We start from the raw sequence: 188,467 nt of genomic DNA, 5'->3' as shown, positions 1-188,467 counted from the left end.
CAGGGGGGGGACACCCAACTACTTTGTGGTTTCAGGCAGCGTGAACATGAGGGGGGGGAGGAGGATAGGCGGCCTGACTCTGAGGAGGGGGGGCGACGTGGTCAGCATAAGGACAGGCAGTGGGGGGGGCGCATGGGGGGGGCCCGCCCAAGAGAGGCCCAGGCCACTGATAGAGAGAGACCTCCAGTGGGGGGGGTACATAGATGCAGAGACAGCAGAGAAGTGGGGGGGGCTCGCATTGACCATTCGACCTTGAGCTCTTCACCGGTTCGCTCACCTCGATCTCTGACGAGATGTTCCAGACAACAATGAGGTCTGCCAGGAGCACAGTCATATACGATGTCCTGGACTACTCCAACGCCATAACGGACAGTGGGGGGGAAACGTGGTTGCCCTATCATGCGGCATACCGCTGTTCACCGGCGTGTTCGACCTCATGGTGAGGGCAGTAGTTAAGCGGATCCGCATGGAGGAGGGCGATGTTGTGATGACGAACGACCCATACCTCACGGGCACCCACCTGAACGACATGGGCTTCGTCATGCCAGTGTTCGATGACGGCCTGGTAGCGTTCTGCGTCTGCAAGGGGGGGCACCTGAACGATATTGGCGGCAACTCAGTGGGCAGCTGGAGCCTGATAACAGGGAGGTCTACCAGGAGGGCATCCAGGTACCACCTGTGAAGGTGGTGAGGGGGGGAGGCGAGGTGGACAGCGATATAATAGGCATGGTGGTTGAGAACAGCAGGGTGCCGGATGTGGTTGAGGGTGACATAATGGCCATGATAGCGTCCCTCAGGAAGGGTGCCTCCAGGCTTTCGGGTCTCCTGAGATCGAAGGGCTTCGAGTTCGGGCCCATGTCCTCGGAGGTAATGAGGAGGTCGGAGGAAATGGCCAGGCAGAGGATCGCCACATTCCCGCAGGGCACTTACACATCCAGGGAGGTGCTGGACAACGGCATGGAGTTCGGCTGCACGGTTAGGATAAGGCCTGGAGGGGGGGAGCCGAGGGTGGAGGTGGAGTTCACCGGCGTCCCGCCGCAGGTGATGGAATCGATAAACACGACCCTCCCGGGCGCTGTCTCCGCAGCCAGGTCGGTCTACGTGGCGGTGGTCGACCCCCACGCGGACTACAACCAGGGGGGGCTGGTGAGGCCCCTGGACATAAGGGTGCCGCGCTCGACCATACTGAGCGCGGAGAAGCCAGCTCCCGTCGGCGTCTACTGGGAGACAACAACCTATGCTGCGGACGCTGTCTGGAAGGCCCTGGCCCCCGGTATTCCCTGACAGGCTCTCCATGGGCCACTTCCTCAGCGTTGCTGCAGATATAGTGGCCGGCAGGGACGTCAACGGGAAGGGTTTCGTCCTGGTGGAGCCTAACCCGGGTGGCTGGGGGGGGTGCCACAGAGAGCGGTGATGGCGAGAGCGCCTGGTCTCACTGGCTGACGGTGAGACGTACTGCTCTTCGGTGGAGGTGATCGAGAGGAACTACCCGATAAGGGTGGAGGAGTTCTCGCTTAACGTTAAGGACGGGTCAGGGAGGGGGGGAAAGTACAGGGGGGTGGCTTCGGCATAAGGAAGGTGTACAGGGTGCTCGTTCCGGCATTCTTCACCGCTGCCATGAACAGGTCCCTGCACCCGCCGTGGGGGGGAACCCGGGGGGGGAGGGGGGGACGCCGAACTACGTCGTTATAGGGGGGGGAAAGAAGTTGGCGAATGTGTCGGCTATCCCCTCGGAAAAGGCGAGACGGTGGAGATAGTCACCGGTGGCGGGGGGGGAGGCTACGGGAACGAGGAAGAGAGGCCGGAAGAGTTGAAGGAGAGGGACGCGCTTTACGGTTACAGGTGATTGTTATGGACCACTCAGCACGCTTGAGGCGGCTCAAGGACAGGCTAGACGGCTCATGCGCGGTTATCACTGACCCAATGGACATATACTACTTCACCGGCCGTTACATGGAGGGCATGGAGCGCCTGGTGGCCCTCGTCGTCTCTGAAGAACCACTGCTCGTCGTCCCATCCCTCCACGACGGTGAGACACGCGACCTGGGCATGGAGAGGATCGTATGGCACGACGGCCAGGACCCGTTCAGGATGGTGGCGGAGAGGGTCAGGGGCAGGCCAGTCCTGGTACAGGGGGGGAAGATACCTTACTCGCATGTGGTGAGGCTCGGCCTGAGGCCTGAGGGCCTGGTGGACGACATTGTGAGTGAAATGCGCTCCGTGAAGGACAGTGAGGAGCTTGAGGCCATGTCCATGGCTGTATCCATAGCGGAGAGGTCGTTCAGAGACCTCCTAGACCACATCCAGGAGGGCATGACGGAGGCGGACCTGGCCAGGTACCTGGAGGACAGGTTCAGGGCGAACGGTGCGGACGGGCCGTCGTTCAGCACCATAGTGTGTTTCGGTGAGAACGCAGCAAACCCCCCCCACCACAGGCCGGGGGGGAACAGGCGGCTGAAGAGGGGGGGGAGTGCATAGTCGTGGACTTCGGCTGCAGGTACAGGGGGGGCTACGCTTCAGACACGACCAGGACGCTCTACACAGGAAAGCCCGATGACATGTTCTACTCCTCGTACCTTGCGGTCATGGAGGCGCAGTCGGTAGGCGTGTCGTCGGTGTCACCGGAGAGGACAGGGAGCCAGGTGGACAGCCTTACCAGGAACGCCATTGAGAGATACGGCCTTGGTAGGTACTTCATACACAGGACAGGCCACGGGATAGGCCTGGAGGTGCACGAGGCCCCCGTACCTGGACAGCAACAACACGCAGTACCTGAGGCCGGGCAACGTTGTGACCGTTGAGCCGGGCGTTTACGTGCAGGACAGGTTCGGCATAAGGATAGAGGACATGGTCCTCGTCACCGAGAGAGGGCAGAGGGACCTGAACCGCCTCACCCACGACCTGGTCCTGGTGTGAGGGGGGGTTCACTGCTGGGGGGGTGCTGCCGCTGCGTCCGACACGGCACCCCTCCTCTCCCTGCCGTGGAAGAACAGGTAATAGAGGATAGGGTCAAGGAGCGACACGGTTCCTGCTGTCAGGAAGAGGGCAAGGTACATGCCAGATGCGAGGAGGACACTCCCGGCTGTGGTGGCAAAGCCGTAGGGCAGGCGCCTGGAAAGGCCGGTGAGGCTGCTGCCCCTGGACCTCTCCTCCGCCGCGAAGACAGTCATGGAGAAGTTCTGCCTTATGGGGAGAGCCATCTGGTAGAACCCGGTGCGGAGTATGTATATGGCCGCCGCTCCCATGGCGGGGAGAAAGGGTATGAAGACGAGGAGCACGCTGCCCAGTATCCTGAAGAGCACAACGCTGTTGATCATACCTATGCGCCTCTCGAAGTAGGGAGAGAAGTTCACAAGCACTGCGGCAGCGATGTAGGATATATCGAATATCACCGATATCTCGGGTGTTGAGAGGCTCTCCATCTTGAACCAGAGCGAGATGAGGGGTATCACCATGCCAAGGCCAACGCTGCCGAAGGCACCGCTGAGAGAGATGAAGAGTATGTTCCTGCCCGACTTCCTCGGTATGATATCCTGCCTTGTCGCCTTCTCCACCCTATCCCTCCTCTCTGTGAGGAAGAGGGAGAACAGAATGGAAACAGCGTTCAGTACCATCGCGACCAGGAAGAGGAGGTGGTAATAGTCGGGCACAACTGAGGAGACCACAGAGGAGAAGGCGGCACCTGCGACTGCAGCTATGGTGGCCAGGCTCGTCAGCCTTGAGTAGACGTTTGTCCTGTTCCTCTCCACACTCTCCGCAACCATTGCTGTCATGAGAGGTGCCACCGGCCCCCCCACCGGCCCCCCCACCTCCCATGGCACTGAAGGTCATGCCAAATATGGAAGAGAGGAAGACTATGGCGTGGTCAGTGGTGGTGAGGAGTATCAGGAAGAGGAAGAACGAGAGCGAGGACATCGCAATGTAGGTCTTCTTCCTGGAGATGAGGTCACCCAGGAAGCCAGAGAGGAGCACCAGCACGGAACTGGCCACGGTTGCCACCAGTGCGTAGAGGCCTATCTGCACCACACTGAACCCTATGTGCTTCAGGTAGAGTGGCAGGATGAAGCCACGAAGCCAAAGTAGAAGCTGCGCAGCACCCTGCCCAGGGCAATTATGGAGACGTTCCGGTTGAAGCCCTCAAAGAAGCTTGTGGCCATCGACCCTATGTTATTTTATATCAGTATTTATCCTCATCTGGTTTGTAAAAACCAGGGCCCTAGTTTTTCTCAGCCACACCCTTCAGGGCCTCCATGAGCGTGTCCGGGTACCTGACCGTCGTCTGGAAGTCCCTCACTGTGATGGAGAGCGCCACTTCTCGCATGCTTTCCACGAACCGCCCGGCCTCCATCACTCGCATGGTGTTCTCCGCCCAGGCGAGGAACAGGATCGTGTCATCGGAGAGGTACCTGAAGCCCATCATGCGGTCGCCGAGCTTTGATGCCACGCGGGTAATGACCTGGCTGGCCCTGCCAGGCATGACGGTGGCCTGCAAAATGAAGAGTGTGCCGTGGTCCACTGCCCTTGAGTCTATGGCCACCTCAATGGTGAAGCAGTTCCTGCTAATCAGGCCCCTCATTATCCTTGACACACTCTTGGTACTTATACCGGTGCGTTCGGATAACTCCCTCAGGCTCATCCTGTGGTTCTCCATGAGCCTGGAGAGCACCAGGCACTCCCTCCTGCTCAGCTGCACGGGCTCATGGTAGTGCCAAAGCTGGCTCTCAACCCTCACACCCAGTGACTCGACCTCCCTCACTGTTGCCTTTTCCTCCCCCCCAATCCTCGGCATCACCTCCATGATGGCCATCGGGGGGTGTCTGTGCAGTGTGCACACTGGATAGTGCTGGCACTGCATTCAGGTAATCCCAGGGCCTCTCCGCAACTTCCTTACTGTAACTGCACACAAGGTGCCCGAGGAGAGGCCGAACAGTGAGGGCATGGGCATAAGGTAGTTGCCCTTGAGTATCCCATTCTCCACCATGCGGGCGATCCTCTTCCTCACGGTCTGGACGGAGACACCGGTTGACCTGGAAACAGCGAAGTCTGAGAAGCTGAACTCCGTGTCGGAATTGGGCCACTGAAGGCGCCTGATGATCCTCCTGTCTATTTCGTCCAAATATGACCAACCGGCATATAATGGCCGAACACTGTAACAAACTTGGAGAAATATTTTTACATATCTGCTCCCATCGGGGCGGAGCACGCATCAGTGCCCCCCCAGCAGGGCGTCCAGGCGCTTGCTCAGGCTGTCCAGCCTCATGTTTATCTCCCTTATCTCTGACGATATTCTTGGTATCTGGCTCGTGAACGCATAGACCTCCTCGAACTCCTTCTGTATCCTGTCTATCCTCTCAATTATGCCCTCCAGCCTGTCCTGCGTTAGCTCGACACCGCCGGCCAGGATCTTCTGTTCGATCTGTATGTCTGCACCCTCCCCGTACAGCGACCTGACGTAGTCGGGGGGGAGTGTGCCTGTGCTCAGGGCCTCCCTGCACTGGTCCTGCGAGATCGTGTGCCTGGAGCCATCAGGCGCGATCACGGTTATGCTGACGCTCTCGCACCTTGGCCTCTCGAACAGGGCTATCTTCTCGTTCACCCTGCCCCCCCTGAGTTCGAAGTAGACGGAGAACGGGACCCTTCCCCCCCTCATCGAGGCAACCGTGTCGCGGAGCCTGAGCAGTGTGCTGTAAGACTTCGCCTCTATTATGCTGTCCCTTATGTTGCCCTGTTCCTCCATTTCGGTATTTAAATAAGCACCCATCTTTTAAATGTTTCAGCGTAACGTCTCTGTACGAAATCACCTCTTTCCAGTGCCCTCCGGTGTGCCCTGGGGGCACCTGGTGGCCATGCCCCCCCTCACGAAGGAGAATATGCCAGCTAAGGCCAAGATAGCGACGCTCGCTATGAACGCTGTCCGTATACCCACAAGGAACTGTGATGACACCGATCCGAGCCTGATGACGCCCAGGAAGACCTCGTACGCGACTGTCCTGCTGACAGTGAGCGAAGCAATCGATATGGAGAGGACGTAGCTTATTATCGTACCTATGTTTGAGAGTGTCCTCATGAGGCCTCCAGAAGAGCCGTAGAGCTCAGGTGGCGATGAGGACATTACCGCGCTGTTGTTGGACGGCCAGAACATGGCGGCACCGAAGCCGGTCACCAGTGAGCCTATGATGACCACGTAGTAGGGGGGGCTGCTGACCCTCAGCGTTATGTATACGAGGACGCCTATGGCCATGAGGATTATGCCTACCGTTGCCACCATTCTTGCGCCGACCCTGTCGGAGAGGCGCCCCCATGCGCGGCGCGAAGAGGCTCGCTATCACGTAACCGGGCACAAGGATCAGGGAGGAATCGAGTGGGGGGGAATAGCCCTTTATGCCCTGCAGGTACATTATCAGGAGAAAGACGACGGAGAGGTACCCGGTGGCCTGGAACAGCGTGGCCATGAGGGAGAAGGTCAGCGTCCTGACCCTGAAGGCCCTGGGGGGGTTGATGACGGGTCTCTGGGCCCTCTTCTCCTGGTACACGAAAGGCGCGATGAGGACGAGACCGAGGCTATGAGGCCAATGTTCAGCGCCCTGAAGCCATGGCCAGCAATGTACACAGCCCCCCATAAGCAACGGTGGAGAGGATCGCGGCCAGCAGGAGCATGCCCGCTATGTCTATCGATACCTTCCTCCTGGCCTGGCTCTTTATGACGCGCAGGCCTATGGCGAACCCGACCAGGCCTATGGGCACATTTATGTAGAATATGTACCGCCATCCTATGAACGTGGTGATTATACCGCCCAGGACAATCCCGAGGACACCGCCTATGTTCCACCCCCCCAGTGTCGTGAAGCCGAAGGCCCTCCCCCCCCTCACCTCCGGTTCGAAGGTGTCGGCCACGATGGCACTGGAGTTGGCCTGCATGAGGGAGGCCCCAACGGCCTGGATGGCCCTGAAGCCGAGGAGGTAATATATGTCAGGGGGGGAGGCGCCGCAGAGGGCCGACCCCCAGGATGAAAACCAGGAAGCCTGTGTTGAAGATCTTGGCACGCCCGTAGATGTCCCCAAGGCCTCCCAGCTGCGTGGTCATAACCGCTATGATCAGGAGGTAGATTATTATGACCCAGATCGTCAGGATCAGGGAGGAGTGCAGGTCATGGGTTATGGAAGGCAGGGCCAGGATCACTATTGTGGTATCGATGGCGGACATCAGTGTCCCGATGACGAGCGCGACGAGCACCAGGGAGCGCCTGTCCATGTGCCATTATCCTTTAGGGATATTTAAGTTGAAAGGATTCCTAAAACCTAGTACGTATAAATTACGTGTCGTGCCTCCCCCCCATCTTCGCCCTGTCACCGAGCTTTTTCGTGGCGTGTCTGGAGTAGAATATGCCGGCAAGCAGGCCTATGTAGTAGGCCACGAATATGAAGAGGAAGGTCTCGATGAGTGTGAAGTGGAACAGGCCGTCAAGGGCGAACACCACAGCGTAGAAGGCTGCGATGGAGGAAACCGATATTATGAACGAGTTCCTCCTTATCCTGCCAGTCGCCTGCAGCTCCGGGGGGGCGCTCTCAGGGCTGACCTCAATGTAGCCGAGGCCCCCCCAGCACTTCTCACATACGTCGAGGTGGTCCTCCTGGTCATGGACATAGCCTGTGCCGTGGCACACATCGCATGTCATCCTCATTCCAACCACCTCAGCACTGTATTCCTTCAGGGTATGTAAACTATTCCAAAAAGATATATAGGTTTCTATAAAGATGCGAGAGGGCCGTATCGGGCGCCCCCCCTGGCTAAGTTCATCTGCCACCAAGCAATGGCCTAAGGGTGGAGATAGAGACATTTTCCCTCTCGAAGACATACGATAACGGCAAGCAGGCCCTGAGGCCCATAGACATCTCCTTCAGGGGGCCCGGCATATTCTCAATAATAGGCCTGAACGGTGCCGGGAAGACCACCCTGGTCAGGATCCTGGCCACCCAGCTCACACCAACCAGCGGCACCGCTACTGTCGGCGGCTTCGACATACTCAGGGACACGCCAAGGGTGAGGGAGATCATAGCGTGCGTGCCACAGGAGGCCAGGGCAGTCCCCCCCTGGCTGACGCCGCTGCAGACCGTGTCCTCCTACCTCATGTGGAGGGGCTACACGTACAGGGAGAGCAGGCAGATGGCACTGGAAGCGCTGGGCAGGGTAGGCCTCAGTGATGAGGTAAGGGTGAAGAACAGGATGCTCTCCGGCGGGATGAAGCGCAAGGTGCTTGTTGCCTGCGCAATTGCTTCAGAAGCCGAGGTCCTCTTCCTTGATGAGCCCACAACGGGCCTTGACCACATATCCAGGAAGGACCTCTGGTCAATACTGAGGGACATATCCAGGGAGAGGACCATCGTGCTGACAACCCACTACCTGGACGAGGCTGAGAGCCTTTCCAGGAGCATTGCTGTCATGAGCCATGGCAGGCTCCTCGCGCTGGGGGGGAGCATGGACGATCTGAGGTCCATGATGAAGCACCCTGTCAGCATAAGGGTCTACGGGCCCCCCCGCCCGAGGTAACCCTGGAGAACGGCACGGTGGTGAGGATGGAGGACGGGGGGGAGCAGATCTTCACGGACGAAGGTACCGCCCAGGAATACGTGAGGGTGCTGATCTCAAGGGGGGGCACAAGGTTCTACATAAGCCCCGTCACGCTCAACGAGGTGTTCGAGAGCCTGGTGAGGGGGGGTGAGAGGGGGGGTGGAGAGGCACATAGTCCCGCAGATTAACGCATCCATCCTGGTCAACGCAGTGTACGCCATGGTCAATTACCCGGTGGTGCTTGTGAACACCCTCCTGGCGCCCTGTCCATGCTTGCGGTTGTCACCTTCGCCACACACGGTGGTCTCATAAGGGTCGCTTCTGAGGGAGCGCTCATCATGCTCATGGTCTCATCGGGCACATCACTGCAGGGCGACCTGTCACACCTGAAGAACGACATGAGGCTGCAGGACATGGTGGTCAGCTCTCCGACCTCTGCCCTCACCTATGTCTTCGGCATGGCCGTTTCCGAGATCGTATACTCGGTGCCATCCATCCTCGTCCTGGCTCTGATATCGTCCTTCTTCCTCCACCTGGGCCCGCTGCAGCTGCTCTTCTTCATACTCGACCTTGCCCTGGTGTTCACCTTTTCGATAACGCTCGGCTTCATGCTGTCCACCTTCTCATCAGACATAGTGCAGAGCTGGGCCTTCAGCAGGCTCATTCGCCCATACTCTCAACCCTTCCCCCCCCGGTGTACTACCCGATAACCTACATACCGTTCCCATTCAGGTACCTGGCATTCATATCGCCGACAACATACGCTGCTGCCATAGCCCAGAACCTGGCGGGCCTGAGGCAGTCACCTCTCCCCCCATATGGCTGACTGGACAGTGCTCGTGGCGGTCACGGCGGTCATGCTCTTCATAGGGGCCAAGAAATCAAAGTGGAGGGAGTAGCCTACCTGAGGGGGCGGTATCTCGAACTCACTCCCCCCTGCACGACCCTGGGCCCGCCGTACTCCATTTCCCTCAGCGCCTTCCTCCTTATCTTGCCCGATATAGTCTTGACAGGGTCAAGGCTGCTGACGAACTCGATCTTCCTGGGGTGCTTGTAAGGCGCTGTTTCCTGGGCAACGAACTCAGCCAGCTCCCTCGCCAGCTCGTAGCTGGGTTCGTAGCCTGGCTTAAGCACCACGAAGCACTTCACTATGGCCCCCCCGTATCTGGTCCGGAGAGGCAACTGCTGCGGACTCCGCCACTGAGGGGGGGTGTCTCAGGAGGGCGCTCTCCACCTCGAATGGGCTATCCTGTAGCCTGAGCTCTTTATGACATCGTCGCTCCTCCCCCCCACATACCAGAAGTAACCGTCAGCGTCCACATAAGCCCTGTCACCTGTGAAGTACCAGCCGTCGTGGAACGCCTGCCTGTTGTTCTCCTCCTCCATGTACCCGAGCATGAGGGGGCAGGGGCCTGCCCTCAGCGACCCGGATGGCTATGTTCCCCCCCTCGGTCATCGGTGGCAGCTCCCTGCCGGAATCATCAACCACTGCTATCCTGTAGAACGGCGATGCCACTCCCATGGAGCCATCCTTCACCTGCATGCCCGGGAAGTTCCCGATCTGCAGCGTTGTTTCTGTCTGTCCATAGCCGTCCCTGATGGTTATGCCGGTGGCATTCCTGAACCTCTCTATGACCTCCGGGTTCAGGGGCTCGCCCGCGCTCGCTGCTGACCTCAGGCTCGAGAGGTCGTACCTGGACAGGTCCTCGAGTATAAACATCCTCCAGACCGTGGGTGAGGCACATACAGACGTCACTCTGAGTTTCTCTATGACCCCCCCAGGTGGTCGGCAGCCCTGAACCTCCCCCCCGTGTAAGAGAAGCTGACTGTGGTGGCGGCCACGTTCCACGGCGCGTATATGCTGCTCCAGGCATGCTTTGCCCAGCCTGGTGAGCTTATGTTCCAGTGCACGTCACCCCCCCTGCCTATCCCGAGCCACATGGCAGTGGAATAGTGCCCCCCCAGGGCATAGCTCACCTGGCTGTGGGCCACCATCTTCGGGTGCCCTGTTGTGCCGGAGGTGAAGTATATGAGGGACACATCTGAGGGCCTTGTGGCCACCGGAGTGAAGGAGTGAGGCATTTTCCTCAGCCTGTCCACATCAATATCGTCTGGCACACTCACAACGTACCTGAGTTTGTGGCGTAAGCCTGCCAGTGCGCCCTGAACGCTGTCCTCAATTATGGCTCCAGATATGTTTCCCTTCGTTATCCTGTAATCTATGTCAGACGGCCTCAGTGAAGTGGCAGAGGGGGACACAGACACCTCCTGCCTTTATCACCCCCCCACAAAGGAGACCCAGAGCATGGCTGGTTGCCCAGCATGATCATTACCCTATCGCCCCCCCGCCCCCCCATGCCTCTGTCCTGCAGGTACCTGGCAAAGGCGCTTGACAGCTCCGAGATCTCCCTGAATGTGAACGCTGCAACCGCATTGCCGTCTGTGTGGATGAGCGCCACACGCTCCGGCTCCTCCTTCCCGAGCCTGTCGATCCAGTCTGTTCCCCCCCAGTTGTACTCCTGTGGTATGTCCTCCAGGTGCTCTTTCCTGAAGCGGGGCCACTCCATCTGTATACGTGGCAGCATGTGATCATATTGGATCTGGTGCACTAAAACGTTTCTCCGGACTGCTAATATATTTATTGGGGAAGCGATGCTCTAGGGATGCAGACCCTGCCGATCCTCAGCGCCAACGAGAGGAAGGTACTGAAGGCCATATACCGGGCCGGTGACGGCGTACTCGAGAGAGAACTCAGGGTGGAAGGGCTCGATGAGAGGGAAATAGCGAGCGCAGTATCTTACCTGGAGAGGAAGGGCATAGTGTCGACGGAGAGGGTGACCGAGACCAGGTACCAGCTTGGGCCTGAGGGCCTCAGATACCTGAGCGAAGGCCTCCCGGAGAGGAGGGCCATCGAGTTCATCTCTTCCAGGGGGGGTTCAGCGACACTCCAGGACCTCTTCTCAGAGCTCGGTGAACAGGAGGCCAGGATAGCCCTGGCCCAGCTGGCCAGGCTCGGCATCAGGCCTGTGGGGGGGGCAGGATATCCGCACCTGAGGCGGAAAGGGCCAGGGAGGAGGTGGAGAGGAGCGAGGAAGCGCTCAGGAGGCTGGCCTCATCGGGATACACCGGAGACCTGCCGGTGGGCCTGCAGAGGCGCGAGGGCGTGGTTCAGAGGAAGCAGACTTCCACCAGGAGAATAAAGGCCCTTGTCAGGGACCTGTCCCTGGTGGAGGGTGCCGAGGGCATAGGCGAGCTCACACATGAGGCCATAGTCTCGGGCTCGTGGAGGGAGAGGGGGGGATTCAGCCCATACGACCTGCACACAGAGGTGTCTGTGGGCTGGCACGGGGGGGCCGGCACCCTCTCTCTGAGATGATAGACGAGGTCAGGGAGATATTCCTGGAGATGGGGGGGTTCCAGGAGATGAAGGGCCATTACATCGAATCGGCCCTGTGGAACATGGACGCCCTCTTCATACCGCAGGACCACCCGGCCAGGGAGATGCAGGACACCTTCTACATTCAGGCATCGCAGGACATCGGGATAGAGCACCCCGAGATAGTGGATGTGGTGAAGAGGGTGCATGAGAGGGGGGGGTGGGGGGGGAGGTACGTGGGGGGGTGGAGGTACAGGTGGTCTGTAGGAGAGGCGAGGAAACTGCTCCTCAGGACGCACACAACGGTCACGACCATAAGGTACCTGTACGAGAACCCGGAACCGCCACTGGCCATATTCTCTGTGGAGAGGGTCTTCAGGCACGAGAGCGTTGACTGGAAGCACCTGGCCGAACTCCACCAGATAGAGGGTGCGGTGCACAGCAGAGAATCGTCTCTGTCCACGCTGAAATGGCTCATGCGTTACTTCTACTCACGCCTGGGCTTCAGGGAGATCAGGCTGGTACCCTCATACTATCCCTACACTGAGCCCAGCATGGACGTGATCGTGAAGGTGAACGGGAGGGAAGTGGAGCTCGGTGGCTCCGGTGTGTTCAGGCCGGAGGTGACGAGACCCCCCCTGGGGATAAGGGAACCTGTGATAGCCTGGGGGTCTGGGCCTCGAGAGGCTGGCCATGCTCTACTACGGCCTTGACGACATAAGGAAGATCTACCAGAGCGACCTCTCCTGGCTGATGACGTACAGGGTGAAGAAGTAGAGTGCAATATAAGGTATGAGTTACACTTCATGATACTGAAATCATCCATGCAGTGGTTCTTCATACACCTTTATTTATATTAACACCATCTCCGGATCATGAAGTTATCAAAGAGGGCAATCACTGCTCTTACAGTGGCGGTGCTTGCAGCACTACCTGTGATCGCAACCGCCGCCGTGATTGTTGATGCGCCGGTCACAGCGAACGTCGCAACGACGAGCAACCCCGTGTACCTCAACCTCGGTCCAGGGGGGGCGACAACAGCGGAGAAGCTGAACTTCCTGAGCGATGCCAGTGTCGGTTCACACTACTCAAACTACAGCTTCACGATCTCCTACGTGCCAGGCTCGGGATACACCATATTGACCAACGTCCTGGAGATTGTAAACAGCACGGGCACAAACGTTCCACTGTACGTATACCTGAACGGGACCTTACCCAGCGGTGTAAGCATATACTACAGTTCCAGCCCGATCACTTTCGATGGCAGCAGCCTGAGCGGCACTGAGCTGATGCCGGGCACGGCCATACATGTGACAACGCAGGACGTCTACCTGGCCTTCTGGATACAGGGCAGCTATGCGGGAGGCACCATAGACCTCAGCCTTCAGTGGTCTGAGTGATGGACCATGGCATCGGGGGGGCTCTGTCAGGTTGGTCGCAGTCTTGGCAGTTGCACTCCTGATGCTGCCAGCCCTAGCTACCGCGTCTGTCATAGTCTATTCTCCAGGAACCCTGGGGGGGATAACGCCACAGAAAGAGCCTGACATATTTCTGAATGACACCAGCGCGGCCTCAAAGATCGAGACAAACATATCCGAGTACAACTCATCCGCCTCAACGTTCCTGATCGGCCTCTTCACGCGTTTCACGCCATCACAGACCTTCAGCGATTTCATTTCAGTGAACGAGAGCGTGAATGTCAGGACATATATAGACGCAGTGAACTTTTCTGTGAACGGGTCCTCAATGGTGAGTGGCGTGTACCTGAACATAACAGGCATCAACCAGACCGTTTCTGCTGTGCATTACAGTAATGGGAAGGCAACATACAACTACACCGGAGTCCCGATAAGCAGTGGCCAGGGTGCGGAGCTCAACCTCTCCGTCTCACTCTTTCCAGGGAGAGGCTTCAGCATAGGGACAGCGGAATTCCAGTTTGACATAGTGGCTGTGGCCGATTCCCAGAGCGGTTACCCTGTTGCGGTGATCTCATACCCGGTGAGCGTCACCCTCCTCTACATATACCTCTGAGGTGAGGCTGCCTTTTGGTCGTCCTGCACCCCCCCACAGACCTTATAGCGTTCATACCGCAGTACATTGTGGCGAGCATTGCAGCATATTATATACTGACCTACACCATGCAGAGAATGGGGGGGACAGTGCTGCCAGGCTCCGGCAGCAGGGTGAGGCAAGCACTCTTGCGTCCTCTTTCGTGCTGCATGAGCCTGTAATATACGTGGACGAGGGGGGGCCAGAGGAGCAAGGCCACAGGAATGCTCGCCACTCCACTCCTCGCGAGGCCACAGGATGGGGGGGGTGAAGGAAGGGGAGCATATTCGCGCTTCCCCTACAGCCTTTACGCGCCTTTCCTCACGATCATATCCTGGCTAGGAATACTGTTCCTCCTGACGCCCCACAGGGACATCTTCATATTCCTGCCGCACCTGGACGCAGCCGCGGACACGGCCATAAGCGTGAGCATGGGCGTCCTCTACTTTGACGCGGCCGTGGGCGCAGTGGTATTCTTCACCGGCTTCAGGAGGAGGCGCATGGCACTGCTCATGGCCGCAGTCACCGTGTTGTTCTCCCTCTCGCTCCTCTCTCCATCAATGAGGTGGGTCCTGTCCGCAAGGCCACTGGACGCGGTGATAATATACATAACTGTCCTGGCAATGCTGCTCCTCATAACTGCACTTTCCTACCAGCTCAAGAGGAGGAGGAACGCTTTCCTGATGTCCTATGGGTCATCTGTCCTCGCCTATGTGCTCTCCATGGCCGTCATAGTCTATAACATAGTATCGGTGCTGCATTAGTCCAGGGCGAACTTTCCAGGGTTAAGTATGTTGTCAGGGTCGAAGAGCCTCTTTAGGCCCCCCTCATGATGTCAAGGTTCGCCTCCATGGATCTCGCTCGAAACTGCTCAACAAGCATGTCCTGCTTCAGGTAGCCTATCCCGTGCTCCCCCCCCGTTATCGAGCCGCCCAGATTGATAGCGAGTCTGTCTATTTCCCTGGCAGCCTCTCTTGCCCTCTCCCACTCCTCCCTGTTGTTGATGTCCGCGCCGATCTGCGGGTGCAGGTTCCCGTCACCCACGTGACCGCAGGTCGCTATGTACACTCCATACTTTTCCCGGATCCTCTCTATACCGTCCATGGCCTCCCTTATCCTGGACAGCGGCACCACTATGTCACCGTCGATGAAACCCGAGTAGAGCCTGCCCGGGGGCTGTGAAGGCGATCCTCCTCACCTCAAGGATCGCTTCCTCCTCCTCCCTGGTCTGCGCCTCCATCACCAGCTGTGGTCTGTGCCTCACCACAACCTCCATGAGCTTCTGCCTGGCCCTCTGCTCCGAACCCTGCAGGCAGTCCATGTCCACTATGAGCATGCCTCCGTCTGGAGCCGGGAAGTCCGTCTTTCTGACGGAGTTCGCGACCTCTATGCCGTGCCTGTCCGCATACTCCAGGATGAATGGGTTCACCCCCCCACTCCTCCTAATGTCCATGATGCACTCCGCAGCATCATCTATTGTGGAGAAGAATATGGCAAACCTCCTGAGCCTCTCCGGCAGAGGCATGATCTTGAGCCACGCCCTTGTGAAGACGCAGAGCGTTCCCTCGCTGCCTATGAGGAGGCCGAGGATGTTGAAGCCCGCCCTGTTCTTGTAGGTCTCCTCGCCGAACCTCGTCACAGTGCCGTCGGAGAGCACAGCCTCAACCTTGAGGACCCAGTCCTTGACCACGCCGAACCTGGCACACCTCATGCCCCCCCCGGAGTTCTCCGATATGGCACCTCCCACCGTTGCAACGCGAACGCTTGACGGGTCAGGGGGGGAAGAAGTAGCCGTGCCTCCTGCACTCCGCGTCCACCTCCTGCAGTGTTGCGCCTGCACCGGCCTCAACGAGGCCGTCCTCGACCCTAACCACTATGTCGTGCAGCCTCTTCATGTCCAGGACGATGCCGCCCTTCACTGGGACAACGGCGCCGGTGGGGGCTCGAACCCCCCCCGCCTCTGGGCACCACCGGTACCCTGAGGCGCCTTGCGACCCTTATGATGCCGGACACCTCCTCCACAGACCCTGGAAATACCACGGCCAGGGGGGGCCTGTGTGAACCGGAATCTATGGAACCCCCCCTGGTGTAAGGGATGAGCTCCGGGCCGTCCGTTAAAACGTTCTCCTCGCCAACGATGGCGGCCAGCTCACCGGCAAGCGAGGATGCAGATATCTCCTCCATAAAATACAAAACTGTATTATGGGTAAATAATTTGTTACCCCCCCCTCAGTCGGCCACCTTCAGGTCTCCGCGGAACGGAACCACTCCAGGTATTTCCCAGTCCTCCCACATCTCATCGACCATGGACTGCACGTACTCGTAGTCCTCTTCGGTGAAGTGCGAGAATCTGCCCTGCTTCTCCAGGTACTCCCTCACAGGTACCCTCTTCTTCCTGGCGTCGTAGGTGTAGTAGACCTTGCCGTTTATTATCTCGTAGTCGGGGAATATGCCGGTCTTGACAGCAAGTTCGCCTATCAGGCCCGTGTACCTCGGGTGGTAGTCCCAGCCCTTCGTGCACGGGTCGATGGTATGTATCAGTGTGGGCCCCCCCCAGCGGCCAGTGCCTTCCTGACCTTGTTCAGGTAATCACCCGCAGGGTATGTTGCGCATGCGGTGGCCAGGTACCTGACGTTGGGATGCCCGGCAGCCATCATGCCTATGACGTTCTTCTTCCACCTCTTCTGCATTATCCTGTGCACGCTCCCTGTCGGTGTAAATGTGGTCTGTGCACCCCCCCATGTGGTGAGGCCGGTGGCCTGTATGTCCGTGTTCGCGGCAGACTCGTTGTCGTAGATGATTATGAGGAGGTCGTAGTCTGTCTGCAGCGCACCCGAGATCGCTCCCAGGCCCATGTCACCGCCACCGAGGTCACCGCAGAAGGCTATCACGTGCGGTATGTCTTTCTTCAGCTTGCCCTTGTTCTTAAGTGCCCTGAGGCCCGCCGCCATGCCGACAGCGGACGAACCCCCCCCGGCACCCAGCTGGGTGTGCATCCATGGTACCGCCCAGGGTGTGGACATGTAGGAGGTGTTCGCAACGTACATGCATCCAGTTGCCCCCCCGGTCACGACCGTGTTGGGTCCGGAAGCCTTTGCGAAAGAGCGCATGACCAGGGCGCTCTCGCACCCCCCCTGGCACGTCCTGTGGCCCGAGGTGTAGTACTCTTCAAGGTCTATGTCGTGCACTCCCCCCCTGTATACCTTCGCCCTCCTCTCCAGCTCTTCCTTCGTCAGTTCTTCCTCAACCATCACACATCACTCCCTCACGCCTATCCAGGTGACGACCTGCTCCGTCTCGTCACCCTTCGCGTGGCTCACAATATCGATCATCCTCATGCAGTCCTCTATACTCGTGTCTCTGGCACCGAGGCCGCTTATGAAGTTCAGGATGTTTGGCCTGCTGCTGCTCCTGTACATGCAAGACCTGATCTCGTGGAACAGGACACCGCCCAGGTCAGGAGTGCCTATGGCGAAGTCCCTGTCGATTACGCCTATGCCCCCCCTGAACCTGGAGAGCGCCTTCCTCAGTTCCTCTGTGGGGGAAGGGCCTTAGCCAGTGCAGGCTTATGTACCCCCCCGCTTTCACGCCCTTCCTCCTCATCTCCTTCACCGCCGCCTTGGCGGGCATCGCAATGGAGCCCATCCCGATCAGCACGAAGTCCGCATCCGCCGTCATGAACTCCTCGAAGAAGGGGGGGTTCTCGTAGTGGGTGCCGAATATCTCGTTGAACTCCCTGTAGGCCCTGTATATGACGCCCTTGGCCCTCTTGCCCGCCTCGTAGTTCTGCCTCCTTATCTCCATGACCCAGTCCTCGTTGCCTGCGGCGCGATCGAGACTGGGTTGTCCGGGTCGAGCTTGACCTTCGGGTTGTACGGCGGCAGGAACTGGTCCACTGCCTCCTTGGTAGGTATCTTCACCATGTGCTGGGAGTGCGTCAGGAAGGCGCCGTCAAGCGACACGGCTGTGGGCATCATGACCGCGGGGGTCTTCCGCGATCCTGTAGGCCAGCAGAGTCGTGTCAAGGGCCTGCTGTGCGGTGTCGACCCACACCAGGTTCCAGCCCACGTCCCTGAGCATCAGGGCATCGTTGTGCTCCACACCGAAGGCACCAGGGTCGTCCAGGGCCCTGTTACCGCACATTGCGACCAGGGGGAGCCTGTCAGTTGCAGTGGCCACCAGCGCCTCGGTGGCGTACATCCAGCCTGTGCCACTGCTGCCCACGAAGGCCCTTGCACCCACTGAAACAGCGTGCTTGCCGATCTCAAACTGGGAGTGCTCCCCCGTCCGCTATTATGTACTCAGCGTAGAACTCGCCGTCTGCAATGAACTTGGATATCTGGTCCATGACCTCCGTGTACGGCCTTATTGGGTAGGCCGCCACCACGTCCACATCGGCGAGCCTGACCGCATGTGAAACGGCCTGGCAGCCGTTGAGCAGCTCCTCCCTCTCGTAAGCGCTCTTAACACTAACGCTCTCCACAGCCATCACCTCACCTTCGCCGGTACCTTCTTGCCCTTCTCAACCCTCATGCCCATGCCCGTCACGTATGAGGGCACGACCCTCTCGTCCCCCTTCTTGCTCTCCACCCACTCTATGTAGCCCTTCGGGTCCTTCCTGTACATCTCCCACGGGCTGTCGTAGCTGTCGAAGCGGTTCTCGTCCACCATCACTATGCACTCCTCCACCGGGCATGCCTCGGCGCACCTGCCGCAGCCCGTGCAGTATTCATAGTGCGGGTCGTAGTAGCCCTCTGGGGTGACATCAAAGACCTCATCAGGCACTCGTACCAGCAGAGCGTGCACTTGGTGCACAGGTCGAACCGGATCACTGGCCTCTGCGTCTTGCTCGTCCCCCCCTCTTGAAGTGCGGGTTCCTCGGGGGTACCCCCCCTGGGCCCCCCCTTCCTGAACTGCCCCCCCTTGACTCCCTCGACCACGACGCCCTCCTGGAACTCAGTCCACTTTGGCAGTACAGGCTTCTGGTATGGCCATACGATCCCTTCTCCAGGCCTGACATCCCTGAGCCTGAGCTCCTCATAGGCCTTCTTCGCCATGGCCGCCTTCTCCTTCCCGTACTTCTTCTCCACGTACTCCAGCACATGGTCTATGTCAACCGCATCCGGGTCTGCCCTGGCCACAGCACCGAGGACCCTGACGTCCGTGCCGTCGTCCCTGTAGTACCAGAGGCCTGAGAAGCTGGCCTCGCCCGGGAGTATGCCGATCCTGTAGGCGAAGTCCTTCTTCTCCAGGTGAGAGAGGATATCATCGAAGGTGCGGTTGCTCACGAAGACCTGCACGGCATTGGCCACAAGCCTATCGTTGACTGGCCTGATGCCGTACCACGCCCAGGCTCAACGCCCTTTATCATCGTGTCGTCCAGGACTATGGAGATGTCGACCTTGTCAGCCTCCAGCTTCGCACCACACACTGCCTCAAGGTCCTCCTCTGACAGCTCGTCGGACATGTAGACGAAGTACTTGGCAGGTATACCGTCCTCTCGGGAGAATCGCTGTATCTGCCGTTAGAGAAGGCCACCTTGCCCTGCGATACAGCGATCTTGACAAGGTCGCCACCGATGCGCTTCGCAAGCGTCTTCTGGAAGATCCCCCTGTAGTGTATCTCGATCCTCTTCATCCTCGCCTGTTCAAGGCTCACAACGTCCTCTATCCATTGCCACCGTGTTGTGTACAAAAAGTATACAGATTAGTGTTTCTTTGTACAGGTTCAAAAGAATATTGTTTCCGGGCCATGCTCAATAGGCATGACCCACCACACAGAGAAGGGGATCACCAGTTCTCGAGGCCTTCCCTCATCCTCTCGATCTCTTTCCTCAGCTCCACCGGGAACCGGTCACCGAACTGACTGAAGAAGGCCTCCACCTCGTCCAATTCCCTGAGCCAGCCATCCCTGTCCACGGAGAGTATCTCCTCCAGCCTCTCCCTGCTGACCCCCCCAGGAGCCCTTATGTCATCCACCTCTGGGAGTATGCCGATGGGTGTCTCTATGCCCTTTGTGATCTCGCCGGACACGCGGCCGGTGATCCACTCGATCACCCTCATGTTCTCTCCAAAGCCGGGCCAGATGAACTCCCCCCCCTTGCTGTCCTTCCTGAACCAGTTGACGTAGTATATCCTAGGCCGATCCTTCACCATGCTGCCCATCCTGAGCCAGTGGCTGAAGTAGTCCGCCATGTTGTAGCCGCAGAAGGCTATCATTGCCATGGGGGGGTCCTGCCTGACCACACCGACCTTGCCTGTTATGGCAGCGGTCGTCTCTGCCCTGAGCATTGCGCCGAAGAGGACGCCCTGGGCCCAGTTCCTGGCCTCCCTGACAAGGGGGGGCACGAGGGTGCTCCTCCTGCCACCGAAGAGCATGGCGTCCACCTTCAGGCCCCTGGGGGGGTCGCTGTACTTCGCACTCAGCTGTCTGTAGTTGAGGATGGGCGTGGTGAACCTGGAGTTCGGGTGTGCGGCCTGCTCGCAGCCGTTGCAGTCCCTCCCCCCCTGCCAGTCTATGAGGTGGGGTGGCCTGGGCCCGAGGCCCTCCCACCATGGCTCACCACTGTCTGTGAGGGCAACGTTGGTGAATATGGTGTCGTGCCTTATGGCGTCCAGGCGTTCGGGTTCGTCCTCTCGTTCGTTCCAGGGGCAACGCCGAAAAAGCCGTATTCCGGGTTTATCGCGTACAGGGAGCCGTTGACGCTGTGCATCCAGGCTATGTCATCGCTTACCAGGTACGCCTTCCAGCCCTCCATGTCGCTTGGCGGCATTATCATGGAGAGGTTCGTCTTGCCACTGGCGCTGGGGGAAGGCGCCAGTTATCCCGAGGCCCTACCGTCGGGCCTGACGACCTCTATGGCCATCATGTGCTCCGCCATCCACCCGTCCCTCTTCGCGTGCACGCTCGCTATCCTAAGCGCATGGCACTTCTTGCTCAGCAGGGCGTTCCCTCCGTAGGCCGTGTTCACGCTCAGTATCATGTCGTCCTCTGGGAGGTGCATTATGTACCTCTCCTCAGGGTTCAGGCTGCCCGTGACGTGCACCCCGAGGACGAATCTGGTGCTCTCCCCAATGCGATCGAGGGCCCTCTTCCCGCTCCTTGTTATCATCATCATGTTCGCGACCACGTACGGGTTATCCGTGATCTCAACGCCGGTCTCTGCGAAAGGCGATTCCTCCGGGCCCAGTATGTACGGCACAACGTACATTGTCTTGCCGGAGTAGGCCCCCCCTGGCCAGGTCCCTGAACCTGGCAAGTGCGTCTGCAGGGTTCATCCAGTTGTTTGTTGGCCCTGCGTCTTCACGCTCGGGCGTGCATATGTAAGTGTTCTTCTCCGACCTGGCCACATCGCTGGGGGTCGCTCCTGTAGAGGTATGAATTGGGGTACGTCTTACCGTTGAGCCTTATCAGCTACCCTCGCTGACAAGGGAAGAGATGATGCCCTCCAGTTCGTCCCCCCCCTGATCAGCACGATATTGTCCGGCCTGGTGAGGGCCGCAAAGTACGTCAGGTACCTCCGCAGGACACCGTTCTCGATCTTTAGGGAGTCCACGGCTCCCCCCCTGTACTTCTCAGCGTAGCCCTCCTCTTCCTCCTCAAACCATCCAAACTCCGTCGTCACCATTTCAACCACATCTTCAGAGCGGGCCACTGCAGCCCACCTGAGGACATTTTGTCTATTAGGGGGGGTGCTTAAATAAATATTGTGTCCATGGAGGCGAAGAATCAATATATACTCATGAATACACGTCCACCTGTATAAGAATTCGGCAAACGGCCCGTCATCCTGTGAAAAAGATTATATAGGAGTATTTTTCACCCGGAAAGCCTCTCGTCAACGACCTTAGCGATCTTCCTGTCTATCTGCCTGAGCTTGTAAGAGAGCGTGCTCTTCGGCAATGACATGATCCTGCTGAGCTCAGCCAGGTCGACCTTGCGCGGCCACTCGAAGTAGCCCGTGTTGAATGCCACCTTCAGGAGCCTGAAGTCGCTCTCCGTTAGGTCGCCGAAGAGCTGCAGGAGCTGCAGGTCGTAGAAGACGCTCGGATAGACGTGCAGGAACTCCTCGGAGCTCAGCTGCCTGGCGCTGAGTATGCGTGTTGTCTCATCGGCCCTGTATATCTCGTTAGCGGACCTGTCCCTCTTGCAGACCACGAACCACCTCTCCATCCCCCCTGTGCGCCACCATCGGGTGTATCCTGAAGCCCTCCCTGGCAGTCCTCCTGTACATGGAGGTTTCCTGCATTTCGTAAAAGATCGCGGCCACGTTGGGCCTCCTGGAGATGAGCTCGAGCTCGTTCACGAGCCTGTGGGAGTCGAGCAACTTCAGGGCAGATGTCAGGTCTTCCTGGGAGCGTGAATAGACCACAGAGAACATCTTCTGCGTCTCCATCTCCTCCATCGTGTTCATCACGAGTATGTAAACGTCCCTGAACTCGTTCGTTACATCGATGTGTGGGCAATCACTCTGGGTAATCTTTATCTCATATATATACACAGAAATAAGAGTACGTGTTGATATATGAACTTATCATGTTCACGGAGCGTATGTGGAAAGTTTTGACGGAACTCGCTGTGGAGAGGAAATATGTCCTATCAATCACATTAGGAAGTGGCCCGTACTGGACAGAATCCACGGCACACCACCATGCTGTATGGTTCGTGCCATGCCCGGTGCCGGCGCGGAGTGATTACTGGGAGTGCACTCCTCTCCCGGGCGAGTTACCGGTGCCACGTGTAACGGTGATACATACTTGTGGACATATGTGGAGAACCGCATGGATACATTTATATAGCTGAATATAGTTATTACTAACGACAATTAGTATAGAATGAAGGTGATACATTGGAGAGAAGGAACCTGATTGCAGTGATAGCGGTCGTGGTGATCGTTATCGCTGGTGTGGGAGGCTACGAGGCATACGCGCACAGCACGCCGGCCAAGACCACCATAGTGTTTTCTGGTTGGGTCTCCAGCGGCGAGGAGTACGAGTTTGACCTGCAGATGGTGAACGAGTTCAACGCCATGCACAGCAACGTTACTGTCAAGTTCGTGCCCATAACGAGCAACTACTATGGCACGCTGGAAACAGAGTTCTCCACGAACTCTGCACCCGCTGTCATGTACATGGAGAACGACGCCCTTCCGGAGTTCGTTAAGGCAGGCTACCTCCTTGACCTGACACCTTACCTCTCCGCGAACGCCTCGTACAACCTGAGCGGTTTCGCCCCCCCGACGATACTGCAGACATTCTACCAGAACGGCCAGCTCTATGCCGCGCCGAAGGACTGGAGCCCTCTCTTTGTCCTGTTCAACAAGAACATATTCAACGCCGAGCATGTGCCCTATCCGACCAACTACACCCACTGGAACTGGACGACCATGATGAACGTGCTCAAGCAGCTTAAGGCCAACATGAGCATGCTCCCCCCCAACGGTGGCAGTGGCTACTACCCCCCCATGGTGGTGGGCCCGCAGTTTGCAGGATACTCGCGTTCATGCACGAGGCAGGCGGGCAGTGGATAAACCAGACGGGCACTGGAATGGCCAGCAACAGCCAGCCACTGCTCACTGCAATTGAGTTCTGGTACAACCTCTACAGCTCAGGCCTGGCCGGGCTGAACTCCAACCTCAGCGCTGGCTGGAACGGTGGTGACTTCGCGACCGGCAAGGTGGGCATGGTCGTTACCGGCACCTGGACTGTGCCAGTGCTGCTGGCCAACGGCTCTTACTTCCAGAACGACACATCAGCAATAGGCTACGCCTTCATGCCCTACGACGTGCAGAATGCGACGATGATGTTCAACGTGGGCCTGGCGGTGAACGCTGGCCTGACAGGCGCGCAGAAGTGGGCTGCCGTACAGTTCGTGGAGTTCTTCACCGGGCCATCAGGTGAGCAGCAGTGGGTCTCCAAGGGCCTGGCACTGCCCTCCAGGACAGCGATCCTCGAATCCTCATGGTACAGGACAAACTTCCCCCCCATACAGAGCTTTGCGGGTGAGCAGTTCCCGTTCGCCTACGGCTGGAACTACAACACAACCAACTTCACAGCAGTGGAGGCCCAGTGTCACAACGCAATAGCGGACCTGTTCGCTGGCAAGCTGACACCACAGCAGGCCTACGACCAGATAGTGAACGTCACAAACAGCGGCTGAAGGGATCGTCCACCGTGTAAGGTGCTGACCGATGGCATCGGAGGCTTACGAAAACGTCAGGGTGGGGGGGTTGAGGAAAGGTAAGCGCTCCAGCGATCCCGAGAGGAGGACCGGAATAATATTCATAATACCCCCCCTCTTTTTATTTCTCATCACATTCACCTTCTTCCCTGCAGTCTATTCCTTCGTCATAAGCCTGTTCCACTACGACCCGTTCTTCCACAAGATCTATTTTGTTGGCCTGTCGAACTATGTGTCAGTGTTAACGAGCTCTGCCTTTGCCAGGGCCATAGTCAACGTCCTCATCTACACTGCTGTGGTCGTGACTGTGCAGACCTTCCTGGCCTTCGGCTATGCCCTCCTCTTCAACAGGGTCTCCACTTACTCCAGGGTTGTGAGGGCCATAGTCTTCATACCAGCCGTGATCTCGCCGGTTTCAATGTCGATAATATTCATCTGGGTCTTCTCGACCGAGGGGCCCATAAACTACCTCCTCTCACTGTTCGGGGTGCACCCCATCAACTTCTTCTATTCCACCACATATGCCTTTCCGGCCATCATGGCCATGAACATATTCAGCACTGCGCCTTACTTCATGATAATATATTCTGCGGGCCTGAGGTCAATACCGCAGGACGTCATGGACGCAGCTATGCTGGACGGCATAAGGAACGGGCTCCAGAGGTTCAGGTACATATACTTCCCGATGCTTAGGTTTTCAACGGTGCTTGTGGTGATCCTGGGCCTCACTGGCGCGATGCAGCTGTTCGACCAGGTCTTTGTCATAACCGATGGCGGCCCTGCCAGGTCCACCTACGTACCCCTCATGTTCATCTACAACCGGACATTTGTCTACACAGGTGAGATAGGGCTGGCGGCGGCTGCTTCCTTCATCCTCTTCATCATAATAATGGCCCTGACCATTTCGCAGAGGCGCATAATATCGGAGAGGAGGTGGTGAGGTGAACCTGAGGAAAACGGTATCGCTCGCAATCGCTTACATCCTCATGTCGGTGCTTCTCGTGATCTACGTGATACCCTTCTACTGGACCTTCCTGAAGTCCTTCAGGAACAGCATATTCGCCAACTTCCCCCCGGACTTCAACCCCCCTCTCCAGGACGAGCGTGCACTACTTCATCCAGAACCTCAGGACAGTCTGGAGCTTCGGCTCATTCCCACTCTGGTACTTCAACAGCGTCTTCGTCTCTGTGTGTGTCGTTGCAGGGAGTGTGTTCATAGGTGCCCTTGCTGCTACGCCTTCGCCAGGCTGAAATTCCCTGGCAGGGATATCCTGTTCTACGCAGTCCTGGCCACGCTGATGATACCTTTCCCTGTCATATCGATAGCATCCTACGTCTTCATGCTCGACATACACTGGCTCAGCACCTACCAGGGCCTCATAATGCCCCCCCAGATCGCGTCTGCACTGAACGTGTTTCTGATGAGGCAGTACTTCACGACTATACCGGATGACATAGAGAACGCGGCTAAGATAGATGGCCTCCGCCCCCCCTGGCAGATCTTCTTCAGGATCTCCGCACCCATAGCGAAGCCTGCCATAGCGGCCACTGCGATATACTCCTTCATAAGCTCGTGGAACAACTTCCTCTGGCCCCTGATGGAGGTGCACTCTATAAGGCTCTTCACCCTGCCGCTTGTCCTGAACTTCTTCAAGGGTGCGAACGGCACGCAGATCTACTGGAACCAGATGATGACAGTCAACATACTGGCGATGATACCGACGCTCATAGTGTTCATAGTGTTTGAGCGCTACTTTGTGGAAGGGATAGCACTCCAGGGGAGGCCTGTTTCATAATGTCAGTTAAGGTCGAAGGCCTGACGGTCTCATACGAGGGAAAGGTCGCACTGGACCACATAGACCTGGAGGTGCAGGACGGGGAGTTCCTGGTGATCCTCGGGTCCTCAGGGAGCGGGAAGACAACGCTGCTCCGCTGCATTGCAGGTCTACTGAAACCCACGGAGGCAGGGTCTACATAGACGGCAATGACGTCACTGACCTCTATCCGTCTGAGAGGAACGTGGCCATGGTGTTCCAGAACTTCGCCCTATACCCGCACATGACCGTGCACGACAACATAGCACTGAACCTGAAGATAAAGGGGGGGCTGAAGAGGGAGGAGATAGAGGAGAGGGTGAACCGTGTCGCAAAGGCACTGCAGATAGAGAAGCACCTCTCCAAGAGGCCAAGGCAGCTCTCCGGCGGGGGGGAGCAGCAGAGGGTGGGCCTGGCCAGGGCGATGGTCAGGGACCCACTGGTCTACCTCATGGACGAGCCGCTCTCGAACCTGGACGCAAAGCTCAGGCATGAGATGCTCTCCGAGCTCCGCAGGTTCCACGAGCAGGTGAAGAAGACCATAATATATGTGTGCCACGACCAGGACGAGGCCATGGCGCTGGCCTCAAGGATCGTGGTGCTGAGCCAGGGCAGGATAGTGCAGTCAGGAACGCCCGAGGAACTCTACGACCACCCGGCTACGGTCTTCGTTGCGTCGTTCATTGGCAGCCCCCCCGCCATGAACCTGATCAGGAGCGTGGCCAATGGGCACAGCGTTGCGCTGGGCAGTGAGAGAATACGCACCTCAACTGACTTCGGACAGGGGAGGGCGGTCATGGTTGGTGTGAGGCCGGAGGGCCTCTCGCTCTCAGACGACGGTGAGATCGTGGCCGAATTCAGGTACAGCACCATGATGGGCGACATGCTCCTGGTCACAGCCTCACTCCCTGACGGCACAGCGGTGAATGCCCTTGTACCGAGGAAGGATGTGCGGGGGGGGCAGGTGCTTGAGAACTCAACGCTCCGGTTCACGGCACGTAACTCGAAGGTCTACATATTCGATGCTGAGACGCAGAGACTGGTGGAGGAGATAGATGCGGGACAGGCAAATCCTTACTGAGATACTCTCCACACTCACGAGGGTGGGAGAGGGGGGGGACAACCACAGGGAGATGGAGGTATGGGTGAAGGAGTTCAGGGGGGGCCCTCTCCTCATATTCCTTCTCCCTCATATCGGGCAACGGCTCCCACCTTGTGTCCTACCAGAACGGCGATGCCCTGGTTACGGACGGGCACAGGTCCAGGACGGGCCTATGGTTCGCTGACGTCTGCGTGGCCCGCTCGATCCGCTTCAGGTTTTCGGGCATGAGGTCGGCGGAAAGGATAAGGAAATACGTGCGTGGCCTGGGCTACATAGCCAGGGACTACGGCATGACGCAGACCGTGCAGTTCATGGTGCCCGGGCAGGGAAAGTTCGTCTGCTTCCTGAGGGGGCAGGAGGAGGTGGAGGTCGAGATCGATACCACACAGTCCAGGGCATGGCCCTCCACGGCCACCGGAGGCGAGAACTCAATCGCTGTCAGGAAAGGCCGTGCGGATGTGAGCGGGAGTATGCTTCCAGTGAGCATACACACCACCGGCACTGTTGAGGCGAGGGGGGGAAATACAGTGAGGGTCATGCTCGGGCCAGGTGAGAACCGCATCACTGTGTCCCTGCTCGGCGATTACAGGGACGGTGACCTGCTTTCGACACTGGCTTACCACTCAAGGGTCAGGGATAACTGCGTCCTTCGGAGCGGTGACTTCAGGTTCGACAAGGTCTTCCTCTGGGCAAAGCACGACATGCTGGAGATGTTCAACACCACCCCGCGGGGGGGTCAGGGTTCTTTGCTGGGTACCCCCCCGTCTTCTCATGGTTCTTCGGCAGGGACGGGCTCTGGATATCGATGGCCGCCATGGCCGCTGGCCTGGAGAGGGAGGCACTGGAGCACCTGAGGCTCCTCTTCTCCCACTCCGACAGGGGGGGCCGTATCCCGCACGAAATCCCGATTACGGGCGACGGTGACCCAAGCTTCGAGATAGGGAAGAAGAAGATAGGCACGATGTACATGTCGGTGGACAGCAGCCCGCTCTGGGTTCTCGCCTACGCCCGCTATGTCTTCTGGACAGGGGGGGAGCACCCGATGGGGGGGGAAGAACTCCTGGAAGTCTCCAGGTTCCTCGCATCCCTGGACAGCGACTCTGACGGCCTGATAGAGAACAGGTTCTCAGAGGGACTCATAGGCTGGCCGGAGTCCTGGGCGGACAGGAGGGACGGGAAGTGCGTTGACGCCAACGCGTGGTACACCGAGGCCAGGCGCCTCCTGTGGGGGGGCATGGGTGTATCAGGAGAGGTGGACATGAGGAAGGTGAGGGATACCTTCTGGGACGGGTCTGTGTTCCTTGATTCCATAGGCGAGGGGAAGAGGAGGATACTCTCCTCATCCACTGTGGTGCCCTGCATGTACATGGAGTGCGAGGAGTGCAGGCGCTTCCTGGACTTCATGGCAGGGGGGGAGCACATGCTCACGCCGTGGGGGGGAATGCGGTCAATGTCCACCACGGACCCGATGTACGACGGTGGGTACCACACAGGCACCGTATGGCCCCCCCTGATGTCCGGCTGGCTCTCCCTGGCCCTCTTCAGGAACGGTATGCGTGACAGGGGGGGCCTCGAGGCCCTTAAGACGTTCGTGGACGCCGCATTCAGCTCCGATGACCCCGGGAGGATAAACGAGACCTATTCAGCATCGGAGTTCGTGCCCACAGGCCAGTTTGCCCAGGCTGGTCCTCATCGCTCTTCGTGCAGTCGGTGATCGAGGGGCTCTTCGGCCTTACACCGGACCCATGGCTGGGCCTGCAGGATGCCCTCACTGGCAGGCTGCCAGAGGGCTGGCCCTCCGGGCGGGCCACGATAGGGAACATTAATTACAGGGGCACACGCTATACCATTGTGCTTGGGAAGGATGGTGCCAGGCTAGAGGAAGAGGCTGCATGGCAGGAGCGTTCCCGGTAGAGGAGGCACCGCAGAGGAGGTTCGCCACAATATCTTCACAGGACGAGTACCTGATATTCCCCCCCACAGACCTCGGCGAAGCGGATGCGGGCTTCCACGTGAGGGGGGGAGAGATGGCAGGCTACTGGCACCACCCCCCCTTCAGGCTCTTCCGCTCCATGCACGTGTACTGTGGGGGGGTGAACGCCTCAGGCCCGACAGGGTTCAGTGGTACCCATGGAAGTTCAACGCCACCTTTGGGGGGGAGGGGGGGAAACTGACCGTATCGCTTTTGACCGGTGGTGGCCTCGAGATATCGTTCCTGTGGATGCGCCATAAGGACATGGTCATAGACCTGAGGCCCCAGGAGGTATGGCTCTCCACAGGCAGGGGGGCTGTTCCATCATCTCCAAGGGCGGTTCTGTGGTGCTCGTGTGCGGGGGGGCCTGGAGTTTACCGTGCGGGCGGAACGCATGGAGCTCAGGGGGGGCGAGACGCTTACTGTGGGGGGGCTCGGCAGGTACGGGAGCTTCCTCATCCTGCCGCAGGGAAGGGGCAGTGCCCTCGCCTCCTACCCTTCGCACAGGTACCTACTCCCGCTGCGCATGGTCCAGGTTGAGCCGCAGGTTCCTGGGTTGCGGGTGCGTGCCAGATGGCGAAGTCGAACATCGCCATGCTCATACAGCGCTGGGGGGGAGGGAAACACCTGCTAACTGCAGGGCACCCAGACTTCCCGTGGTTCTTCGCGATAGACACCTTCCTCTCGGCCAGGGGGGGTGCCATGTATACGGGTGAATGGAGGGCCGTGGCGGACACACTGAGGTTCCTGGCATCGCGGTCTTCAGGTGGAAGGATACCGCATGAGGTGGTGACCAACGGCGTCGTGTACAATAGCGGCGACCTGGAGGAGAGCGCCCTCTTCCCAGCAGTCGTGGCGGAGGCCAGCATGTGGAGGCGCAGCTGGCGCCTATTCTCCGAACTCTCCGATACTGTGGGCCGCAGTGTCAGGTACGTATGGGAAACAGGGCTAACAGGCAGGGGGGGGATCATGGAGGACCAGGACAGGGGGGGCTCCGGGATAGACATAGATACGGTGTGTTTCTTCACCCGCTCCCTGGAGCTCCTCCTCACAGTGCCCGAAGGTGTTCTGGGTGCCACGGGCCTGGGGGGGAGGGAGGAGGTGGGGGGGAGATGCTCCGGTCTTCCAGGCGTTTGCTCGAGGCCTTCTGGCTCCCGGAAACTGGCACATACGCCAACAGGATAGTGGAAGGGGGGGTGCCAAGGGACCTCGGTTTCTGGACTTCAGTACTGCCACTCTTCATGGGCATGTCCTCGGAGGAGAGGGCCAGGGAATTCGCATCTTCAGGTTACTTGCGAATAAGCGGCGATGGGGGGGCATCACTGTGTCGCCTGGAGGTACAGTGATGCCCGTGAACAACGGCATTGCTGCCATAGGGCTGATGAGGTACGGCCTTGTGGGGGGGCCGGCCATGCGTGAGTTCCTCAGCCTCTCCAGGTCCCTGGGCAGGTACTCCCCGGGCTGCTTCCCTGAAATGTCGAACAGGGAGGGCTGCTACCTGCAGGCCTGGAGCGCTGCCATGTTCATACAGGCACTGGTTGAGGCCATCGGGGGGGGCTACGATCCCACGGGTGGGGGAAGAAGAGGGAATGCCCGGAGGTGCTTGAGCACCTGGGCCTGCCCAGCCTGTCTATGAGGAACGTGGTCACCCCCCGCAGGCCAGGTGGACATAGATGTCCTTTCCGGCTGACCGATCCTTTGTGCTCCAGGCCCCCCCATGTGCGCCCGGGCCTAGAGGACCTCCAGGGCCACCATCTCTATGTCCTCGACCTGCGAGTCATAACCGCCGACAGTGTATTTCTCATCCCCCCCGGAACTGAAGGTGAAGTTCACTATGTCCTCGCTCACGGTGAAGGAGAGGATCCTACCTTCCATGGTCACGCTCTTCCCGCTCTCCCTCATCACCCCCCCTGTGAGCACGGCACTCCTCCCATTGAGGCCGTACTCCATGATGTCGTTAATGGCCAGCCTGTGTGAATAGTACACCTTCCCTGCAGGCCCACTGCTCACATTTATCCTTGTGGCCCTGTACCAGGCGTTGAAGTAGTTGTGCACCAGGAACCAGCTCATGTCCCTGTCCCTGAACACGTAGCCGTATCTGCTTCCGTCCCGGCCAAGGGCAACGCTCCTCGGCATGAAGACGGACTGCCTGTCGTCGCCTATGACCGTGAAGAACTGGCCTGGGTGCACGGTCCTCAGGTCCCTGAACTGTGACCTCACCTTCTGCTGCAACTCGAGCAAAGGCGTGTGGCTGAAGAGGAGGACTGTTACCCTTACGCCCCCCCTGGACATGGCGAGGCCCAGCACCGGGGCGATCTCGTCCAGTATGTCAGGCGTTGATTCCACGTAGACCGAGTGCCTGGCGTCCAGGACCACCTGGATGGCGTTGTTTATCACAGCCTTGAAGTTCCTGGCGTTTATGAGCGCCGGCTGTATATACTCGGCGCCCTCCTTTGCCCTGGCCCAGCTGAGGAAGAAGTCCCTGTTCCGCCTCAGGGTCTCCTCCCTCGCCAGCAGTATCGCCTCTGGCTGATGGCCTCGAACCTCTTGGGCCTCCCCCCCTCAACGGCATTTATGAAGCCCTTCCTCTCCAGAGAGGAGGTTATGTCGTAGAGCTGGGGCTGCCTGAGGTTCAGGTTCCTCAGCATATCTCCGGCCGACATGCTGCCATGCTCTATCAGCGACAGGTAAACGTCTGCCTCGTTCTCGGTGAGCCCGAGGTCTATGAGGATGGACCTCACAGTGGCCTCATCCTGGTTGAGGCGCCTGGGGGGGATGCCATCGGGCAAATATGCTCTTGGATATAATATACCTTTATCCGTGCCCGTGCCCTCGCTTTCCGCCAGTTTGTGTAATATATTTAGAAAAATGATACGCTTATATACGCCTTTCACCATTGTTTTTCCGGCATGGAAAAAGCTCAGCTGACCCGCGCAGGTGGCCTGTGCTCATTGGCTACACCATGGTGGCCCTCTCGTCACAGTTCGTCTGGCTCAACTTCTCCGGCATACTCACCCCCCCGCAGTTTCAGGACGTATTCCACGCGGGCCTGGGCATGCTGGGCTTGATGTCCGCTGTCTGGCCCCCCCTGGTGTTTATACCCCCCCTCTCGATTCCTGTGGGCCTCCTCATTGACAGGAGGGGGGCTTCAGGGTACCTGTGCTTGCAGGTGCCGGCACCGTCATGGTCTTCTCGTGGCTCAGGCTCCTGGCAGGTACTGACTTTGAGGTGCTTTTCGTGTTTCAGAGCCTGGCCTCCGTGGGGGGGCAGCCCTTCATATTCAACGGTATATCGAAGCTGTCAGGCGAGTGGTTCCCCAGGCAGGAGCAGGCCCTGGCCAACGGGATAGGAACAATGGGCCAGATCCTGGGCATGATACTGGCGCTCGTCACCGTGCCCCCTAATGGTGCCATCACCCTCGTATGCTGAGATTGTGAGGAGCATGGTCCTGGTATCGGCGGTCTGCACGGCCTCATTCCTGGCATTCCTGGCATTCTCCAGGGAGCAGCCCATGGCAACGCCTCCTGAAGCGTCTGCGCACTTCATGGGCAGCATGAGGAGTGTCATCAGGATCAGGAACATCCAGGTCCTCATGGCACTCTTCTTCATAGGTGTGGGGGGGGTATTTAGCTCCCTGGCCCAGTGGATCGAGACCATCATGGCGGGCAGGGGGGGTATCAGCCCCCTCGATGGTGGGATCACCGGCGCCATCATGCTCGTTGCAGGCATATCCGGAATGGTGGCTGTCCCCGTGGTGGCGGAGAAATGGGGGGGTTCGCTGAGGAAATTCGTCATAGCAAACAGCCTCTTTTCCGCCCTATTCCTCTTCGCCCTCTCCTTTAGGATGCCCGCTGGCTACTACTTCGTCGTCTCCTTTGCAGAGGGATTCTTCCTGATCTCCCTGGCGCCCCCCCTGGGCCTGCAGATATCTCTGGAGAGCGCAGGGGAGGAAAACGCAGGCACGGCCGCAGGCTCATCTGGCTCCTCTCACAGGTCGGCGCGCTCCTCCTCATAGTGGTGGTGCCGTCACTGTACAGCCTGCAGGACGCCCTCAGAGTGGAGGCGTCTGACCCGGGGTTCCTGGCGGTGCTCGTCCTTGCCATTCTCGTCCTTGCAGGAGCGCTCCTGTCCCTCATGATAAGGGAGACGAGGCCCGGGGGGCAGGGAGCGGCATGGCGGGGGCAGGCTGGCGTCAGGGACTGAGGTCGCAGCCCTCCAGCCATATCTCGGTCAGCGTCTGGAAGTCCGGCGGCGTCACCCCCCCTGGATCGACCCTCACGTCCACAACTGCAGGCATGCCCGATTCCCTGGCCTGGGCTATGCACCTGCTGAGCTCTCCAGGGTCATCCACTTTCACGCCGAAGCAGCCCATGGACCTCGCTATGCCGGCATAGTCCACATCACCGAAGTCCACGCCAACGTACCTTGAGGAGTAGTATGTTGTCTGCGCCGACTTCATCATGCTCCATGAGGCATCGTTCAGGACCACGCACACGAACGGTGTGCCGAGCCTCCTTGCGGTTTCCAGCTCGCTCATGGAATAGGCGAAGGCGCCGTCTCCGGTGATGCAGAAGACCTCCTTCTCCGGCCTCGCAATTTTCGCGCCTATTGCGAAAGGCACCGCAGTGCCTATGTAACCTGCCCTCCCCCCCACAGCACTGCTCAGGAACGCCCTCTTCTCGTACACCCTGTTCAGGTAGTGCGCCCAGACAGCAGTGTTGCCTCCGTCCACTATGCAGACCGCGTCCCTGGGGGAACGAGGCCCTCGCGGCAGCCACAGCCTGGAGGGGGTGCACTGGCCTTCCATCTCTCTGGAGGCCCGCTGACATGGCCGAGGTCCAGGAGGCCTCAAGGCCCTTGTAGTTCCCCCCCATGTCCCACCTGAACTCTCCCGCTCCTGTTTTCCGGAGGTGACTGAGGAGGGACGAGAGGAATACGGAGGCGTCGGAGACGACCTGTATGTCTGCAACCCTGCCCCCTGGCGAAGCTCCCGGGATCCACATCAACCCTGACCCACCTCTGCCCGGCCTCGCCCCCCACACCGGGGGGGCCCTGCCGAAGAAGTCGAGGTCGTTCAGGCCACACCCGACGGAGATCACGAGGTCAGCGTCCCTCTGTGCCGCTATGGCACCGTAGCTCAGCGGCACGAGGCACAGGCCGTGGTCCTCGGGTATGGCACCGCGTGCCTGCATGGTCGTGGTCACCGGTATCCTTAAAAATTCTGCCAGCCCAATGCCAGGTCCTCCGCGCCAGATGCGACCACCCCCTCTGCCAAGGTGGAGGAGGGGGGGCCTCTCGGCTGCGGAGAGCACCCTGGCCACGGCCTCAACCTGCTCCGGGGGGGATGGGCCTGAGGGGGGGGCGTACCTGGGAAACTCAGTTGCGGGCCTTGATGTGTAGTCCCTGGAGAAGAGCACGTCAGATGGCACGTCCAGGTGAACTGGGCCGAAAGGGGGGGGCTTGTTGCGGTGTGTATGGCCCTGACGAGGCTGCCGGGCAGAGCATCCGGGTTGCTTATGTACGCGCTCCACTTCGTCACGCCCCCCCTGAGGAGCGCCACCTGGTCAAGGGCCTGCATGGATCCTCTGTCAGCGTAGGGCCTGAAGGTCTGGTTCTGTGCCGTTATTATCAGGACCGGGACACCGTCAGCCCATGAGGGGTAGACGCCGCCCACCAGGTTCGCTGTACCTGACCCGACGGTTGAGGCGACGACTGACAGGCGGTTGGTCAGCCTCGAGAATGCCCCCCCGGCAGCGTGCGCCGCTGACCTCTCATCCCTGAAGGAAATGAACTCTATTCCCGAACGGAGGCACTCGTCCATGAGGGAGTAGAGCTGGTCGCCGGGCACGCCGAAGACAAACTTCACGCCGTAATTCCCGAGCGTTTCGGTGATGAGGGAAGCAGCGCTCCTTGCCATGCTCACTCACCCTTCAGGTTGAACTTCGAGTAATCTCCATGGAATTCGGTGGCGACCCTCCTGAGCAGTGTGAGCCAGTGTTCTGTGGCAGGCACCATCCTGAGTATGCGGTTGAAGTCACCATCAACTCTCAGCCGCCTGGAGAGGAACGCGCTCGTGACGGTCTGCCTCCCGAGGAGCAGGTTCACCCAGACTGAGTACTTTCCTGAGATCGTGTAGTCAGTTTCCCTCTTCCCTGTCCAGACGTCATCGATCTTCCCTGCCCTGACTGAATAGCCCACAGTGACCGGCCTGTCTACGCCCCCTCTCAGGCTCCTCCTCCATCACGAATGTGAACGATGCGTCGTTACCGGACATCATCTGTGCGAACCTGCTGTCGCCGTTCGTTACCCTTTGCACCTCCCTCATGTACTCGAGTGTGCCGAACTCCAAATCCGAACACCTGCCCTGCGCCCTGCAGAAGGACGCCACCACTGATCCTGCGTCGTGCTATAACACTTTCCACACCTTGGCGCGTATACCGGCACACACAGCACACAAGGTAGAAGGAATCGGGAAAAATGTGAAACCCTAAAATAGGCCATTGGACTTTTGCCTGCATGCCGGACAGCGATTCCTTCCTTGAGCAGATAGAGAGGAAGATGAAACCGTACGAGGCCAGAGGTTCCATCAGCGAACTCCCGGAGCAGGGCACTGATGCGGACACCATAGTGGAGGAGATGTCCTCCTACACCAGGGAGGAGGAGAAGGGCTGGAAGCAGGGCCTGGTATCAGGCGCAGTGTACCATGGTGGGGATGAAATGACGGGGTTCTATGAGCGAGTTTACAGGATATATTCCCAGACGAACCCTCTCCACCCGGACATATGGCCCAGCCTGACCAAGTACGAGAGGGAGATAGTCAGGATGTGCTCTTCCATAATGCACGGCGACGAGCTCACCAGGGGGGGTCTGTCACATCCGGTGGCACGGAGAGCATCCTGCTGGCCATGAAGACCTACAGGGACTACTTCAGGAAAAAGAATGGGATAGACAGGCCCGAGGTGGTCCTACCGGTGTCCGCACACGCCGCCTTCCTCAAGGCCTGTGACTACTTCTGCATCAGGCCTAGGTTCGTTGGCCTTGACGGGGACTTCAGGGCAGACGTGGAGAAGGTCAAGGAGGCTGTGAACAGCAACACAGTCGCAATTGTCGGTTCCGCCCCCCCATCTTTCCCGCACGGCGCCGTTGACCCGATAGAGGACCTTTCGGAGGTCGCCATGGACCACGGCATCGGGATGCACGTGGACGCCTGCCTGGGCGGGTTCATAATGCCCTGGGCAAGGGAGCTCGGTTATTACTCTGGCAGGTTCGACTTCGAGCTGCCTGGCGTCACATCCATATCCATGGACACGCACAAGTACGGCTTCGCACCCAAGGGCACCTCTGTTGTCCTCTACAGGGAGCCGGAGCTGTTCAAGGAGCAGCTATACGCGACGGGCAAGTGGCAGGGCGGCATATACTTCACACCCACGATGGCCGGCAGCCGCCCCGGGTACCCAATAGCAGCCGCATGGGCGGTCATGAGGCTCATGGGGGGGGAGGAGGGGCTACAGGGAGGCCTCAAAGAGGATCCTGGAGGCCGGAAAGAGGATCGTGGAGGGCGCCAGGTCTGTGGACGGGATCAGGGTGCTGGGTAAGCCTCTCTGGGTCATCGCCTTCACCTCCGATGACAGGAACCCGCACGCCATAATGGACCTGATGGGCAGCAGGGGGTGGATGCTCAGCGGCCTCATCGACCCACCCGCGTTCCACATAGCCCTCACCATGAGGCACGTCAGCGGCGAGGTCACTGGAAAATTCTTGGAAGACCTGGCCTGGGCCTCCGTGCAGGCGAAGCACGCTGGGAGCACCGCAGGCATGGCCCCTGTATACGGAACAGCCATGTCCTTGCCTGCGGAGCAGGTGGACGCTTTCCTTAAGGACATAGTGGAGTGGCTCTACACCTGACGCGAGTTCATCCTCCTCATCTCCCTCCTGAGTTTCCTGTAGAGCTCCAAGAACACCTCGTACCTCTCCGAGTAGTCTTTACCGGAGGGCCTGAACTCCCTGTATGGCAAGCAGCACCTCCTCACCGCATCCATGTCAGCGAGGCCAGTGGACATGGCCGCGAGCATCGCTGCGCCCCCCCTGACAGTTGCCTCCCTGGGATCACGGACTACCTGTACCCTCCTGCCAGTCACGTCCGCATATATCTGGGGGCCAGTCTGGAGAGAGCGCGCAGCCCCCCCAGCCATCCTGAGTGGTTCAGACCTTGTCCCAAGGAATGCATCCACTGGCCCGAGCAACCACCTGGAGTTGAGGGCAACACCCTCCATCACGGACCTAATAACCTCTCCCTTCCCTGTGGAGAGGGAGACGTTGAAGATGCCGCCTCTCAGCCAGGGCTCCTCCACCGGCGCCCTCTCGCCCATGAGCCATGGTAGAAAGATCGCACCGCTTTCCCCGGAAGCTGCTACGGCCTCGTGTACGCGCCCATAGTCTCCCTTCAGGCCCAGGAGGTCGCAGGCGAACTCAAGGCAGGAGCCTGCGTTCTCCTGCTCCGCGGCCAGGAAGTAGAGGCCAGGGAGCGCTGCTGGCAGGGAGGCGATGTTGTGGGCCACATCTGTCTTTTTCCTCTTCACGTGCGACGTTATCCACGAGGAGGTGCCCAGGTAGAGGAGGGCCTCACCCTCCTGTGTGCAGCCTGAGCCTATCAGGGAACACTGCATGTCGCCGCCCCCCCCGGAGATCACCGGCAGCCCCCCCTCGCCCAGCCCCCCCAGCTCGCCGGCCATCTCTCTGGAGAGGCCGCCCACCGCGTCTGCCGGGCTGACTATCTCCGGCAGCTTGTCCATCTGCAGTCCAGCGAGCCTCACAAGGCCCTTATCGTACATGACATTGCCAGGGTTCCTGTTGTCGGTGCACCACATGAGAGCTATGTTGTCCCAGGACGCCTTCACTGAACCGGTGAGCCTGGCAGCGAGGAAGTCCTTGGCTCAAGGAACTTCCATGCCTCCCTGTATCTGTCCGGCTCCTCCTCCTTGAGGTAGAGGACGTGGGCAAGCGAGTCCTTGCCTGACATCGCGGGTGCGCCGCCTGTTATCCTGATCCAACGGACAAGCTTGTCGACCCTGTAGCCGCCCAGGGATGGGAAGCCACCTGCGAGCCTCCTCACTGCCCGTGCACCCCCCCTGGTGTCCATCCAGATTATGGCGTTGCTAGGGGTTCGGTGTTACTGTCAACGGGCACAGTTCCGGACCACTGCCCGGTGAGGCCTATGGCCCTTACCCTGACATTCCCGGCACCGTCAAGTGCGTCCCTCACAGCATCGATGCTCGCCCTCACCCAGTCCCTGGGGGGGTCCTGCTCTGCCATGCCGGAGCTGTCCACCCTGATGCCGTATGGCCTGACGGAAGAGGATAGGAGCCCACCGGACGCATCGAACACGGCAGCCTTCACTGAAGATGTCCCGAGGTCTATCCCCAGGACGGCGAGACCAGTTCTGTCCAATCCATCACCATCCGGTTGAACTGATTTGATGCATTATGCGAACAGCTGCTAATAAAGTTCCTTAACAGCCCATCATGGGGGGGAAACGGATACCTGGATGGGATTGACGGGCAAGTCCGGGTGTGCGCACCACAAGAGTTCTGGCGGTCATGCAGCCCCATGGAAAGGTTCCATCACACCTGGTTGTGATGGGACACTGTGTCCTACACTCACGGCTGCCAAATATTATATAAAAAATATGACTGGCAAATGGCATGAAGTGGACCTGCATCCTCGCAGCCCTGCTCATCCTGTCCGCCGCCATCCCCGGAGGGCTCCGGGTCCAGGGCGTCCATGAAGGGTATGCACAGGCATACGCTGCAGGTGAGAACAGCACAAGGACGCCGATAAGGCATGTCGTGAACATATTCCTGGAAAACCACAGCTTCGACAACATGTTCGAAATATTCCCGGAAAACCGGTTCACCGGAAACGCCACACTGTCATCGCAGCTCTCCAGACCGCTGAACCTGCTCAACAACACCTCGATACTGTCAATGCTGCACCAGGTGCCCTATGGGTGCTTCACCACACCCGATCCCTATGAGGGCTACGTGCAGTACCACATAGACTGGGCCCACGGGAAGATGGACGGCTTCCTGCAGGGCAGCGGCCCCCAGTCGCTCACATACTACACTGCTGACCAGATGGCGCCTGAGTGGGACTTTGCAGAGGAGTACGCAATTGCGGACAACTACTTCGCGCCGCAGATATCAGAGAGCATGCCGAACCACCTCTACTACATAGCCGGGTTCTCGCCCGTCATCAACGACTACGGCCCGCCCCCCCCGTACGTGCCTTTCAGCGAAACGATCTTCGGTGAGCTGCAGCACTACGGCATATCCTGGGGGGGCTTCTACATAATGAATGCATCTATGCCGTTTCCGGAGCTGGCCATCGTGCAGGGCCTGGCGGAGCACAGGCAGAACATCCAGTCCTGGGCACAGTTCGTGCAGGAGGCCAGGAACGGCGACCTGCCAGCCGTCAGCTACCTCTACTCCCAGGGCTCCTTCGATGACCAGGGCCCCCCAGACAACGTGCTCAACGGCGAACTCTTCCTGCTTTATGTTGTGGACCTCCTTGAGAGGAGCCCCCGAGTGGAACAGCACTGCCATATTCATAACCTATGACGAGTTCGGAGGGTACTATGACCAGGTGCCCCCGCCCTCCATAGGCGGCGTGCAGCTGGGCTTCAGGGTGCCCCTTATCGTCATATCGCCGTATGCAAAGGAGGACTACATATCTGGCACCCTGATGACGCACACCTCCCTCATAGCCTTCATCGACTACAACTGGAGACTCCCGGCACTGAACCGCCTGGTGGCGCTCTCCAACATACCCATCGACATGTTCGACTTCACCCATGAGTACAGGGGGGGCAACTACACCGCAAGGCCACCGATCGTATTCGGCGCACAGGAGGGTTTCCCGGTCCCGGAAACCATATACTTCAGGCCTGTCAACAATACATCAGGCTACAACTTCACCTCCCTCTTCCCCTTGGAGCCTCAGATACCGTTCTCGCAGCTGCCCTACGCAAGGTACGGCAGCTCGGACTTCAATCTCTCCCGGGTCAATTCCACGGTCTTCGTGCAGAAGGACACTTATATAATACCGTTCTATGAGCAGCCTCTCTTCTATGGCATTATAGTCCTGGTCCAGGTGGCAGTTGCTACTGCCGGGTATCTCAGGCGGAGGGGGGGTGGCCATGGAAGGTAGGGCAACATCGATCCTCCGTGGCATTCCGTTTCCTGTGGCTGCATCACTCCTCTCCTCCTCCCTTATTCTCACTGAGGGCTATGCCTATTACCTGATATACCTCCTCGGCTACACCAACCAGTTCCCGTACCTGTTCGCCGGTCTAGTCGGGGGCATATCCCTCTTCACATTCCTCGGTTACCTCCTCCACGGGAGGCACTCCCTGGCCTACAAGGCAACCGCTGCGGTGGTCCTCTCCGCAGGGAGCCTGTTACTGGTCAGGGCAGAGCACCTCGTCGTCCCGAACACGAGCCTCCTTGCAGTGACCTTCATGGTCACTGCGGTCTGCATGCCCATCGCCCACCTTTACTCACCGCGCCTGGGTGTGAGGGGGGGAAGGATAGCCTCCTCCTTCCTATCCTCCTCCTCTCGGTCCTCATAGTCCTGGCGTTCGCAGTCCTCTATGAGGCCAGCGGGCAGCAAAACCTGGCAGAGCTCCTCGACGCACTGGTCTACGTGTCCCTCGCGGTTACTGTGGCCATGTTCCTGTCTCCATTTTCCAGCGCACGGAGGGAAATCAGAAATTGACGAACGACCTGGCGTAGTTCCCTATCAGCGAGCCGCCAGCCGCCATTGCCATGGTCAGCACGAAGACCAGTGCAGTGAGGACACCACCGGATATGCCAGCAATGGCACCCACCACAGCCATCTCCCTGCCCAGGCCATCCTGTATGAGGGGGGGTAAAGGTAACCTGCCAGCCCCCCCACCGCGGATCCGGCCATGGAGCAGAGGGCCACAGGTATTGGCTTTCCGTACAACGGTAGTGCGGAGAGAAGGCCAGCGAGGATGGTAAGGTACCAGATGGGCGACATAAGGAAAAGGTATGTGAGGGCTGCCGCAACGCCGAAGGATAGCGGGTAAGCGTACCTGTTCACTTCCACCACCTCACAGTATGCTTATCTCCGCCATTATGTCCCTGGAAGGGAACACGTCGTAGCTGGGGGGGTAATAGAGCAGTGGCAGATAGGTACCGTTGGCCCAGTCATTGATGTAGTTTGCATACTGTGTGCTGGCTGGATTACCGCTCTGCCCGCCCGGGTAGATCCCGAAGGAATCGGATATGTTGGCCAGGTTCACCACCATCTTGAAGCTCTGCCCTGACGCTGGGAAGTTATAGGGGGCCAACTCCAGGCGCGTCGTTGGGGGGGTGTTGTAATCTCCCCCAACGGTAACCGGGCCCACACTTATTGACTTAATGCCTAGGATGCTGGGGGGGAACTGGAAGCCGTAGAAGTGGGACCAGGTGAAGTTCCCATCCGGGTACATGCTGTAGAGGTAGTGCATGGCCTGCTCCACTCCCTGCACCTCGACCTGCGTCACGTTCATCCCCCAGTCCGGGAAGTCCATGCCCTGTGATGAGCATCTCCGTCAGTGCGAGGCCGAGCGATGGTATCCCTATCGTGTTTAGGAAGCTGCCGCCCATGCCGCTGACGTTCAGGACGCTCCTGTATGCAGGGTATATTCCATAGTCCTCGAATATGTGGCTGAAGGTGTCGTTGAAGATATACATGTAAGAGAAGAACCAGACGCTTGCGGCCTTCGATGAGGGCTCCATGCTGTAGTTCCAGCCGGAGAGTATGGAGAGCGCGTCCTCGACGCTTGCGTTCATGGAGGAAGAGAGGTTAGCCTCGATATGCGGGAGGAGCAGTTCCGCCTGCGTATCCGTGAAGTTCTCGGACTGCAGCGTCATCATGTCCCGGAGTGTCAGCTCTGTGTGGTCCTCCAGGTAGTCCACCTCCAGCTGGGCCCTGAACCCTGGTGAGAAGCTCATCGTATCCCCCGAACCAGTACGGGTATGCCGGCCCCCACCTGCCTCTGGTTCGAACTGACTATGAAGCCGCTTGCGGGGGGGTCGACGGCTGGGGCACCATGCTGTAAGGTATGGAGGAAACAATGTACTCAGTTCCGTTCCCGGGCATGATGCCGTTGGGGGGGTTGTACGGCAGGCCGCTGCTGTCTGCGAAGACAGGATAATAACCGGGCGATATGTCAGCAATGGTGCTGCTGTCAGCGAAAGCGAAGTTTTGGTATGGCGCCTCCCAGATGGAGAGGGCGTCCCTGAACTGCGTGTAGTTGGAGGCCCTCATGACACCGAGGAGCGCTCCGAGGTCGTTGCTGAACCTGTTCCCCCCCATCCAGTCCATGACCAGGGCAGTCGAGCCGTCCTGCACCATCACCGGCCCCCCCAGGTTCGTCCAGTTCACGGTCATGCCGTTCACATGGTAGTGTGTGAGGGGGTGCATGGTGCCGTTCCACAGGTACTGCCCATCCCTCACGGTCTGCACGAAGAAGAAGGTGCCCCCCCAGGATATCGCCTCTGTATCCGTAAGAGTCCACGCGATGTTTTCGTTGTGCCCTATTATGACTGCGGGTTCACCGGGCAGCACAACGCCGTAGACTTTGTAGTACGGGTCTGTGAGCTGCACCTGGAACCAAATGGAGGGGGGGAGGGTGAAGGAGAGCACGGGGGGGCCGCCCACAAGGATCGGGTGCCCGGTGGACGTCCTGTTCCCGGCCACGACCCACTCGTTGCTGTGCTCCGGCGGGTTGGTACCGAGGAGGTTGAGCGGGTCCCACTCCTCCGCCAGTCTGAGCGCAAGCGACTGCACCGTGTTGTTTACCATGTAGTTGTTCTCCGATATCGCGAGCACGGTACTGTTCGGTTCTCCTGAGTAGCCGGCGTAGTAGTATGTCTGTATGGGGGGGTTGAAGGGCGGTATGATCGAGTTTATCGCCGGCCCCATCCTGCTGTACATGAGGCTGTAGAGCAGGGGGGGGTCATCGCTGAACTCTAGGACCTGTATCATGTATTCCTGAATGGCGATGGAGAACACCGGGTTCCAGTAAAGGGGCTTCTTGCCAAGGAGCTTGAACTCCAGTGGTAGGAGGTTGTGGGCCAGCGAGTAGTTTATGTAGTCGTTTATGCCCTCCGAATAGGCCTCAAGTGCCTGCACGCTCTCGGCATCGGTGGCGTTTACTGTCGCGTTGCCCAGCATTTCCTGCCAGTCCTTCTGTGCTGTCACCGGCACCCCCCCAACGAGCGTCTGGAACCTGTCGTAGTTGGCGTAGCCACTTCCGAGCAGGTACTGGAGCCTGCCCATTGATGCAAGGGCAATGAGCTCCATCTGGAAGAGCCTCTCCTTAGCCTGCAGGAACCCGAGCGTCAGGAACATATCGTTGTTGTCCTCGGCGTATATGTGGTAGACGCCGTACCTGTCCTCTATGACAGCCACAGGCCTCTGTAGGCCCTGGACGAAGTAGGTCTCGTTCTTTATCACCAGGTTCCTTGAGTTCTGCTCTACCCCGCTGTTGGGGGGGTTAAGTATAGTGAAGAGTGGCGTGAACGATGCAACAACCACCACTACGATTATAATCACCGCACCTGCAGCAACATAGACCTCTCTGCGCACGGTAGCCCTAACTGAAACCAGTTAAATAAAACTCCCCCACTCTTTTAAATACATGCCGTAGCGATCACAGACCGCAGTTGAAGGGAACATTATGTATTAATATGTCGAACACATGTTCGGACAGTGGTTCCATATGGTTGATTTTGATGACAGGCCACTGAGGATCGAGAGTGCAGGCATAGAGTCAGTGCCCGTGGAACACAGGCACGGCCATGCACGCGAGCTCTTCTACCTGTGGTTTGCCAGCAACCTTGGCATCCTCAACATAGTGTACGGTGCAGTTGTGGCCTCACTTGGCCTTAACTTCTGGCAGGCTGTAGCTGCCATAGGTACAGGCCTCCTCACATTCGTCATTGTTGGCATCCTCTCCCTGCCGGGTGTGAGGCAGGGATCGACAATGATGGTCTCCTCGTCCGTGGTCTTCGGGAGGAGGGGCAACATACTGCCCACGCTCTTCTCGTACCTGACAGTCCTCGGCTGGGAGACTGCGCTAATGTGTGTGGGCACTCTCCTGCTCACCACGCTGTTCCAGCGCCTCCTTGGGTTCGGTTACCTGGAAGCGGTCTCGGTCTCACTCCCGGTATCGCTGGCTGCAACCTTTGTGTGGCCTATTTTTGGGCACGCAACCGTATCCTCCTTCCAGAAGTATGCCTCGTACACGTTCGGCCTCTTGACCGTACCTGTGATACTCTTCCTCTGGCCACACGTGGACTATGCATTTCTGGACAGTCCAGGGGGGGCTGGCCCTGGCGCATTCGTGTCTGCTGTCACGTTCATATTTTCAGGCACTACACTGGGCTGGGTGAACTACGCATCTGACTACAGCAGGTACCTGCCACTGGGGGGGACAAGTGAGAAGAAAGTAGTCCTGTACCACTGATCGGGGCTTTCCTGCCTTTGTTCGCCCTCTCGATGCTCGGCTTCCTCCTCGTGTCTAGGGAAGAGATAGCCAGTTCCTCTAACCCCCCCTTCCTGCTCATAGGCTCCCTAATGCCGGCATGGTTCCTTGCCGTCTACTATGTCCTGGGGGGGTTCGGTATGAACACGAGCACAAACATAATGAACGCCTACTCATCTGGCCTCAACCTGTTGCTCCTTGGCCTGAGAATGCGAGGTACAGGAGCGTCTGGATCGACGCCGCTGTGTCCGGGGGCAGGTGCAGCTTCATACTCCTCTCCCTGAGGAGTTTCCTGGGGTCTTTCGAGTCGTTTTTGAGCCTGCTTGGTGACTGGGCTGGACCATGGAGCATGGTCATGGTGGTACACACACTCCTCTCTGGGAGGGTGCGGGTACATGGCCCTGCCAGGCCCCCCCTGCTTTCCTGGCTCATCGGAACGGCAGTGGCCTTCCTCCTCTCCTCGTCTCCGTTCTTCACTGGGCCCCCCCTTGCCACAGGAATCTTCAGGAATTCCGATGCAGGTGTACTGCTGGGCTCTTTCGTCTCTCTTGTTCTTTCTCTCGTGCTCCTCGGAGGTGGTGGCACACGAAGGCCGTCGTCATCATAGACCCGCAGGAGGGCTCAGGTGCAGGTCAACGGTTGTTGCGCTGATAAGGGTTGCAGACCTGCTTCGCACGGAGGCATTTAGCGGGCTTCCGGTGGCTGTGTGCGCCTTCAAGAACGATGAAATCTCACCATTCAGGAGTTTCATGGAGTGGTGGCCAGGCTTTAGGGAACAGGGTGACAGGCAACTTATGCAGGAGTTCGATTTCTCACGCTATCCTGTGTTCTGGCACAACACCTACAGCCCACTGACAGCAGAGCTCTCTGTGTGGCTCAGGGAAAACGCGATTCGGGAAGTGCTCGTCACTGGCGTGGAGACCTCAGCCTCTGTGGTGATGTTCTCGATGCAGCTCTTCGACATAGGTGTTAGGCCAGTGGTGTGCTTCGAGCTAGTTGGAGACACTTATGGTGACCAGGGCCAGAAAGCCGGTGTAAGTGTGCTCAGGAAGGTCTTGAGCGAGGCGAACATAATGGCATACAGTCGCCTCTCTTCGTGGGCACAGTCCACAGATATATAGTGTGTTTAGATCCTTACACCATGATAAGGTTCAGGGAGAGCGTGGAAATAGATTCCGATCCGGAGAGGGTGTTCATTGTCGTGAGCAACATAAGCACCATACCGGAGTTCTGGCACGGCACCAGGGAGCTTTCAGGTGGCCCCCCCGATGTCTACAGGATAAGGTTCGCTTTCCCGCGGACCGGGACTGTGAGGTTCAGTATGGGAGAGGGGGGGAGGTTCGAGACCCATTACCTCACAGGGCCCATTAAGGGCATGAAGGTGGAGGAGGTCTCTGGCGAGGGCGGGAGGACACGCCTCTCTTCCACATGGGAGGTGTCGCTCTCCCTCTACCTCCGCCTGTTCGAGGGGGGGAGGATTGCGGAGCACTTCAGGACGGGCACGAGGCACGCACTCATGAGGATAAAGCACGAGTGCGAGAGGGCCAGTGCGGAGAGTGGCGTTTTAAGTCCGGAGAGCCACTGAATCTTTGAGTACATGTCAGCCATGGGAGTGTATGGCCAGGACTGCACTTGTCACAGGTTCAGCCACGGGCATGGGCCTCGCTGTTGTATCTGACCTCCTCTCGCGGGCTGGCAGGTCATTGCAGTGCACAGGAAGGAGCACGGTGAGTTCAGGGAGGTCAGGGAGAGGTACGGGGGACATGGTGGTGGACGTTGTCACTGACCTTTCCGGGCAGGAGGGCATCGATACGGTCTCTGGGAGGATCGAGGAGATGGGTGTGAGGCTTGACGGGCTGGTCAACAACGCTGGCGTTGGTGGCATAGGTGACGTCACTGCAGTCGAGAGAAAGGTATGGGACAGGGTCGTAAGCGTGAACCTCACAGCGCCGGTCTTCCTCGTGAGGTCCCTGCACACAAGGATGCAGGACGGCTCTGCGATAGTGAACATATCCTCACTGGCAGGCCTCAGGGTGGGCCTGGGCTCCATATCCTATGAGCCACCAAGCAGCGCTCATACACGCCACAAGGTCAATGGCGCTCTCCCTGGCGCCAGGGTCAGGGTGAACACCGTGGCCCCGGGCTTCATAAGGACGAACATGACGCAGTGGCTCTGGGGGGGGACGAGAAGGCTCTTTCTTCCGTGCAGGACAGGATACCGCTGAAGAGGATAGCTCCCCGGAAGAGGTTGCAAGGGTGGTATCGTTCCTCCTCTCCGGAGACGCCTCTTACATAACAGGCCAGGTCATCGTTGTGGACGGCGGCATCTCGCTTTCCTAACGAGCACCCGATTTGGGATTTAAATTTTAACCTCCGTACAATAATAAGAAGTTAATTTTTACCCGATCCATTAAAGTTTTAAATATAGATTTCATAAAAAAATATGTCCTACTCTGTTGTCATAACCGCTGACAGGGGGGGTAGTTTCACGGATTATTCCAGGAGCACCGCTCTGGCTATGTGGCCTGCATGCCCTACAGGCTGGTGCCGAGGATAATGATGGACAAGATATTCGCTCCAGAGCTGAAGACCGGCAGAGAAGTGGAAGCAAAGTTCGCTCCGTACGCCCTCAGGAAGGTAGAGGCATCGGTTTACAGTGCTGGCATAAAGAGCGTTGGTGTCGTCCCGCCCTCGGCGCTAGAGAGGGCTGTGGACAGCAACACGAAGGTAGTAGGTATATCAGTGCACGATCCATACGGGCTGAGCCCCCCCGTTTCCACCAAGCTCACCATGCTCTTCGGCGGTGGCCCCCCCTCATGGACGGCCAGGTTCTTTGAGGAACTGGGCGAGAAGGTCTCTGAACTGAAGAAGAAATACGGCTTCAGGGTAATAGTGGGCGGCCCTGGCGTGTGGCAGATGAGCCTGGAGAGGCCCGACTGGGTGGACGTGGTCTTCAACGGCGAGGTTGAGGTGGACATGCCGAAGGTCATAAACGACCTGGTGGCGGGCAGGGAAGTGCCCAGGATCGTGAACGGCAGGAACGCGCCAGTGGAGCAGATACCCACCATAATAAAGCCGTCCAGGATGGGCGAGGTGCAGATAACAAGGGGCTGCCCCCCCAGGGGGGGGTGTCAGTTCTGCTCCATCACGCCCGAGACTTTCAGGACAATACCCATGGAGCAGATAAAGAGGGAGCTGTCCATAAACATAGCGCTGGAGAGACGGTGAGCGACCTGATAACGGATGACATCATGCTCTACGGCTCCAAGAGGCTGGGCGTTAACCACGAGGCCATAGTGAACCTCTTCAGCGAGGTCAAGAAGATGGGCATAGAGCAGATGTACTTCAGCCACATATCCGCACCTCCGGTGGTGCAGAGCCCTGAGACCGTTGAGGCCATATCGCACATAGCGGAGTACGACAGGTACGGTGCGGAAACGCCGGTGATCGGACTTGAGAGCGGGAGCGAGAGGATAATATCAAAGTACATGAGGGGGGGCAAGCCGTTCCCGTACAGGCCGGAGCAGTGGGGGGGAGAGGTCATAGTGGAGAGCGCGAGGATACTGGCGGACAACCACGTGCACGCCTGCTACACCATGACCATAGGCTACCCGGATGAGACGGACGAGGATGTGGAGAAGAGCATAAGGCTGGTGGAGGACATCATAGAGAGCGGCGTAAAGGTGTGGGTCTTCCCTCTGCCCGTGATACCGATAACGAGCACCAGGCTTGCCAAGAACCCGTTCCCCGCCCTCGAGAAGCTCCCGTCGAAGTACTGGGAGTTGCTCTACATCGCCTGGAAGCACGACCTGAAGGTCACCAGGGACCTCATGCCAGGACTCAACGCTAGGCTTAACAACGGCGTGGTGGCGAAGATGGTGGAGTTCATGACGGACAGGATATTCAGCAGCATCGAGGACGTGTTCAAGGAGTTCATGGAGACCAAGGGCAGAAAGGCCTACGACTACTCGAAGATCGACCTCTCCGGCATGCTCGGTGCCGTGAAGTCCGTGTACTGGCTCTCACTCTCCGTCATAAACAAACACAGGGAGCAGGAGAGCAAGGGTGCGGTATCCGTATCCTCATAATACTCCTTTTTGGTTTCGGCCCATTTCCTCGGATTCTGAGTGCGGTGTTCAGGGAATTCGATCCTCCACTGTTAATAGTCACATTATGATGGTGCCCTTAAGTCGCTTATCGCACACTCCAAAAAGGTGCGGAGATAGGTATGATGGGTATCGCATCCCACGTACCCCCCCGTCTCAGGCCTGAGCCTTCATTGCCTCAGCCCTCAGTGTGCCCGCAAAGTGGCACCTCGCACTGTGACCACTGGATATCTCTTTCAATTCAGGTCTTTCCCTTGAGCACACGTCCCTGGAAAATGGGCACCTGGGTTCAAACAGGCACCCGGTGTCCCTATTGCCCTCCTCTGTGCTGAATATCCTCTCTCCCAGCTCGCTCCTGGCGGATCCCCCCCTGAAGCCCCCCCTGCTCGCCACCATTAGGGCCATTGTGTAGGGGTGCAGCGGTTCCGAGATCACCTGGCCCACGCTTCCACTCTCCACCACCTGACCCCCCCTGTATATCACGTAGACTCTGTCTCCTATGTATTTTGCTGACGCTATGTCATGCGTTATATACATTATTGATACGCCAGATTCCTGCTTGAGCCTCCTGAGCAGGTTCAGTATCCCAGCACGCAGGGAGACGTCGAGCATGGATATGGGCTCGTCAGCAATGAGGAGGGACGGGTTGAGGACCAGTCCCCCCCTTGCGATGGCAACTCTCTGCCTCTGCCCGCCGCTGAGCTGGTGCGGGTACTTGTGCATGTACTCTTCCACAGGCCTAAGTTCTACCCTCTCCAGTGCGTCCATCACCTTTTCTTCCAGGCCCTCTCTCAGGCCATTCACTTCCAGGGGGGGCTCAGCCACTGCCCTGGCCACAGTGAACCTGGGGTTTATGCTCTGGAAGGGGGGGTCCTGGAATATACTTTGTATGCTGGTTCGGAGCCTGGACACAGCTCTCCTGTCCTTCAGGTCGACCTTCTCCCCATATATGATATATATCCTGAGGTGGGTTCATCGAGTAGGCCCACAATCCTGCTGAGTGTTGTCTTGCCTGATCCCGTTTCACCGACGATGGCCACGCACTCGCCAGGGTAGATACTCAAGTTGACGCCGTCGAGGGCAGTTACACCGCTCCCCGCGGAGGCCTTCCCTTCCCTGAGGCCTGACCTCTTGGAGAATACCTTCGTGACGTCCCTGACCTCAATAATCGGTGTACCCTCCGGGCCATGGGCACTTTCCCTGACAGCGCTACTTGCCCTTGCGTCCCTCTTCATCTGCGGCAGTACAGTGCACGATACTGTGTGGCCGGCCTCGACGACCCTAGGTTCATCTGCCCCCCCTGGCTCTCTGCAACTCCCTGTAGCGTACCTGCACCTTGGTTCAAAGGGGCACCCGGTTGGCTTGGTCAGGAGGCTGGGCGGTGACCCCCCCTCTATGGGCAAGACCTCCGATATGTCCTCCTGGATGCTCGGTATGGAGTTTACGAGCATGAATGTGTACGGGTGCCTTGCCCGGGAGAAATCGGATGAGGGTATCATCTCGACCACCTTGCCCGCGTACATGACCATGATCCTGTCGGAGAGCCTTGAGATCATTGAAATGTCATGGGACACGCTCAGCAGGCTCACGTTGAAGGTATCCCTTAGGCGCAGGAGCTCCTCCACTATCTTGTACTGTGTGAGCACGTCAAGGGAGGTTGTGGGCTCGTCTGCAATGACAAGGCTCGGCCTGAGGGATATGGCCATTGCAATGACTACCCTCTGCTTCATGCCCCCGCTCAGCTGGTGTGGGAAGGCGTCGTAGACCCAGTCATCAAGGCCAACCGACCTGAGTAGCTGGAGGCTGAGTTCCCTGGCCTCGTCAGGCGCCTTTTCAGCCTGTATATGAATATATCGGAGATCTGCTCACCTACCCTGAGCAGCGGATTCAGGCTGTCAAGCGCACCCTGGAACACAACGGAGATGCCCTTCCAGCGCACCATCTTCAGGGATTCCTCTATCCTCCTCTCTCTCTTTGAGCTCCTGAGGGAGAAGGAGGCACCCATCTCGCTGTCCACGATAACCTTTCCGTTGAAGTAGATCCTCCCTGATGTCACGACAGAGTTCTGTGGGAGTATGTGCCCTATGGCCATGGCGAGGGTGGACTTGCCGCAGCCACTCTCCCCCCCGACGATTCCAACACTCTCATTCTTCCTTATGCCGAAGGTCACGTTGTTCAGTGCGTAAACCCGCCTGAGTCCCAGGGTGTACTCTATGGAAAGGTCCTCAACATAGAGGGTGTAATCGTCATACATCTGATCACCTCCTTAGTGTTACGTCTGTTACCTCCCTTATTGTGTCCCCTAGCATGTTGAACGCTATCACTATGAACACAATGAAGAGGCCAGGAAATACAGAGACCCACCACTGCCCGGAGACCACGAACTGCAGGCCCTCTGTCACCATGGCACCGAGTTCTGGGGGGGTGGGCGGAGGTATGCCCACACCAAGGAAGCTCAGACCCGCGGCAACGAGGATCGCATTCCCAAGGTTGAGGGCGTAGAGCACGATGGTTGGCGTTATGGTCTGTGGCAGTATGTGCCGGAGCATTATGTGGGCCCTCGACGCGCCGATGGAAACCGCCGCTGTGACATAAAGTTCGTTCTTGGCAGAGAGCACCGAGCTCCTGGAAACCCTGGCGAAGCCAGGCAGGGAGACCACGGTGACCGCTATCACTATCGTCCAGAAGCCCTGGCCTATGGCTATGGAAATAGCGATTGCCAAGAGTATCGACGGGAATGCGAGGAGTATATCCATGACCCTCATGGCAACGTTGTCCGTGATCCTGCCCATGTACCCGGATACGAGGCCTATGAGGACGCCGAGTGCATATCCAAGCGTTACGGAGAGGAACGCGATGGCCAAATCGAGCCTTATTGCGTAGAGGATCCTGGAAAAGATGTCCCTCCCGTACTCGTCAGTGCCCATTATGTGGGCAGGCGAGGGGGGGCAGTATCCTGGCGGCCAGGTCGATCTGGTCCGGCCTGTAGGGAGCAATGTAGGGGGCCAAAGGCGGCCAGGACAACGTATATTCCCAGGATCACGATGGCGGCTATCCCGGTGGGTGAATGCATGAAGAGCCTTAGGGCCTCAAATTTGAGGCCAGGTTCCCTGCGCCTTCGGACCAGGCCTAACACTCTCGCCTCACTCACTGTAGCCTCACCCTCGGGTCAACATAGGCATAGAGCAGATCCGCAACGAAGTTAACGAGTGCGAACAGCAGGCCCGAGACCAGCACCACTGCCATGACGCTCGGATAGTCAAGCTGGTCTATGGCCTGGACTGCGTAGAGGCCGAGCCCCCCCTGCCATGAGAACACGGTCTCGGTGAGCACGACCCCGCTCATCAGGCACCGGCCTGGATTGCAGCGACGGTTATTGCCGGAAGCAGGGCATTGCGCAGGGCATACCTGTTCATGAGGATGTTCCTCGGGAGCCCAATGGCGAAGGCCGTCCTCATGAAGTCCCTGTTCAGGACATCCAGCATGCTTGACCTGACCACTCTGGACAGCGTGGCTATGAGGGCAAGGGAGAGGCCCACGGCGGGCAGGATTATGTGCCAGATGGCATTGCCGAAATCCACGAAGTTTCCGGTTATCAGCGAGTCCAGGATCACCATTCCCGTGATCCTCGGGGGGGCGGTGTCAGTGAGGGGGGGCTCAGCTGACCGAACGGTGCCGGTGCCAAGCCCAGGTAAGTATAGAAGACCAAGATCATGACGATCTCTATCCAGAACACGGGCATCGAAATGCCAAGCAGCGAGAAGACCCTGCTTATGTGGTCACCGGCCCTGTTGGCCCTGAGAGCTGAATATATACCGAGGTATATCCCTGCTGGGAGACCTATGACCATTGCAGCAATGGCAAGCTCGAAGCTGGCCGGGAAGCGCGTTGCTATCTCGTAGTTGACGGGCTCACCGAGTATGTATGAATAGCCAAGGTTGAGGTGTATCAGGTCGTTCAGGTATATGCCGAACTGCACATAGAGGGGCTTATTGAGGCCGAGTTCGTTCTCGAGCACCTTCAGTTCGGCACCGTTCACCTCCGGACCTATCAGTATCAGGGCAGGGTTTCCAGGGACAATATGGGAGAGTATGAAGGTGACGACGATGATGCCGAATACCGTCGGTACCAGTGCGAGGAGCCTAAAAATGATGAATCGGGTTAGGCTGTTCATGGCCTATCCCATCTTCACCTGGTAGACGAATATGTCAAAGGTCGGGTATATGTACAGGTCGTGCACGTTGGTCGTCATGGGTATGACGTTCTCGAGGTTGAACAGCGGCACCTCAACCGCCTGCTGTGCCAGTATGTCCTGAACCTGCTGGTAGAGCTTGTCCCTCTGCGTCTGGTTGTAGTCCTTGCCTGCCTGTATCAGGTCGTTGGTCACGGTGGAATTGTTGAAGTAGTTGTAGTTCCCGTATATACCGATGTTCAGAGAGCTGAAGAGTGGCCTCATCCCATCGTCAGGTGTTGCAAGCAGGTTGACCCAGCCTTCGTAGAACATGGGCCACTGCCCCAGGCCCACCTCGTCGTTGAAGGTGGCCGATTCAACGCTCTGGAGCTTCAGCGTTATGTTTATCCTTGCCAGCTGCTGTTGCAGTATCGTTGCAATCGAGCTACCTATGGGGGGGTCGCCAGAGGTGTAGTAGAAGGTCGTGGTGAAGCCATGGGGGGTAGCCAGCCTTGTCCAGGTACTCCTGCGCAAGCGTGAGGTTCTGGGTGTAGTTCTTGAACGCCGGTATGTACGATTCGATGGTGGGCGCTATGACGCTCTGTATCGGGAGGCCGTAGCCGAATGTGGAGAACTGCGTGAGCTGGGTTGCGTTGACAGCATATTCAATTGCCTTCCTCACGTCAAGGTTGTTGAATGGTGTCACGTTCTCATCCAGGCCTATGTAGTACTCGGAAGAAGTAGGGCCGGCCTTAACCTTCAGGTTCGTGTAGTTGGAGAGCGTGGACATCTGGTTCAGCGGTATGTTCAGCGCAACGTTCACGGACCCCCCCTTCTCCAGCAGGGTCTCCTGTGTGGCCGGGCTCGGCACGACCTCGTATATTATCTTGGTCACGTTGGGCTGCGGGCCCCAGTAGTGGGGGGGATTCGCGACAAGCACGATCTCGCTGGAACTGTAACTCTGCAGCATGTAGGGCCAGTGCCCATGGCGTGGTCCGACATGTACGGGTTCACGGAGTCCTTCTGCACGCCGCCGTGGTCATTCACGTAGTTGGGGTCAACGATCCCCGTGACCCAGAGCTGGAACAGGTTCAGGAACCACGGGTAGGGTGCCTGGGGGGGACAAGCAGTATCTTGTACGGCCCAAGTACATGTATACCGGATTCGTTCAGGAACTGTGCAACATGGAAGGAAGCACCCTGTGACATGGTGATGACCCTGTCGAGGGTGAACTGCACGTCTGTGGCGTTGAATGGGTCACCGTTGGAGAAGGTCACGTTCTGCCTCAGGTTGAACAGTATCGAACCGTTGGGGTTCACTGTCCAGTTCGTCGCAAGCTCCGGCACAGGGGTGAGCGAGCCCACTGTCTGGCCGTTCACTGTCGTGGTACCGTACCCGATCAGGGTCTGGTAGATCTGGTCGTCGAAAAAGACTGAGTTTGTGTCAAAGGCCACCGCAGGGTCTATTGAAGTGGGGGTGGCCGAGCTCGCAATGATCAGTGTGTTCCCGCTCTGCTGCTTTGCACTGTGGCTGTGGAGATAGCCTTCAGTTACTCCCAGCCCTATGGCAGCGATAACAATCACCACAATAACAACAGCTACGATTCTACGATTCATCCCAATGAAATTTTAAAACCAACATAAAACAGTTTTTTGAACAGTGACAAATCTTATTAAAAAGACATGATATGTTATGGCAGGTCAGAGGTCTAGAATGTCGTTGAGCACGTCACGCTCCGCTTTCCTGATCCTGTATGTCAGGGTTGTCCTTGGGACGTTGAGCCGCTTGCTCATTTCGCTCAGGCTCACCCTCCTGGGCCAGTCAAAGTACCCAAGCGCCACACTTTCCGCTATCAGCCTGTATCCCTCGAAGCCGTCCCCCTGAGTACCTGTGAGCCTTCCAGACCTGCACCTGGGTGTAGAGGTAGAGGTCAAGGAACTCCTCGCTGCTGAGCCTGCGTATCCCGGTGATCTTTGTCATCTCCGTGTCGTGCACCTTCCTCTCAAGGTGTGGTTCGTCGGAGATGAACATCCACCTCTCGATCCCGTTGGAAGCGATGAACGGGTATAGCCTCTGGCCATAGTTCATGAGAGTATGCAGCGCCTCAGTCCTGGCTATGCTGTACCTGCATATTGCGGCATTGCCCTTCTTCACAAGCACGTCCAGGTCGCCAACGTGGTCCTGCTCAGATATGAACCTCAGGGCCTCGTCCACTGTACCATCTGTTTGATGCGAACAGGGACACCATCTCCATGCGGCTGCCTGAAGGGTTACCTCCAAGCACGAAGACGCGGAGTCCTCTGATGTTCTTGCTCACCGCGATGTGAGGGCAGTCCCTCTGTGTTATGTCTATAGCGTAGAGATAATGCACCGGTGTGAATGTGTCCGCATATATTAAATGCTCCAGGGTTACGGAACGTTTTTATCAGCAATGCACCCTGGTAATGGACACCTACTTCTTGACTACCGGAATGAGTTGAAATATTTACACGCGGCCCCAATGGCAACTCTCAGGCCGGAGGTGGTGCATTACAGGTGAAGTGCGGGCAGCTTCGGCGTGCACTGAATTTTGCCGGCCTTTTAGGGGGGGAGAGAAGAGTGGGCCCATATAAAGGGCCCTAGGTTGATCCATCTGTAACCTCTACTGTGCCCTGCCAAAGTGCGGCCCGTGGTGCGACGAAGTCGCTTCATACGTCACATAGAAGCTCGTGCCGTCAGAGGACACTGCGGACGGCACTGCCATGGCCTGGCCAGCACTGTTCACCATGACGATCTCTGTGGGTGAGAAGGCACCCATGGGGGCGAACAGGCCCGATATGGAGGCGTAGTCCGTCGTGTGTATTCCGGTGTAGTCATAGCCGAAGTAGGCTGTTCCGAAATTTGCAAGTGGGAGTATGCCAGTGCTAGATGACGGGGGGGCTTCCACTATCCACTCCGCACTGTCGTCAAGGGCACCTGAGACGGTGGCCGTATCCGTGAGCGTACCGACAAGCTGTCCGCTGGGTGTGTAGACGCTTATGGATGTCGTGAAGGTCTGCGACCCTTCATAGGTCACGCTGGCGTACACATAGTCTCCTGCCTGGGCTGTGAAGCTGGCATATACGGGCGCCGCTGGGTAGAACTCGTACCAGACCAGGTACACGGTGTGTTCGTTGTGCCCGAAGCCACTGGGCTCTGCCAGTATGCCTGTCTGCTCCACCGTGTTATCGTTGTAACCGTCAATACCCACCCAGAAGGCTGCATATGAGTTGCCCGAGGTGCTCGTGTCCGGTATGATCAGGGACATCGTGGCGTTGTGCACACTGTAATCTGAAGATACGGCAACGTAGCCAGCCCAGTTTAGCGATTCAGACTGGCTGAATATCGCTCCTCCCATGGTGGGGGTGCGCTACAGCCTGTGAGGCCACAGAAAACAGTGCAGCGGATAGGAGAACTGTTAACACTATAACAATTGATCCAACCTTTTCCACATGTGGCATTCGACAGTATCTATATTAAACTTTCAGATCAAATTTCTCAAGTACCGCGGGGCACCCCTGACCTGGAGGTGCATTTGCTCTCCTTCCATTACTGGGCCTATGTCTGCATAGCATGCCCACAGGTACGCATTCGTGCCATTCTGCAGACCTGATACCCTGGAGCCGATGATACGTGTTTGGTGTTTCAGTGCAGTGGGATGCTAGCTTTAACTTGAAGGTAAGATCCTATTGCTCCAGGGTCCTAAGGGTTCAGGAAGGACACGACTTCCGCATGGGCATCCCGCAGGGCTGGAGCACCTAAAAAGGTTGTTTCGGGAAGTCCGTTCTTCATTCGGGGGGGACCTCACCACTAGTTTTCCTGCCTCCTGTAGAGCGCAGATATCATCGCAGGAAAGTACACTGTCCTTATTAGGAACGTGTCTAAGAGCAGGGATATTATGAAAGATATGCCGAGCTGCTGCAGGAAGGGTACTGGTATGGCGCTTAGTGAGCCGAGGGAAACCGCCAGTATTATGCCGAGCGTCGATACAGTCCTGCCGGAAGACGCTATCCCTCTGTTGATCGACTCCCTGAGCCCTAGTGACCTCCTGTTCTCGTTTATCCTTGATATTATGAACACCGTGTAGTCACTGCCCAGTGAGAAGAGAATCAGGAAGAGGATCACGGGATAAGGTATATCAGGGCCTCGTGGAGCAGGTACCTGGAAACAGCGTAGAGTATGAGTGTGCTCCAGGAGACACTGAACAGCACACCGGTGAGCGAGACGAGGGGATACTTCCAGGTCCTGAAGGAGAGACCTATGACCAGGCCGATAACGACCACTATGAGAGCCTCCAGTTCAGAGTATATCTTACTGTTTTGGGCCTGCTGGTCGATTATGCTCGACGTCAGGCCGCCCACTATCAGGCTCCTTTCCGACCTGATCTCCTTCACGGTGTCTATTGCGGACTGTGAATATGGTGACGAAGACAGGTACAGGGTGTAAAGGGCATACCTGTGGCCTATCACGAACTGGCTGTAGTTCGATCCGCTGGATACCTCAGTGCCGTTCAGGTAAGGCCCGTAACCCCTGGCGATGCCAGGGACCGAGAGGAGCATCTGTGCGTAGGAGTGCAGTGCGCTCTCAGGGTCAGGGAGGGAAGAGAGGTTCACGATCACGTACACTGGATAGATCTGGCTGGCCCCGAAGTCACTCTGGATGAGGTTAAGGCCCCTCACTGCGGGGGGGAGGCTCTCCGGCAGGCCGGTGTTGAAGTTGTACGTGGTCGGCACGTGAAAGAAGCCGTAGGCGCCTGCGGTCCCTATGAGCATTACGGCTGCAATCACCGCGTACCTCTTCCCGATGGACCTATCGGAGATCCTGTAGAACGCAGATTTCCTGGTATCCTCTACACTGGCGGGCCTCAGCTTTCCCTGGATAAAGAGCCTCTTTCCGAATATGGAAGCCACAGGTGGCAGGAGCAGTGTCTCCAGGGCAACGGTGGACAGCACTGCCACGAACAGAACGAAGCCCCCAGTCCCTGAAGCCAGGTATGAAGTAGAAGGTGAAGAGGCTGAGAGCGACGGTAAGGCCGCTCACCAGTATCGACTTGCCCGACTCCTTCGCTGCTGTCTCAATTGCTTCCTGCTCACTCCTGCCAGCCCTCAGCTCCTCCCTGAACCTAGATAGTATAAAGAGGAGGTAGTCAGCCGATATGCCGAGCAGTACTGCCTCAAGGGTGTAGTTCACGATGAAGCTCACGCTGTGGAAGATCAGGCCCGCCAGGAACTCCGAAGCCATGCCGAGCAGCAGCGAGATGCCGGAGAAGATGAAGACCAGGACTGCAGACTTCCAGGACCACAGGGCAAAGAGGATCGAGATTGCCAGGAATATGAAGAGGAGGCCGAAGATGAAGCCAGACTTTGCAGTCTGCTGGTTCGTCTCGTACGCAATGGCGCCGTTCCCGGTCACTATGGCATTGTCAAAGTAGCCCCTGACGATTGCGTTCACTTTGCTGTAAGCAGCCTCTGAGGCAGTCTCACTCCCCTGAACGTCCTTACCTGAGGGTGTGGAGAATACAACGTAGAGGAGCGTTATGTTCGATGCGTCGTATGTGGAGTTCAGGAAGGAGGGTATGCCGGATAGGCCGAAGTGGGTGACGAAGAAGTAGCCAGGGTCGCTGGAACTGACCGCCGATTCGATGTACTGCCAGTCCAGGTTGAAGCCGTAAGCCTCTGATATGATGCCCGAGGTTACCTCTGAAAGCGCTCTTACAGAGGTGTAGTTGAACACCGTTAACTCCGGGACAAGGGAATCGTTTATGTAGTTCTTGACCAGTGAGATGGAGACTGCCTCCTCGATCCTCTGGCCTGGCATGCCAGCGGTCATGTTGAGGTTCTGCAGGAAAGCGGCCTCGTAGCTGTTGTTCCCATTAAACCAGAGGCCTTTGCCGCAAGGGAGATCGATGAGTTGCTGAACCCGTACTTTGACCACTCGGTGTAGAATGTGTGGGGGGGGAACGTGAAGAGGTAGTTGGAATTGCTCTGGACTTCACCATATGTCTCCTTGATGAGGGACAGGGCCTTTCCAGAGAGGTACTTGTCTATAAGCGAGGCGTAAGCGGAGTACACTGACGTGGAATGTGAGTAATGGGGCACTCCTGATGCCTGTAAGGCACTCTGCAACTGCAGGACGCGCTGTGCTGTTGAGTTTGCCCATACGGAAGACCAGGAGCTTTCCTGTATCACAACGATGAGCGATGAGTTATTCGAGACATCTGAGGAGATTATCCTCTGGGCCTGGGCAGATTCGGATTTGCTGTTGACCACCACCTGGTTCGAATAGTTGATGTAGTGTGACGAATCGAGAACTGCAGGCGTTATCGCCAGCACTATGACTACCCATATTACAATAATCGGTATTCTCCTGCGAATTAACTTTCTCACAGGCTGCATGCCAGTTGGGAGATTGGACACAATTATAACGCTGCATCAAAATGCTCTTTACAGAATGCACCAGGCATGCCTGGGTCAGAACGTACTTCTGTGGTTAAGGCCATCCCAAGCAAGGTGTAGTATCAGAAAGTAAGAAATACGGATCCGCAATTACAGGATAGCAGGGTCCGTGGGGGGGTAGCCTGGCCATCCTTCCAGCTTCGGGAGTTGGAAACTCCGGTTCAAATCCGGACGGGCCCATTTAAATTATGGGGGGGATATAGATAAGGCTGAAAAAAGTTGACGTTTTTATCATAAATATGTTTTTTTGATATATTAATAATTGAAATTTATTTTCAGAAAATTTGCCTTAAAGTCGGGCATATTAGACTATTTGGGTCAAATGTAAAGTTGTGTCAATGTTAAAATTTACCAATGTTTTATATGTCTAACGTTTGACATTTACAAGTTAATTTTTTTAACTTTTTGTGTTTACCAATCTGCTAACGTTATACAATGTTAAGAGAATTTTAACGATCTTAACCCTTGGATTCAGATGCTTTCCACTCTTTATCTTTGCTTTTATTTTGTAGAGGGCTTGTCGTGATATTCCCATATCCCTGACATCCTTAGGCCTCTATGATAAAATCCATTCATAGAATTCCTTGATATTTTCGTATTCAAGGTATGAATCATCATCTATACCAATAACCCGAGTCTCGTCCAAATTGTTTGATTCTGTGTTTCAAGCTCTGGCACAGCCGAGTTATTGAAAAGTTCTAAAGAATTACCATTACTTCTCTATCAAGAAAGCAACTTGGTTAGCAAGCCAACCATTAAATGGTACTTTAGAGACCATTTTGAATTCTCTATAAAAAGCTGTCTTATAGTCTATGAATGCCTTAAATTCACCGGTTGGTGCACTAAACTCATCAAACATCAAAACATCTCCTTTTTCTAAAAAAGGGTCTAGTGAAGTTAAAACATATAATGTGCTCGAAAATAAATCTGCGTCAAGATGAACAACTATTCTCTGTATCCTTCGAAAAGATTTTAGGAACGGGCGTAGGGTATTTTGGAATAAACCTTTAACCATCTTAACTCTTGAATCATCGATATGTGGAATATTTCCGTTCAAGTTAAATTCACCTCTCCTCATTGTATATGTCCAATCCTCAGGCAACCCTTCAAATGAATCAAAGCCATAGAATCTGCTAACTGGATTTTTGTTTAAAGAAGACCATTCCCTAATGGAATCCCCCCCTTTATAGACACCAAATTCAAGGTAATCAATCGGGTCTTCTTTGATTACTTTATCGTTGATGTACTTGAAATGCTCATGCCTATCATTGAAACTTGGGCAATTCTTATTTTCATCAAAGAATTTTTTTAATAACGGATTCAAATTTAAATTCTCAATTGTAAAACTATGCTTCCACCATAAGATAGGGCTAATCCTCTGAATTGATTGATATATGCTCATTCTATCTTCACCTTTGTCTTGTTATAGAGTTTAATGGTCTTACCCTCTTTAATCTTTCTTTGCTGATACCAGAGAGTTGATTTATTAATTTTCAAGGCTTTCCTTTTTTCAGGATCAATTGACATAATCTTATCCTGCATATCGATAGTATCATTTCTTGAGATTTCAATATCAGGTATCCTGAAATCCAACGTTTTTATTTTTCCAGATACGTATCTGCTCAATTCCCTAACATTCTCAAACATTATGTTATCAAGCGTGTGCTGTTTATTCCTGAATTCATAACGCTTGTTGAAGTTGTCCTTAATTTTTTCAATCAGCCGTTTAGCGGTGTTTGGCTTCAATCTGATATGGTAATTCTCGGTTGTTATGAAATCCGATCTCTTCAATTTTGTTTCCAGTAATTCGATAACAGAATAATCAACAACATACCTGAACAATTCCTGTAAATCGTAGACAAGAGGATGCTTGGACGGCGCTATCTCATGAAGATATCCGATAGAGACATCAAGCCCTATTGTATTGATATCTTTCCTTACCATTGATTCTAATATCGCATATCCATAATTCAGTAAAGCGTTGACTGGATCGGACGCATTCATATTCCACGAGTATGATAGGTTTTTCCTTGACTGAAAATTGAAATCTTTTGCCAGAGAATTGAATATCTTGGATAACTCAGTCCAGTAAGCCGATGCAATGCGTCCCTCATACATCATAAGACCGTTTATGTTATCATAATCCACTCTTTGAATTTCCCTGTTTATTGCTGTTAAATCGATATCATAGAATTTTGATAATGCCTTAATCAAGCCTAATGAGGACTTGACCTTTTGTTTCACGATCTGACTGGCTATGTATAACCTCGATTCAGGATCATGGTATTTTTCATATTGCTTCATTTTCAGATCGGCATTAAGTGTTTCCTGAGGTTGTGTTACGGATAATAAATTTCCATTCCAGTTCAATAACGCTATTGAAACATCGTGCTTTGAAAGCCATCTCATCGCTTCAAAGCTGATCGAACCGTAATGACCGTCAATTATGATTGAATCATAAGGTATCCGGTGAGGTTCTAAGTCTTTTATGAAATCTTTCTGCTTTATGATAAGATGTGCTTTATTCACCTCTATTGAAATGCCAAAGCCGGATAACAGTAAGGGATTCATCGGATCACCTTTGGTAAAAGTATTTCCTTCAATACTGAATTTGAATATCCGTTTTCAGCAACATTGCCATTGAAGGAATCAACAATAAAATACGATCTAAGTATCGTTAAAAGAGGATTGTCATTCAAGACATTTTTGAAGTTTAATATTCCAGTAATAAATGACATCGGATTTTATGATTACACATTCGGGAACACACATTGCATTCCCACAATAGATACGAATAGGATGAGGGGCACGTACCTGAACGGTTATCTGTTTACAGGAAGATAGGCATAGATCTGAGGAAGGAATACCCTCCTCTTCACTCGCTCAGGTGGGAAATAGAACGCACTTTCTCCCTACTTGAAGGCATAATGGGTATGGAGTGAACACCTGGCATGTTAAGGACAGGGGGGGTTACGGAACATCACTCCGACTAAAGGCAATTGCTTACAACTTCATGACCATATCAAACATGAAGAGAGGAGAAAGACTAATGGAGGTAATGGAGATCGTCGTTTGCTGAAGGATGAGACACCCTAAGGGTGTCTCATCTTATGTCTGTCAGCGATTTAGCGTCACCATATCTCTCTCCTATCGATCTGATGCTTGATATCACAGCAAGGATGTATACGATCCCCCCCTCATAGAAATCTACAGTGTTAGGGTCCCGCTCAACCCCCCCGCCTGATGTTCTTAGGCACTCGTCGAGCCATCTGGGAAATGTGAGACACCCTATTGATTCAAACTTGTTCACCAACTAAACTCTGTTCTCTAAAGCATACTCGATTCCGTCCAGTATGCTCCTTTCATCTTTCTTCACGAAGACGCCTGCCTCAACCAGGGTCTCCCTGAAGACAGCTATATCGCTCACAACAGCTGGTGTTCCACAGAACAGAGCTTCTAGAGGTGGATAACCAAACCCCTCAAAATCAGAAAGCCTAATCAACACTGACGCCCTGTTATATAGCTTTGCGAGTTCCTCGTGCGGGATCAGGTCTTAATTTTCATCTGCCACAACATCTCTGCCTACGTGAATGTGGTATTACTTTCGCTTGATGGCCTTGTTAACAATAGAGTTGTTATTATGAGTCCAGTCACCCACATTAAGGACAGTCTTTTCTTCCTTGTCGATTCCCTCAATCTTCTTAAACACGGGGTCTATGTAATGGTATATTACTGTGAAATTCTCTTCCCTGTATCCATCCTTAATAAGCTCTTCCTTCGTCTGCTCTGATATAGAAATCACATTACTGAAGCTGGCATACTTCCTGACGATCTTTGACGTCAGCCTAATCAGCCATGAGTTGTTCCACTTGAAATATGTATCGTGCAGCGTAACAACGCTCTTAGCCCTGTATTCCGTTCCAATGAAGAAAAATGGAGTAAGCACATGTGGGGGGGACTTTCCCTTATAGTATTTCTTCATGAGAGACCTAAAGGTAAAGAGGTTTAGTAGGTAGCCGTTTGTCAATGGTGGAAAATAGCCTTACACCTTTTCTCCAGGATAATCCATGTCCCAGTAACGCTTATCCGTAACGAGTGAGACTACGTTCTTTCCTAGAATGGCCTGCATCCTCCCAGCGAATTCCCCCCCTATACCGCGAGCAGTTGGCACGTTGTTCAGGCCGGCAATTTTGTCTATGCCCACCGTCGCAGCCTAGGATCAACTTTGCATGTTATAAAGATTAGAAAATTCGGTGCTTCTGGAGTTTCATAAATGCAAGGCAGGCCACGGCAAAACGCGGCATGTTAAGGCCAGAAATCAAGTGTAGGCCACTCCAAACAAAGCAATCTTTGTTGACGTCAAGCAATAAAAGAGAAAAATGCGCACTTTATCCACAACCTCTCCTTTGGATCCTGAAAAAGATCGCTATATACGGATCCGATTTACTATCAAGTAATAGTGTTAAGTTCGAACGCAATCTAGAGTCTAGTAACCTAGGCATATCTATTTGAGCACAGTTCCAAAGAACGCCTGATAGTCTGAACCTCATGGCCCCCCCTTGGGCGAATAATAACACGAAATCAGAACGGCCCTACTAGCTGTCTACTGTTATTTCTCATAGATTTTTTCTTTGGGATTCTTAAATCACTGCTCTATTGAGCACATATTGTCTCCAATGGCCTTTGACTTTGTGGTTTAAGTTATAGTGGGTGAGGATGCCACTGAACCTATTTTATATCGGTTTTCCTATGGGCCAACACGATCAACTTCTTCTTTTGACCCTTAGTGACTTTGGCTGAAAGGTTTTACACGATGAATCCCTCTCTGTACCGTGCCGGAAATCACGTCCACTTACAGGCTCCAGCTCAGCGGCAGCTTCCGCTTCGGTGACGCACTGAAGGCACTCGATTACATCAAAGGTCTGGGGATATCGCACCTGTACCTCTCACCTATCACCGAGGCAAGGAAGGGCAGCAGCCACTTCTACGATGTTGTGGACTACTCGAAGGTAAGCGAGCAGCTGGGTGGTGAAAGGGATCTAATTTCGCTCTCCAGGGCCTGCCAGTCCGGGGGTATGGGCATAATCATTGACTTTGTTCCGAACCACATGGCCTACAGCCGGAGAACGTGTTCCTCAGGGACTTCATGGTCAACGGCTTCGCCTCCAGGTACTCAACATACCTTGACCTCAGGCACAGTGGCCAGGAGGACTGGAAGGTCGCCTTTCCGTTCCTCCCTGAACCCTACGATGCCTGCCTGGAAAAGGGCACACTAACCTTCGTTGCAGGTGACAGCCCGGGCCTCGTAACCCCCTCAGGTACATGGCCTGTGCCCAGGGATGTGGCCGGGGGGGAGCTGAAGAACTTCCCTAGGAGGGGGGGTGATGGGACAATCGAAGCGAACAAAACAGAGAAGCACAGGCTCGTGAGGATGCTCAACATGCACCCCATGTACTGGCGCTACGGGAACGCACAGATCAACTACAGGCGCTTCTTCATGGTCAACGACCTCATTGCCGTGAGGCAGGAGAACGAGAACGCTTTCAGGGATACCCATGCGCTCCTGTTCCGCCTTGCCTCCGAGGGCATAATAGATGGCGTGAGGATCGACCACATAGACGGCCTCTATGACCCGACAGGCTACCTCCAGTCCATTCGCTCGAGGCTCGGCGGACTGAAGGTCTATGTGGAGAAGGTCCTGTCACGGAACGAGGCCCTGCACCCCGACTGGCCCGTGGAGGGCACCACCGGCTACGACTTCATGTACGCGCTGGACTCATTTCTGGTCAGCAACGATGGGTTCTCACAGGTACTGCGCACTTACCTGGGCCTCACGGGCCAGGCCAGCTTCGGGAAGGTGGTGGAGGAGTGCAAGCTCGCTAACATAGAAGGGGGCCTCCGGCCCGATGTGGACTTCGTCTCGTCCACGCTAAAGAAGGCCATGGAGGGCTATCCCGAAGCCTACGACGCCCCCCCCTTGAGGAGTACAAGAAGTTCGTGGTCGAGTTCCTTGTAAGGGCAGGGAGGTACAGGTATTACCTGAGCGGTAGGGTGTCTTCAGAGATACAGGAGATAATGGAACAGATACCCGGCCAGGTATCACGGGTCATAAGTGAGCACCTGGGCGACAGGAGGCTCGTTGATGCCGTGAGGAGGCTGCAGCAGCTCTGTGTCTCCTGCCACGCAAAATCTGTTGAGGACATGGCCTTCTACAGGTACACGCCACTCATCTCAATATGCGAGGTGGGCCATGACCCGTCACACCCGGCCTCATCGCATGAAGAGTTCACCAGGTTCATTGAGGGCCGCTCCAGGTGGCCCCCCCTTTCCATGAACGCAACATCCACGCACGACACCAAGCTGGGCGAGGACCTGAGGTGGAGGGTCACGGCCATATCCTACTTTGCCGACGAGTACACAGCGCACCTCTCAGGTATGCAAGGACGTTCCCTGACGTTAGGGCCGAGCACCTGAGCGCTGCGCTCCAGCTGGCCATCGCGCTCCACGGAAACGGGCATGTCTATGAAAGGCTCACTGCCCACCTGACGAAGGCCATGAGGGAGAGCTCCCTGGTCACATCATGGGAGACACCGGACACCGGTTATGAAAGCAGGGTCACAGGGATAGCGAGGGAAATGATGGAAGATGGTGGCCTGGGGGGGGCGATCTCGGAGAAGGTCAGGCTGCTTGCAAACGAGATATCGCTCTTCGCAACAGCATGCAAGGTCATATGCCCGGGCGTCCCTGACTTCTACCAGGGCTCCGAGGTGGGGGGAACTTCAGCTTCGTTGACCCTGACAACAGGAGGCAGATGGACTTTGAGGCCCTGGGGGGGCAGGGCAGGAGGGAGGGAGAGGAGGTGCCATGGAAGCAGGAAATGGTGAGGAAATCCCTCTCACTCTTCAGGAACGGCAGGGGGGGTTCGGTGAGGCTCCTGGGCGCATTCAAGGACAGCGGGAGGCTGTGGGTACACTCCACCGACGGTTCTGTGGAGGCCTTTGCCCTCCTCTCCGTCTGCGGCTCAGAGGTGCAGCTGCCGCCAGGGAATTGGAGGAGCATGAGGGACGGAAACATATATGCCGGGATGTATTCACCCGGCAGGACCTATGCTGACCTGCTCTGGAGGGAACTGAATTGAGGCTTCCAAGGGAGATAGCAAAGGAACTCGGGGGGGCCAGGAGGGACGGCCAGGACATCAGGATAACGGTCTGGGCGCCCCCTCCAGAAGGAGATGAAGGTAGAGGTTGACGGCAATCTATATGCAATGGAGAGGGGGGGCGAGTACGGCACCTTCATGTTGACGTGCCTGGCGACTCGAAGCAGTACCTCTATGTGCTCCAGGACGGGTCGAAGGTACCGGACCCTCTGTCGAGATACCAGCCGGAGGGCGTGTTCGGCCCCCCCACCGCCATGTACTTTCCCGGTCCAGAGAAGAGGGTCAGGAACCCGGAGAGGCACCTGGAGGATGCCATAATATACGAGATGCACGTGGGCACCTTCACCCCCCCGAGGGCACGTTCAGGGCAGCGGCGGAGAAGGTGGATGACCTCCTGGACCTTGGCGTGAACACCATCGAGGTCATGCCGGTGGCGGAGGCCATGGGATCCTTCAACTGGGGGTACGACGGCGTCTTTCCCTTCGCGCCAAACCACAACTACGGCACCCCCCCAGGGACTTGATGGACTTTGTGGAGCACTGCCACAGGCTGGCACTCTCCGTCATCCTGGACGTTGTATACAACCACCTCGGCCCGGTGGGCAACCACTTCTACCCCCCCCTGTGCAACATATTCTCAGAACGCTATTCCACTCCCTGGGGCAGGTGCATCAACTACGACGGCCCCCCCGGTTCTGACTTCGTCAGGGAGATATTCGCGCAGAACGTGGAGTACTGGCTTAAGACATTCAGGTTCGACGGCCTGAGGTTCGATGCCGTGCACGCGATCTTTGACAGTTCACCGAAGCACATACTCACCGAGATGACGGAGAGGGCGAACAGGGTTGCGCAGGAGGAGGGCCGCGTGGTCGTGCTCATAGCGGAGAGCGACCTGAACGACCCGAGGGTCGTATCGCCGGGGCCCTACGGCTACGGCTTCGATGGGCAGTGGAGCGACGACTTCCACCATGCACTGCATGCGGTAATGACAGGCGAGAACAACGGCTACTACTCCGACTTCGGGAGGATAGAGGACCTGGTGGACGCATACAACCATTCGTTCGTCTACAACGGCCGCTACTCCGCATACAGGCAGAAGACGCACGGGGGGGCCGATGCGTCAAGGCTTGCCAGGTGGCGCTTCGTCGTCTACATGCAGAACCACGACCAGGTGGGCAACAGGTTCAGGGGGGGCGAGAGGATGTCCACCCTGGTTGACTTCGAGACGTACAAAATAGGCGCCGTTGCAACGATAATGTCTCCGTTCACGCCCATGATCTTCATGGGTGAGGAGTACATGGAGGAGAACCCCCCCTTTCTCTTCTTCTCCGACCGCCGGACGGGAGATGAAGAAGGCCATAAGGAGGGCAGGAAAAGGGAGTTCATGGCCTTCGGCGGCACAGGTGACCTCTACGACCCCCCCACGGACGTGTCCGCTTTCCAGAGGAGCAAGCTGGACTGGCGTTCCCTCACGAAGGCGGCGAACAGCAGCTGCAGGAGGCTCTATAGCGACCTGATATCCATGAGGAGGACCATGGTGATCGGTTCGGAGTTCATAGGTGCCAGGAAGTTCGGCCAGAGGGGTGTGGTGTTCGCATACAGGCACGACGGCTACACACTCAACGTGGCCCTCTCATTCCCCCCCGGCAACGGAAGGATGCTCCTCCCCCCCCTCTCCAGGGTGCTCCTGGACACGGGGTGGAAGAAGTACGGAGGGGGGGAGAGGGAGAACACCAGGGCCGTTGAGGACTCCTCGGCCGTAATATACATGACGGAGGGGGGGCACACGCTCACATCTCCTGTATCACCGCAGCGGAATCGGCCCGCAGCAGGTAGCGGTCCTGGTAGACAGGGGGGGCAGGGTAGTACTGGAGGGAATCGCTCACAGAATCGATGAGCACCTTCCAGCCGCGCTCGCTGTGCGGGAGGTTGAACATAACATCTCTGTCGGAAGCGTTGAACAGGAGTATGAGGTCACCGTTTGTCGCCTCCTCGTCATACGGGTCCCTGACCTTACCCGAGAGGTGCACGGCCAGGTACTTCTGCTCTGCCTTTGACCAGTCCTCCTGCGTCATCTCCGTGCCGTCCGGCCTCAGCCATATTACGTCCCTGGCCCCCCCTGTGTCCGGTCGCCTCTCGCCGCTCAGGAAGTTCCTCCTCCTCAGGACGTTGTTGTTCCTCCTGAGGTGTATGACCAGCTTCACGAACTCCAGGAAGTGCTTCTTCCTCTCGTCGAGGTTCCAGTCGTACCAAGATATCTCGTTGTCCTGGCAGTAGGCGTTGTTGTTTCCCTGCTGCGTCCTCATTATCTCATCGCCTCCCAGCAGCATCGGGACGCCCTGCGAGGTGAAGAGCGTTATCATGAAGTTCTTCATCCTCCTCATCCTCTTTGCCAGGATCTCCCTGTCCTCAGTGGGCCCCTCCACGCCGAAGTTGACGCTGTAGTTGTCGTTTGTGCCGTCCTCGTTGTTGTGGCCGTTGGCCTCGTTGTGCTTCCTCTCGTAGGAGACGAGGTCGTTGAGCGTGAAGCCGTCATGGCATGTGATGTAGTTGATGCTTGAGTGCGGCCTCCTGCCGTTCTCCTCATACAGGTCAGGCGAGCCGGAGAGCCTGGTGGCGAACTCACCCATCATCCCGGGGGGGTCCCCCCTCCAGAACCTCCTCATCGAGTCCCTGTACTTTCCGTTCCACTCCGCCCAGAGCGCCGGGAACTGGCCCACCTGGTACCCGCCAGGGCCAACATCCCAGGGCTCCGCTATGAGCTTGACCCTTGATATCACAGGGTCCTGGTGCACTATGTCGAAGAAAGCAGATAGGCGGTCAACATCGAACAGCTGCCTTGCAAGCGTTGCGGCCAGGTCGAACCTGAAGCCGTCCACATGCATCTCCAGTACCCAGTACCTGAGGCTGTCCATGACCATCTGCAGCACGTAGGGGGGGTTTGAGGCGTTGAGGCTGTTCCCCCCCGTGCCGGTGAAGTCCACATAGTACCTGGGGGGGTTCTTTGGGTCTAAACGGTAGTAGGAGAGGTTGTCTATGCCCCCCCTGAAGGACAGGGTGGGGCCCAGGTGGTTGCCCTCCGCCGTGTGGTTGTATACAACGTCGAGGATGACCTCTATGCCGTTCTCATGCAGGCGCCTGACCATCTCCTTGAACTCCCTCACCGCCCCCCCGCCCGGAGACTTGTCACTGGAATACCTGAAGTCAGGGGCGAAAAAGCCTATGGTGTTGTAGCCCCAGTAGTTCCTGAGGCCCCCCCTGTCCACCAGGTACTTGTCGTCCACATGGTGGTGCACGGGCATGAGCTCCACGGAGGTGATGCCCAAGTCCTTCAGGTAAGAGATGACCCTGTCGGACGCCATTGCTTTGTATGTGCCCCCCCTGATCTCCTCCTCTATCTCCGGGTGCCTTGCGGTTATGCCTTCACGTGCGTCTCATATATGACCGTCCTTGTCCACTCGTGCCTGGGCCTCCTGTCCCCCTTCCAGTCAAAGTTCCCGTCCACGATGACGCACTTCGGCATGTTTCCGGCATCATCGGCTTCGTTGAAGGAGAGGTCTTCCCTGCTATCACCTATATTATAGCCGAAGAGGTCGTTGCTCCACTTTATCTCCGACGTTATCGACCTGGTATAGGGGGTCTATGAGGAGCTTGTTCCTGTTGAACCGCAGCCCCCCCTTCTCCGGTTCGTATGGGCCGTCCACCCTGTACCCGTACAGGGTGCCGGGGCCCAGGCCTGAGACGAAGGAGTGCCACAGGAAGGCGTCCTGTTCCCTGAACTCTATGACCTCCTTCGGGTCCCTGTCATCAGGCCTGCCATAGATCTCAAGGTAGACCGCGGTAGCATTCTCCGAGAATATTGAAAAGTTAACGCCCCCCCTCCTCCTCGGACCACGTGGGTCCGACGGGGAACGGGGAGCCCCTGCCAACCTTCAGCATATCCACCCCCCTTGCAGCTCTCGTACAATATTAAAACTATGCTATGAGGCCACCTATGTACTCTAGGGGGGGTATCTGGACCCAGTCGGGCCTGTTGTTCATCTCGTAGCTTACCTCGTAGAGCGCTTTCTCTATTGTGTAGAACCTCAGGGCTGCGGTGGCCCTCTGCTCCCCCCCCATCTCATCCACCAGTTCCGACCTGTCCATGTATTTCCTGATGAGCAGGTCGGAATGCTCCCCATACCATGCCTCCATGGAGTCCCTGTCCGCGCCACCCACCTTCCAGGCGAAAGTGGCGGCGTAGTGCAGCGAGCGCACCAGGCCAGCCAGGTCCTTCAGGGGCGAGTTCATGGCGATCCTCTCCTCCAGCGGTCTTGCCGGCTCCCCCCTCGAAGTCTATAAAGTAATACCCGTCCGGGCTGTGGAGCACCTGACCCAGGTGGAGGTCCCCCCCGTGTATCCTGCAGAACCTCGTCCCCCCAGGACGCTGGCAAGGGAACCGTCGATCGTATTCACAAGTGAGAGTGAACCCAGTACCTCAGAAGGCCTGCCCTCCTGCACCCTCTCCCTCAGTGCGGAGAGGTTCCGCATGACGGATGCCCTCAGTGTCTCTATCCTCTGCCTGGATGCCACCTCGCTCCCGGACTCCAGGAGGATGTTGTGCATCCTGGCAAGGTTCTCACCCAGGTCAGTGACATCTGCCTTCAGGCCACTGCCACTGCCTGTGAGCGTTGACGTGAACCTTGACCAGCCATCGCCGTCGTTCTCCACGAACCCTGAAGCGCTCAGGAATGTCCCCCCCTCTCGCTGCCCATAACTGCCTCAACTATCCCGATGGTTCTGGCACCCTCCTGAACCCACCTTTCCTCAGCATGAGGGGCATCTCCCAGTCAGTTGGGGGGGCCAGGGGTGAACCTCCTTATGACCTTCAGCATCACCTCCCTGCCGAAGAGGATGCTGGTGTTGCTCTGCTCCCCCCCCTGGAAGATCCTCCTCTCTCCGTACCTCCTGGGTGCGCCGCTGAACCTCCTGCCCTGGAAAACCACGCCTTCCCCCCCGGAGGCCATGTCGATCATCTGGAGCAGATGGTCCTGCACCACCTCGTCCTGTGTGCCGTCAAGGGCCTCCCCCCGTGCATCTCCACAACAGGTATCATGAGGAGCTCGCTCCTGCCGCTGTTGAAGAAATACCTGCAGCACACCACAGACCTCTCGCCATCTATCCTTACCTGCCCCCCCTCCACCGAGACCTTCGTGATCCTCTCCCTCTTGAAGGGGGTACCACCTCATCTTCGGCACCGTCTGTAAGAGGAACCTCTCCAGGCCGCCGTTCACTGTGCACCACCCTGCGTCTGCTGCAGTTCGAACCAGAAGTATGCGCGCCCGGGGGGGAGGGTGAAGAAGTACGGCAGCTCTCCTATGGGCGGGAACGGCTCCTGGGATATGGTCTCGACAGGGGGTGTAGCCCCCCCTGTACTCTTTGAGGTCAAGCTGGAGGTAGGTGGGCTTCTTGGACAGGTTGAAGAGGCAGAGCATCCTCTGCTCCCCCCCGTACTTCCTCAGGTAGGCGAGGACCCTCTCGTTGCCGCCGTGCAGGAACTCTATCTCCCCCCCGCGGCCCAGGACGAGGGAGTAGCGCTTCCTCACCCTTATTATCCTCTTAAGCCAGTTAAGGAACGATGTCTGGAGCCTGGACTGCGCCTCAACGTTGAAGGTCTCGTAGTGGTAGTTCGGGTTCGTTATGACGGGGGGGAGTAGAGCATCTCCGGGTCGCACTTGGAGAAGCCAGCGTTCCTGTCTGCGCTCCACTGCATGGGCGTCCTGACGCCGTTCCTGTCGCCCAGGTAGATGTTGTCGCCCATGTTGATCTCGTCCCCGTAATAGAGGATTGGGTTCCCAGGCAGCGTGAGGAGCATCGCGTGCAGCAGTTCCAGTGTTGCCCTGTCGTTGTCCACAAGGGGCGCGAGGCGCCTCCTTATGCCCAGGTTCAGGCGCATCCTCGGTATCTTAGCGTACTCACTGAACATTATGTCCCTCTCCTCATCGGTCACCATCTCGAGCGTGAGCTCATCATGGTTCCTGAGGAATATCATCCAGTCGCAGTTCTCAGGTATTGGCAGCGTCTGTTTTATGATGTCCTCTATGGGGGGGAAGGCGTTCTCCCTGGCCAGAGCTATGAAGATCCTGGGCATGAGGGGGGGAAGTTGAAGGCCATGTGGAACTCGTCGCCGTTCCCGAAGTACTGCTTCGCCTCCGTGGGCCACTGGTTGGCCTCGGCCAGGAGGATGCAGCCCGGGAACTCCTCATCGATCATCCTCCTGAGTTCCTTGAAGTACTGGTGCGTCTCCGGTAGGTTCTCGCAGCTGGTCCCCCCCTCCCTCTCGAACAGGTACGGGACTGCGTCGCACCTGAACCCGTCCAGGCCCATGCGGAGCCAGAAACGCACCACGTTCTTTATCTCCTCCCTCACCGCTGGGTTGTCGTAGTTCAGGTCCGGCTGGTGGCTGTAGAACCTGTGCCAGTAGTACTGCTGCGTGTTCGGTTCCCAGGTCCAGTTCGACTTCTCTGTGTCTATGAATATTATCCTCACGCCTTTGTACTTCTGGTCTGTATCGCTCCAGACGAACCAGTCATGGTACGGGCTGTCCCTGCTCTTTATGGCCTCCTGGAACCAGGGGGGGTGCTGGTCCGACACATGGTTCAGGACGAGGTCCGCGATGACCCTTATGCCCATGTCGTGCGCCTCGTCAAGGAACTTCCTGAAGTCCTGTATCGTCCCGTATTCCGGCTGTATCGAATAGTAATCGGATATATCGTACCCGTCGTCCCTCATGGGCGATTTGTAGAAGGGTAGGAGCCAGACGCAGTCTATGCCCAGGCCCTTCAGGTAATCCAGCTTCTCCCTAAGGCCGTTGAAGTCCCCTATCCCGTCGTTGTTGGAATCGTAGAAAGACTTCACGTGCAGCTCGTAGTAGACCGCATCCCTGTACCAGAGGAGGTTCGTCCTGTCTATCATGCTCTCCTCCTCAGAACGTGTGCACACCTCTCTCCTGGTGTGAGTTTCACGTAGTTGTACTCCCCCCCAACCCAGTTATAAACTTCACCACTGAGCAGGTCCTCCATCCTGTAGGGCTCGTTGAAGCCAATGCCGAACTTCCATACTGGCACCTGCACCGTTGCGGAGTGCTCCTCGAATGGGTTCACGTTCACAACCACGTAGACCCACTCATCACCGTGCCACCTGGAGTAACACACTATGTTCGGGTTGTCTGACCTGTAAAACTCCACGTTCCTGAAGAACTGCAGGGGGGGCCTGCACTCCCTCCTGATCTGGTTCAGCCTCGCTATGAAGGCGTTTATGTTCCCCGGGGGGGCACCGAAGTCCCTGGCCTTCACCTCGTACTTCTCCGAGTCCAAGTACTCCTCCGAGTTCGGCCTGGCCCTGTTCTCGCAGAGCTCGAAGCCGCTGTATATGCCCCCCCATAGCGGTGACAGCGTGGCCGCAAGCACTGCACGCATCATAAACGCTGGCCTGCCCCCCCTTCTGCAGAACGTCTGTGAGTATGTCGGGGGTGTTGGTGAAGAGCATGGGCCTGAAATGCTCCGCCACCTCGCCGCTGTTTATCTCGGTGAAGTAGTCCCTGATCTCGTAGTCATAGTTCCTCCATGTGAAGTATGTATACGACATGGAGAAGCCAACCTTCGATAACTCGTACATAATGGATGGCCTCGTGAACGCCTCTGCGAGGAATATGGCATCAGGGTACTTTTCCCTCACTTTCGCTATCAGCCACTCCCAGAAGTCTGTGGGCTTGGTGTGCGGGTTGTCGACCCTGAAGGCCCTGACGCCCTGCTCTGCCCAGAAGAGGAAGATGGAGAGCATCTCGTTCCATAGGCCCTCCCTGTCGGTGGTGTCGAAGTCAAAGGGGGGGTATATGTCGAAGTACTTCTTCGGCGGGTTCTCCGCATACCTGATCGAACCGTCCTTCCTGTGTCTGAACCACTCCGGGTGCTCCCTCACGTACGGGTGGTCGGGGGGGGAGCACTGGAGAGCGATGTCCATGGCCACCTCGAGGCCCATCGACCTCGCCTTCCTCAGAAATTCCCTGAAGTCTTCCAGTGTGCCGAGATCAGGGTTCACGCTCTTGTGCCCGCCCTCATCGCTCCCTATGGCCCACGGGCTCCCCCCCGGGTCCCCCCCGCGCGCACGGTATCACTCCGTTCTTTCCACGCCTGTTCGTCCTGCCTATCGGGTGGATCGGCGTTATGTACACTGTGTCGAAACCGAGGTCTCTGGCATGCCTGAGCATGGCCGTGCAGTCCCTGAGCGTACCGTGTTTCCCCCCCGGGTCGGAGGTGCACGAGCGGGGGAAGAACTCGTACCATGATGCGAACCTTGCCTCCTCCCTTTCCACCCTGACCCTTACGGCCTCGCCCTCCTCCAGGTGCAGCTCCTGTCGAACAGGAAAGCCGCCTCCGTCAGTCCGGGTGAGGTGGAGAGGGAAGCGATGGTGCCGTAGTCCCTGGCAACTATGGCTCCATGAGGCGCTTGAGCACCGCTGCCCTGCTGGCAGGCCTCTTCCCGAGGCCCTTGACAGTATCTCCCTGCCCTCCTCCGCGTCCATACTCACGTCCTCGCCAGAAGCGTACCACTTGGCGAAGTCCCTGGCCCATGTGAGGAGCGGGCTGTGCCACCCTGCGACCGAGAACTCGTAGTCGCTGAGCCTCTCTATCGTGAACGATGCGGTGAAGTAGTCGTCGGGCTGCGGTCTCATGCGGACCTCCTTCCACCTGCCACCGGCGGCCCTGTACCTCAGGGCTGCCAGGACAACGTCAGTGCCGTGAGAAAAGACCCTCGCCCTTACTTCAACATCCTCGCCAACGGTCCTCTTCACCGGGTACCGGTTGCACTCGACCACGGGCCATACCTGGCTTATCCTTATGGTGCCTGACAGGTCAATCCCTCCTTAGCATGATAGCGGCCAGTGGCGGCAGCGTCAGTTCAACGGACTGCCCGAAGCCGTGGAAGGGCACCCTCTCAGAGGACCGGCCGCCCATGTTGCCGGTGTTGGAGCCCCCGTAGAATGAAGAATCCGAGTTGAAGACCTCCCTGTAATACCCTGGCTCCGGTACACCGACCCTGTACCCGTGCCTGACCACCGGGGTCATGTTGAACACGCACACCACCTCATCACCCTTACCTCTCCTGATGAAGCTTATGACACTGTTGTCCCTGTCCGAGAAGTCTATCCACCTGAACCCCCCCTGGCTGTCGCAGTCGCCTGGTGCAGTGCGGGCGTCTCCCTGTAGAGGGCCAGGAGGTCCCTGACCAGGACCTGGAGGCCCCCCCTGTGCTCGGTCCTGGAGAGCAGTGCCCAGTCCACCTGCCCCCCCTTCACGTTCCACTCCGAGAACTGCCCTATCTCGTTTCCCATGAAGAGGAGTTTCTTGCCAGGGAACATGAACATGTAGGAGAGCATGAGCCTCAGATTGGCGAACTTCTGCCAGGCATCGCCTGGCATCTTGCCTATCAGTGAGCCCTTGCCGTGCACTACCTCGTCGTGGGACAGGGGCAGTATGTACCTTTCGCTGTATGCGTACCACATCTCGAAGGTCAGCCTGTCCTGCTCGTACTTCCTGTAGATGGGGTCCCTGGAGAAGTAGTCCAGGGTGTCGTGCATCCACCCCCCCATGTTCCACTTGTAGTCGAAGCCCAGGCCCCCCCTCCTCCGGTGTCCTTGTGACGCCGGGCCAGGCTGTGCTCTCCTCTGCAATGAGAACAGCATCGGGCCTGTACTGCTTCACCGCCCTGCTCAGTTCCCTGAGGAACTCTATGGCCTCAAGGTTCTCCCTCCCCCCCCGTAGCGGTTCGGTATCCACTCACCTGGCTTCCTTGAATAGTCCAGGTAGAGCATCGACGATACTGCATCGATCCTGAGTCCGTCTGCCCTGTACTCGTTGAGCCAGAATAGCGCGCTCGATATGAGGAAGTTCCGCACCTCGTTCCTGCCGTAGTTGAATATCCTGGTACCCCAGTCAGGGTGCCTGCCCAGCCTCGGGTCCTCATGGTCGTAGAGGTGCGTTCCATCGAACCTTGAGAGCGAGAAGTCATCGTCAGGGAAGTGTGCGGGGACCCAGTCCAGGATCACGCCTATGCCCTCGGAGTGCAGCCGGTCTATGAGCCTCTTCAGCCCCCCCACAGGATCGCCGTACCTGGCGCTCGGCGCATAGTACGAGGTGACCTGGTAACCCCCCCAGGACTCGTCAAGGGGGTGCTCCATGAGGGGCAGGAACTCCACATGCGTGAAGCCCATGCTCTTCACGTACCTGCACAGGTCCTCTGCTATACTGTCGTATGAAAGGAAGTCGTTGGGCCGGGCAGGGTCGCGCTTCCAGGAGCCCAGGTGCACCTCGTAGACGGCCATGGGCCTTGAAGCATCAGACTGCTCACCCCCCCTGAAGCTGCTCCTCCACTCATAGTCCAGGGAGGCGACCACTGAACCGGTGTTCGGCCTCTTCTCTGTCCTGAAGGCGTACGGGTCCGCCTTCTCCTTTACCGTGCCGTCCCTCCAGCGCACGGCGTACTTGTATACCTCACCCTCACCGATCCCGGGCACGAAGAGTTCCCATATGCCCGAGTCCTGTACGTTCACCATGGGGGTGCGCCCCCCCGTGCTTCCAGTGGTTGAAGTTCCCGATCACGGACACCGCCCTGGCGTTCGGCGCCCACACGGCAAACCTCACGCCCTCGACGCCCTCTATCGTCATGATGTGGGCACCCAGGTCCTGTAACTCTCGTAGAGCCTGCCGCTCTTGTACAGGTATATCTCGAAGTCGCTTATGGACGGCCTGAAGGAGTAAGGTCTTTACGCCTTGAGACGTACCCACCGATCTCCCTGTAGCACACCCAGTACTCATGCGGAAGGACTTCCCTGCCTGCAAGGCACGTGAAGAACTTCTCCCCCACCTCCTCCATGCCGATCCTCCCGCCGGCCGTCTCCACCCATGCCTCCAAGGCAAGCGCAGGTAGGCGTTAATCCTCACCATCTCCCCCCCTTCAGTGTGGGGGCCCGAGCACGGAATCCGGCCTGGATGTTTCGAAACGTATGACGGGCTCCATTGCCAGCATGATGCGTTGATAGTGCATGTTCTTTAATAAACCCAACCGGCCGGGTACCTTATTGGTGCACCTACGGAGGTGGGGGCCTCACCTCCTCCTGATCACTGCGGCTGCCACCACGACCGCAACAAGGATCAGGATCACGAGGCCAAACGTCAGGAGGCCGTTTGACACCTTCTCGAACTTTATCTGCAGTGTCACGTTGGAACCGTCCACCCTCAGGGTGCTGTTGTATTCTGCCCTGTACCCGGGAGGAGCCTGTACCAGGACACTGTATGTCCCGTTCGGCATGAGTATGCTGAGGGCCGTGCTGGACGTTTCGACCGTATAGTTTCCGACCACGATCTTCCACACCTGCCCTGAGAGGCCCGTCTCCTCCACCGTCACGGTGTTGAGTGTGCTGTAGAACGTTATGTAAAGGGAAATGCCCTTCCCGTCCACATAAAACGTGCCCATGTCCGGGTATGGCAGATAGGTGGTGTTGCTCCAGTGTACAGTGAAGTTATAGGTGCCGTTGGGCAGTTCGAACACTATGGTCCTGTTCGATGTGCTGACGCTCATGTTGCCTATGGTTACCGACCACTTTGCGCCGGCAGGCAGGCCGCTCTCCATGAAATCGACCCTGTAGGTGAGGAGCGTGAAGTTCACATACAGCACGGTGTTGGACCCGTTGACAAAGAACGTGCCGGTGGAGTTCACAGGTAAGTAGGTGTTCTCAAGCGATATGACGGTATAGTTGTAGGTTCCATTGGAGAGCTGCACGGAGAGGTTCTGCGCGTCTCCCTTCAGCACTGTGCCTGTGTCCAGCCTGACCTCCCACCCGTAACCCTGTGGGAGGCCGTGTTCTGTGAACGTGACGGTGTAGAGCTTCCCGGCGTCCAGGTGCCTGTAATGGCCGGCCTTCAGAGTCACGTTCTGCTGGAATACCACCTGGCCCCCCCTGTCCAGCAGCCTGACCTCGTACGTGCCGGGGGGCCAGTGTCAGGTTGGCTGACCAGCCACTGAAGGCATACCCGGTGTTGTTGACCTCAACGTACCCAGAGTAGAAGCCGGTGGAGATGTTGAGGAAGCTGACCTCGTTGCTCGTGTATATGGTTCCAAGGGCGTCACCGGTGGAGCTGTTCTTCACAAGGGCGAACAGCGACCCGTTCTGCGGGTAGTAGTAGGCACTGTCCGTGGCGTTCCACAGGGTCTCTGCAGTGTTAGAGCCGAAGTTGTATGCGTTCGCTATCTCCTGGAAGTTGTGGCCGTTGTAGTAGAGGAGCGAGAGGTAGACATTCGAATCCATATCCTGAGTGCCCGTCCCGTTCCCCGGCCCGCCGAGTATGAGCTCCGCATCGTAGAACGTGTATCCTGTGGGCTCGTACTGGAAGCCGTTCACCTCGAACACGGGCTTTCCGGAGACGTTGGTTGCGAAGGTGAATGTAACGGTGTCGAAGGCCACCCACCCGTACCCGTCATTGTAATAGAAGGTGACCTCGGGGGGGTCCCTGCCTGGCTGCGTGGCGTTGACCATGAGGTCGAGGGTTGCAGGGTACCTCAGGTCTATTCCGTTGCCGGGGGGAGCGTGTTGTTGGGCGCGTAGTAATAGTAATCGATACTCTTTCCCGCAGGCGCCACTGTGCCGTTGCCTGAGACCGTTGAGTTGTACATGCTCGCGCCTGGAGAACTCATGTTCCATATGTTGTCTATGAAGAACACCTGGCCATTTGTGGTGTTCAGGAACGCAACGTCCTGTACCCAGTACACATACTGCACTCCGGAATCGTTGAAGACCAGGTTGACATTCAGTTGTATGGACATGTCGCTGGCGGTGCTGTTTAGCGAGCCGTTATAGGTTCGCAGCGAACCTATGCTAACAGTGCCTAGAAAGGAACTGGTCCTGTACTCGTAAGGGGGGGTGCCACCTGGGCCTATGCCGTAGTCCGCTATGCCCACAGGGGGGGCCGGTTCGGCCTGGTAGGAGCTGAACGGGTTGACCTGCATGCCCTTCCCCCGGGAAAACGCCGCCCTGTACCTGGGCATGAGGGTGTGAGAGCGGGATCAGGGTTAGGATGAGGAGCATCACAAGGATTAGCGTGAGGGACCTCAGCATGCTTGAGCATCCCTGGATGGCTTAAAAGTTTCTCCCCCCCTCACACCGTTTCGGGCACGAACACATGATCGCAGGGCCCTTGCAGGTCGTGATGCCCCCCCTCCACCATGTTCCGTAGACCCCCCCGGTGCTCTGATACTGGCACTCAGGGGGGGATGGGGCCGGATCGCTCCAGGCGCGTATCACACGCAGCTGGGTGTAACATCAAGGGAAACAGAATCCTGCGGGATGCCATGTCAGGCATATAGTCCAGCATTCTGTTAATCCTGGCGGCCCGGGGGGTAATGGTTTGGGACCCTGGAAATTCCAGCATCACTTCTTACCCGCAGACTCGGTCGGTAGTCCTGCCTGGCCCTCCCGTTCCCGCCTGAGAAGGACGCAATCGCCGCTCCCACGAGTATAACCAGGCTCGCTATCAGGGCGGCGTGTATCCCCCCCACCATGAACTTTGACGACACGCCCCCCAACCAGCTTCGTGACCCCCCCCAGGAAGACCTCGAATGCCACGTACCTGGGTACCGACAGTGCGGCTATGGATATGGCTATGACGTAGCTCATGAGAGTGCCTATGTTCGTCAGTGTCCTCAGGAGGCCAGATATTGAGCCGTAGAGGTTCCTAGGGGGGGCCCGCCATGACTGCGCTGTTGTTAGAGGGCCAGAACATTGCACCTCCGATCCCTGTAACAATCGAGCCCAGGACAACAATGTATATCGATGTGCTGACCCCCATCTGCAGGTAGACGAGGACGCCCACTGCCATGAGTGCTATGCCGGTGCCAGCGATGAGCCTGGGTCCGACCCTGTCGGAGAGGCGCCCCCATCCTGGGTGCGAGCAGGCTCGACACGACGTAGCCAGGGACAAGGAGGAGTGAGGCGTCCAGGGGGGGGTCATGCCCCCTGATGCCCTGTAGGTACATTATGATGAGGAAGAGCACTGAGAGGAATCCCACAGCCTGCAGCGTTGCGGCCGTCAGGGACAGGGAGAGAAGCTTTTCCCTGAAGGCGGACATCGAGATCACGGGGGGGTCCCTGACCCTCCTCTCGATGAGCACGAATGGCACAAGGAGGACGAGGCCGACCAGGACCATGGCTATGTAGGAGGCCTTCACGCCGTTGCCTGCGATCTCCACCGCACCGTATGATATGAGGGAGAGCAGCAGCACGAGGAGCACAGTGCCCGCATAGTCGATCTTTGTCTCTGTCCTCCTGTTGTCCCTTATGTACTTGAGGCCTAAAGCGAACCCTATGAGGCCCACTGGCACGTTGATGTAGAATATGTACCGCCAGCCTATGAACGTGGTGATTATGCCGCCCAAGACAATCCCGAGGACACCGCCTATGTTCCAGCCCATGGAGGTTATGCCGAAGGCCCTGCCCCTCTGGCTCGGCTCGAAGTAGTCAGCTACTATGGCGCTGCTGTTCCCCCTGGATCAGGACGGCGCCCAGGCCCTGGAAGGCCCTGGCCGCTATGAGGAACCTGGCATCGGGTGCGGCGCCAGACGCAGCGGAGCCGGCTATGAAGAGCAGGAAGCCTATGTTGAATGCCCTCCCCCTGCCGAATATGTCCCCGAGCCTCCCCCAGCTGTGTTGTCAGCGCCGCGAGGACCAGTAGGTATATCAGTATGACCCAGATTGTGTCAAGGAAGGGTGCCTTGAGCGATTCTGTGATCGTCGGCAGTGCCAGTATAACAATGGTGGTGTCTATGGCCGACATGAGCATGCCTATCATCACGCTTGCCAGAATCAGGTTCCTGTGTTCACTCATCTCTTCTACCCTGGAATCGGTGCATTCCAGCGGGGGGGTCGGAGCACCCCAGCGCCCCTAAAGAAGGAGCGGGGGGGTCGTATTTACTTCTATTTCTTAAGCCTTTAGGTGGTACCCCGCTCTCCCGCCAAGGCAGGAAACCAGCCGGTCCGAGTGGTACCGTGGCCTGCAGGTGACCTCATTTCCATGCCACCTCCGGGGGGGACGGAATATGGCATAGGCAGCCACGGGAGCATTCCTTTATACCTGGGGGGGTCACTGTGAAACCATTATTAACGCTTTCCAACATGCATTCCCCCATGAGACTCGACTTCTCCAGCGTTTTCCTGTCAAAGGGGGGGATCAACTACTTCAGTGAGGACAGGCCCCTCAGGACATTCCTGGAGTACACAGGCTTCAGGGAAAGGTCTGGCACGCTCTCGGGCCTCGGCCTCTATGTGTCAGAGGAGCTCATGGAGGAGGCCATGTTCCTTGACCACTTCGGCCGCCCGAAGCTGGTCAGCTACGGCATTGATGACAGGAGGCTCGATGCGGTCTGGCTCTCCCGATCTCACTGGGACATACTGCGCCGCCTCCACGGGATGGGCGTGAACTCCTCAATATACAGGGAAAGAGACCTGATGACGCACTTCCTCTCCGCCTACCTGGTCTCCGATGCGGGCCTGTTCTGCACTCTCACCCTCACGGGCCAGACGCTCTACGCTCTCATGAAATACGGCAGCGGCGCCCTTGATAGGTACGTTGAGAGGTTCGCTGGCCCTGACATGTGGCTTGGGGGGGCCACGTTCTACACCGAGATACAGGCAGGCAGTGACCTGGCGAACACTAGAACGGAGGCCGTTCCAGACGGTGAGAGGTTCAGGCTGCACGGTGGTAACAAGTACTTCGCCAGCAACGCGGGACTTGCGGACGGCGCCATAGTGACGGCGAGGGTCAGGGGGGGCTCGCCTCCAGGCATCAGATCCGTATGCACCTTCTTCGTACCGGCAAGGAGGGACGACGGCACCCCCCCCAACTACGAGGTCAGGAGGCTGAAGGACAAACTCGGCACGGTACTTGTGCCAACTGGTGAAGTCATCCTGGAGGGTTCAGAGGCCTATCTTCTCGGGAAGCAGGGGGACGGGATATACCAGGCCCTTGAGATCCTTACGATGTCCAGGATAGACGATGCCATGGCCGCTGTGGGCATGGCGAGGAAGGCACTGTGGGAGCTTGCCTCTACGCATCCGCGAGGAGCGCCTTCGGCAGGCCCGTTGTGGAGCATCCCCCTGGCCCAGCGGGACCTCATTGAACTCGAATCTGACCTTGAGGCGGCCACGGTACTTTCCCTCGTCGCTGCGGACAGGTTCTCCAGGTGCATAGACGAGAGGCCACCTTACACGCCGCTGTACCAATACGCAAGGGCCTGTCGCACCTGGCCAAGAACCTGGCCGCCTGGACGTCCGACAGGGTGACGAGGTACGCCATGGAGCTCATGGGCGGCAGGGGGGGATTCCTCTCGGAGTATGTGGTGGAGAAGCTGCACAGGGACGCCATAGTAACGTCGATATGGGAGGGCACCAGCAACATACAGGCCCTGGACTTCATGGAGGTGCTGCCCAGGGTCAGGGAGGCCATCCAGGAGGAGGTGGAGAGGGTCAGGGACGCCTCTGACAGGGCGGTTTCGGGCAACCTAAAGGTCGCGCTGGACTCGGTCATGGACACCCTGTACGGAGCGCAGGAGTCCGGCACTCTACAGTACTACCAGAAGCAGATAGCCGATGGCTTCGCCAGGCTCATGGCACTGACCTATCTCTACGATGCATATACCGACACGGGGGGAAAGGCTGGTCAGGATGGCAGCCGACCTTTACTACAGGAGGAACTTCACCGAGGTGCACGGCAACCTGGACTTCTCACAGTACACCGACCTGTACGGCTGGATGCTGCTGGGAAGGAAGGGGGGGTGAGGCCATCAGCCCCCCCTGAGCACCTCCTCCCTGAGGCCCTTGCCCCCCGTGGTCTCCCTGATCAGGAAGACAAGCGGCATCACAGCCACGAATGCTATGGCGGTGTACGCAATGCCATGGCCGAAGCCCACGGCCAGGGTTATTATGCCTATGAGGAACTCGAAGCCAGCAGCGAAGTACCTGCCGAGTGTAGTCACTGCGCCGAAGCCGCTGCTCCTTGCCTCGGTGGGGGTAGAGTTCAGGCAGCCAGAGGGAGAAGACGGAGAAATCGGCCCCCCCTCCGAAGCCCAGCAGCACAAGGAGGGCGAACATGTCCGTGAGGCTGTGCAGGTAGTAGACTATTCCGTAGATCACGTAGACAGACACGGCCATGCAGGCAAGGAAAACGATAAGAGTTATCCTCCTGCCCACCCTCTCTGCCATCAGCGGCATGAGGATGCAGCCAACGATTGTGAGGGTTGAAGTGACAGCACCTCCAAGCGCCGAGAGCCTCAGGAACTGCGTCTTCGCTATTCCGTCTATGGCAGCCATCTTCTCTATCGCCGTGGGCACATATACAGTGCCGCTCCAGAGGCCCAGGATGACCGCTACCATGACCACGGAGGAGACCACGGTGACCCTCAGGTACTCCCTGCTGAATATGGACCTAAACGCCTTCCAGGAGCTTATGTTCCCGCCCATCCTCTCCCTGGCCCTCTCCCACCTCTCAGGCTCCTTTGTTGTGTACCTTATGTACATTATGAAGGCCACCGGTATTACGCCGAGGATGAGCATGCCCCCTGAAGCCGATGATGGACTGCAGGAACAGCGCTGCCAGGGCAGCGAAGAAGTAGCCGAAGTAGTAGCCGGAGTGGAATAGGCCGGCACCGAACACCCTCCTGTCCTCTGGGAAGATCTCAGCAACGCTGGTCCCACCGACAAACCACTCCGCGCCGATACCGAGGCCCGTGATGAACCTGAAAGCCATAAACTCGTAGGCGTTAGTTGAGAGTCCGCTGAGCACAGAACCCACTCCGTAGAGTGCTATGCTGATGGCCAGGACCCTGAACCTACCGTATCTGTCACCTAGTGGCCCGAAAATGAATGCGGTACCCCACCCGATGAGGAACACTGAGAAGAAGGCCGCGAGGAAGAAGCTCTCGTACTTCAGGGGGGGGATGTGCGATGCCGGAAGAAGGTACTGCGTCGCGGGAAGCGCAACGAAGGCATACACCGATGCTGTGAAACCGTCGAGGAGCCAGCCTCCCCCCCAGGAGGCGAAGAATGCTCCCCAGGCAACGCCCCCCCTCCATGAGGAGCGCACATGAGTGCCTGTGACTGTCATTGTTAGGAAAGTACCTTAACATATTAAAATAATTTCACTTCACCCCCCCAGAAGTCATAAGTTATAGTTCGACACACGGCGGTGTCCATTGAATTGATGCATGGCAGAGGTAATCTAAGTTTGTGCCCCCCCTTCTTCACTCCTGTGCCTCCACATGTCCGTGAGGTAGAGAGAAACGATGAGCTCGATCACGAGTATCCCGAATATCTCGCCCTCTGCCACGGACTGCCACCTGACGGTCGCGTATATGATCCATGCCAGGACGGTTGTTATGAGCATACCAGCCCCCAAGGGCCTCCTCCTGAGCGCCAGTGATAGGGACACGGGCACGAACGCTATGGACGCCAGGATGAAGTACCAGATCGATACGAAGTCATGCGGGTACGTGCCTCATGGTATATGCCTATGAGGGCCAGGAACAGGGCAGATATCACGAAGAATGAAAGGCCCACCGTCTCCAGCTTGTCCCGGGACATGCTTATGCATATGCCAGCGAAGGCCACTATGATCACTGCCGTGACCATGAGGCCCGCGTTGTAGACCCACGGATCGGTGGGCGCAGGGTGTCCGTTTGCCGTGAGGTTCCCACCGCCCAGGTCGCTGAGGGCATTAGCGGTCACGGAGAACCAGGGGGGGTTCAGGTGCATGGAGGTGAGGATGAAGGCCCACACCGTCACCATGGCGGCCACGCCGCTGATGGTGGCGGCCCTGAGGGAGTCCATGGATGAATCAGTGAGAGGCGGTTAAAATATTTCGCCCCCCTATGTTTTCCCCGGGAACCCAGGGCACTCAGGCCGGGCTATCTTCCGCTACTGCCATGGTGAGCGGGCAACCACTGGCTTGCCACACTGAACCGCAGGGGGGGGAGAGAGGAGATCTTCTCGAACAGGTACTGGAGGAGCGTGGCACATGATTTAAGGCGGCGGGCGCTCGCTCTCACCGATATACATGGGGGGGGAGGTGGTCTGAACGATCAACCTGGCTTCAGCGATTCCTGTTCTCCACAGTCCCGGCGGAGCGTCCGTGCCCTGGCCGACCCTCATCCTGGTCCTCGTTACTGTATCTGTCATGTCCTTCATCATCATGTATGCACTGTTGGGGCATTCCGGCCCGCCGGAATGCCTGCAGAGGCCCAGGGACGTATCCATTCCGGAATCTGAACTCTCAGAACTCGCCTCCTGGGTCAGGGCCAACGCGTCCAGGGTCACCGTGGACACCTACGAGCTCTATGAGGCACGGGCCGGGAGGTACAGGGCCACGCTTTACATTGACTGGGAGGACTTCAACAGCGGTCCGGAGTTCCAGGATATACCCGTCCTCTGCTCCTGCGAGGTATACGTTTACAGGGGGGGGATGCGCCTGGTCTACTCTGCCTACTTGACAGGTCCATCAGGCAGCAGGACCTCGACCTGCCCACCTACCTCACCCTGTACAGCGAGGTGTCCTCCAGGATGCCTGTCTGCACGCTCATGAAAGTGAACCTGGCCGAGATTTTGGAGGACCTCAGGAGGGGGGGAGTCGGCGTCTCAGGGGGGGAGGCTGTTCCGCATGTGTGAGTGCCCGTGGGCCATAATATTGCTCTTAGCGGTCGAGGCGGCTCTGCAGTGAGAGAGTGGCGCCGATATGTACATGGCGTCAGTCCATCAGCACCGACCCTGAGGCCTTTCGGGCCCGGGCTGCATGCGCTTTCCGGAGGGCGCCATTGCAATCCTTTTATCCGATGGGCAGATAACCACAGCGTGTCTTTCGTATACCCGGACTACAGGTCAAGGTCAATATACACGCTCGCCAATTCAATAGCGAGGAAGCTCAGGATCGATGCCGACGTGAGCACCAGGGTGCTGGGCGAGGTGGAGGACACGGACCTGCCCCTCTCGCTCGTACTGGTGGACGGCCTCGGCTGGGAGATGTGCGAGGCCTATGGCCTGGACATATCCAGCGCGGAGAGGTTCACGACAGTGTTCCCATCCACCACTTCGAACGTGCTCGCCACCCTGTTCTCCGCCAGGTACCCGTCGGAGCACGGCATCATAGGTTATACGCTCTACTCCAAGCGACTCGGTGTCGTGGTCAATACCCTTGAGTACACAGCGGCACAGGGCTTCGGCAGGGACATGCTGGCCAAGGTGGAGCCAATGGCTTCAATGTTCTACTTCCGCAGCACCGTGAAGAGCGCCTGCGACATGGGCAAGAGGGTCCTGATAATCCAGCCGTCCAACATATGGCAGTCGGAATACTCGAGGATGCTCTATGGAACCGCGGAAATACAGACATACAAGACCGTGTTCGACGCGTTCCAGGTCTACAGGAACGCACTGGAGAAGGGCTATGACTTCGTGCACCTCTACATACCTTACGTGGACCAGATGGCGCACGCATACGGGCCCTCATCTGATCCGACGGTGGAATCTGCAAGGTACATATTCAGCAGGGTGCTGTCTGTATTCGAACAGTTCAGGGGGGGGAGGTGGAGGTTCCTGCTCACCGCTGACCACGGGCACATAGAGCTGAGCGAGAGGGTCGTAATGAACGACAACCAGGACCTGATGGGCCTCCTGAACTGCCCGCCGTACGGCGACCCCAGGGCTGTGATGATTAGGGGGGGCGGCCAGGACGCAGCCCGCTACTTCGAGGAGAGGTACGGCAACATGCAGGTGTTCGCGAAGAACAGCGAGGAGCTGAAGGGCCTGATGGGGCCGTCGAAGGGGCCCAGGTTGGACGACGTCATGCCGGACTTCATAGCGGTGCCCACGGACAATAGGGGCTACTTCTACAACTTCAGGAACAGCAACCCGCCAACCATGGTCGGGTCACACAGCGGCTGAGCGCATCGGAGATGTACATCCCGCTGCTCATCCTCTGAGCCCTGCTATGCAGTCAGACGCAAGTGACGTCACCGGCTCCTTCTGGACCAACAGGCAGAGGCAGGCGTCTAGCCTCCACGAGGTGCCCTACAGGGCCTGCTTCAAGCCCCCCCAGCTACCGAAGTTCTTCATAGAACGGTATTCCAGCCCGGGAGACACGGTGTTCGATCCATTCTCTGGTCGCGGCACAACAGCGGTGGAGGCCGCCCTCCTCCTGAGGACACCTATCTCGAATGACACAAACCCACTTTCCGAAATTCTGACAAGGCCCAGGCTTGAACCACCTGGCCTCGATGAGGTGGCCCGGCGCCTGTCATCCATCACGGTTGATTACGGTGCACGTGCAGGCATCGACCTCTCCATGTTCTACCACCCCCCCAGGACCGAGGCGGAGGTCGTTTCGCTCAGGGATTACCTGATGGAGAGGAGGGAATCCGGAAAGGAGGACAGGGTCGACAGGTGGATAAGGATGGTGGCCACCACCAGGCTCACGGGGGGGCACTCCAGTGGCTTCTTCTCCGTCTACTCCCTCCCACCGAACCAGGCCGCATCGCCGGAGGAGCAGGAGAGGATAAACAGGAGGCTGGGGGGGCAGGAGCCGGAGTACAGGGATGTCAAGAAGATAGTCCTGAGGAAGAGTGCATCGCTCCTCAGGGACGTCAGCCCTGAAGTCCTGGAGAGGCTCTCCGCAGTCTCAGGCAAGGCGAGGTTCACGTCGGACGACAGCAGGGACCTCGTATCGGTCGGAGACGGCACTGTGGACCTCACGGTCACTTCGCCGCCCTTCATCAACCTCGTCGACTACGCAAAGGACAACTGGATGAGGCTCTGGTTCAACTGCATAGACGCAGGTGAGGTGAAGGGGGGGCGCATAACTGTGCTCTCAGACCTTGGCTCCTGGAAGTCCTTCATTTCCGCAACAATGAGGGAACTGTTCCGCATCACGAAACCTGGCGGTTACGTGGCCTTCGAGGTCGGAGAGACCAGGAAGGCCGACCTAAAGGAGATCGTGAGGGAATGCGGCACAGAGGCCGGCCTGGAACACGTTGTGACATACATAAACGTGCAGAGGTTCACCAAGACCTCCCACATATGGGGTGTTGAGAACAACAGGCTTGGCACGAACACGAACAGGATCGTGCTCTTCAGGAGGCCGGCTCACTCCTGATCGAACTCCCTGATCTTCAGGAAGTTCCTCGCAATGTATATGTCGGTACTCCTGTCCCCGGGGGGGCTGTTCTGTATCACGTAGGTGCTGTCAACCCTCTCCTTCGGCACCGTGTTTCCGGACGGCCTCATGAAGAGGGCCCTGTACCTTCCCGTGCTCTCATACCTCAGCGTACCTGTATTCACAAGAATGCTCTTGACCTCCACATCCATCATCTTCCTCACGGCATCGGCCTGCAGCTCCCCGTTCTCCCTCTCTATCTCATCCCTGTCCGGCCTCAGGCCTATGAACGGGCGCATGAACTCCGCAAGATCATCCGGCCGGTCGTTTCCACGGAGCACCTGCTCGACCACGCCCATTGCACCGCAGTCCGTGTGCGTTATTATCGTAACGCTCTCAACTCCCTCCAGCGATCCCAGTGTGTCTTTAAGGGTGGCAACGTTGGCCCCGGCGTTGCGGACAAAGACCGTCTGTCCGGAGGCCATGCCCTGCAGGTACCTGTTCAGCCGCCTGTCCATACACGAGATGATGAGGTGCATTACATACGGATGGTAGTACTTGATAAATCGTTTCCTTCTTCATTTGCCCGAAGATCGGAAAGCAGTCTTGGCACGGGTCAGTTTATCTATCAAGCAACTGCATGCTCCAGCTTAATGGTGCACTCCCAACATCAAATTGAGTGATCTTCCGGGCACTATGCAGTCAAGGAATAGGCCCTTCCCGAATTTCCGCAGCCATTTGCCACTCGCTGTCACAGGTGCTGCTGGATTTCCCGCGCCATCTGCGCCTGTTAAGCATGGCCTTCAGTTCATAGAGGCGCCTTCTGGCCCTAACTGTCTGCAAGGTCTCTAAAGGCTGTGTGAAAATAGTCCGGGAACAACTATTAATGCCCACGGACATGAAAGGGCCACTCACTTAAGATGGTTCAGGCATGCCTTGACTACAGGAGTAGTTGATGGACAACAGACTCTTGCCGGGACATGTATTCGGCCTCGATTTCCAGGTCTTTATGTCGCAGGATAATCAGTTCGTGGTTCCCTCAAGGATTATCATTAACTGGGTTTACACACAGTGATCACTCCTGTACCATCCACTCTAACTCCTCAGGCACACAACGTGCCCTGGCAATCTCCTTGAATACCAAGCGCTTGGCCTGGTCTGAACCTTCTTTGTCCTGAGGTCGACGCCGTACAGACCGAACTTCATGGAGAAGCCTGACGCCCACTCATAGTTGTCGAGGAGGGACCAGTGGAGGTAGCCGCGCACATCCATGCCCTTCTCAATAGCTCTCTCCACATACTTCATGTGCGAAACAAGGTATCCCGGTCTCAACCGGTCTGATGCATCGGCTATGCCGTTCTCCGTGACTATCATTGGCAACCCATAACGTTCCCAGTAGGACGAAAGGACATTCAGAAGCCTTCCGGGTATACCTCCCAGCCAGAGTCACTGACCTCTCTGCCTCCTTTGCTCCTCATACCCGCTGTGGCTGAGTAACCGTATCCGCCCAGCACCCTGTAGCCCTGGCCACTTTTTCTCACCACGGACCTTGAGTAGTAGTTCACCCCCGATCCAGTCCAGCTTATCTGCAAGATCCTCCCTGTACCCTGCACTCTTCTCCCTGAACGATCTGCCTGTGAGAGGGCCTCCACCCACTTCATCTCGCCTGTGCGGAGCGGGTCGACAAAGGAATACCTCTCGCTGTGGGTCGCCACCTCAGCAGCCTCATGGTCTTCGTCGCTGAACGCCTGTATATCTCCATTGGCCATTATCAGGCCGACTGGCTTCCCTGTTGCTTCCTTCATCGCATCATAGGCCCTGGCAATTGCCTCTATCTCATGCTTTTTCGCGAGAAGTCCGCCCTCAGGGCTGGGAAAACCTGGGGGGGAACCCTGCCTTGGGGGGGTTGAAGTACCCGGCACCGCAGACCACATTGGCTCATTCATTATCGAGAACATGTCCGCCAGGTCCTCGAACTTCCATGCAATGTACTTCGCGTACTTCACGAACTCCACAACAGTGTCATGGTTTAGCCAGCCGTTCCTCTTGTTTCTGAGCCCAGAATCCCTGCTCTCTATGGGGTCGTGCAGGTATATGGGTATGGGCCAGTGGTACGCATTTATTATGAGCTTCATTCCCCTTTCCCTTACATCCGAGAATATTTTCCTGTAGTGCTCAACAGCCCTCATGTTAGCGAGCCTATCGAGGTGCTCCAGTGCACGGTCATCGACGTCCACCGAAACTAGGTCGTGCCCGTCGTAGTCCACGGTTACCTTCACACCCGCCGTGCTCTCCGGGAATATCCGGCTCCATTCAATTCCCAAACGGGCTGTGTCCATTCCAGTCTCCACTGCTAGGTTGTGGTACCTCTCGTAGAGGTCCCAGTAGCCTATCCCGTTCTCTGGAAGGTCGCCAGATACTATGCCTGTGCCTATGTTCACCGGGTCGTGGACCCAGGCCCACCAGTCCGAGTTCCTGTCCTCTTCCGAGATGCCCATCTCCGACTGGAAGCCTGCAAGAGAGTAGCCCAACATAAAGCCCTTAGGAAGCATCTCTCGACATCGCCCCTTATTTTCCCTAAATGAGAGCAGGCGATAGCCTATTGATTAATCTTTGCGGAGAGCCCCGAGTGTACGGGCAGATGCAGGCGACCAAGACGCAGAAATTCAGGGAACCAGTTGTTCCGACACACCTGACCTGTTGAGGTTGGCAATTCCACAAACAGGTTGTTCTAAGAAGTATCGAAGAATCATAATAGTTTGTTATACACACATTGAACTGCTTTCCCTCCAAGGAAGATCATTACCCGCAAACTACACGCTCAACAGAGTGGCGTGCCTTGATTGGTGCCCGTGGGCCCTTCACCAGAAATGGATCAGGCTCTGTCTCCGTTCAATAAGAGATCTTTTGATTTGGCTTTCCGCCTATGAATTACCTCTGCGCCACTGACACCTACCTGAGACAGGGCAATAGATACATGATTGCTGGTAGAGGGCCCGCCTCTTTAAGTTCGGTGGGCCTGAACTGTTTCTCACAGGTAATCCGCCCAGGTTAGGTGTGTGCGGCTTCCAGGTGAGGATCCTGCATACCCTTCTGCCCAGTACAGTATAGGGGGGTTTCAGGGCCCGTGTTCAGTTCATGTATGGCGTTAAAACCCAGTTAATCTCCCATGTGCCTCTGATGGCGTGCACTTAACTGCTGGATCTGTAATGGTGGGGTGCTGGCCCTTCAACAGTGGATATTTTCCAGAAAGGGGGGGCACCATTCAACTCAATTTGCCGGAGTAAGTTTCTCAACATCAGGTGGATCCAGGGCTACACCGGAGGTGCACCGACAACATCGGTAAATATCCAGCAAGCCTCGGGAACCTGAAATCCCTTCAATTTTTCTCGCACTGCATCCAGAAGCAGGTGTTCCGTACCCCATCATCACTGTGGCCCTGTACATTAAGGCTATATCGATGTTAAGTTGGGGGGGCCGCCCAGAACCGGTTGTGTTTGTGGAGTGACTTTGAATGTATACTGGCAGGGAAACGTAGGTCCGGCATAAAGATGGATTATGCGGTCTTTGGGGGGGCACGCCGGTATACTTTCAGAGGATCCTGGAAACACCTCAGGTCTGGATCCCGCCACGTGTAAGAATTTCACTTAAAATATCTTTCGGTGAACAATTTTACATAAGATATAAGTACTCGATCTGCACTTACCCTACTATGAACAGTAGTAAGACAAGGATACTTGTCCTGACCATGGTGCTGATCTTTGTCTCCTCTCTCTTTCTGGGGGTCGGCAAGTGCTGTGAGTGCAGCGCCATCACAGTCCGGTGGTGCTAATTACATCAACGTCTCTGAGGCCAATATAACGTTCACAGGCAACGTAACGAACGATTTTTCAGGGCACCAGATCTATGAGAACACCCATGCGACCCCATGGGGGGGTCCTGATAATAACCTGACTGCACTCTATGTATCATTCAACTCGACCTACCTCTTCATAGGTGTCAAGGAGATCATTGATGGGAACTCGCTGATGGTATTCCTGAGCAATGATACGAACACGCAGTACGGCACGTACAACATGACAAATCTAAACACCTGGAACCGTGCCATATCATTCACAAGCCCGGTGAATTACTTCGCAGCAGTCTACTTCGGTGGCCCGAACTCTGATCCCAGCGGCGAGGATGCGTTCATGGTGAACTCGCCACTCTCGGCCAGCAACACCTCGCCCAGTGCTGTGTCCATCCAGAACTACTTCGTATTCGGCGGCTCCAACAACACCGTGGAAATAAGGATACCTTGGCAGGCCCTGTTCCCATACGGCTACTCCGGCACGCTACACATGAACATATCCGCCTTCATAGTGGGCGGTAGCGGTGCCTGGGTCGGTATCGGGATGCCATACAGCCAGGTTGGTAAGTATAACGATGGCAACTCCATCTCAGAATTTGTTGTTAACGATACCATAGGCCTGAACTTCGGCCAGGTGAACATCCCAAGTACCGTGAAGACAACAACCCCCCCCACCGCGCCACCGATAAACCTGGCCATCATATTCAACGACCACCAGCCACTGTACAAGGTTGTCGGGTCGAACTACTACGTCCTCCCGTGGACTGAGGCCCACGCCACTGCCGAGTACATAGAACAGGCTCTCATAGCCCACATGTTCCCTGAAGTAAACGTGACATACGAGCTGTCCGGTTCGTTGTTATACCAGCTCGTCAACATTTCCACAGACCCTGAGTTCAATGACACATTCATACACTACGCCTTCGTGCCTTACAGCGAGTTGAACACAACACAGAACAGGAGCCTTCTGGCAAACCTCACATATGACTACTTCAGCATACCGTCATACGTGTTCAGCCTGAACGAGCCAGCGTCGAACCTTTACGCACAGCTCCACTCCCTGTGGGTCTCTGGAAAGACGCTTAACGCCACACAGTTTGAGGATGCGAAGGTGCTCTGGTTCCTGTACGATGTGAGCACACCGCTGGTTGAGGGGGGGCAGCTTGGTGCACAGTGGAAGAACAGTACCATATGGGCCCTGCACAACCAGACATCTTTCAACCAGACAGACCTGAAGGAAATATTGCAGTATTCAAAGTGGCTCACTGGCCAGGTTATACCTGCATTCAGGAGCGACATGCAGGGCAACACCAGCGGTAGCAACAATGTGGAGCTCTTCACAAGCCCGTTCTACCACCCACTCACACCGCTTCTCCTGGCAAATAACCTCACCGGGCCTGCTGGAACCATATACAAGGCGTCATACTTCTCTGATGTCCTGGCGCAGATGAACATAAGCAGGGGGGGCAGTTCTACCACTCTTCGGCCAGTGGCCAACCGGAATGTATGCGCCGGAGTTCACGGTATCGTACCAGATGATCCAGGCCGCAAATGAGTCCGGTGCCATATGGATGAACGCGGCGGACGCGGCCCTGCAGGGGTCTGGCATCGATGCCCTGCCATATGGCAACGGCGGCAACGTCACGCAGATGCTCAACCTCTATACCCCCCCGTACAAAGCCCTGGGGGGGCCGAACAACACATCCATCTATGTTTTCTTCAGGGACGGCTACATTTCAAATGACTGGGCCTTCAACTTCGGCAGCATGCCACATGGACTGCAGTGGACACATTCATCAACTACCTCAAGGCATATACTCCGCAATACCTGCCTCAGACCACGAGCACGTCCTCGTAACCGTTGGCCTCGATGGCGAGAACTGGATGTTCATGTCTCCGTTCGCAGAGGACGGTGTGCCGTTCCTGGAGGACCTCTACACCGCACTGGAGCAGAACTCAACCTACATCCACACGGTGACACCGCAGCAGTACCTGGAAATGGTCAAGCAGGAGGGATACCAGCTGCCGGTGCTGAAGCACATAGCCACGGCAGGCTGGAACGGCGGGAACGGAAAGCCTGCGCCCTACCAGTCAAACATCTACCTGACACAGTGGTCAGGTTACCAGGTCCAGGACTTCTACTGGGAGGCGCTCAATAACGTGAGGAGCCTCGTCCTTAACTTCCAGGAGGAGCACAACCTGGTGCAGCTGCAGAACTACACACCGTTTGAGCAGAACCTCACGGCGAACACCCTTGAGGGCAACCTTACGAGGGCCTGGAACGCAATATACGCTGCTGAGGGCAGTGACTGGTTCTTCCAGATGGCCCCCCCCTGGACCATCAGTGGCTCCAACTCTGTGCCGTTCGACTACCTGTTCAAGGGAGACCTGATGTACGCACTGCGCCAGCTGAATATACCTGTACCCAACTACCTCAACACACCATACACACCGCCTGTCACGCCGGCCTCAATGGGAGATTACACGCAGGCGCACACCCCGACGCTCAACGGGTACCCGTGGGGGGGCACGGTGCAGACTTCTGCTGGCCTTGCCTCATCGCCTTCGCTTACGAACCCATGGAACGGAACAATAGTCTACTACAACAACACCTCGAAGGCGAACGGCAACATAAGGGAGCTCGACATAGCCTACAGCCCGACGACCCTCTACCTGCAGATCTACACATACGGCAACGCCTCTGTGTACGGCTCGGTACTGAATGACTACCTCAGCGTATACTTCAGTGGTGCCAACCCCCCCTTCATAGACTACAACCTGACACTGGATGTGCCAAACGCCGCGTTCTCGACGGTCTACAGCCACCAGAACCTAGACTTCGCAGCCCAGTATGCGGTGGAACTCCTCCCGGCAACATTCTCCAACGGCGAAGGCTACTACGGGTTCTACGTCGCCAGTGGCTTCAACTCCTGGAGGCAGGACATAGACATAGTGAACCCCCCCCAACGGCATACGCCAGGACTGTTATACAGCTGGAGATCCCGCTCACCTATCTGAACTACGTCCCAGGGGGACAGCTTCTTCATGGGTGTTTACCTGTATAACGGGACGAGTGGAACCGGGTCTTACATCTCTCCCGTCATGGTGAAACTCCCAATTTCGCTCGCTGAGTACACACCGATCTCTTCGATCCACAACACCGTGCCACCGAACGGTGACGGCAACTACACCTACCTGACCAGCCAACCCAGATACCGCCGGGCTCACTGGACCTTGAATACATAAACGTATCCGCAAACCAGTTCGACATGAAGTGGGTGTTCACCTACGCCCAGCTCTGGAACATCTGGGACGGCCCACTGGGCTTCTCCAACCAGATCATAAACATATTCATCTCGGACGGGAGCAGCACAGGCAGCTACTACCTGGCACTGGCCCGAACGCCAATTCCACCGTACCATGGCAGACCATGATATACATATCTGGCTGGAGCACCTATGTGCTTACTCCGAGCGGAGAGCAGACGCAGGGAGTCATAACCTCTGCCAACCTGTCCGCGAGACAATAACTGTGATCGTGCCACTCTCCTACATAGGCAGCAACTTCGAGAGCTACAAGTACATCATAGTTGCCGGGTCCTATGACGGGTACGGTGTGAACGGCTGGAGGGTCGTTGACCAGACAAACACCACCAACGGCGGATGGCAGGGTGGAGGCGGTAACCCGCCATGGAGTTCCAACATATACACGTACATAGCACCGGCCACAGTGGGAGAGGGTTCCCTTACACAGCAGCAGGCACTGTCATCTTTCAGCGCCACAGACCACAAGTACGCAACGCTGGTCCCCCCCATCAGCCTGCCACTCCTCAGAAACGTCACCACGACCTCGCACACACAGATCAGCCCTGTGGAGAACGCGTACCCGCAGATCTACTACTCAAACGGAATGTACTACATGTTTTACCTGTCCAACGCGACCGGAACAGCAGAGCTCTACGTTTCAACAAGCAGCAATGCGGTGAACTGGTCAGAGCCTGTTGCCCTGCCGGGCGCCGATGGCTCCTACATTTCAAGCCTCTACTGGGGGGGCTCGAACGTTTACGTGCTCCTTGGCAGCTCCAGTGGCCTCGAGATACTGAACTTCAGCACTCTGTCACCTTCTGACCTCAGCAACTATCTGACATACCACCTGCAGATCGCGCCCCAGTATGCCACCATGTACATCAGCGGGAGCACGGCGTACATACTCTCCTCTTACACGAATGGTTCCGGATACTCATACAGCCTGCTGGCATTCAACATGAGTGACATGGGAGGCTCCTCCTCCACCATCACGGGCTCTGACTACCTCATCAACAGGGCACTCAACCTCAGCGGTAACTCCTATGGCTACATATCCGGCTGGAACTCGCACCTGTATGTGGCCTTCTACTCTTACAACGGTTCATACGACAACATCGGCCTGGCATACATGTCCACGGGTGGCAACCTGCTGGGCGAGTACACATACCGGACATATGAGAACCTGACCGGCATCGACCTATCGGTGAACTCGTACGGAAACGCCTGGATCATCTACTCAACCGGTTCCAGTGCCGGTTACGGCCTCTACGTGACCAACATCACAGTGGCCTCCGCAATGCCCAGGTTCTCCAATGCGACCTCAATCACCACCAGTCCAAACACAATGGACCAGCCATTCCTCTACATCGTTCAGAACGGCAGGAACGACAGCCTGCTCATCGCCTGGCACGGTGTGGCTGAGAACCAGAACGTAGTCTGGGGGGGCCTCAGGTCAAGCATAAGCTGGTACCAGTCATCTCCTGTAACCACGCCCCCGAAGGTTCCTGCGAAGTCATTCCCGTACACGACAGTTGTGATTGCTGTCGTGGTGGTCGCTGTCGTTGCAGGCATAGCTGTGGCCTATGCGGTCAGGATCAGGAGGTGATGCATCATATATTGAGCCCTACTTTCAGGGCTCATATCCAATCTCATTTTTCATATAGGCATCCCTCAGCATGGGGGGGCATTTTCTTTCATAGATTATAGAAATTTTTATCCTGCACAGGCACGATATGGTGGTGCCTGGGCGGCCTTTTGCTTTCAAGCACCAGGGGGGGACCGCACTGGCTGATGCATCCACGCTGGACTGTCCGGGTTCCGGGTCCACCCATGTTTGTATCCGTCTCTGGAGAGACTTTAACCATGTCCATCACGCCTCCCGGGGGGGCGAGTTAAGCACCTTCTGGCCCAGGCAGGGATTGCGGTGGGATCTGCTGGCGCATGCCCAAGCCCCTGAGGGTGTTGCCTGTTATGAGGTTAAGGATGTATAAGTTCAGTATCTCCGCACTCTCATGAATAGGGCCTGAGTTTCACCTGCAGGAGCCTTGCGTCCTCAACCCTGGCCGTCCTCCCACCCACGGAGATCTCCTTGCCCCCCCTGTACGTGACGTAGAAGGTGTGCTTGAGCCCAAGCACCCTCTCGATCCTTGTTACCTGCCCGGTGAAGCTCTTCCTGCCGCCTTCTCTGAGTATGCATGTGATGTCCGCGCTTAACTTCAGGCCCCCCCTTGCCAGCAGGGACTGGATGGCTTCAGTTGCCAGCCATGCGGTGCTGAAGCGCAGCTCCCTATCAGATGGGAAGTCCGAAACGTATGAGGAGGGGGTACCAGATGGTATAGTAGTAGAAGTAGGATATCACGTGTATTATCTCGCTCTCCTCGGAGTATATGCTGTACATCGAATCCCCCCCATCTGTTCCCAGGTTCAGCATTACATTCTCCCTGTCCGTGATCAAGACCTCTGCTGCCCTGAACTCCCTCTTCTTCATCACAAACGATCTCCCGAGGGCGTTCATCATCTTGGCCTCGTCCACATCGTAGCTCACTATGGCAACCGTGACGCCCCTCTCACAGGCCTCCGTGAGCTCCCTTTTCAGTTCAAGGAGCTTGGTCAGGGGCGCCGAAACGATAACCTCGCTGGAGGCCCCCCCCTCTATGAGGGATCGCATCCTGTCCATTGTCCTTTGTGTGCCTGTGGCCAGCCAGAGCCTGGCCTCTGATGGGTCCTTCTGGGACTTGGAGTTCCTGATGTATTCGTTCAGTATCGAAAGGCCGGACTGGAGCTTCTTGATGTGCCTGTTCAGTGATACCGATGGCTCAACAGCCCTGTAGACTTTCCTGTGGCCTGCAGATACATCCACCAGCCACGCTCTGAGAGCTTCTTGAGGACGTCATATACCCTTGGCTGCGGTATGCCAGAGCTTTTGAGGACCTCTCCCGCGGTCTGCGGCCCGTTTAGGACAAGGGCCCTGTACACCCTTATCTCGTAGGGAGAGAGCCCGAAGTCCTGCAGGACCTGGAACACGTCTTCTTCCACTTCGACCAGCACTATTATTTAAGCAATGGTTATAAATTCAACCATCAGCTTTATGACATTATCTGGCCTGACCACCTGTGCTGGACATCATTTATTCAAGGAAGTTCCTCCAGGAGGTCAGGATATCGGTCCCGGCAAGGAAAGATGATGTTGATCTTTGGCTGTCCGGGTCATTCAACTGCTTCGGTGATGGCAGCCTTCGTTTCACGAGGACAGGGAGCAGGTGGGAGATATCCGCACCCATCCCGCCAGGCAGGTACCTTTACGAGATCAGGCTCAACCAGTACAGGAGGATCGATGAGAACCGGAAGAGTCTTGCGAGGAGGAAGCCACTTGATGTCATCCCCCCCCGTTCCCGGTGCACGGCGATGCCGGTCTGAGGCTTGCTTACTCCTCAGGCGGTTACACCATCCTGGGCATCTTCAACCCAGGTAAGAGCGGTGTTGAAATCCTCCTCGATGGCCCAAGGCTGGTTTCGCATGAAAGGTTCGATGTGAACGGCATACCCACTGATGTGTTCACCGTCAGGGGGCAGCGGTGCATATAACTTCAAGATCGATGGAAAGGAGGGACTGCTTGATGAGGCCCTTAAGGTACCTGTGGGCGGTGATCCGGAGGGGGCAGGGAATTGTGTACCACATATTCCCGGACAGGTTCATGAAAACCCCCCCTGGTTCGGCGGCAGCCACAGGCCTTGCACCCTGGGGGGGCTCCAGGCCCAGCAGGGAATCCTTCTATGGCGGCACGCTGAAGGGCATAAGGGAAAGGCTGCCCTACATCTCGAGCCTGGGTGCTGATTACATATACCTGAATCCTGTATACAGGAGCAGGTCAAACCACCGCTACGACGTTGACGACTACACGAGAGTGGATGACCTCCTCGGCACCGGGGGGGACGACATGAGGGAACTCACAAGGGAGGCACACGGCCTGGGGGGGATAAGAGTGATCCTAGACGTTGTGTTCAACCACACGTCGGTCCGTCACCCGAGGTTCCTTGAGTTCATGGAGCGTGGAAACGACTGGTATGTAAGGGTGCCCAGGGCAAGGAGGAAGAGCGGCACATACTTTCCTGGGTACGAGACGTTTGAGGGACACGCCGGGATGCCCAAGCTGAACCACAGGTCGCAGGCAGTCATTGATATGATAAGGCAAACCATCAGGTACTATGTGGAGGAGTGGGGGGGCATAGATGCTGTGAGGGTGGATGTGGGGGGGCATTCGCTTCCCCCCAGAAGCCTGCAGGGCACTGAGGTATGATGGCCCTTCAGCAGACGGCTTCTTCACGGTGGGGGGGGAGGCCTGGTGCCTTTCTCCAATCTTAGGAAGCTGCACTTCGATTCCCTCACAAATTACCACGTCCGCCGGCTCATCCTAGATTACGTCAGGGGGGGCAGGATAGGGGGGGCTGCGGACCTTGTCAGAGGAGTTACCTCGGAATGCATTCTATACGGCCAGAACGAGGACCGGATGATGAACATCCTGGACTCGCACGACACCGTGAGGCTCATGACAACCCTGAGGGGTGACAGGGACAGATTCATGCTGGCGTACACGCTCCTCTTCATCTTGAACGGTCTGGCGACCATATACTACGGGGGGGACGAGACCGGCCTCAGGGGGGGAGGGAGGGACCCGGACTGCAGGAGAACGATGCCCTGGGATGAAATGGACCAGGAACTTGTTCGGTTCTTCAGGGAGCTTGGCTCACTGAGGGGGGGACACTACAGGGCGGCACGCACAGGCATCCTAGAATGCGAGGAAAGGCATGGCGTCGACACCATATTGAAGAAGTCAGGGGGGGACTCTGCACTGAGGCTCTACGTCTTCAGATCGCCAGGGGGGGCAGGTGTGCGGATCCAAGGAGAGCCGGTCCTGTGGAACGGGGCCATTCAAGATGTTGGAGGACTATGGAAAGGGGTAGCCAGCGGATTTGTACTTTCAGCTGAGGGTTAGGCCTCCCTGCCTGCCCGTGACCTCAAACTCCCTGGTGACTGGCCTCCCCCCCTCACTCGATGTCATGTGCAGTACGCATACGAACTCGTTATCCGTATCCAGCTGGCCCTCCTTGAATACTGAGTATTCCACACTGTTGCCATCCACCCTGAACCTGAAAGTCCAGAAGGCATACCTGGGTCTACCGCGTCATCGTCCATGTAAAGGCTGCCCTCTGCCACCGACTCGGTGTACACATGCAGGCGGAGCCTCTCCCCCCATCCCTTACTGGAATGATGGAACCCTCCCTCACGTAGACAGGAATGTCCTGAATGGATATCCTCTCTTCAACTATGCCGCTCACCCTTTCGCCGTTCCAGAAGCTGTACCAGTGGCCTTTTCCAGGTAGCTTGGTGTACCTGTACCTCTGCCCTGGCTGCAGCACCGGCACAACGAGGATGCTGTCACCCAGCATGAAGGCAACATCGTCCAGGACCTCTTCTCCAGGGAATTCCATAGATACGGGCCTCACGATGGGCAGACCAGTGTCCCTGGTAATGTAGAAGAGCGTCATGATGTGGTCAATCAGTGAGTACCTGACCCTAAGGTACTTCCTCAGTATTTCAAGGTGCCTGGGGAAGTGCCAGGGCTCCCTCGGCCTGGATCCCTTGCTGGAGTGCACCCTGAAGAGGGGGAGGAAGGTTGCCATCTGGAACCACCTCACGAAGAGTTCATCTGAGGGCGAGCCACTGAAGCCACCGACATCCACTCCAGCGAACGGAATCCCGGAGAGCCCCCCCAGGTTCAGTATGGTCGGTATCGTTATCCTGAGTGCATCCCAGGTGCTCTCGGTGTCGCCTGTCCAGACCGCCGAGTATTTCTGTATGCCTGCCCAGCCAGACCTTGAGAGTATGAAAGGCCTCTCCCCCCCCTCCTCTTTACCATATACTCATAGGCTGCCCTGGCCATGTGCATCGCATAGATGTTGTGGACATCCCTGTGCAGCCTGCCGTGGTGGTCTGCGAACCACGGGAGTGAGTTATCGCCCCTCACTGGAAAAACAGCTGGCTCGTTCATGTCGTGCCATATCCCCCCCGATATTCCGTTTTCCTCGAAGACTCATAGTTGCTGCCCCCCCACCAATCCCTGACCTTTTCCTCAGTGAAGTCAGGGAAGGCAACGTTGCCAGGCCAGACCGGAGAGTTCACGTAAGTTCCGTCAGGCCACTTGACATAAGCATCCCTCCTCAGTCCTTCCCTGTAGACACTGTAGTTATCGTCCACCTTGACGCCCGGGTCTATTATCGCGACCGTCCTTATGCCCATCGATGCGAGATCCCTGTTCATTCCTGCTAAATCAACGAACCTGTTTCTGTCAACCGTGAACACCCTGTAACCGTCCATGTAGTCTATGTCCAGGTGTATTGCCGAGATGGGCAGGCCATTGTCCTTAAAACCTCTGGCCACGGACATTACCTCGTCCCCCCCGTTCATGTAGCTGTACCTGGACTGGTGGAAGCCCAGGGCCCACCGTGGTGGTAGCGATTGTGGGCCGGATATATCCCTGAGACACCTTAGGACTTCCTTCAAGCTGCCGGGGAAGATGAACATGTCGTGGCCGCAGCCACTGAACCGGGCCCTTATCATGCCTTGGTGGTTGAAGTCCATGTCGATCTCGCCCTGGCTGGGGGGGTTGTTGTGGAAGACGAGGTAGGTCACCTCACCCTCCACGATGTAGACGGGTATGGAGATGTAGAGGGGGGGGTCCTCAAAGGAGCCGTAACTTCCGTTGGCGTCGTGGTTCCACATCTTCAGCAGGGAACCGCGGAGGTCGTAGTTCATGGCCCTCTCACCGGTTCCGTGTATCCTGCACTCTCCTCAATTGATGATGCCTGCCTGAATCCATCTCCAACGAACTCCGGCGGGTCATCCCTCCTGAACTCCCTCTCACCAAGGAGGTAGTGGATCGTGCCATCATCCTCCACCTTCAGCTTGAACGAGCCGTTGGAGAGGACGACCGGCCCACTGCCCTCCTGCACCAGCTTTGCTGGCTTTAGCAACCTATCTGAAATGCCAGTGTCTATCTTACTCTCCACCCAGGTTAGTCGCATGCCACGCTCGAAGGCACGGACCCTGAGGGAAATCCCTGACGAAAAGGATATTCTGGCTTCATTGTCGTGAAGGAGTGAAACTCCGGTGACGTGGCCTGGAGAGACCACAGGCAGGTCCCTGGCCACCTTTCTTTCAAAATCCTCGACTGTGAGTGTGTACTTCAGGGCCTCTATGGCTATGGGCTCTGAGAGGAACGAGGAGATCTCGCTGAGCCTCCTCAGGTTGTTGAGCTGCAGGCTGTTGATTTCCATAGATACTACTATCAATAGTATATATTAAAATTTACTGTGGCACGGATTTACCGGCTTTTATTCTGCTCGAGTTCCTGAGGTCGAAATCGGTGAGCAGGTCACCGTCCTCAGAGAATACAAGTGATCTTGAGAGGTTGGGCATCAGGTGCACCATCTCCCCCCCTCGCTCCTCTTCTCGGAACTCTGGGCTACCCTGACAATGGCCTCACCCGTCTCCGAGGCCTCGTAGTGCTCTATGCTGCTCCTCCCGAGGTCCTGAACAACTATGACCTTCGCGGCAATCCCCCCCTCCTCGGAGACCTGGAGATCCTCCGGCCTCACGCCGAATTTTAGCTTTGCCCCATTGATCGATTCTGTGTGGAGTCCCACCATCTCAGGTGCGAAGGAGAACCCTGCCACTGTCACTACCTGTTTCCCGTTCTTCTCCTCAAGCCTCGCATCGAGCATATTTATGCTTGGATCGCCAAGGAACGATGCCACGAATACATTCTTAGGCCTCTCGTAGATCTCCATCGGCCTGCCCAGCTGTTCCAGGCGCCCGTTATTCAGGACAGCGACCCTATCACCGAGTGTGACAGCCTCCACCTGGTCGTGCGTCACGTACACTGTGGTCGTGCCGTACCTCCTCTGCAGCCTCTTCAGCTCGCTCCTCATTGTGGTCCTGAGCTTGGCGTCCAGGTTAGAGAGGGGTTCGTCCATGAGGAACACCTGGGGGCTCCCTCACTATCGCCCTGCCGAGGGCCACCCTCTGCCTCTGCCCCCCCCTGATATCTGGCCCGGCTTCATGTCAAGGAGTTCGGATATGCCCAGGATCTTTGCTATCTCTTCAACCCTGCTCTCTATCTCCCCCCCTTTGGCATCCTCCTTTTCTTGAGTGGAAAGGCTATGTTGTCCCTCACGGTCATGAAGGGATAGAGGGCGTAGTTCTGGAACACCATGGCCATGTCCCTGTCTTTTGGAGGGTAGTCTGTTATCTCGTAGTCGTTCAGGTAGATGTGCCCGGAATCAACGGTCTCCAGGCCCGCAATGGCCCTGAGTGTTGTGGTCTTTCCGCAACCGCTTGGTCCCAGCAGGACAAAGAATTCCCCCCCGTCCTCAATGTCCAGCGAGATACCGAATACCCCCCCTTTTCCCCTTCCATAGTCCTTAACTATGTTGTCGAGTCTCAATCTGGCCAAGGTACCACCTCATTTGTACTGGGCTATGCTGAAGCCCGATATGAAATACCTCTGGAAAACGAAGAACAGCACGAATATCGGTATGCCCATGAGCACAGAGAATGCAGCGTATATGCCGTAGTTTATGTGTATCGTGCCCTGCGATACATAGTAGAGGGCAATGGCCATGGTGTAGAATTTCGCCCTGGTTATGAAGGTGCTCGCGAGCGCGTAGTCAGTGTAAGGCCCCCATGAAGGCCACCACCGCAGCGAAGCTGATCACGGGCCTTGACATTGGCACAAGCACCCGGAACAGGGCTGCGGTCCTTGTGTAACCATCGACCTGCGCTGCCTCCTCGAAGTCCTTCGGGATGGCATCAACTGCGTTCTTTATCAGGTAACTTGAGAATATGACTGCACCGGCTGAATAAGGTATGATGAGGCTGTAATAGCCAACGAGCCTCAGCTCCGCGAACATGAAGTAGAAGGGGGGGATGACCATGATCGTGAACGGGAAGAGAGATAGTATGAGCAGCATGTAGAGGAGCGCCTTCTTCAGCGGGACGTTCATCCTCGAGAAGGCTATCCCGGAGGTTATCGAAAGGGCAACACCTATGGCGGTTGCAGCAAGGTCGAGTACCAGGGTGTTCTTGAGCCACAAGAAGAAAGGTTCCTTGAAGAGCAGCTGGTAGTAGTTCGATAGTGTGGGGGGTGAACCGGTACAAGGTCTGATATGGATGACTGAACCAGTGCTCCTATCCTGTTGAGAGAAGTTTCAACCGCATAGTATATGGGGGGGAAGGCAGCATATACCGCCACCGCTGTCAGTATTATGTAGGAGGCGATCTTCTTTATGGCCCTGAGCCTCCTGTAATAGACGTTCTTCCTCCTGTATTCGTACTCCCTTCTGCTCCTATTCTTGAGGATACTTTCACTCACATCCTTTTCCAACCATATCACCTCAGTAGAGTATTGACATCATCCTGGTGTACTTGTTCGCCAGTACAACGAAGACCAGCAGTATGATTATAGAGATAATCGCGTACGCTGCGCCGAGGGCGTAGTTGGTGTAGCTGAAGGCCTCAAGGTACGAGTAGGTAATGAATATCTGCGTTGCGTAGCCCGGGCCACCTCCGGTAAGCAGGAATGGTATGTAGAAGTTGTTCCACGTGAATATGAAGCCGAATATGGTTATGAAGCTATCTGCCTCTTTAGCAGTGGTATTGTTACGAGCCTCAGCTTTCCGAGTGCACCGTATCCGTCCATGCTGGCGGCCTCGTACAGTTCGTGTGGCACACTCTGCAGGGCCGCCGTGTATACGAAAGTGTAGTATGCAAAGGAGAGCCAGAGGTTAACAAGGATCATTGACAGCATGGCGAACCTATGTGAAGTAAGCCAGTAAGGTGCCGGGATGTGCAGGGCCCTCAGCACATCGTTTATTATCCCTCCGTTCGCAGCCAGCATGTTAGACCAGATCAGGATCGTTATGAAAGCGGGGGGGAATGCCCACGGTATCAGGTACACGACCCTGAAGGCCGACATCCCCTTGAGGCCTGGCTGCACCATTATGTTGGCCAGTATGAACCCCCCCACAGGACCATCACCGCTATGCTTCCCGCGCTCCATATCACCGTATTTTTAAGTATCAGGAGGAACTGCGGGCTGGTCAGAACGAACTTGTAGTTCTCAAGGCCGATGAAATGGTAGTTGAAGAAGTGGATGACGCTGAAGTCCGTCATCGAGAGGTATATTGAATATGCAATGGGATAGAAATTCAAAAAAATCAATACTACCAGTACAGGTAGTACATATATTATTGGTTTCAGTTCAAGTTTTCTCCTCCTCTCCATGTAGTCCAATCAGACCACCCGGCGAGCCATCACATCTTCCAGGAGTCTGATGTTAGTGTGGACTGCTTCACGTTCTGCACGGACGAGATCTCCTGGATCGTTGTGCTCAGGTGCACCGAGGGCATGAGCATGGCAACGGACGAGGAGGCCTGCTGTATGTCGGTGAGCACCGCCTTCTCAAAGGCGTTCATGACACTGGACACGTTGTTGGTGCCGTTGTCATAGAGGTTGCCGACGTATGTTGCGAAGTTGGGGCCAGTAGTAGTTCATATTGACGAAGTTGGGCTGTATCTGGGTGTGCTGCTCCTGGCTTATCCAGCCTGGTGCCAGTGGGTCTATGCTTGTTATCGAGCTGTTGGTGTAGATCTCGTTGGCAACGGACTTCAGCGATGGGAAGTCGCCGGCCTTCACGAAGAGGTTCCACTGGTTGGTTGCGTTCACGGCCATTTCGATGAACTTCAGGGATGCCCATATCTGTGCACTGGATGCTCCGCTGGCCTGGGGGGGTGAGGATATGAAGTAGCCGATTGAGCCCCCCCATATCGGCTCTGGCCAGTCACCGGTCTGGTTGTTGTACGGTATCGCTGTCACTCCGAGGTCATTGCCCAGCGCAGCCATGTACATGCTCTGGTCCCACGGACCATCGATCATGAAGGCGCTCTCGTTGTCCATGAACATGTCCTCCTGTTCTGTCATAGTCGTCAGTCCCGGCGGGCTTATGTGGTACTTGTATGTCAGGTTATAAAGGAACCCTATTGCTGCTATATCCTGGCTGGAGTTAAGCACCGGCATTTCCTGGCTGTTGAATATTGATCCGCCGAAGGCTGGGAAGAACGCGGCACTCCTGTATCCGGAGTCGCTGCCAAGGCCGTACACCAGACCCCCAGACGTGGTAGGTTGCGTTGATCTGCTCAGCCTCCTGCACTAGCTGGTACAGAGTGGTTGGTGGCGTCTTGACGAACTTCTTGTTGTAGTAGAGGCCAACGCCATTGGTGTTTATCGGCAGTCCGTAAACTGCTCCGTTCAGTGTCCAGTCAGCCAGGGTTCCCGCCGTGAAATTCTGGAAGTAGCTGGCCGGTAGGTACTTAGAGAGGTTAAGCACCAGGCCACCTGCGAAGAGAACGCCTGCATTATCGCTGGTATCCCTGTATATATCAGGTGCCTTGCCCGCATGTGCAGCGCTGACGAACGTAGTTGATGCCACACCAACTGCAGGGTCATCCTCAACTGTCACGTTAGGATAGGCTTTTTCGAACGCGGCCACCGTCTGGTTGAAGACTTCCTGCTCGCCTCCCGGAGAACCCGAGCCCCAGATGGTTATGACAACCTTATTGGTGGGCGAGCTCGGATGCCTCGTCAGCTCGATCGCTGCAACAGCTGCCACAACCACAATGATGACGACCACGACTGCTATGATCACGTTCCTGTTGCTCCTTGCTGGAGGGCCGGTAGTCGGGCCCCCCCTTGGGCCACCCTTACTACTGTCCATAGTAGTCAAACAAAAATGATCTATAAATATATTTCTTTGGATACACGACTGGCAATCTAACCCGGTCTATCTGGCGGTACATCCATATCAGGCGATACATATATACAGCTTCTCACAGGCAGGTTGCTCCGCTTATTTCAGGTGAGGTGAATCATACCAGGCACACTAAACTCACTGGCATGCAAGAGTGTTAGGCAGTGAGTACCTCCACCATTTAACACTAAGTTACGGTCTATCTTCAGCGAATATGAAAACGTTTCCACAGGCGGACTATCTATACCACGTCGTTAAGCGGCTTTCGTTATCTCGAGCCCAACAGTTTGAATCCGGTGGCTTTATGGTCTTCGACTTGATGGGTTGAAGTGCTTGCAGGATGAACATTTCATCACTGTGGCCTTGCTTTCCTTCCCATGTGGCATTACCGTCAGTGCAGGTGTTCGATTCAGTTTAAATGAGAGCAAATGGATACTAAACGGGTTCAGGGCGAGGATCTTCTACAGTAATTGACTCTGCCTGTCAGGTCGATACCGCCTGCCTGGCATGGCCTGTACCGTCTCCAGTGGGCCAGGGAAACCTGCGAGGCCGGCGAATGTAAGGCAGACAAGGGTTTCCGTTTGCGGTTGAAGGCATTGGGAACAGTTCTGAAGCATTCATCTGACAGATGTCGCCATTTCAACGTCTCGGAGAAGTTGCCCAGCCCTGCAAGTGCAAGCTAGGATGGGCACCATCCCAAAGGAACCGGCTCCGTGACATTGCACCCTGCCGTTTGGCGCTGTTAGCCAATGCCTGACCTGTCATGGCAGCAAGGTGGACTGGGGACAGAGAACCTTAAAAATTAGACACGGTGGAGCGAGGCACTTAAAAGCAGGGGCCCATTACTTCTGACGATGTGTGGTTCTGAGGATGGTTATGTTCTGACACTGGACGCCGGGACAACAAGTGTGAGGGCAATAGTGTGGGACCATGAGGGGAACCCACGCGGTTCAGGCCAGTACGGTGTCACCCAGTTTTACCCTTATCCCGGTGGATGGAGCAGGACCCCCCCGAAGAGATATGGCACCTTCAGTGGAGGGCCGCGGAAGACGCCATCTCATCGGCCGGCATTGAGAAGGGGGGGAGACTTGTGGGGGGGATAGGCATAACGAACCAGAGGGAGACTTCGGTTCTCTGGGATGCCAGGACCGGAAGACCTGTGTACAGTGCGATTGTGTGGCAGGACAGGAGGACTTCATCATACACCGACATGCTCAAGGAAAACCCCGGGGGGGAACTGAGGGAAAGGACGGGCCTGATACCCGACCCCTACTTCAGTGCCCCGAAGGTCAGGTGGGTGCTGGACAATGTGCCAAGGGCAAGGGATCTCGCTTTGCTGGGGGGGGATCTCAGGTTCGGCACAATCGATTCTTGGCTACTTTGGAAACTTACAGGCGGAAGGGTGCACTGCACCGACCATACCAACGCATCCAGGACAATGCTCTTCAATGTGAACAGGCTCCAATGGGATCATGACCTCCTGGAGGTGTTCGGAATCCCCCCCGGGAGCATCCTCCCAGAGGTCAGACCATCCTCATTCACCTACGGCTATACCGACGAATCCGTTACGGGCGTGAGCATACCGGTGACTGGCATGATCGGTGACCAGCAGGCTTCACTCTTTGGCCACACCGCACTCTCGCCTGGACAGGTCAAGAACACATACGGCACAGGCTCCTTCGTCCTGGTGAACACAGGGAACCGGCCTGTGGTTTCCAGGGAGCTGGTTACAACTGTGGCCTACAGCCTTGAAGATCACCGGGCTATATACGCCCTGGAAGGCAGCATTTTCGTCTCCGGAGCCATCGTGGAGTGGTTGATAGATGGCCTTGGCCTGTTCAAGGGGGGGGTGGGCGAGCTCGTGTCACAGGCGGAAGTTGTGGCTGATAACGGCGGCGTCTACACAGTGCCCGCAATGGCCGGGTTGGGTGCACCGTACTGGGACCCCCCCATGCCAGGGGGGGTCTGATCATCGGTCTAACACGGGGGGGCACCACGAGGGCACACATTGCCAGGAGCGCACTGGAATCAATTGCCTACCAGACTGAGGACGTGCTGAGGGCCCTGTCCTCAAGCATTCGATCGCGACCTTCCGAACTGAGGGTGGACGGTGGCGCATCGGGAAACGATTTCCTGATGCAGCTCCAGGCCGATATCTCCAGTGTGGAGGTTGTGAGGCCCGGAATCCTCGAAACTACGTCCCGTGGGGCAGCATTCATCGCGGGCATTGCGGCCGGCATATGGCACCTGGATGAACTGCCTAGACTTTACCGTGTTGAGAGGAGGTTTCAGCCCCCCCGTATGGACAGGTCTAAGAGGGAAGATCTCTACAGGGGATGGAAGGAGGCAGTCAGGAGGTCAATGGGCTGGTCTGGTTATGGCAGGCCGTGATCTGGCAGTGATGTCCAGCCCGCCATCACCTGGGCACGGGTTAGTTTGACCTTGAAAGATACCATCGGGATATTTGACGGACCTCACAGGGGGGGCTGGTAGAGCCACAGTATGCCAGGGGACGGGCCTTTGATCAGCTCAACGGGACAGCTGTTCAGCTTCCCGGCAAGAAGTACAGGTTCATGACCTCCCCCCCCATCACCCTGTTCATGACCTTCCTACCCTTTATGGGCTTCCTGTAACCCATGCCCGTGAGGAACTCCGTTACGCTCTTCCTCAGTGAGAGGCTGTGCGTCTCCACTATGAGCCTAGGCATGTTCGCCTCGATCGTTGAACATGCGCCGCGCAGGACGTGCATCTCATAGCCCTCAACATCCACCTTCATGATGTCGGGCCTCAACCTTTGGCTGTCTAGGGTCACCATCTTTACCCTCTCCTCCAGCGGGCCACCGAACGCGCTCGCCATCAGGCCATCGTGCCCTATTGTAATGTACCCTTCTCCATCACCCACCGCAGCGTTCACGGCCTCAACGTTCGCCGCGCTGTTCAGTTCAAGGTTCTTCCTCAGTACCTGAAGTTCCCTGACAGCGGCTCGAAAGCTATTACCCTGCTGCAGCCATAGTACCTGGAACACAGGAGCGAGTAATCGCCGAACTGTGCGCCAACGTCCACTACGGTGTCACCCTTGCCTGGAATGAACTCGCCTATGCTATCGTATATGTTGTCAAGGAATATTTCCGTGAGGCTCCATGGCGGAGTGTCGTCAGAGAACCTTATCCCGTAATTCTTCTCCACATAGGCGGAGAGGCCGGAAAGGAACCTGGCATACCTGGACTTCCTGTAGTCCCTGTCCATGGCTTCCCTTATGATGTCTTTGATGCCTGCACTGACAATGCCGGTCCTCCTGTAGTACTGGAACGACCTGGCCTTGAACCTCAGCGCATTGGATATGCCGTAACCGTCCACGTGACACCATCCGGCTGTTCGGATAAAAGGGTTTACTGCACATCCCCGTATCGATTGCTGTGTATGTGGCACTACCTGTGCCTGTGCCTCCCTATCAGCGGGTGCATCAGGAGCCCGCACTTTCTGCATGGCACCATGAAGAGCCTGTCGAAGGCAAGTATGGAGGCGAGGACGATCGCTGGAATGATAGCGTAAAGGGGGGGATCCAGTGACCTCCCCCCTGCACCCGGACAGTCAGGACAAGCGGAGACCCTGCAACGGTGATGTTTTCCCACACTTCCCTGGTCGCGTGGCCGTCCGACAGAACGATCTCAAGGTTATAGGAGCCGTTCGCAAGGTATAAGGTGCCGTTGGAGACCGGGACCGGGCTGCCGCTGGCGTAAACCCCAATAAGGTGCCACCTTGCCGGCACAGTGGTTATCCAAACAGGGTACTCGTATGGGATAAGCGGGATATCAATGGTGGTGTTTGAGGAGAGGGTGAGAGAGATAGAGTATGTATGGTACCCGGGCGCTGAAACGCTCACGTTGATCTGGCCCTGCGGCTCTTCCAGTTCTGCCTCGCTGCTGTATTCCCTCACGCTCTCACCGTTTACTGTTAGGAGCCATGCGTAACCACCCTGTACGTCAACCTTCAGTGTCAGTGTGTAGAGGATCCTGGAGAAGTTGACCGAAGCCAGCACCTCAGGCGCATTGATATCAACATTGAGATCCTCCGGGGGGGACGCCCTGAAGCCGCCTGGTGCCGTCACCTGCACACTGTAGTTTCCGTAGGGGGGGAGGTTGAGTCTAACCATATCGCTGGTTGTCGTGCATGTCATGTTTCCCACAGAGACAGACCACGCATCTCCGCCCGGAAGGCCATACTCCACCAGGGTCAATCTGCCCCCCCTCTCACATGTGGGGCCGAGGGTTATCGAGGTGACCTGTGCGTTGAACGTGATGCCGGGTGGCATGCTGAATATGCTCTCGCCACCACCGGTCCTCACGGAGTAAGTGACGTTAACGCTCCCACTTCCGTTCAGGTATGAGGAGAGGAGGTACCCACTTACGGTATGGGAGCAGTCGCATGCCTGTTCACTAACGTTCAGGAATACTCCCAGCCAGGGGGGGCAAGGGGGGGGGCACAGGAACTGCGCTCAGATTGGCAAGCACGTCCGAGGCGTTCTCCCCCCCTGCGGGCACGTTCTCGAACTCAATGGGCTGGTACACCCAGATGCTGCTGTTGCTGTCAGTTACCAGCGAGCCGGAAAGGCCCATCCCGTTCAGCGGGCCTGCCAGCACGAGCGTGGAGTTTCTCACGTACAGGAAGTGGCTCTCAGGATCCGGTATGCCCTTCTGAATGTATGTGCCGTTCAGGTAGAGTGTGGAGTTCGTAATCGATACACTGCTGGAACTGAAGTAGTAGTTGTCCAGCCAGGGCTCAGTGTATTCCACATCGTCGGAAACAAGCGTGACAGTTAGGTTCCATATGGTGAGGTTGTTCCCGCTGGTGTCTACCATCCTCCCTTTGAGGCCTTTGCTCACCATGCCGGTAGCGTTCATCGGGCCGGTCTTCACGAAGTAGCTGACCGTGGCCTTATCGTTGAAAGCAGGTGTGGACGGCGGCTCAATGGACAGCAGGGTGGTGTTGCCTGATACGATCTCTATCCTATCTCCTGTGGCGTTGCCCCCCCAACTGTGGCATTGAGGTAAATCCCTGTAATCGGTGCTCCCAGGGGCCCTGAACGCTCAGGTGAAAGCGGGAACGAAGAGTTCGTGCTGAAGGGGACGTAGTAGTCAGAGGCGTTCAGTACGTCGAAGTAACTGGCTGCAGTGCCCGTAGGTGCCCCCAGGTTTGATCGGAAGACGTGCAATTCAGACCCGTTCACCTCATATACTGACCCATTGGGGGGGATGGATGAACCGGAAATCGTGGCCCTGGCCCTGTCTGCCAGCAGCTTCACGGGCACCTGGAACTCCGAGTCGTTTATCAAAAGGCTCCCGTAATCCCGTATCGTCAGTGAGGTTCCATTGCTGGCAGGAATGAATTCGTCTCCATTTATGGAAATTGTGCTACCATTTTCAACGGTTATCCGTGCCCCCACTTTCCACGATGACCTCCGAGTGTTCGAGCGAGTAGTTCCCTCTCACCGTCATGTTGGTCAGGTAGAATATATTACCGTTCTCGGCGGAATGTGTTCTTCTCTCTCCCACCATGGCGTGGACGCTGTTCGGGATCAGTACTGATGTGACTAATATAATTAATACAATGAATAGAATGTACTTATGACGCATGTACCGGGATTCGGTACAAATTCAAAAAAATTAACACATGAAAGGATATCACTGGGCCCTGAAGCCGCTCACGAGCAGCATCAGGATCCTCCTGACAGCGCCGCTCCTTCGGGAACTGCACGTAGAGCACGGAAGCGTCTTCGGGGGGGCTCATGGCCCTCATGAGCCTGAACAGGATGACGTATATTGCCGCGCCCAGGAGTATGTACAGGGGGGGCAGCATGTCCACCCTTGAGCCAGTATGCATTTCGACTCCAAGGACTGCGAGGGCCATCAGGATCGAGGATGCCCAGATCTTCAGTGTCGACTTCCACTCGAGCCTGAACATCCTCGTCCTCCTGGTGAAGTAATAGAGCACAAAGAATGTGACGGCATAAACGGAGGAGAACCCTGTGGCTGCGCCCACCATGCCGAACCTCGGTATGAGGAATATGGATATCATGAGGTTGGAGAGCAGGAACCCACGCTGGAGTACAGGAAGACCCTGGTCTTCCTGATGGCCGCGATGATCTGTGTCATCACGTTAGTTGAGACGAACAGTGCACCGACAACCATTATTATTGTCAGGGCGTCTGCACCCTGGTCATATGCCCTGCCTGCCAGGAGCGTCATTATGGGGGGGTTCGACAGCACAGCGACGCCCAGCGCTGCAGGCACGTATGCACCGTTATGACCTTGGTGGCCAGTAGCGACCTTTCCCTGACGTTCTCCAGGTTCCCCTCGCCGTAGAACTCTGAGAACTTCGGCAGGAGGATGTTGTTGAGGGGGGGCGATACCAGGAAGCCCATGGACGTCGCGACCAGGAGGGTGAAGTTGTAGATGCCCAGGGCAGAGAGAGACATGAGGCCCGCCACGATGAACCTGTCCGCATAGGTGGCACCGTAGGATATCACAGACGAGAAGAGCACCGGCACGGAGTATTGGAATATGAGCGATGGAGTGAGGCGGCTCACAGGATAAGACACATCAGAACTCCTCAGGAACTTTATCAGGATCCTCAGGTAGACCAGCACACCTGTAAATATCCCTACACCCCAGCCCGCCACTATGTCTGTGAGGCTGTGGCCCAGCAGGGCAAGGACGAAGGCTATTATGTAGTAAGCGCTCCATATGACCATGTTCATTATGCCGGAGGTCCTGAAGAGCTGGAGGCCCAGGGAAGCACCGTTCAGGATGCCGAAGAGTATGTTGCCCACCAGCACAACGCTCAGCAGCCTTATGAGTTCCGTGTAGTAGGCGGTGTGCATGAACAGCACCGAGAGGTATGGAGCCAGCGCAACCATGGATGCCAGGCCTGCGAAGGAGAGCAGGAAGCCCAGTGTCAGTATTCTGGTGATCGAGTGCTTGGCCGACGCCATGTCACCCCCCCTGCCCAGGTGATATGAGGTGAAGTGCTGTACCGCGGTACCAAGGCCGAAGGAGAAGAGGAGGTTGAACAGCCCGACTATTGCAACGAAAACTGCCACGGCACCTACCTGGCTGTGGAGAAAAAGCGCACCAGCACGATATAGAACACAGTACCGGAGAAGAGCTGAACCCCGGAGCCCGTGTACTGGAAGAGTGCATCTATGCCCAGAGTGCCTGTGTGGTGTGGCAAATGTTCGGAGATCTGAATCATATTTAAGAGGCTTTTGCCCATGCTTGGTATCCGAGACATTGCATGTTGCTGTACGCTTTCACGTATGGCATATGCCAGGCCGTTCGGTTTCAACTCCATACCATGGCGTTCGTCTGAGGTAAAAGTCCCACCTCAGGCCGGACAGTTTCTAGCCTCACCTTTGAAGGTCCCGGTATAATTGCTCTTAACTTGACCCATTGGGATCTGAAGCCCTTAGAGATATGGTTCTTGGTATGTCAGAGAATAGGATCAGGCCAATTCGGGGGGGATACATCTGTTATACATTGCTGCAACTACCATTACGAGGTTTCATCCAGCCCCCCCGGTCTCCCTACAGGTTTATACACCGTGGGGATACACCTGTATGCACGAACCGGGAAAGATCGACCTTGAGTTCTTCGAGAGGGTGATAGCACCGAGACTCGGTGCGAGGAGGGACGATGTGATTGTGCCGCCGAAGAACGGTGTGGACTGTGGCATTGTCCAGGTGGGCGACAGGGTGATGGCCTTGACCACGGACCCCCCCTTTTACATAGTGCCGCAGTACGGCTGGGACAAGGCGGCCTGGTTCGCCTTCCATATAATCGCTTCAGACCTGTGCACCTCAGGCCTCAAGCCGGACTTTATGACCATAGACCTGAACCTCCCGCTGGACATAGAGGACGAGGCCATAGAGAAGATAATGGAGACGGTGAGCAGGGAGGCGAAGAAGCTGGACTGCGCCATCGTCACGGGCCACACTGCAAGGTATTCCGGGGGGGTGAACTACCCCATGGTGGGCGGGGCCACCATGATCGGTGTTGGCGAAAAGGACAGGTTCGTGACGCCTGAAATGGCAAGGCCTGGGGGGGATAGGGTCATAATGACAAAGACCGCTGCCCTGGAGGCTGCAGTCATCCTCTCCCACACGTTCCCGGAATACATAGGGGCGAACCTCAGCGAGTACGATGTGAAGATGCTTCAGAAGCTCTTCTTCAAGATGAGCACCGTGATCGAGAGCATGGAGGCCTCAAAGTTCGGTCTCAGGGAGCACGGTGTGACAGCGATGCACGACGCCACCGAAGGAGGTGTCCTGGGCGCTCTTTTCGAACTCGCTGAGGCCTCGGGCGTGGGCCTTGATATCGAGGGGGGGACGCAATACCTGTCTACGAGGAGGTGAAGGACGTGTGCGACCTCTTCGAGATCAACCCTTACATATCGATAAGCGAGGGCACCCTGATCCTGACGGCGAAGGAGGAGTTCGCAGAGGATCTCGTCGAGATACTGAGGGGGCAACTTCATCGACGCAACATAATAGGCAAGGTCACGGAGAGGTCTGAGGGGGGGAAGAGGATAAGGTTCGGGCAGGATGTAAAGGAGATAAAGCACCCCGGCAGAGACCCGTTCTGGAAGGCAATGGACTACGGGATGTCCAAGGGGGGGCTGAGGTGATGGGCCCTGCACGAGCCAGGCAAGATAGGTGCGGAGTTCTTCGTTTCCCACATCCTGAATAACCTGGGGGGGCAGACAGGAACGATGTCGTTGTGCCGCCTTCACCCGGCGTGGACTGCGGCATCTTCTCCATAGGTGGAAGGTACTTTGCAGTAACGACTGACCCATTCCCTGTGCACCTGGAACTCGGGATGGAGAGGGCCATATGGCTGGCAGTCCACATAACAGCATCGGACCTGTGCACCACCGGGCTCAGGCCGGCCTGGGCAGCCATATCTCTCGCACTCCCGCCTGATTTCCACGAGAATACGATCGGGGCCATATGGGAGAGGGCAAGCGAGGAGTGCGCCGCACTCGGGTGCTCCATCGTGGCAAGGAAGGTGTTAAGGGCTCCAAGGAGCAGCCAGCCGATGTCCGGTAGCATAACGATGCTCGGCTCCGGTGAGACCTATGTCACGACCAGGTCTGCAAGGCCAGGTGATGTTATCCTCATGACCAAGAGCGCGGGCCTGGAGGCTGCCATAGTCCTGGCCCTGTCGTTCAGGGAGAAGGTAGAGAAAGCCTTCGGTTCTGACGTGTTTAGGGCCATAGACTCCCGCTTCATGGAGATGTCCACAGTCAGGGACAGTGAGGTCTGCATGTCTGCAGGCACAGGCAGCGAGGGCGTCACATCAATGCATGATGCCACAGAGGGCGGTGTCCTGGGGGCACTGTTCGAGATATCAGAGGCATCAGGGAACGGCATTGAGGTGTATGGGGGGGAGAGCATTAACGTCTACGAAGAGGTGGGGGGCAGGTCTGCTCCCTCTTCGGCATTGACCCACTGAGGTCAATAAGTGAGGGCACCCTTATCATCACAGCAAGGCCGCAGGCCGTGGATGGCCTCATTGATAGCATGAGGAGGGCTGGCATACACGTTAGCGAAATAGGAAGGATACTCGAAAAAAGTGAGGGCAAATGGATGGTCAGGTCGGGGGGGAGGAGGGAGAGACTCGTTCACCCGGGCCGCGACCCTTACTGGGCAGCGTTTGACGCAGCCAGAAAGTCGGGTGTCAGATGAGGCCGTTGATACCGAATGGGTATGTCTCCATCCTGTAGGAGGTGTCCCAGAACTTGTACTCGAACATGGAGGCCTTCCTGTAGATCTTCATGGCCCTCTCCTCGTCTATGCCGCTGGTGCTGTCTATTACTCCCTCGAGCTCTTCCACGCTCTTCTCAAACTGCTCCGAGTGCCCGTACTTCTCTATCCACTCAGAATACTCGCTCTCCCTCATCCCTTTATAGAGCACCCGGCCGACGTCCCTGTATATCACGTAGCAGGGCGCTACCGCGATCAAGAGGTCCCTGAAGTCTCTCCTCTCCCTGAAATACACGAGGAAGTTCACGTACGCCTCTGACCATGGGGGGGAAAGGGCGAAGTCTTCCAGGCGCCTGCCGAACCTCCTGAAGTAGTCCTCGTGCATCATTTTCTCGGTCTTTATGGCATCTGTCGCATGCCTTGCGAACATCTCCTCCACTTCCTGGTTGCCCGAACACACGCCCGTGATCAGGAGGGTCCTGGAGTACTCCTGCAGGTAGTAGTGGTCCTGCCTCAGGTAGAAGAGGAACTTCTCCCTGTCCAGCGATCCGTTCTGCAGCTCCACAAGGAAAGGGTGCCTGACTATCTCTCCGAAGATGTCTTCCACTCCCTTTCTCAGCCTTTCAGACAGCATCAGGATGAGTAATAATGATGACTAATTAGTCTTGTGTCCGGGGGGGACTGTTTAGAGGACAAAAGGGGGGGAGGCTGGGCAGTGTGCATATTATTATACCTTTTACCTGACATGTCCGGATATCCTTTCTTATCCAGTATTTCAAATCAAAGACTTCCGATGTGGTAGATTCTGGAGCAACCTAGAAGTCCGCCTAAGAGGAACAACCGCATGATAGCAATCATTGCTGCCATTGTGGTTGTTATTGTGGTGGTTGCTGTTGTAGTGGTGGTTGTGGAAGAGAAGAGGCCCACAACGACTACTTCGAAGGACGTGGAGTTCTACACTTGGTGGGCCACGGAGGGCAAGGTCGCTCTTGACAAGCTGGCACCTGCATTCCACAATGCAACGGGATACACCCTTCAGCCCTACGTGTCACCGGGTGCAGGTGGTTCTAATGCAATTTACGCGATCCTGTCCCTCATAGAGGCAGGAAAGCCGCCTGCAACGTTCCAGGTGCACTTTGGCCCCCCCGCGATGCTCAGCTATGTTGAGGCTGCGCCCAACGGCATCAACTCGTTCGTCAACATGGGCCCGGTTGCGGAGCAGATGAACCTCACCAATAACTCGTTACCGGAGGTCATAGAGGCTGGGGAGTTCAATGGCCACCTGCTGTCCCTCCCGGTTGACCTGCACCAGGGGGGGGCCCAGCTCTACTTCAACCCGCAGCTGCTGAAGAAGTACAACGTGCCAATACCCACGAACCTTAGCACGCTCATCAGCGACACGAAGACCCTTGAGAGCGATGGTGTCACACCCTGGATAATTCCTGGCGGTGACGGGGGGGGCTGGGACCAGTTGAACGTCTGGGAGGACATCTTCCTGGCACTGGCGGGCAATAAGATGTATGATGAGTTCATGTACGGGACGCTTAACATGTCAAACCCCCCACAGTGGCCAACACAATAAATGAGACAAGTGACATATACTCGCTCTTCCAGAACGACAGCTATTCGGGAGAGCAGAGCATGACATGGACACAGGCCATCAGTGAAGTTACTTCTGGCCAGGTGGCGTTCCAGGTCAACGGGAACTGGTACACGAACTACGCTTACGACTTCCTCAACGTGACGAACTACCCTGCGGTGGCCCCATACACATCCTGGACGAACATATCTCTGATGTCCGAGGACTTCCCCCAACACATCGCAGTACTTCGTGATGGTAACCGACTCGGTGGCAGTGCCTACGGGTTCAACACAGACTGCAGGTCTGATATTTGCCAAGTACTTTGCCTCCTGGGCCGGCCAGATGGTCTTCACCAAGTGGAAAGCAGTTACGTTCTATGACAACGTGACCACGGACTACTTCAACACTCCAGCTCAGTGGTACAGCTACCAGCTTGCAAAGAGCACACCAGGCAATGACTGGGTATACCAGCTGTCTGACGGAGGCCTCTTCGCAGGGCCCCCCCTGGCATCAGCAGAGTCCGCAATGGCATCCTTCAGCGAGTCGTTCACACCCTCATCATCCTCATCAACATTCCAGGGAGCGGTCTCTGTCCTGGATGCATCCCTGAAGCAGGTACTATCCAGCGAGGAGCAGCAGTGGATGTCTGCCAATTCCCTTGGCCTGGGGGGGTACATGGGATCTCCCGGGCACCCCCCCTTCGGTGGTTACCTGCCTCCGTGGGCCAACACATCAGCCAACGCAACTGTCACGGCCCATGCCACCAGTGACTACCATACAAACAGCAGAAACGCTGACAACGTCCAGTATGTCTACATGTCACCTTTCGGCCTCAGCTTCCTGGAGAACATGGTGACGCTGGCAGTACCAAAGGCATGATCCGGATGTCCAGGCGAACAACAATACTATTTTCTTTACCTGCACTTGCGTTCGGTGTAATACTCCTCTATTTCATTTTCTGGAACCTCTACTACTCATTCCTGGATTATTCCCTCCTTCACCCCCCCCACCCGTCATTCGTGGGCCTTCTGACATACGCGCAGATATTCAGGATAGCGTCCTTCACATCGTCACTGGCGAGGTCGCTCATATGGAGCGCTGCCTCGTGGCCGGAGGCAACCTCCTGGGCATACTGCTCGGCGCCTTCATCTTCTTCGTTGGAAATGGCCGGGCGAGGACTTTCTTCACCTCAGTCTTCGTCTATCCCCCCCTTGCAATATCCAGCGCTGCAGTGGCGGTCATATGGACATGGCTCTTCAACATACACACAGGCATAAACGTGATCCTGGCCGCCCTGCACCTCCCAACCGGGACGTGGCTGGACAGCAGGGCTACCATGCTCCCCAGCCTCATTCTGGTCTCACTCTGGGAGTACTCCGGCCTCTCTGCGCTCTTCTACCTTGCGTCTTTCCAGAACATAAACAGGAACATACTGGAATCGGCCAGGCTCGACGCCGCAGGCCCCCCCCTGAGGGTGACGTTCAGGATACTGCTCCCGAACGCAAAGAACGGCTTTATAGTTTCCACCGCGCTCCTCTTCCTCTTCGCCTTCAGGATATTCTCCCTCGCCTACGTGTCCGTGGGCCTCAACCCAGCCATCGAGACTGCGGTGCTGAGGATGTATTACTTCTACACCACCGAGTTCTTCTCTTATTCCGCGGCGTCCGGAGTTATAATCGTTGTAATTGCGGCCGTTGTGGTCATACCTTACGCCCTATACGGCCTCAAGAGGTGGATGGCAAATGCCTCGTAGCAAACCGATCATAATGGCAAGGCGCGTGGTCAAGTACGTGATACTGAGCTTCCTAGCTGTGGTCTGGCTTATACCCGTGTATGCCCTGGTCATAGACGGGCTGAAGACGAACATAGGCGTCCTCTCAACACCTGTGCTGAAACCCGCTTCGTTCAGCATCCTGCCGATGAAGGTGGTACTGAGCGCGCTGTCAACGCCCATAGTGAACAGCATCCTCTACGTCATACCCGTGGCACTTATATCCACGTTCCTGGGTGCACTGGCCGCCTATTACTTCTACAAGGTGACTTCGTTCATAAACAACGTGATATTCACCATAATTGCAATAGCGACCTTCGTGCCGTACCAGATAACGCTGGTGCCCCCCCTGATCAGGTTGACCGTTGCAATGAACATATTCGACAGCACTGCCGGCCTCATATTCGCTTTCCTCATCTTCTACCTCCCCCCCACAGGTGCGCTCCTCATGTCGATATTCCTGGCCGTGCTGCCCAGAACGACGCTGGAATCTGCAAGGATAGACGGGGGCCAGTGACTTCCGCATCTTCAGCAGGATCGTCCTGCCACTGACCATGCCTGGCCTCATCAGCACGTTCATATTCGTCCTGATCGAGAGCTGGAACAACTTCTTCATACCTCTAGTCCTGATATCGAGCCCGTCCAAGAGAACGGCTTCGGTTGCACTGCTCAGCTTCACGGGTGGTTACGGAACTCTGTACAACGAGAGCTTCGCTGCAGCTTTCCTGGCATCGCTGATACCCCCCCTGGTAATCTTTATATTCCTTGGTAGGTACTTCATAAGGGGGCTCCTGGCTTTCGGATCGGGCGCTAAGGGATAGGTGTTGCGGATGGTAAGGATAAGGCTTGAGCACATAGACAAGGTATTCGGCAAGAAGGGCCGCGAGTTCAAGGCCCTGGATGACATATCTTTCGAGATAGAGGACAACTCGTTCTTCGGCATACTTGGTGCCAGCGGCGCCGGCAAGACGACGATAATGAGGATCATCGCGGGTCTGGAGACGCCGACGCGTGGCGCCATATACTTCAACGACCAGGTGGCTGCCAGTGACGGGAAGGACATAATACCTGTGGAGGACAGGAACGTCGGTATGGTGTTCCAGAACTGGGCGCTCTACCCCCCACATGACAAATTACGAGAACATAGCCTTCCCCCTGAAGTCAAAACACTGGTCCCCGGAGGACATACACAGGAGGATAACGGAGCTAGCAAGGGTCCTCGAGATATCGGAGACCCTCGAAAAGAGGCCGGGTGAGATAAGCGGGGGGGGCCAGCAGCAGAGGGTTGCCCTGGCCAGGGCACTGGCAAAGAACCCCTCGCTCCTGCTCCTGGACGAGCCATTCAGCAACCTGGACGCCAACAGGAGGGACGACGCCAGGAGCCTTGTCAGGAGGGTGCAGGAGGAGTACGGGATCACAGCGGTGATCGTGTCCCACGACCCATCGGACATCTTCTCCCTCGCAAGGAAAGTCGCCGTTATCCATTCCGGCCGCCTGATACAGATCGATACACCAGGCGAGATATATGACAGGCCCAGGAACGTAAGGGTCGCTGGCAGCCTTGGGGGGGAGATAAACCTACTGAGGGGGGGTCTACATCATTGGACGGCGAGAGGCTCGTGATAAGGGTGGCCGATGCCAGGATACCCGTCCCCGTGGCGGCTTCGGACGAGACCTGGGACAGGGAGGTCACAGTTGGCATCAGGCCCGAGGACCTGGCCACAGAGAACGACGTTACGAACCTGGGCGGGAGCAGTGAGATGGTGAAGTTCGGGACCTTCGAGGTGGACGCCTCCAACTACGTCCACGGCAGCTTCGTTGTGTCTATGAAAGTGGGGGGGAGGAGAGGCTTAACGTCCTGTCCAGGCTGCCGGTAAGCCCTGGTTCGAGGCTGACGGTTTACGTGAACGCATCGAAGATAAAGCTCTTCGATGCGCAGAGCGGCGACCTTATACCTTTCAGGGTAGCGGAGACCGCCCAGGCGTGATGGCGAACCGATGGAATCTTCGCGCCTGAATTAGACTCTTTTTTGCACTGAAGTTTGCCTTGATAGATCAGTTGCTGGAAATGTAGCCTGTACTTCCCAGCTGGCGTTAACATATTGCTCCCATCGATTCATTTCCAGGGGGCGCTGAGTTCTCATGTGCTTTCAGGATGGCGAGGCAATGCCGTCCACGGTTCCTCGACTGTGCCCTAGATCTCCCTGGAGTCTGGCACGGCAAAGCTATCTTGCATGAGTGCGCTTACCAGGGGGCGTCTTCACATACGCCTTGGAAAAACATGCACCTCTCATGTCCTGGAAGGATGCCCGCACCTGTTATTAGGTAACCGCTGTTGTCCTCACCTGCAATGCAATGGAGTGCAGCACGGGTGCGTGAATGTTCAGGATTGTTCGTAAGGGGGGGAGTTTTCCTAAATCTTACCGCTAGATGCAAATTGTTATAAATATAATTTCAATGGTATGCATATGGCGATTGAGAGCCTGAGGCTGGTACTCAGGCACGAGGGTGACTGGACCCAGGGCACAGAATCTTTTCCTGACCTTTCAATCCACTCCCTCGGATACGTCCTGAACATGAATGGTAAGAATGTTGAGTATATGCAGTTCTCTGACAGGAAGGGAAACCTTAAGGATATTGCAAAGTCCTGCAAAGGGGGGGATGTGCGCATACAGGTGGTGCGCAAGACCAGCGGCGGGGGGGCAGGCGAGATGATACTGGTCGGTGATTACAGGGAATCTCTCCGCCGTGTGATGAATGAGTTGGGGGTAATTGCACTTGGCCTGACGGTGAGGTCTGGCGTTGAGATTTATCTTGCTGCATTTGACAGTACCTCTGTCTCGAGGAGGGAGGTAATAGATGCCCTAACTGACTTCTGCGATATCGTGGAAATTTCCAGGGTGGTTGAGAGACGCCCTCTATGTCTAACGGAAGATGAGGAGAGGGTACTGAAGATTGCCATCAACAACGGGTTCTTCGACACGCCAAGGAAGATAACGCTAACCGAGATCAGTCAAATCACCAGGGCATCCAAATCCACCGTTAACTACAGGCTCAAAAGTGCAATCAGGAAGGTCATTGGCGAGAGGGATCGTCTTATGGGTGATTACTAGGGAATTCTGTAAAGTGAAATGCCTCCTTCCGATCTCCTCAAAACGATTCCACAGTAGTGTGAAACCGCTGCCTCCGCGGTTATGAGGCACTGCGGATACAACTTCCCTATTGAGAACTTCCGTAGGAGGTATGCTGCCAGAGTGCCGATGGACTGCCAGTCTTCGCTGAGAGCATCGTAAGCGTAATCCAGTATTCGCCTGGCAGTATCGTAGGAGGCTGCTAGGAAACGATCGATCGCAGATCCTTCAATGACCCTTGAAGAAGCAGGACTGTAGTTGTGTCCGGGGGGGACCATTACCTCATTCTTGAGGGACATGACCTTGCGCAGGGTCTGGAAGTACTCCTGGAAGGAAGAGATCTGCGGAATGCTGTCAGTGTATGCACTCCCCTTTATGCCGGAACCCTGTATGGCATCTGATGTGAACAGTATATCTCTGTACCTGAATACTTGCATTCCTGCGACGTGCCCGGGCGCATCAATGACCTCTATTGGCTCCCCCCCGTCATCTCTCTTTACTGGTTTGAAGTATGCACCTGTGGAGGACTGTCTCAGGATTTCCTCCGCGAATCTTTCAGCCTGTTGCTTCTCCAGAAAAACCCTGTGCCTCCATGGAAAGAAACTCTCCAGCGCGGTTTCAGGTGTCTGGAGCAGGGCAATTGTTGCCTGGCTCGCAAATATTTCTGACCCCCCCAACGAAGAGAAGAACCCCCCCGCACCGCCGTCGTGGTCATAGTGGGAGTGTGAAACGTACACCCTTTTTGGCACTCCTGCCACATCATGGATCTGCTGGGCCATGTCAGCCGTACCACAGTCCAGCATGCTTTTCCCGTCACCATCGGGCGATATGACCAGTATGTTCAGGTCAACATCACCCAGGCTGCCCATCAGCAGACCCACATTGCTGTCTATTTCCCTGTGCGCGATCCCGGGCGTTTCATTCACCCCCGGCCGCTCCGAACTTCTCAAGGAAGTCCAGATCCTTTCCCTTGAGCTCGATGGCAGTGGATGCCATGAAGGCCACGTATATTGCGAACGCAACTCCCGAGACGATGAAGACAAGGTACCACTCATTCAGGGCGATCCACACACCTCCAAGGTAGGCCGCCAGGGAATAGAAACCCCCCCCGTAAGTGAGTGCCCAGAGGAAACCCTCCCCCCCAGAATGCCTTATCCTCGTGGGATACACCTGGGGCATGTAAGCAGGGGGCGAACCCCCCCCATATTGTCTGCACCCCCCCGTAGCCAACAAGGAAGAGTATGACAAAGTCAAGTGCATACGATATGTCCACCGGCACCCTCCAGAATACCACCATCATGACCACTGCAATGGAGGTGAAGAGCACAGCCCTCCTGGTACCGAAGTGGTCCATGTACCAGCCCTCTGTCATGTTGGCCGCAAAGTGTCCCAGGACAAAGCCAACGAAGACGAGGAAGTATACGAGGGAGGGTAGTGGAGTCCTGTCAATGCCTCCTATTTCGTACCAGTCGGCATAGTAGTAATCATGAAAGGCGGTCCCAAAGAACGCAGCTGCAAGCCCCCCCACGAAAGAAAGGGCGGTTATCTTCCCGTATGGCGACTTGAATATCTCCCTCACCCCCTGGGACACTGTGGCGCCTGCGGCCTTGCCCTCTAGCTTGAATGCCTTGATGTGCGACCATGCGGGGCTCTCCCTCAGTGCGAACCTCAGGGCATAGAAACCCGTTCCTATGATGCCGTTTGCAATGAAGCCCCCCCACCTCCACCCTAGGCTCGTTGGTGCCGCGAAGGTTGAGGAAAACAGGTCAGCAAAGAAATACCCGACCGCAACACCTCCTTGGGAGATTGATATGAACCAGCTCCTGCGGTAGCTCGGTATCTGCTCGGCCAGGAGCACCCATCCCCCCCCGGTCATCTCGGCACCGCTGAAGATGCCTGCCCCCCCGAGCCTTGTAGCCACGAACATGGGGGGGAAGTTCACTGAAAGGCCACTGAGAACTGTGAACACCAGAACGCCAAGTAGCGTAATCAGGAATGTCAGTTTGCGGCCCCCCCACGATGTGTCATTGATCCTTCCGAAGATGAAGCCACCAAGGCCATCACCGACTCCGAATGCCAGCCCTATGAAACCGAACAGAGCGGTGGATATGTGGAAGGCCTTTGTGATCTGGCCTAGAAGGAAGCCATTCAGTGTTATGTCGGTCGCTGAAACAGCCCAGCCCAGAAAGACTGCTATGAGCACTACTATATCGTACCTGTCGATCTTATCCGCCTCAGCACCTTTGTTCTGCATCAGCTGTCCTAACTCTCAGCCAGTTAAAGATATTTAATTGAATACGTGAGGACAAAGTATCTGTATATGTATAAAGAATGCTTAAATCTCCAGCATTCGGTTCACATCTTATGGGCCACAGGTTCAGGATCGCGGAGATCGTGACAGACACAGGTGATATCAGGGCCCTGAGACTGCTCAAGCAGGTCGGTGTGGACGAGGCGGTGGGCGTCCTGCCAAGGGGGTTCTCTGATTGGAGGATGCACAGGTCTGACGATCCATGGAGCTACGGGTCCCTGGCTTCACTGAAGAGGTACCTGTCCGAGTTCGGCCTCAAACTCGTTGCCATAGAGGATAACCCGCCCATGGACAGGATACGGTACGGCATTGAGGGCAGGGAAGAGGAACTCGAGAATGTCCTCAGGATGATAGAGAACATGGGTAAACTCGGGATCAGTGTCTGGTGCTACAACTGGATGGCTGGCACCGGGTGGGTGAGGAGCAGGACAAGCGTGACCACAAGGGGCGGTGCACTCACCACGGCCTTTCACCTGGAGGACATGGAGGACTACCCCCCCACCGTCTCTTGGAAAGGTGGGCAGTGAAAGGCTCTGGGAAACGCTGGAGTGGTTCCTCGACCGTGTGGTGCCAGTTGCAGAGGAAGCTGGAGTGAACCTGGCAATGCACCCGGACGACCCGCCCATACCTTCGCTGAGGGGAGTGGCACGCATAATGAACTCTGTAGATGCCTTCAGGAAACTCCTCAGGATCAACGGCAGCCCCAGGAACGGCATCACACTCTGCCAGGGCAACTTCACCCTCATGACAGATGACCTGCCGTCCGTCATAAGGGAGCTCGTTCCGAGTGGAAGGGTGTTCTTCGTGCACTTCCGGGACGTCAGGGGGGGATCGGCGGCTGATTTCGAGGAGACATTCATAGACCAGGGCAGGACGGATATGGCAGAGTGCATGAGGGCTTACTTCGATACAGGCTTCTCCGGGATAATGAGGACGGACCACACCCCCCCACCCTTTACGGTGATAGTGCGAGCGTCCCGGGCTACTCTATACTTGGCAGGCTGCACGCAATCGGCTACATCCAGGGCCTCATTGCTGCCACTAAGAGTTCAAGCCGACCGGGTTCACTGGACGCAGCTGGCGAAGACGAAAGCATGGCAGGAAATAAACAGGTGTAGGCCGGATCGACGTGCTGTTTCACGTGACGGAAAATTCCCTGAATACACGGTGTCGCAAGAAAGAGTTGCTGTTACCGCACAGACCAGATGTCCAAGGACACAGGGAGTATGGGGGAGTGTTAGCAAGAGGCGCCAGTGTGCTGGGCACCGGTCACCTGGATGGAATGCCGGGCCAGATGTCAAGGTACAGCGGGAGCCCGTTGATCAGCACTGGGGGAGCACACCTTTTGGCACTTCCTCCGTACATGCTACCCTCTGCATTCTGACGGACCGGAGGAATTTAACGTATTCTCTCCATAAGGGTGTGCAATGAGCGTACCCAGGTGTCTCACCGTCGCCGGATCGGACAGCGGTGGAGGAGCGGGCATACAGGCGGACCTGAAGACTTTCACTGCTTTCAGGGCCTTCGGGATGTCTGTGATCGTTGCTCTCACGGCGCAGAACAGCTGCAGGGTCGTATCTATACACCCAGTGCCGGTGAAGTTCATAGAGGACCAGATGGATGCCGTCCTGACAGACATAGGTACAGACGCTGCGAAGACAGGCATGCTCTTCTCCTCCGAGATAATATGGAGCGTCGCAGGGAAGTTCAGGGAATACGGCGTGAGGAACATAGTCGTCGATCCTGTTATGGTCTCGAAATCAGGGGGGGCCAGGCTACTGCAGGAATCCGCGGTGAACTCCCTGAAGAGCAACCTCCTTCCTCAGTGCACCCTCGTAACACCCAATGTGCCGGAGGCAGAGGTGATATCGGGCATCAGGATAAACGGGGGGGAGGAGGACATGGTGAGGGCTGGGAGAAGATAAGGGATGAGTTCGGGTGCAGCGTCCTGATGAAGGGAGGGCACACGAACCTGCAAGAAGTCCCGGACATCCTCGTTGCATCGAAGGTATCGAGGTTCACGGGCACCAGGATCGAGACGAGGAACACCCACGGCACCGGCGATACTCTGTCATCGGCCATCTGCGCATGCCTCGCCATGGGAAAGTCCCTTGAACAATCTGTGAGGATAGCAAAGTCGTACCTCCAGAAGGCCATAGAGGCGTCCTTCCCCATGGGCCAATGCTTCGGCTCCCTGGGCCACTTCTGGAACTGCTCCCTAGGTAACGGTCTCTGACTTCAGCTGGCCTGAAGGAGGACTCTGCACCCACCGGCCAGTGGACGGTTTTACACAAACCGCTTGCGGAGCTCGAGACGGTATCTGTAATGTAGGAACACTGCTCGCCATATCGATGGCTATCCCGGAACGGTGGGCCAACAGTCTCCGAATTTCTCTACCCACAGCGTGGAACATGGTCCGCTGGCCAGAACCCAGCCGATGGGGGGGCCAGGTGGTGCAGTGTGTCCGCAGGATTTTGCGGGAAACGAGTGGCCTGTGAAGAGTGTGAAGCAACGTGAAGCCATCAACGGCGGGCCAGCAGCACCATGCCACATGCTCGCATTGCGTCACTGGGTTGCAGTTCTAATGCCTGGTAGATATCTCGTTCAGTATGGAAACGACACTGGCAGAGCCCTCGACCTGTTTCAACGTCTCATATGCCCTGAGCGCAGCCCCCCCGCTCATCCTCTCCTGAAGATCCGGGTCTGAAAGTATAGCCTTCACCGCCTCACCAAACTGGTCAGCCTCCGCTACTATCGAGAAATTCTCAATGCCGTATTCCCTGAACCCCCTCGCGCCAGTGGCGTTGTTATCACAGGCAGGCCATGGGCAATGTAGTCGAGGACCTTCAGGTTCCTACCCGCCCCCGTCAGGATGGGGGGGTTGAGGCCGGCGGCACAGCCGGACATTATCCTGTCCTTCTCGGCGCTGTCCACCATGCCGTGGGCTATGAGGTTGCTCCCCCCCCTGTACCTCACCTCACTGCACACACTGCCTATGACGTGGAACCTGGCGTCTGGCATTTCCCTGGCCAGTGCCTCAACGATGCGGAGGGCCTCGATGTTCGGCTGGTACACAGAACCTATGAACACCAGGTCCCTTGACCCCTTTCCCGCCCACGGGTGGCCGGAGAGGTCCTCAAGGTGTGGCACGTACCTCACCTTGCTGCTGTTCACCCCCCCGTAGTAGGCCCTGAATTCATCGACCTCCTCCCTGCTGAAGACAAGTATGACATCGGCGTTCCTCGAGATCTCTCCCTCGATCTCCCTCACCCTGTCATGGTATACGTTCCCCCCCTTCCTCAGGTTAGCCTCGAGGTTGTGCGCATCATAGACAACTGTCTTCCCCCCCTCCAGCTCCTCCCTGAACAGCCGGTACTGCCATGGGCCCTCAAAGACCACCACGTCAGAGTCCCGGATGAGAGATTTCACCCTCCCAATGTATCTCCTGTTGACATACCTCCCATCGGATATGAGTATCTCCATTGACCTGTTACCACGTGCCACAGCAACCCCCCCCATCAGGAGGAGAGATGGAAACTGTTCAGCGTAGCCGGAGACCTGGTGCCTCCACACTGTGCCGCCGACGGAGACCAGTCTGCGTTCCTGTCCCCCCCTCAGTAGAGAGTGGCAGCGCATGGCGTAGGCGCTGGAATACTCAGGTATAATCCTGCCGTGAGCTATCTGGAGAAACCTCAACACCTTGGCATTGCTGCACTGAAAAATTTTTCGTGCCGAATTGAGCGCAGGTCTTCATGCAAGTGGTGCCGGTAGCCGGAGGCGGTGCGTACCGCGCCTGCGTATTTGTGAATGCCTCATTTCCTTGATCTGGGTAGCCGTCGCAGTGTGACCTGAAAAACCAGGGCTGCCAGGGTCTGGGCCTCAACCTCTTCTGTGGAAGGCCAGTGGAGCTGTGTCACAGGGGGGGAGGGAGATGCTGGCTAGGAACACAGGTGAAAGTAGCGAAGGGAGGGGGGACAGAGAGATAAGATGCCCTGACACCCAGGGCGGTCACGGTGATCCTGGGCGTGGAACGGATGATATCTCACACTACCGGGCTAGGGTCGTAGCCGTCCGGGATCTCATCGCCGCCGAGCACCCTGCCGTAGATGTCCATGAGGCCCGATAAGTGCCTCTCGGGTGTGAAGTTCCTGAGGATGCGTTCCCTCCCCCCCATGGCCATCATGCCGGTCACGCTGTTGCCCTCATTTCTCAGGATCGCCTCAAGCCTCTCCGCCATGCTTTCAGGGGAACCCACCGGTACGGTGAAGCCCGTTACACCATCCTCGATGAGTTCCGGTATGCCACCGATCCTTGTGCCCACGGTCGGTATGCCCCCCCTCAGCATCGATTCCTGGGCCGAGAAAGGGAGGTTCTCCCAGAGTCTGGAAGGCACGACGTTGCAGAATATGGAATCGTAGAATTCTTCTTTCTCTCGCCCCCCCTGACCTCGCCGAGGAACTCGACCTGGCTGTCCAGCCCCCCCAGCCTCTGTGCGAGTTCCCTGAGGTCGCCCTCATACGGCCCTGTACCGGCGATGAGGAGCTTGAACCCTCATGCCTCTTGGAAAATATTTTGAACGCCTTGATCAGGTCGTCCACGCCCTTGTACTTATCGAGCCTGCCTATGTAACCTACGCCGTTTCGCGACAGGATCTCCCCCCCGTACCTGGGCTCCTCGGAAACGAGCTTCGGATCAAAGTGTGAGAACGATAAGAGGTGTACGGTGGGCCTGAAGTTGAACCTTGAGAAGTACCGCATCACCGCGTAGCTGGGGCATATGAAGGCCCTGATTGAGGATTCTGACAGTTCCCTGAAGGCCCTGGAGAGGATCAGTTCATATGGGAGGTGGCTGTGTATCCTGCAGCCTGTGAAGGCGCACCTCACCGATGCGCCGCCTTCGCATATCACGTTCCCTGGCTTCACGAGCGTCGACAGGGGACAGACCGCGAGGGCATCGTGGGCTGTGAACACGACCGGCTCCTCCACAGACCTTAGGAACCTCACGACGCTAGCGAACCCGATCCTGAGGTGGTGCAGGTGGATCAGGTCGGGCCTGAAGGTACGGTACTCCGAGAGGAGGGCCTCGTAGACCTCATCGGAAGGGATCACATCGTTGATTGCTCTAGTCAGAGGGGAAGGTGGGGGGGAGACTATCTCAATCTCGTTTACACTTTTTTCCCGCCTCACCCCCGTTGTGAGAGTTATAGTCCTTGTCTCATGCCCGTATTTTGAGAGTATCCTGTCAACACCCTCGATGTAGGCCTCCACGCCGCCCGGAGGCCCAGCCACGGAGTTCAGCCTCAGGATCTTCACATGTTCAATAGGGGGGGGAACAATTCTAAAACATTGCCATAGCACTGAACTTGGCCGGGGGGGATGCAGGTGAACCACGGGCAATTCCCTAGAGATATGATGTGCCTTTGCTACCAAGATACACGGATTGCGGTTAATGTGAATGAATTGTTAGTTGAAGGAATATCGCCTCCTTTCCGCGATCCTCTCACTCTAAGGCTGTGGGTTTAATGTTTCACTCTGGTACCAGCGATCAAGATGTTTCAATGACCGGTCGCCGAAGACAGGTGAATGTTAACTCTCTAAGTGTGTGGCATACCGGTTCTCAACTAGAAATTGCACACAGAGAATGGTCACAAGTGAGAGCAAATGCGCTGATGCTCCTGAAACATATCTGAGCATGCGTTCCAAGTACCGGAAAGGGCCCAAACAAAGGCCAGCCTAACAGGTGTGTGGAGAACATAGGTGTTAGGCACCAAACCGCTGGGATCTGCTTAAACGGTCTCTAGGATCTCCCTAGAATCCAGAGATGTTGTTGAGCAAAATCATTAAATCAGGAACTGCGGTGGGTGAATGGAAGGTGTGTGTGCTGTTCCGCTGAAGAAATGGAGATATGTTTCCGGACGGGAGGATGATAAGGTGGTGCTCAGCCAGGATGGCATGGGTGAAGCAGGGCAACAGGGTGTTGAGATCAGCGTGATAGTCATAGCATACACGAGGAGGAAGTTCATCGAACCGTGCCTCCTGAGTGTCCTGAACCAGGATTTCGACAGGGACAGGTTCGAGATAATACTGGTAAAGAACTTCATAGACCCACAGTTCGATGCGGAATTCTCAAAGAAGGGCGTGATCATAATAAATTCCACAGAGAGGGGGGGTATATACAGGAAGGTCTATGAGGGGGGGGTGCAGAGGGCCAGGGGGGGAGAGGTGATATGTTTCCTCGAGGATGATGATGAGTTTCTGCCCGAGAAGCTGAAGCTGGTGCACCAGGAATTCCTGGATGCGGAACTCTGCTACCTCCATAACAACCTGGTACCAGTGGATGAGAACGGAAACAGGGTTGCCTTCACAGAAATAACCAGGGCGTTCAACAACTCATCTATCTCGGTCAGGAAGAAGTGCATAAACTGGGAACTGTTCAGACAGATCGACATTGCGACTTCAATGGATATACTCCTTTACCTGAGTGCCCTGGATTCCGGTGGAAGGATCCGGGAGATAGATAAGCCACTCACTCTCTACAGGGTTCACGCTATGAGCGATTCCAATTCCAAGATTTACGCGGATTTTGACTCATACTGTAGGAATGAGATCGGTAAGAACAGGGAGTCCGTGGCGTTATATGAAAAGGTGCTCCCGAGTTTCAGGGACAGGAGGGTGCGGGAAGCAATAGTGAGCAGGATACAGGGTGCCAAATTCAAGCTCAGGCTCTACGGTGAACCCGTGGACGTGGGACTGCCAGAGATGTTCTATACCATCCTGGTCCCAATTGATCCGCTTGGGGGGGAGAGTTTACGTCTCAGGCTCTTCAGGATAAAGTATTCACTGGCCTCCATGATGCCTAAGCCCGTAAGGCAGTTTGCGGTCAGGAAGATGTACCGGGATCTGCAGAAGCTCGTGAGGATCAAGTCCACCTGACTACTGCGAGGATTCATGGTCGATAAAGGCAATTGCTAGTTCGGCTCCAGTGCAACGACTTCTGCCAACGTGAGACACCGGTTCCCTATTGCGTGTTTATAAGGACTTCATGTATTCCCTCAGCGTCGGCCACTTCCTGTCTTTGTCCGACAGGAACCTCGGTTGCATGGGCCACTTTATCGACAGTTCTGGGTCATCCCACCTTATGCCGCCCTCGCTCTCCCTGTTGTACTCATTCGTTACCTTGTAGACAACGATAGAGTCTTTGAGTGCCAGGAAACCGTGGGCAAAGCCTTCAGGTATCCAGAGCATGTGCCTGTTCTCCTCACTGAGTATGGCTGAAACGTACTTCCCGAATGTCCGGGAGTTGGGCCTGAGGTCAACGGCTACATCGAAGATCTCCCCCCTCACGCACCTGACCAGCTTGCCCTGCTCGTACGGTTTCCTCTGGAAGTGCAGGCCCCTCAGCGTGAGTGCCGATGAGAACGACTCGTTGTCCTGCACGAAATTCACATCTATCCCGCCCCTCGAGAACTCCGACTTCTTGTAGGTCTCCGTGAAATAACCTCTCTCGTCACTGAAGACCCTCGGCTTCACAACCACAACGCCCTCTATATCCGTCTTCTCGAACTCAAAAGGCATGTCCACTCATCCCTCCATTGTTTCTCTTCCGAGTTCCTCCCTCATGGTTCTGAGGTTGCTCTCAACAGACTCGAAGTCGAAGGACAGTAGTGCCCTGGCCCTGGAGTTGTCCAACGAGGAATCGTGAGGGCGCCTCGCGCTCACGATACCAGACTGCCCCCCCTGCTGCTGCACCACAGTGCCCGTATCGATGCCGAAGAATTCCTTGATTTTCATGGCAAGCTCGTATCTGGATATCCTTGCACCGGATACGTTGATTATCCCGTAGCCTCCGGCCCAGCAGCTCAGCGATAGCCCTGGCCAGCAGCCTGGCGTGTATTGGGGGGGAGTAGAAGGAGTCTATGCACTTTACGGTGCCGTTACCTTGGAGCGTCTTCAGGACGAAGAGCGGGAAGTTCTGCTTGTACCCAAAGACACCGGAAGTGCGCACAACGAGCGTCTCATCGTATGCCAGCGCGGAGGCTTCACCGTACAGCTTTGAGATGCCGTAGTAGTTCAAGGGGGGGTTCGGTGCATCGTCCTCTTTGTACATACCCTTTTCACCGTCGAAGACATAGTCGGTTGAAATGTGGATGAAGTAGGACCCTATCACAGAGCAGGCCCTGGCCATGCTCCTCACCGCAATACCATTGACCTTCAGGGCCATTTCCCTCTCCCTCTCGCATAGGTCAACGTCCGTAATCGCGGCCGCGTTGACCACAACGTCCGGCTTCTCGGACAGGATCAGGTTTTCCACCTCGTGTACGTCCGATATGTCAAGCCGCATAGAGTCCTTGCCCTTCCTGCTTGCCCCCCCTGTGGGGTTTGGCATGAACTCCATCAGCTGCGATCCAAGCTGTCCATCAGAGCCTATGATCAGCGTCTTCATGCGGATCACCTCAGGATGACTGTGGAGTTCTCCCCCCCTAGGACAGCATTGACGCCTTTTTCGCTACCTTCAGCCCTCTCGAGCTTCACGTTCTTCCCAATTATTGACCTGGTCAGGGACACTCTGGAAATCCTGGCACCGTCCATCACCAGGCTGTAGGAAAGGTTGGATCTTTCGATAGAGGCCCCATCGCCTATGCTGCAGAATGGCTCTACTGTGGAATCAGCCACGGTAGTGTTTTCGCCGATGAAGCACGGGCCTATCACCTTGGAATTTATGATCCTAGAGCCCTGTCCGAGGTAGACCCTTCCGAGTACCTCTGAGTCCACAATGCTGCCGCTGATGTAGCGCTGGGCATAGCGTCCAGGAGGTACATGTTGGCCTCTAGGAGGTCCTCAGGGGGTGCCGGTGTCCTTCCACCAGTTGCCCACGACCTCATAATTAACGTCAAAGCCGTCCTGTATGAGACCCTGGATAGCCTCAGTGATTTCGAGCTCTCCCCCCCTGGCACTTGGTCTGAGCTTCGATATCTCTTGGAAGATCTCGCTGCTGAACTTGTATATGCCCACGAGGGCCAGGTCTGAAATGAATTCCTTCGGCTTCTCCACCATCTTCACGATCCTGTCCTCGGAAATGACAGCAACTCCGAACCTGCTCGGGTCTCTGACCCTTGCTAGCAGCACCGAGTTCCCTGCCTCAACCATCCTTGCAGGTATCGGGTCTATCAGGACGTTGTCTCCCAGGGCAACTATGAATTCGTTCTCGCCCACCATACCCCCCCTGCACCTGTATATTGCATCAGCGATGCCACGTGCCTTCCCCCCCTGGTACAGGTATTTAATGCGAACTCCTAGGGCTGAGCCGTCCCCCCCGTAGTAGTCAATGACACTCCTCGGATCATTCTCACCCAGCACTATTATGAACTCCTCTATTCCGAGGTCCCTGATCTTTTCCAGCATCCACCTCGACACGGGCTTTCCCGCAATCTTAATGAGCTGCTTGGAGCCTGTGTGCGTGATGGGCCTCAGCCTCGTGCCCTGGCCACCGTGAAGCAAGATACATTTCATCTGACTTTAATCTCTGTTACAGTAATTATCTCTTTTCACTCAGGTCTGTTAGCATACCAGGTCACACACTGAAAACGGGACTAGATGGCCGGAGAGACCTCCTACGATACTAACGGTGACAACGATACCTTTGAGGTGTGAGGCAGGATGCGAAGACACCACTTCCACTCGTATGCACCCTCTAAGAATTATGAGGGGGGGTGCACGGGACTGCACCTTAGGCCTCCGTGCTCTCGATGTCGCCCCCCCTCTCTCCCTTCTTCATGTATACGTCGAAGTACATCACCGATAGGGCCAGGAGTATCAGGCCTCCGACTATCGTGGTGTAGAATACCTGCGTCTGCATGGCGCTGTTGTTCAGTATTGTCAGTATGTTTAGCGTCCTCCCAAGCAGGTACGGGTATGCGGAGTATGCGAGAAAGAACACAGATACCGCAATCAGGCCCTGGAAGGCGATTTTGTTGTGCACGAACTTCTCTGTCTTCCTGCTGAACTGCATGATCGGGGGCTGCGATGGTGAGCACCACAGGGATCGTTAGGAAGTACGGGTGCACCACATCACCTAAGTGGATGTAAGAGACGCCAGCTATTACCATACCGATGAGGACAACTGCAAGGGACAGGAACCTGTTGACGTCCAGGGCGTAGTATATGGACGCCATGCCGAAGAGCAGGACAGCGGAGCCTATGATGAAGCCGTCATTCGGCAAGAAGGATACGAAGGAGGCGAGGTTGAATGTCCTTGCTGGGAAGTCGATGCCAACGCCGCTGATCACAGACGTGTATATTATTAGGACTATGACGCCGAGGACGTAGGTTATGACCGAATACGCCCTGTAGAGGAGCTTCCTGTCGATCCTCCTGTTCTTCCATATGAACTCGGCCGATATTATGCTGGCATTCCTAAGGACGTAGAGGATCAGGAAGACGAGGATGTAGGCAACGAAAGTGTACGCAACGAACGGGATTATCTCTGGGATAAGGGCCTCGAGGTTCACCGCATAGAACACAAAGAATGTCCCCCCCGTGATTTCCCATATGGGTATTATGTACTTCGTGACCTTCTTCTCCGCCTCGCTGTACCTGAAGATGAAGGCTGATGCAGCCATGAGCTCGGTGGATAGGATGGCGAAGAACATGGCGAAGATCGCCATGTTTATGCCCACTTCCGGGTGTATCATGACCATTTTGCCTCACCTGCCACCTGCTTTGTGGCCTTCTCCTCCCTCCTGACCCAGACCCTGTTGGCGAAGTAGAAGGTGAACGGCACAACTATCAGGTAGAAGAGGATTATGCCAATGCCCAGGGGGGGTATCACTGAAGGTGAGGTGTTTGCCGCGCTCGACACGGTCATGACGTTGTAGATGATCCATGGCTGCCTCCCCACCTCGTCCGTCACCCAGCCCGCGTCGTTCACTATCTCTATGAGCACAGCGGAAGCGATCATGCCGTAGAGGAGGACCCTGGAGGTTATGGGCCTCTTCCTGACGATCCTGTAGAGGAGGTAGAGTCCGAAGAGGCCTATCAGCGTGCCGCCGCCGACCATCACGTCAAAGGTCAGGTGCACGAAAAGCGGGGGGGGCACTCGGACTTCGGGAACTGTGACAGGCCGGGCACCGCCTGGTGAGAGTTGAAGGAGAGGAACGCAAGGATGGACTGAAGCCTGGGTATGTTTATGTAGAACTCTGGCACGCCGTTTATCATTATGCCTCCAATCCTCTCCGGTGCGTTCACCATTGGGTGCAGGTTCAGCTCGATGGCAGCATACTTGAGGGGGCTGGAGCGAGATGAGCATCCTTGCGGAGGAATCGCCTGCAATGCCTGCGAGGACTACTCCGATGAGCGCACCTATGGCCGTAACGACCATGCCCTTCCTGTAGACCTCCCTGCCGAGGCGTCGTTGTTCTTCATGTACCTGTAGGCGAAGTAGCCGAGGAGGACGAAGGCTCCGGACGCGAATGTCGCTGTTGTGACATGGCTGACCTCTATGAACGATGACGGGTTCGCAACAGCCGCCAGTGGGTTCACTCCGGTTATCTTTCCCGTTGCCAGGTACTCGCTGATGTTGAAGCCAGCGGGGGGGGTGTTCATGAAGGCATTGACCATGGTTATGAAGACTGCGGACATCACAGTGCCGATGGCGACGAACAGCGAGAGGGCCCAGTGCTTGTACCTGTTTGTGAAGGCGTCCCAGTAGTAGACGTAGAGGACGAGGCTTATTGTCTCCAGGAAGAACGCAAATATCTCATAGTAGAATGGCAGGATGTCCACCTTGCCTATCAGCACCATGAACGGTGGCCAAAGGGTGAATAATTCGACCGCCAGGACAGTGCCGCTCGCTGTTCCGACGGCGAAGAATATAACCAGGGCCCTGGCGAGCTTCCTGGCCAGGATGTCGTAGTCTCTGTCCTTCTTTCTGAGGGATAGGAACTCGAATGTTGAGACGAAGACTGCGAGGGCTATGCTCAGCGTCACTATCAGTATGTGTGCGCCGAGGGTGTAGCCCATGAGGAATCTGTCAAAGGTTATGACAGATGTCATAGTGAAGATAATTCAGGCATATAGTTAACCTTTCCAGTCACAACTGTGCGCAGTCATGCATAACTATGAGTACGCGTACCCTGGACTGCGCCTGAGTGTGCTTCAGAAATCATTATATATCCTCAGGGAAGATATCGCAACCGGTTGCCGATGGGGAGACTCAACGTTTCGATGAAGGACGATGTGATAAGGATGCTGGAGGAGCTGGCCGAGCAGACTGGAAAAACGGTGAGCTCGATAGTCTCGGAATCTGCCTCCCTCTATATCGAGTCTCTCCAGATGGGCCTCAGGACCGAGGACGTCATCAGGGCGTTCAAGATAATGTCGATCATAAAGGAGATCGATGCAGTGCCTGTCCCGAGCAGGCTCCTCGACTTCCTGATAACGGCCTCGACAAGGGCCAACGAGGAGGAGGCGCTGGCAAAGTGGTACGAGCGTGGCCTGGTTGTTGGGAACATACTCAGGAAGTACGCCCCGGACATAAGGCACCTGGCGCAGTTCATAAACGCAAACAGGGCCCTGATACCCCTTGACCTCTTCGAGGTGAGCGAAGACAGAGACCGCATAACTGTCATAGTGTCCGGTGTCGGGTACAGCAGGGAATCCGCAAAGTCGACAGCAGAGGGCCTGAAGGGTTTACTGAAGGCCTTTGGGTACGAAGTGGTGGAGAGTGAGTTCTCTGAAGGGTTCGTGAAGGTCACATCAACCCCCCCGAGTGAAGAGGCATGAATTGGGCCGCATGCCCGTCTCCACATCCGAACGATGTTAGCCGCAGGTGTGTTCCGGCAGAACCTCATATCCCCCCACAGAAGCGAGTGTCACGCCAGAGTTCAATATTCAATGAAGGGCCACACTTTTAAGGTGTGATATGGAAGGAGAGCCGAAATGGTGAAGTTGCCCGGAATGCTATGGTACGAGAAGAAGGATCCGGGTTCACATTTCCCATATATTCGTTTCGGCTACTAAACGTGTGAATCCGGCTGGGAGCTCGTAGAACCAGTCCTGAGCCACGGGGGGGACTTCATGGACAGGCACAGTAAGAATCTTTCATACACTTTTTAGTACACATACCCATGGACATGCGGGGGGGGAGATAGTGCGTACCCTGACACTCGCAGTGGCGGTTGTGGTAGCGCTTGTTGTCCTGGGGTTCGGTCTGGCACAGCAGGGGGGGATTCCGCATTCAGGAAACCTGAGTGGGTTCTCCGGGGCCGCACCTCAAGGTGGCCATCCAGTGCCACCTGCCAGCATATCTAGGCTCCTGGATCTTTCGTCCGGAGCGCTGGGCGAGAGTGACCCGTCCGGATACCCGATATACAACTCGTCCACAGTCCTGGCCTCACTGCCTCCTGTGATACCAAACACGCAACCTGTCGTGGTGCAACTTGTGCATGACTTCATAGTTTACAGGAACAACACCTCGGTACCAACGAGCAGGGAGGCAATCTCGGGCTCGTTCGTTGCCCCCCCACAGAGCCCCCCCACGGGCTGGGCCCTCATCCTTTTGAAGTTCAACGGGAGCGCCTCAGGCGTTGTATACGACTCCGGGTATTCCTTCAACGTGGACAACAACACGCTCCTCTGGGGCACATCGCCGGAGTACGGCAACTGGACGGTCTACAGGAACCTGACGCTCTACGAGGCGCTCTTCACAGGCAAGGTATACTGGCAGTGGAACTCTCCGGGCACGATAGTCCAGGGCAGGTTCGAGAGCAACATCACACTTTACTTCTACCCGGCAGACGCGCAGTTCCCGGCAACAAGTGAGCCGAACTTGATCATACCGATCCTCCCGAGCATGTCTTCGTTCGACTACCACCTGACACCATCGAAACCTTACGTCACCTCGGAGGTGACGGTGCCGAGCGATGTGTACAGGGCAGAGATACAGATATGGCTCTACGGCTTCTCCTTCCAGGAGTTCTGGTACTCCAACGAGCCCTCCTTCAACATGCTCCTGGTGAACGTGTCGAACAGGGCCGTGGCATCGGTGCTGCCGTTCCCATATATAAATACGGGTGGTATAGACCTCTTCGCATGGAGGCCTGTGACTGGAGCCTTCACCCTCCATGACAGGTTCTACTTCGAGGACGTCACGGGAGACCTGGGGGGGTTCATTGAGGGCACTCATGTCTGGAACTTCAGCATGCCTGACCTCGCCTACCCGTACTTCGTCGTTACTGCCTCGCTACTCCTTTACACCAGCCCAGTGCGTCTCCCGCGACACCTGGCCCGTACTACTTCAGCATGTCACCTGTGACCACGGTGCAGGTCGGCATTCCTGGCGTTTCACAGCAGGCGTACTTCAACCAGTCCATGGACTACTCTTACAGTTCCACATCAGTTTTCCGCATGGACGGCAAGATCGCTATAGCGACAGACAGCGCATCTGGCTCGTTCATAAACAACCAGAGCCTGACACCAATTTGGGAAAACCTCACGCAGAGCGAGGAGATGCAGTTCGTCAGCACAGTATCGGTCGGACACCAAAGCAGTATCTCGGTCGTTCAGTACAACTTCCCCCCCCTGAGGATGGACACGCTGTTCGAGATACAGATCACAAAGACGACGAACGGCGGATATCCGATGTACGGTTTCGCGACCTTTGGTCTCACTAACCTGCTGCAGTCATGGGAGCAGGTCAGCGTCTCGAACGGTATTGTGACCACTATTAACAACACAGTGACGAGCAACGATTCCTTCGTCACCTCGCAGCTCGAACTAATAAGCCCGACCGCTGGCCTCCTTGGGGCGGTATCACACGCATCCGGGTTCACATCGAAAGACCTGAAGGTTTCAGTGAGGTCAGTGTCGTCCGGCATCGTGTCCGGATACGAGCATGAGATAGTGGCAGGAAGCAACAACCTTTACGGCCCGGACTACATACAGCCGATCCTGTATGAGAGGCTCATCTTCCTATGATCTTTACTTATACATTTGCTCATCTTCCTATGATCTTTACTTATACATTTACATTTTTTAAATAGGGCAGCACCGTTTCTATTGGGACTCTATGCGAGGTTTCCGGAACGAGAAACACTAAACAGCTCCATAATGTGCCAAAGCGGGTATGAACCAACCAGTTTTGAGGAAATTCTTTCTTAGTGCTACACAGGGGGGGCTTAGGCGGGAAGTTTTATCTATGCACCACCGATGGGACGCGGATAGGCCATGAAGGTACTTGTAACGGGGGGGGAACAGGTTACATAGGTAGGGTCTTGGTACCTGACCTGGTCAGGAACGGCTATGAGGTCACGGTGATGGACAGGGGGGGCTTCCTGGACTACTCGGATCCCTCGGAGTCTTTCGGAGATTCGGTTAAGATAATAAGGGATGACATCAGAACGTGCGACCCTGACCTCCTGAGGGGCCTTGACGCCGTAGTGGACCTGGCAGCGCTGTCAAACGATCCTGCCGGCAACCTTAACACCATGTCGACGTGGGACATAAACTACATCGGCAGGGTTAGGATCGCGAGACTGGCAAAGAAGCTCGGCGCAGGGAGATATGTGGTGGCTTCGTCCTGTTCCGTCTACGGTTTCAGGGAAGGGTTCTGTGATGAACAGACACCTGTGAACCCACTGACCACCTATGCTGAGGCGAATGTGGCTGTGGAAAGGGACAACCTTGCCCTGAACGACAGCAGGTTCAGGAGCACTGCCCTGAGGTTCGCCACAGTGTTCGGGTACTCAGAGAGGTTCCGCCTGGATCTGGTGATAAACGCTATGACCTTTTACGGCTATAAGAACGGTGTGATAAGGATGATGAGGGATGGGACGCAGTACAGGCCTTTCGTTCACGTGAAGGACGTGTCAAGGGCCATCATCACCGCTATAGGGAGCGAGGACGATATCGGTGGGAAACACATCAACATAGGCAAAGAGAGCCTGAACCTGCAGATAAGGGATGTGGCCGAAGCCATAAGGAGGAAACTGGGCGGCGATACCAGAATAGAACTTTATGGCGATCCGGATAACAGGTCCTACAGGGTCCGATTCGACTGGCCAGGGACCTGCTGAAATTCAGTACGAAGTACGACCTCGAGTACGGGATCAGCGAGATACTAGAGAGGTGCAAGGCAGGCCTGGAAGACCTCCCGCAGATGCACACCGTCGATTACTATAAATTGCTCATTAGCCAGGAGAAGAGCCTCTCCAGGTTCATGGGCATCAGGCACAGGATCGTCATATAGATGGGGGGGAGAGAAGGCATGGCCGCAGAAGGCAAGAGATTTAGCAAGGCTCTTTGTTAAATAGAGGTAAACATTGCAGGGCGATTAAGACTCCCAGTTGGAATAGGGTGCAATTCTCACCGAGTCTGGCTTCTCTAAGCCAGGAAGTAACGCATTTATATTTTTTCCATTTGTTTGGCTCATGTTCCAAGCTGCGTGAAATCTTTAACAGGGGGGGAGGCAACCTTCACGATGGTCGAATCACCATTCAGTTAGCGTGTTTCAGCGGATAAACATACTTTAATAAGATTTGAACTCTAGGATATTACTTGCATTTTACGATAGAAATACAATACCTAATCGTTTAGAGGTTTGTCTGAATAGCTAACATTCGTATAGTTTCTTCTTATCTTGGCCACCTTAGTTTGGAAAGGAAACGGATATTATTACTCCACACTACGCTACATTTTATGTGTTCCCAATTGGATCGGTTATATCACTTATAGTTTTCATTCAGCGATAATTCATCAACGGATAACGATATATTGTAGATGTGGTAAAATATACATAAAATTTATAACAGAGAGAATGCTAGTGATATAATGCATACTACAGTTTTAGAGTGGATCGTTCTAAATATTGATGAAACTGATGTTAGAGGTAAATCTGTCCTTGAAGTTGGCTCTAGAAACATAAATGCACCGCCAGAAAGATTATAGAAAGAATGAAGCCGAAGAGTTACCTAGCTTTGATTATATGCCTGGAGAAGGGGGGGTGGACGAAGTTTGGGATGCAAGGTATCTTTCGGAAAAATTTGGTGAAAATAGCTTCGACGTAGTCCTATCCACAGAAATGCTAGAGTATGTAGATGATTGGCGTAAAGTCATTACTGAAATGAAAAGGGTCTTGAGACTGATGGAATATTGATAATAACTACCAGGTCACCCGGTTTTCCTTATCATGGCTTTCCATACGATTTTTGGAGATATACTCTTGAAGATTTCAAAATTATATTTTCCGATTTTATCATATTAGTCCTATCCCAGGACGATCCCCCCCAAGTCCGGGAGTTATGATGAAGGCAAAAAACCGATCAATTTCGAGGTGCGCGATTTAAGTAATATATCCTTGTATTCAGTAATAAGTAGAAGGAGGGAATTGTCGGTTCCCAAAATGCCTGTTAGAATGAGAATCCAATTGGGCCTAGGAGATAAAATATATCGTATTGCAAAGCGATTATACACAAATCTAAAAAAAGCCCAGAGTAGGATTTATAAGTATATGTCTTTCAATGAGCGAACGTGGAAATAATAAGAGAGCCATTTTAAACGATCTACATCTGGGAGGCCTCTTAGAAAGAAAATGATGTTTTATCGCGAGGGAAATTCCATGATGGCCGAGATCCAGCAAACCTATACACTAAAGGAAGCATCCCCCCCTAAACGCATGAGATTTGGATACGAAATCTATGCGAATTACTTCTAAAACAGTAGAGTAATGCACATCATCATAAAAAAATTATAATCTCTCGATATAAGGGAAATAGAATGTTGGTCGCAGGTAGTCGGAAGAGATCTCCGATTAGATATACTGAGACCCCCCCCATTTTCTTCAGTCTGGTTGATTACAGAAACAGCTATTTTATGAGTAATGAGCCCGAAAAGATCTTGGAATTTTACGATGGGTTCGATAACCGAGACGAGTTGATTCGTTGGATGAAGGAAAGACCAAAAGGTGTCGCAAACCTCTACGAGGTTGAAGGTAGAAAGAATATTATAGTCGTGATACCAACAGCGGATTTCAACGGAAGATATGCAAGGAATTGCAGGGAGGAAATATTTAAGGGGCTCCACATGATATTTGTTGAGAGCGGCGAGTTCCCAGATCCTTATTTTAATTTTGCGCACAATTGTAACGTTGGAATAATTCGAGCCATGGAATATGACCCAGAATGGATTGTGGTATCGAATGATGACATGTATAAGATCAGCCCCCCCATCGAAGAACTGGAGGAGGAGCTTCACCGTATTGAAAACACTGAAGTTTATCTTGTGATGACAAAGTATCCTGGAGAGCTCCATTCCCTCACAGAGTACGTAGGCACAAGTACATTCATAAGAAAGGCAATAATGAGCCTGTCTCCAAAATACCGGCAGAAGTACAAGATCGAAAAAAAATTCGGACTCAGGGTTCTGACGTGGAGGGATTGGTACGGAGGGTTAACCTCAAGGCTGCTATACAAGGAAATGTTTCATCTAAAGGCTACTTATTCCTTTGGCATAATCAGCGGTTATTACGCATCCATTTTCCAGGGCTGTGTTTTTGACGAGACCTATCAAAACGGCATGGAGGACATCGATCTTTCTTTCAGGGTTCAAAAGTCGCCTGGAAGGGTTAGCTTTGTGAACTATCAGATCGGTAGTTATAGTGCCAGCACTATGGGGGACTGGAGAATTCAGGTGGCTGAGGGATTTATCCAATAAGCTGTACTTTCAGGAGAAGCTATTTGGTGAGGACAGTGATGCTTTCGAGATATTGACAAAGAGAAGCCAGGGGGTCTAGTGCATGGATCGGGCCACTGTCCTCATTACCGCGTTTGAGAGGCGAGGATATCTTCAGGAGGCATTGGATTCCGTTCTTAAGCAGACAGCGAAGGAATTCGACATACTGTTAGTCGTCTCAAAGTACTATTCTCAGGAAGAGTTCAATGACTACAAGGATCATGTTAAGGTTGTGATCGATGAGCAGGCTAGGAACAAATGTGATTTGCTATTCACTGGTATAAATCAAGTAAACACCGATATCGTAATATTCCTTGACGACGATGACTTTTTTTCAGAGCGCAAAGTCGAAACGATATTGAAAGCATTTCAAGAACATCCAGAGGTTGGATTTATTCATAATGACTTCGTAAATGTGTTTGAACGTGGTCCCGAGAAATCTGCCAGAAACATTGTAAGGAATTCTAGTAGAAATTCAGACAGAGGTATATCGATATTAACCGGGTCAGTGGCAGTAGCCACTAGAAATGATTTAGACATGAACCTAAGCTCAGTGTCCATTAAAAAAGACATAGCATCAAACTATCTACAAGGTCTAAAATCCATTGAAGCCGCGGATGACACTTTTTTTCTGTACTGCGCGCTGGACAGCGGGAATTACGTTTTAGGTCTCCCGGAAAAGCTCACGTACTACAGGAGACACGCATCCAGTGTAACAGGTTACATCGGACACTCCTTTGGGGATTATCTTAGACACTTGCGTGAGAAGTTAGCAAGTGACGTGGGCGCACATGAAGCTTTCTCCGATTGTTCAATAGTGAACAACTCATCGAGGTTCAGAGGCTACGTCTTTCTTATTACCTTACTCTTAGAATGGCATACGAGTGCATTTTCACACCGTGGTTCAGTGAATCTTTTATTATAAATATGTACAGGCATTTCAAGTGGATCCGTTATTCCGGCAACCACCCCCCGAGATTCCTAAGTTATGTCTTCTTTTTTTTGATAATGATCTCAACGCGTCTATTCGTTACTATTAGCTATCTGCTCGCTCAGTACAGAGCAAAGAGATATTAGTTAAAAAACAGTATACAAAATCTTAAATGGGCTCATCCAATCATTGACTGAGATAAATGGGAGTTCCAGTGTCCTAAGATAATAGGCACAAATTAGAACTCCATATGTACAATCATTCATTAGGTACATTACCTTTATTAAAATATTGTACGAATTAAAGTTTAGTCCTCTAATCCCATCTATCCTAGGCGTTTCTCTTCTGAAGCCCGCACCCTGCTGAACACATATTTATATAATTCTTTTGTTGACGACACAGCACGAAGAGATCGTCTTTCATTGAGTCCTGTCATCCCTAGGTATGTTTTGTTTTCTTTATCGTGCTCTCTTAACTTATCGTTAAGGTTGCGAATCCTCTTATTTATTTTGCATGTAGATAAGCGCGCTAACAATCAACAGCGCATAGGTCATTCATGATGCCAAGCTCTAGGGACGAAAGTTCTGTGTGCTTGACTAAAAAAGCGTATATTATAAGATTATTTTCTTCGTTAGATAATAATATATTAGAAGATGCAGTTATAAGTGACTGCGACTAGTATAACAGGCTGAGTAGGAACTAGACAGATAATTCCGTCAATCGCTTTAAAACTCTCTCATGAACAGGTCCTGCAACATGGTGACAAGGTCCCTCGCTACCTTGGAAGATTCCATCTTTTCCAGTATTCTTTCTTTGACTCGTTTTACAGTATCCTGGTCTAAACATTTCCAGATGGAAGATTTTCTCCTCATCTCACCGGGATTGTTTATGTTGGCCACCATTTCGCTTGGGCCCACAACCTCCATAAACGGCTGGGTGAAGCTGATGACAGGCGTTCCAGAAAGCAGACTCTGAATAGCACCATTTCGAAAGTGCCGTTGAAGATCGGCGAGATCACAACCTCGTGCTCGGCATAGTTTCTTATCAGCTCTGTCCTCTCCACCTTCCCTATGAAATTCATTTTCCATCCATAAATCTCTCCAAACTTGAGTCCAAATTTCTCATCGCCGAAGAAATCGATAAGTTCGTTTCTTTGGGCCATGATTTTGAGTGTACTGTCCAGCGCCGACAGATCAGTGTCCTTAGGGCCCCCCCCAATAAAGGCCAGGATCCCACTCTTTTCCTTTCTAAGGGCATTCTCGTACAGCTTCGCTTCGACAGGGATATACAGTACACCCTTCACACTAACCGTTAAAAACCTTTCTAGGAGCATCGAAGTCCAGAGGGACTGGGCGAAGACTGGGTGCAGAAACATCGGTCTTGTGTAAAACCTTGCCGTTCTGATGGCCAGTTCATTGGGCAGGTACCCGGTAGCCATCCGTACAAGGCCACCCGCTGCATTCCGGTAGCGCTTGAACAGGAACGTATGGCCGTAGAAGTAGTGTGCCCAAATTGCCAGATTCCTTATGTGCTGGTCACCAAGCCAGTTCATGAACCAGTAGTCATCGACGCCAACTATGAATGAGCCTTCCCTTTGGAGTTCATCGAGTGTCGTACGCAGCTGTGATCCGTCGACCTCTATCGCACTACCGAACGGATACCTTTCCTTGCCGTCAGTCCTGATCAGTTCACCGAAGGGGGGGATTCTCAGCTTATCATCGGTTCTGACCCACACTATCTGGCTTTCTACCCCTATCCTGGTGAGTCCGCTTGACAGGTCTGTGTAGACCTCATAAAGATTGGAGAAGCGTGATTTTTGGGATGGCAATATCAGTGAGACCTTCACCCTTTCCAATTTGTTTGTCGCCTCAAAAATTTTTCTTTCAGCTAAGGGTTATATTGTTTCGCTAAGGCACTTAATGCTTTATGATTCTTTATCTTTTATGTACTCTGAATTTATGAGCAATCGCAAAGAGAGGCGAAGGCCCAATTATCTGCATTATAAATCCGTATGAGAAATTAACGGCTATGTTTTAGGAGCTGAAGAAAAACCATACCAAGCTAGGCTTGCCAGGAGTTTCCAATATAAAGCACGAGATTCCCAGCCAGTAATAAAAATGGTAATGAATGACATTATGTCAGTCACAAGATCGATGTTATGAATGCTAGTCGTTTTTATATACAGATAGTGGGCACTCTCCCTGTGTGGCAATCAAGAGTGTCGGGAAATGCCTCTTCTTCTGAACTTACCGACAAGATAGCCAAGAGCGTAAGGAAAGGCCCTTACCAGGTCTATTGGGGGGGTAAGCGAGATCATCTGCCTACCGATCATTATGCTGAGATCCATCTTAAGAGCGAACTTCCCAAGGGTTGGGTTTTCATTCCTCCCCAGAGCTGCTCCGTATTTGTAGGACTTTAACATGTATGTCCTCAAGCTGACGTCATAGTTGTACAAAACAGACTTCAGAACTGTGTAACTTTTCGTGGTTTCCAGCACCCTGCTGAATATAAAAGAGTCCTCGTGTGGCGCGAACCTGCTATCAACTCCATTCAGAGCAGCCTTTAGGATATCTGTCCTGTAAAACCTCGGCACTGCCCTCTGGAGGGGGGGATCCAGAGACATTTTCGCGAGTTCCTCAACCCTCTTCCTCTTAATGTCCATCATTCGGCCGCAAATGTTCCGGTTGATGCTCCTCTCCGGCACTATAGCGAAATCGGCCTTTATGTTCCTAAGTTCATCAAACAGCTTTTCTGAAGGGATTTGGTCTTCGTCGATCAGCAGGACATATTCGGTGTCAACTACCTTAAGTGCGGAGAAGAACGCCTCAAAGCGATCCGTGGGTTCCACAAGAATCGTCAGTCTTGGATCTTGGACTTCATATTTGCAACCCCCCCGGACTACATTTATTATTCGGTCACTCCTGCCAATTAGCGTGATCAGTCTCAAATTGAGGTCACTGTGAAATTCGATGGACCTAATGACCACGGATATTGTATTCATCGAGAGCACCTAATAGTTCTCCACACTCACCGCTCCAAAGTCGAGGTCTTTCGCCCACTCTATCTCTTTGAGGCCATGGTTTTTTCTGAAGTCCATGAAGGCCCTGTTCCAGGATATGTCATCGCTGCATATCACGCCACTCCTCATGTGGCCTAGGGCCCACTCGTACTCGAGCATCATGTGACTGTAAGAGTGCTCGCTGTCATGGAAGAAGAAGTCTATGTCGCCGCCCAGTTCTTTGAGCTTCTCTTTGCTGTCACCCAGGATCAGGCTCCAGTTAGTTCTGAGATCTTTGGGGGGGACCACCCAACCAGGCCCAAGAGACGGGTCTACATGTGCCCTGTCAAGCACGCCATCAGCATTCATCCTGCCTGCTCGGCTGTAAGTTGGCAGGTCAATGGACGTGAGGTGACCTTCCCCCGTTTACAGTTATTGCTTTGAGTATGACCGAGCTACTTACCCCCCCCTGAGCCACACCTGTTTCGATTAGTCTGTTGGGCCTGTATTTTCTGACAAGCATGTAAAGAAAGGCTTCTTTGACGCCGAATCTCCCTCCAGCAGAAAAGTTCGTATATTCAAGGCCCAGGGCGGAACGCAGCTTTAGATCCAGCCCCCCCAGACAGAACTCAGAGAGCTCGATTATCTCTTTTTCCCCCCCTATGACCCTTAATTTCTTATTCAGGTCGAAAAGGTGAAGGACAGTGATTAGGGTAGTCCGAGTGACACTTACCTTCGGCCCGTTCCTGAACCCTATCTTAATCGTAGCTGATGTTGGTGTAGACATGTATGCTAGGACTTTCCTTGTCTCAGGTTCCTCTATATTCCTCCTGATAAGGGGGCAGCAGGGCCAACGCCTTTCTCAGCACCTGAACCTTCGCCAGCACTAAGTGGCCAAAACACGTCTCGATATTAAACAGTAATGAAATTTAGTTACGCCCCCCCAACGTAGCCCACATTTAGCGAACTAGATTTAGTGTAATGGTACAGTTATATAATATAGTGGAAACTACAGAGCCTGAGGTACAGAACTTCAAATGTACTACGTGTACTAGGGTGTCTCGTGTTATAGCGATTAGCAATTCAGCCTCTCTATGTGCGCCCTTACGAGTTTAACTTTTGACGTTGGAACGAGGTTATACATAATCCTCGCCGGTAGAGATTTACAGGATTAGAGTTCCGATTGGTTCCACCTGATGATCTATGGCACTCGTAGGACAATTTTGTAAACATAAGTCACCCGAAAGTCAACAAGATAACGTCTCGGCACCATGAAGCCCACACTCGGATCCAAAGGAGCAGTTTGTCATTTACGGGTAAATGAGGTGCGTACAGTGGTAGCCTGAATGGCAGGTTCTATCGTAGTATGTGATTGCTCGTGCTGAAAAATGGGCCAGGATAGCCTCAGGATGATATACGAAAGAATTAAGACGAGCCCAGAAATGAACATTCTTGTAATGCTGAAATGTGGAGGGTGTTGGGAAGATGAGCAAAGGGATTTTTTTTGTTAACTATTACAGGATCTGGCCTGTGGATGGAGGAGGATCAAGACATTTTTCCATGAATATCCTGTACCTTCATAATTTGTTCAGGAATATAGGGGGGGTACTTCAGGGACTAGGATCAACCAAGGATACTCCTATCGAGCTAACTGACAGTGTTAAGTATTGCGAATTGTGTGATAGGGTTTATGAGATTTCACATATGTTATCTTTCTTACTGTTTCATATATGGATATTAGCAGTGCTGCTTAGAAATCACAGAAGGAAACGTATTGTCATAACTGGAGGATGGAGCTTGACGCTTCTGGGGTATTTCGCCAGGCTACTAGGTAATGAGTGGATAAACTTTGTTGACGACCCCCCCTTGCTAAATATTGCACGTTGCAAGAAGAATATAAAGTCGAGGGTTATATTTCACTTCTTGAAGAGATCCAGGAATGCAGACTTTACGGTTATTGCTAACAAAGAGGAAGCAGGAGAGTTCTCGCACTTGTTCAATGTTCCGATTAACAAGATCATTGTCATTCCACCTGTATTCAACTCAAACATGATCGATGACAGGGAGTTTGAGAACCTTCTACGGAAGAAGTTCACATCCATGAAAATATTGCTCTTTTTGGTAATATGGATTATGACCAAATGTGGATTCTTTGAATTACATTACACGTGACATTGTTCCGAAGTTCAGAAACCTTAACGATACATGTAAATTTGTATTTGCTGGCAAGGGAACCGATGCGTATGAGGATGACGATCTGTGTGTTTACATGGGATTCTTGACAGAACCGCAGCTAAACACACTCATAAGGCATAGCTATTTGGTTCTTGCCCCCTATACTCGAGAAGTACAGGAAAGGAATAAAAACTAAGGTTCTGCACGCTCTCTCTCTTGGTGTTCCTGTTTTATCGACACCTGCCGGTGTCTTCGGACTAGAAAAGGAAGGCCTTCCCGTCTTTATCTCAGAAATAGGTGACTTTTCAGATACCCTCTTGGAACTAGTGAATGGAGAAGACAGGGTTGAAAAAATGAAGGAGAGAACCATTGATTACATAGAGAAGAACTACTCGGAGAAGGTAATGGAAAGGTGGAAACGGATCATAAACATGGGTGATGCTTAATCTTCAGAAAGTAATCTTTGATTTGAGTACAGCAACATATAACTTATTCACAATAGGGAATATCGTAAAAGATGGAACCAGTGGATGTTAGGCAACACAGACTGTATCTGATAACTCTGAACAATTATTCGGATGCAACCTTTGTCGGAGCTTAAACTGGAAGAATTCATTAAAGACTTTTTCACAATGGTTATTAGCCTGCTCTCTTATGCCAAGGTGTGGGTGTCAGCATAACAATTCCGACTATCCCTGCCAGAATCCATTTACTGGAACATCTCCTTGGAGAACTGCAGGGGCAGACGTTCGGTGACTTTGAAGTAAATCTCATAGTACCACGGGGGGGGAGGGAATAGCATACCGGTACCTAAGGGATGTATACGAGTTAAAGCTAAATGTGCTTGAGCAGGAGGGCAAAGGAATCCTCAATGCGATGAATCTGGCCTTTAAGGTGAGTGAGGCGATAAACATCAACCTGGACGACGATGTATCAGTATCACCTGAACATATTGAACGCTATGTGGAGGTATTTGAGAGATCAAGTGAGATCGGTTTGGTAGGCGGTCTCATAAATGGTCAACTCCCCGTTACAGGGAGTCTGGCAGGAAAGTTCCCACAGTTTCTAAGACTTACTTATCTTCTGGACAACCAACCAATAGATCCAGGTATGCGAACATATTCGGTGTTCTTCAACTCTGCTGGGTACCTCTGCGGATTCCCCTCTCGCTGTTCTAGCAATCCAAGGTCAATGGCTCCTGTTGGGATGAACATGGCATGGAGGCGTGAGGCTGTCTCGGACCTAATCCTGCCAGAGTTCGAAAAACCACTGGATCGTGCTATGAATCATATGCTGCCATTCATGCGTTCAGGAAGGGTCTAACTACAATAATATCCAATATTGACGCTAGGATCACAGGCGATCAGAACTCGCTTTCAAGGAGCAATGACCCAATTAGCATGAGGATCAGATTGATTGACGTCTTGTTCAGTCCCCCCCTGGTGCTCAAGGCAATGGGCTTTGAACTCGACTATAAACGCATTGAGAGGATCAAGAAACTGATGAGGTTGACATCTAGGCTGGGAGTCGCTGAAGCGAAGATCTGGTTCGATACCATAGGGTTAATCATGGGAAATATAGACCAGGTATCCAGTCAGGACGATTTGAAGTTACTTCACGATAGGTACGTAAAGGAAAGAATCCAGACCATTTCAGTGTCCGCGTCACAGGGAAATGAATAGTTCTATTGTTAGCATGCACTGATAGGAAACAGCAATTACTGACTTCGCCTTTAACCGCGATGTGAAGGTTCTGTGGTTCGCGCACAGGGACATCAGGCACCCGAGGGCCGGAGGGGGGGCGGAGAGGACCATTTACGAGGTGGGCAGACGCCTCGTTAAGATGGGAGTTGAAGTGAACGTAGTATCCGTCAATCCAGGAAACCTGATGCCCTTTGAGGAGATCGAAGGAGTAAAGATACACAGGATCAGGGGGAACGTGGTGGCCCACCTGCTCGTCGGCAGGATGATCAGGAGGATCGATCCAGATGTGATAATCGATGACCTAGGCCACGCTATCCCGTGGTGTTCGCCTTGGTTCACAAAAAAAGAAAGTTATCGTATTCTTCCGTCACCTACATGCCAGATCTCTTCCGGGGCAGGTCAATTTAATTTTGGCACGCACCATATCCTTCATCGAACGCCTGTATCCCTGGATTTACGGGAACGAGCACTTTGTTACTGAATCGAGGACATCCGAAAGTGATCTCAAATGGCTGGGAGTTAGGGGGGGAGAGAACATAATAAGAATACCTCCAGGAGTGGATCTGGAATTGTTCCACCCGGGCGAGAAAGTAAAGCACCCCCCCCAGCTCATTTACTTTGGGGGGGGTTCAGGGCCCACAAGGGGGGGCCAATGTACGCAATAGATTGTTTACGAATCCCTTCTAGGTAGTGTTCCAGATCTAACCTTGTTTGTGGTAGGGAATGGCACTCTACTGGACGAAATGAGGGAGATGGTAAGGGATAAGGGATACAACATAGTGTTCACCGGCAGGGTAAGCGATCAAGAGCTAGCTAGGCTACTGAGGGAATCATGGGTGAACCTGCACTTCTCCGTGACTGAGGGTTGGGGGGGATACTCTGTGATTGAGGCCTGTGCTTCTGGCACTCCGACCGTGGCCTTCCGTGTACCCGGGCTTGTTGACGTCATACAGGATGGCTACAACGGTTACCTAGTCAATAACATTAGTGAATTCCCGGATAGGATACTAGATATAATAGGTAATCTGGACAGGTTCTCAAGGGCTTCTAGGGAGTTCGCGGAGCGCTTCACCTTGGACGAGACGGCAAGGAAGTGGTCGCAGATGCTGAGGGGGGGGATGGAGTGCCTGAATGACATTTATCGCCCGCATATGCAGTGTCACATAAAAATCAAATATGTAACAGGTTTATCACGCCGGGATGGAGAGGATCCTTAAATCTGGCGGGAACGGCTCCATCGGCTCACACCTAGCGGAAAAGGCATTTGAGGAAGGGTTCTACGTAAAGGTCATCGATAATTTCTCAACGTACTGAAGGGACAATGTCCCGCAAAGGGTCAGGATCATTAGGGGGGGCAAAGTTGAGGAAACAGACATAGATGATAGGTACGACTGCATAGCCCACCTGGCGCCTAGCCTGTCGCCAGATGACCACACATCAAGCCCGTAGAAACGTTTACATCCAACTCACTGGGCGCATATCACCTGCCTGTACCGGCAAGAGCGCATGATTCCAAGTTCTCGTACGCCTTCTCTTTGAAAACTTACGGCGGTGCTCAGGTGGTACCGACACCCGAGAGCTGCTACGGCTGTTTGAGATACTTGGGGTGCCAGGAGATACTAAGACCAACGTAAGTGTTCTTCCGGAGCGCTTACAATGGCGTACCACAGGAGCTATGGCCTGGACACGAGGATACAGCGGCAGTTCAGTTTCTACTGCCTCTGGACAAGGACTGATGGCGTTTACGGACGTGTGGTGCAGAGGTTCATATACTCGGCCCAGAGTCACGAGGACATAACGTTACAAGGTGGCGGAATGGAGACAATGGCGTTCTTATATGTCCAAGACTTGCTACAGGTTACTTGGTCAGTGATAATCAGGGACAGCCTGTATAGCGAGATACCCAATGCTGGGTCGCTAAAGGAGGTTAAGATCTTGAAACTCACATAGGGATAAGGTATCTTTGTTGTTCGGGGCCCAGTTCGTATAAAAGCATAGGAGAAAGGACGATCCTGACAGGTTGGTAGTTGACATAACAACGGTAAGGGGGACTGCTTGGATGGGAGTCTAATATCGGTCTTGACGAGGGGGCTCATGATGGCGATCTATTGGATGAGGCAGAATGCAGATTGAGAACAGGCGTGGTCGCCCTCGGTTAAGTAGGTCTTGTCACACCTATATGCCTGGCGAACTAGGGTAACAGTGTGGTGGGCATCAATATCTTCGGGGATAAGATTAATGCTCTCTTATCGGGCAGGGTGCCGATCTTAGATCCAGAGTTCAGGAATGGGGGCTTGATAGTGCTCGCGATAGGATAGGCTTCGTCATCCTTCAAACCTCCTTCGACTGCAAGGCTGTCTGTCTTCCTCTGTGTTCCCCACGCCGAAAGGAGGATTAGGATCGATCTGAGCTACGTATTCGTTGCAGCAGATTATGTTGTTATTAATGCAGGTCCAAGGATCTCATAATGAAGAGCACAGTAGTGCTGGGCACGAGTAGGAAGGTGAATGGGAAGTTGAGGATAAATGTTAAACAGAAACCAGAGTGTCCAAGGATAAATTTTCCTTTTAAATATCTGGCAATTCCGGAAGGATCGAGCGCAGCTGCCTGGCTCCCTAACCCTCGTTAGGGCCATCAGAATGCTCACTGCCTTACTCATTTATGCATTAACTTACATTTGGCAATGCATATCGAAATCGAAATGATCTCGTCGTTCGAGATATGGTCAGTTTGTGTCCTAAAGGTTAACAGAACTCGATAGTGCGTCCGTTCTCGTATCGACACCAAAGAAAAGAGCACTGTCCATATGTCGCAGGTGATTTTGTTTTCCCTGTAGCTTCTAGATTAAACGGCACACCTTCAGCACAGTGTCTGGAAGTGTGCCTCGCGTTTTGGGTTCAGAATCGATACTGGAAGGCACTCGCCATAGACAAAGCGGGGGGGCCACTCGGGTATTTAGCTCAACCACTGCTTACGTCACCAGGAAGGTCATAAGATCCCTCGCAACCCTTTCAGAGTCCATCTTTTCTAAGATAGTCTCTTTAATTTTCTTCCTCTGTCTGTTATCGATTTCATGCCATATCCTAGATTTTCTCCTCATCTCACCGGGATTGTTTATGTTGGCAACCATCTCGCATTTACCGGTTACTTCCATAAAGGGCTGTGGTGAAGCTGATGACAGGCGTTCCAGAAAGCAGACTCTGAATAGGTACCATTTCAAAATTTCAAAGTTACAATTAAATATGGGTGCGATCGTTAAGGCGTGGGAAGCATACTGCCTTATGAGTTCTTCCCTATCCACCTTACCTATAAAATTCATTTCTATATTATACGCTTCTTCAAATCTTTTACCCAATTCCCTATTTCCGAAATAATCTATTCTTCTAAAATGCCCATCTGATAGGACATGCAGAGTATTTTTTAGTGCCATTAGGTCAGTCTCGGTTGCATCTCCTAGGAAAACTAAAATTCCTTCTCTCTCATACGAAGATGTTATTGAAGTGATTATTTTGATCCTTCTCCGTATTTCCTCGTTCATTCTTTATATTATAGGGGGTCTCATGTTATAGCGCTCAGCGATTTAGCTTCATCACATCTCTCCCCCCCTATCGATCCGATGCTTGATATCACCACAAGTTTGTACACAAACCTTTCTTGGAAATCTACAGTATTGGAAACTCGCTTAACTCTGCCTGATGATCTTAGGCACGCGTCGAGTCATCTGGGAAATGTGAGAACACCCTATTTATAATATATTAGTGGAATGTACCAACCTTCGGATAAATTTTGGGTATTCATAGTGTTTCAATAACGATCCTTAAATTCTTCTCCATGCTGCATACCGGTTTCGGGTACTTCGGTGACCACTTATTCCTGAACTCATCGGGGCACCCTGATCGCCTCGTGCTTGGATCCGGAAAGGAATATTTCCCTAAGATCACTGTTAGCTTCGCTCCTGTCGGATACCCGTATCTTGGATTCGAAGGTTCATAGCTGAAAGTCCGCCCTTGGATAGAACTGTTTTATCTCCCCCCCTTCTATTCCAGGCAAACCATCCTCTACGACCAGCAGAGGTTCTTCCACTCCGCTTTCATGCAGATTGATGGGAGCCTTCCTGTAAGCTGTATATCTCATAGTGTCCGTATTCGCTTATACCCATGGCGAATATCTTGCATTCCTTCTGTACCGTATCCCTCCCGAGGAAGAAGAACATTGCATCCAGGAATACTGCCGTGTATCTTTATTAAGGGACCGCTTCTTCCAGTTCTCTATCATCGGTAACGTAATGTCAGTCATACATACATTCAATTATGGACCGATCACTTGGTATTCTATATTTGGCATAAAAAGCATCTTGAAATATTCGGAACAAGTCTGATATTTGGAACAATATTACTCGCTATGTTCCTTTTCTTGCCACGTTATCCTAAGCAGCTGGTCAAAGAGTGTTTCTTAATGATCGATATTTTATATATATGATCTCAGCAGACATGGTGGGCTGGGATCTTAATGGGAACTAAAACATAACATATAAATAACGTGTGCGTGATTAGTGTATATGTACTTTATGAATTTCTCCATAAAAAGTGATTGCGGGCTCTCCAGAGCTGCTTCACAGGCTGGAGAAAAAATAATCTCGATCAATGCGGTGAACAGTTCATCAAATTTCAATTACATAGTCGCCTTTACCGTGGCAAATGATGTTGTGGACATGAAAAAGGCCTTCAGCAAGGATTTTGAGAATTTTTCAATAGTGAAGGGCAAACTATACACATTCATAACAGGCGTGAAGCATTCTCATGGCATAATACCATCCATAACGGCCAATGGTGGCATTCCTATCTTTCCAACCTACGCCGATGGTGGGATAGAAACGTTTAATGTGCTGCTCTTCACAAAGGAGAGCCTTGATTACATAATAGATGCGGTGAAGTCCCATAATGATGTGGTCACTATGGATTACCTCCGGATAAGGGATGGCGATTCCATCATTGACAATATAAAATCTCTGTTCAGCAATGTACTCGTGACGGATCTAACGCCGCTTGAGAAGAAGATCATAAGGGCAGCATTCACCTCAGGTTTCTACACTTGGCCCCGGCAGTTCAGCCTAGAAGATATATCGAGGGATACTGGATTGTCAAAACCAACGGTGCTGTATCACATTCGTAATGCCGAAAGGAAGGTTATGAGGTCCCTATTCAGCAAGTGACCCTATGTGAAGCTCAGAACCGGAGATGTCATATTCCGATGATCACTGGCAATATTCAACGGCAGCCTCAGTCCCAGGAGATAGCTTCCAACGCCGAACCCGGTTATCTGCCCTTTCGCTATGGGTGCTATGACGGATGTGTGCCTGAATTCTTCCCTCGCGTGTATATTAGACATATGCACCTCTATGATTGGTACCTTCAGTATGGCCAGCGCATCCCTTATGGCGTAGCTATAGTGCGTCCATGCTCCGGCATTTATAACAACCGCGTCAATATCCTCCATTGAAGCCCGGTGGATACGCTCGCACATCTTTCCCTCATCATTGGTCTGAAATATATCCACGTCCACTCCAAGATCCTTAGCGAGTTCTCTGATCTTATCGTTTATCTCGTCAAGCGTTATCGTTCCGTATACATTCGGATCCCTTTTACCGAACATGTTCAGGTTTACCCCCATGTAAAACCAGAATCTTCTTCATGATTGTTAAGGCAATGGGATATATTTTAAGTTTGCATCAAACAGGATAGACCTTCCGTTGAGGTGGCTGATCGAACGCCAAATAGATAGTCATTGTCAATCATTGCATGCCCTGAAATGTGGGTTCCGCTTGCATAGAAGTTCTAACAGGTTATAATCAACGGTAATATAGAAACAACGGTTTAATCATATGGTGAAAGAATGGAAATAAAAGTGATAGACCCTATCAAGGATGGCAAGAAGATATGGCTTGGAGATAAGGAAGGATACATAAGGAAAGTCTTCAGGGCTATAGATAAGGATCTGGTCAATTCGCAGTATTTCGTCTCTGGCATAACCTATTTTGAGCCAGGCGAGTCATCGTCTATGCATAACCACCCGCAGTCCGAGGAGATAGACTTCGTAATTCAGGGAGAAGGAATCGTCTACAGCGGCAATGAACAGGCCAAGTTCAAGAAGTTCGACTACATGTTTATTCCAAAGGGAGTAATGCACAGGCACGTGAACACGGGAAGTGAGACCCTCATTCTGTTCTGGGCCTATACTCCGCCGGGCGAGCTCCCAAAGGATTAAGGCATCTGTGAATCATATGTGGCGGATCATCTACCATCAGGCTGAGGGCAGCTTTGAGAAGGTGTCAGGCGACATCCAGCCTCTTCAGGCGCCAAACATCAGGATAAAGCCAGACTACATAGGTGTATGTGGGTCGGATAAATCAATACTTTCCGGTAAGCGTAAGGTCTACAATGGACTGGTAATGGGACATGAGATAACCGGGAAAATACTGGAAGGCCATGGGCTGGATCTTGCCGGAGATCACCTGGGTGAGGGAGACAGGATAGTTGTTTTGCCCAATTATTACTGTGGAGAGTGTGAAGACTGCCGCCATGGCCATTACAACACGTGCAAGAACAAGGTCAGCATAGGCGTCAACGCCCAGGGAGCTATGCAGGAGTTTTTCGATGTTGATCCGAAGTTCACCATACGTGTGGACAACAGAATAGATCCGGAGATCGCGCCACTTATCGAGCCGATCGCCGTTGCCGTGCATGCCATCAGGAAGTTTACCAGCAGAGATCGCCGTCTTATAATAATCGGGGGGGGAGGAAGCGTTGGAATATCATCGTACATAACTGCCAGATATCTCGGGTTCAATGACGTCCGCATCGTTGAGAAGATCGAAAGAAAGGTATCCGAGCTCAGGGAACATGTGGATAGCGTTTACGGTAGCCTGGAAGAGGCCATTGGATATTCCACTGATCCTGTCTGCGTGCTTGATACGGTGGGGGGGTCAGCAGAGACAATTTCAGAGATCGAGCATCTTTCGGAAATGGTAGCCTCTGGATCTGAATTCGTCATAAACGGCCTTGAATCGCAGGAGTATGCCATGCATCAGGCCTATCTGGTCAGGAGGGAGATGACATTGCACGGTCGATAATATACATACCGAATGATTTTGTGATGGCCAGGGAGATCCTTTACAATAACGTTGATGCCCTGGCCAAGACCGTCGCTGTTGCCGATGCACAAAGGATCGTCGGTGAACTCAGATCACGGATACTGAACTCCGCAGACATAAAATTAGTTTTAAAAATTTAATCTATTTTAGATCCCAGAAAAATGGCCTTTCACTGTAGGAATAGTCTATGTATATGCTCTTCGTCTTGGTGTAATTCATTATAGATGTGAGGCCAAGTTCCTCCCCCAAATCCAGATTCCTTATGTCCGAGGTAGGGAAGGGAATATTCTATGCCAGTTGGGCCCTGGTTTACAAAAGTAACGCCAGCATGTATTTCGTCTATCGCCCTGAACGCCTTTCTGACATCGGTTGTGTATATTGCAGATACTAGGCCATACTTCGTGTGGTTTGCCAGCTCTATTGCCTCATCCACATCCCTTGCAGGCGTCAGGACTGCAACAGGGCCAAATATCTCTTCCTGAAACAGAACATCGTCCTTGTCAACCTCTGAGAAGACGGTGGGATAGATGAAATAGCCCTCAGGGTTCTCTGCGTATTCCCTCCTCTGTGTAGCAAGGGTCACACCACGATTTACTGCGTCTTCGATGTACGATTTAACCTTGGAATACTGCCTGTGGCCTGCCACTGGGCCCATCTTCACGTCCCTGTTCTTTCCATACCCCCCCCACCTTTATTTTTTTTACACCCTCCACGAACCTCTTCTTGAATTCATCGTAAACCTTTTCTTCGACTATTATCCTCGATCCGGCCGTGCATCTCTGTCCGGCATTGCTGAATGAGGCGAACAGCAGACTTGACACGGCAAGGTCCAGGTTGGCATCAGCGCACACGATCGCCGGATCCTTTCCTCCAAGTTCCAGTATCTGCCTCCTCTTGTACCTGCCATTGATCTCTGAGAGCTTATTGCCGACCTCAGTTCCGCCAGTAAATGCGAAGGCCTGGACAGATTCCCTGGAGAGTATCTTCTGCGATATCATGTCCGAATTTCCGAAGAGGGTATTGAAAACTCCCGGCGGTATGCCTGCCGCATGGAACGCCACTGATACCATATAACCGACGCCCGTGGTTATGCTTGAGGGCTTGAATATCACTGTATTGCCATGCAGCAGAGCCGGAGCTATGTTCCAGAATGGGATAGAGAATGGCGAATTGAACGGACTCACAACGTATACAACACCGAGTGGCATGCGTATCGTTCCTGCGAAGACCTCGTTCTGTTCGCTCTGAACCACGTAAGAGGTGACGCGTCTGCCCTCTCCGAAGTAATAATAGAGGACCTTGTAGGCATTGTTAACCTCGTTGAGGGCTTCACCAATTGTTTTTCCCTCTTCATCCGTTATAAGCTCTGCTATATCCTGTCTGTGTGCATCTATGTAATCAGCCGCCTTCTTCAAAAATACCGCCCTCTCGGTCACGTTTGTCCTGCTCCATGATCTGAACGCATGCTCAGCTGAGGCAAGGGCCTTCTCCACTCCTCCTTCATCCACCTCGCTGTATTCGGTTACCCCCCCCTGCATTGTTGCAGGATTTATGGTTTTCTTCCTGCTTGGGAATCTGACAAATTCGCCGTTTATGTAAGGATCTGCGTTTATCATTCCTTCACCTTCTATCGAACATGTATTTCACGTTGCCCGCATAGATATCGGTTATTGACCAATGGCCTGTTATCGGCACATCGGGTTCAAGATCGGTTGGAACGTTTATGACAGCAGGTCTGCCTCCGTTGAGGGCCTTTCTGACAGTAGCCTTGAGTTCTGATCCGTTCTTCACATCAAATCCCAGGGCTCCGGACGCCTCTGCTATCTTCACGAAATCTGGATTGTATAGATCAGTTCCGGAACCCGTGAAGGCAGTGCCTATGAATTTCCTGTCAAAGTATGACCTCTGCAGTCCCTGAATGGTGCCGAAACTCCAGTTGTTCATGACCAGAAAAACAACAGGGATGCTGTATTGAACGGCAGTGAAGAGCGCTGATATGGCTGAGCTGAAGCCACCATCACCAACAACTGCGATGACTTTCCTGTCTGGAGCTCCAATCTTGAAGCCGACAGCCGCCCCTGGGGCAAAGCCCATGGTCGCCAGGCCTCCTGGGGGGGTGATGAAGTTCAGGGGGGGATCGTCTATCCTGAAATATTGCGCTATGCCGTTCTTGCTCCAGCCGACGTCTGTGATCAGCGATATGGAACGGTCTTCATCCATCAGCTCCTGGAGAACACGTATTACGTAATTTGGTTTTATCTTGTCGCTGCCCATTTCACAGTTCATGAAGTCCCTGTAATAGTCATCAAGGCCCTTTCTCAACTCAGAGTACCAGCTTGAATTTGCAGCAGGCCGAGCGGCAGATCTCTTCTTCAGTTCGGCGATGATCTCTGACAGGGTGGTCTTGGCATCGCCCTGAAGGAACATATCCTCCGGATAATCTTTTGATCTTTCCTTCTCGTCAATATCTATGCGCAGCAAATGGGTCTTGCTGAAATCAAAGGTGTAGCCCTCTATCCATGAGCTGGAATTTACCTCTCCAAACCTCGTGCCGACGGCTATTATGAGATCAGACTCAAGCGATGCCCTGTTGGCATAGGGGGGGTTCCCCCCCCAGCCACCGAGAAAGCCCAGCGCACGTTCATTGTGCTCCGGAAAGGTTCCCTTACCTCCCATGGTCGAAACCACTGGAGCGTTCAGAGCCTCTGACAGATCAGCAATCTCCCTGCCTGCCTCCGATAGCCTGACACCACCGCCTGCCAGTATGAGTATCTTTTTATGCTTTAGTATAAAATCAACGGCTCTCTCTATGGTCTCATGATCCGGTGCAAACCTGGCTTCGTTCAGGCTGTGCCTGGTGGTGTATAGGCTATGCTTGTCAGTTTTTAATGCGAATATATCCATCGGTACATCAACGAGCGAGACTCCGGGCCTGCCACCCAGAGCTATTGAGAAGGCACGATCCATTATTCTCTCTATGTTTTCCACGTGGTTTACTCTCCAAGCCCGCTTTACAAAGGGAACGTATACAAGATACTGGGACAGATCGGTGACCTGGTTTATTTCCTGGTGTGGTCCAGCTCCCTCATAAACGGACGGGGGCGTCTCCAGATATTACTATGAGTGGTGATGAATCGAGTGCCGCCGTGGCAACACCAGTGGTGGCGTTGAGGAGTCCCGGACCGATATGTGTTATCACGATGCCTGGCTTATGGGATGCCCGGAAATAACCATCAGCGGCATGCGCTGCTATCTGTTCGTGCCTGACGGCGATGAGTTTTATCTTCGTCTTTCTTATCGCTTCATACAGACTCAATATTGTATGGCCTGTCAGAGTAAAGACATACTCAACGCCATTTCTCTCGAGATACTCGGCTATTATATCCGCTCCAGATTTAGCAATTTTCTCTGATGCCATATGAAAAAGAAACCGAAATTTGTTAATATACTTGTTATCTAATGCATTAAACCAAAAAGGTATCAAAAAAGGTTAAATGCTGTCCCTAAGAGGGAACAGCCGTTTTCAACATCAGTGGGCGGTACCTGGTAAATATTACTGTGCCGACGAAGTAGACGATGCCAATGAGCACAAACATGTATATCCCGGGCGTATACTTGTGCGTAACAGACAGCAACTCCCCCCCGAAGGCCAGAGGTACAATTATGCCCCCCCACAGCGTCTCCCAGAATCCTATGTGGCCACCCCCCCACTGTCCTGCATACTCCTTGGGTACGAGGAATGAGCTTACAGCCCACTGTATGCCAGACCACCTCAGGAAGAAGAAGGTCGCCGCAAGGATCTCAACTGCGAGGATAGGCGATCTTGCCAATGCTGTTGCCAAGAGACCGAACGTCACGCCGAGCGAGCTCACTGTGAAGCCAACCTTCATTCCGGTGTTTGGGCCGCGAGTCCTGTTTATGTAGTCTATGACGAAACCGCCGGTTATCTCTCCTATGAATCCGAAGCCCCCATATCAGTGCCGTGTAGGCCAGCGTGAATGTGAGTGTAAAATGCCTGGCTCATAGAGGTAGAGTGGAAGCCATGTAAGGAGACCGAAGAATATACCAGCCTGTGCACCGAGCCCCCCCATCATGGAACCCCCCCAGTAATCGCTGGTCCTGAACCAGCTGGACACTGGTGCCTTTACCTGCTCAACAGCTTTCTCCTGGTTCGATCTTATATAGTCAAGTTCTTCCTTGCTGATTTTAGGATGCTTTTCAGGCGTATCGTACAGTATGAAGATCAGCGCAGAGGAAAGCAGGATGGTCAGGATACCGCTTATAAGTAGCGCATACCTCCATGCAATGCTGGATGGGATGATTAGGTCGACCCCAAGGAGGAGAAGGGAGCCGAGTATTATTCCAACGTTGACACCGCTGTCCCCCCCTATGGTTCCACTTCTTGCCTTTTCCTGTCTAGGCATCCATTCCGCGGTAATTTTTGTGACCCCCCCAGGGAAACCTACGGCTTCCATTATTCCCAGGAACACCCTCGCTATGACCAGATAGGCTGCCGAGAAAGCTCCGGCGGTTATGGTCTGCACTGCGCCCCCCCATCCAAGCCCAAATCTCGTCACTGAAAGCCTCGCCCCCCCATAGCGATCCAGTATGTATCCTACTACTGGATTCATTATAAGATATCCGTAGGTGAATCCGTCTCCGATTGCTGCTTGAAGCAGTGGGCTGAGATGGAATTCCGTTGTCAGCACCGGAAGCGCTGAGGTGACAAGCCCACGGTCTATATAGTCGAACGTTATGAAGCCAAAGACCATGAGGACTATCGTCCACCGTATGTGCCCTACCGGCCTATTTGCATTCTTAACCTCTGTCAATTTTTCAGCCATATTCTAACATGGAGCAAGCTTTATTTATATCCCATTTCAAATACATTAGAAGAAATTGCAGATAGAAAATGGAGGAAAATATAATGGCAATCGGCTTTGCTTGATGGACATTTCCCGAGGGATCTTTACTGAAATATCTTCTTCCATTTACAATGTTCAAACCGATCTGACGAGGCAATTATGATCGCAGATACTATCAATATAATGTTGACCTACATTTCAGCATGATACCTGAAAATTATTTATTCTGTCATTTCACGACAGCGATGTAAATTTACCATCCGCCTGATAAAACCCGATTATGTCACCTTGGGACGCATCAAGAAGCTTCGCTATCCTCTTTGTTAATGAGATCCTCAATGTGCGGTTGGTCAGAGTAGCCTTGCTCGTATCTATCAATTTTCCTCCATGAGCCATTGCCTAGGATCAATAAAACATATTAAAATATTATTATAATATATGACTTTTACAATTAAAAGATGATGCAACTATTATAACAATTGCAATAATATCCATAATTGCCTGACTTCTTTGCTCCTTAACGTACAATACGATTGGCGCAGTGATTTCGCAGTTAACTGGACATGTGGAGGATTCAGCCTTCGCCGTTCAGTCAGTATCCACCAGATGCCATAGGCTAGAATTCAGATCCCATGAATTTTCCTGCCCGTACCTAGTGGGAGGAGGGGATTAAATGAAGAAACTAATATAGATGCTGTTTACTGCCAATCATGGATACTACCGTCAGGGCAGAGCGCCACCTATCCCTTGACGCCAAGAGGGATATAGACAGGATCGTAATCAGAAATGCGCTTCAGAGGTTCAAAAGACCATTTGTTGTCTGATCAGCAGGAAAGGAAAGCACTGTTGTTCTGCATCTGGTAAAGACCACGTGCGAGGAGCTGAAGATGGATATGATTCCAGCGCTTTTCATCGACCATGGTCAGCACTACGATGAGACCTATAAAATGGTTGATGAGATACCCAAGGAATGTAGCTTCAAGGCCATATATGCGAGAAACGATGATGCACTTTCAAAGGTTAAGAATAATGTTATACATGTTAGGGCGTCTCACATTTCATGAGTAGTCAGACAGATGTCGAACATTATTAACAGAATGAGAATATTGGGATATGCCCACGCAGCATATCCCATTGATAATGGATATCATAAACAATATTGTTTCGCCAGATCAGAGGAGAAGAAAATATACAGATCGGCAGATCCTGAAGATTCTTGTGCTGCTGCAGATTTCCGGAATTTCCTATCCATCAGCCAGGATATTCCTCACCAATCATGAGGAATATCTCAGGATGATTCGCATCAGCGAGATACCATCATTTCAGACCCTGTCAAGAAGAGCAAGGAAATTTGATCTGCATGCAATAAACCGTGAGATAGTATTCCTGTATTCTATGAAGGAAATTGCAGCGGTGGATTCCTTCATGATCCACACATCCAAGCATTCCACTGCAATGAGAATGAAACACCGGGGGGAAATTATAAGGATCCTGAGAGCGGATGGTCCAAGACAACAAAGGGATGGACATATGGCAGGAAGTGCCATATGTCACTGGATGTGGATTCCCTCCTTGTCATGGACTGGATTGTTACCAGAGGTAACATGCATAATTCACGCGTATCACATGACTTGGTGGATTCTGTCAGGAATTTCTCATATATTCTTGCAGACTCAGCATATGATACATCTGACATATACGATTATGTGTTCGAGAACACACATTCTCTTCCTGTGATTTACACAAACAGAAGAAGGGGCATTATCCCTGAAAGACTGTCCATGAACAGGAAGATCGGAATTGATCTCAGGGAATACGCTTCGCTGTATTCCCTGAGATGGGAAATAGAGAGGACATTCTCAATACTTGAAGAGATCATGAGGGCAGAGAATATCTGGTACACAAGGAACAGATCATATGATATTGCAATTGGCCTTAAGGCAATTGCATACAATCTCGTGGTTGTATCAAACATGAAAGCAGGAGAAAAGCCAAGGGAGATAATGAAAATCGTCAGTTGCTAAAACATGAGACGCCCTATGGATAAAATTTAAGCTTGGCTACTTCGTTGCGTCTTCGTTTGGAACAGGAGAATTTAGAGTTCTTAAAGACATCTGCAATCGTGCCTATTTCGAAAGCAAGTATTATGATCAGCTTTATATCTTAAGCAAGAGGAGGCGATTTTAACTATTCCCAAGGCTACGATTGTCTTGACCGCGTTCTTTAAAAGGCCATTTCTGGAAGATGCGATATCATCCGCACTGAATCAGACTTTAAAAATTTAGAGATTATTTTAGTGACAAAGATGCCCGCAGAGCACTTAAACTTAACTGATAAAGACAGAAAGATCAAAATTATATTTGCTGAAACGGCAAAGAACAAGAGCGAACTAGTTGAGATCGGAGTAAAGGAGGCATCCTCCAACATTGTTCTTTTTCTGGTTGATGATATCATTGCTAAAGACAGGGCTGAAACCATAGTGCCTCTCTTCAAGAAAAACCAAAATCTCGGCTTGATCCACAACGGAAGCTTAACAATAGGCGAAGATACCAAAAGCCTATTCATATATAATCAATGATTTACCCAGGAGAAATGCACGTTTAATTATTGCAAACGGTTTAAAGGATGCGCTAAGGAATAATTGTGACAGAAATCTCAGTTCAATAAGCATTAGAAAAAGTGCAGGGATAAGGTATCTAGACTATTTTTCATTTTTCAATACATCGGATGACAGCCTTGCCTTATATAGTGTTTTTGCCAGTGGATATGATGTTGGGTGGATTACCGACAAACTAACATTTTATAGAGTTCATAATGAAGGAATAACCTCGCTCTCTGGCGACTTCAAAAGATACAGAATAAAGGGAGAGGATAAGCTTATGGAAAATGTCAAGTTGCATTCGTTGTTCCTGGAGATATTCCAGCACAGGGAGATAAGGGATATTGAGGTGCTGAGGAAGTCATATTATATTTTCCTATACTCTGCTTTTGCCCAGAAAAAACGTGGATCAGCCTAGAGGATCAAATAGGCCATCCCTTATTTCAAATGGGTACACATTTCCGGAAATTATCCCCCCCCACATATCATTGCATATTTTTTTGGGAATTGTTCTTTTAATCTCAAAAAGAGCTTATCTTTCATTCTCTTACCTACTTTCCATGTACAGGCTGCATAGAAAATTCCCCCCCCTCTGAAATAATCTTGATGAAACCGGGCGTTTATTCTATGCTTTGAATATCCGATCTCCATTGTTCGAATGCCTGATTCAACCTGTCACGCTTTGAGGTTATGAACGATAAGCTTTAAACCAGCATAGAGAAACAACGTAGCGCTAATTTTGACCTGGAGGTTTGATCTGTGTGACGTGTATACCGGTAAAGGTTATAGTTCCTTCCCAGTTTGGTACCCATACGGAATATATGGTGTATGCAAGTATTCTTTCTGTACTCACAGTGAAAGTTACATTAAAGTTATCGAGACTGGTGAGGTTATGGGGGGGATATATAGTTCTAGAGGCTAAGTCGATCAATCCATTATCATGAGCAACATTTAGGATCAAAGAGTTATTCGAACTCTGCGAGGTTCCTGTAAAGGAAAAGGTAATATTGTAGGTGCCTGGAAGTAATACTGTTTGGCCCCAGAATAGTCCCCCGTTTCTAATATCTGTTCCAGTAATCCCTGCCATCGTAAGGCTTGAATCTGGATAGGTGTTAAAGTAATTGGGCGGATAGTAATAATTGAATGGGACATAGAATCTAAGAGGGCCTGAATAATTCAGCTCTAGCAGAAAAATGCCACTAGCCTCTGCCACCATACCGTAATGGTGCGTTGAAACAAGATGATCGATGAGAGCTGCATTTGATATGTTATGAGGGTATGGCCCATCTGTGCCGGCATATCCCCCCCAGTATCCCTGATTATACATGCCTCCATAGGGATACATAATTATATATTCGGGAACGATTGGGATGTACTCTCCGTCGGGGGGGCCAAGTTCCGTAAAATTATAAAAGAAGTTATAATTGTAGTCCACCTCTAAGGGTGCAGTTAGAGGATTAGAGACGTTAAGACCGTAGCTATCTACCTAGGGAAGATGAAGGGTATGTTATTCTCCACGAGTATCTCGGAGGCACTCACGTTTTTTGGTATGAGGGATGCAACCTTGAGCATGTTCTCATAAACGGTATAATTGTACGATTTTATAGCAGACAGGTGGTAATCATCCTGAGATGATGCGTTTAGCGGCCCGTAAGGCTGAAACACGAGGGCAAAGAGAATCATGGAAATGATAAGGGCAACAGAAACCTTCAGGAAAAACCTTCCATCAATTTTCTTGAGATCTTTGTCAGATCGGATATTTTCGCTAGTCGTTTCTTGCCGCATATGTTTAATGGAATCTGATCCGCTGCTAAGGTTTACAAGACCGTCGATTAACGCCAGATACACAAATGGCACCAATATGGCGGAATACTGATCGTGAAAAAGGCCCGGAACATAAATGCACCGTTGGTGAAAAAAAGAGCAAAAGCCATAATGGGAATGAGGAGCAAGGAATACTTAGACCACAATGGGAGCGCCAGGAACGGCATGAATATCAGCAGAAGGGTGAAGATCTTATTGTCTATATCGTCCCTTACATTGCTGAATTGAAACGGTCCAGAATGAAGATAGGAAGATACCCCCCCAAACAAGGACACTGAATAATAAGATATGGCGAAAACAAGCATGAAAAGCAAAACGCCGCTGATTATGAACATGGTTTTCCTTTTGTTCTCTGGGAGTAGGTTAAATTCCTTTGCCCGTAGATGCGATATGCCTTCCAATATCAGGAAACCAGCGGAAAATGCAATGAATGGGAACTTGACGAGGCCCGCAACAAGAAAGAGGATCAACGATGCCGTATACTTATTGTCAAAATAATAGTACACCGCTGCCAGGAAAAACAATGGGAAGAAGGCCATGTAGTGGAAATCAAACAGATTCATACCGGCCAGTGGGAAATAGATCAGGTACGATAGTGAAATCAAAAGGGATGGTAGCCTTTTTCCGATAAACTTTAAAGCGATCCCGTAAACAAAAAAAGACGGTATTGCTATGGCAACAGTCTGCACAACGAGAATCAGACTGAAATTCGCTAAAATAAAAAGGGGGGGAGAAAGAAGGAATCTTCCAGAATATAATCCAAAATCTGAAATAAAAAGATGTAGAGTCCAGTGGGTGTGAAAGACAAGCCAGCCCTGCTCCATTGCAACCCCCCCAAGGTCGTATACACTGGCGTTTAATGACCACATTCTCATAAGGGAAAGTGAAGAAAAATATGCTATGTATAATATATTAGCGATAAATAATATGACGAACGCTATGTACCTCAATCCATCTCCGCCCAGATCATCTCTTGCAAGATTAGCATGCTTTTTGAAGACCAGCTTTAATTTAAAATTCATTATTCATCTGCCTCCGTTAATGCCCTATAGAGCTGTACACTTTCAAATACTCGCTGATTGCGGTGTCCTCGTTTAGCCTTCTGGCGACTTTCTCCATCTTATCTCCCAATCCATCTCTTTCATATTCCTCAATGGAATGCACGACAACTTGCGCAAGATCATGGGGGGGTTCTATATAAGCATCAAAGTACATACCTGCTTCAGCCAAAACCTCCCTGTTTATTGAAATATCTCTGGCTAATACTGGCAAACCAGATCCCAATGCCTCTATTTGTGGTATGCCAAAGCCCTCGAAAGTCGAGACATTCAGGTACAGATCACTTGCATTAAAGTAAAGCGGATAAAGTTCATCTGGAACTTTGCCAACGTTCAAGATATTCCTACCCTTCAATGGAGTTCCTATCTTTATTAACATATATCCTTCAGGTAATAAGTTAACGGTTTCCTGAAGAAAGCTTAACGCCTTATTTTTTGTTCCATTACTGACATTTAAGATCAACTTCGAATTTTCTGGTAGCCCCAATTTCCTCCTTGATAGTGCTTTATCTCTTTTTTTAAAGACTGAGGAATCTATCCAATGATGTATCACTTGGGATCTTATCCTATGTCTTTCTAATTGAGATTTAACTACGTTGCTGATAGAAATAATTTTCGCTGCGCTCCGGACATCCCTTAACATCTTTAGGTTTATAAAATCTCTATATATAGAATCGAGCAAGTTGCGAATAAATCCACCGCTTTTAAAGTCGAATAAAAGATCAAACCTTACATCGTGAATCGTTGCTACCGTATTATTAAACAATTTCAGGCCGGAATAATCTGAACCGCAAAAATGCACTATCGAATCTTCATACTCTTTAGCGTAGAATTTAAGGGCCACCGAGTTCATTTTTCTAGCCAGAGGAATGGCAAGATAATTAGTTGTTTTTTTAAAAATTGAAGATTCTATAACGTCAAAATATTCGCCTTTGTAGCCAGGATCAAAATATCCGTTATATATAAGACTCACATCAATTTGTTTCTTTGAGAGCGCTTTTGCTAAAGCCCAAGCATACCTACTATCCCGGTAGTAATTGGCTGATCGCTTACTAAGACAACTTTTCCAATACTCATCTTTCACCACTGGCGCAGCATTTCTCTACCCTGCCTGGTGTCTTAATTGCTCGGTCATCTCCCACATAGTGATAAATTTCAAAGTAATCAACATTTTACAATCGCATCAACAACGAATTTAAAGCCAAAGAAACCATATGGAATGCTCACAATATACCTATCGGCTATCATTTCAGTGAGAATAGAGGTATATTGATAGAATAGAATAGAGGTATATTGATAGAATAGGTTTGATATTGCTTTAAAGAGAGTAGTATCGCAGATATAATCGTAAATAGAATGGACTATTTCTAACATCATGTTATTTTTGACAAATTCGTGCCCATCAAGACGTGAGGCGTCTCGTATAGCGACGGCTTTTGCAATGTCACCAACGACCAAATGATCAGAATAAGAAAGTATCCTCGTGATCACCCACCTCTTAATAAGGTATAATGTATGAATGTGTGCGCGCTCTCCTTCAATTCTAGATCAAAGTGTTTAAGCAAAAACAGTTCCACCTCGTCAGCTCCCTTGCTTGAGTGATATACGTGTCCTCTCTCCCTGTCATGTTCAACTTCTCTCCTTGCAAAGATTCTGTAAAGCAAATGTTCCCGGGGGGGAAGTGACACAATTAACGGGCCTCCGGTTTTCAATACACGCTTTAACTTAACTACTATATCTTTATAATTGAGATTATGCTCAAGCACATCAGTGGCAAGTATAGTATCGAAAGTGGAATCTTCGAACCCAGAAAGGCCATTAATTCTTGCTACTTTCAACACTGTCACATTTTTCAGACCCATATAGAGACAGAGATCTTTGGCTGCCCTTAATTGATCGTCAAATGCGTCTACCGCTATGACCTCATCGTTCAATTCGGATAAAACTGGAAGAAATGCTCCAAACCCTGTGCCGAAATCCAGCGCTTTTCCTCTCTTTGAATTTACTTTAAGGTATTGCGTTATATGCCTGTATTTACTTAACACCCCCCCAACCCTCTTGGCAAAATTTTTACTGAACAACGGCATCCTGAATGGTTCCGGGTCCACACCATTCTTAAGTTCAACTCTTCTGAAATTCTCAAATTGAGACATATACCTATTAAATTGCTTTTTCTCTTGGCGTGACAGCATTCTCAGGGTGATATATTCTAATCATATCAAAATTTTTCGTCTTATGATTGATTGCATGATTCAACGGGTATGCGTCATTTCGTTAATCATTGCGTAAAAGCACTCTAATGTTATCAGTTGCCTGTGTTATCTTTTTGCTAATATTTATCCTCCTTTGTCTTGCATTATACGCATCCCAATTCATTAGAAATTCGCGGACATAGTCTTCTATATCACTCACAGAATTTGCTAGTCTCACAAAGCCCACTCCTGCCGCTTGCTCCCTAAACTCAGGAAAATCGATAGCAATAGTTGGCACTTCAAAGAATATGGCCTGTTCCAGCACTCCAGAAAGCCCCCCTGGTGCATTATACGGTAGAATTAATAGAGAGGCTTCCAAAAAATTTTCGTGATCTCCCTTTCTGTAATAGGACCAAGGTATTCATCAATTAGCCCGGAATATGAACGCAGGATTTCCTTAAATTTTATCTCGTAGTCTGGGAAATGATGATTTATACCACCGGAAATTACTAACTTAAATTCCTCACCTTCATCTTTAAGTTTCTTTAGAACCATTAAACCTAATTCAATGTTCTTTTGGGCCCCCCCCATGAACCATGCATAAGTATTGTTGGGATATTACTATCTTGAGTTTTTATATCATGAAAATTTATTATCTCATTTAGATAGAGCGTAGGAACTGTTTCGAGATATTTCCAATTCAAAAAATGTACTTTATTATATCCTATTGCATCATCTATTCGCTTCTTATATAAATTAAGTAGTACAAATGTAGCGACATTTTTGAACAAGATCCTTTCAACTATTCTGAGAAAAAATGACCGTATCTTGTCGAATGTAGAGTTGTAACCTAATTTCCTGACATCATTGGTGAACACTGAATTGTGGTATATAATCTTAATATTTTTTCTTCTGAAAAACTTCACCAATAATATTGGTACAAATAGAGCAATGGCATTTGCAAGAGTCCCATTACCAAAGCCGGTTGGTAGCATATTGAAAATGACAGTGTCATAATTCTTCCATTTTATCTTCAAAAGACGAAGAATCGATATTGAATCATCATATGTATAAAATTCTTGTAACTTAACCTTGGGTGGGATTTCAAATTCTTCAATATCTTCATTCACTTGCGGACAAAACACATCGATGGAATCCACATCTTCTAGAAGAGAGAGAAGGATTATAATTGATGTCCCACTGGTTTTTAATGATTTTCCATGGTTTATGAAATCCCCTATATAGGCCATTCTCACAATGGTGCATAACTCTAGATTTCTTAAAGTTAAGCATAAAATCACAGTATCAGTGCTGTGTTGAATAAATATATAAATAGAGTTTAGCCGGTTCTGCTAATGTTTCCCATCCCGCAGATCTTTTTCCTCCCTCTCTGACAGCTCCACCTCCCACTAGAAAACCTTTGCACCGTTCTCCTTGAGGTACTCGATAACAAGGCTGCTCTTCTCACTCGGTACAAGGATCACACCATTTGCGTATTTGATGTATCCAATCCGGTCAAGGAATCCTGGGATCCTGGAGTGGTACTTTCCGTAGTGGGATGAGTTGTTGTAGCCATATAGCTTCCTGTACAACGCAGAATATGATGCAGGGCTGACACCTTTTCCGGACCTTTCAACGGTAAAAACGATCAGTGAACCTTTGACAGTGCATAGAATGGCAACACCAATATAAATATATGACTGTATGTACACTCCTAACATACTGTGAGTTTACTTGGAATCATTTCTCTTGCCTCCAAATATTTTCTTTGTCCTGTCACTAATTTCTTTCAGAATTTTTGTTCCAATTTTGGCATCATGGAACACGTCCGTCTACGATTGCAAATGATAGCACAGGGACACCCATTAGGGACAGATTGGAGCTTTGATCATCACCTTCTCTCCTTGATCCACATTGTTCCCATATAGTCACCCTGATAATGCTCTCGAATCCTGTTGTATCTATTGCACAGTCCAGGGGCCTTCCACGGGAATAGGGAGTTCAAGCACGATCTTCCTTATTCTTCGGAATATGCTTGTACAGGATACTGTTGCTGTACCTGTGGCTTTTGCAAATATTCTTGCAAAGCTTTCAAATGGTCTGTAAGGTACATCGTATACTGCCCTTAGCCTGGCAAGGAATGTTATGAATGTATCTGGTGTCCTATCGGGATGCTTCCTCTTTCCCCCCCCGTTGCTTTCCAAGGAGGGCCTTCCAGCCCATCAAAAATGATGGATCCCTTCATTTTCTCGATCCTGCCCACTGGGCCCTCTTGTACATGTCCAACCCTCTATCTGGACCGATCCGATACCTCTCTGTGCTTCTATTGCTTATAGGTGTGATTGTCTTGCAGTGACAACGATAAATCACTCTACCTTACTTTATTGTACAGAGGAATTTTGCAACACACATCTAGCAGTAATAATTAGAAGTTTTTCTCGTAGAACTCCAGGTTTGTGAACAGGCTCCATAACGCAGTATAACTATTATTATACGGCATTCGTGAGCCAGGTACCATGGGCAGCCACCCCCCCTGAAACTGGAGCACAGGCCCACCTCATGGAATGGAGCCAGGTCGCCCAAGACACGTTGTGGATCCATCGCCATCACATATGCGGGGGGGCACTCCAGTATCCTCATGTGGTCTGTGCCGGTGACAGCCCACCGCTCCCGGTTCACGATTATGCCCCTGTCAGATCCAATCCTCTGTAATGCCCTTGCGAAGTCCTGTTTTCGGTAGGTTCCGCTCTTCACCTCCACAGGTATTGCCTTTCCCCCCCCTTCTCTCAAGACGAAGTCTATCTCGGTATCACCGCTCCTGTAGTAGAATTCAGGCTCAAGTACCGAGGCCATGGTGTTCTCCAGGATCCTCCCTTGGTCCTGGGCTCCGCTGGCCCCCCCGAGCATGGCGGTGTGGAATGCGGGCAGGTACGGGTAGGCCTTCCTCAGCTTCCTGGATGCAGCCTCCACGCCCGGCCGGTAGTTCCCGACCGTCCTTATCAGGAATGAATACTCCATGTATGAGAGGAAGTTCGACACGGTAATGCGGTTCCTCCCCCCCAGGGACGAGGCCAGCTTGTCAAGGTTCACGATCATGCCCGGGTTGAGCATGAGGACCTCGGTGAGCCTCCTCAGCAGGTCCAGGTCCCTGATACCGAACTCCTCCGGTATGTCCCTGGCCACTATCCTGTCGATGACTATGCTCCTCACGTATTCCCTTATCTTGAACCCATCGCTCTCCCCCCCCACAAGTTCAGGGAAGCCGCCCTTTTCCATGTATTCTGACAGCAGTGGTTCCAGGGCGTCGCCGGCATACCTAAGCCTATCGTAGGAAATGTCATGGCCCCCCCTGAGCCTGCAGAACTCCCTGAACGAGAGGGGGGGCTCAACCCTGACCCTCATGATCCTGCCTGCAAGAGTTTCAGAAGACCTCCTGGCCAGGTTCAGCGATGATGAGCCTGAGAGGACGAACTTGATGCCCGGGTATAGGTCGTAGTAGATCTTGACCTTGTTTTCCCAGTCCCTGGCCTTCTGCACCTCGTCGAAGAAGATGTATACGCCTCGGGCCTCGGCCAAAGGTCTCTTGAGGACCGACCTGGCGTACGATGAAATCACTGCGTCCAAATCGCCAGGGGGGGATTCGTCGAATGAAAAGTACAGTATCCTCTCGGGTTCCACACCTGACCTGAGGAGGTCATCTATGAGCTGGTGCATCATTGTGGTCTTGCCAACCCTCCTGAGGCCGTAGAAAAGGAGGATGCTCCTGTGGCCCAGCAGTTCCCTCCACTTCGCGTAGTCCTCACGCCTGAACGTCCCGGTCAGGTTTTTCCTCACTGAACCGGTTGCCCACCATTCGTTGAACCTGTACAGTGCCCTGTCGTTCATGGGATATCTCTCCCACATTAGCTTACTATAATATACGAATATATCAATTATTCGTATAGTATGATAAACGAATGAACATAAGGGCCTTCCGAACCGGAAAACTCTAGGTTCAGGGTGCAATCGCCTTCCTCAACTGCTTTACTGTGAGGCCCTCCGGAGGTCTTCCCTGGCCAGGAGGAGCAGGATGCCAGAGATGACGCCGCTGAAGAGCAGTGCCAGCACGCCCAGGCCAACACTGTCTATTTGGAGGGCAGCTACAGCGTCCCCCCTGCTCAATGTAACTCCTGATCTTCAGTGTCCTGCTAACTATATAACCGCTGATAACGGCCAGGATGATGAGCAGGCCCGGGAATATGAAGATTGCAGGACTGATAAAGGACAATCCGGCGCCTGCCACAGAAACAGAAGTTGCATAGGATACGAGGAGCACTATGGCGCCCAAAGTGAAGCCTATGAGCGCCAGTATAGCGAAGACTTCTGCTATCAGCACCATGGTGGGCGCGGCCCCCATCTCTGAGGGCCCTGACCTTGACAGGTCAGAATATGACGTGATCTCGCCGTCGCTGCCTATGGTAAGGGTAAACTTCTTCTCCTCGTTGTTGTAGATGAACGAACACCTCGCCCTCCAGGTGCCGTTCCCAAGCCTCTTGAGGTAATAGATGTTCACTCCATTCTCAGGAACACCGTAGTTACTGTGAGCCCAGTCCCTGACCCTCTGTACCACTTTCTGTGAACCGAAATCTGACAACTCCAATTACCATGTCTCTATTAGCACATTATTATAAAAACATGCTGTCACGAATTCAGCCACAATGGCAACAGGACGGGGTAGGCGGATGGTCGGTCCTGCCTGGCAGTGCCATGCGCATTCACCTGGTACCACAAGGGAAGGAAGGATATATATGGCGCATTAATAAAAACAGAATTGAAGGGTTTAGGACATCCAGACAATATTTATTATGGTAGGCAGCCGGAGGATCGGCGCTGACGCAATTCCAGGCCTATACTTCCCTGACTTGCCCTTTTACCACCCTTTAAGTTCGCACGTGGGCCCCCGTGCAGTCAACCTTGTTTGTATCCATATACGTATAAGGGATCGGAACGTGAGGAATAAAACCGTTGGGAGGAGGGCACAGGAGACGCTCTCTCTTGTGGCCATCTCACATTGGGCCATTACAGGCCAGAGAAAATCTGTGCAAGTGTTGCACACATGCCCAGGCATAACTATGGCATCGTAATCGCAGGAGGAGGTGTGCCGTTGGCAGGAACGTCGGTGTCACCCAGATACATCAGTGCTGTCTCGCTCCTGGCTATATTCGTGGACGAGTGGAACTACTTCTCGGTCCCGATGCTCTCCGCGTTCATAGAGAGGGGGGGTTTCCACCTGGGCTCCCTGGCCATGGGCCTTGTAACCTCTGCCGTCATAGGGGGGGCGCTGCCGTCGGATCGCTTGCGGGCGGTTACCTGACCGATGCCCTCGGCAGGAAGAGGGTCTTCCTCCTCAACATGGTGCTGTTCGCGGCCACGGGCATATCGACACTCTTCGTCCGGAACTTCGCCTCGCTTCTCGCCCTGAGGGCCATTACCGGGTTCCCTGTGGGCGCGGATCTCGCAAGCGGGTACGCGTTCCTCATGGAGACGATAAGGCCCGGGAGGAGGGAGGTCACTGGCACAATGAACACCCTCATGGCATCATTCGCCATCCTCTCGGTCAACACCATTGCACTCCTCATGATGCTTACATGGCCCGCCTCTGCCATGGACTGGAGGGTGCCAATGGCCCTGTCGGCGCTCCCCGCCCTGGCCGGTGCCATCATGGTGCTCAGGGTGCCGGAGACGGGCCAGTGGCGGGAGAGGATGGAGGAGAGGGTTACCTTCAGGGCCATGTTCAGGTCGATCTTCTCCGACCAGACCAGGAGGAGGGCGTCGGTGTTTTCCTGGATATCCGGGGCCGCAAGCACGCTTGAGGTGGGGACATTCGCCTTCTTCATACCGGTGATCGTCTCCGGGCTTGGCATAACGGGCCCCCCCATAGGTTCCAGGGAGGTGACCATAGCCATATACTCCTTCGGCGTCCCCCCCGCAGGCATAGCGGGCCCGCTGTTGCTCCCGCGCCTCGGCCTCAGGAAGGTCAGCACGGTCGGGTACGCCTCGACCATAGTGTCACTTGTGGGTGCGGGCCTGTCGCTCGTCCTCAGGCAGTACCTCCTGGTGCCCCCCCTGTTCGCGCTCCTCTTCGTCTGGGGGGGCAACCACTGGAACAGCCAGCCCACACTCACATCGCAGTCCATGGTGGCGGACACGGGCTACAGGGGGGGAAAGGCCACGGGCTTCAGCAACTTCATATCGCTGCTCCCCACCTTCGTGACGGTGAGCCTCTTCCAGGGCTTCGTGCACTCTGTTGGCCTTGGGTTAGCCACGCTCGCCGTTTCCCTGGCACCCGCAGCCGGCCTCCTCTCATCTGTCCTGGTCTTCAGGGAAATATATGGCTACAGCAGGGACCTTGTGGGGGGGTCTCGGCTGCCGGGGGGGCCAGAGGAGGGGGGGGCTGCCAGGCTGGAGCCTGCTGATTGAGCGCAGTGGGCGGCAGGTGCCCGGACTCTGCCGGGGGGGCCCTCGGCGCACCCGGGGGGGCCAGGGACGCCTCAAGGTGCATACCTCTCCCTGTTTCTGTAACTGCAAGTGGAGACCTTTATATGAGTTGCGCCGCTGACAGTGTATGAATTACTACAGTCACTATGAGAAATACCTCTTTCTGAAAAGACATTTTCAGAAGAAACATGTTGTGAATATATGCGGCCATGAAGGGCTGGGCAAGAGCACGCTGGCCAGGTACCTCTCTAGGGACGGGACAGCGTTTGTGAGCCTCTATGGGTCGTACGGCGAGATGAGGGAGAGGATAGGTGAATGCGTATCCATAGTTAGCCGGATGGGGGGGAAGGCAGCCCCCGGTGCCCTTGTGGTGGACAACTGCGAGCTGCCCTGGGGGGGTTCAGGCCTGACGCTTGAGCCGGTGTTCCAGGCATGGTCGGGGGGGTGCCGGACGACTCTGGTGCCCTCCTGGTCCTCGTGTGGAACGACGCACAGGCGATGGAGAGGCACTCGATCCCCGGGTCTGAGAGGGTAAGGGTCACTGGCATGAGTTTCGCGGACTTCTCGAGGAGCTTCCCACACCTATCTCCGGCCGAGAGGGTAGAGAACTTCGCGGCCTTCGGCGGCATGCCGGTTGCCCTTAACTGGGTGCGGCAGAGGGATGCCCTCTCGAATGTCCTCTCCCTCATTGAGCAGGACGGTTACGCACTGCACTTCCCCACCGATCTTATGGCCAGGCACACGAGGGAATACACCAGGTACCTGGACATCATGCGGGCGGTCGCATCCGGTTTCCGGACACACTCAGCCATATCTGAGTTCACAGGCATCCCCCCCGCAAGGGAGCTCTCCAGGTACCTATCCTTCCTAACTGAGGGCATGGCATCCTGAGGAAGGAGTATCCCGTGACCCTGGAGAACAGGCACATGTCCGCCAGGTACTCATTCAACGACCTGTACATGCTGTTCTGGTCCAGGTTCCTGAGGGATGCGGAGTCCATGGACAGGGAGGAGGTGTTCGCCCGCATCAGTGAGGGATTCACGAAGCATGTTTCATCGGCCTTTGCGGACATTGCCCTGGAACACTACCGCATCAGCCTGCTGCACGGGAGGTATTCGCAGGCAGGGCAGTACTGGGACAGGGAGAGCAGTTTCGGTGTCGTCCTGGATGAGGAAACGCTGACTGCTCATTTCATACACGCACAGTGGGAGGGGGGGCGGGTGAAGAAGGGCGCCCTCACGGCTGGTGCGCCAGGCGGCAAACCTTCACTGGCACAACGGTGACAGGAACGAGGTGTTTGTGATTTACACGAAGGAGGGCTGCGACTTCAGCACCCAGGACGCGAAAATAGTGCACGTTGCCGATATGTAGGCAGATTAGGTGTAACAGGCGGACGGTGGCCCTTCAGGCGCCCTGCCAGGAGAGTGGCCGCTCCCATTCAAACATATAGTATATACGAACGTACAGAAATTTATAGAAACTTTGAATTGACAATAATCTATAAATTTATGATAAATTATTTCAATTAATTGAATTAAGCTGATAATACGATAAGAATACTTAAAAAATTCAATATTATAGTTATTTTAATCGAGTTGTAAATATAGTTATAATAATTCTATGAGAAATATTAATTGATTTTAACCATCAAAGATAACAGTACAACTATAGTTCCAAATTCCCTGGTGCAGGGGGGGAAGGGAGCAAAACAGGGGAAAACCCGCAAACCAAATGGGGGGGCCAGGAATTGCTCTCCGGGCCAGAAAAAAAGGGGGGGCTGCGCTCAGTACGGGATACGCGTAGGGAAGGATCGGAATCCCGGGATCTCCAGCGATCGTGTCCGGCACGGGCGGGTACAGTCTTAACGCTCGCTGTTTCCAGGTGACCCTATGGGTGCAGGACCATGATGTTGCAGCTGTCCCGAGCACTGGCGTCTTACAGTTGACTGGCCGGGCCTGGCCAATAGGTCACAGCGCTGCGCAAGTGCAACCACGGTGGAAACGCCTGAGGTCGGTGCCCGCGTGCCGTCCGCCTGAACGTGGCCCGGCATCTCTCCGTGGCACCTTCTTTGACCCATCCCCTTTATCCCTGGACCGCCCTGCCTTTTGTCGCATCAGTTCCCTGGGCAGGAAGAGGGCAGCACCCGTTGGACGGTGCAGGTCAGGAGTGCGCACTGATGAACAAAGTTAATATTTTATGGGAAAGTATATTATTAATTTATTAATATGCGAATACGAAAATTTATTATCAAAGAGCGTTAGCAGTTAGCATGAAGTCATCGGCTGTGGCCATCGTGGTGGCCGTGGTTGTTGTTGTCGCCGCTGTCGGGGTTTACGTTTACGTCTACCATGGCAAGCTGCCATCCACATCACCTGCGAAGCCCGAGACAGCCCCGGGTATGCTGGTTGTGCCGGGGGGGAGCGAGGTGAACAGGTCGATAGGCGGCTCATGGTATGAGGTTATGAACCTGACTGTGGGAGCGAATAACGTGAGTCAGTTCCAGAGGATGTATGAATACGTTTCCAACGGTTCATCGCCGCCCCTGATAGGCATGAGCAGCGTGCCCGGTAACATAACGGAGATGCAGGCTGCAGTGTTCGTGAACACGAATATGAGCAACCTCATCTCAGGTTTCCTGCATTTCAGGAACTCATCCTCGATCCTGTCCTTCAACACCACCGTGTTCGGCAACCTGAGCAGGCTCGGGAAGGCCAACGTGTCATATGGGGGGGTGAACGACTCTTACTTCTACGTGTTCGGCTGGAACAGGACTTCGACCGGCTACGTGGAGGCACTGTATGCAATATACGGCCAGTTCTTCATGTTCGAGTTCTACAACTCAACACAGTTCAGGTCATCGGGCAGCTTCCTGCAGATCGCCTCCTACCAGGTCTCCATATTCAGGTCGTACAACCTGAGTGCCCTGACGCCTCCGGGTGCCCTCACGGACAGTGACCTCATGTCTGATACGGGACAGAGCTGGGCCAGCGACTTCAACGTCTCTTTCAGCATTGCGCTGCAGGGCCCTGGTCTGAAGGACATCAGGAATGCACTCCAGAACTCCTCGTATAACGCCACATACCAGGACTACAGGAACTTCAGCCTCATACACGGGTTCGGCGTGTCCGGGTACACGACAAGCACCTCACTGCTCCTCCTGGGATATGTTGCACTGAACAACACGAGCCTTGCCGACAGGGCCTATTCATCGATCCAGGCTTCCGCGAACAGCACGGGGGAACGCCACCAACCTGACATCCGGGCAGGCGCAGTACTTCTATGTGATGCAGCAGGGAGGGCATAACAGCACGGTGGTAGTGGGACACGTGGGCCAGTACCTCTTCATAATGCTCTATGGCGGCACCAGGCTGAGCAGCCAGCAGATTGCCGCGCTGGTGGCATCGGAGTCCAGTGCCTGGCCTGACAAGCCTGGAGGGGGGGGGGCAGGGTATCCGGGTGCCTCCCCAGGTATTCTTTAATGAAACTGCGAATCGGTAGAGTTGTTTGTGGGCCTGTGCCCCCTTTTTGAATGCATTTAATCGGTATTCCCGCAGCGTTGCCAGGTTTCAGGTGGGCCAGGGGCTGCCCTGGTGCAGGTGTTTTTTCGATGCCCATCCCCCCCTAGCTGCACGTGGTCGCTTTGCACCTGGGTGGCGGGCCCCCCCCTGGCGTCCAGAACGAGAGCCCGGTGGGCATGTGGCACCGGAGCCCATTAATACAGCATCTGCCATGTCATGCCATGCAGAGGCAGGACACAGATTTCCCGGTGGCGGAAGTGAGGAGCAGGTTCCCTTACGCCGAGAGGGACTTCACCGGGAGGAAGAGGGCCTTCCTGGACAACGGCGCGGGCAGCCTTGTCCTGGACACGGCGGCAAGGGCGGAGATGGAGGCCAGGCTCAGGTTCAGCGCGAACACGGACGGAGGCTACGATGAGAGCGTGGCGAACGAGAACACGATAGCAGAGGGCAGGGAGCACATAGCGATGCTGTTCAACGCCCCCCCGTCTGGCAGGCATGTCTTCAGCGGTGAGTCTGCATCTTCCATGATATTCCGGTTCGCCTATGCACTGCGCAACCACAAGGGGGGGAGGGATGCGAACATAGTCACGACCATGTCGGAGCACCTCGCCAACTACGCACCCTACATTCAGCTAAAAAGGGACGGCTTCGTGTCAGAGGTGAGGGCCGTCCCCCCCCTGCACAGGGAGGACGGCACGATCGACATGGACTCGCTGGCCTCCATGGCCGACCACAGGACCAGGATAGTTGCGGTAACTGCGGAGAGCAACCTGCTGGGCAACAAGAGCGACCTGCAGGCGGCATCGAGGATTGCGCACGAGAACGACGCCATACTCCTGGTCGACGGGGGGGTCCACTACATGCCGCAGGCGCTTTGCGATGTCCAGGCCATAGGCTGCGACTTCTTCGTCTTCTCCTCATACAAGATGTTCGGGCCCAGGGGGGGCGCATTCGCCTACATGAGCGAGGATGCAGTGTCCCTCATCGACCCATTCCACGTTGACAGGGAGGCCTCAAGGGGGGGACCACTCGTTTTTCGAGACTGGCACCAGGGACCAGGCTTACTTCGCGGCCATGTCGGAGGTCGTCAGGTACATAGCCGGGCTCTCCGGCAGGAACAGTGTGGACAGGAACGCTGTAAGGGAAGGGATGGCCAGGATAGAGGGGTACCAGGATACCATGACAAAGTGGTTGCTCGGTGGCCTGGAGGACCAGGAAGGCCTGGTGTCCATAAAGGGTGTCGAACTCTACGGGATAGCTGACGTGGCGAGGTACAGGGAGAGGGGGGTACGACGTTCTCATTCAGTTTCACAGGCATACCGGACAGCGAGGCGCAGGTCACCTACTGGAAGAAGCATGCCATGACGGTGATAGGCGGTAGCCACTGGAACATGGCGCAGGACTTCTACGGGAAGCAGTCGTTCCTGAGGGCAACGTTCCTGCACTACAACTCGCCGGACGAAGTTAAGGCCTTCCTGCACGCCACGGAGGAGATTGCCAGGAGCCGTTAGGCTATGTAGCCCAGGTCCTCGGTGCTGAACCTTGGCACTATGACCAGAGGCGCTCCATGTACGGGTGTGGCTCCATGAGCTGTGGGTAGACGGACCACAGGTCCTGTGAACTGATCCTTGCGGCCCTGCTCCTGTCTCCCATGGTTTCCCTTATTATCTGTTCCGTTATCTTCCTCGTTGCCAGCTCGTCGGTGAAACCGAGAGAGTGAACGTATTCATGCATCAGGACAACGAGCACGTAGTCCCTGAGCTCCCCACGATCCTTCACGGTTTCACCGAGCTTCCTCAGCAGGGCACCGTTGAGGACAAGGTAGTTCCCACCGACCTCCCAGAAGGCGGCGATCCTGGGATCGAACTCGCCTATGGCCAGGCCCAGGCCTGAGCGTTCTTTCCCTATTACAGACTTCACGAGCCTCCTGACCTGCGAGAATATGGCATCGTAGTCAATGTCTGGGTATTCCAGTGGCCCGGGAATCCAGTTCGCACCTTCCGGTCCTGGCCCTGGGGGGGATGGATAGAACATGAACACAGGGTTACAGTGGGAACTGATATTTAAGTGTGCACCATCCCACCATGGTGATTGTACTGCCTCTGATAGAGATCAAGGAAGAGGGCCCGGCGATGGTGGTGAGGATGAACAGGCCAGAGAAGCTGAATGCACTAAACGGTGAGATGTGGGCCTCAATGGCTGATGCCGTTTCAAGGGCCGAGGAAAGGGGGGGACTGGCCGGCATGGTGTTCACAGGCACTGGCAGGGCATTCTCCGCCGGGGGGGACGACATATCCTCCATGTACGGGCTGGACAGCGAGGAGAAATCGGTAGCCTTCTTCTCCCTGATATCCACGTTCTTCAGGAGGATCGCCTCCACACCCCCCTCGCTGTGGCTTGTGCAGTGAACGGCCTTGCATACGGAGGGGGCTGCGAGATGCTCCTGCTCTCCGACTTCAACTCCTCAGTGCCGGGTGCGAGGTTCGCACTCCCGGAGGTTAAGATAGGCCTGATCTCACCCATCGGCTGCATATTCGCCGGGCAGGACAGGAGGCTCAGGAAGTACATACTCACCGGCAGGGAGTTTGGTGTGGAGGAAGCGCAGGGGGGGCTGGGCATCATAGATTCGGTCTCCTCCGACCCGCTGGCAGAGTGCCTCTCCTTCGTGTCCGCGGTTTCCGGGTCACCTGCCCCGGCAGGAGGAGCGCGAGGTCAAGGTTCATGGGACTGCAGGATGCAGTGCACAGGAACGTCATGGAGCTGGCTAGGCTCAGCGTCAGCGGAGAGGCGAAGGCGGCCTTCCGCGCCTTCCTAGAGAGGTGAAGGAAACCGCAGGGCAAGAGGGGGGGCAAAGAAGTTATAATCCCTTGCACATGGAAAGAAGATGCTAGTCAGGGACATCGACAGGGCGCTCGACGTGCGGGTCGTTGTCCGGGTGAAGCAGGACACCGAACTGATGCGCATGGCGGCAGAGCTGAGGATGAAGCTGCCCGTTTTCATATACAGCAGGTCGGGGCAGCTCTGGATGTCCACATACGTGAGGAAACAGGACCTGGACAGCAGGCTCTCAATGGCCCTGAGGCGCATGGACTGCAGGGAGACCAGGGACGCCTACGTGGTAGATGAGAGGATAAACAACGTGGAGCAGATGTCTGTGGTGCAGAAGCTGCTTGAGGTGCCGTCTTTTGCAATGAACCGTTCCGACAGCATGAACGGGTATGTGAACATATACGCCAGGTTCCACCACAGCCACATCAACCTGGTCTCCGAGGAGCTTGTGAAGTTCGCCGGCGAGGACAAGGTGGTACTTGACTGGCTGGGGGGGCCAAGCCCAGGGATAACGAGGATAATGGACAGGATAAACCAGGAGTACAGGGTCACGCTGGTGAGCTACAGGGTCCCTGGTGGTGATGAGCTACCGGTGCTCACGGGCAACCTGGGCGAGGTGGAACTGCTTGCTGAGACCAAGAGCAGCGTCGCGATGCCGATGGGTTCCAGGTTATACTCTATTCCAGCAGGCCCATTTCAGGCGGTAAGGGCCTTGAGGAGATCGACGGCAGCACCGGCCTTTACCACGCCTACTTCAGGCACAGGCTCCTGGCGGAAATGAGGAGGCAATCGAACGAGATGCACATAATGAGGATCGTGCACTTCATCAGGCCAGTTGGCAGCGAACTCGAGGTCAACGTCTTCCTGCCGGAGAGCGAGGCCCATGACTACCTGAAGGTGGTTGCTGGCAGCGCTGTGGAGGGCAGGGTAACCCTCCTAAGGTACATGCAGTACGAGAGCGGTGTCTGGGACCTCCTCTGAACTGCGAAAGGTTTAATTCACGCTCAGCTTTACTCCTCACGCCTGCCGGGGGGGTAGCTCAGTTGGTAGAGCGCCGGACTCATAAGACACGCTCTGAGAAATCCGGAGGCCTTGGGTTCAATCCCCAATCCCGGCATACGTTTGAAAATTCCTTGCTTTTATGATTCTGCTTTTAATATTTGTTTGCTTTTATATAATACCATGCATCATGATTTGTGGTAGCCTTGGATCCCGCAACGCTTCCCTGGCCTAACCTCCTTTCGGTAAGTCTGGATAGGAAATCCATGATGGTTTTCCCGCGCTTCCTTAGGTCAGGAAAGGTGCTGCAGACAATGAGGTCACGTGGATTTTCAGTGCACTCCTGATCCCGGTGCTATCGATATCCTTGATCGAACTGGTAGTCCCCCCCTCCTGATCGTCAGAACACCGGCCCGGTGCCTCCATGATGAATAGAGGGGGCAAGTTTCAACTCTATTTCGTCAGGCTGGAAAGGCATGTCTAGTTCCAGTGCTCCGTTTTTATCCCCCCCAAGGGTTCTGTATGTGTCTTGGATTGATCCTCAATTCTCGGGGCGAAACTTATCGCCTGCACCTCTCGAATAGCACGAAGAGGTGTTCCAACCGTTCCTTGTGGGAACGCATGGGATCGGACGTTTCGTACCTCCAGGTAATCAGGTCGACAACAAGGACGCAAATCCACGTCGAGATCTCTTGTGAGGTATTCATCGATCCTTCTGCGTAACTGCCCGGCTTTCGTTTCTAACATGGCCAGGTACGTGTCCGTCCTGTGCCCGTCTCAGCAATAAGGTGGATAGGCCTAATGGTCAGGGTACAGGTACAGCCTTCCCTTTCCTATCTTTGTCAACTCACTGGCGTTGCCCTGCCAAATCAAGTACTTCTCTACTCGCTGCACTTCTCGGGCAGAAAGGCCTTTGATGCGGGCCGTCCCTGTTGCAGTCCTCGGTTGGCTAAGCGACAATAGAACGGTACTTTTCGGGGCGTTCTCCTGCGTTAATCTTTCAACGGAGTCTCTAATTGTGGCCTTCGCGGTTCAATCTCTAAGCATAATCAATCTTAACGACGTTATACTGAATGTTACCAACCCAGTGGTAAGGCTCCAGCAATGATAGACATGTTTATTTGTAAGATAAGAACCCATTGTATTTCTCATCCATGATCCTGAAGAGTTCGTCCAGTCCTACAAGCCTAAACCCGTCATCCAGCATGGGCACATATACTCCCATTCTGGGCAGTGCCTTCAGTCTGTTTACAACGCTCTCGATGTCCAGTATCAACGGCAGGGGGCCTCATGACAGCCTTATCTCCTTTGGGTATAGTCCGTAATACTTCGTAAGATCGTAGATTTCTTCGCTGGGTGTCCTACCGCGTGAAGTCTTGGCATCGTATACTATGTTATTGTGTGCATCATATACATCGGGTTTCATTCTACTGAAGGATACCTCCACGTATATTTCGTTCGGCTTGAGCTTCACAGATTCTAAGAAATACCTTACGGCAGTCGCCTTGAGCCGCCTGTGCTCCATACCCACCTCTTCCGGATCGGGCACATCCAGTTGCGGGAACCTTTCATTAAACCACTCCCAGGATTCGTGGAGCATTTCCTCAAACGGCTTTATGGACACTGCTAAAGGACAGTAATCCCCAAACGTCTAGGTTCGGCCATCGGATGATGCAAACGATATGGCATTCAAGAGTGCAAGCATCTCCTTGGATGCTGTAAACTTGGCCTCAACCCCCCCCTCTCCCTGCAACCTCAGGAATGATCTGGTCGTAAATATCTGATGGGATGATTACCACCGAATAGTTGTAACCGACAATGCCTTTGATGGACTCTCTGATACTCCTGATTATGTCATCGTCAGAACTGGAGAGGTTAGGATCGAAAACATAAATTCCCATGTTGGTGCCGGCCTGCCCGCTGGCCGCATGCAGAATGCAGCTTCCGTCCTTCATTTCCGTCACCGTCCATCCTTCCTCGTCCTGATAACCTGCAGTGCCATTGCTGTCTGACCATGGTTTCTGACCGCCCTCCGAAAGATGGTAATGGCAGTTTAAGCGAGCTCGCAATGGACGGGAACTGCGTTAGAAGGGCCGGACCAGGAAGAAATCGGG

Annotated in this window: 221 protein-coding genes, 2 tRNA genes and 35 pseudogenes; 120 read left to right on the top strand and 138 right to left on the bottom strand. The window is 54.3% G+C overall.

The features are described from left to right. From JCM13583_RS13715 to JCM13583_RS02960, 8 genes and pseudogenes are all read left to right on the top strand, one after another. Positions 1-256: pseudogene (locus JCM13583_RS13715) on the top strand (hypothetical protein); the annotation flags it as partial. A gap of 37 nt (positions 257-293) precedes the next feature. Further along, the gene (locus tag JCM13583_RS11985) at positions 294-443 is read left to right on the top strand and encodes a hydantoinase B/oxoprolinase family protein (RefSeq protein ID WP_162509303.1); all 150 of its coding nucleotides are present in this window, start codon (positions 294-296) and stop codon (positions 441-443) included. Then, entirely contained in the window at positions 386-682 is a 297-nt protein-coding gene (locus tag JCM13583_RS02980) for a hydantoinase B/oxoprolinase family protein (protein ID WP_075056649.1), read from the top strand. Before JCM13583_RS11985 ends, JCM13583_RS02980 begins: the two co-directional genes overlap by 58 nt. Further along, entirely contained in the window at positions 574-1,284 is a 711-nt protein-coding gene (locus tag JCM13583_RS02975; protein ID WP_162509301.1) for a hydantoinase B/oxoprolinase family protein, read from the top strand. The genes JCM13583_RS02980 and JCM13583_RS02975 overlap by 109 nt, the downstream gene beginning before the upstream one ends. Before the next feature lie 181 nt (positions 1,285-1,465). Further along, positions 1,466-1,573 carry a hypothetical protein gene (locus tag JCM13583_RS11980; RefSeq protein ID WP_171823395.1) on the top strand — a complete coding sequence of 36 codons (108 nt, stop codon included), beginning with the start codon at positions 1,466-1,468 and terminating at the stop codon, positions 1,571-1,573. A 278-nt stretch (positions 1,574-1,851) separates the two neighbouring features. Next, positions 1,852-2,478 (top strand): M24 family metallopeptidase, encoded by a 627-nt coding sequence (locus tag JCM13583_RS02970; protein WP_171823394.1) that lies wholly within the window; start codon positions 1,852-1,854, stop codon positions 2,476-2,478. A 2-nt stretch (positions 2,479-2,480) separates the two neighbouring features. Beyond that, positions 2,481-2,801 carry a M24 family metallopeptidase gene (locus tag JCM13583_RS02965; RefSeq protein WP_075056646.1) on the top strand — a complete coding sequence of 107 codons (321 nt, stop codon included), beginning with the start codon at positions 2,481-2,483 and terminating at the stop codon, positions 2,799-2,801. After that, a complete protein-coding gene (locus JCM13583_RS02960; RefSeq protein WP_162509297.1) occupies positions 2,749-2,916 on the top strand; it encodes a M24 family metallopeptidase in 168 nt (55 codons plus the stop codon). The genes JCM13583_RS02965 and JCM13583_RS02960 overlap by 53 nt, the downstream gene beginning before the upstream one ends. An 8-nt stretch (positions 2,917-2,924) precedes the next feature. On the opposite strand, the gene JCM13583_RS02955 is transcribed toward JCM13583_RS02960, so the two are convergent. The 6 genes and pseudogenes from JCM13583_RS02955 to JCM13583_RS02930 form a co-directional block, all read right to left on the bottom strand. Then, on the bottom strand, positions 2,925-3,821 hold the full coding sequence (locus JCM13583_RS02955) for an MFS transporter (protein WP_162509296.1): 897 nt from the start codon (positions 3,819-3,821) through the stop codon (positions 2,925-2,927). A gap of 395 nt (positions 3,822-4,216) precedes the next feature. Continuing rightward, the gene (locus JCM13583_RS02950; protein WP_075056644.1) at positions 4,217-4,807 is read right to left on the bottom strand and encodes a winged helix-turn-helix transcriptional regulator; all 591 of its coding nucleotides are present in this window, start codon (positions 4,805-4,807) and stop codon (positions 4,217-4,219) included. A 48-nt stretch (positions 4,808-4,855) separates the two neighbouring features. Next, positions 4,856-5,116, bottom strand: a complete 261-nt coding sequence (locus JCM13583_RS02945) for a winged helix-turn-helix transcriptional regulator (RefSeq protein WP_075056643.1) — start codon at positions 5,114-5,116, stop codon at positions 4,856-4,858. Positions 5,117-5,206: 90 nt separating this feature from the next. Then, positions 5,207-5,737, bottom strand: a complete 531-nt coding sequence (locus JCM13583_RS02940; protein WP_075056642.1) for a hypothetical protein — start codon at positions 5,735-5,737, stop codon at positions 5,207-5,209. A gap of 60 nt (positions 5,738-5,797) precedes the next feature. Next, a pseudogene (locus tag JCM13583_RS02935) lies at positions 5,798-7,252 on the bottom strand (MFS transporter). A gap of 61 nt (positions 7,253-7,313) precedes the next feature. Continuing rightward, positions 7,314-7,691 carry a hypothetical protein gene (locus tag JCM13583_RS02930; protein WP_075056641.1) on the bottom strand — a complete coding sequence of 126 codons (378 nt, stop codon included), beginning with the start codon at positions 7,689-7,691 and terminating at the stop codon, positions 7,314-7,316. A gap of 131 nt (positions 7,692-7,822) precedes the next feature. Between JCM13583_RS02930 and JCM13583_RS02925 the strand changes: the two genes are divergently transcribed. The 3 genes and pseudogenes from JCM13583_RS02925 (at position 7,823) to JCM13583_RS02915 (ending at position 9,468) form a co-directional block, all read left to right on the top strand. Then, positions 7,823-8,548 (top strand): ABC transporter ATP-binding protein, encoded by a 726-nt coding sequence (locus JCM13583_RS02925; protein ID WP_075056640.1) that lies wholly within the window; start codon positions 7,823-7,825, stop codon positions 8,546-8,548. Between the two features lie 17 nt (positions 8,549-8,565). Continuing rightward, entirely contained in the window at positions 8,566-8,757 is a 192-nt protein-coding gene (locus JCM13583_RS02920) for a hypothetical protein (RefSeq protein WP_075056639.1), read from the top strand. Beyond that, positions 8,729-9,468 (top strand): annotated as a pseudogene (locus tag JCM13583_RS02915) (ABC transporter permease). Before JCM13583_RS02920 ends, JCM13583_RS02915 begins: the two are co-directional and overlap by 29 nt. 1 nt (position 9,469) lies before the next feature. Here JCM13583_RS02915 and JCM13583_RS11975 read toward each other — a convergent pair. The 5 genes from JCM13583_RS11975 to JCM13583_RS11955 all read right to left on the bottom strand — a co-directional run bounded on the left by JCM13583_RS11975 (position 9,470) and on the right by JCM13583_RS11955 (position 11,154). Beyond that, positions 9,470-9,718, bottom strand: coding sequence for a hypothetical protein (locus JCM13583_RS11975; RefSeq protein ID WP_171823393.1), 249 nt, complete (start codon positions 9,716-9,718; stop codon positions 9,470-9,472). A gap of 66 nt (positions 9,719-9,784) precedes the next feature. Then, positions 9,785-9,955, bottom strand: a complete 171-nt coding sequence (locus tag JCM13583_RS11970; RefSeq protein ID WP_171823392.1) for an AMP-binding protein — start codon at positions 9,953-9,955, stop codon at positions 9,785-9,787. Beyond that, the gene (locus JCM13583_RS11965; RefSeq protein ID WP_171823391.1) at positions 9,900-10,325 is read right to left on the bottom strand and encodes an AMP-binding protein; all 426 of its coding nucleotides are present in this window, start codon (positions 10,323-10,325) and stop codon (positions 9,900-9,902) included. The genes JCM13583_RS11970 and JCM13583_RS11965 overlap by 56 nt, the downstream gene beginning before the upstream one ends. A gap of 11 nt (positions 10,326-10,336) precedes the next feature. Further along, positions 10,337-10,828, bottom strand: a complete 492-nt coding sequence (locus JCM13583_RS11960; protein ID WP_171823390.1) for an AMP-binding protein — start codon at positions 10,826-10,828, stop codon at positions 10,337-10,339. Further along, positions 10,804-11,154 (bottom strand): AMP-binding protein, encoded by a 351-nt coding sequence (locus JCM13583_RS11955; protein ID WP_162509289.1) that lies wholly within the window; start codon positions 11,152-11,154, stop codon positions 10,804-10,806. Before JCM13583_RS11955 ends, JCM13583_RS11960 begins: the two co-directional genes overlap by 25 nt. A 78-nt stretch (positions 11,155-11,232) precedes the next feature. Here JCM13583_RS11955 and JCM13583_RS02905 point away from each other — a divergent pair, with 78 nt between their 5' ends. From JCM13583_RS02905 to JCM13583_RS02870, 7 genes and pseudogenes are all read left to right on the top strand, one after another. Further along, on the top strand, positions 11,233-11,769 hold the full coding sequence (locus tag JCM13583_RS02905) for a hypothetical protein (RefSeq protein ID WP_075056638.1): 537 nt from the start codon (positions 11,233-11,235) through the stop codon (positions 11,767-11,769). Continuing rightward, entirely contained in the window at positions 11,733-11,945 is a 213-nt protein-coding gene (locus JCM13583_RS13710; protein WP_075056637.1) for a hypothetical protein, read from the top strand. Before JCM13583_RS02905 ends, JCM13583_RS13710 begins: the two co-directional genes overlap by 37 nt. Next, a pseudogene (locus JCM13583_RS02895) lies at positions 11,942-12,722 on the top strand (phenylalanine--tRNA ligase subunit alpha). The gene JCM13583_RS13710 and the pseudogene JCM13583_RS02895 overlap by 4 nt, the downstream one beginning before the upstream one ends. 98 nt (positions 12,723-12,820) lie before the next feature. Beyond that, a complete protein-coding gene (locus JCM13583_RS02885) occupies positions 12,821-13,345 on the top strand; it encodes a hypothetical protein (RefSeq protein ID WP_162509288.1) in 525 nt (174 codons plus the stop codon). Between the two features lie 31 nt (positions 13,346-13,376). Then, positions 13,377-13,976, top strand: coding sequence for a hypothetical protein (locus JCM13583_RS02880; RefSeq protein WP_162509287.1), 600 nt, complete (start codon positions 13,377-13,379; stop codon positions 13,974-13,976). Between the two features lie 14 nt (positions 13,977-13,990). After that, positions 13,991-14,176 carry a hypothetical protein gene (locus JCM13583_RS02875; protein WP_075056633.1) on the top strand — a complete coding sequence of 62 codons (186 nt, stop codon included), beginning with the start codon at positions 13,991-13,993 and terminating at the stop codon, positions 14,174-14,176. Between the two features lie 42 nt (positions 14,177-14,218). Further along, positions 14,219-14,758, top strand: a complete 540-nt coding sequence (locus JCM13583_RS02870; RefSeq protein WP_075056632.1) for a hypothetical protein — start codon at positions 14,219-14,221, stop codon at positions 14,756-14,758. Here JCM13583_RS02870 and JCM13583_RS11950 read toward each other — a convergent pair. The 13 genes and pseudogenes from JCM13583_RS11950 to JCM13583_RS02820 form a co-directional block, all read right to left on the bottom strand. After that, positions 14,755-14,814, bottom strand: a pseudogene (locus JCM13583_RS11950) (hypothetical protein); the annotation flags it as partial. The gene JCM13583_RS02870 and the pseudogene JCM13583_RS11950 sit on opposite strands and share 4 nt — an antisense overlap. Then, positions 14,811-15,128 carry a hypothetical protein gene (locus JCM13583_RS02865; RefSeq protein ID WP_075056631.1) on the bottom strand — a complete coding sequence of 106 codons (318 nt, stop codon included), beginning with the start codon at positions 15,126-15,128 and terminating at the stop codon, positions 14,811-14,813. The pseudogene JCM13583_RS11950 and the gene JCM13583_RS02865, both read right to left, overlap by 4 nt. 4 nt (positions 15,129-15,132) lie before the next feature. Further along, positions 15,133-15,741, bottom strand: coding sequence for an FAD-binding oxidoreductase (locus tag JCM13583_RS02860; protein WP_171823389.1), 609 nt, complete (start codon positions 15,739-15,741; stop codon positions 15,133-15,135). A gap of 25 nt (positions 15,742-15,766) precedes the next feature. After that, positions 15,767-15,913: an FAD-binding protein gene (locus tag JCM13583_RS02855; protein ID WP_162509285.1), complete on the bottom strand. Its 147-nt coding sequence runs from the start codon at positions 15,911-15,913 to the stop codon at positions 15,767-15,769. Continuing rightward, positions 15,861-16,178, bottom strand: coding sequence for an FAD-binding protein (locus tag JCM13583_RS02850; RefSeq protein ID WP_075056629.1), 318 nt, complete (start codon positions 16,176-16,178; stop codon positions 15,861-15,863). The genes JCM13583_RS02855 and JCM13583_RS02850 overlap by 53 nt, the downstream gene beginning before the upstream one ends. A gap of 45 nt (positions 16,179-16,223) precedes the next feature. Further along, positions 16,224-17,245, bottom strand: a pseudogene (locus tag JCM13583_RS02845) (pyruvate synthase). A 6-nt stretch (positions 17,246-17,251) separates the two neighbouring features. Beyond that, positions 17,252-18,483, bottom strand: a pseudogene (locus JCM13583_RS02840) (pyruvate ferredoxin oxidoreductase). Further along, positions 18,483-18,779 (bottom strand): 4Fe-4S binding protein, encoded by a 297-nt coding sequence (locus JCM13583_RS11945; protein ID WP_171823388.1) that lies wholly within the window; start codon positions 18,777-18,779, stop codon positions 18,483-18,485. Before JCM13583_RS11945 ends, JCM13583_RS02840 begins: the two are co-directional and overlap by 1 nt. Continuing rightward, entirely contained in the window at positions 18,668-19,306 is a 639-nt protein-coding gene (locus tag JCM13583_RS13705) for a hypothetical protein (protein WP_171823387.1), read from the bottom strand. The genes JCM13583_RS11945 and JCM13583_RS13705 overlap by 112 nt, the downstream gene beginning before the upstream one ends. 73 nt (positions 19,307-19,379) lie before the next feature. Further along, complete coding sequence (locus JCM13583_RS11940) at positions 19,380-19,688, bottom strand: hypothetical protein (RefSeq protein WP_171823386.1); 309 nt, start codon at positions 19,686-19,688, stop codon at positions 19,380-19,382. Between the two features lie 95 nt (positions 19,689-19,783). Next, positions 19,784-21,621: pseudogene (locus tag JCM13583_RS02830) on the bottom strand (phosphoenolpyruvate carboxykinase (GTP)). Between the two features lie 191 nt (positions 21,622-21,812). Beyond that, positions 21,813-22,151, bottom strand: coding sequence for a helix-turn-helix domain-containing protein (locus tag JCM13583_RS02825; RefSeq protein WP_171823385.1), 339 nt, complete (start codon positions 22,149-22,151; stop codon positions 21,813-21,815). Next, positions 22,123-22,494, bottom strand: a complete 372-nt coding sequence (locus tag JCM13583_RS02820) for a hypothetical protein (protein WP_075056627.1) — start codon at positions 22,492-22,494, stop codon at positions 22,123-22,125. Before JCM13583_RS02820 ends, JCM13583_RS02825 begins: the two co-directional genes overlap by 29 nt. A gap of 507 nt (positions 22,495-23,001) precedes the next feature. Here JCM13583_RS02820 and JCM13583_RS02815 point away from each other — a divergent pair. The 12 genes and pseudogenes from JCM13583_RS02815 (at position 23,002) to JCM13583_RS02770 (ending at position 30,697) form a co-directional block, all read left to right on the top strand. Further along, a pseudogene (locus tag JCM13583_RS02815) lies at positions 23,002-24,172 on the top strand (extracellular solute-binding protein). Positions 24,173-24,183: 11 nt separating this feature from the next. Then, the gene (locus JCM13583_RS02810; protein ID WP_075056626.1) at positions 24,184-25,113 is read left to right on the top strand and encodes a sugar ABC transporter permease; all 930 of its coding nucleotides are present in this window, start codon (positions 24,184-24,186) and stop codon (positions 25,111-25,113) included. A 46-nt stretch (positions 25,114-25,159) separates the two neighbouring features. Further along, positions 25,160-25,969: pseudogene (locus JCM13583_RS02805) on the top strand (carbohydrate ABC transporter permease). Further along, positions 25,969-27,068: pseudogene (locus JCM13583_RS02800) on the top strand (ABC transporter ATP-binding protein). The pseudogenes JCM13583_RS02805 and JCM13583_RS02800 overlap by 1 nt, the downstream one beginning before the upstream one ends. A 134-nt stretch (positions 27,069-27,202) precedes the next feature. Continuing rightward, the gene (locus JCM13583_RS02795; protein WP_075056625.1) at positions 27,203-27,943 is read left to right on the top strand and encodes a hypothetical protein; all 741 of its coding nucleotides are present in this window, start codon (positions 27,203-27,205) and stop codon (positions 27,941-27,943) included. Then, positions 27,895-28,803: a hypothetical protein gene (locus tag JCM13583_RS02790; RefSeq protein WP_075056624.1), complete on the top strand. Its 909-nt coding sequence runs from the start codon at positions 27,895-27,897 to the stop codon at positions 28,801-28,803. Before JCM13583_RS02795 ends, JCM13583_RS02790 begins: the two co-directional genes overlap by 49 nt. After that, positions 28,800-29,003, top strand: a complete 204-nt coding sequence (locus JCM13583_RS13700) for a hypothetical protein (RefSeq protein ID WP_075056623.1) — start codon at positions 28,800-28,802, stop codon at positions 29,001-29,003. The genes JCM13583_RS02790 and JCM13583_RS13700 overlap by 4 nt, the downstream gene beginning before the upstream one ends. Beyond that, a complete protein-coding gene (locus JCM13583_RS02780) occupies positions 28,982-29,263 on the top strand; it encodes a hypothetical protein (protein ID WP_075056622.1) in 282 nt (93 codons plus the stop codon). The genes JCM13583_RS13700 and JCM13583_RS02780 overlap by 22 nt, the downstream gene beginning before the upstream one ends. 177 nt (positions 29,264-29,440) lie before the next feature. Further along, complete coding sequence (locus tag JCM13583_RS13695) at positions 29,441-29,695, top strand: hypothetical protein (RefSeq protein WP_171823384.1); 255 nt, start codon at positions 29,441-29,443, stop codon at positions 29,693-29,695. Next, the gene (locus JCM13583_RS02775) at positions 29,635-30,246 is read left to right on the top strand and encodes a hypothetical protein (protein ID WP_075056621.1); all 612 of its coding nucleotides are present in this window, start codon (positions 29,635-29,637) and stop codon (positions 30,244-30,246) included. The genes JCM13583_RS13695 and JCM13583_RS02775 overlap by 61 nt, the downstream gene beginning before the upstream one ends. 11 nt (positions 30,247-30,257) lie before the next feature. Continuing rightward, positions 30,258-30,407: a hypothetical protein gene (locus tag JCM13583_RS13690; RefSeq protein ID WP_171823383.1), complete on the top strand. Its 150-nt coding sequence runs from the start codon at positions 30,258-30,260 to the stop codon at positions 30,405-30,407. Beyond that, positions 30,386-30,697: a hypothetical protein gene (locus tag JCM13583_RS02770; protein ID WP_162509281.1), complete on the top strand. Its 312-nt coding sequence runs from the start codon at positions 30,386-30,388 to the stop codon at positions 30,695-30,697. Before JCM13583_RS13690 ends, JCM13583_RS02770 begins: the two co-directional genes overlap by 22 nt. 95 nt (positions 30,698-30,792) lie before the next feature. On the opposite strand, the gene JCM13583_RS02765 is transcribed toward JCM13583_RS02770, so the two are convergent. Together JCM13583_RS02765 and JCM13583_RS02760 are read right to left on the bottom strand one after the other, a co-directional pair. After that, entirely contained in the window at positions 30,793-31,458 is a 666-nt protein-coding gene (locus tag JCM13583_RS02765; protein WP_075056619.1) for a hypothetical protein, read from the bottom strand. Between the two features lie 95 nt (positions 31,459-31,553). Further along, positions 31,554-31,850, bottom strand: a complete 297-nt coding sequence (locus JCM13583_RS02760; RefSeq protein ID WP_075056618.1) for a TrmB family transcriptional regulator — start codon at positions 31,848-31,850, stop codon at positions 31,554-31,556. Between the two features lie 370 nt (positions 31,851-32,220). Here JCM13583_RS02760 and JCM13583_RS02755 point away from each other — a divergent pair, with 370 nt between their 5' ends. Genes JCM13583_RS02755 through JCM13583_RS02745 form a run of 3 tightly spaced genes read left to right on the top strand, consistent with a single transcriptional unit; the run spans position 32,221 to position 33,264 of the window. Beyond that, positions 32,221-32,490, top strand: a complete 270-nt coding sequence (locus JCM13583_RS02755) for a hypothetical protein (RefSeq protein ID WP_075056617.1) — start codon at positions 32,221-32,223, stop codon at positions 32,488-32,490. A gap of 13 nt (positions 32,491-32,503) precedes the next feature. Next, positions 32,504-33,076 (top strand): MFS transporter, encoded by a 573-nt coding sequence (locus tag JCM13583_RS02750; RefSeq protein WP_162509278.1) that lies wholly within the window; start codon positions 32,504-32,506, stop codon positions 33,074-33,076. Positions 33,077-33,081: 5 nt separating this feature from the next. Beyond that, positions 33,082-33,264, top strand: coding sequence for a hypothetical protein (locus JCM13583_RS02745; RefSeq protein ID WP_162509277.1), 183 nt, complete (start codon positions 33,082-33,084; stop codon positions 33,262-33,264). On the opposite strand, the gene JCM13583_RS11930 is transcribed toward JCM13583_RS02745, so the two are convergent. Further along, positions 33,254-33,868: a thiamine pyrophosphate-binding protein gene (locus JCM13583_RS11930; RefSeq protein ID WP_162509276.1), complete on the bottom strand. Its 615-nt coding sequence runs from the start codon at positions 33,866-33,868 to the stop codon at positions 33,254-33,256. The genes JCM13583_RS02745 and JCM13583_RS11930 overlap by 11 nt on opposite strands. Positions 33,869-34,020: 152 nt before the next feature. Between JCM13583_RS11930 and JCM13583_RS13685 the strand changes: the two genes are divergently transcribed. Further along, positions 34,021-34,197: a hypothetical protein gene (locus JCM13583_RS13685; protein ID WP_171823382.1), complete on the top strand. Its 177-nt coding sequence runs from the start codon at positions 34,021-34,023 to the stop codon at positions 34,195-34,197. Between the two features lie 76 nt (positions 34,198-34,273). Here JCM13583_RS13685 and JCM13583_RS11920 read toward each other — a convergent pair whose 3' ends face one another. Genes JCM13583_RS11920 through JCM13583_RS02730 form a run of 3 tightly spaced genes read right to left on the bottom strand, consistent with a single transcriptional unit; the run spans position 34,274 to position 35,452 of the window. Then, complete coding sequence (locus JCM13583_RS11920) at positions 34,274-34,978, bottom strand: hypothetical protein (protein ID WP_162509275.1); 705 nt, start codon at positions 34,976-34,978, stop codon at positions 34,274-34,276. A 2-nt stretch (positions 34,979-34,980) separates the two neighbouring features. Continuing rightward, positions 34,981-35,259 carry an SCP2 sterol-binding domain-containing protein gene (locus JCM13583_RS02735; protein WP_075056614.1) on the bottom strand — a complete coding sequence of 93 codons (279 nt, stop codon included), beginning with the start codon at positions 35,257-35,259 and terminating at the stop codon, positions 34,981-34,983. After that, the gene (locus JCM13583_RS02730) at positions 35,225-35,452 is read right to left on the bottom strand and encodes a hypothetical protein (RefSeq protein WP_075056613.1); all 228 of its coding nucleotides are present in this window, start codon (positions 35,450-35,452) and stop codon (positions 35,225-35,227) included. Before JCM13583_RS02730 ends, JCM13583_RS02735 begins: the two co-directional genes overlap by 35 nt. Positions 35,453-35,577: 125 nt before the next feature. On the opposite strand from JCM13583_RS02730, the gene JCM13583_RS13680 reads away from it, so the two are divergent. From JCM13583_RS13680 to JCM13583_RS02715, 3 genes are read left to right on the top strand one after another with little or no spacing between them, the layout of a single operon-like run. Continuing rightward, the gene (locus tag JCM13583_RS13680) at positions 35,578-35,970 is read left to right on the top strand and encodes a hypothetical protein (protein ID WP_075056612.1); all 393 of its coding nucleotides are present in this window, start codon (positions 35,578-35,580) and stop codon (positions 35,968-35,970) included. Further along, on the top strand, positions 35,886-36,656 hold the full coding sequence (locus JCM13583_RS02720; protein WP_075056611.1) for an aminotransferase class V-fold PLP-dependent enzyme: 771 nt from the start codon (positions 35,886-35,888) through the stop codon (positions 36,654-36,656). Before JCM13583_RS13680 ends, JCM13583_RS02720 begins: the two co-directional genes overlap by 85 nt. Beyond that, positions 36,613-36,966 (top strand): hypothetical protein, encoded by a 354-nt coding sequence (locus JCM13583_RS02715; protein WP_075056610.1) that lies wholly within the window; start codon positions 36,613-36,615, stop codon positions 36,964-36,966. The genes JCM13583_RS02720 and JCM13583_RS02715 overlap by 44 nt, the downstream gene beginning before the upstream one ends. Here JCM13583_RS02715 and JCM13583_RS11915 read toward each other — a convergent pair. Genes JCM13583_RS11915 through JCM13583_RS11905 form a run of 3 tightly spaced genes read right to left on the bottom strand, consistent with a single transcriptional unit; the run spans position 36,957 to position 38,508 of the window. Further along, positions 36,957-37,958, bottom strand: coding sequence for a hypothetical protein (locus tag JCM13583_RS11915; protein ID WP_162509272.1), 1,002 nt, complete (start codon positions 37,956-37,958; stop codon positions 36,957-36,959). The genes JCM13583_RS02715 and JCM13583_RS11915 overlap by 10 nt on opposite strands. Then, the gene (locus tag JCM13583_RS11910) at positions 37,955-38,200 is read right to left on the bottom strand and encodes a hypothetical protein (protein ID WP_162509271.1); all 246 of its coding nucleotides are present in this window, start codon (positions 38,198-38,200) and stop codon (positions 37,955-37,957) included. The genes JCM13583_RS11915 and JCM13583_RS11910 overlap by 4 nt, the downstream gene beginning before the upstream one ends. A 5-nt stretch (positions 38,201-38,205) precedes the next feature. Continuing rightward, complete coding sequence (locus tag JCM13583_RS11905) at positions 38,206-38,508, bottom strand: hypothetical protein (RefSeq protein ID WP_171823381.1); 303 nt, start codon at positions 38,506-38,508, stop codon at positions 38,206-38,208. A 254-nt stretch (positions 38,509-38,762) separates the two neighbouring features. Here JCM13583_RS11905 and JCM13583_RS13675 point away from each other — a divergent pair, with 254 nt between their 5' ends. From JCM13583_RS13675 to JCM13583_RS13670, 4 genes are all read left to right on the top strand, one after another. Continuing rightward, positions 38,763-39,677 carry a hypothetical protein gene (locus JCM13583_RS13675; RefSeq protein WP_075056609.1) on the top strand — a complete coding sequence of 305 codons (915 nt, stop codon included), beginning with the start codon at positions 38,763-38,765 and terminating at the stop codon, positions 39,675-39,677. After that, a complete protein-coding gene (locus JCM13583_RS02700; protein ID WP_075056608.1) occupies positions 39,628-40,266 on the top strand; it encodes a hypothetical protein in 639 nt (212 codons plus the stop codon). The genes JCM13583_RS13675 and JCM13583_RS02700 overlap by 50 nt, the downstream gene beginning before the upstream one ends. After that, on the top strand, positions 40,250-40,687 hold the full coding sequence (locus JCM13583_RS02695; protein WP_075056607.1) for a hypothetical protein: 438 nt from the start codon (positions 40,250-40,252) through the stop codon (positions 40,685-40,687). Before JCM13583_RS02700 ends, JCM13583_RS02695 begins: the two co-directional genes overlap by 17 nt. Positions 40,688-41,026: 339 nt before the next feature. Further along, positions 41,027-41,167 carry a hypothetical protein gene (locus JCM13583_RS13670; RefSeq protein WP_171823380.1) on the top strand — a complete coding sequence of 47 codons (141 nt, stop codon included), beginning with the start codon at positions 41,027-41,029 and terminating at the stop codon, positions 41,165-41,167. A 24-nt stretch (positions 41,168-41,191) separates the two neighbouring features. Here the strand turns inward: JCM13583_RS13670 and JCM13583_RS02690 are convergent, their stop codons facing one another. Genes JCM13583_RS02690 through JCM13583_RS02680 form a run of 3 tightly spaced genes read right to left on the bottom strand, consistent with a single transcriptional unit; the run spans position 41,192 to position 43,716 of the window. Beyond that, a complete protein-coding gene (locus tag JCM13583_RS02690) occupies positions 41,192-41,590 on the bottom strand; it encodes a penicillin acylase family protein (protein WP_075056606.1) in 399 nt (132 codons plus the stop codon). Beyond that, positions 41,499-42,077 carry a penicillin acylase family protein gene (locus JCM13583_RS02685; RefSeq protein ID WP_075056605.1) on the bottom strand — a complete coding sequence of 193 codons (579 nt, stop codon included), beginning with the start codon at positions 42,075-42,077 and terminating at the stop codon, positions 41,499-41,501. The genes JCM13583_RS02690 and JCM13583_RS02685 overlap by 92 nt, the downstream gene beginning before the upstream one ends. Before the next feature lie 58 nt (positions 42,078-42,135). Then, complete coding sequence (locus tag JCM13583_RS02680) at positions 42,136-43,716, bottom strand: penicillin acylase family protein (RefSeq protein ID WP_171823379.1); 1,581 nt, start codon at positions 43,714-43,716, stop codon at positions 42,136-42,138. Positions 43,717-43,849: 133 nt separating this feature from the next. Between JCM13583_RS02680 and JCM13583_RS02675 the strand changes: the two genes are divergently transcribed. The 8 genes and pseudogenes from JCM13583_RS02675 to JCM13583_RS02640 all read left to right on the top strand — a co-directional run bounded on the left by JCM13583_RS02675 (position 43,850) and on the right by JCM13583_RS02640 (position 48,702). Next, a complete protein-coding gene (locus JCM13583_RS02675) occupies positions 43,850-44,596 on the top strand; it encodes a cytosine permease (RefSeq protein WP_171823378.1) in 747 nt (248 codons plus the stop codon). Between the two features lie 17 nt (positions 44,597-44,613). Further along, positions 44,614-44,898 carry a hypothetical protein gene (locus JCM13583_RS02670; RefSeq protein WP_075056602.1) on the top strand — a complete coding sequence of 95 codons (285 nt, stop codon included), beginning with the start codon at positions 44,614-44,616 and terminating at the stop codon, positions 44,896-44,898. Next, complete coding sequence (locus tag JCM13583_RS13665; protein WP_075056601.1) at positions 44,859-45,221, top strand: hypothetical protein; 363 nt, start codon at positions 44,859-44,861, stop codon at positions 45,219-45,221. Before JCM13583_RS02670 ends, JCM13583_RS13665 begins: the two co-directional genes overlap by 40 nt. Beyond that, entirely contained in the window at positions 45,193-45,735 is a 543-nt protein-coding gene (locus tag JCM13583_RS02660) for an isochorismatase family protein (RefSeq protein WP_075056600.1), read from the top strand. The genes JCM13583_RS13665 and JCM13583_RS02660 overlap by 29 nt, the downstream gene beginning before the upstream one ends. A gap of 20 nt (positions 45,736-45,755) precedes the next feature. Beyond that, positions 45,756-46,199, top strand: a complete 444-nt coding sequence (locus JCM13583_RS02655; RefSeq protein WP_075056599.1) for an SRPBCC family protein — start codon at positions 45,756-45,758, stop codon at positions 46,197-46,199. A gap of 31 nt (positions 46,200-46,230) precedes the next feature. Beyond that, a complete protein-coding gene (locus JCM13583_RS02650) occupies positions 46,231-46,839 on the top strand; it encodes an SDR family oxidoreductase (RefSeq protein WP_075056598.1) in 609 nt (202 codons plus the stop codon). Between the two features lie 31 nt (positions 46,840-46,870). Next, positions 46,871-46,954, top strand: coding sequence for an SDR family oxidoreductase (locus JCM13583_RS02645; RefSeq protein WP_075056597.1), 84 nt, complete (start codon positions 46,871-46,873; stop codon positions 46,952-46,954). Between the two features lie 189 nt (positions 46,955-47,143). Further along, a pseudogene (locus JCM13583_RS02640) lies at positions 47,144-48,702 on the top strand (B12-binding domain-containing radical SAM protein). A 174-nt stretch (positions 48,703-48,876) separates the two neighbouring features. Here the strand turns inward: JCM13583_RS02640 and JCM13583_RS02635 are convergent. From JCM13583_RS02635 to JCM13583_RS02565, 18 genes are all read right to left on the bottom strand, one after another. Further along, positions 48,877-49,632 (bottom strand): ATP-binding cassette domain-containing protein, encoded by a 756-nt coding sequence (locus JCM13583_RS02635; protein ID WP_162509265.1) that lies wholly within the window; start codon positions 49,630-49,632, stop codon positions 48,877-48,879. Positions 49,633-49,646: 14 nt separating this feature from the next. After that, positions 49,647-50,450: an ATP-binding cassette domain-containing protein gene (locus JCM13583_RS11900; RefSeq protein ID WP_162509264.1), complete on the bottom strand. Its 804-nt coding sequence runs from the start codon at positions 50,448-50,450 to the stop codon at positions 49,647-49,649. Between the two features lie 8 nt (positions 50,451-50,458). After that, positions 50,459-50,974 carry an ATP-binding cassette domain-containing protein gene (locus JCM13583_RS02620; RefSeq protein ID WP_075056596.1) on the bottom strand — a complete coding sequence of 172 codons (516 nt, stop codon included), beginning with the start codon at positions 50,972-50,974 and terminating at the stop codon, positions 50,459-50,461. Positions 50,975-50,978: 4 nt separating this feature from the next. Further along, complete coding sequence (locus tag JCM13583_RS02615; RefSeq protein WP_075056595.1) at positions 50,979-51,647, bottom strand: ABC transporter permease; 669 nt, start codon at positions 51,645-51,647, stop codon at positions 50,979-50,981. Positions 51,648-51,867: 220 nt separating this feature from the next. After that, the gene (locus JCM13583_RS11895; protein ID WP_162509263.1) at positions 51,868-52,065 is read right to left on the bottom strand and encodes an ABC transporter permease subunit; all 198 of its coding nucleotides are present in this window, start codon (positions 52,063-52,065) and stop codon (positions 51,868-51,870) included. Further along, positions 52,065-52,337 carry an ABC transporter permease subunit gene (locus JCM13583_RS11890; RefSeq protein ID WP_162509262.1) on the bottom strand — a complete coding sequence of 91 codons (273 nt, stop codon included), beginning with the start codon at positions 52,335-52,337 and terminating at the stop codon, positions 52,065-52,067. The genes JCM13583_RS11895 and JCM13583_RS11890 overlap by 1 nt, the downstream gene beginning before the upstream one ends. Then, positions 52,331-52,894 (bottom strand): ABC transporter permease, encoded by a 564-nt coding sequence (locus JCM13583_RS11885; RefSeq protein WP_162509261.1) that lies wholly within the window; start codon positions 52,892-52,894, stop codon positions 52,331-52,333. The genes JCM13583_RS11890 and JCM13583_RS11885 overlap by 7 nt, the downstream gene beginning before the upstream one ends. A gap of 3 nt (positions 52,895-52,897) precedes the next feature. After that, positions 52,898-53,425: an ABC transporter substrate-binding protein gene (locus JCM13583_RS02605; protein WP_075056594.1), complete on the bottom strand. Its 528-nt coding sequence runs from the start codon at positions 53,423-53,425 to the stop codon at positions 52,898-52,900. Further along, complete coding sequence (locus JCM13583_RS02600; RefSeq protein ID WP_075056593.1) at positions 53,337-53,861, bottom strand: ABC transporter substrate-binding protein; 525 nt, start codon at positions 53,859-53,861, stop codon at positions 53,337-53,339. The genes JCM13583_RS02605 and JCM13583_RS02600 overlap by 89 nt, the downstream gene beginning before the upstream one ends. 121 nt (positions 53,862-53,982) lie before the next feature. Next, complete coding sequence (locus JCM13583_RS02595) at positions 53,983-54,507, bottom strand: ABC transporter substrate-binding protein (protein ID WP_162509260.1); 525 nt, start codon at positions 54,505-54,507, stop codon at positions 53,983-53,985. Positions 54,508-54,591: 84 nt separating this feature from the next. Continuing rightward, positions 54,592-54,732 (bottom strand): helix-turn-helix domain-containing protein, encoded by a 141-nt coding sequence (locus JCM13583_RS13660; RefSeq protein WP_171823377.1) that lies wholly within the window; start codon positions 54,730-54,732, stop codon positions 54,592-54,594. Beyond that, complete coding sequence (locus tag JCM13583_RS11880; RefSeq protein ID WP_162509259.1) at positions 54,713-55,105, bottom strand: hypothetical protein; 393 nt, start codon at positions 55,103-55,105, stop codon at positions 54,713-54,715. Before JCM13583_RS11880 ends, JCM13583_RS13660 begins: the two co-directional genes overlap by 20 nt. Beyond that, positions 55,077-55,262 (bottom strand): hypothetical protein, encoded by a 186-nt coding sequence (locus tag JCM13583_RS11875; protein ID WP_162509258.1) that lies wholly within the window; start codon positions 55,260-55,262, stop codon positions 55,077-55,079. Before JCM13583_RS11875 ends, JCM13583_RS11880 begins: the two co-directional genes overlap by 29 nt. A 270-nt stretch (positions 55,263-55,532) precedes the next feature. Then, a complete protein-coding gene (locus JCM13583_RS02585) occupies positions 55,533-56,267 on the bottom strand; it encodes a hypothetical protein (RefSeq protein WP_075056590.1) in 735 nt (244 codons plus the stop codon). Positions 56,268-56,719: 452 nt separating this feature from the next. After that, complete coding sequence (locus JCM13583_RS02580) at positions 56,720-57,034, bottom strand: MMPL family transporter (protein ID WP_075056589.1); 315 nt, start codon at positions 57,032-57,034, stop codon at positions 56,720-56,722. Continuing rightward, the gene (locus tag JCM13583_RS13655) at positions 57,031-57,696 is read right to left on the bottom strand and encodes a hypothetical protein (protein WP_075056588.1); all 666 of its coding nucleotides are present in this window, start codon (positions 57,694-57,696) and stop codon (positions 57,031-57,033) included. The genes JCM13583_RS02580 and JCM13583_RS13655 overlap by 4 nt, the downstream gene beginning before the upstream one ends. 22 nt (positions 57,697-57,718) lie before the next feature. Beyond that, the gene (locus tag JCM13583_RS02570) at positions 57,719-58,726 is read right to left on the bottom strand and encodes an MMPL family transporter (RefSeq protein WP_171823376.1); all 1,008 of its coding nucleotides are present in this window, start codon (positions 58,724-58,726) and stop codon (positions 57,719-57,721) included. An 8-nt stretch (positions 58,727-58,734) separates the two neighbouring features. Further along, complete coding sequence (locus JCM13583_RS02565; RefSeq protein WP_162509256.1) at positions 58,735-59,304, bottom strand: hypothetical protein; 570 nt, start codon at positions 59,302-59,304, stop codon at positions 58,735-58,737. Positions 59,305-59,467: 163 nt separating this feature from the next. Between JCM13583_RS02565 and JCM13583_RS02560 the strand changes: the two genes are divergently transcribed. Further along, positions 59,468-59,544, top strand: a tRNA-Pro gene (locus JCM13583_RS02560). A 532-nt stretch (positions 59,545-60,076) separates the two neighbouring features. Here the strand turns inward: JCM13583_RS02560 and JCM13583_RS02555 are convergent. Continuing rightward, entirely contained in the window at positions 60,077-60,766 is a 690-nt protein-coding gene (locus JCM13583_RS02555) for a hypothetical protein (RefSeq protein WP_075056585.1), read from the bottom strand. After that, the gene (cas1, locus tag JCM13583_RS02550; RefSeq protein ID WP_075056584.1) at positions 60,763-61,935 is read right to left on the bottom strand and encodes a CRISPR-associated endonuclease Cas1; all 1,173 of its coding nucleotides are present in this window, start codon (positions 61,933-61,935) and stop codon (positions 60,763-60,765) included. Before cas1 ends, JCM13583_RS02555 begins: the two co-directional genes overlap by 4 nt. Positions 61,936-62,302: 367 nt before the next feature. Between cas1 and JCM13583_RS13650 the strand changes: the two genes are divergently transcribed. Continuing rightward, a complete protein-coding gene (locus tag JCM13583_RS13650) occupies positions 62,303-62,443 on the top strand; it encodes a hypothetical protein (RefSeq protein ID WP_171823375.1) in 141 nt (46 codons plus the stop codon). A gap of 234 nt (positions 62,444-62,677) precedes the next feature. Here JCM13583_RS13650 and JCM13583_RS02545 read toward each other — a convergent pair whose 3' ends face one another. Genes JCM13583_RS02545 through JCM13583_RS13645 form a run of 3 tightly spaced genes read right to left on the bottom strand, consistent with a single transcriptional unit; the run spans position 62,678 to position 63,568 of the window. Further along, on the bottom strand, positions 62,678-62,914 hold the full coding sequence (locus tag JCM13583_RS02545; protein WP_162509255.1) for a glycosyltransferase: 237 nt from the start codon (positions 62,912-62,914) through the stop codon (positions 62,678-62,680). A 48-nt stretch (positions 62,915-62,962) separates the two neighbouring features. Further along, entirely contained in the window at positions 62,963-63,346 is a 384-nt protein-coding gene (locus JCM13583_RS02540; protein ID WP_162509254.1) for a glycosyltransferase, read from the bottom strand. Positions 63,347-63,406: 60 nt separating this feature from the next. After that, positions 63,407-63,568, bottom strand: a complete 162-nt coding sequence (locus tag JCM13583_RS13645; protein ID WP_171823374.1) for a hypothetical protein — start codon at positions 63,566-63,568, stop codon at positions 63,407-63,409. A gap of 613 nt (positions 63,569-64,181) precedes the next feature. Between JCM13583_RS13645 and JCM13583_RS02535 the strand changes: the two genes are divergently transcribed. The 7 genes from JCM13583_RS02535 to JCM13583_RS02505 all read left to right on the top strand — a co-directional run bounded on the left by JCM13583_RS02535 (position 64,182) and on the right by JCM13583_RS02505 (position 68,416). After that, entirely contained in the window at positions 64,182-64,640 is a 459-nt protein-coding gene (locus JCM13583_RS02535) for a hypothetical protein (protein WP_162509253.1), read from the top strand. Between the two features lie 721 nt (positions 64,641-65,361). Further along, a complete protein-coding gene (locus tag JCM13583_RS02525; RefSeq protein WP_075056579.1) occupies positions 65,362-65,838 on the top strand; it encodes a hypothetical protein in 477 nt (158 codons plus the stop codon). After that, a complete protein-coding gene (locus tag JCM13583_RS02520; RefSeq protein WP_171823373.1) occupies positions 65,742-66,248 on the top strand; it encodes a hypothetical protein in 507 nt (168 codons plus the stop codon). The genes JCM13583_RS02525 and JCM13583_RS02520 overlap by 97 nt, the downstream gene beginning before the upstream one ends. After that, positions 66,224-66,502, top strand: a complete 279-nt coding sequence (locus JCM13583_RS02515) for a hypothetical protein (RefSeq protein WP_171823372.1) — start codon at positions 66,224-66,226, stop codon at positions 66,500-66,502. Before JCM13583_RS02520 ends, JCM13583_RS02515 begins: the two co-directional genes overlap by 25 nt. A gap of 164 nt (positions 66,503-66,666) precedes the next feature. After that, complete coding sequence (locus JCM13583_RS02510) at positions 66,667-66,930, top strand: hypothetical protein (RefSeq protein WP_075056576.1); 264 nt, start codon at positions 66,667-66,669, stop codon at positions 66,928-66,930. Further along, the gene (locus JCM13583_RS13640; protein WP_171823371.1) at positions 66,903-67,043 is read left to right on the top strand and encodes a hypothetical protein; all 141 of its coding nucleotides are present in this window, start codon (positions 66,903-66,905) and stop codon (positions 67,041-67,043) included. The genes JCM13583_RS02510 and JCM13583_RS13640 overlap by 28 nt, the downstream gene beginning before the upstream one ends. Continuing rightward, positions 67,043-68,416, top strand: a complete 1,374-nt coding sequence (locus JCM13583_RS02505; RefSeq protein WP_075056575.1) for a hypothetical protein — start codon at positions 67,043-67,045, stop codon at positions 68,414-68,416. Before JCM13583_RS13640 ends, JCM13583_RS02505 begins: the two co-directional genes overlap by 1 nt. Here the strand turns inward: JCM13583_RS02505 and glgX are convergent. The 12 genes and pseudogenes from glgX to JCM13583_RS11870 form a co-directional block, all read right to left on the bottom strand. Then, positions 68,310-70,458 (bottom strand): annotated as a pseudogene (glgX, locus tag JCM13583_RS02500) (glycogen debranching protein GlgX). The gene JCM13583_RS02505 and the pseudogene glgX overlap by 107 nt on opposite strands. Before the next feature lie 36 nt (positions 70,459-70,494). Next, the gene (locus tag JCM13583_RS02495) at positions 70,495-70,809 is read right to left on the bottom strand and encodes a hypothetical protein (RefSeq protein ID WP_075056574.1); all 315 of its coding nucleotides are present in this window, start codon (positions 70,807-70,809) and stop codon (positions 70,495-70,497) included. Positions 70,810-70,854: 45 nt separating this feature from the next. Next, entirely contained in the window at positions 70,855-71,229 is a 375-nt protein-coding gene (locus tag JCM13583_RS02490) for a hypothetical protein (RefSeq protein WP_075056573.1), read from the bottom strand. A 119-nt stretch (positions 71,230-71,348) separates the two neighbouring features. Then, a complete protein-coding gene (locus tag JCM13583_RS02485) occupies positions 71,349-71,558 on the bottom strand; it encodes a hypothetical protein (protein WP_162509251.1) in 210 nt (69 codons plus the stop codon). Then, a complete protein-coding gene (locus JCM13583_RS13635) occupies positions 71,531-71,701 on the bottom strand; it encodes a hypothetical protein (protein ID WP_171823370.1) in 171 nt (56 codons plus the stop codon). The genes JCM13583_RS02485 and JCM13583_RS13635 overlap by 28 nt, the downstream gene beginning before the upstream one ends. 87 nt (positions 71,702-71,788) lie before the next feature. After that, positions 71,789-73,473, bottom strand: a pseudogene (gene treS / locus JCM13583_RS02480) (maltose alpha-D-glucosyltransferase). Next, positions 73,470-75,418 (bottom strand): annotated as a pseudogene (locus JCM13583_RS02475) (DUF3416 domain-containing protein). Before JCM13583_RS02475 ends, treS begins: the two co-directional pseudogenes overlap by 4 nt. Next, a pseudogene (glgB, locus tag JCM13583_RS02470) lies at positions 75,414-77,225 on the bottom strand (1,4-alpha-glucan branching protein GlgB). The pseudogenes JCM13583_RS02475 and glgB overlap by 5 nt, the downstream one beginning before the upstream one ends. A 70-nt stretch (positions 77,226-77,295) precedes the next feature. Beyond that, complete coding sequence (locus tag JCM13583_RS13630) at positions 77,296-77,460, bottom strand: hypothetical protein (RefSeq protein ID WP_171823369.1); 165 nt, start codon at positions 77,458-77,460, stop codon at positions 77,296-77,298. An 832-nt stretch (positions 77,461-78,292) separates the two neighbouring features. Next, entirely contained in the window at positions 78,293-79,093 is an 801-nt protein-coding gene (locus JCM13583_RS02460; RefSeq protein WP_171823368.1) for a thermopsin family protease, read from the bottom strand. Positions 79,094-79,122: 29 nt separating this feature from the next. Next, positions 79,123-79,602 (bottom strand): thermopsin family protease, encoded by a 480-nt coding sequence (locus JCM13583_RS02455; protein WP_075056569.1) that lies wholly within the window; start codon positions 79,600-79,602, stop codon positions 79,123-79,125. Positions 79,603-79,932: 330 nt separating this feature from the next. Beyond that, positions 79,933-81,437: pseudogene (locus JCM13583_RS11870) on the bottom strand (MFS transporter). A 299-nt stretch (positions 81,438-81,736) separates the two neighbouring features. On the opposite strand from JCM13583_RS11870, the gene JCM13583_RS02435 reads away from it, so the two are divergent. Both JCM13583_RS02435 and JCM13583_RS11865 read left to right on the top strand, forming a co-directional pair. Then, positions 81,737-82,891 (top strand): acyl-CoA dehydrogenase family protein, encoded by a 1,155-nt coding sequence (locus tag JCM13583_RS02435; RefSeq protein ID WP_075056565.1) that lies wholly within the window; start codon positions 81,737-81,739, stop codon positions 82,889-82,891. Continuing rightward, positions 82,792-83,706 carry a hypothetical protein gene (locus JCM13583_RS11865; RefSeq protein ID WP_162509249.1) on the top strand — a complete coding sequence of 305 codons (915 nt, stop codon included), beginning with the start codon at positions 82,792-82,794 and terminating at the stop codon, positions 83,704-83,706. Before JCM13583_RS02435 ends, JCM13583_RS11865 begins: the two co-directional genes overlap by 100 nt. A 386-nt stretch (positions 83,707-84,092) precedes the next feature. Here JCM13583_RS11865 and JCM13583_RS11855 read toward each other — a convergent pair whose 3' ends face one another. Continuing rightward, positions 84,093-84,710 carry an MFS transporter gene (locus JCM13583_RS11855; RefSeq protein ID WP_162509247.1) on the bottom strand — a complete coding sequence of 206 codons (618 nt, stop codon included), beginning with the start codon at positions 84,708-84,710 and terminating at the stop codon, positions 84,093-84,095. 114 nt (positions 84,711-84,824) lie between these two features. Next, positions 84,825-85,432, bottom strand: a pseudogene (locus tag JCM13583_RS02420) (DUF998 domain-containing protein). 301 nt (positions 85,433-85,733) lie between these two features. On the opposite strand from JCM13583_RS02420, the gene JCM13583_RS02415 reads away from it, so the two are divergent. The 3 genes from JCM13583_RS02415 to JCM13583_RS02405 all read left to right on the top strand — a co-directional run bounded on the left by JCM13583_RS02415 (position 85,734) and on the right by JCM13583_RS02405 (position 88,742). Beyond that, a complete protein-coding gene (locus JCM13583_RS02415) occupies positions 85,734-86,183 on the top strand; it encodes a hypothetical protein (protein ID WP_075056564.1) in 450 nt (149 codons plus the stop codon). Positions 86,184-86,449: 266 nt separating this feature from the next. Continuing rightward, positions 86,450-87,535: an alkaline phosphatase family protein gene (locus tag JCM13583_RS02410; RefSeq protein ID WP_075056563.1), complete on the top strand. Its 1,086-nt coding sequence runs from the start codon at positions 86,450-86,452 to the stop codon at positions 87,533-87,535. 46 nt (positions 87,536-87,581) lie between these two features. Continuing rightward, on the top strand, positions 87,582-88,742 hold the full coding sequence (locus tag JCM13583_RS02405; protein WP_075056562.1) for a DNA modification methylase: 1,161 nt from the start codon (positions 87,582-87,584) through the stop codon (positions 88,740-88,742). On the opposite strand, the gene JCM13583_RS02400 is transcribed toward JCM13583_RS02405, so the two are convergent. Next, positions 88,733-89,281, bottom strand: coding sequence for a hypothetical protein (locus tag JCM13583_RS02400; protein ID WP_075056561.1), 549 nt, complete (start codon positions 89,279-89,281; stop codon positions 88,733-88,735). The genes JCM13583_RS02405 and JCM13583_RS02400 overlap by 10 nt on opposite strands. A gap of 536 nt (positions 89,282-89,817) precedes the next feature. Continuing rightward, positions 89,818-91,294: pseudogene (locus JCM13583_RS02395) on the bottom strand (glycoside hydrolase family 1 protein). A gap of 1,245 nt (positions 91,295-92,539) precedes the next feature. Between JCM13583_RS02395 and JCM13583_RS02390 the strand changes: the two are divergent. From JCM13583_RS02390 to JCM13583_RS02370, 4 genes are all read left to right on the top strand, one after another. Then, positions 92,540-94,147, top strand: a complete 1,608-nt coding sequence (locus JCM13583_RS02390; protein WP_075056560.1) for a hypothetical protein — start codon at positions 92,540-92,542, stop codon at positions 94,145-94,147. A gap of 218 nt (positions 94,148-94,365) precedes the next feature. After that, complete coding sequence (locus tag JCM13583_RS02380; protein WP_171823367.1) at positions 94,366-95,610, top strand: hypothetical protein; 1,245 nt, start codon at positions 94,366-94,368, stop codon at positions 95,608-95,610. Positions 95,611-95,804: 194 nt separating this feature from the next. Continuing rightward, positions 95,805-96,026 carry a hypothetical protein gene (locus JCM13583_RS02375; RefSeq protein ID WP_162509245.1) on the top strand — a complete coding sequence of 74 codons (222 nt, stop codon included), beginning with the start codon at positions 95,805-95,807 and terminating at the stop codon, positions 96,024-96,026. Positions 96,027-96,129: 103 nt separating this feature from the next. Continuing rightward, a complete protein-coding gene (locus tag JCM13583_RS02370; RefSeq protein WP_171823366.1) occupies positions 96,130-97,503 on the top strand; it encodes a hypothetical protein in 1,374 nt (457 codons plus the stop codon). Positions 97,504-97,907: 404 nt separating this feature from the next. Here the strand turns inward: JCM13583_RS02370 and JCM13583_RS02365 are convergent, their stop codons facing one another. Genes JCM13583_RS02365 through JCM13583_RS02355 form a run of 3 tightly spaced genes read right to left on the bottom strand, consistent with a single transcriptional unit; the run spans position 97,908 to position 98,945 of the window. Then, positions 97,908-98,234 carry a hypothetical protein gene (locus JCM13583_RS02365; protein WP_162509244.1) on the bottom strand — a complete coding sequence of 109 codons (327 nt, stop codon included), beginning with the start codon at positions 98,232-98,234 and terminating at the stop codon, positions 97,908-97,910. Continuing rightward, positions 98,188-98,757 (bottom strand): hypothetical protein, encoded by a 570-nt coding sequence (locus JCM13583_RS02360; protein WP_075056557.1) that lies wholly within the window; start codon positions 98,755-98,757, stop codon positions 98,188-98,190. Before JCM13583_RS02360 ends, JCM13583_RS02365 begins: the two co-directional genes overlap by 47 nt. Further along, positions 98,697-98,945, bottom strand: a complete 249-nt coding sequence (locus JCM13583_RS02355) for a TrmB family transcriptional regulator (protein ID WP_075056556.1) — start codon at positions 98,943-98,945, stop codon at positions 98,697-98,699. Before JCM13583_RS02355 ends, JCM13583_RS02360 begins: the two co-directional genes overlap by 61 nt. Before the next feature lie 65 nt (positions 98,946-99,010). On the opposite strand from JCM13583_RS02355, the gene JCM13583_RS02350 reads away from it, so the two are divergent. From JCM13583_RS02350 to JCM13583_RS02335, 4 genes are read left to right on the top strand one after another with little or no spacing between them, the layout of a single operon-like run. Next, the gene (locus JCM13583_RS02350) at positions 99,011-99,313 is read left to right on the top strand and encodes a hypothetical protein (RefSeq protein WP_075056555.1); all 303 of its coding nucleotides are present in this window, start codon (positions 99,011-99,013) and stop codon (positions 99,311-99,313) included. Next, positions 99,292-99,480, top strand: a complete 189-nt coding sequence (locus tag JCM13583_RS02345) for a hypothetical protein (RefSeq protein ID WP_075056554.1) — start codon at positions 99,292-99,294, stop codon at positions 99,478-99,480. Before JCM13583_RS02350 ends, JCM13583_RS02345 begins: the two co-directional genes overlap by 22 nt. A gap of 11 nt (positions 99,481-99,491) precedes the next feature. After that, on the top strand, positions 99,492-100,193 hold the full coding sequence (locus JCM13583_RS02340; RefSeq protein ID WP_075056553.1) for a hypothetical protein: 702 nt from the start codon (positions 99,492-99,494) through the stop codon (positions 100,191-100,193). Positions 100,194-100,238: 45 nt separating this feature from the next. Then, entirely contained in the window at positions 100,239-100,889 is a 651-nt protein-coding gene (locus JCM13583_RS02335) for a hypothetical protein (RefSeq protein WP_075056552.1), read from the top strand. Here JCM13583_RS02335 and JCM13583_RS13625 read toward each other — a convergent pair. The 11 genes and pseudogenes from JCM13583_RS13625 to JCM13583_RS02290 all read right to left on the bottom strand — a co-directional run bounded on the left by JCM13583_RS13625 (position 100,875) and on the right by JCM13583_RS02290 (position 107,726). Continuing rightward, positions 100,875-101,036 (bottom strand): hypothetical protein, encoded by a 162-nt coding sequence (locus tag JCM13583_RS13625; RefSeq protein WP_171823365.1) that lies wholly within the window; start codon positions 101,034-101,036, stop codon positions 100,875-100,877. The two genes, JCM13583_RS02335 and JCM13583_RS13625, sit on opposite strands and share 15 nt — an antisense overlap. Positions 101,037-101,070: 34 nt before the next feature. Then, entirely contained in the window at positions 101,071-101,781 is a 711-nt protein-coding gene (locus JCM13583_RS02330) for a hypothetical protein (protein WP_162509242.1), read from the bottom strand. Further along, positions 101,691-101,945 carry a hypothetical protein gene (locus JCM13583_RS02325; RefSeq protein WP_075056550.1) on the bottom strand — a complete coding sequence of 85 codons (255 nt, stop codon included), beginning with the start codon at positions 101,943-101,945 and terminating at the stop codon, positions 101,691-101,693. The genes JCM13583_RS02330 and JCM13583_RS02325 overlap by 91 nt, the downstream gene beginning before the upstream one ends. Next, a complete protein-coding gene (locus tag JCM13583_RS02320; RefSeq protein WP_075056549.1) occupies positions 101,942-102,709 on the bottom strand; it encodes a hypothetical protein in 768 nt (255 codons plus the stop codon). The genes JCM13583_RS02325 and JCM13583_RS02320 overlap by 4 nt, the downstream gene beginning before the upstream one ends. Further along, positions 102,706-103,230, bottom strand: a complete 525-nt coding sequence (locus JCM13583_RS02315; RefSeq protein ID WP_075056548.1) for a hypothetical protein — start codon at positions 103,228-103,230, stop codon at positions 102,706-102,708. The genes JCM13583_RS02320 and JCM13583_RS02315 overlap by 4 nt, the downstream gene beginning before the upstream one ends. A gap of 141 nt (positions 103,231-103,371) precedes the next feature. Continuing rightward, positions 103,372-104,408, bottom strand: a pseudogene (locus JCM13583_RS02310) (ABC transporter ATP-binding protein). A gap of 9 nt (positions 104,409-104,417) precedes the next feature. Next, a pseudogene (locus tag JCM13583_RS02305) lies at positions 104,418-105,314 on the bottom strand (ABC transporter permease subunit). 34 nt (positions 105,315-105,348) lie between these two features. After that, a pseudogene (locus JCM13583_RS02300) lies at positions 105,349-106,237 on the bottom strand (sugar ABC transporter permease). 29 nt (positions 106,238-106,266) lie between these two features. Continuing rightward, entirely contained in the window at positions 106,267-106,440 is a 174-nt protein-coding gene (locus tag JCM13583_RS13620; RefSeq protein ID WP_171823364.1) for a hypothetical protein, read from the bottom strand. Positions 106,441-106,456: 16 nt separating this feature from the next. After that, on the bottom strand, positions 106,457-107,113 hold the full coding sequence (locus tag JCM13583_RS02295; protein WP_075056547.1) for an extracellular solute-binding protein: 657 nt from the start codon (positions 107,111-107,113) through the stop codon (positions 106,457-106,459). Further along, positions 107,016-107,726, bottom strand: coding sequence for an extracellular solute-binding protein (locus tag JCM13583_RS02290; RefSeq protein ID WP_162509240.1), 711 nt, complete (start codon positions 107,724-107,726; stop codon positions 107,016-107,018). Before JCM13583_RS02290 ends, JCM13583_RS02295 begins: the two co-directional genes overlap by 98 nt. 887 nt (positions 107,727-108,613) lie before the next feature. Between JCM13583_RS02290 and glpK the strand changes: the two are divergent. Then, positions 108,614-110,150, top strand: a pseudogene (gene glpK, locus JCM13583_RS02285) (glycerol kinase GlpK). Between the two features lie 154 nt (positions 110,151-110,304). On the opposite strand, the gene JCM13583_RS02280 reads toward glpK, so the two are convergent. From JCM13583_RS02280 to JCM13583_RS02240, 8 genes are all read right to left on the bottom strand, one after another. Beyond that, on the bottom strand, positions 110,305-110,784 hold the full coding sequence (locus tag JCM13583_RS02280) for an FkbM family methyltransferase (RefSeq protein WP_075056545.1): 480 nt from the start codon (positions 110,782-110,784) through the stop codon (positions 110,305-110,307). Further along, positions 110,715-111,116 carry a hypothetical protein gene (locus JCM13583_RS02275; protein WP_075056544.1) on the bottom strand — a complete coding sequence of 134 codons (402 nt, stop codon included), beginning with the start codon at positions 111,114-111,116 and terminating at the stop codon, positions 110,715-110,717. Before JCM13583_RS02275 ends, JCM13583_RS02280 begins: the two co-directional genes overlap by 70 nt. Before the next feature lie 106 nt (positions 111,117-111,222). After that, on the bottom strand, positions 111,223-112,104 hold the full coding sequence (locus JCM13583_RS02270) for a hypothetical protein (protein ID WP_075056543.1): 882 nt from the start codon (positions 112,102-112,104) through the stop codon (positions 111,223-111,225). Between the two features lie 91 nt (positions 112,105-112,195). Next, positions 112,196-112,675, bottom strand: coding sequence for a hypothetical protein (locus JCM13583_RS02265; RefSeq protein WP_075056542.1), 480 nt, complete (start codon positions 112,673-112,675; stop codon positions 112,196-112,198). An 86-nt stretch (positions 112,676-112,761) separates the two neighbouring features. Continuing rightward, the gene (locus JCM13583_RS02260; protein WP_075056541.1) at positions 112,762-113,091 is read right to left on the bottom strand and encodes a hypothetical protein; all 330 of its coding nucleotides are present in this window, start codon (positions 113,089-113,091) and stop codon (positions 112,762-112,764) included. 290 nt (positions 113,092-113,381) lie between these two features. Beyond that, entirely contained in the window at positions 113,382-113,834 is a 453-nt protein-coding gene (locus JCM13583_RS02250) for a polysaccharide biosynthesis C-terminal domain-containing protein (protein ID WP_075056539.1), read from the bottom strand. Continuing rightward, positions 113,831-114,049 (bottom strand): hypothetical protein, encoded by a 219-nt coding sequence (locus JCM13583_RS02245; protein WP_162509239.1) that lies wholly within the window; start codon positions 114,047-114,049, stop codon positions 113,831-113,833. Before JCM13583_RS02245 ends, JCM13583_RS02250 begins: the two co-directional genes overlap by 4 nt. Continuing rightward, positions 114,004-114,858: an oligosaccharide flippase family protein gene (locus tag JCM13583_RS02240; protein ID WP_075056537.1), complete on the bottom strand. Its 855-nt coding sequence runs from the start codon at positions 114,856-114,858 to the stop codon at positions 114,004-114,006. Before JCM13583_RS02240 ends, JCM13583_RS02245 begins: the two co-directional genes overlap by 46 nt. Positions 114,859-115,374: 516 nt before the next feature. Here JCM13583_RS02240 and JCM13583_RS02235 point away from each other — a divergent pair. The 4 genes from JCM13583_RS02235 to JCM13583_RS02225 all read left to right on the top strand — a co-directional run bounded on the left by JCM13583_RS02235 (position 115,375) and on the right by JCM13583_RS02225 (position 117,501). Then, on the top strand, positions 115,375-116,169 hold the full coding sequence (locus JCM13583_RS02235) for an AIR synthase (protein ID WP_162509238.1): 795 nt from the start codon (positions 115,375-115,377) through the stop codon (positions 116,167-116,169). Then, the gene (locus JCM13583_RS11850) at positions 116,166-116,441 is read left to right on the top strand and encodes a hypothetical protein (RefSeq protein WP_171823363.1); all 276 of its coding nucleotides are present in this window, start codon (positions 116,166-116,168) and stop codon (positions 116,439-116,441) included. Before JCM13583_RS02235 ends, JCM13583_RS11850 begins: the two co-directional genes overlap by 4 nt. A 92-nt stretch (positions 116,442-116,533) precedes the next feature. Continuing rightward, positions 116,534-117,268: a hypothetical protein gene (locus tag JCM13583_RS02230; protein WP_075056536.1), complete on the top strand. Its 735-nt coding sequence runs from the start codon at positions 116,534-116,536 to the stop codon at positions 117,266-117,268. Next, the gene (locus JCM13583_RS02225; protein ID WP_162509236.1) at positions 117,256-117,501 is read left to right on the top strand and encodes a hypothetical protein; all 246 of its coding nucleotides are present in this window, start codon (positions 117,256-117,258) and stop codon (positions 117,499-117,501) included. Before JCM13583_RS02230 ends, JCM13583_RS02225 begins: the two co-directional genes overlap by 13 nt. Here the strand turns inward: JCM13583_RS02225 and JCM13583_RS02220 are convergent. Further along, positions 117,494-118,153: a TenA family protein gene (locus JCM13583_RS02220; RefSeq protein ID WP_162509235.1), complete on the bottom strand. Its 660-nt coding sequence runs from the start codon at positions 118,151-118,153 to the stop codon at positions 117,494-117,496. The two genes, JCM13583_RS02225 and JCM13583_RS02220, sit on opposite strands and share 8 nt — an antisense overlap. 210 nt (positions 118,154-118,363) lie before the next feature. Here JCM13583_RS02220 and JCM13583_RS02215 point away from each other — a divergent pair. From JCM13583_RS02215 to JCM13583_RS02185, 6 genes and pseudogenes are all read left to right on the top strand, one after another. Next, positions 118,364-119,980: pseudogene (locus JCM13583_RS02215) on the top strand (carbohydrate ABC transporter substrate-binding protein). A gap of 211 nt (positions 119,981-120,191) precedes the next feature. Next, positions 120,192-120,854, top strand: a complete 663-nt coding sequence (locus tag JCM13583_RS02210) for a sugar ABC transporter permease (RefSeq protein ID WP_162509234.1) — start codon at positions 120,192-120,194, stop codon at positions 120,852-120,854. Next, a pseudogene (locus JCM13583_RS02205) lies at positions 120,844-121,693 on the top strand (carbohydrate ABC transporter permease). The gene JCM13583_RS02210 and the pseudogene JCM13583_RS02205 overlap by 11 nt, the downstream one beginning before the upstream one ends. Positions 121,694-121,702: 9 nt before the next feature. Next, positions 121,703-122,495: pseudogene (locus tag JCM13583_RS11845) on the top strand (ABC transporter ATP-binding protein). Then, the gene (locus JCM13583_RS02190; RefSeq protein WP_075056531.1) at positions 122,474-122,749 is read left to right on the top strand and encodes a hypothetical protein; all 276 of its coding nucleotides are present in this window, start codon (positions 122,474-122,476) and stop codon (positions 122,747-122,749) included. Before JCM13583_RS11845 ends, JCM13583_RS02190 begins: the two are co-directional and overlap by 22 nt. A gap of 590 nt (positions 122,750-123,339) precedes the next feature. Further along, complete coding sequence (locus tag JCM13583_RS02185) at positions 123,340-123,984, top strand: helix-turn-helix domain-containing protein (protein ID WP_075056530.1); 645 nt, start codon at positions 123,340-123,342, stop codon at positions 123,982-123,984. Here JCM13583_RS02185 and JCM13583_RS02180 read toward each other — a convergent pair. The 3 genes from JCM13583_RS02180 to JCM13583_RS02170 are packed head-to-tail and all read right to left on the bottom strand — an operon-like array spanning position 123,981 to position 126,256. Then, positions 123,981-124,928, bottom strand: coding sequence for an MBL fold metallo-hydrolase (locus JCM13583_RS02180; RefSeq protein ID WP_075056529.1), 948 nt, complete (start codon positions 124,926-124,928; stop codon positions 123,981-123,983). The two genes, JCM13583_RS02185 and JCM13583_RS02180, sit on opposite strands and share 4 nt — an antisense overlap. Next, positions 124,921-125,073 carry a hypothetical protein gene (locus JCM13583_RS13615; protein ID WP_171823347.1) on the bottom strand — a complete coding sequence of 51 codons (153 nt, stop codon included), beginning with the start codon at positions 125,071-125,073 and terminating at the stop codon, positions 124,921-124,923. The genes JCM13583_RS02180 and JCM13583_RS13615 overlap by 8 nt, the downstream gene beginning before the upstream one ends. Then, positions 125,054-126,256 carry an MFS transporter gene (locus tag JCM13583_RS02170; protein ID WP_075056527.1) on the bottom strand — a complete coding sequence of 401 codons (1,203 nt, stop codon included), beginning with the start codon at positions 126,254-126,256 and terminating at the stop codon, positions 125,054-125,056. Before JCM13583_RS02170 ends, JCM13583_RS13615 begins: the two co-directional genes overlap by 20 nt. 110 nt (positions 126,257-126,366) lie before the next feature. Between JCM13583_RS02170 and JCM13583_RS11840 the strand changes: the two are divergent. Together JCM13583_RS11840 and thiD are read left to right on the top strand one after the other, a co-directional pair. Continuing rightward, positions 126,367-127,431, top strand: a pseudogene (locus JCM13583_RS11840) (mannonate dehydratase). A gap of 309 nt (positions 127,432-127,740) precedes the next feature. Next, positions 127,741-128,549, top strand: a pseudogene (gene thiD, locus JCM13583_RS02155) (bifunctional hydroxymethylpyrimidine kinase/phosphomethylpyrimidine kinase). A 345-nt stretch (positions 128,550-128,894) separates the two neighbouring features. On the opposite strand, the gene JCM13583_RS13610 reads toward thiD, so the two are convergent. The 4 genes from JCM13583_RS13610 to JCM13583_RS02140 all read right to left on the bottom strand — a co-directional run bounded on the left by JCM13583_RS13610 (position 128,895) and on the right by JCM13583_RS02140 (position 131,625). Further along, positions 128,895-129,035: a hypothetical protein gene (locus JCM13583_RS13610; RefSeq protein ID WP_171823362.1), complete on the bottom strand. Its 141-nt coding sequence runs from the start codon at positions 129,033-129,035 to the stop codon at positions 128,895-128,897. Between the two features lie 29 nt (positions 129,036-129,064). After that, the gene (locus JCM13583_RS02150) at positions 129,065-130,012 is read right to left on the bottom strand and encodes a glycosyltransferase (protein WP_162509232.1); all 948 of its coding nucleotides are present in this window, start codon (positions 130,010-130,012) and stop codon (positions 129,065-129,067) included. Positions 130,013-130,355: 343 nt separating this feature from the next. Further along, entirely contained in the window at positions 130,356-130,568 is a 213-nt protein-coding gene (locus JCM13583_RS13605; RefSeq protein WP_171823346.1) for a hypothetical protein, read from the bottom strand. Further along, on the bottom strand, positions 130,555-131,625 hold the full coding sequence (locus tag JCM13583_RS02140; RefSeq protein WP_075056522.1) for a glycosyltransferase: 1,071 nt from the start codon (positions 131,623-131,625) through the stop codon (positions 130,555-130,557). The genes JCM13583_RS13605 and JCM13583_RS02140 overlap by 14 nt, the downstream gene beginning before the upstream one ends. Before the next feature lie 618 nt (positions 131,626-132,243). On the opposite strand from JCM13583_RS02140, the gene JCM13583_RS02135 reads away from it, so the two are divergent. After that, positions 132,244-133,245: a glycosyltransferase gene (locus tag JCM13583_RS02135; protein ID WP_171823361.1), complete on the top strand. Its 1,002-nt coding sequence runs from the start codon at positions 132,244-132,246 to the stop codon at positions 133,243-133,245. A 96-nt stretch (positions 133,246-133,341) separates the two neighbouring features. On the opposite strand, the gene rfbC is transcribed toward JCM13583_RS02135, so the two are convergent. From rfbC to JCM13583_RS02110, 5 genes and pseudogenes are all read right to left on the bottom strand, one after another. Continuing rightward, positions 133,342-133,887, bottom strand: coding sequence for a dTDP-4-dehydrorhamnose 3,5-epimerase (gene rfbC / locus JCM13583_RS02130; protein ID WP_075056651.1), 546 nt, complete (start codon positions 133,885-133,887; stop codon positions 133,342-133,344). Positions 133,888-133,893: 6 nt separating this feature from the next. Continuing rightward, positions 133,894-134,755 (bottom strand): annotated as a pseudogene (locus JCM13583_RS02125) (NAD(P)-dependent oxidoreductase). Positions 134,756-134,760: 5 nt separating this feature from the next. Next, positions 134,761-135,822, bottom strand: a pseudogene (locus JCM13583_RS02120) (NTP transferase domain-containing protein). A 188-nt stretch (positions 135,823-136,010) separates the two neighbouring features. Further along, on the bottom strand, positions 136,011-137,009 hold the full coding sequence (locus JCM13583_RS02115; protein WP_075056520.1) for a hypothetical protein: 999 nt from the start codon (positions 137,007-137,009) through the stop codon (positions 136,011-136,013). Then, a pseudogene (locus JCM13583_RS02110) lies at positions 137,000-138,363 on the bottom strand (cytochrome ubiquinol oxidase subunit I). Before JCM13583_RS02110 ends, JCM13583_RS02115 begins: the two are co-directional and overlap by 10 nt. A gap of 144 nt (positions 138,364-138,507) precedes the next feature. Here JCM13583_RS02110 and JCM13583_RS02105 point away from each other — a divergent pair. The 7 genes from JCM13583_RS02105 to JCM13583_RS02075 all read left to right on the top strand — a co-directional run bounded on the left by JCM13583_RS02105 (position 138,508) and on the right by JCM13583_RS02075 (position 145,960). Next, positions 138,508-139,092: a hypothetical protein gene (locus tag JCM13583_RS02105; protein WP_171823360.1), complete on the top strand. Its 585-nt coding sequence runs from the start codon at positions 138,508-138,510 to the stop codon at positions 139,090-139,092. A gap of 367 nt (positions 139,093-139,459) precedes the next feature. Further along, complete coding sequence (locus tag JCM13583_RS02100) at positions 139,460-140,623, top strand: hypothetical protein (protein WP_075056518.1); 1,164 nt, start codon at positions 139,460-139,462, stop codon at positions 140,621-140,623. After that, a complete protein-coding gene (locus JCM13583_RS02095; protein WP_162509229.1) occupies positions 140,611-141,285 on the top strand; it encodes a hypothetical protein in 675 nt (224 codons plus the stop codon). Before JCM13583_RS02100 ends, JCM13583_RS02095 begins: the two co-directional genes overlap by 13 nt. 182 nt (positions 141,286-141,467) lie before the next feature. Beyond that, the gene (locus JCM13583_RS02090) at positions 141,468-142,382 is read left to right on the top strand and encodes an SDR family oxidoreductase (protein ID WP_075056516.1); all 915 of its coding nucleotides are present in this window, start codon (positions 141,468-141,470) and stop codon (positions 142,380-142,382) included. A gap of 848 nt (positions 142,383-143,230) precedes the next feature. Further along, positions 143,231-143,461 (top strand): methyltransferase domain-containing protein, encoded by a 231-nt coding sequence (locus JCM13583_RS02085; RefSeq protein ID WP_075056515.1) that lies wholly within the window; start codon positions 143,231-143,233, stop codon positions 143,459-143,461. 620 nt (positions 143,462-144,081) lie between these two features. Further along, positions 144,082-145,017, top strand: a complete 936-nt coding sequence (locus JCM13583_RS02080; RefSeq protein WP_075056514.1) for a hypothetical protein — start codon at positions 144,082-144,084, stop codon at positions 145,015-145,017. Positions 145,018-145,099: 82 nt separating this feature from the next. After that, the gene (locus JCM13583_RS02075; protein WP_075056513.1) at positions 145,100-145,960 is read left to right on the top strand and encodes a glycosyltransferase; all 861 of its coding nucleotides are present in this window, start codon (positions 145,100-145,102) and stop codon (positions 145,958-145,960) included. A 731-nt stretch (positions 145,961-146,691) separates the two neighbouring features. On the opposite strand, the gene JCM13583_RS13600 is transcribed toward JCM13583_RS02075, so the two are convergent. From JCM13583_RS13600 to JCM13583_RS02055, 5 genes are all read right to left on the bottom strand, one after another. Continuing rightward, positions 146,692-146,868, bottom strand: coding sequence for a hypothetical protein (locus tag JCM13583_RS13600; RefSeq protein ID WP_171823359.1), 177 nt, complete (start codon positions 146,866-146,868; stop codon positions 146,692-146,694). Then, on the bottom strand, positions 146,853-147,812 hold the full coding sequence (locus JCM13583_RS02070; RefSeq protein ID WP_075056512.1) for a hypothetical protein: 960 nt from the start codon (positions 147,810-147,812) through the stop codon (positions 146,853-146,855). The genes JCM13583_RS13600 and JCM13583_RS02070 overlap by 16 nt, the downstream gene beginning before the upstream one ends. Before the next feature lie 366 nt (positions 147,813-148,178). Then, the gene (locus JCM13583_RS02065; RefSeq protein WP_162509228.1) at positions 148,179-148,814 is read right to left on the bottom strand and encodes a hypothetical protein; all 636 of its coding nucleotides are present in this window, start codon (positions 148,812-148,814) and stop codon (positions 148,179-148,181) included. Positions 148,815-148,976: 162 nt separating this feature from the next. Next, entirely contained in the window at positions 148,977-149,333 is a 357-nt protein-coding gene (locus JCM13583_RS02060; protein ID WP_075056510.1) for a class I SAM-dependent methyltransferase, read from the bottom strand. Between the two features lie 28 nt (positions 149,334-149,361). Beyond that, positions 149,362-149,751 (bottom strand): hypothetical protein, encoded by a 390-nt coding sequence (locus tag JCM13583_RS02055; protein WP_075056509.1) that lies wholly within the window; start codon positions 149,749-149,751, stop codon positions 149,362-149,364. Between the two features lie 680 nt (positions 149,752-150,431). Between JCM13583_RS02055 and JCM13583_RS02050 the strand changes: the two genes are divergently transcribed. The 6 genes and pseudogenes from JCM13583_RS02050 (at position 150,432) to JCM13583_RS02020 (ending at position 154,792) form a co-directional block, all read left to right on the top strand. Next, on the top strand, positions 150,432-151,136 hold the full coding sequence (locus JCM13583_RS02050; RefSeq protein WP_075056508.1) for a hypothetical protein: 705 nt from the start codon (positions 150,432-150,434) through the stop codon (positions 151,134-151,136). 155 nt (positions 151,137-151,291) lie between these two features. After that, entirely contained in the window at positions 151,292-151,585 is a 294-nt protein-coding gene (locus JCM13583_RS02045) for a glycosyltransferase (protein ID WP_075056507.1), read from the top strand. 394 nt (positions 151,586-151,979) lie between these two features. Further along, complete coding sequence (locus tag JCM13583_RS02040; protein WP_075056506.1) at positions 151,980-152,462, top strand: glycosyltransferase family 2 protein; 483 nt, start codon at positions 151,980-151,982, stop codon at positions 152,460-152,462. Positions 152,463-152,581: 119 nt separating this feature from the next. Then, a complete protein-coding gene (locus JCM13583_RS02035) occupies positions 152,582-152,821 on the top strand; it encodes a hypothetical protein (protein WP_162509227.1) in 240 nt (79 codons plus the stop codon). Positions 152,822-152,882: 61 nt separating this feature from the next. After that, positions 152,883-154,059, top strand: a pseudogene (locus JCM13583_RS11835) (glycosyltransferase family 4 protein). Positions 154,060-154,498: 439 nt separating this feature from the next. Then, the gene (locus JCM13583_RS02020) at positions 154,499-154,792 is read left to right on the top strand and encodes an NAD-dependent epimerase/dehydratase family protein (RefSeq protein ID WP_075056502.1); all 294 of its coding nucleotides are present in this window, start codon (positions 154,499-154,501) and stop codon (positions 154,790-154,792) included. Positions 154,793-155,813: 1,021 nt separating this feature from the next. On the opposite strand, the gene JCM13583_RS02015 is transcribed toward JCM13583_RS02020, so the two are convergent. Then, positions 155,814-156,380, bottom strand: coding sequence for a hypothetical protein (locus JCM13583_RS02015; RefSeq protein ID WP_075056501.1), 567 nt, complete (start codon positions 156,378-156,380; stop codon positions 155,814-155,816). 1,020 nt (positions 156,381-157,400) lie between these two features. Here JCM13583_RS02015 and JCM13583_RS02010 point away from each other — a divergent pair. Beyond that, a complete protein-coding gene (locus JCM13583_RS02010) occupies positions 157,401-158,054 on the top strand; it encodes a helix-turn-helix domain-containing protein (protein WP_162509226.1) in 654 nt (217 codons plus the stop codon). Positions 158,055-158,056: 2 nt separating this feature from the next. On the opposite strand, the gene aroQ is transcribed toward JCM13583_RS02010, so the two are convergent. After that, positions 158,057-158,512, bottom strand: a complete 456-nt coding sequence (gene aroQ, locus JCM13583_RS02005) for a type II 3-dehydroquinate dehydratase (protein WP_162509225.1) — start codon at positions 158,510-158,512, stop codon at positions 158,057-158,059. A 222-nt stretch (positions 158,513-158,734) separates the two neighbouring features. On the opposite strand from aroQ, the gene JCM13583_RS02000 reads away from it, so the two are divergent. The 3 genes from JCM13583_RS02000 to JCM13583_RS13595 all read left to right on the top strand — a co-directional run bounded on the left by JCM13583_RS02000 (position 158,735) and on the right by JCM13583_RS13595 (position 160,132). Continuing rightward, a complete protein-coding gene (locus tag JCM13583_RS02000) occupies positions 158,735-159,106 on the top strand; it encodes a cupin domain-containing protein (RefSeq protein ID WP_075056499.1) in 372 nt (123 codons plus the stop codon). Between the two features lie 61 nt (positions 159,107-159,167). Then, positions 159,168-159,971: an alcohol dehydrogenase catalytic domain-containing protein gene (locus JCM13583_RS01995; RefSeq protein ID WP_171823358.1), complete on the top strand. Its 804-nt coding sequence runs from the start codon at positions 159,168-159,170 to the stop codon at positions 159,969-159,971. 23 nt (positions 159,972-159,994) lie between these two features. Continuing rightward, the gene (locus JCM13583_RS13595) at positions 159,995-160,132 is read left to right on the top strand and encodes a hypothetical protein (RefSeq protein WP_171823357.1); all 138 of its coding nucleotides are present in this window, start codon (positions 159,995-159,997) and stop codon (positions 160,130-160,132) included. Between the two features lie 29 nt (positions 160,133-160,161). On the opposite strand, the gene JCM13583_RS01990 is transcribed toward JCM13583_RS13595, so the two are convergent. The 4 genes and pseudogenes from JCM13583_RS01990 to JCM13583_RS01975 all read right to left on the bottom strand — a co-directional run bounded on the left by JCM13583_RS01990 (position 160,162) and on the right by JCM13583_RS01975 (position 164,764). Then, complete coding sequence (locus JCM13583_RS01990; protein ID WP_171823356.1) at positions 160,162-160,638, bottom strand: aldehyde dehydrogenase family protein; 477 nt, start codon at positions 160,636-160,638, stop codon at positions 160,162-160,164. Then, positions 160,607-161,608 (bottom strand): aldehyde dehydrogenase family protein, encoded by a 1,002-nt coding sequence (locus JCM13583_RS01985; RefSeq protein WP_075056496.1) that lies wholly within the window; start codon positions 161,606-161,608, stop codon positions 160,607-160,609. Before JCM13583_RS01985 ends, JCM13583_RS01990 begins: the two co-directional genes overlap by 32 nt. A gap of 4 nt (positions 161,609-161,612) precedes the next feature. Next, positions 161,613-163,410, bottom strand: a pseudogene (locus JCM13583_RS01980) (thiamine pyrophosphate-binding protein). A gap of 85 nt (positions 163,411-163,495) precedes the next feature. Further along, positions 163,496-164,764, bottom strand: a pseudogene (locus tag JCM13583_RS01975) (MFS transporter). Positions 164,765-165,708: 944 nt separating this feature from the next. Here JCM13583_RS01975 and JCM13583_RS01970 point away from each other — a divergent pair. The 4 genes and pseudogenes from JCM13583_RS01970 (at position 165,709) to JCM13583_RS13590 (ending at position 167,874) form a co-directional block, all read left to right on the top strand. Beyond that, on the top strand, positions 165,709-165,921 hold the full coding sequence (locus JCM13583_RS01970) for a hypothetical protein (RefSeq protein ID WP_162509223.1): 213 nt from the start codon (positions 165,709-165,711) through the stop codon (positions 165,919-165,921). A 49-nt stretch (positions 165,922-165,970) separates the two neighbouring features. Beyond that, positions 165,971-166,881, top strand: a pseudogene (locus tag JCM13583_RS11830) (transposase). A gap of 281 nt (positions 166,882-167,162) precedes the next feature. Continuing rightward, entirely contained in the window at positions 167,163-167,435 is a 273-nt protein-coding gene (locus tag JCM13583_RS01960) for a glycosyltransferase family 2 protein (protein ID WP_162509222.1), read from the top strand. A gap of 301 nt (positions 167,436-167,736) precedes the next feature. Next, on the top strand, positions 167,737-167,874 hold the full coding sequence (locus JCM13583_RS13590) for a hypothetical protein (RefSeq protein ID WP_171823355.1): 138 nt from the start codon (positions 167,737-167,739) through the stop codon (positions 167,872-167,874). A 315-nt stretch (positions 167,875-168,189) separates the two neighbouring features. On the opposite strand, the gene JCM13583_RS11825 is transcribed toward JCM13583_RS13590, so the two are convergent. The 13 genes from JCM13583_RS11825 to JCM13583_RS01905 all read right to left on the bottom strand — a co-directional run bounded on the left by JCM13583_RS11825 (position 168,190) and on the right by JCM13583_RS01905 (position 177,169). Further along, complete coding sequence (locus tag JCM13583_RS11825) at positions 168,190-168,891, bottom strand: hypothetical protein (protein WP_162509221.1); 702 nt, start codon at positions 168,889-168,891, stop codon at positions 168,190-168,192. Between the two features lie 47 nt (positions 168,892-168,938). Beyond that, a complete protein-coding gene (locus tag JCM13583_RS01955) occupies positions 168,939-169,313 on the bottom strand; it encodes a hypothetical protein (protein ID WP_162509220.1) in 375 nt (124 codons plus the stop codon). Next, complete coding sequence (locus JCM13583_RS01950; RefSeq protein WP_075056492.1) at positions 169,289-170,302, bottom strand: DUF2079 domain-containing protein; 1,014 nt, start codon at positions 170,300-170,302, stop codon at positions 169,289-169,291. Before JCM13583_RS01950 ends, JCM13583_RS01955 begins: the two co-directional genes overlap by 25 nt. Before the next feature lie 16 nt (positions 170,303-170,318). Then, entirely contained in the window at positions 170,319-171,425 is a 1,107-nt protein-coding gene (locus tag JCM13583_RS01945) for a glycosyltransferase (RefSeq protein ID WP_075056491.1), read from the bottom strand. Between the two features lie 77 nt (positions 171,426-171,502). Then, a complete protein-coding gene (locus tag JCM13583_RS01940; RefSeq protein ID WP_075056490.1) occupies positions 171,503-171,829 on the bottom strand; it encodes a hypothetical protein in 327 nt (108 codons plus the stop codon). Continuing rightward, on the bottom strand, positions 171,826-172,446 hold the full coding sequence (locus JCM13583_RS01935) for a class I SAM-dependent methyltransferase (RefSeq protein ID WP_171823354.1): 621 nt from the start codon (positions 172,444-172,446) through the stop codon (positions 171,826-171,828). The genes JCM13583_RS01940 and JCM13583_RS01935 overlap by 4 nt, the downstream gene beginning before the upstream one ends. 166 nt (positions 172,447-172,612) lie before the next feature. After that, on the bottom strand, positions 172,613-172,855 hold the full coding sequence (locus tag JCM13583_RS01930; RefSeq protein WP_075056488.1) for a hypothetical protein: 243 nt from the start codon (positions 172,853-172,855) through the stop codon (positions 172,613-172,615). A gap of 35 nt (positions 172,856-172,890) precedes the next feature. Further along, positions 172,891-173,121: a hypothetical protein gene (locus tag JCM13583_RS01925; RefSeq protein ID WP_162509219.1), complete on the bottom strand. Its 231-nt coding sequence runs from the start codon at positions 173,119-173,121 to the stop codon at positions 172,891-172,893. Beyond that, complete coding sequence (locus tag JCM13583_RS01920; RefSeq protein ID WP_075056486.1) at positions 173,091-173,780, bottom strand: hypothetical protein; 690 nt, start codon at positions 173,778-173,780, stop codon at positions 173,091-173,093. Before JCM13583_RS01920 ends, JCM13583_RS01925 begins: the two co-directional genes overlap by 31 nt. Positions 173,781-173,939: 159 nt before the next feature. Continuing rightward, the gene (locus tag JCM13583_RS11820; RefSeq protein WP_162509217.1) at positions 173,940-174,242 is read right to left on the bottom strand and encodes a hypothetical protein; all 303 of its coding nucleotides are present in this window, start codon (positions 174,240-174,242) and stop codon (positions 173,940-173,942) included. Positions 174,243-174,491: 249 nt separating this feature from the next. Next, positions 174,492-174,734: a hypothetical protein gene (locus JCM13583_RS11815; protein WP_162509216.1), complete on the bottom strand. Its 243-nt coding sequence runs from the start codon at positions 174,732-174,734 to the stop codon at positions 174,492-174,494. A 208-nt stretch (positions 174,735-174,942) separates the two neighbouring features. Beyond that, positions 174,943-176,433, bottom strand: a complete 1,491-nt coding sequence (locus JCM13583_RS01910; RefSeq protein ID WP_162509215.1) for an ATP-binding protein — start codon at positions 176,431-176,433, stop codon at positions 174,943-174,945. Between the two features lie 91 nt (positions 176,434-176,524). After that, positions 176,525-177,169, bottom strand: coding sequence for a hypothetical protein (locus tag JCM13583_RS01905; protein ID WP_162509214.1), 645 nt, complete (start codon positions 177,167-177,169; stop codon positions 176,525-176,527). A 572-nt stretch (positions 177,170-177,741) separates the two neighbouring features. Here JCM13583_RS01905 and JCM13583_RS01900 point away from each other — a divergent pair. The 9 genes from JCM13583_RS01900 (at position 177,742) to JCM13583_RS13575 (ending at position 184,036) form a co-directional block, all read left to right on the top strand. Next, positions 177,742-178,989, top strand: coding sequence for an MFS transporter (locus JCM13583_RS01900; protein ID WP_075056482.1), 1,248 nt, complete (start codon positions 177,742-177,744; stop codon positions 178,987-178,989). Between the two features lie 211 nt (positions 178,990-179,200). Further along, positions 179,201-179,542, top strand: a complete 342-nt coding sequence (locus tag JCM13583_RS13585; protein WP_171823353.1) for a hypothetical protein — start codon at positions 179,201-179,203, stop codon at positions 179,540-179,542. Continuing rightward, the gene (locus JCM13583_RS01895; RefSeq protein WP_162509212.1) at positions 179,452-179,898 is read left to right on the top strand and encodes a hypothetical protein; all 447 of its coding nucleotides are present in this window, start codon (positions 179,452-179,454) and stop codon (positions 179,896-179,898) included. Before JCM13583_RS13585 ends, JCM13583_RS01895 begins: the two co-directional genes overlap by 91 nt. Positions 179,899-179,912: 14 nt before the next feature. Next, positions 179,913-180,290 (top strand): hypothetical protein, encoded by a 378-nt coding sequence (locus JCM13583_RS01890; RefSeq protein ID WP_075056480.1) that lies wholly within the window; start codon positions 179,913-179,915, stop codon positions 180,288-180,290. Between the two features lie 986 nt (positions 180,291-181,276). Further along, a complete protein-coding gene (locus tag JCM13583_RS01885; protein WP_075056479.1) occupies positions 181,277-182,311 on the top strand; it encodes a hypothetical protein in 1,035 nt (344 codons plus the stop codon). 7 nt (positions 182,312-182,318) lie between these two features. After that, positions 182,319-182,486, top strand: a complete 168-nt coding sequence (locus tag JCM13583_RS13580; RefSeq protein ID WP_171823352.1) for a hypothetical protein — start codon at positions 182,319-182,321, stop codon at positions 182,484-182,486. Between the two features lie 260 nt (positions 182,487-182,746). Then, entirely contained in the window at positions 182,747-183,787 is a 1,041-nt protein-coding gene (locus JCM13583_RS01880) for an aminotransferase class V-fold PLP-dependent enzyme (protein ID WP_075056478.1), read from the top strand. Then, the gene (locus JCM13583_RS11810; RefSeq protein WP_171823351.1) at positions 183,750-183,890 is read left to right on the top strand and encodes a hypothetical protein; all 141 of its coding nucleotides are present in this window, start codon (positions 183,750-183,752) and stop codon (positions 183,888-183,890) included. The genes JCM13583_RS01880 and JCM13583_RS11810 overlap by 38 nt, the downstream gene beginning before the upstream one ends. Beyond that, a complete protein-coding gene (locus JCM13583_RS13575) occupies positions 183,887-184,036 on the top strand; it encodes a hypothetical protein (protein WP_171823350.1) in 150 nt (49 codons plus the stop codon). The genes JCM13583_RS11810 and JCM13583_RS13575 overlap by 4 nt, the downstream gene beginning before the upstream one ends. A gap of 37 nt (positions 184,037-184,073) precedes the next feature. On the opposite strand, the gene JCM13583_RS01875 is transcribed toward JCM13583_RS13575, so the two are convergent. Continuing rightward, on the bottom strand, positions 184,074-184,565 hold the full coding sequence (locus JCM13583_RS01875) for a hypothetical protein (protein ID WP_075056477.1): 492 nt from the start codon (positions 184,563-184,565) through the stop codon (positions 184,074-184,076). 44 nt (positions 184,566-184,609) lie between these two features. On the opposite strand from JCM13583_RS01875, the gene JCM13583_RS01870 reads away from it, so the two are divergent. The 5 genes from JCM13583_RS01870 to JCM13583_RS01850 all read left to right on the top strand — a co-directional run bounded on the left by JCM13583_RS01870 (position 184,610) and on the right by JCM13583_RS01850 (position 186,471). Then, the gene (locus JCM13583_RS01870; RefSeq protein ID WP_162509209.1) at positions 184,610-184,933 is read left to right on the top strand and encodes an enoyl-CoA hydratase/isomerase family protein; all 324 of its coding nucleotides are present in this window, start codon (positions 184,610-184,612) and stop codon (positions 184,931-184,933) included. Beyond that, a complete protein-coding gene (locus tag JCM13583_RS01865; RefSeq protein ID WP_171823349.1) occupies positions 184,930-185,340 on the top strand; it encodes a hypothetical protein in 411 nt (136 codons plus the stop codon). Before JCM13583_RS01870 ends, JCM13583_RS01865 begins: the two co-directional genes overlap by 4 nt. Before the next feature lie 69 nt (positions 185,341-185,409). Continuing rightward, on the top strand, positions 185,410-186,135 hold the full coding sequence (locus JCM13583_RS01860; RefSeq protein ID WP_075056474.1) for a hypothetical protein: 726 nt from the start codon (positions 185,410-185,412) through the stop codon (positions 186,133-186,135). Continuing rightward, positions 186,132-186,335, top strand: coding sequence for a hypothetical protein (locus JCM13583_RS01855; protein WP_075056473.1), 204 nt, complete (start codon positions 186,132-186,134; stop codon positions 186,333-186,335). Before JCM13583_RS01860 ends, JCM13583_RS01855 begins: the two co-directional genes overlap by 4 nt. 49 nt (positions 186,336-186,384) lie before the next feature. Continuing rightward, positions 186,385-186,471 (top strand) — tRNA-Met (locus tag JCM13583_RS01850). 999 nt (positions 186,472-187,470) lie between these two features. On the opposite strand, the gene JCM13583_RS13570 is transcribed toward JCM13583_RS01850, so the two are convergent. The 3 genes from JCM13583_RS13570 to JCM13583_RS01840 form a co-directional block, all read right to left on the bottom strand. After that, on the bottom strand, positions 187,471-187,629 hold the full coding sequence (locus JCM13583_RS13570; RefSeq protein ID WP_171823348.1) for a hypothetical protein: 159 nt from the start codon (positions 187,627-187,629) through the stop codon (positions 187,471-187,473). 12 nt (positions 187,630-187,641) lie between these two features. After that, positions 187,642-187,977, bottom strand: a complete 336-nt coding sequence (locus tag JCM13583_RS01845; protein ID WP_162509207.1) for a hypothetical protein — start codon at positions 187,975-187,977, stop codon at positions 187,642-187,644. Positions 187,978-188,083: 106 nt separating this feature from the next. After that, a complete protein-coding gene (locus tag JCM13583_RS01840; RefSeq protein WP_075056471.1) occupies positions 188,084-188,317 on the bottom strand; it encodes a hypothetical protein in 234 nt (77 codons plus the stop codon). Positions 188,318-188,467 lie beyond the last annotated feature (150 nt).

The organism is Thermogymnomonas acidicola JCM 13583 (genome assembly GCF_001316105.1).
Taxonomy (GTDB): domain Archaea; phylum Thermoplasmatota; class Thermoplasmata; order Thermoplasmatales; family Thermoplasmataceae; genus Thermogymnomonas; species Thermogymnomonas acidicola.
This window is presented reverse-complemented; position numbering and strand designations above follow the sequence as displayed.

What these genes read in the sequence shown, in the direction of transcription:
- JCM13583_RS02075 (WP_075056513.1), top strand. Translation starts at nt 145,100, where the DNA reads ATGGATCGGGCCACTGTCCTCATTACCGCGTTTGAGAGGCGAGGATAT.
- JCM13583_RS02650 (WP_075056598.1), top strand. Translation starts at nt 46,231, where the DNA reads ATGGCCAGGACTGCACTTGTCACAGGTTCAGCCACGGGCATGGGCCTC.
- JCM13583_RS02185 (WP_075056530.1), top strand. Translation starts at nt 123,340, where the DNA reads ATGGCGATTGAGAGCCTGAGGCTGGTACTCAGGCACGAGGGTGACTGG.
- JCM13583_RS02115 (WP_075056520.1), bottom strand. Translation starts at nt 137,009, where the DNA reads ATGGTCATGATACACCCGGAAGTGGGCATAAACATGGCGATCTTCGCC.
- JCM13583_RS02435 (WP_075056565.1), top strand. Translation starts at nt 81,737, where the DNA reads ATGAGACTCGACTTCTCCAGCGTTTTCCTGTCAAAGGGGGGGATCAAC.
- JCM13583_RS13595 (WP_171823357.1), top strand. Translation starts at nt 159,995, where the DNA reads ATGGCCAGGGAGATCCTTTACAATAACGTTGATGCCCTGGCCAAGACC.
- JCM13583_RS02505 (WP_075056575.1), top strand. Translation starts at nt 67,043, where the DNA reads ATGGACTTTGTGGAGCACTGCCACAGGCTGGCACTCTCCGTCATCCTG.
- JCM13583_RS13675 (WP_075056609.1), top strand. Translation starts at nt 38,763, where the DNA reads ATGAAGTGGACCTGCATCCTCGCAGCCCTGCTCATCCTGTCCGCCGCC.
- JCM13583_RS13680 (WP_075056612.1), top strand. Translation starts at nt 35,578, where the DNA reads ATGCCGGACAGCGATTCCTTCCTTGAGCAGATAGAGAGGAAGATGAAA.
- JCM13583_RS01870 (WP_162509209.1), top strand. Translation starts at nt 184,610, where the DNA reads ATGGTGATTGTACTGCCTCTGATAGAGATCAAGGAAGAGGGCCCGGCG.
- JCM13583_RS02565 (WP_162509256.1), bottom strand. Translation starts at nt 59,304, where the DNA reads ATGCAGCCTGTGAGAAAGTTAATTCGCAGGAGAATACCGATTATTGTA.
- JCM13583_RS02690 (WP_075056606.1), bottom strand. Translation starts at nt 41,590, where the DNA reads ATGCACTACCTCTACAGCATGTACCCGGATGGGAACTTCACCTGGTCC.
- JCM13583_RS02455 (WP_075056569.1), bottom strand. Translation starts at nt 79,602, where the DNA reads ATGCCCAGGTACAGGGCGGCGTTTTCCCGGGGGAAGGGCATGCAGGTC.
- JCM13583_RS02850 (WP_075056629.1), bottom strand. Translation starts at nt 16,178, where the DNA reads ATGGAGGAGATATCTGCATCCTCGCTTGCCGGTGAGCTGGCCGCCATC.
- JCM13583_RS02000 (WP_075056499.1), top strand. Translation starts at nt 158,735, where the DNA reads ATGGAAATAAAAGTGATAGACCCTATCAAGGATGGCAAGAAGATATGG.
- JCM13583_RS01855 (WP_075056473.1), top strand. Translation starts at nt 186,132, where the DNA reads ATGAGGAGGCAATCGAACGAGATGCACATAATGAGGATCGTGCACTTC.
- JCM13583_RS02790 (WP_075056624.1), top strand. Translation starts at nt 27,895, where the DNA reads ATGGCCGCCATGGCCGCTGGCCTGGAGAGGGAGGCACTGGAGCACCTG.
- JCM13583_RS02015 (WP_075056501.1), bottom strand. Translation starts at nt 156,380, where the DNA reads ATGAACGAGGAAATACGGAGAAGGATCAAAATAATCACTTCAATAACA.
- JCM13583_RS01910 (WP_162509215.1), bottom strand. Translation starts at nt 176,433, where the DNA reads ATGTGGGAGAGATATCCCATGAACGACAGGGCACTGTACAGGTTCAAC.
- JCM13583_RS01860 (WP_075056474.1), top strand. Translation starts at nt 185,410, where the DNA reads ATGCTAGTCAGGGACATCGACAGGGCGCTCGACGTGCGGGTCGTTGTC.
- JCM13583_RS01885 (WP_075056479.1), top strand. Translation starts at nt 181,277, where the DNA reads ATGAAGTCATCGGCTGTGGCCATCGTGGTGGCCGTGGTTGTTGTTGTC.
- JCM13583_RS13600 (WP_171823359.1), bottom strand. Translation starts at nt 146,868, where the DNA reads ATGGTGGCCAACATAAACAATCCCGGTGAGATGAGGAGAAAATCTTCC.
- JCM13583_RS13685 (WP_171823382.1), top strand. Translation starts at nt 34,021, where the DNA reads ATGTCTGCAACCCTGCCCCCTGGCGAAGCTCCCGGGATCCACATCAAC.
- JCM13583_RS02775 (WP_075056621.1), top strand. Translation starts at nt 29,635, where the DNA reads ATGGCGAAGTCGAACATCGCCATGCTCATACAGCGCTGGGGGGGAGGG.
- JCM13583_RS11895 (WP_162509263.1), bottom strand. Translation starts at nt 52,065, where the DNA reads ATGAGCGGGGTCGTGCTCACCGAGACCGTGTTCTCATGGCAGGGGGGG.
- JCM13583_RS11970 (WP_171823392.1), bottom strand. Translation starts at nt 9,955, where the DNA reads ATGGAGGAGGAGAACAACAGGCAGGCGTTCCACGACGGCTGGTACTTC.
- JCM13583_RS02540 (WP_162509254.1), bottom strand. Translation starts at nt 63,346, where the DNA reads ATGAAGAAATACTATAAGGGAAAGTCCCCCCCACATGTGCTTACTCCA.
- JCM13583_RS02810 (WP_075056626.1), top strand. Translation starts at nt 24,184, where the DNA reads ATGGCATCGGAGGCTTACGAAAACGTCAGGGTGGGGGGGTTGAGGAAA.
- JCM13583_RS11855 (WP_162509247.1), bottom strand. Translation starts at nt 84,710, where the DNA reads ATGACAGTCACAGGCACTCATGTGCGCTCCTCATGGAGGGGGGGCGTT.
- JCM13583_RS01960 (WP_162509222.1), top strand. Translation starts at nt 167,163, where the DNA reads ATGCCCGCAGAGCACTTAAACTTAACTGATAAAGACAGAAAGATCAAA.
- JCM13583_RS02210 (WP_162509234.1), top strand. Translation starts at nt 120,192, where the DNA reads ATGGAGCGCTGCCTCGTGGCCGGAGGCAACCTCCTGGGCATACTGCTC.
- JCM13583_RS01925 (WP_162509219.1), bottom strand. Translation starts at nt 173,121, where the DNA reads ATGGGGGGGGCCCAAAAGAACATTGAATTAGGTTTAATGGTTCTAAAG.
- JCM13583_RS02060 (WP_075056510.1), bottom strand. Translation starts at nt 149,333, where the DNA reads ATGAATGCTGATGGCGTGCTTGACAGGGCACATGTAGACCCGTCTCTT.
- JCM13583_RS11910 (WP_162509271.1), bottom strand. Translation starts at nt 38,200, where the DNA reads ATGGACACCAGGGGGGGTGCACGGGCAGTGAGGAGGCTCGCAGGTGGC.
- JCM13583_RS02780 (WP_075056622.1), top strand. Translation starts at nt 28,982, where the DNA reads ATGGCAGGAGCGTTCCCGGTAGAGGAGGCACCGCAGAGGAGGTTCGCC.
- JCM13583_RS02970 (WP_171823394.1), top strand. Translation starts at nt 1,852, where the DNA reads ATGGACCACTCAGCACGCTTGAGGCGGCTCAAGGACAGGCTAGACGGC.
- JCM13583_RS02675 (WP_171823378.1), top strand. Translation starts at nt 43,850, where the DNA reads ATGGTTGATTTTGATGACAGGCCACTGAGGATCGAGAGTGCAGGCATA.
- JCM13583_RS02315 (WP_075056548.1), bottom strand. Translation starts at nt 103,230, where the DNA reads ATGGAAATCAACAGCCTGCAGCTCAACAACCTGAGGAGGCTCAGCGAG.
- JCM13583_RS02555 (WP_075056585.1), bottom strand. Translation starts at nt 60,766, where the DNA reads ATGAGCATATATCAATCAATTCAGAGGATTAGCCCTATCTTATGGTGG.
- JCM13583_RS11900 (WP_162509264.1), bottom strand. Translation starts at nt 50,450, where the DNA reads ATGAAGCAGAGGGTAGTCATTGCAATGGCCATATCCCTCAGGCCGAGC.
- JCM13583_RS02095 (WP_162509229.1), top strand. Translation starts at nt 140,611, where the DNA reads ATGTCACCTGTGACCACGGTGCAGGTCGGCATTCCTGGCGTTTCACAG.
- JCM13583_RS02380 (WP_171823367.1), top strand. Translation starts at nt 94,366, where the DNA reads ATGGACTGCAGTGGACACATTCATCAACTACCTCAAGGCATATACTCC.
- aroQ (WP_162509225.1), bottom strand. Translation starts at nt 158,512, where the DNA reads ATGGGGGTAAACCTGAACATGTTCGGTAAAAGGGATCCGAATGTATAC.
- JCM13583_RS02595 (WP_162509260.1), bottom strand. Translation starts at nt 54,507, where the DNA reads ATGAATCGTAGAATCGTAGCTGTTGTTATTGTGGTGATTGTTATCGCT.
- JCM13583_RS02400 (WP_075056561.1), bottom strand. Translation starts at nt 89,281, where the DNA reads ATGCACCTCATCATCTCGTGTATGGACAGGCGGCTGAACAGGTACCTG.
- JCM13583_RS02010 (WP_162509226.1), top strand. Translation starts at nt 157,401, where the DNA reads ATGTACTTTATGAATTTCTCCATAAAAAGTGATTGCGGGCTCTCCAGA.
- JCM13583_RS02405 (WP_075056562.1), top strand. Translation starts at nt 87,582, where the DNA reads ATGCAGTCAGACGCAAGTGACGTCACCGGCTCCTTCTGGACCAACAGG.
- JCM13583_RS02320 (WP_075056549.1), bottom strand. Translation starts at nt 102,709, where the DNA reads ATGAACTACGACCTCCGCGGTTCCCTGCTGAAGATGTGGAACCACGAC.
- JCM13583_RS02655 (WP_075056599.1), top strand. Translation starts at nt 45,756, where the DNA reads ATGATAAGGTTCAGGGAGAGCGTGGAAATAGATTCCGATCCGGAGAGG.
- JCM13583_RS13575 (WP_171823350.1), top strand. Translation starts at nt 183,887, where the DNA reads ATGACGGTGATAGGCGGTAGCCACTGGAACATGGCGCAGGACTTCTAC.
- JCM13583_RS11955 (WP_162509289.1), bottom strand. Translation starts at nt 11,154, where the DNA reads ATGCTGCCACGTATACAGATGGAGTGGCCCCGCTTCAGGAAAGAGCAC.
- JCM13583_RS01920 (WP_075056486.1), bottom strand. Translation starts at nt 173,780, where the DNA reads ATGGCCTATATAGGGGATTTCATAAACCATGGAAAATCATTAAAAACC.
- JCM13583_RS02495 (WP_075056574.1), bottom strand. Translation starts at nt 70,809, where the DNA reads ATGAACTCGCCCCTGAAGGACCTGGCTGGCCTGGTGCGCTCGCTGCAC.
- JCM13583_RS02585 (WP_075056590.1), bottom strand. Translation starts at nt 56,267, where the DNA reads ATGGGAGGAGCGATATTCAGCCAGTCTGAATCGCTAAACTGGGCTGGC.
- JCM13583_RS13670 (WP_171823380.1), top strand. Translation starts at nt 41,027, where the DNA reads ATGGAGCAGAGGGCCACAGGTATTGGCTTTCCGTACAACGGTAGTGCG.
- JCM13583_RS11890 (WP_162509262.1), bottom strand. Translation starts at nt 52,337, where the DNA reads ATGGTGATCCTGGACTCGCTGATAACCGGAAACTTCGTGGATTTCGGC.
- JCM13583_RS02950 (WP_075056644.1), bottom strand. Translation starts at nt 4,807, where the DNA reads ATGGCCATCATGGAGGTGATGCCGAGGATTGGGGGGGAGGAAAAGGCA.
- JCM13583_RS01950 (WP_075056492.1), bottom strand. Translation starts at nt 170,302, where the DNA reads ATGAATTTTAAATTAAAGCTGGTCTTCAAAAAGCATGCTAATCTTGCA.
- JCM13583_RS01985 (WP_075056496.1), bottom strand. Translation starts at nt 161,608, where the DNA reads ATGATAAACGCAGATCCTTACATAAACGGCGAATTTGTCAGATTCCCA.
- JCM13583_RS02170 (WP_075056527.1), bottom strand. Translation starts at nt 126,256, where the DNA reads ATGCAGAACAAAGGTGCTGAGGCGGATAAGATCGACAGGTACGATATA.
- JCM13583_RS02685 (WP_075056605.1), bottom strand. Translation starts at nt 42,077, where the DNA reads ATGAGCTTCTCACCAGGGTTCAGGGCCCAGCTGGAGGTGGACTACCTG.
- JCM13583_RS02460 (WP_171823368.1), bottom strand. Translation starts at nt 79,093, where the DNA reads ATGGTCAACGCCACGCAGCCAGGCAGGGACCCCCCCGAGGTCACCTTC.
- JCM13583_RS11930 (WP_162509276.1), bottom strand. Translation starts at nt 33,868, where the DNA reads ATGGAAGGCCAGTGCACCCCCTCCAGGCTGTGGCTGCCGCGAGGGCCT.
- JCM13583_RS02940 (WP_075056642.1), bottom strand. Translation starts at nt 5,737, where the DNA reads ATGGAGGAACAGGGCAACATAAGGGACAGCATAATAGAGGCGAAGTCT.
- JCM13583_RS02750 (WP_162509278.1), top strand. Translation starts at nt 32,504, where the DNA reads ATGGTCCTGGTATCGGCGGTCTGCACGGCCTCATTCCTGGCATTCCTG.
- JCM13583_RS11885 (WP_162509261.1), bottom strand. Translation starts at nt 52,894, where the DNA reads ATGAACAGCCTAACCCGATTCATCATTTTTAGGCTCCTCGCACTGGTA.
- rfbC (WP_075056651.1), bottom strand. Translation starts at nt 133,887, where the DNA reads ATGCCTTTTGAGTTCGAGAAGACGGATATAGAGGGCGTTGTGGTTGTG.
- JCM13583_RS02055 (WP_075056509.1), bottom strand. Translation starts at nt 149,751, where the DNA reads ATGTCTACACCAACATCAGCTACGATTAAGATAGGGTTCAGGAACGGG.
- JCM13583_RS02570 (WP_171823376.1), bottom strand. Translation starts at nt 58,726, where the DNA reads ATGCCAGGCCAGAGGATCGAGGAGGCAGTCTCCATCTCACTGGTCAAG.
- JCM13583_RS02085 (WP_075056515.1), top strand. Translation starts at nt 143,231, where the DNA reads ATGCACCGCCAGAAAGATTATAGAAAGAATGAAGCCGAAGAGTTACCT.
- JCM13583_RS11920 (WP_162509275.1), bottom strand. Translation starts at nt 34,978, where the DNA reads ATGGCAAGGAGCGCTGCTTCCCTCATCACCGAAACGCTCGGGAATTAC.
- JCM13583_RS02870 (WP_075056632.1), top strand. Translation starts at nt 14,219, where the DNA reads ATGCTCGCCACTCCACTCCTCGCGAGGCCACAGGATGGGGGGGGTGAA.
- JCM13583_RS02080 (WP_075056514.1), top strand. Translation starts at nt 144,082, where the DNA reads ATGTTGGTCGCAGGTAGTCGGAAGAGATCTCCGATTAGATATACTGAG.
- JCM13583_RS02905 (WP_075056638.1), top strand. Translation starts at nt 11,233, where the DNA reads ATGCAGACCCTGCCGATCCTCAGCGCCAACGAGAGGAAGGTACTGAAG.
- JCM13583_RS02220 (WP_162509235.1), bottom strand. Translation starts at nt 118,153, where the DNA reads ATGCTGTCTGAAAGGCTGAGAAAGGGAGTGGAAGACATCTTCGGAGAG.
- JCM13583_RS02020 (WP_075056502.1), top strand. Translation starts at nt 154,499, where the DNA reads ATGGCGTACCACAGGAGCTATGGCCTGGACACGAGGATACAGCGGCAG.
- JCM13583_RS02290 (WP_162509240.1), bottom strand. Translation starts at nt 107,726, where the DNA reads ATGGACAGTAGTAAGGGTGGCCCAAGGGGGGGCCCGACTACCGGCCCT.
- JCM13583_RS02600 (WP_075056593.1), bottom strand. Translation starts at nt 53,861, where the DNA reads ATGCTGCAGAGTTACAGTTCCAGCGAGATCGTGCTTGTCGCGAATCCC.
- JCM13583_RS02235 (WP_162509238.1), top strand. Translation starts at nt 115,375, where the DNA reads ATGCACGAACCGGGAAAGATCGACCTTGAGTTCTTCGAGAGGGTGATA.
- JCM13583_RS13590 (WP_171823355.1), top strand. Translation starts at nt 167,737, where the DNA reads ATGGAAAATGTCAAGTTGCATTCGTTGTTCCTGGAGATATTCCAGCAC.
- JCM13583_RS02250 (WP_075056539.1), bottom strand. Translation starts at nt 113,834, where the DNA reads ATGATATCCATATTCCTCATACCGAGGTTCGGCATGGTGGGCGCAGCC.
- JCM13583_RS02885 (WP_162509288.1), top strand. Translation starts at nt 12,821, where the DNA reads ATGAAGTTATCAAAGAGGGCAATCACTGCTCTTACAGTGGCGGTGCTT.
- JCM13583_RS11985 (WP_162509303.1), top strand. Translation starts at nt 294, where the DNA reads ATGTTCCAGACAACAATGAGGTCTGCCAGGAGCACAGTCATATACGAT.
- JCM13583_RS02615 (WP_075056595.1), bottom strand. Translation starts at nt 51,647, where the DNA reads ATGGGCACTGACGAGTACGGGAGGGACATCTTTTCCAGGATCCTCTAC.
- JCM13583_RS02340 (WP_075056553.1), top strand. Translation starts at nt 99,492, where the DNA reads ATGGAAAGGAGGGACTGCTTGATGAGGCCCTTAAGGTACCTGTGGGCG.
- JCM13583_RS02620 (WP_075056596.1), bottom strand. Translation starts at nt 50,974, where the DNA reads ATGTATGACGATTACACCCTCTATGTTGAGGACCTTTCCATAGAGTAC.
- JCM13583_RS02325 (WP_075056550.1), bottom strand. Translation starts at nt 101,945, where the DNA reads ATGAACGAGCCAGCTGTTTTTCCAGTGAGGGGCGATAACTCACTCCCG.
- JCM13583_RS01880 (WP_075056478.1), top strand. Translation starts at nt 182,747, where the DNA reads ATGCAGAGGCAGGACACAGATTTCCCGGTGGCGGAAGTGAGGAGCAGG.
- cas1 (WP_075056584.1), bottom strand. Translation starts at nt 61,935, where the DNA reads ATGAATCCCTTACTGTTATCCGGCTTTGGCATTTCAATAGAGGTGAAT.